Origin of the sequence: Ochrobactrum sp. EDr1-4 (genome assembly GCF_049199085.1) — a bacterium.
Taxonomy (GTDB): Bacteria; Pseudomonadota; Alphaproteobacteria; order Rhizobiales; family Rhizobiaceae; genus Brucella.
In genome coordinates, this window is sequence record NZ_JBLZOF010000005.1 from 1 (window position 1) to 217,157 (window position 217,157).

A 217,157-nucleotide genomic window follows, 5' to 3' on the forward strand; every position below is an offset into this window, starting at 1 on the left:
CGTGGTCACGCTCAAATTTGACGAGAACATATTTACACACCAACTTTAATCTCAAAGGCCGAAGCCTAAGATCAAAGCCAGGTAACATATTCTATCAAGAAACGTGTCCGCCAAAGTTCTGTTCGAACATTCCAAATCTCTTACAAGACCCGAAACATTCAGCAGACAATGCCGCCCACGTTTCTCTTTCTTCTGTATAAAATTATCAAAGAACAGACAGTCGCAAAACCGTCGAAAACTAAACCCGCTTAACTCCGCGCTCCAATCTCAAGCTCCAGAGCCCCAAGGCCCCAACTCTCAATCTCGTCTCGCTCCGTCGCTGCGGTGCCGGGTATCTAGTCTACATCGTAAACCGTGTCAACCCATTTTTTTCAAGAAATTCACAGCCTTATCAACCGTTCCTTCCTCAATACATCAACAAGACTTCCATCCCGTCGATGACGCCGACCTAATCCAAATGTTTGTGATTGTCAAATTAGAAATTCATACTGTCTGTGGATATCTCCCGCTTTTTAGCCAGCATATTGTCAGTCGTCGCCCATGCGCTCAGTTATTTCTCGATATACTATTTTGATTGAAATTGGCGCTATTGTGGAACTTTAGCATGGTTGAGGGGCATCGAATACTGTGCCGGTCTGAACCTTAATGTCGATAATTTGTCATCGAAGTTTATGGTAAGAGGCCGTTGCCTCTTTCAGCATACGTTTTAAGAATGAGCACGGTCTGCCATGGCCTGCAGAATGATGACCGCTGATGCAGCGCCGGGGTCCATATGACCAAGCGAGCGTTCACGAAGACGCGCAGCGCGTCCCTTGGTGGCGATCATCGAACGGGTCGTGTTGGCGCCAGCCGTGGCAGCGGCGACAACCTTGTTCCAAAACTCGGCAGAACTTTGATTAGCAGACACGGCCATTTGTGCGGCTTCAGCAGCAGGCAGCCATGCATCCAGCATTGTCTTGTCGCCACGCTGTCCATGGCCTCGCTCACGAATGCCAACGCCGATGGCCTCAATGATGATCGCAAAAGTCGCCAGATCAAGATCCTTGCGGCCTTCCGTTGCCTTTGCGGCACGGCGGAATCCAGTGGCATAAAGCGGCCCAGTTGATGCACCAACCGCATTAATGAATGCGGTTGCCGCCGTATTGAGAACTGCCGAAATGTCGGCATCGTCGAGATTGAGCTTCGACAATTCGCTGCGCACAGCCTGAAAGCCCAGAGCCATTGTCGTTCCATGGTCGCCGTCGCCGATTGCTCCGTCGAGTTCGGACAGCCGATCGCGTTCCTCTTCCAGCGACGCAGAAACAGCATCAAACATATGGGCAAGACGACGAGCCGCAGTTTCCGACATGGATTTTCTCCTCAAACCTTACAACTGCAACGTGCGCCGCTCGTCATCAGGCATATGCTAATTTACTTTCAGGCGCAGTGAAACGATAGAACTCAAAGACGCTGTTAGCTAATTTTGAGAGCAGCAGTTTCACATCGATGTAGCAGCATTTCTGACAGTTCATGATCAAGATGCATGATCGATATCGACGCGCCCACCATATCCAGAGACGTGCAATAATGCCCGATCCAGTTGGCTTCAATATGAATGTTCTTAGCTTCAAGTCGTTGCGCCACACGCCGGTAGAGAATGTAAAGTTCCATCAGCGGTGTAGCTCCGAATGAATTGACCAGTACCGCCACGCGATCACCCGGCAGAGCCTTCATTTCATTGAAGATTCTGTCCATAATGCCATCAACAATTTCATCGGCCTGACGAATGCGATCACGCGATACACCCGGCTCGCCGTGAATGCCAACGCCGATTTCCATATCTTCGGGGCCAATTTCAAAATTATGCCGACCGGTTTGCGGCAATGAACCCGGCTCCAGTGCCACACCGATCGTATAAGTCCGCGAATTGGCCTTGCGGGTAACGATCTCACACGCATCGAGCGACAAGCCCTTATCGCAGGCAGCCCCTGCCACCTTGAAAACAAAGAAATTGCCTGCAACGCCGCGGCGTCCGTCCTTGTCGTCGATCGGCGATGACGCTATATCGTCGGTTGTCAGAACGGTCTTGATCCTGACACCCTTCTCCTCGGCCATTTCAGCCGCCATCTCGAAGTTCATGACGTCGCCGGCATAATTGCCATAGACGAAGAGAACGCCTTCGCCGTTGGACGCTGCCAGAGCGCATTGAACAATCGGATCGGGCGGAGGCGACGAAAAGACATTGCCAACCGCAACAGCGTCCGCAAGTCCCTTGCCCACATAGCCCACAAAGCATGGCTCGTGACCGGCTCCACCGCCAATGACCAGTCCCACCTTGCCGGGGCGCGGACCATCCCGCGCCACCAGTGCGCGGTTGGAGCCACCAATCGGCTGCACGAATTTGCTATGGGCCCGAACGATACCGTCGAGCATTTCCTCGACCACTTCGTTTGGATTGTTGAGGAGCTTTTTCACCCGCACGCGAAAAGCTGTCGGAACCTGATTGGTCCTGGGCTTCTGGGAGAGGCGTGCATCAAGATCAATGACGCCATCGGCGCGCAAAATACCGAGCCCCGTCGCAGCATCGGTCACAAGCACATTGATGAAACCACCGCGAAGGGCCGCCAGAAGTGCTGGCACCTTGTCGAAACCGCCTGCAACCGCAATACGGGTATGGATCTGCCGCAGCTTATCGAGCGAGATACCGATTGTTCGCTCATCAAGCGGTCCTGCAACCGGCTTCCCACGCTCGTCGATGAAACGGCCTGCCACAACACCGACAGCACCCGCTGCAAGATATTGTTGCAGAGAAACCGATTCAAAAAAGCCACTGGTGTGGATGGTAGAATTGGAACGCAGCGAAGAAATACCGAAAAGAATACGATTGGCATTCTCAAGGGTCGCAAATTGCTCCTGAAGCAAGGGCTCTTCGAGCAACACATCCCGCGTCTGCTGCGAACGCACCATGGCGGGCGCCATGATATTGACGCAGCGTGCCGAGACGGCTTCTGAGAGCGCTGCTGCACAACGTTCGGGCGTATAGGGAAATGACGCGGTGGTGCCGCCTGTCGCCTGCACGACGGTCATGTCCTGCAAGGAACTGATAGCGGTTTGCTCGCCAACGGAAAGTACCGTACGTCCCCAGGCAACCGCGAGAGTATCGCCGGATTTAAGGATTTTGTTAAGCGCATGTGCACCCGCAACGCCAAGCCGATCAATCAGCGGGCGGGCATTGTCATCATGCGGGAGAATTAAACAGTCCGTCAGGCCGAAATGACGCTTCAACTCTTGAGCAACAGACAGCGATTCCAGCCGCCCACCCTCAAGGGAGATATTGACGATGCCTTTATCGCGCGCTTCAGCCAGATAGCTGTTCACGGTTGCGCGGGAAATGCCCATGACATCGGCAATCTCGCTCTGCGTCAGGCCATCTTCATAATAAAGCCAGCAAGCCCACACATAGGGATCATCGCCATAACGCATCGGGATCGTGATCGAGCTATCGCTTGCACCAGCCTTTGGCTTGCCGATCTTACGCGATGTGTTGGGCTTAAGCGTCATGCGATTATCTGTTGCCTCTCTCCTGCGCAGCAAACATGAAAGCGTTCATACGCAATTGCAACATGAGGAAACGAATTTGGCGCCTGAACGTGTGAACCCACACAGTTTTCAGACGCCAAACTCAAAATCAGGACCGAAAGCCTTACTGCAAACGGCTCTTTGCGTGTGCTGCAAGGTCAGTCAGAATCAGTGCGCAGGATGTTGCACCCGCATCAAGGACACCAAGCGAACGCTCACCAAGACGGCTTGCGCGACCGATCTTTGCCACGAGATTAAGTGTAGAGTCGCGACCGGCCTCGGCAGCTACCGACAAAGCATCCAGGCTTTCAGCAAAGGACTGGCCCTTGCCGTTTGCTTCGTCAAAAGCATTGATCGCCGGGATGAGCGTGTCGAGCAGCGTTTTGTCACCAAGCTTTGCCGAACCAATAGACTGGATGCCGTCAAGACCTGCATGAAGCATGGTACTGAACGTGGCTGCGTCAATATTTTCAACGCCTTCCAGCTTTTCTGCGAACTCGTTGAACATCACGCCGTAAAGCGGACCCATCGAGCCACCGATTTCAGTCAGCAGAACAGTCCCGAGCGTATCAAGACCTTCACCAAGCGTTACGTCCTTGCCACGCAGGCGTTCGGCTGCAAGGCCAAAACCCTTGGCCATGTTCACACCATGGTCGCCATCGCCGATCTTGCCGTCAATTTCGCTTAAGTAAGCTTTGTTTTCGATAATCCGGTCTGCAAGCGAAAGAACGATCTCACCCGATCCGGCATTCTTGAATGTCTGCATGGTATGCTTCTTTCTTACAAAACCATTGTATTACAAAACTGTCGTGCAACGAGCTTCAACGTCCAGCAGTGCTTTCAGTTCGTCATCCAACGCCATGACTGTCAGCGTCGCGCCAACCATTTCGAGCGACGTGAAATAATTGCCGACATAGGTGCGATAAATCTTGAGACCGCGTGCAGTAATCTCCTGCTCAATGGTATCGTTGAGGATATAAAGCTCGTTGATCGGCGTTGCGCCAAGTCCGGAAACGAGAACCGCAACTTCGGTGCCTTCGGGCAAATTGTGATCGTCGAGGACAATCTTGCTCATGTCCCTGGCAACTTCGTCAGCACGCTTTAATGGCTCAACGCGGACGCCCGGCTCGCCATGATGGCCGATACCGACTTCCATCGTGCCCGGCTCGATCTGAAAGTTCGGATGACCAACCGCAGGCAATGTGCACGGACCAAGACCAACGCCAATCGAGCGGCAATTGTCGATAGCCTTCTGTGCCGTCGCCTGCACTTCCTGAAGGCTTGCACCCGATGCAGCTTTTGCACCGCCAACTTTCCACATGAAGATTTCGCCAGCAACGCCGCGACGCTTTTCGCGTTCTTCGATAGGAGCGGAGCAAACATCGTCATTGGCAACAACGGTCAGGATTTCAATTCCGACCTTGGCAGCTAGTTTGATCGCCATTTTGACGTTCATGTTATCGCCAGCATAGTTGCCATAAAGACAGACGACGCCCTTGCCGCCATTTGCTTCACGAGCGGCATCGTAGAAGCTCTTGGCAGTTGGGGAAGAAAACAGTTCGCCAACAGCAACAGCGTCAAGCAGGTTCTTGCCAGTATAGCCGATGAACGCTGGCTCATGGCCAGAACCACCGCCGGTGATGACGCCAACCTTGCCCTCAATCGGTGCATCTTTAGCGACAACCACGCGCGGGTTTTCCGTCGACAAACGGACAAGGTCCTTATGCGCCTTGACGAAACCCTTGACGGTATCTTCGACCACTTCATCAGGGTTATTGATAAATCTTTGCATTTTGCACCTATCGAAGGCGAGAGATGAGTTCCCGCTCTGTAATTTTAAAGCCGCATTTTCGGCCCCGAACAATCGTCAGACCATTCGCTTTGTTAAAGAATTGTGTAGCCACCATCGATCAGAAGGTCGGCACCATTTATCATGTTCGCACCACTGGATACGAGGAAAACTGCAGCTGCTGCAATTTCTTCCGGATAGGCAAAACGTCCGGTTGGAATGCGCTTCTTAGCAGCTTCGCCCTTTTCGCCACTCCAGGCCTTCTTGCCAAGCTCTGTGAGAACAATGGTCGGCGAGATCGTGTTGACGGTAATGCCGTATTTGCCCCATTCAGAAGCAAAGGTTTTCGACATGCCTATGACGCCGAACTTCGATGCACAGTAAGCAACATGTTCTTCAATCGCCACGGTGCCTGCCTGCGAGGCGAGATTGACGATCTTGCCGCCTTGGTTTGCTGCGATCATGGCACGGCCCACTTCCTGCGTAACAAGGAAGCTGCCCTTGAGGTTGATTGCAATCGTGCGATCCCAATCGGAAATGGTTAGATCTTCGGCAGGGGCTAAGAAAACAACACCGGCGCTGTTTACAGCAATATCGATCTGTCCAAACGCTTCGACCACGCCCGATACAGCAGCCTTCACCGAAGCCGGATCAGATACATCGCAGACGAAAGGTTTTGCATCCGCTCCAAGCGCTTCTGCCTTAGCGCGCGCCTGATCAGCATTGATATCAAGCACAGCAACCTTTGCACCCTTGGCAGCGAAGGCCTCAGCGACAGCCGCGCCAATACCGGAAGCAGCACCAGTTACCAGAGCAACTTTACCGTTAAGCGGGAAGTTGAGGTCGATTTGGGGAGATTGGTCGGACATTGTTTGATCCTCGGCGTTGTGAGGGTAGCGGGAATTTTTAGGGTGCGGGATGAGCCGGGGGCTGCTCATCCCGCAAGTCACTATTACTTACGTGCTTCGAGCAGCTTGTCGACGTTGTCGGCAGTTACTGGCGTCCAGGGAACATTGTATTCCTTGTCCTTACCGTCGTTGAACGGCATATCAGGATACTGCGCCCAAATGTCGGACTGTGGCTTGTAGTCGCCCTTCTTCGCATGAAGAATTGCGAGGTCCATTGCACCCTGCGCCTGAGCGCGTGCGTCCTGAAGGATCGAGGTCATGGTGCCAGCCTTAACAGCATTCAGCGCATCGGTCACACCGTCGATACCAGCGATAGCAAAGTCATCGACCTTAAGGCCTGCCGACTTGATTGCTTCAATCGCGCCAAGTGCCATTTCGTCGTTCTGACCGATGACGCCGTTGATTTCACCCTTATGCGAAGTCAGCCAGTTTTCCATCAGCGTCTGCGCTTCAGCGCGCGACCAGTTAGCGGTCTGCTGCTCAAGAACCTTCACGTCCGGGCATTCAGCAAGCGCCTTCTTATTGCCTTCGAGGCGCGAAACCTGCGAGGACTGACCAATTGGACCTTCGATGATCACGACATTGCCCTTACAGCCGATCTTGTCGAGAACGTTCTTAGCTTCCATGTAGCCGGAAACAGCATCGTCAGAACCGACATAAGAAGCCAGAAGATCGGAATTCACGCGGGTGTTGGAACCAACAACCGGAATGTTTGCGTCAGCTGCTGCCTGAACAGCGGTTGCACCAGCTTCAACGTCGATTGGCACAAAGATGATCGCGTCAAACTTCTGCGTTATCATGTTGTTGAACTGTTCCTGCTGAACGAGCGCATCATAGCGACCGTCGAAAACAGTGAGCGAAACTTCGCCACTCTTCACAGCTGGATGCTCTTTGAGTGCTTCAGACCAGATCTGCATGAATTCAGCATTCAGGCCGTAAGGCGCGGCGCCAATCTTCAGCTTTTCCTGAGCATGTGCAGCACCTGCAAACAGCGCCGTGGCAGATGCCAAAGCAATAAGCAATTTCTTCATCGGTATTCTCCTCCACAATATCCGCCATGACTAAATGTGCGGTGTTCGTTGCGCCACGTGACTGGCAATTAGAAAACTCTGGAAATCAGGCGTTCTGGTTGCGTTTTTGATCGAGCATCACAGCACCGACGATTAGCGCGCCCTTGAGAACTTGCTGGTAGTAAGATTCGATACCCATCAGATCGAGACCGTTGTTCATCACGCCAATGATGAGCGCGCCAATCAACGTTCCGGTCACACGACCTACGCCGCCCGAAAGGCTGGTTCCGCCGATCACAACCGCAGCAATTGCATCCAATTCGTAAGCAATACCGGCCTGTGGCAGTGCTGAACCGGTACGGGCTGCAAGCATCATGCCTGCGAGGCCGGAAAGTGCACCGGAGATAACATAAACAGAGAAGCGAACGCGGGTGACATTGATACCCGATGTCTTTGCTGCATGTGGGTTACCGCCAACCGCATAAATGTAACGGCCAAAACGGCTGCGCGAGAGCACCCACCAGGCAGCTGCAAACACAATCACCAGAATAATCACAGGCATTGGAATGCCGAAGATTTTTTCTGTACCGATCCAGCGAAAATCAGGTGTCAAAGCAGGCACAGGCTTGCCACCGCCATAGATAAGCGTCATGCCGCGTGCGGCCGAAAGCATGCCGAGTGTTGCAACGAATGCAGGCACTGAGAAGCGCGAGACGATCCAGCCAACCAGTCCGCCACAGGCGCAACCAACTGCAAGACCCGCAGCAATAGCAACAATTGCTGGATAAGGTCCGCCCGCAACACCTGCCGTTGCAGAGGTTGTTGCCAGACTTGCTGCAACAATGCCGGTCAGCGCTGCAACCGAGCCAACAGACAAATCAATGCCGCGCGTCAGAATAACAAACGTCATGCCAACAGCTAAAACGCCGTTGATTGAGGTTTGCAGCAGCACGTTTGAGATATTGCCCGTTGTCAGGAAGTATGGATTTGACACCGACAAAATGAAAACCAGAAGCAGGAAGGCTAGGAAAATGCCGTATTCCTGAATGATCAACCGGCGCTTTTCAGAAGCGAACCAGCTGTTCGATTGGGTGTTTTCGTTGTTGCTCACGTTTTCTAGCCTCTCCCAGCCTGCCAATGTCAGGCTTAATTCTCAATCTTGCGCGCAGAGCGACATCCATTGTCAGGTAGACAGATGCACCAGCTTTTGTGCATCAGTGTCGGCCCTGTCATAGACGCCAGCCGACTTGCCCTGCCGCATCACAAGGATGCGGTCAGACATGCCGAGAACTTCGTCGATTTCGGATGAAATCATAACGACCGTTCCGCCTGACGCAGTGAATTCGCAGATGATGCGATAGATTTCGCGTTTTGCGCCCACATCCACACCGCGCGTTGGCTCATCAAGCAGCAACAAACGCGGATTGCGCAGGAACCATTTGCCAAGCACAACTTTCTGCTGATTGCCACCCGAAAGACCAGAAACCGGCATGGTATCGCGTGCTGCCTTGATGCCGAAATGCTCAATCATTTTCGCGCTTGCCGCAGCTTCTTCGCGCTGACGCATAGCAAATGACGGGCTCATCTCCGGCAGGCTCGCAAGGCAGATATTGGCGCGCACGCTGTCTGTGAGGTTAAGCCCCGTCAGCTTGCGGTCTTCGGTAACAAAGGCAATGCCTTCAGCCATTGCATCCGCAGGCTTGCTCACTTTAAGCGCGCGACCTTCAAGCTTTATTTCGCCCTTGCTTGCCTTGTCGAGACCGAAGATGCAGTTGAAAATTTCGGAACGACCCGAACCCATCAGGCCGTAAATGCCAAAGATTTCCCCCTTACGGACCGAGAAAGAAATGTCTTCAATCTTACCCGGCAGAGCGAGATCGGAAACCTCGAAGCCAATCTGATCGGTCGGCTCATTGGTCTTGATAAATTCTTCGCCAAGCTCGCGCCCAACGATCAGACGGATCAGTTCCGGACGATCAATATCACTCAGCGCGCCCGAACCGACATAACCGCCATCGCGGAAAACCGTATAGGAATCTGCAATCTGGAAAATCTCAGACAGTCGATGCGAGACATAGACAATGCCTTTGCCCTCAGCCTTGAGACGCTCGACTGCCTTAAACAGATGCTGCGCTTCTTTTTCACCGATGGCCGATGTCGGCTCATCCATGAAGATCACATCAGCATTGTGACTGAACGCCTTGGCGATTTCCACGAGCTGCATCTGCGCAACGGACAACTGGCTCATCACCTGTGTCGCGCGAATGTCGAACTCCAGACGATCCAAAAGCGCCTGCGCTTCACTGTTCATCTTCTTGAAATCGATACCACCAAATCGCGTTGAAGGTTCGCGACCGAGATAGATATTTTCAGCAACACTCATATGCGGAACAGGGCTCAGCTCCTGCTCGATAATCGCAATGCCGGATTTCAGCGCTTCCGCAGGTGTCGAATACTGGACCTCTTCGCCGCGCAGCCAGATCTTGCCGCCGTCGCGCTGCTGGATACCCATCAGAATGGAGAGGAACGTGGATTTGCCTGCGCCATTACCACCGCACAGCGCATGGACCGAGCCTGCACGCAGTTCCAGCTGGCCATTGCGAAGTGCTGCAACACCGCCGAACGATTTTTTTAGGCTCTCAACTTTTAATAGCGTCTGCACGGCATCCTCCTTGACCACGCATGACAAAAATCAACGATTGGTCGACAAATGTCAATATATGAATTTTACATTTGTCGAGTTTTATACGTCATTTGTAATATCATCGATAATTTGAGTTTAAATAATACGATGTAAATATCTGAAAATACGCCTGATTTATCATTGCAGTAATCCGATTTTGTCGCCTTTCCATCCCGTAGAATGGGGCGGATACGGCTTCTCAAACGGGCTTTGTCGCAAAATTTTAAAATTGATGGGTTATTGCCTGTTCGGTTGTGAACATTAGGCGAGGCAAAGAGGAATGGCCATTGACTTCAGAGGGGCTCATTTTCCTAAAAGTGTCGTGCTTTATGCCGGCGTAAATGTAGATCGTGCAACATTGAACCGTTGGGTCGTTCGATACTCCCCCTCAGATTGCGGATCAAGCTCAGAAGCGTAAGCGGCCAACGTCTGGCTCTTGGCGGGTCGATGAAACGTACCTAAAGGTCAAAGGGAAATGGACCTATCTGTACAGAGCCGTTGATCGTGACGGCCAAACCTTGGAATTTATGCTCTCGGAGCGCCGAAATCTCAGTGCAGCGAGGCGTTTCTTTAACCGTTTCACGTCGTAGGGAACCAGAGAATAGTTTATTGCTACTACAATTTACGCGCGGCAGCAGCCAGACGTGACACGAGTTTGGGAAAACCATAGGGTATTGAGAGGACCGTTGGCGTCAACACAGACCAGATTTCTGCCGGGTCCTCTAAAGCCACAACTGTTCCTCGCTCAACCGATGGCAAAGTATGGAATATTGGCTGTCTATTCAGCGCTGCTTCTGCCCCTTCAGAAAACCAGGCTATCAAAATGTCACAGTCCAGCACATCAAGCTGCTCAAGACTGACCGGTTTGACATATCGACCACTCTCCGCCTTTCCTAGTTTAAGAACACCTTGGCATGGATGCAAACCCAACTGTTCAAACATTTCGAAACGGCTATCCCCCGATAAATAGACATCAAAGCCATTCTGCCGGGGAAAATGAGAAACAAGCGCGAAAGACTTACCTGCAATTTCCGGGTGTTTTGTTCTCAAATCATCAATTGACTGATTAACCGCATCTATCAACTGCGTCGCTTGCGACGTTTTCCCCATGGCGTGTCCTGCCAATAGGGTTTGCTCGCGCCAGTCGCTTGTCCATGCACCATTTAAAGGGCAAACGACTGGAGCGATCTGCGATAGCCTTTGATAGGCAAGCCCATCTATCCCCGAAAAAACAGATAAAATGAGATCTGGGCGCAACGCAGCAATCTGTTCGTAATCTATCAAATAGTTCATCAGAACTGGCTTTTCAGACCCAATATACGATCTGTTCCAATCCGCGATTTTATCTGGCCAATAAGGATAACCCGTCATGCCAACCGGCACTTCGCCCAATGCGATAACCGGATCCTCGCCACACCACCCAATTGTCACAATTCTCTTGGGAGGTTTAGGAGCAACTGTTTCCCCAAACGAATGCCTGATCGTAACAGGAAAGCCGTCGTCTGCTTTTGCCGGATCGATGAAGAATAGTGAGGGGACAGCGATCCCCCCAATCAAAAGCTGCCTGCGCGATAGACGCACAGGACGCTTTTTCAGTAACTGCGGCGAAGCCTCATCACACATTATCTTTGCTCAGAATTTCGCAGTTAGAGTAAGATTAAAATTGCGGGGTGCTCCGTAAAACAGGAGACCGTCTTCCGTTAATCGGGAGTACTTTTTATCAAATACGTTGTTAACGTTGAGCTGTGCTTCCATGCTGTCGGTAAATTTATATCGTGTAAGGAGATCGACTGTCGCAAATCCAGATTGCTTGAAGTCTACAGTCTCAGTACCAGTAGATATTGGCCTTGATGTTCCGCCCTGCCAACGCACGCCGCCGCCCAGCGTCAGCCCGTCCAAGCGATCCTTCAAGTCATAAGTGGTAAATAGACCAGCGGTAGCGCGTGGAATTTGTGGATTGACCCGAACTCCGTCAGCATCTTTGCTTTCCATATAGGTTCCACTCAGCCAGGCATTCCAGCCGTAAGCGATCTCTCCGCCAATCTCGGCTTCAATACCCTGCGTTTCAACACCTTTGGCGCCAATATAGGCCTGACTGGATGTGCCGGGTACGTAGTGGCCTGTATCGGCAACCGCGACATTGTCCTGAAGCGTTCGGAAAATGGCCGCAGACGCATTCAGTCGACCATCCAGAAATTCACCCTTCAATCCAATCTCGTAGCTTTTTCCTGTTTTTGGATCGAGAAAATTGCCATACCTGTCAAGATTGGTTTGCGGGGCAAAAATGTCCGTATAACTCGCATAAACAGTCAAATTATCAGTCAGATCGTAGGTCAATCCAACGTAAGGGATAACTTCACTGCCGGTGGCGATGGTTCCATAAGTGTTCTGTTCCCACTTTGTAAACCGGCTGCCGACGATCGCGTGAAGCCCATCATATAACGAGAGCCGTGTCGCAACATAGGCCGCCTGCTGTTTAGTTTCCGTGAGGTAGTAATATGGGTTTGTCCATTCTGGTTCTGCCATCGAACCGTTCCAGTCGAAGAGATTCGCAATCGGGGTGAGCGATTTTCTCGAGCGGAAATAGTAATTCTGCTTGGCATAGTCACTCGTCAGTCCGGCCGTGAATTCATGCTGTCGTTCAAACAGCTCGAAGTCGCCTGACAAATTAAGATTAAGGACACGCTGCTCTGCATCCGCAATCATATAGCTTGGTGCAAAGCTGATCCCACTACCATCCGGGTTAAGTACCCCACGCGGGAAATTCCCCTTCATGTCATAGTTGCTGCCACGTTGCAGCGCATCCGCACGCAGTTTCCAGCCATTATCAAACTCATGATCAAGGCGCCCAAAGACATTCCATGTCTCAGCTTTATAATAAGTCCAATCCGTTGATGTAGAAAATGATCTCGGGAGGTTGGCAGGCTGGCCGTTACTCATCATGGCCGGTATTCCACCCCACTGCGCACCATCGGTATCTCGTTTTTGATAATCCGCGCCAATGGTGACAAGCGTATCTTCAGAGACATCTATTTCTGCGGTTCCATAGATCGCGCCGCGTTTCATGTGCTCGCGATCAAAAAACGCTTCTTTATTTTGCAGTACGCCAATCACGCGCCCACGAACGGTACCCTCCTTATTTAAAGGCGAAGAATAGTCCAATATCGTTCGATAATTGTCCCAAGAACCAGCACTTGCTGTGATCGACCCATGCGGAGTTTTAGAGTCGGCACGTTTACGAACAAAATTTATGGATGCAGACGGATTGCCAGCGCCGGTCATAAGGCCAGTTGAGCCTCTGACAATTTCAGCATGATCGTAAAAAGCACTCTCATTGGAATGCTCGCCATGCCAGCCATTCTGCACATTGATCGTCACGCCATCATATTGAAAGCGGTCGATATAAAAGCCACGGGCATATGGTTCTGATCGATAACCATCTGTTTCATCTACAAAAATGCCGGGGCTGGATTTCAACACATCTGTAATATTTTGCGCATTTGTATCTTTGACGCGCTGTTGTGTAATCACACTTATGGATTGGGGAGTTTCTCGCGGCGAGAGCGCCAATCCAGTCGCAGAATTCATGGACTCAATCGTATAGAGATTGGAACCTTCAGTCTGGTTGCCGCTACCCTGAACTGTAATTGTGTTCAGAACAGTGGTGCCTTCAGCATTTAAACCACTGGCCTGTATGCCGGGTTTTGCAATCAGAACTGTCTTGGGTCCCGCGAATTTATTTTCTAGCCCTGAACCTGTCAGAAGACGTGTAAGCGCTGCCTGTGGAGTTAACGATCCGGAAACACCTGCCGAGGTGAGGCCACGCAATGCAGAAGCATCAACTGATACCTGCATCCCAGCCTGCTGTCCAAAAACAACAAGAGCATTTTGAAGAGATTGTGGGCGGATAGTAAAAGACTTGCTCTCGGCATGCTGCGAAAGAGCTGGGGTAGCCATTCCAATGATCGCAACTGCGGTACTCATCCACAACGCCGCAACCACACCTCGTCTCACAATGCCCTTAGCACGCATTTCCAAAACCCTTCACTCTTCAGTATGAGGAGCAATGCAATTGCATTGCCTGAAAGCCTCTTACCTAAAGAACGAAACAGGTTTCAGTTTTTTCAGATAAAAATACTCATGTTTTCAATTTTCTTCAAAAACGCGCTTAAAATGTTGAAACGACTGTCAGCCAGGGACTGATCTGCCGGATACGTGCACCATGAACCTGCACAAGAGCAGTCAAAGCATCCATAGGCTTATTAAGATCATATACCCCGGTTACCCGCCTATTACCGAGATCATCGCTAGCCAGGACTATCTTGCCTTTATACTGCCGCCGGATTTCATCAACGACATCGGAAATGGTCTGGTCTTTGACTGCAAGCATGCCGCTGCGCCAACTTCCAACCAGTTCAGGCATATCATTTCCACGTGCAACCTGCCCGTTACTCTCAATGCGCACCCAATCTCCAGCTTCCAGCGGCGATCCAACTTGTTGATTTGCAGCGGAACTATCAACAGCAACGCGACCGTAATTAACCGCGACAGCTACCGCTTCACTCATTATCTTGACATCAAATGCGGTGCCGAGAACTGTTGCATCGACATTTCCCGCGGCGACCTGAAATGGTCGATTTTTATCGGGCTCAACTTCAAAATATGCCTCTCCGGATAGGAGCTTGACTCGCCGGAAACCCTCGTCAAAATCGATCTGTAAGGCACTATCGGCGCCAAGATGAACGAGACTGCCATCATCTAAAAGTACGTTACGCGTTTCAGCTTTGCCAGTTGACCAATCCGCTGAAAACCAAATGTTGAAACTCGGCTGAATAACAACAGCCAGACAAACAGTCGCGAGAACAGCTGCTGCGTAGATTGCTGGCCGCAGACGGGATTGTCTGCCAGCTTGCCACGCTGAGATTGACCGCTGCGATGCTTTAGCTTTGCCCCTCGAAACTCCCGAAGCCATTGCATCCGCAAGCGCATTCGAGACACGCTGCGCATCATTCCATGCTCGCTTATTTTCCGCACTGCTGTTTAGCCACGCATTGAAGCCATCAAGAACGTCAGCATCATCTGGCTCTTCCTGTAGCGCTATTAACCAATGGAGTGCTTCGCGATTTGCGCGCTCTGATATCTCACTCGATGAAATAAGTCCAACTCCCTAGAAACTATTCGACATTTGCTGTTTGTACTTTCAAACTCTCACCCCTCATATAAAGAACGAAATCGAGCGGCACTTTTTCAATGATCGACACATATCTTCAATTGCGATCTATCAAGCGCTTGCGACAATGATCGAGTCCTTCGTAAATGAGAGCATGGGCTAAGGCGACAGAAACTCCAAGATGTGCGGCGATTTCTTTCAGTTTGAAGCCTTCGAACCGGTGCATTTCGAGCGCGATTCTCGTTCTTTCAGGAAGCTCAGCCATTGCATCCATCACCACACGCAACTCGTCGCGATGCGCGATTACGTCCTCCTGAGAGGGCCGGTCCTCAGCAACAGCCTCAAAATCGGTGGTGTTGTCATGACGCCGTCGGTCATTAACTGCGCGACGGGTTAAATCAATCGCCAGATTGCGTATGATACGGCGCAGATATCCAACAGGCTCTTCAAGGTGTCGGTCAAAAGTAGCCGCATTCAACCGTAGGAAGGCTTCTTGAACAACATCTTCGCCCTGCGCGCGATCACCTACAATCGTCGTTGCGTAATCAACAAGCTCACGACGATGATCGAGATATGTTCTGAGATTTCTGTCGGTATAATCCAACTTTACCTCGCGGATTGCCACTAAATCATACAAATATTTTAGAATAATTTTAAAGAGCCTGATTAGCCGTAAGATGGTTCTTCAATCGCCTGCGTACCTATTTGAATTGCAATACAAACGCAATGGCTTTTACTTCGCCAGAGGGTAAGCGGAGGCGATGCTGCATGATATTCTATTGACTATGCGCAAAAAGATAGGCGGACTATATAGCCTGCCCCGATTGTTGACGCAGGTTAATTTCCATTATGCTGGAAGAGCGAAAAGCTTGAATCATGATGCGCGTTTTAAATGCATAGACGCTGTGCTTACGGCGGTTTGTTTCCTGTAGCTTGTACCTGCTGGTTCGCCAGATGTCAGGCTCCTCCTATAGTCGGAACAGGCTTAGAAAAGTTGAAATCGTAGCTGATAAAAGACGTAGGCTGTTTCAAAGCTCATGTCTGCACGCTGATGGGCCAACGGCCAGTCAGAGCTTTCAATCCAATCTCTATCAGGAACTGACGGGGGACGCCTGCATGAATTACGCTGAAACCCATATGGCAACCGATAGAGACAACACATGGGGTGGTATCGGTGCAGGCGGCACCTATGCATGGGCAAACAACAAATATGCTCTGTATGGCGAAGGCTCGATCAACACATCGCTCAACCATGTCTCTGATAGCTACGCAATCTAAGGCAACATCGGCTTCAAAGTGAACTGGTGAGAAACAACGCAGAATCCAAAAACAATGCTCTTGGATCTAATCCGGGAGCCGGAAGTGCTATCCATAATGTATCATGCCAGTGATGGGTTCACGTAGAGTGGCTACTTTTGCAATTTATGATTTTTTAGGCTTATAGAGACCGAGAACGCGTTCATTGAATGCTGAATAGCTTTGTCTTCCGGGCACTTTACGTTGGGCAAATGACAGCGTGACTGCAACAGTCACCAAACCCAAAAATGGTAATATAAGCACTTCATATGGCGTCTTAGCCGTTTGATAAGCTAAGACGCCATATTTGTTAAACATATTTCTGTCGCCGGAAACTAACTCCTATGTTCAAGGCATGTGCCGACGAGAAAAATTACCTCTTAAAGGCTGCCCGCGGCCTTCTCGCATCTAAGCAGCATACCATAAAGATCGCGTGGCTCATCGGGATCAGCAAGCATATCAAGCTCGTCAAACAAGCCTGTTTCAGCAAGCTTGCTACGGACATAGCGAAGTGCGGAAAAATCTTCGATCGCAAAACCAACGCTGTCAAACAGAGTGATTGCACGTTCTGACGAACGACCTTCAATCGCTCCTGTGATGACTTCCCACAACTCCTTAACCGGATAGTCGGCATCAAGCTGCTGAATTTCACCTTCAATGCGGGTCTGTGGCGGGTATTCGACAAAGATGTCGGAGCGCAACAGGATATCCTTGTTCAACTCTGTCTTACCGGGGCAATCGCCACCGACCGCATTGATGTGCACACCCGGCCCAACCATGTTGTCGCTCAGGATCGTTGCATATTGTTTGTCTGCCGTCACAGTCGTGATGATATCAGCGCCTTCAACAGCCTCTTGGGAGGTGCCAAAGATTGAAATGGACAAGCCAGTATTGGCAAGGTTACGGGCGCAGCGCTCGCTTGCGGAGCGGTCAATGTCGAAAAGCTGCAAGTTCTGAATACCGACAATCGCTTTCAATGCGAGTGCCTGAAATTCGCTCTGCGCGCCATTACCAATGATGGTCATCGTTTTTGAATCTGGCCTTGCAAGATGCTTGGCCGCAACTGCCGACATTGCGGCGGTGCGCAAGGCAGTCAGGATCGTCATCTCGGTCAAAAGCATTGGATAGCCATTGCCAACATCAGACAAGACGCCAAAAGCGGTTACAGTTTGACGGCCTTCTTTGGTATTCTTTGGATGACCATTGACATATTTAAAGCCGTAAAGCGTACCATCGCTTGTCGGCATCAGCTCAATCACACCTTCATCGGAATGCGATGCAATGCGTGGTGTTTTGTCGAACTGCTCCCAACGGCGGAAGTCTTCTTCAATCACTTCGGCCAGTTCTTTGAGGAAGGTTTCAACACCAATGGTCAAAACCAGCTTCATCATATTATCAACGCTGACGAAGGGGACGATGTTCAGCTTTTCAATGGTCATATTATTAATCCTCTATCGGATGATTTGGTGCTGAACTTCAGGCACGCTTCGACAAAAACTCTTCCGCAATCATCGACACGACTTGCGGCAACACCCCAAATGCGTAAGGCGCGTGTACGCGTTCCAGCTTCTGGTGAAACTCACGCCCCCAAGGACCGATGTTAACGACAGGGAACCGCAATGCATCGCTTGCCGGGTGATCAACCAAACGTGCAACCGGCGTATTAATCGAAACGAGATCCTGACCCAGCGTCGCCTGTCCCAGGAAGCTCATATCTGAAATTCCCTGGAAATAAGGCTTCCAGACCAATACTTGATCTGCAAAATTTGCAAACTGCTGCATTGTCACATCAATCGCCTGTTTGAATGCACGGTCATTCACCTGCTTTTCATCCAAATGGCTCGCAGGATAATGAAGACCGGCAAAACCGACCACAACGGCGGGACCAGAAAGATGAGCCACACCCACCAGCCATTCAGTCAACTGGCGGCTGACGGACAAAGGATTATCGATGTGTGAAAGGCGCTTTTCCTGTTCGCCGTAAAGCGCCTCGAACTTATCGCCTGCTACTTCTGCAGCCATAAGCCGTAATTGCTCGAATGTGATGAGCTTCGGAGCTGCCGGAATTGCACCCGCACGTTTGCCGATCAGCTTGCCAAAAGCTTCGGACTGGGCTGCAAAACGTTCAACTGCTTGCGTGGCCCCTGCAAGCACTTCACTCTTGAAGCGCTCAAACAGTTCTTCTGCTGTCATGGCATGGTAAAGCCAGTTCAATGCGATCCAGAAGCGTTCCGGTGTTGTGACTTCATAGCCATCGCGCAAGTCTTTTGCTTCAAGGCAGATAGGCGGTGGCGAAATATCATTTTCGTCGCGATCTGCAAGAGCAGCATTGCCCTCAAAACGTGCTAAAATACCCGCAGCCATCGCCTGCGCACTGACACCTTCATATGGGTAGCTCGCATGCGAACTGAGGCCAATAACCAAGGCAAACGGCAACAACTTACCAATCGTTCCGGCATAAACCGCGCGGCCTTCCTGACCATCGCCCTGATCAGACGTCACATCGAGATTAATTGCTGCTGCAATTTCAATATCGAAGTCACGCGCAATTGCAGGCAATGCATTGCGCATTGAGCGCATACCACGGCTTTCACGCTCTTCATCCGGTGTGAAAACAAGCAGGAGATTGCCGCTGCGATCTTCATCTTCGGCAAATTTTTCTACGCAAGCGATACCAACGGCAAGGCCGCTTTTCATGTCAAGCATACCGCGTCCCGGAAGGAAATTACCGCTTAGCAAATCTTCCAATGCGCGCTCTTCCTGTGCAGAGCGTGAACGCCTGGATAAATCCGCAATCAGCGCATCTTTAAGTTTGGTGCTTTCGCAGGCAAGCGATTTCAACTCGTGATAATTATCAGTCGCAACCGTATCAAAATGACCTGCCAAAGCGAGCGTATGCTTGCCCTTACCTCGCACCAGTGCGACGACATTATGCGTTAGCGGATCACCATGGCTGGCAATCGTACGAATATTATCGGGGTTCTGCTGGAAATATGGAATTTCCTTCAATACAGAAACCAGATGGTCGGAGAATGTCGCTTCGCCCGGTGTTCCGGTTTCGCTGCTCCAGCCAACAAGACGCAGCGCCAGTTCTTCAACATGCTGTGCATTAATATGGTTGTGCACCATCGTTACGGCGTTGGGCGCGCCGTTTGTAATATTTGCAGTCATAGATCAAATCTCCTTTGATCGAAGCGTGTTCGCAATCAGCGCAACACGCCTTTAAGGCATTAATTTCAAATTCTAATGAGACAGATGCTTACGCAAGAATGCGCGCGTGCGCTCTTCCGTTGGATTGGACAGAACCTGATCGGGTGAACCTTGTTCAACAACCACACCGCCATCCATAAACATCACATGATCACAGACTTCCGCTGCAAAGCGCATCTCATGCGTAACAATCAGCATTGTCATGTGTTCACTTGCGAGCTGCTTCATCACCTGGTTCACTTCTTCAACCAGTTCGGGATCAAGCGCGGATGTTGCTTCATCAAACAGCATAACCTTGGGCTGCATCGCCAGTGCGCGGGCAATCGCAACACGCTGCTTTTGGCCGCCCGAAAGTCGTGCTGGGTAGGCATGGCCCTTATCGACAAGTCCGACCTTCGCAAGCAGACTATTGGCACGTTCCAGTGCATCAGCTTTCGACAAGCCCTTCAGCTTCATCGGGCCAACCATGATATTCTGGAGAACAGTCAGATGTGGGAACAAATTAAACTGCTGGAACACCATCCCCATTTCCTGACGGATATGGTTGATGTGCTTTTCAAAAGCGCGTCCCTTCAGCGGGCGATTGACCTGATGCCCATCCAGCCAGATTTCGCCGTTATTGGTCTCTTCCAGCATATTAATAGAACGCAAAAGCGTGCTTTTGCCTGAGCCGCTGGGGCCAATAATGGAAACGATTTTACCTTTGGCTACAGTCAGATCGATGCCTTTCAGCACTTCGATATCGCCATAGGACTTTCTGATCTGACGCAGTTCGATCATAGGAGGCTGTGTATTCATCGGATAGCTTCCGCTTTCTTGGCCGCTTTACTCAAAAACCATTCCATCAGAAGATTGACGAGGTAATAGAGAACGGCTGCAACGAAGTAGAACTCAAAAGGACGATAAGTTTCGCTGATGCCACGTTGTGCACTCAGCACCAATTCCGTGATACCAAGCACCGACAAAACGGCTGTGTCCTTGAGCAGGATAATGCTGTTATTTCCGACTTGCGGCAGCGCAGTCAGAATCGCCTGAGGGATGATGAAATAGCGCAGTGACGCGCCGCTTCCAAAACCAAGCGAACGTGCAGCTTCCATCTGTCCTTTATCAACAGCTTGAAGGGATGCACGGAAAATATCGGCATTGTAAGCCGCGTAGTGCATACCAAGGCCTAAGACGCCGGTCCAGAAAGCTGGCACCATAATGCCGATTTGGGACAGACCATAATAGAGCAAATAAAGCTGCAAAAGCAGTGGCGTCCCCATGAACAGAAACACAATGCCGCGTATTGGCAGGCTGATCAGTTTGGGTGCATGCAACGTTACAATCGCAATGATGATCCCCAACACAATACTAATTAAGCCAGCCAGCAGTGTTATTAGAACCGTCCAGGTCAGACCAATCAGCATCAGTTCGGCATAGGGCGGAACAACGGTAAAATCGAGACTCATGCCCCTGCCCTCTTGTCTGCACTGAAGTAGATTTCAAGGCCGCGAATGATCAGGGAGATGACAGCGATAATGACAATGTATGCCGCCGCCGCCACCGCAAAAACCTCAAACGGCTTATAAGTCGAAGTCACAAAACGCTGCGCGGTGTAAGTCAATTCGACCACGCCAATCGTGGACACAAGTGCAGTACTTTTTGTCAAAATAACCGTATTGACGCCGAGCGAGCGGATCATCAACGGTGCAGCTTGTGGCAGAATAAAAAGGCGCATCGTTCCAACACGACTAAAGCCAAGCGACCGTGCCGCTTCATTCTGCCCCTTATCAACGGCCAGAATTGCGCCGCGCATGCCTTCAGACATATAGGCCCCGATATTGAAGCCCATTGTGATCACGCCAGCGACAAAGGGCGTGAATTCGAAGCCGAATTGCGGTCCGCCGAAAAAAACGAGGAACAACTGTACCAGAAGCGGCGTACCACGCATGACGCTGATGTAAGCGGTTGCGATCCATCGAACGGCTGTATAACGCGAAAACTTGGCAATCACCAACAGGCTGGCAACAACGAGGCCAATAAGCAATGACACGACAGTCAGCTCAACTGTGACCCACCCTGCCTGAACAATGAAGGGAAAAATCCGCTCAATGAGTGCGATATCCATCCTTCAACCTTTCTGCTCCAACTCAGGAAGCATCTGCCATATCTGATCAATCCGGCAAGGTGCCAGAAGATGCATATGACAAAGTTTAGGAACGAGAGCATTCTCCGAGCGATTGCCTGACATTATGTCAAAGCCAAAAGCTGGGGGAAGCTTGAGCGGCATCAACAGTGATGTCGCGTTTATCGAATGTGGAGCGGCTAATAAGCCGCTCGCAACCAAGTTTAAGATTAGCGGATATCCGCACCAATCCACTTTTCAGAGATGGTTTTGTATGTTCCATCTGCCATCATATCATCGAGAGCTTTCTGCATGGCATCGCGCAGCTCTGGATTGTTCTTGCGCACGGCAATACCAATGTCGTAGCGCGGCAGCTGATCGTCCTTAACCTGATCGATTGGCGCATTGCTTTTGCTAATTGCAACGAGAACCGGAACGTCGTCAGCGACAACGGCATCAATACGGCCCGATCCAAGGTCGAGCAGCATTTCCGGCAGGCCTTTATAAGTGCGGACTTCATATTTGCCCTGCTCACGAACCCACTTTTCGGAAGTTTCGCCGAGCGTCACGCCAATGGTCTTGCCTTCAAGCTCATTAAGCGACTTAACCGCATCACCCTTACGCACAAACAGCGCCAGACCGGAACGGTAGTAAGGCCCGACGAAATCAATCGCCTTCTTACGCTCGTCAGTAATGCCCATCGATCCAACGATCGTATCAAAACGACCCGTGACCAGACCGGCAATAATACCATCCCAGGCAGTGGTTACGATTTCAGGCTCTGCCTTCAGGCGGCGGGCAATTTCGGAACCGATGTCAACGTCAAAGCCGACGACCTGATTGTTTTCATCAACGAAGCTGAAAGGTGGAAACACGCCCGAAAGCGCAATTGTCATTTTGCCGTTCTTCTGGATCTTTTCCAGATCATCAGCTTTTGCCGCATGTGCGGAGAAAGAAATGCCAAGCGCAACAAGCGCCGTGGAGATAAGTCTCGCCATTTTCATTATCAACGTTCCCTACGAAAGCTCCGAACGGAGCTGTTGACGCAATTTTCACAGCCTTGTAACCGGCCTGAACGGGGAATAATACCGCACTCCTCCTGCTTGCAGCATTTTAGGAGTCACTTTTACATTCCCCTTGAATGAAATCATTAGCTACAATCTCATTGACAAAAAAGAATTTAAAGTGATTATTTTTATAATAAACTGACGATTTAGGCAGAAATAATTACGAAAAAGAAAGTGGGAACGATGGACGAACTGGACAAGAGACTGATTACAGAATTGCGCATCAATGGTCGTGCGTCCGTTCCACAGCTGGCAGAACTCCTCGGCGTCGCGCGCGCGACGGCTCAAAAACGCCTCGACCGCTTGATGGCCAATGGTGACATCAAAGGTTTTACGGTGCGCGTTCGCGATGACATCGGAAAAGACCAGATCCGCGCCTTTATGCTAATCGAAATGTCAGGTGCATCACTTAAGGCCACCATTGCCGCAATTAAGCGTGTTCCCGGACTAACCAGCCTGTGCAACACCAATGGCATTTGGGATGTCATCGCCGAGCTCGAAGTCTCAACCATCTCCGAGTTGAATGAAGTCATCTCTACAATTCGTTCACTTCAAGGTGTGAGCAAAAGCGAGACTTTCATCATGCTCGGTCCTGCATAATCACAAAAAGTCTTAGCTGCGGGCAGAATGCGCAGTGAATCCGCAATTTTCCATTATCGGTTAGCTATTAATTAGTTCGCTTTTTTATTTACAGAATACACGAATGCCGAATAAACCTATAATTGCAGATTTTCGGGGGATAACTTCATGCGACGGCATGCATTGACGCTAATTCGAAACATTTCGGGGATTGGCCTTCTTTTTGGATCAGTACTGTTTGCTGCTGCGTTAACACCGAGCTTGATACCTCGCACTTTTGAAGTGCAGGGCGTATTGGCTGGAATGGCTTTCAGCGCAGGTTATGGTATCGGCGTCGCGGTACGTAATCTTTGGCAGTATCTCGAATTACCAGCTGCGGATCAATATTTTACCAAGATTTGGAAGTTATGCGCCGCTACAGTCTGCATCGTTATCATGCTTGTAGCTCTCTATCATGCCGCTGACTGGCAAAATTCGGTCAGGCGTGTAGTAGGAATGGAAGCAGTCGATAGCGCTTATCCTCTGAGCGTTACATGGATTGCTATTGTGTGTTTTGGCATTCTGTTATTTTTGGCGCGGGGATTAATTCGGCTGGGACGGTACATCGTAAGCAAACTGAACTGGCTACTCCCCCCCAGAGTTTCTATTGTTATCGGTGTTTTTTTAACAATTTCGCTCATCTACACTATCACAAACGGCGTGCTGATCAGATACTCATTTCAGCTAATGGACAGTTCCTTTCGGCAGTTAGATGCATTGGTGGAGCCTGACAGACCGCAGCCACTGATTGCAGAACGAGCAGGAAGTCCACAGTCAAAACTGGATTGGCGGAAATTGGGACGCGCTGGCAGAGAGTTTGTCGCCTCCGGACCAACGGCGCAGGAAATCAGCACTTTTACGCAGCAAGTTACTCTTGAACCTATACGTCTATATGCCGGTTTACAGATAGCTGAAACGCCTGAGCAAAGAGCATCATTATTGCTGGAAGAATTAATCACGCTTAAAGCTTTTGAGCGGGATGCATTGGTTATCATAACTCCCACAGGTACTGGTTGGGTCGATCCATCGGCGATTGATGGACTAGAGTTTTTGCTTAAAGGCAATGTTGCCAGCGTTGCGTTGCAGTATTCCTATTTAAACAGCCCACTCTCCTTGCTATTTCAACCCGAAAACGGACTGGTCTCGTCGGAGGCTCTGTTTAGAACAGTTTATAACTATTGGAAGACGCTACCTAAAGAACAACGTCCCAAGCTCTATCTTCACGGACTTAGCTTAGGTGCGTTCAATTCACAGCGCTCAATTACATTCTTCGATGTTCTGGGTGATCCTATAGATGGCGCAGTATGGAGCGGCCCTCCTTTCCCAAGTGAAAAATGGCGATCGCTGACAAAAGATAGGGCGCCCGGTTCGACCGAATGGCTTCCTGTTTTTCAGAACGGACGTTTTGTGCGTTTTATGAATCAATCAGGAACGCCGGAAGGAAACACCCAGCCGTGGGGCGATCTACGCTTTATATATCTGCAATACGGCAGTGATGCGATTACCTTTTTTGACAAGAGTTTGCTTTATCGAGAAGCCGATTGGATGAAATCACCACGAGCACCGGATGTATCACCAGACCTTCGTTGGTATCCGATTGTAAGTATGCTTCAGATGCTGATTGATATGCCTTTAGCCGACACCGTGCCGATGGGATATGGTCATGTTTTTGCACCCGAACACTATCTGAATGCCTGGTTGGAAGTCACAGGCATAAAGGGTTGGACCGGTGAGCAAATTGTAGCGCTTAAAGCGCTGCTAAAACAACGCAGCATGCGTGGCGACGGTTATGAGGGACGCGGCGGTTAGGGGCGTTAAAGTCAAACTGCGAACGTATTAATTATTTTGAAACGGTAAAAGAATGTCTGCGCTATTTGGGTTCTCGATCTTTAAGTCGCTATTGGCTTTTACAGGCCTTGGCTTGATATTTTTTTTGTTTGGATATTTCGTATTGTTTATCCTTGCTCAGCGCAAAGACTACAATCAAACAATTCCAATTGGTGCTTTCATTGGAACTGTTGCAACGGCCTGGGCGCTGGCCCTGGGTTTCGTGGCCGCAGACATATGGGCGAACTCTGCAAAAGCGGAACAGGCGACTATTGATGAACGATCTGCTATTGAGCGATTAATTGGTATCGCTGGCTCACCAGAAATAAACGCTATCGAGATGCGAAACGCACTTTTACTATACAGAAATGCTGTAATAGATGACGAATGGACCAAGAATATTAATCTTCGTCCAGCCACTTCCGTTGAAGCTGCATTACAAACCATCAGAGACAATATACTGGCTCTTGGAAAATCGGATATTGCAGCCCCGATCGTTACGCATGTACTGAACGATTTTGATATCCTACAAGATGCAAGAAACACCAGGCTGGCAGTCGGCAAGACATCCATTGATGCATATAAATGGTATCTCGTGCTTATTCTCACCGCAATGACCATCATTACGATTGCGGCTACACATGCAGACAGACGCCGTGCAGGAAACACAGCTCTTACCATTTTTTCTTGTAGTGCAACTTTATGCTTATGGATCTTAGCAATCCACGCAAACCCTTATCAGGGACTCGAAAAGCTGGAACCAACACTCTTATTGAATGAAGCCTCGACCAATCAATAATCTCCAGAATAGAAAATATATCATTTAGATATTTTTGGATATTATGAATAATGCTTTGGAATAAACGGCTATCATAGATATACCTGACGAAATAAAAAACTCCCTTGCAAATGACAGATCCTGCAAGGGAGTAGAAGCCGTAATGTTTATTTTTTCTTCAAAAACTCAGCATGATATTCATCGGCCATTTTCCGCAATGACCGACCAATAGCGGCGTACTCAAACTCATTCAGATTTGCGAGAGATGCGCGCCCTGACGGATGCTGTGTACCGAACCCACGCCCTGGCAGCAGGACGATACCCGTTTCATCCGCGATACGAAATAGTAGCTCATTGGCAGAAAACTCTTGTTTCACCCATACTGCAAAGTCTTCACCATAAAGTTTCCTTGCAATCTTCTCGAGGTCCAGAAGAGTATAATAATCAACGGAATTTTCATTGTCAGGCATATCTATGCCCAGTTCGGCATAAAGCGCTGCCTGCCTGCGACGGATAACACGCTTAAGTGTCGCTTTGTAGCTATCTTGCTCATCCATCAAAGCAAACAATGAAAACAACACCATCTGTACCTGCTGCGGGGTTGAGAGGCCAGCTGTGTGGTTCAAGGCGACTGTTCTGCTATCCGCAACTAATCTATCGATAAATTTGAGAGATGATACATCAGTCACAATTGACGAATAACGCCTTTCTAGTGCCTCTTTGGCATCATCAGGGAGCTTGGCAATAGTGTTATCAAGCACATTATTGTGGTGGAGAGCAACGGTTCCCAAACGCCAACCTGTTGCGCCAAAATATTTCGAATAGGAATAGACGAGAATTGTATTGTTGGGGCAAATAGCAAATAGCGATTTGAAATTATCGGCAAATGTGCCGTAAACATCGTCCGTCAACACGATCAAATCCGGACGATGATTTTTCACAATATCTGCAATTCGCTGCAAGCTACGCTCATCCAGCTTCACAGAGGGTGGATTGCTTGGATTGATGCAAAAGAAGACCTTGATTGAAGGGTCTTTCAACTTGTCCAGTTCGGCGTCCGGATACTGCCAATCTGCATCTGGATCGGCATTAATCGCCACCTCTTCCAGACCATAAGCATCAAGCTCAGGAATTTCGATATAGGGCGTGAAAACCGGCATCCCGATAGCAACTTTATCGCCTTTTTTGACAAGGTGATTTTTCTTTAACGTGTCAAAAACATATGTCATGGCAGCAGTGCCGCCTTCGGTCGCGAACACATCGACATCTTTGCCTGAAATATGTCCGCCAACCATTTCTTTCATCAGATATTGGCGAACAATATCTTCACTGATACGCAACATTCTTGGCGGAACCGGATAATTGCAACCCAAAATTCCTTCAACCATTTCATGCAAAAAGTCTGAAGCCGACAAACCGAGCTGGTCGCGAACATAGCTGATGGCGCGACGCAGAAAATCGACCCCCTCCTGATCGCGATTATCTGCAAGAAAACGTTCAAATCTCGCTTCAATGCCTTCAATGCGCGGCAAGCCACCAATACCCTGCTGCATGTAGGAAAAGGAGAGTTCAGACTCTGTCGCTGCAAAAAGACCGAGCCTGAAAAAGCCCCGACGAGGAAGGGTCGCAAGGAAGTTAGGGTTGCCGCGTCCAGCATTAAGCATAACCATATCGGTTTTGGTGGACGCCAATTTGATGAGCTCGTCTTTAAGTTCAAATGGGCTGAGCTTGGCGAACTGGCTGTAGTCGTTCATTGCTTCTCTCTCCAATAATTTAAACGAACGCGATAACGAGTGGCCCCAACAACGTCAGGAAGACGTTTGCAAGAGCATAGGTGATGGCGAAAGGTGTGGTGGGTACAGAATTGCCAGCCTTGTCGAGAACTTCGCCAAATGCTGGGTTGGCGCTACGAGAACCTGTCAGTGCGCCAGCGAATACAGCCACGTTTTCGTAACGCAGGATGTACCTTCCCACAAGCATTGTGATAATGAGCGGCACAACTGTCACAATGACACCTGCGATAAAGATCGACAGGCCACTTTGTGCAATCGTTGTCACAGCTTGCTGGCCAGACTGAAGACCGACAACGACGACAAACCCGGCGAGGCCAAGATCACGAAGTAATGTTGATGCAGCAGTTGGCATATTGCCAAGCGTCATATGTCGGCTTTTATACCAGCCGAACACGAGGCCAGACATAAGTGCACCACCGCCCGATCCCAGTGTCAGAGGGATCGAACCTATCTTGACGACAGCCAATCCGATGAGCAAACCAACAGCAATGCCGAGGCCGTGAAACACAAAGTCGGTTTTATCACTTGGGATAAGCGCAGGGCCAACACGTGCGGTTAAACGTTGAAGATCTTCCTGTACGCCATGGACCGTTACAATATCACCGATCTTGATAACCGCGTCGTTGGTGAGATCAACTTTGCTTCCGCCACGTGTAACATTGAGCACATAGATACCATGGCGCAGTTCACCACTGGCTTGAATAATCTCAGCTACAGTATGATCTGCAAAATCTTTGTTACGAACGACAATGTCACGGGTTGTGACAACCAATTCCATGCCTTCACTACCAGATACTTCTGGGCCAAGCTTGTCTTCTAGTCCGATGACACCATTGCGACGTCCAACAATCAGAACCAGATCATCAGCGAGAAGCATTGTGGTTGGCTCGACACCGATGATTTTTCCTTTTCGTTTGATGCGTTCAATCGTGACTGCATTACCACCAACAGTAATAACACCGTCATTTGTGAGAGACTCAATCGTGCTGACAGTTTTGCCCGCAGCTGAACTTATCCGATAAATACGGCCGACAAGTTCAGGGAGTGCTGGCGTTTCGCCTACTCCATAAATTTTCGTGCCCTTTAACATTTCCGCTTCGGCTTTAAGAGCATCATCACGAATGCTGCGCTTCATAAACCAAGGCAAAATATTAACGCAGACGATAATCGCACCAAATGATCCGAAGATATAAGTCACCGCGTAACCAATCGCCACGTTTGACTGCAAACGTTGCACTTCATCGGCGGCAAGACCTAGCTTCTCAATTGCAGAACCTGCTGTACCTATAATCGCAGATTGCGTTAAGCCTCCCGCTGCAATACCAGCGGCAATTCCTTTGTCGAGTCCCATAATCCGTGCAAGAATAACAACAGTTACAAGACCACTAATGGCAAGAACTGTTGCCATCACGATTTCACGGATTGATTGTTTGCCTAACGATCGGAAAAATTGCGGACCACTTTCAAAGCCAACTGCGTAAATAAAAAGTGCAAAGAGTACAGCTTTGATACCATTGTCAATTTCCACGCCAACCTGGCTGATCACTACCGCAGCGAGCAATGAACCTGCGACGCCGCCCAGCTGAAACTTACCAAATTGAATTTTTCCGATCCAGTACCCGATCGCCAAAGACAGGAACAGCGCGATTTCTGGCGAATGTTTAAATATGTCACCAAGGGAAAACATCAGATTTCCTAACCATCAGACCAAATACATCTATCTTTGATAGATCTCTTTGGTGAACTTAGGAAAAATGAATAAAACCTGTCCAGAACTTTATTTAACATTATAAATATTTATCCACTTTCATTAAATCGAACAAGAAAATAGATATCCAGCAAAATGAATGACAAAATATTTGTCATTCATTTTGCTGGTTACAACATAAATTGTTCAATCTTCTATGGGATTAATTGTTAATATCTACCGTTAGAAACTTCAATTCTCCAGCACTGGAAAAATGTTTACTTACCTCGCTCACAATGCCATTTTCCAGAGTCAAATCCTCAACCAGGTTGAGTTTCATCTGATCCGCGCCCTTGGCCAGGTTTAAATCCTTGATGTTCACCCAGACGATGTTCGGGCGCGTCGTCGACTCAAATACATAGCGCTTATTGGTCAAGTCCACGACGGTTTGCCACAAAGTCTGCGACGCCTCCGGTGCATCTGGATCTGGTATTCTGAAGGGCTGGGCTGCATTGCGCATGACGCTAAACATTGAAGCAACAGCCTGCACGTCGCTTTTTGGTTTAGGCAAACGGCTGACGTAATAACTAGCGCGCGCAAAACGATCACTTGCTTTTGTTGATCCGGGAAGTGATTGCGATCCGCCCAAACCGATAATTTGTTTAACCAACTCCAATTGCTGATCATAGGTAGGCGAGTTCGTCATTACACGGTAATCCGTACTATGATAAACGACAGGCTTGCCATGAACATATTCTATGATACAGGAGTCTCCGGTAGCATCTTCAAGAGCCAGGTGGAGCGCAAGTGGAACGCCACCTGTTGGGTCCTCCATCTGCACGACTTGTACATTGGTCGCCTTGATCCAGGAAACAGCGTCCGCGACAGTTGAAAAATTATCAAGAAAATATTGCAGCCATATCGCCTGACTAAGCTGCGGCCGGCTTGGATGCACTTCCCCGTATTCCGACTCCGCCAACCACAGAATATGCCCGGCAAGTCCAGCTTCGTTTAATCCATCAACAGAGATCATATCGAAACAGCTAGCGACCACACTTCCATATTTGGACGTCCATTTCAAATCGCCGTTAACACCGTTATTTCTATCAATACCACGAGGCTGCGTCCATATATTTGTCATAAGATCTTTATAAAAATCCATATTTCGACCGGCTATTACTAAGCCATTATCATCAGACCAAAGAACTCGTGTGCACATACATGACCCCCGTATGATTTAACCCGCAATGAGTATTTTGATATAACCTAGGCCAAATATTAGATTAATCAATCTGCGCAGAAAAAATAAAGCGCTAATAAAATGCTGTTCAAAAAAAATTAAGAACCGCAATTATAAAATCGTGCCACCGATCGATATTTTGGTTTACGTAACGCTCATAATATCGATACAAATTAAGAAAAATTATATTCACGGCGAATATACAAGGGTTTTTAAATGGATTTCGTGCCTGATCTGGTAAAATACGTGTCTATTGTGGTGATAGGTCTTCTGCCAATTATGAATCCACTGACGACCATACCTTTATATATGTCATTGACCAAGCGCATGAGCGACGAAAACAAACGCGCGCAGGCAAGAAAGACATGCATTTATGCGTTCTTAATCCTTACTGTATTTATGCTGCTGGGCAATGGCATTATCAAAATATTTGGAATATCGTTGCCAGGCATTCGTGTCGCTGGCGGTATAATCATAATGATATTAGCCTTACGCATGATTTTCTCTGGCGAAGACACTTCCTCTGAGGTGGACGCAGATCCCGCAGACATTAAAAAAGCGGATCTCGATTACTCATTCTCACCTCTTGCCATGCCAAGCTTGGCGGGCCCCGGCTCTATAGCTGTTGTTATGGGTTTCTCATCCCAGATCCCAAGTGATCATAGTATATTTGGCCATGCTGTGATCGCTATCGGTGTCGCTATCATGTCCATCATCGCCTATATTGGCTTGCTATCATCCAACTGGATTGAAAAATTTCTCGGTGATCACGGCATGCAAGCGGTGACGAAAATTATGGGGTTTCTTTTAACTTGCCTTGCAGTTCAATTTCTAGCATCTGGCATTAGTCAATTTGTCGTGCAATTTGGCAAACTCTAGTCTCGTGACAGATTGACTATGAACCAATAGCGATAGTCCACAGATGCACTTTAAAACCATTACTGTGGACACCCAACGCGGCAGCTGCTTCCTTTAAATGGAGCACACCTCGTGCTGGAGCATGTTATACTAACACTTTCTTCACGAGGTTCAGCCAATATGCAACACCGAATGGTATAGCTTTATCATCAAAGTCATATTCTGAGCTGTGCAGTGATGCGCTGTCACCATTACCAATGAACATGAATGCCCCCGGCACCTTGCGCAGGATAAAGCCGAAGTCTTCTGCCGCCATTGTTGGCTTCATGTCTGCATTGACAAGGCCCGCATCTGTAGCCGCTTTGGCTGCGTCTACTGCAATATCGACCTGTGCCGGATGATTGATCGTAGCCGGATAAGGAATGCATCCTTCAGGCAGGACTGCTTCAATATTGACACCAAAGCCATTCGCGGTTTGCAAACACAAGGACTGAATTTCATTACCAATGGTTGCGGCGACATCTTCCATCGTCGAAGCCGGTCGAATTTAGTTCTTTGGCTTAGGATCGATATATGCCGTGATCTATTCACAAGTTAAATAATATACGTCTCCCTCGCGGTGTCCGCGAAGGAGACGACCCCTGCATCCCTGACGGGGGGCGCTGCCGGATGCAGGAATGGAGATTTACCACTTCATCTTGAAGCCAACCCGACCAGAGATGCTATCATTTTTGATACCATTGTGACCAAGGTTGCGGCTATAATCACCACTGGCAAACAGAGAAACCTGTTCAGTCAACTGGCCGGAAAACCCGAAACCGACTTGCCCTCTGGTTCCCTCAAGGTCACTGCCTAGTGTCACGCGATTGTTGCCTTCAAGATTAGAAAAACTCGTTTTTGCCTTATCACCCATAGTATGCCAGATATTGACACGCGCCCATGCTGAATAGCGTCGGCCATCTTCAGCTTTCCAATCGCGAGAAACTTTTGCGCCAATACGACCATAAACAATGTCATTGCTGGCGAAGGAAATCTGGCCAAACTGATCTGATGTATCATCCAGCGAAACATGCTGGTAGATAAGCTGAGCCTGAGGCTCAACAGTCCACCCATCATTGAGTGCATAACGATATCCGCCTTCGAGAGAGGAGATAAAACCCCATCCTGCTGTTTGCATACCAACATTGTCGACCGAACTGCTATGCACCTGATCGTAACGTGTTCCCTGAATGACAGCGTCAGTGTACCAGCCAGTATGATCAAGATGGGTCCAATAACCACCGAAGCTATAACCATTCATCGACAGGTCACCGGCTTTACCACCATAGACGCGGTCAACGTCGGCCTCAGCACGACCAACACCTACGAATAATCCCAGAAAATCAAGCGAACCATTCGCGCGCTCACCACGATACAAATCTCCACCAGCCTGGAAGCCTCCTAATGTGTAACTATAGGAAGCACCATCACGATAAAAGTCCGCGAGGTGTTGCTCAGTGCTACCAGACGCAGTGCCAGCATTTCCATGTTCACCAAACGCGCGGAACCAGAAGGCTGATGCATTCAGATCAATTGTATCCCGCCTATCGTGATATGTACCGAGCATAGCTAAACCAAACCGGGAAGCAAGAACAGGAGCGACCATGCTAAGCGGCACTTCCGAGCGATAGTCCGGAAGCTCTGGATCGGGCTTAGGCTCCGGTTTTGGATCTGGATCTGGATCCGGGTTGGGCTTTGGATCAGGTTCTGGGTCTGGATCTGGAGTCGGGTTATAAGTGGAGCGCAGATACCATTGTCCGTCAAACGTACCAGAGGAATCCCCAGCGTAAAGCGTATAGTCATACGCACCCGCTGAAATACGCCCCTGCTGCACAAAAGCTCCACTGCTTGCCTGACTGGCATCGACAAGCATAATCCCATTGCCTGTTGTTTGTGCGCCAAGACCACCGGCATTATTAACGCTCACCCGGCTGATACCGTCAACAGCCCCCTCAAAAATCAGACGATCCGTCTTAGAAACGTCATCTCCGAGTTTGCTATTGAGGACAAACAGGCTATCGTCAGACGTGAAATCGCCTTTCACTATCAGCGTCTTAAATTCATCCTCATTGGGTGAAGTAAATGAAATTGTACCGGCGCTGTCCAGCGTGTTAATGATGGATGAACCGGTAATTTCCCAGGCACTTGTGTTGTCTAGCGACAGTTTGTCGAGCATAGTGCCAGTATCGCTTTCGCGCGCAGCCCCTGACAATAAACTTCCATCACGAAGATCGAAATTAACTGCTCCACTGGCAACAAGAATATCACCTTCAAGCAGGGAGCCTTCCGCATTCACACTTGCTGTTCCAACAGGCATAGGAATGATGTTGGTGCCATCATTATAGATATAATCCGCGCTGGAGAACAAAAGTGCATCATCGCCTTTACCGCTAACGCTGGTATTCTTGAGGTTAAATGTGCTGCTACCTCCGCCACCCACGCGTAGCGCAGGGCCTTGCGCTACATGAACCGTTGAATTTGCCACATCAACGCTATTGATGTGGTTTGTAACAGGAGTGACATTCTCCGGCGTATTATAGCCAAGCAAATATATGCCAGCAGCATTCTCGCCAGTGGTAACGATACTCGTATCAGAAATATCCATATGTGAGCCAAATGTGACGGCGGCTCCATGCGCATAATCACCGGATGTCGTAATCGATGTTCCACCCGACAGAAGTATCCGCCCTGTACCATGACTACGCGCACCTATGGCACTTTCACCGCTGGTTTTTATAATCAACCCACTGGCATCTATTGTCGACCGCGTTGTTGCAACCAACCCATAGGCGCTTTCACCTTCGGTCGTGATTTTAGTGCCGGAAATCGTGACATGCGAAGGCGCCCAGCTGTTCACACCACCATTGCCAGCAGCGACACCATGTCCACCCAGGCCATAAGTAAGAATGCTACCGCCATTGATAACTGAACGTACATTTATATTTTCAATCCCAGTGGCGTTCGTTCCATGAGTGACGATGTCCACCCCATCCGCACGCAACTTTACCTTGCTCGTATCGCTCGTGTTGTTGGCTGCAAAAATCCCATTATTATAATCGCCCCAAGTCTCAATACGACCGATGGAAAGAGTTGTATCGCTATTTGTATTGGCATCAATGCCATAAGCACCACGACTTGTTGTCGGCGCATTGGTAGCAGCGTTCCAGCCAGTGCGGATATCAAAATTATTTGCGGTGAGCGTACCACTCATCGCTGAAATGCCGGCACCCGCTGTGGTTGTGATCCTGGTATCGTCAACAAATATAGATGCCGAAGTCGATCCATATTTACCCTGCATCGAAATACCAACTTCGTCCGCCACGACACGGCTGCCAATCAATGACAAATGGCTCTCATCCATAGTGAGAATACCGCGTCGACCGGTTCCGCTACCGATAATCTCTACATTTTCCAAATAAACAGACGACCCATCACCGTAGATATTAACTACGTTACCAGCTGCGCCAGTTGCAACGAGGCGCGCTGCCTTACCTTCTTCACCGACGATTCTGACAGTACTCGGAGCAGAGGAGCGATAGCTTTCAACGCGCAATGCTTCCGCAGCGCGACCTTCACTCACAAGATCGATGTCCGAATTTGTTATGTTCAAAGTACCATTTGTAACCCAGACGGCCGGTGCATCCAGTTGACCGTTCGCGGAAGTCGTATGCGCATGCGCATGCGCATCCGAATTCTCGATAATACGCTCTTGACCTGCAGTAACTCGGATCTGTTGTGCAATTACTGGAGTTGCCGTCGCCGCAAGAACGATTACAGAAACACTGAGCATACAAGTCAAATGGTGGCGGCCGATAGCAGTGAATTGATTTTGGTGTTTCTGAGGCGACATGGAAGAAAATCCTTACCCAAGGCCACCCTAAATAACTCTGTAGAAAAAGTTAGGAATCAAACCATTTCTATTAAAATAAATAGAACAAAAATTAGACTTAATCTCCATCATAGAGATTAAGTCTAATATTCACTCCACATATCAAGCTACCATCAGGTGGGTATTTGCTTTAAATTCCATGCACTTTTATGATTGAATCAACAAAAATAATTGCATAAAACTTCATACATTTTTAAAAAAGTACAATAATATGTAACGAGTGTTATCCATGCGCCTTGCGAAAAACGTAGTACATGCAATAAGTTATGCCGCAGCACGCCTGAACGAGGCAGGCGTGGACCCAGCTAAACGTTTAAATAGCGTCGCGAAGTGTGCCTGATCAGAAAAACCACAGGCGAAGCCAATCTCGGCAAGCGGCAAGTTTGAAGTGCCAAGCATTTCCTTAGCTTTGCTAACGCGTAACCGCATAACATATTGGTAGGGCGTCATATGCATTGTCGTTTTGAAACGCTGATGGAACGTCGTGCGCCCCATAGCACACAGAGAAGCGAGCTCACTGATATGTATATCGTGACCGAGGTGTTCGATAATATATTCATCAACCCTGCGCATTTGCCTGGAGGTCAGCCCACTCAGCCGCTCAGACCTGATTGCAACCGTTGATGTGACGGAATATTTGGCCAGCAAATCTGCACAAAGCGCACGAGACATGTAGTCGATTTTAAGTTGAGAAAGATGATAAGGCTCGTTCAGGGATTGCTTGATCGAGCGCAAAAGCCAGCTCAAGCTGGCGCTTTTTTCGCCAAATACCGGCGAAAGTGAAAGCCTATCGGGACCAGTTTCAAACAGCTCATATGCGACTTCGTGCAACAGCTCAGGCCTCAAAAAGACGTGTACGGCCTCTGTTTCATTGCCGATAACGCAATCAACCGGAGTGAGTGGCTCTGCAATGCTGATAGAATAAGCAGGTAGCACCGCAAGCTCTTCTTGCCCTGAAATGCTCCTATGCACTTGCGTATCGCTTAGACCCATACTCAACCAAAAGAAAGGAACCGAATGATGAGAACTTTCATGAGGGTGCTCGAGTGTATGCGCAGCAAATAGCTCTTGCCAGCCGTGCCTTTGGCTACTGCGGATCGTTTCTACCTCTTTTGTAACGAAAAGAGACGTATCATTACCAAGTATTGTTGCCTTAGCTCCCTCAATGGGAAGCGACGTCGTCTCGACGACATTATCGATCGGCTGTTTCATTATTGCACACTTTGCCTGCTCAGGCTCCCACAGAAACTGTAGGGACCAAACGATTGAAATATGCAGCGCCCAGTTAGTTTATAATCCTGCTGCGTATGTAAAACAACTGCGACTCCAAGAAAGCCCAGCTTCAATCGCGCTCAACATTTTACCAACAGCAAACCTCAGCCGTCAGTAGACTACCTTATGTATATTAACAGATGATCATATTAAGCCTTTGATTGAAATCAATCACGCTCGAACGACCAGCAATAATGGCATAGATACGCTGGAGATATATTTTGATATATAAACAAAAAATAATAGATAAAACAATGACTTATAATTTCCGTATCAATATATAATACGAACGAAATTGCCTTTCAGTTTAATTTTATAAAACGGACCAATGGATAAATAAACAAAGAAAATAGGGACCTGCATGAAGCATACCGGTCCTTATTATCATTCCTTCAATTTAAAACCGGCTTTTAGATCTGCTTGATGGACACCCTTCCGGTGACCTTGATTTGGCAGTATTTGCACTTGGTAACCGAACGGAGAATATAATACTCAATTTATATAGTTTGCGTGACTTTGCGAAGGTTCATCGGCGTATCCGGATTTAATCCACGAGCCTGTGCAACTTCTTCGATCAGGCGATAATAGGCGCCGAGACCAACCAATGGGTCGATCAATCCGCTGCCTGTAGACGTGATCTTGATGCTCTTTTCTGTGCCAGCATTCTCGCCGATTGTGATGACGTCTGCCCCCATTCCAATAAGACGATCTATCGCTTGCTTACCGGCATCGTAGGCTGCATCTTGATGGAGGAATGCGAGCACGGGAAAATCACTATGTACCAACCGGATTGGACCGTGCATTACTTCTGCAAGGGAAAATGCCTCCGCATGAAACCCGCAGGTTTCTTTGGCTTTGAGCGCGGCTTCTTGTGCAACCGCAAAGCCGGTGCCACGGCCAACCATATACATGCTTTCAACGGCAGCGAGATAGGAAACAAGATCACCATCAATTCCCGCAGTCGTTGTCTTCTCCAGAGCTTCCGGGAGTTTTGCCAATGCTTGTTTCAGCCCAGCATCTCCGCTGATTTCTGCGGTAATAGCAGCAAGCGCTACGGCACCGGCTATACAGGATTTGGTCGCTGCGACGCTTTGCTCTTTACCGGCGTGCAGGTTTAAAACGATGTCCGCCTGACTTGCCAATGCGCTATCAATCACATTGACCACTGCTACAGTAACAGCTCCACCCTGTTTAGCCGCCTTCTGCAAAGCAACAATGTCAGGACTCGCACCTGATTGCGAAACAGTAAAATGCAAACCATCATGCAATTGCAAGCGACTGTTGTAGACAGAAGTTACTGAGGGGCCAATCGACGCGACAGGTATGCCTACGCTGATTTCGAACAGATACTTAAAAAAAGAAGCTGCATGATCCGACGATCCCCGCGCAGCCGTTGTAATAACGCGTGGCTTGAGCTGATCATAAATACGCTTGATCTCAGCTATTGTAGCTGCTTCTTCGTTCAAAACGCGAGAAACAACAGATCCCGCTTCTATCGTTTCTCGCCGCATAAAGGATATCGTAGTCATCGAAGACCTCATCATTAGACCAATAATTTTCGCGGTTTAACCCTGCAAAATCGAAGCACCGCCTGCTGCCTGAACAGCCAGACTACCACGTCTGACGCCAGCTTCCAGACAATCCAAAGCGCAACGTCCCTCGATCCAAAGATCAATAAAACCGGCGTTAAAAGCGTCGCCAGCGCCTGTGGTATCAACGACGTCAACTTTTTGAGCTGGCAAATGAACTGAGGTTTTGTCAAAACGCACCCAAGCGCCCTCGGCTCCCGTCTTCAGGACAACCAGCGGAAAGTGTTCAGATAGGATATCGAGCGCTTTGCTCGGATCACTCTCGCCGGTGATTGCTTCTGCTTCTTCGCTATTTGGGAGAAAAACATCCACGCCAACACAGTTTTTCAGGAAATTATCACTGTAGATAAGTGTTTCATCCCAGCTTGGATCAAGGGATATCGTCAAACCGGCAGCTTTTGCTTTTGCTATCAGATCAGGAATTTCGTGCAGTGTTGCATATTCTGCAATGTGCAAGTGCTTTGCATTTTTCCAGGCCAAAGCGTCTTCGAGTGTGGAAGGATGCGCTGTCCCTGCTCTGCGCGAAAGAAACGCCCTATCATTGCCTATAACACTAGCGACCGTTAGCTGCGGCCCTGCATTTTCAGAAGTTTCCAGAAAGCGCAGATCAAGACCATCGATAGTCAAATCAGTCGTTAGACCCTGCGAGAGACTGTCCGTACCGAGCCGCGCGACCAGCGCAACCGAGCGGCCAATATGAGCGAAATGGGCGGCGGAAATGAAGGCACCGCCGCCAGCTACAATTTTCATATCACGTGCGAATACCTCACGCCCCAGCTGTGGCAATGCCTCAAGGCCCGTGAAAATGAGATCGCAATAAAGTCGTCCTATACTCAGGACTGCGGGGGTTTTAAACTGCTTTGACATTATAGGCGACCGAGGCTCTTTTCTGTTTTATCATCGAACAGATACAGACTGCCCGCAGGCGCAAAGACTTGCAGCGTACTGCCGGAAACAGGCACGGTTTTGCCCGGTGCCGTTGCAATAACGACATCACCATTCACATCAAGATGTACGAGAGTTTCCGCGCCAAGTGGCTCCACCGCAGTCACTACACCCTGCAGCGACACACCACCTTCAGTGCCGGTTTCACCGACAGTCAGCTCATGTGGACGAATACCGATCAATATATCGCCATCCGCTGCAAACTCGACCGTATCACCCTTGCGGCGACCTTTCAGCAGATTCATCGACGGACTACCGATAAAACGTGCTGTGAAAACATCCACAGGATTTTCATACAGCTCGGTCGGTGTGCCAGTTTGCAGAATATTACCATCACGCATGACAACAATTCGGTCAGCCATAGTCATGGCCTCCACCTGATCATGGGTCACGTAAACCGTAGTTGTCTTGAGACTCTGATGCAGACGCTTGATTTCAATACGCATCTGCGCACGCAACTGCGCATCAAGGTTGGACAGTGGCTCGTCGAACAAAAATGCAGAGGGCTTACGTACCATCGCCCGACCAATTGCTACGCGCTGACGCTGACCACCGGAAAGCGCCGCGGGGCGACGATCAAGATAAGGTGTCAGCCCCAGGGATGACCCCACCTCTTCAATCCGCCTGGCTTTTTCAGCTTTCGAAAGCTTGGACGTATAAAGACCAAAACCGATATTCTGGCGCACACTCATATGTGGGTAAATTGCGTAGTTCTGGAATACCATTGCAATATTACGCTGCTTTGGGTCACGCTCATTGACGACTTCGCCACCAATTTTCAGCTTGCCACCGGAAATATCTTCGAGACCAGCAATCATGCGCAAAGTTGTCGATTTACCGCAGCCAGAAGGGCCGACGAATACGACAAATTCACCATCGGCAATTTGCAGATCAATTGCGCGAACCGCTTCGACTTTGCCGTAACGTTTGACAAGTTTTTCAAGTTCAATGGTTGCCATTAACGTGTCTCCGCAAGTGCGCTGAATTTTTCATTAAGTTCGCGATCAGATTTTGCCTCGACCGCTGCATGTTTTGAGGCTTGGTCAGTAAAGCCCTGCGCGACAGCACGGTAATGCGCCAGGGCTTCACCCATTGGCTTTGGTGCCGGGCCGCCCAAACGGTCTCGCACGGCAACAAAATGCTGTGGCGAAACCAGTTCTTCAAATTTGACCTGATCGAAAGATGGATCGCGTCCCGTTGCCTCATGGAAGGCCGTCAGGAACGGCGTAAAGCCATCTTTTTCCAATCCGCCACCTTGGGCGACCACCGCACGAGCAACTTTGGCTGCGATCTCATGCGCTTGCCGGAAAGACAGGCCTTCAATACGCACCAGTGAATCCGCCAGTTCGGTAATGGTAATGCAAGAGCGGCGGATATTTTCCGCAACGCGCAATGGATCAATGCGGATAGCCTCAATGAACGCTGCCAGCAGATCAAGGACACGACCGGCAGAGGCAAAGGCTTCGTAGCCCATTTGCTGGGTTTCACCTTCACTGTCATTCATGTCGGTGAAAGGCGTATTATGCATCACATCCAGCACGGTGCGGGCACGCCCCATAGTCTGGGTCGATAGATGGCGCATATGCTCAATCGGTACCGGATTGCGCTTTTGTGGCATGATTGAAGAAATCTGCACAAATGCATTTGGCACATAAATCTGGCCGACTTCAAAACTCGTCCAGAACTGGAAGTCCTGAATGAGGCGTCCAAGATGTATGAACATCAATTCCAGCGCCGAATAGGTTGAGGTGACATAATCCACTGCAGCAATGCAGCTATAAGAATTGTGTAAAGGGGCAGCAAAACCCAACAGTTCCGCGACGCGTTGGCGATCAATCGGAAAACCTGAGGTGGTGATGGCTGCTGCCCCCATTGGCGACTGGTTGACAATGGCACGCGCAGCTTCAATTCGCTCAATATCACGGATCAGCACCTCTGTTGCTGCTGCCAGATAATGGCCGAATGTCGTTGGCTGTGCAGGCTGGCCATGGGTATAGGCCACAATCAATGTCGCCTGTTCACGATCAGCCGCTGCAATCAGCACGTCGAGCAAATGCCGTGATTTTTCCAACAGCACGTCAATGTGCTTTTTCAAACCGAGTTTAAACAGCGTGTGATCAATATCATTGCGCGAACGTGCAGTATGCAATCGCCCTGCAACATCAGCACCGATACGGGCTTTGAGTTCCTTCTCTATGAGAAAGAAAAAGTCTTCAACCTCACCGGTATAAGACAACTCAGCCGGATTGATCTCACGATCAATCGCTTGCAATGCACCAGCAATCTGTGCCGCCTGTTCGTGCTCAAGGATGCCGGTTTCAACAAGCATCACCAGATGAGCGCGGTCAATGCAACGGAAACCATCGACGTGATGTGTCTTGGCACCATCAAACAGCGGACGCAGAACGGTTTCTTTATAAACCGGATTTGGAAAAACGCTTTTGTCGGATAGTTTTGGGTCGAGATCAGGCATGGTTCAACCTTTCAGACCTGCTAGCATAACACCGCGTACGATGTAGCGCTGAAGCAGCATGAAAACGAGAAGTGTAGGCAATGTGGCAATAGCTGCGCCAGTCATGATCATTTCCCACTGGATCGATTGTTCAACCGCAAAGCTCGATAGTCCCACCGGCAGCGTATAAAGCTCCGGACTGGTAGAAACGATCAGTGGCCAGAAGAACGCTGTCCAGTTACCGAGGAAGGTAAAGATCGCCAGCGCCGACAAGGCAGGCGTGACCAGTGGCATGGCAATTTTCCACCAGATCTGGAACTCGTTGAGGCCATCAACACGTGCGGCTTCAAGGAAGTCATTCGGTACGCCTTCAAAGAATTGCTTCATGAGGAAGGTACCAAAAGCGGTCATCATACCCGGGAACATGATGCCCCAATAGCTGTCGAGCCAGCCCAGTTTGCTCGACATCAGATACCACGGAATAACCAGCATTTCCGTTGGGATCATCAATGTTGAGAGGATCGCGATGAAGATGAAATAACGACCACGAAACTGGAACTTGGCGAGTGTGTAGCCGACAAGACTGTCGAAAAACACGTTCGATAAGGTCACCACAACAGCAACAATCATCGAATTCATGAACCAACGCAGAAAGCGTCCGTCAGCAAGAATTGTGATATAATTCTGTAAAGTCGGTGCCGCCGGTATAAGACGCAGATCATAGACCTGACTGGCGGTTTTCAAAGAAGTTGAAAACATGAATGCCAGTGGTGTGATCATGATCAGACCGCCGATAAACAGCAATGTCCATGTGATAATGCGGCCGGGCTTCAAATGCTGAAACGGCAGTGATTTTATTTGTGCAGTCGCGGTCATTTCTTTTCCCTCAGAATCCAGAGCTGCAACAGCGATACGCAAAGCAGAATGATGAAGAGAATAATGGTTTGCGCAGCCGCATAGCCCATTGCATAGGAGGAAAATGCTGTCTGATAAATCATCAGCACCAGCGGTTTTGTAGACCCCAGCGGCCCGCCCGGATCATTGGTGGTCATGTTATAGACCTGATCGAAAATACGCAGGAAACCAATGGAAGAGAACACTACCAGAAACACAGTGGTCGGTTTCAGCAGCGGAATAGTGATCTTGCGTAAGATCGCCCATTCACCGAGGCCGTCAATGCGTGCGGCTTCATAGAATGTATTTGGCACCGCGCGTAGGCCCGCCATAAATATGATAATCTGAAAACCAAGGCCCGCCCAGATCGAGGTTGCCATAATGGCATAAAGCCCCTGATCCACTGACCGCAGAAAGCCTTGTTGCGGCAGCCCCATTGAACTCAGAATATTATTGATAAAGCCGATGGGTGCCGGCTGATAGAACCATCGCCATACCCATGCCATAGCTGCCGCAGTCGTCAGATAAGGCAGGAAATAGAGCGCACGAATAAAGCCATGCATGATCCGGACACGATCCAGATAATAAGCAATGACAAATGCGATGAGCAGGCTGATCGGTGTGCCAACCAACAGATAGATGAAAGTGTTTTTGAACACTTTCCAGAATTCCGGATCGGCAAATAGTTTCTCATAATTGCCGATCCCGATAAACTGGGGCGGGCTCATCAGATCCCAGTCTGTGAAAGACAACCAGAATGCTTCAATCGTCGGATAAAAGCGGATAACGCTATAGAACAGGATTGGCAGAGCCAAAAAGCTCCACACCCACATCAAACGTCTGGTTTTCATCGACAGGCGATCTGTCAGACGCGAACCAAACGGCCTGCGCGCTGTATGATCGGGTTCAGCCGTCATTGTCATTGTCAAAATCCTTCGGCGAAGTGACGCCGCTGCAAGGCATGGTAGCCATGAGAGGAAATAGTCAGACTGTCAGGGTTCAAAACCAAACAGCCGAATAAAACTGGTCAACAATTCTTGCGTTGCTAAAGTTCAGAGCGGGCGGCTTTCACAAACCGCCCTACCCGATCAGTTTTACTTCGCAGCGTCCAAAAGTGCCTGTTCTGCTTTGGCAGCTTCCGCGATGGAATCCTTAACCGGCTGGTTTTGCAGAATTACGCGATTGGACATATCAACGATGATCTGGCGCTGTTTCAGCTCATCCTTGAACATCGTTGTATGCGCGTATTCCAAACCTTTGAGGAATGGCCCATAAATCGGATCTGCCAGATTGGTCTCTGTCAAAGCTGCCGAGCGGCGTGCAGGCAACTCGCCAACGCCTTTAAGCCAGATTTCCATTGCTTCCGGAGAAGAAATGTAATTCAGGAACTTGGAAGCAGCGACAAGTTTTTCGCCCTTGGTCGATGCACTGATGCCATTGGCAAAATAGCTGGCATAGTTCGAGCGAACACCATCACCATTCGCTGGCAGTTCGGTCACACCCCAGTCAAAACCTTCAATGGTTCTGAAAGCGGCAAGACGGAAAGTGCCGTCAACAGTCATCGCGGCTTTACCGGCGCGGAATGCGGCATGACCTTCGTCCATGAACTTAACTTCACCGACCTTATATTTGGTCTGCAAGTCAGTGTAGAACTGCAAAGCCTTTTCACCGGCTTCGTCATTATAGGCAACCTTGGTGTAATCATCGCTGTAAGGCTGGCCACCGAACTGACGCACCAGCACTTCACGATACCAATGCAGGTCCTGACCTGGCATATCCAGCGTGATACCTTCGCTCAAAAGATTGCCTGAACCATCACGTTTGGTGGTTTTCTGTGCATATTCGAGCAATTCTTCAAGGTTTTTCGGCGGATTGTTCGGATCAAGACCAGCTTCTTCAAACAGCTTCTTGTTGTAGAACAGCGCCAGCGAGCGCACAGCTGTCGGTAAACCGTAATATTCACCATCACGCTTCATCGCACCAACAATCGGGAAAAACTCGCTCTCGATCTTGTCGTGCGGGAATGCATCCTGTGGCAATGGCTGCAAAATGCCACCAGCAGCAAATTTATCCAGCCAACCGTAGAAAAGCTGCATCACATCTGGGCTTTTACCAGCCATTTTCGCCGCGATCACGCGGGTCTGATAATCGTCATAAGGAAATGTAACCTGCTTGACTTTGATATCAGGATTGGCTTTCTCGAAATTCTCGATCAGCGTGTCCATCGTCTTAACACGTGATTCAAAAACATATTGCCAATATTCGATTTCAACTGCCTGTGCAGCATTGATTGCGATTGAACTCAGACCGGCCACAAGACCAGCAAGTAGCAATTTACCCATTTGCTTTCGACCTCCCCGTTGCTCAGACCCTCTGGTGCCCGAACAAGGTATGGGCAGGTCATCGACCTGCCGGTTCCACCATTGCTTCACTTTTCGTGACGCATCCTCACCGCCGGCATGTTCGGCAAAAGCCTTTCAAGTACCGACAAGACAATTTTTGCCCTCGCTTAGGCTTCTATTTTGCAACCCATTTGTCAATAAGATAATTTAGTTGAATTAATATATTGCTGTTAAAAGTCGTGCGGGTTATCTAGATCCAAGGCAATTCGGAGGCGGCATGAAATCGAAAGCGGCGGACTCACCAACCATAGCGCATCCCGACACGCACCCCATCACTTTGGGGAAAAATCCTGAACGAATCCGGGACCATAACCGTCGCGTTGTGTTGGATGTTGTACGCCGTCATGGTCCCGTCGGACGCATGCACATCGCTCGTTTGACGCATCTGACAGCTCAGGCTATCGCCAATATTGTTGATGAACTGGTCGCAGAAAATCTTCTGATGCAGCTTGGCAGATTAAAGACTGGTCGCGGCCAACCGCCAATCCAGTTTGCCGTCAATCCTTCCGGGGCAATCACAATCGGAATCGAAATGGGTTCATCTCATATCGTGACGACAGTCCTTGATCTCTCTGGTGTCCCGCGCAAGCAGCAGATACAATTGGTACGCGACACGCGACCAACTGCACTTTGTTCACAACTCCGAATCGAAATCGACAAGATCAAATCCGAATTTGATGCACGGCTTCTTGGTATAGGGGTCGTGATGCCTGGCCCTTTTGGCATCGAAGGTATGACGTCAGTCGGCCCTACGACGCTACCCGGCTGGGCAGGCATCGATGCTGCGGCAGTTTTAAGTTCAGCGTTTGATGAACCTGTTCTCGTTGAAAATGATGCAAATGCTGCGGCAGTGGGTGAGCGGCTTTTTGGTGCGGGTCGAGCAATTTCAAACTTCGCAATGATCTATTTTGGAGCTGGTATCGGCCTTGGCATGATACAGGACGGCGCACCTTTTCGGGGCGCTTTTGGTAATGCTGGTGAAATAGGGCATATTTCCATTGTGCCGGATGGAAGGCTGTGTTCCTGCGGCCAGCATGGATGCCTCGAAACCTACTCGTCAGCACATGCTCTAAAAGAAACTTTGGCGAAGGCCGGACTGATTGATGTCAGTTCTGAAACGCTCGAAGAACTGCTACGCAAAAAAAATCCATTGATCCTTGAATGGTTAAGCGATGCTGCCAAACATCTCGCTCAAATGATTGCAATTATTGAAAATATACTGGACCCCGAGACCGTGATTCTCGGAGGAATGCTGCCAGATCCTGTTATTGATGCGCTTATCTCGCAGATGGGTGAACTGCCTATATCCGTTGCGAACAGAAGTGCACGAACCATACCCCGTGTACTTCGCGGGCAAACAGGCCAATTTACTGCGGCACTTGGTGCGGCCTCACTGCCTATGTTCGAGGTCATGACGCCGAAACTTGATACAAGTCTGTGAAACAGAATAAATCTGCCGTTAACGTTATTGTTCGAGGCGTTAACGGGATATGATCAGAATTAAAGTCGTGTTCAGCAGTACATCTCCTTTCAAACGTCAGCGTTTGTTGTGTCGTCGCCAGTCGTCAAACTTCTTAGCAATTGTCTCGTCGGTGCAAGGGTAAAGACCAATGATGGCCGCTCCTTTTATCACTTCTTCCAGAACAAAATCTTCAAACACCTCCATTCCTGCGCATTCATCTGCAATCTCTTCCGTTAAATGCGCCGGTATAACCATCACTCCGTCCGCATCACCAACGAGAACGTCACCGGGAAACACCGCAGCATCGCCACAGGAAATCGGCACATTAATGTCGATCGCCTCGTGTAGGGTCAGATTTGTTGGCGCGGATGCTTTGGCGCAATAAGCAGGCATTTTAAGTTCGCCAATGCCAGTGACATCCCGAAAGCCGCCATCAGACACAATTCCCGCCGCACCGCGTAGGGCCAGACGCGTTACCAGAATGGAGCCGGCAGTGGCTGCACGCGCATCCTTTCGCGCATCCATAACCAATACGCATCCAGGCGGACAGGTCTCTATTGCCACGCGTTGCTTGTGATCCGGATTGCGGAAAACAGTAATCGGATTGCGGTCTTCACGAGCTGGAATATAGCGCAGCGTGAAGGCTTGTCCCACCATATTTTCCGGCTTGCGTGCGACCTGCACCGCCCCTTGAATAAACTGATTGCGCAGCCCGCGCTTATAAAGAGCGGTAGCAACAGATGCAGTCGAGACTTTTTTGAGTTTAGAACGGGTTTCTTCTGAGAGAATGTAGTCCATCACAGGGCATCCTTAATAGATCACTGGCTCGTCAACCGGACGACCAAATTCAGTTTTAAGAAAATCAAAGTCACAGCCCTTATCGGCCTGCTCGACATGTTTGGAAAATACAAAGCCATAGCCACGCTCATATTTGGGCTCCGGTGCGATCCACGCAGCGCGGCGGGCACCTAATTCATCTTCAGGCACAAGCATGTTGAGACTGCGTGCCGGAATATCGAGCTCAACCATGTCGCCAGTTTTAAGCAAGGCTAACGGACCGCCAACAAAGGATTCAGGCGCAACATGCAAGACACAGGCACCAAAACTGGTTCCAGACATACGCGCATCGGAAATCCGTACCATATCCCGCAAACCAAGTTTAAGAAGTGCTTTGGGCATCGGAATCATACCCCATTCCGGCATGCCCGGACCACCCTGCGGACCAGCATTGCGCAATACGAGCACGGTTTCAGGTGTGAGCGGATAATCTGGATCATCAATGATTTTTTTGAGTTCAGGATAGCTGTCTGCGATCAGTGCCGGACCAGTATGCCTATGATATTTAGGATCACAGGCAGCAGGTTTGATCACAGCACCATCAGGGCACAGATTACCTTTAAGCACGGCAAGTGAACCTTCATGGTAAACCGGATTGGACAAAGGCCGGATGACATCATCGTTGAAAACCTGAACATTTTCCAGACCATCTGTGATCGGCTTTCCCGTCACAGTGATTGCAGACGTATCCAGCTTATCCGCAAGTTGCTTAACAAGCGCACGGATACCACCCGCATAGTAAAAGTCCTCCATCAAATAACTGGAACCCGATGGCCGGATATTGGCAATGACCGGCGTGGAGCGCCCAATACGGTCAAGATCGTCGAGTTCAAGCGGAACACCGGCACGACGCGCCATAGCAATCAGATGAATAATCGCATTGGTCGAACATCCCGTCGCCATGGCAACGATCACCGAATTTTTGACGGCCGCTGGTGTGATAATCTGATCAGGCGTGAGATCTTCCCATACCATTTCAACTATACGGCGACCACATTGTGTGGACATACGTTGGTGATTGGCGTCAGGTGCGGGAATGGACGACGCACCGGGCAATGTCAGCCCCATGGTTTCAGCGATAATCGTCATGGTAGAAGCCGTGCCCATGGTCATACAATGGCCATAGCTGCGAGCAATTCCGCCCTCTATACCCTGCCACTCCTCTTTGCCTATCGTACCTGCACGCCGCTCGTCCCAGAACTTGAACATATCCGTACCGGAACCAAGAAATTTACCCGCGTAGTTGCCGCGCAGCATCGGCCCTGCGGGTAGAAAAATGAATGGAAGCCCAGCGCTTGTTGCGCCCATGATAAGAGCAGGCGTTGTCTTGTCGCAGCCCCCCATAAGCACCGCACCGTCCACCGGATGCGAACGCAAAAGCTCCTCAGTCTCCATCGCAAGCATGTTTCGGTAAAGCATAGTGGTCGGCTTTACATAGCTCTCAGACAAGGAGAGTGCCGGAAGCTCAAGCGGAAAGCCCCCCGCCTGAAGAATGCCTCGTTTGACCCATTCTACCCTGTCTTTAAAATGCGCATGACACGGCTGAGCATCCGACCATGTATTGATGATGGCAATAATCGGCTTGCCTTCCCAATCGACAGGATCGTAGCCCATCTGCATCGTTCGGGAGCGATGACCGGACGAACGTTGATCGTCGGGCAACATCCAGCGTGCTGAACGCAGATCGCTATATATCTTCCTGCTCATATTATGTCCTTCCCGAAAGAGGCTCCACCGTGCTGTTTTGAAGAGCGAAGGCAGAGAAAAAAGCGCCACCGGTAAGGCTTTCTCCGGGGCTTAGAATGGTCATGCCGGCATCTTTACCAAGTGCGGGCCGGTTTACGGCATCCGGCAAATGACTGACGGGTTCAGCGCAAAAAACTGCCCGGTCCTGAGGATTAAAGACATGAAGGTGTTTCAATGCACCTTCCGCTCTCAACATGAGCGCTGTAGATCTTTCCGGCCATTTGATCAGAGCCTCACGGCTGTTCCAGCCTGAAAAACAGCTGTTGATAAATGGCAGAACACTAAGTCGCGTCGGACAACCCGGTTCAAATCCTGCCATCAAAACAGCACTCCCCTCCGGCAGTCCACGTGTGTCAGGCCGTGGCGCGCCACCAGATGAAAACTCCAGCGTTGCACCCGGTGTCTTTTCAAACCATGGGTGAAGTCCAAGGCCGAATGGCAGTCGCAGCAGACTTTCATTGCGAATAAAAAGCGATACCCGAATACCCTGGGGTAAAATCGAGATTTGCTGTTCAAGGTGGTAACTGTAAGGATGCTGGCTTCCAGCAACCATATCCGTCATCAGGACCCGATCATCGCGTACCGATGTGCATTGCCATTGCCTGTCTCGCGAAAAGCCATGAATTGCCATAGCTTCGTCCGGTGCATTGACCGGCAACTGTATTGGCCGGTCATTGAGCACGAATTTTCCGCCATCAACACGATTGGCAAAAGGTGCCATGACAAAGCAGCCAGCTTTCAATCCTGCCTCAGGCTGATCAAGCGACAGCAAGAGCGGCATTTGATCGCCATCAGGATGCTGCCATTCCGCCGAGAGTATGGTCGCACCATGCCTTGGGTCCACTTTCAGGCGATAATCATAAGCAGCCAGTTCAATCACCATAAGCGTTAATCCGTGCGGGAATAATCATGCGCAGTGAAAGTTCCACCCTGAAAGCGACGGGATACTGGATCGCCGGTTTCAGCCAATACGCCAAATCGCGATGCATCATCCTGCGGTAAATAGCCAATCAGCGCAGCATCATCATTTTCCCACCAGCGATCACGATTGGCGGAAATGCCCCAGACCGTTGCAACGCCGGTGCGTGGTGCTTCGACCGCCGCAATCAATAACCGAACCAGATCATCATGCGACAGCCATGTCGCCAGATGCCGGGCTTCGGCCGGTTTTGGCAAACACGAGCCGATACGCAGATGCACGCTCTCAATACCGTGCTTGTCGAACATCATGCGCCCAAGCATCTCGCCATAGGCTTTGGAGAGACCATAATATCCATCCGGACGAAAAGCCGCGTCAGCATTCAACAACTCGTTGCGAGTATAAAATCCAATCGTATGATTGGAACTCGCAAATACAACGCGCTGCCGCGCAGGGCGGGCAGCCTCAAATATATGTGTGACACCCAGAAGATTAGCCTGAGCGATCAGGTCATAAGATTTCTCAACACTGATACCACCAAAGTGCAGCACAGCATCAGTGCCATCAACAAGGTCTGCCACCGCTTCTGCATTGCTCAGATCAGCCTGAATAAATTCAGTACCATGTGGCAATTCATCCGGGAAAAGCTCAATGTCCGATAGGCGCAACCGATAGCCTGCATTTACCAGTTTTGGAGCCAGCATTCGACCAAGATTTCCAGAGGCGCCCGTGAGAAGAATATGTTTCATCGCTTCACACTCCCTTCATGCGTGCAATTTTTGCGCCCGCAACATGAGATTTTGCAAGATGTACACCACCCGATTGCGGACTGTCTGAACCACCAAGGCGATGCGATGTCACAGCGATCAAGGTTAAATCCGGCCCACAAAAACATGGCATTGTCGGCGAAGGAACTGGCACTGCAACGCTCTCAAGCAAAGCGCCGTCACGGTCGAAACGGTTGAGCACCCCGGCTGAAACACCAGCGCTCCAATAATGGCCTTCAATGTCACATGCGCCACCATCCGGCCTGCCAGTCTGCTCGTCCAGAACACGGATGCGCTTGCGAGCCGAAATATCGCCCGTAGATGCATCAAAGTCGTAGCGATCAATCCATGGACCGCGTGAATCTGTATGAAACATGGTTTTTCCTTCGGCAGACCATGCCAGTCCGTTGGATATTTCAAAGCCTTCCGCTTTTATCTGCGTGTGGCCATCGGCGGTGACACGATAGAGGTTGGAAATTGCCTCGCGTTCAGGACGAGCATCCATACTGCCGATCCAGAACGCGCCATCAGGTGCGACCTTGCCATCATTGAGGCGCGAGGTTTCCGGCTCAGTATAACCGCTCCAGAGAGCTTGGCGCTCTCCTGTTTCAGGGTTGAAGAGGATCACTTCGCGCGCCAGTGCGACAACCAACTTACCACTTTCGGCAAGCCCCACACATGGCACTTCTGTTTCAAACGCCCATTCGCGCAACGGACCTTTTTCAAGATCAATCTCATAGATTTTGCGCCCATTAATATCGCAGGTAAACAGCGTTTTCCGACGATCATCCCAAACAGGACTTTCCATCAGCTGCCCGCGTAAATCCGCTATGCATTTAAATGGACCCATCACTGCGCCCCAGTGCTTCGACGAATGACATCAGGGTGTTTGAGCACAAAATCCGAAAGCTCCAATCCCAGCCCTGCACCCTCAAACGGGTAAATTATGCCATTTTCAATTCGCGGCATGACAGTAACAAGATCACGATACCACGAGGTGTAATAAGCCCTCACCGACTCCTGATAAATGGCATTGGGGGCATTAAGCGACAAATGAATGGAGGCTGCAAAGACCACGGGTCCAGTGCAATCATGCGGCGCAATCGGCCGCTGAAAAGCTTCGGCCATAGTGGCGATTTTTTTAGCTTCCGAAAGCCCCCCACACCATGAAATATCAAGCATCACATAATCGGATGCTTCAGCCCGCAACACATCAAGATATTGGGACCGAGTTGCCATTGTCTCGCTGGCACAGACAGGAATGCCTGAGCGCTCCGCGTAAACGGCCAGCGACTGTGGATTTGTCATTTTGATCGGATCTTCCGACCAAAAAGGACGAAATGGCTTGAGTTCTCTTGCTATGGCAAGTGCAGAGGTCAAATCCCACATAGAATGAAACTCAACCATGATTTCCATTTTATCGCCAACCGCATCGCGGATCTGGCGAAACGGCAGCAGCGCCTTATCAAGGTCAGTGGCATGAATGAAATTACCGCCATTTGCGACCGCAAAAGGATCGAACGGCCAGATTTTCATTGCAGTTATACCTTCTGACAGAAGGCTTTCAGCCAGCGCCCCTGCATCACGATGGAAGGCAAGCTGGTCCTCATAGGGACCTTCCTGCGCCTTATCCTGATCGCCAATATAGCGGCGCGCACCACTCTTGTTATAGGTGTAACCAGCGCAGGTATTGTAAGTACGGATAGACTGGCGTGAGAGCCCGCCCAGCAACTGGTGGATCGGCTGGCCAGTCAGCTTTCCGAAAATATCCCACAGCGCAATATCGATTGCGGAAGCCGCGCGAATTTCGACGCCAGACGAACGAAAACCGACATAAGGCTCCAGCAGAAGCTTCGATATACGATCAATTTCCAGCGGGTTCTGGCCAATAAGCTGCGGTGCAATATCACTATGAATATAAGCCGCCACAGCATTAGCTCCGCGAAACGTTTCTCCCAGACCAATGATCCCTTCATCCGTATGAATCTGAACCCAAAGGATATTATTGAGATGTGGAAGCTGCACCGTTTCGATCGCAGTAATTTTCATCATGCACTCCAAATAATATGATCGATCAATGCGCTGAGGATTGACGGCTGCGGGCAACGATCTGTGTCGGATTGACGAAACGCAGTGCCAAAATCAGCCAGATCAACGACGTGATCATGTAAATCACCGCCATTGCATCGATGGATTGTACAGAACGGACACCAGCCGCAAAGACTGAATAATAGAGCGCGACCACAAGGGTTTGCGATGTTGGTCCGGCAGTCAGGAAGGTCAACTCAAACATGGCGACCGTGCGCACCAGCACAAGCAGCATTGCAGCCAGTATACCAGGTGTCAGCATTGGCAACAGCACATACAAAAACAGTTTGAACGTACCCGCACCAAACACGCGCGCCGCTGCTTCAATTTTGGGATCAATCTGCTCAATGAATGGCACCATGACCAGAATAACAAAAGGCACGGTGGGAACCAGATTGGCGAGAACAACGCCCCAGAAAGTACCACCAACACCAAACTTGTAGAGCACGGTTGCCAGCGGAATACCGAAAGTGATTGGTGGCACCAACAATGGCAGCAGGAAGATCAGCAGTACCAGCTTTTTACCGGGAAAGTCGCGGCGTGCCATAGCATAGGCTGCAGTAACACCTAGAAAGCCTGACAAAATGACAACGGCAAACACAACCTGAAAGGTAACAAGAAGGACCTGATCAAGCTGGAACTCTGCCCAAGCAGCCGCATACCAGCGTGTCGTAAACGCATCCGGCAACCATGTGCCAAGCCATCGCGTTCCAAAACTTGAAACTACGACCGCGGTTATGACGGCCAATACATTGAGAACGAAGAAGCCGGTGACAAGCCAAACAACAGTGATCCAAAGTTTGGAAAGTGCAGATGTATCGCGGATCATGGTTTAGCCTTTCCCGCCAGCGGTCGAACCGCGGTAAAATAACGAGCGCACACCAAGCAGAGCACCGACAACCAGAAGCTGAACCACTGCCATTATCATGGCGATAGAGGAGGCCATGGAGTCATCATACTGCTCAAAAGCTGCCTGCGCTGCGGCAATGGAAATGACACGCGTCGGCCCTGATGGCGCGCCAAGCAACACCGCTGATGGAAACACAGCAAACGCCTGCACAAATGTCAGACATGAGGCTACGACAAGTCCAGGAACCAGCAGCGGCAGCATAACGAAACGAAAGCGTTGCCAGCTTCCGGCACCATGTGTCGCAGCGGCACGTTCCAGTGCGGGATCTATCCCGGTCACGTAAGACAGCGTCAGCAGGAAAGTGAACGGAAACACCGTGATCACAAGCGACGCAAACACACCCCAGTAGTTATTGGTGAGCTTTAATGGATTATCGATAAAGCCAATCGCAATCAGACTGCGGCTGAACCACCCCTGGGGACCGAGATAGTTCAGCAAACCTTCAGCAATCAGAACTGTGCCTAGCGTCACAGGCAGTACCAATATTGTCGTTAAAAGACGCTGCTTGTGCATCAGACGAACACGCATGGCGATGGGAACCGCCAGCAGCACACTGATCACGGTGACCGGGATCGCCAGCCAAAGGGTTGCACCGATGGTTTTATAAAGAAACGGATCGGAAAAGAACTTACGATAATTCGCAAGCATTCCACCACCATCTAGCGGATTGAACGAGAGAACGAGACCATAAAGAAACGGATAGATGAAAACGCTGATTACAAATAATAGAGCCGGAAGAATTAGCAACGTAACGCCGTCAATTCCGCGATTGGCAAGCCGCTGACGCCATCCCGGTGCCAGAGCCGCATTGGAAAACCGTTCGTCCGCCATGGCTTAAGCTCCTCCGGCAAAGACAAGAGCATTTTCCGCATCGATACTTAGCGTGATTTTTGCGCCCGGATCGACTTCTTGCGGGCCATGAAAGACCATTTCCATGGCATTGTCGGTACGCGCTATCCCGACATATTCACGTCCGCGATATTCGATCGTCTCGACAATCGCTTCAATGGTATTGTTGCCCTTCTGACCCGAAACAACATCGTCGCCACGCGCCATCAAAACCGCATCACTGCCCGGTGCAAGCATGTCCATCGCACGCCCGTTTAACTCTCGGCCTGCGACCAAAATCGTTGCCTGATCACCATCGATACGCAGCACCTGTCCATGCAGTGCATTGCGGAAGCCCATAAAAGCCGCGACATCGCGATAAAGCGGCTTCTCGTAAAGCTCGTGCGGTGTTCCGACCTGTCGGATTTCACCGTCCCGCAAAACTACAATACGGTCGGCCAATGACAAAGCCTCATCCTGATCATGAGTCACATAGATCGTCGTTGAGTTGAGCTGGTTATGAATGCGTCTGATTTCGGCGCGCATTTCGAGCCGCAGTTTTGCATCAAGATTGGAGAGCGGTTCATCCATCAGCACGACAGGTGGCTCAATCACAATCGCGCGTGCGATAGCGACACGCTGTTGCTGTCCACCGGAAAGCTGTCCCGGCAGTTTATCTTCCTGTCCCTGCAAACGCACAAGCGTTAAGGCCGCACGGGAGCGCTGTTCGATTTCACTTTTTGAAACGCCGCGCATTTTCAAGCCAAAGCCGACATTCTGAAGCACAGTCATATGCGGAAACAGCGCATAGTTCTGGAAGACCATACCAAAACCGCGATCTTCCGGCTTCAACTGATCCACACGCCTGTCATCGACATAAATGCCACCGCCGGTGGTGCCCAACAAACCGGCGATGCAATTAAGTGCGGTCGACTTTCCGCAACCCGAAGGACCAAGAAGAGCAATAAATTCTCCCTTCCTGATGGTGAGATTAATCTCACTCAGCGCAGCAAAATTTCCGAATGACCGGCTCATGCGGTCAAGCCGCAATTCTTGAAATGACATTGACGCAAGCACCATAAGTTGATTGGTGATCATGGGCTGCCTGTAACGGCGCAATCTGATGCCCGTTACAGACGCCACACTAGAGACCTACTGAGACGCGACTTCCTCGTCCCAACGGCGGAAAGCTGCGACCAGCGCTGCCGGCTCAAGCGGCATTTCGATAGGATTGTTGGTAATCCAGTCAGCATATTCAGGACGGCCAAATTCGGTGATTACGTCCTGACTTGCCTGTGGAGCCATATCGATAGTCACATCTTTTACCGCAGGTCCCGGATAGAAATAACCCGCATCATAAGAATAAGCCTGCTGATCCGGCTTGAGCGCGAACTTGATAAACTCCATCAGAACCGCGACTTTCTCTTCCGGCACGCCTTTCGGAATGGCAAAATAATGCGCATCCGCCACCCAATGGAAACCGTCGAGTTTACTTACAGCCATTTCCTTTGGAACCACACCCAGCGCACGCGGATTGATGTCCCAACCCGTGGTGGTGACAGTCATGTCGCGTGTGCCTTCGCCCAGCTCTTTCATCAAAGCGCCGGTGCCGGCAGGGTAATATTCAATATTCTTGTGCAGTTCCTTGAGATAGGCCCATGTTTTGTCCCAGCCATTCACTGGATCTTTTGGATCACTATCGCCCAGAAGGTACGGCAGCCCCATCAGGAACGTACGACCTGGACCAGAATTTGCAGGGCGGGCATAAATGAACTTATTCGGATTTTGTTTGGTCCATTCAAGCAGCTCTTCCGCAGTCTTAGGCGGCGTCTTAACCTTATCGGGGTGATATTCAAGCAGAGGCCCCGATGGATAATAGGAAACCACAACGCCTTTGCCTTGCGACATTTCCTGCATGCGCCATGCTGGCTCCATATAGACGTCCTGCAAATTTGGCAGACCGTTATCAGGAAGGGCAATAATGTCAGTCCAGATGTCATCGGCAAGGCCAGCTGAAAGTGCATCAGGACCGATGATCACAAGATCAATATCTACACGATTGGCGCGCTGCTGTGCTTTGATTTTGCCGGGCAACTCCGGCGCCGGCGCTTTGTTGAATGTAAAGCGGGAAACCAGGTTCTTATTTTCAGCAGCAAAATTATCAAATATCGGCTGTGTCAGCGCGAGATTACCTGCCGCGTCAATCACATTGATTCCGACCGGGCTGGATGGCAATTTTGCCGATTGCGCCCATGCAGCCCCTCTAGGCAATAAAATCCCCATACCTGTCGCAAGACCAGCGCCAGCCATGAATGTACGGCGTGAAATTCCTGTACCCATGTTCTCCTCCACTTTTAAACAATCCGGCACACTTCGCTTCCTCCTGCGCAGCGGGCCGGTTTTCTATTTTTCAGACAAGAGCGTCAGTCTCCCATCCGGCAATAATCTTTTCGAGTGACTTACGATCTTCCGCATCAAGCTTCGGCAAACCGGGCAACCGAACATCCCCAACCGCAAGTCCTTGAATCTGCAAAGCTTCCTTCACAACAGTGACATTGGAACCATTGCGATATTTGGTCCGCATCGTTTCAAAATCAGCGATACTTTCGACAATCGCTCTTGCACGCTGGTAATCGCCCTTCTCCAGCGCATTCCACACAGCAAGCGAACGTTTTGGTGCAACATTGACCAGCCCTGACGTAAAGCCACGCCCTCCAAGCGCGTAAAATGGCAGGGCCCAGCTTTCCGCGAGGCCGCAAATCCATGTCGCATCGGTGCCTTTGGTCGCCCGGCAACATTCGAAGAAAAGCATTGCATTGGGCGACGCAAATTTGACGCCTGCTACTCCAGGGTGCGTCGCAAGACGCACCATTTCATTAAGCGGTATAAGATCTGAACGGATATAGGCCACGATCGGGAGATCTGTGGATTCAGCAATCTCAATGAAATAATCGACCTGCGCATGAGGTGCGGCAAAAGGATCAAGCGGATGATGGATCATCACACCCACAGCACCCTCTGTACTCGCAGCTTTACAAAGTCGGATTGCATCACGCACCGAGCGTCCGGCGGCGGCAGTTACGGCTGCCTTGCCATCCACTGCTTTAATGGCAATCGCCTGCAAGCGAATGACCTCATCAATGGTCATACTATAGAATTCGCCAGTATTGCCGCCGGTAACAATATTATGCACACCGGCACTGGCGATACGCTCAACGATTTTTGTTGTCAGAACCGCATCAATATCGCCGTCGCTGTTATATGCAGTCGCGTGTACGCCTGAGATGCCTCGCAGCACCCCACGGTATTCCGTCAAATTCATAATTCCCTCCCAGGTACTGGTCAGAAGACCAGTTCGATATGCGTATCCCCCGCCTTCACGATATGCTCACGCATCAGTCGCTCAGCCAAATCTCCATCTCTTGCAGCAATCGCGTTCATGATTGACTCATGCTCCTGAAATGACTGCCGACGAACATCCTCCCGCGACAACACCGTTACTCGGGCTGCGTGATCATACATCCGCTGCGCATTCTGTAAGCGCCGCAGATATTCACATCCCGACGCATCATGGATGCCATCGTGAAACTTCTCATTGAGCTCAATAAGAGCATCCACATCGCCAGATTCTACAGCAAGACGCATTTCTTCAATCACCGCACGCAACATGATGAAAGCCTCCTCGCTTCCGTGTTTTGCTGCCTGCCGTGCGATGATGCTTTCAAGCGCCGCGCGCGCCAGTGTCATTTCTTCAGCCTGACGCGCGTTGAAGCAAACAAAAGTACCGCGACGCGATTCAGTCCGCACCAATCCCTCACCCTCTAGCTGGCGCAGAGCTTCTTTAAGCGGACTGGTACTGATCCCAAGATCCAGCGCCAGCTGGCGCTCATTCAACCTGTCCCCCGACTTCAATCGCCCTGAAATAATCGCTTCACGAAGATCATCATGAACATGATCCCGAAGGTTTTTCAGCTTTATCGGCTTAAAGGGTGAAGCATGCTGATCCAAAGTTCTTCTCTTCTCCAAATTCGTCTGTCAGGCATCATTAACAGAACATATCTGATACTTCAATATCTGAAATATCAGATTTTAATGGACCACAAATACGACGGCGTATAATGGATTGAGAGCAAAGTCTGGCTTAAACATAAGGAAAACTCTGAGAGTTATGCCGGAAATCAGACACTTTGCACTGCGCGCGCCGCTAGCGAGGGCCGATTTAGACTTCGAATTAGAAGCATCAAACCGCCAGCAGATACGCCCTATTAGTTGTTTCGCTGAGTGAGCAGGAAAACACCGTGCCGGCTGTAGACGAAATACCGCTGAGCGTTCCATGGAAGAGAACATTGCTAAATCGCGAAGTCCCGACAGAAGTTGCTATTAGATGTCGGGCGCAGATTTCGTATGGCTGAACAAGACCCGCTTTGCGCTCTAAACCAGACGCTGTGCTCGAATTCTGATAGCCGTAAAACCGGCCAATCGTATTGCACTAAGTGTGAGATAGTCGCTTCGATTCAAATAGATCGCACTATCTTTTAATGATTAGCGAACCGAAACGGGCAATGGTTGGTTAGGGGATTTGCGATGGTCTGTATACTGCCAGATTGCGGAATCGTATAAATCCGGATAGTTTTGCTCATGAATTTGATAAACTGAGAGTGTTTACCAAAAAAAGTGGCAGGTAAGACGTTGAAGGGGCTGTTCCTTGCACACCAGCGGGAACTGAAAGCCTATCTCACACAAAAGTTAAAAGACTCGGACACTGCTGCGGACCTGACGCAAGAAGCGTTCTTACGCTATGCAGAACAAAACTCCGTGGACGGCACAAAAGTTGTGCACGCTCGCTCCTATCTTTATCGTACGGCGCATAATCTGGCTGTTGACCATGTGCGGCAGAAAGCGCGTCGAAAGACAGATACTTCTACCCATGACGAGATGGCGGAGATTGCCGACGATCGCCCAACACAAGAAGAGGCGATCGACGCCCGGCAAAAGCTCGACCGCTTGCAGACTGCTGTCGCTGAATTGCCGGGGCGAACTCGTCAAATCTTTGTGCTCAGCCGAATTGAAGGTTTGAGCTATGCTGAGACGGCTGCTCGGCTTGGAATTTCGGAAAGCTCCGTGCAAAAACATCTTGCCAAGGCGCTGCTGCACGTTACGCAGCGACTTAGGCCACAATAACAAGAAATCGTCACGGCTTTACTGGATATGGGGTGCTCGAGCGTCATATTCACAAATGGGTCTGGGCAGTTAGCACAAATGACATGGACCGTAGTGTGGGACAAAAAGACGACAAAGAACAAATAGAGGCTGAAGCCGCTGAATGGGTTATCCGTTTGGGTGGAAAACCGATGTCGCCGCACGAGCACAAGTCATTTGAAGTCTGGTGCTCAAGAAGTGAGTCTCATGTGAAAGCTTTGGAGTTTGCCCGGCAGACCTGGAGCGATTTAGCCGGGCTTCGTCAAACTCCCGACCTCTTGGATGCTGATAGAGCGCCTTCCAGACAGCAAAAGCGACCGTGTCAACCTGTACGTGCACCGATCGTAAAACAGCGCTCTGACTTCTGGCAGCGATCTGTGATGGCGGCCATCTGTCTGATCGTTGCTGCTACTGCCGTGAGCTTTTGGTATGGGAACCCCGTCACGCTCATTGCTTCGGATTACTACACGACGCCGGGCGAGCAGAGTACTGTGAAACTCTCCGATGGAAGCGTTGTAGAGCTTTCCACCAACAGCGCAATCGCATTGCATTTTAGTGATCAGGAACGGCGTGTCACGCTGATCAAGGGCGCGGCGTATTTTACCGTTGCTCCCATGGGATCAGGTGAAAAGCGTCCCTTCGTCGTTGAAGGCGTCAATGGTACGGCGACGGCGCTCGGCACCCAGTTTGCGATGGAGCGTCTATCGGATACCGTTGAGGTTACGGTTGCCGAGCATGAAGTCCGGGTTGAGCTTTCCGACGCAGCAGGCGACATGAAACAAGTCGTTTTATCTCCTGGACAATCCGTGCGCTATTCTCGGGCTACGGGCCTCGGCCAGGTGAGCCTCCAGAATGTTGAGCAAGCCACAGCTTGGCGCCGCGGCCGTCTGGTCTTTGATCAGGTGACGCTTGCTGAGGTTGTAGCGGAACTCAACCGCTATCGCCGCGGTCGCATTGTCATCTCCGACTCTACACTTGCGAACCGCAGGGTCAGCGGCGTGTTCCAGATCAATGATCTTGATAATGCGCTCTCCACCATCTCCAGCGAACTCGGCTTGCGCTCGACATCTGTTCCTCATCTGGTCACGGTGCTTTATTAAATTTCGTCCTTATGGTGATAAAATATACAATATATTCCAATAACTTACCATATTTTTTAAAAAACTGGGAAAATCGTTACCGGGAAACATGACTGAATTCGTCTTATTTGCGAACTGGCGGAAGAGATATTTTGCCAATGCAATCGAATAGGATGAAAGGTTTTCGCAATGGGGATGCAATCAGGTGGCAATCGCTCGGAAAGCAAGCGTACCACGCCAATCTGGCTCGTGGCTTCCGCAAGTGCGCTGACTATCGTCGCTGGGCTAGCAATCTCAGCATCGTCGGCTTTAGCGCAGCAGAAGACCGCTGGCGCAGTAGCAGATGCGTCGAAAATTACTCTCAGCATTCCCGCACAAAGTCTCAATACAGCCGTTCTCGCTCTTGCAGATCGTGCGGGGCTCCAAGTTTTCTATGACGCTGACCGATTGAAGGGACTTCGCAGTTCCGGCGTTAAGGGCACTTATTCGCGTGAACAGGCAATCGGTATATTGTTACAAGGGACGGGCGTTTCCTATCGCTTCACCGGAGCAACTTCAGTTTCTCTTGTCTCGGGCTTGACGACGGACCATGTGAAAAACGTCGAAAACTCCACAGTACTTGATACCATAACCATCAGTGGCCTTGGCAGTACAACAGAAGGTACTGGCTCCTACACGACAGGCGCAATGTCGACCGGTGTGAAGCTACCGCTTTCCGTCAAGGAAACGCCTCAGACCGTTACAGTGGTGACTCGCCAAAAAATTGAAGACAAGTCTTATGAAACGCTTGATCAGGCGGTTGCGGATACCCCGGGCCTTATTGCTAATCAGAACTTTGGTGATGCACGTTATCAATATTGGTCGCGCGGGTTAATCATCGACAACATGCAGTATGATGGCGTAGCTAATCCTGTGCAATATTATGCACGTGACAGTGATGGCGCCGATGATATGGACATGTATGATCGTGTTGAAGTGCTGCGCGGTGCATCGGGCCTTGTCACGGGCGCTGGTAATCCATCCGGTGCAATAAATTTGATGCGCAAGAGACCTCTTGATGAGAAGAAAACCACAATCACCACAAGGGCTTCGTCGTGGGGGAGCATCAAAGCGGTTTTGGACCATTCTACTCCGCTCAACACTGAAGGAACTGTGCGGGGCCGCATAGTGAGTTCCTATGGTTCTGGTCAAACCTATAAAGATGACTCTTTTAACAAGGATGGCATCTTTTACAGCACGCTCGAAGCGGATGTGAGAGAGAATACGACCGTCAACCTTGGATATAGTTACCAGAAGCAGAAGATTGATGGCTACGATTGGGGTGGATTACCGGTTAAAACTGATGGCTCATTCTATGATTTTTCACCGTCAGATTTTATTGGCAATGACTGGCAGTATGTTGATCGCTCACAGCACACCGCATTTGTTGAATTGGAGCATCGTTTTGACAATGACTGGAAACTGAACGTTACTGGCCGCGCATCTTGGTCTAAGTCGGAAATGGCCGCATCCTTTTCGAGCTACACTGGTTCCAATCTTTATCTGTATGACCGCCTTTTCAACTATGATAACGACGTCTACGCATTCGATGCCAACCTTAATGGTTCGCTAGAAGCATTCGGCCGTGAGCATGATCTCGTCCTTGGCGTCAATGCTAACCGCACCAATCTAACGATTCTAAACTCGCTTGGCCCAACAACCCTGATTAACGACCCATTGAACTGGAGTTCATCATCGGTATTCGACTATTCAGATTTCAAGCCCTTCAGCCAGCTTCACTATAAGACTGAGCAAATTGGTGCTTATGCAGCCGGTCGCTTTGCAATCACCGATTCCCTTAAGCTGATCGCCGGAGCCAGGTTCTCCTGGTACGACTACGATGCCACAACCACTATACTTTCGACTGCAAAAGTTACGCCAAACCAGATTCGAGAGAATGGGATATTCACGCCTTATGCCGGTGTAGTTTATGATATCAACGATACTCTCTCCGCTTATGCGAGTTATACCAGCATCTTCCAGCCACAATATAATTTCGGCCGTGGCGGCGATCTGCTTAATCCGATCACTGGCACAAATATCGAGGCTGGTTTCAAAGGCGAGTTTTTCGATCAGAGGCTCAATGGAACACTCGCGGTTTTCCAGGTAATGCGAGATAACGTCGCCTCTCGCCTCTCAGACGTTTCATACTGTAATCCGACAATTCTCGCTTGCTACGAAGGTGTGGATGGTGTTCGGACGCGCGGCATTGAACTCGAACTGAGCGGCTTCATCACAGATCGTTGGCGTATGACAGGCGGGTATACCTATGCTGTTTCCAAGTATACTGAAGGTGCTTCTGCAGGGGAAAAATTTGCTACTTATCAATATCCGGAACACGTTTTCAAGCTGTTTACAACTTACACATTCCCGGATGAGCATCTGACTATTGGCGGCGGTTTAAGGGCGCAAAGTAAGCTCTACTATGAAAGTGGTGCATTCAATGTCGAGCAGCCGGCTTATGCGGTAGCTGATGTGATGGCAAAGTATGACTTCAACGAACAGACAGCCCTCCAACTCAATGTCAATAATCTTTTCGATAAGAATTATTATTCAGCCCTGAATACGAGCGCAGGCTATGGCTTCTTCATGGGTTCGCCCCGTAATTTCAAGCTTACGCTAAAGCATTCCTTCTGATTATTTGGAGCCAGCGCTCTTAAGTGCTCTGGCTCCACTTCTACGAGAATGGTCGATTATTGCGCCGCCGTTGTCGTGCGCACCTTGTAGCGTACCACGTATTGATGATCGCATGATGCTCAATGTCACTCTGTGGCGCTTCCGTACAGGGTTCATCATGGTCCGAAATCCCTGAACGCGATGGTGTTCAAACGACCTGTTACAACTGGTTCGTTCGTGGGCGACGTCCTGATGTCTGGGATCGACTGCTGGGGGCCGTGTGTGGGTGTATGATGCCGATATCGTGATGATCGACAGAACCTGTGTTCGTGTGCACCAATACGGATCTACAAGTAAAAAGGGAATACCGGCGATGGTTGCATGGGACGTTCCCGGAGTGGACTCACAAGCAAAATCAGCGCAATCGTTGATGCAGAAGGCCGTCCAATCAATCTTTGCCTGACGGCTGGTCAGGTTGCTGATTGCTCGCTGACTGAAGATCCTGTGGCGAGTGTTTCAGAAGGTGGGAGGCTGCTTGCGGACAAAGCATACGATACTGATGCGATCAGGAAGACCGCAGCGGAACGGAAAATCTGGACCAATAATCCTCCCAAATCCAATCGTGATGATGTTTTCGCGTTCTCACCCTGGGTATAGCGCCAGAAAACCTAGTCGAGCGCTTCTTTAACCGCATCAAGTACTATCGTGGCATCACCATACGTTACAACAAGAAACCAGCCAACTTTCTGGCTGCTGTGAAACTCAACGCTATCCGCATTTGCTGTATCAGTTTATCAGGCGACGCTTTGGATCTGTGAGCTTATGCCAACAAAGTCACGCTGAATTTCTCTGGTTCGGGTAAGTCGACGGATAACGGGCTCATTAAGGCCTTCAACAGCAAGCCTCATACAGAATATGTGAACGCACACTGGTTCTTAACGCTCGAAGATGCGCGCGAAACTTTGAAGAATCGGCGTCTACACTATAAAAAGAATTTTCCCTATTCGGCATCCGATATAACGCACCGATTGCCTTGCATAGTCCTGATGGCGTTATCAGCCAGCCATTGGGACGAAAGCCGGAAAATTCTGATTCCCCGCTGTCTAAACTTGAGGTTCAGTGCAGCAAAGGACTTTGAGAAAACGGTCGTCTTTCCCTGAGGCGGGGGTTAGGCGGGGGTCTATGCCGCAACTGTCGATAATAATCAGACGCTTTGCACGGGCTGTAATATGTTGATTAAGTATAAGGAAAGCCTCAAATATTTTACTGCTCAAGTCAGAATCCCCCCGACAAATTACGGTAGGCAGCCGGAAACAAATCAGAATGAAACAAATCACGTTAATTTCTCGAATTCTCTCTATACACTAAGATTAAAAATTACTAAATAATGAATAACGAATTGCTGATTATGTCATCATATTTTATGAGGGTGGGACTCGTTGTTTTGAATAATTGGCATGTTTGCATTCTTGCTTTAATGGCCCCGTTGCTCGCTTCATGCACTTCAACGGGAACGGCTAGCATTAGCAACGGCAAACGGGTCGTTACACCGGAGGATGCGTTCGTTCTCCCTGCAAATTATTCCGTTGTTGGTGTTGTCGAAGATCGGGCACGTAATGGCGTTACGCAAAAAATTACCCTGAGTACGAACTCCAGGCTGGCGGGCGAAAACTACTTCTACGTTCAGTTTTTGGGTCCGACAGACGCGCGCACGGAAAACACCATTTCATATGCTGCGATTACTGATGGCAGGATTGCACGAGAATTGCGCACTGAGATGGCGGGAATCGCAATGTCGCGCTCTCCATTCTATGTTCAAAATAATTATGGCTCTTTCAGCTATGCAACCGGTAAGGCTCCCGGGGGCGACAATTGCATATATGCGTGGCAACAAATTCAATCGCCTGATCATAATCAAAATTTTTTCCAAAACAGAGGGCGTATCAATTTGCGCTTACGCCTTTGCGAAACTGGTGCAGATGTAGATAAGCTATTGTCGGCGATGTACGGCTTCACAATCAATACGACAAACCAGGCCAACTCGTGGAATCCATATGGCGAGCCCGCTTCTCCGTCGCCCAATCTTGGCCGACCCGGTAATCCGGTGTTCCCGCCGGCTGTAAAAACTGAACTTGCCGGGCCGTTTCCAGCATCAGATTTAAACAGCAGTCGATTAAATAAAAACGAGACAACTTTCGAAAATGCTGTGCATAATAAACAGCAGGAAAACCGCCCGCGAGACCCATCTTCGTCGCGCAGTACAAGCCCGCAGAGTGTGGCGCCACAGAGCGCAGTGCCAGCTCCCGTTAAAGTTACCAATTCAAATACGGTTATTGTCCCGCCTCCGCCATTGGCAGGTCAGAACTCTGGCGTTTCAAGAGGGCTGTTAACGGATGGTGGAGCAGTGAAGAATGACTCCATTCAAGTTCCGTCTCCTTGTTCGATAATTAAGCCTCAGAAATCAAACGGGGGAGAAAGCGACGCTAATAACTTCTGCAATTAACGTATCTGAATTATTCGCATAATGGGTCGAGGAAAGAATACGCTATGCCGAATTTGGGAATTGTAATTTGTTGGATTCTTTCAGCCGTCGGCGTACTGTTTTTTTGCTTTATTCCTATAAATCTGGCAACGCAGCTTTCTCTTGGAATTAGTGTTCTCGTTCTTGTCGCAGTCCTGAAGCATTTCAGGATTGGCGGACCATGGCGACTTGTTGTCGTTGGCCTTTGCAGTGCGGTGGTGCTGCGATACGTTTATTGGAGAACGACACAAACTATTCCTCCCGTAAGCCAGTTACAGAATTTTATACCAGGAATTTTACTCTATATGGCGGAACTGTACAGTGTGATGATGCTGGCACTCTCCGTATTTGTGGTTTCACTTCCCCGTAAATCGCCGGACAGTGTTGATCTGGTTGAAGATGACATGCCATCAGTTGATGTGTTCATTCCTTCTTACAACGAAGATGCAAATCTCCTGGCCAACACGATTGCTGCGGCCGTCAATATGGAATACCCAGCGGACAAGCTCACAATCTGGCTGCTGGATGATGGTGGCACTGATCAAAAATGCGGGTCATCGGATCTGTTGGCGAGCCGTCGCGCCACAGAACGTCGGGCAACACTGAAAGCGCTATGTGCCGACTTCGGTATTAATTATTTGACACGCGCACGAAACGAACATGCAAAAGCGGGTAACCTGAATAATGGTCTTGCGCACTCAAAAGGCGAACTCATAGCCGTTTTTGATGCGGATCATGCACCAGCTCGAAATTTCTTGACGCAAACCGTGGGTTACTTTGTACAAAACCGTAAATTGTTTCTCGTACAGACTCCGCATTTTTTCATCAATCCCGATCCGGTTGAGCGAAATCTTCGTACATTTAATCAGATGCCAAGTGAAAACGAGATGTTTTATGGCATGATTCAACGTGGCCTCGATAAGTGGAATGCGGCGTTTTTCTGTGGCTCTGCTGCGCTGTTAAGCCGTGAAGCACTGTCCACAACTGATGGATTTAGCGGTGTTAGCATCACCGAGGATTGTGAAACTGCGGTTAACTTGCATGCTCAGGGCTGGGAAAGTGTCTATATTGATCGTCCACTGATCGCTGGCCTGCAACCAGCAACTTTCGCGAGCTTTATCGGGCAGAGAAGCCGTTGGGCCCAAGGAATGATGCAAATTCTTCGATACCGCTTCCCGCCATTTCTGCCTGGATTAGCATTACCTCAGCGGCTTTGTTATATGTCATCGACGCTCTTCTGGCTCTTCCCATTTGCTCGAATGACATTTCTTGTTGCCCCACTGTTTTATCTGTTTTTTGATCTCCAGATTTTTGTTGCCTCAGGAGGCGAATTTCTTGCCTACACGTTGATCTATCTATTTATCAATTTGTTGCTTCAAAACTATCTATATGGAAATTATCGTTGGCCGTGGATCTCTGAGCTTTATGAATATGTGCAGTCCGTACATCTGTTTCCTGCTATCATATCGGTTCTGCTCAATCCCAAAAAGCCTACATTTAATGTGACGGCGAAAGATGAATCCATAACCGTCAGCCGACTGTCCGAAATATCACGACCATTTTTTATAATATTCATCGTTTTGGTGATCGCGTTGCTCTACGCGGTATATCGCGTATACACAGAACCGTACAAGGCCGATGTTTTGATTGTTGTGGGCGGATGGACGCTACTTAACTTGATCATGGCCGGATGTGCATTGGGCGTTGTTTCAGAGCGGGGTGAGTGGTCATCTACCGTGCGCGTAAAGGTGACACGGCGAAGTTCCGTCCTGATCAATGAAGAGTGGCACACAGCGACAATTGATGATGTCTCTGTGAACGGAATGCATTTGACTGTGTATGCGACCGATGCAAACGCGCTCAGCGTTGGACAACGCACGTCTGCCCGTTTCCAGACACTTGCCACTATGGACAGCGACGAACTCCCGATTGAAGTCAGAAATGTAAAACTCGAGGGAGACCTTTTGTCTGTGGGCTGCCTTTATAAGCCCACTACCGCTGATCATCACAGATTGGTTGCCGACCTGATTTTCGCAAATTCAGAACGCTGGAAAGAAATACAACAAGAACGGCGAACCAATCCGGGCGTGTTGCGCGCAACTCTATGGTTTCTTAGTCTTTCACTTTACCAAACGGGAAGAGGGCTTGCCTATTTCCTGGGGCTAAATCAGTATTCAAAAAATACCAGGTCCAAGGCGCAGGCGAAGAAGGTAGGAAAGGCATGACGGTCTTGCTGCCTCATACAAAGATGTTCTTTGGTACACCCAAATTGGTGGCTGCAATTTTGAGTGGAGCTGTGATATCGCTTGCCACAACCTGTTCATATGCACAGACGCCTTTTAATATGACACCGGAAGGTGCTCAGGAGCGCGCGCCCGTCATCCAACAACCGGCTGTCGTGCCTCCTTTAACGCCGTCGCCTGTGATAAATTCGCGTAAGTGGCAACGATTTTTAATACCAACAAACCAACTCTCCGTGCGTGGCGAGCAATTCCGGCGTAGCTGGAATATATCGCTTTCTGATGCTGAAGCCAGCACGACAGCAACACTCAATATTGGTTATCAAAACGCAATCCTGGTCGCACCAGAGACCTCATTTTTCACGGTAACGCTCAATAATACCGAGATATTAAGACAGGCCATTCGATCATCCAATCAAATGGCTGATGTAAATATTCCCGTTCCGGCCAAATTACTCAGACCCGGCAACAATACGATTACCTTAAGCGCGCATCAAAGGCATCGCACCGATTGTTCGATTCAATCAACATACGAGCTTTGGACCAATATAGATGCCGCTCGGACATTTCTCACGTTCGACCTGAGTGCTGAAGCTGACAACGTTTCTGGCAGCTTGCGCGACATTAACGACCATATTTCGACCATTGGCGTCAATTCCAAAGGTGAGACACATTTTACCATTGTCGCTCCAGGTTCAAATAATAGCGAGAATGGCAATAGCCTCATGCGGCTCTCCCAAGCCTTAGCTATACTGGGGGGAATGCCTAATCAGAGTTTTTCGGTAGAAAAATTTCTTTTCTCAGACGTTCAGGATGCGAATCTTCATCGTTCTGGCGAATTAACAGTTTTGTTGGGTACCTACGAAGAGCTCAAAACTTCATCGCAGACTTTGAGCTTTGATTTTGACACTAAGGCGCCGGAAACTGTTGAGTTTTTTACCGATCCCTCCGGCCGCAGAGTTCTATTGATTGCTGGCAACAACTGGCAGAGGGTAAAGCAGAGCATAGACCGGATTGCGGAGTTAACAGATCATCCGGCTGATGTGTTAAGAACTGAATTGAACACGCAGAACTGGCATTTGCCTGAAGCGCCAATGGTCAGAAATAAAACGACGCTGACATTTTCCGAGCTTGGAATACCCACGCAACAATTTGATGGGCGCAGATTCAGTAACGCGTTCATTTTTGGCATTCCTGCCGATTTCTACGCAAACGCCTATGGGAGTGCTACCATTTATATGGATGCAGCATACTCATCTGAAGTGTTGCCGGGCAGCAGAATTGATATTTACGTCAATGATAATATAGCGACGACAATACCGATTACGAACACTGGTGGTGGTGTTATGCGCCAACTGCCAATCAATATCTCAATGCGCAATTTCCGGCCCGGCGTAAATACAGTCGTCGTGGAAGCGGCTCTCTTGACCAATCAGGATAATGTATGCGCGCCTGGTGTGACGACCTCACAGAGTTCACCACGCTTTGCACTTTTTGATTCGTCGACATTTAGCGTCCCGACATTCGCCCGGATCGGTCAGACCCCAAATCTCGCTGCAATGGCTGGAATGGCTTATCCTTATAGCTACTCACGTGAGACGCTTCCATTAGTGGCAAACTTTAACGATTTTAATGTCATGGCGGCGTCCGCAACAATTCTGGGCAATCTTGCCAGCGCGGCAGGTAGGCCGTTTGATATTACCACAAGCGTAACGGATGATCGTCTTCTATCAAACAACGCACTTTTTATTGGTAATATCAATAATTTGCCTGACACGGTATTATCAAGCGTCGGACTTAATCCCGATGCAAAAAACTCTTGGAGCGATGACGATTCAGAGGTTTTGTTGCCGGACAATAAGAATATGACTCTCAAAGATTGGCAGCAACTGCATCAATCTAATTGGGTGAGTAAGCTACAGAATATGTATTCCAGCTTGCGCACAACGTTTAATATTTCGAACGAGCTGCGCCTTTTTCCCGGAGAAACAACGCAATATACGCCGTCGAGAGAAATTTCGGCCGTTATGGCACAAGGTCCAAGCCCGTCTTCAAATGGAGCATGGACAATCTTTACCGCGCCAGATAGCGCCATGCTAAGAACTGCTGCACAGACGCTTACGCAACAAGAAAACTGGAACGAAAGTCAAGGCAGAATTACAGCCTATAATAGGGTGAATACTGCCGTTGAAACCATGCCGGTTCAGAATCTTTCTTTCATTCCCACGCAGCCTTTTTCAATATCGAACTGGCGCCTCATCGCCACCAACTGGCTATCAAGCAACGCATTATCCTATGTCTTATTAATGATAGCGGTTTTTGTGGCACTCGGTCTGACAACGTCTGCTTTGGTTTCACGTTCGGGGAGACGTGATGATGAATAATCGTAGTCGCTTTTCGATGATTGTTAGCCAATGGAAGCGCATTGCGCCTACGTTGGCGGTAATATTGTTATTCGGTATGCCTGTTTGGAATTCTCACGCCCAAGAGGTTACCAAAGCCCCTATGACCATCACTGCAAACGAGTGGAAACTTTACACTGAAAAGTTCCTCAGCCCCGAAGGTCGTATCATTGATGATGCGAATGGCAACATAAGCCACAGCGAAGGACAGGGTTATGGATTGCTTCTGGCTGTTCTGGCTGGGCGACAGGATGATTTTGAACTCATCTGGACATTCACTAAAACAGAGCTGCTGATACGCAATGACGGTCTGTCAGCTTGGAAATGGGATCCTGGTGTCCGTCCGCATATTGTTGATACCAACAATGCATCGGACGGAGATATCCTGATAGCCTATGCGCTCACCCTGGCTGGCAGGAAATGGCCAAATACTGAATATCTTACTTATGCCCACACCATCGCCAATACATTGTTGGCGAAGCAGATCGTTGTTTATAATGGTGAAACGATACTTCTGCCCGCCATTCGGGGATTTTCACAGGATGACAGGAAAGATGGACCGATTATCAATCTTTCTTATTGGGTATTTGAAGCATTTCCGGTGCTAAACGAAGTTGCGCCTTCTCCGAAATGGAATGCTCTAAAATTGAGTGGCCTTAAACTGCTGTCGCGAAGCCGTTTCGGGTCTGTTAAACTCCCTTCCGACTGGATTAGTCTTGGGGAGAAGCCGATGCCTGCAAATGGATTTCCGCCAGAATTCAGTTACAATAATGTTCGGATACCACTTTATCTCGTACGTTCCAGCAATGGAGCTGATCAGCTTACGGTCGACTTAACCGCAGCGATGACCCAAAAAAATGGTGATGTTCGTTTGGTCAATGTTCAAACAGATGCGACCGTAACCTCGTTAAGTGAGCCGGGCTATAGGATTCTGAACGAATTGGTTTCATGTGCTAAATCCGGACAAAAAATATCGGCAGGACTTAAAGAGTTTCAACCGACGCATTACTATCCGTCAACTCTACACCTTCTTTCACTCGCTTATATCAAAGAAGTTTACCCGCGATGCCTATGAAAAATATTCTCATCAGTGTTTTGCTAGGGTCGATTGCCGTCGGCGGTTATTATTTATTCTCTAAAAACAATGATCCTATGTCTGATTTACAGTTAGGCACTGCCAATCAAGCAACGTCACCTTCCCCAGTTTCAATTCGTGCAAACCAAACTACTGCGCAGGGCGAGACTAGCTCTGAAGTTGATGAAAGCGCGCTGCGTTATTTTGCAACCCGTGGCGATAAGGTTCGAATGCAAGCCGAGATCGCCCGATTGAAGTCCTTGCATCCTGACTGGGTTCCGCCAGAGGATCCTACAGCACCAGCAAAAGTGTCTGACAACAAACTTGATGAACTTTGGGAGTTGTATTCCAAGGGCGAATATAGCGCACTGCGCAAAGCGATTGCTCTGAGAAAGAGTAATGAACCTGGTTGGGTTGTGCCGGACGATCTTTTGAAGGCTGTCGACCAAAGCGAGAATAGAGAACGTCTTATCAATGCATCGAACAATGCTCAGTATGAGATGGTCATCAATCTCGCGGCTGGATCGCCAGAAATGCTCACCTGCAATGAGGTAGACGTTCTTTGGCGATTATCCGAAGCCTTTGCCAAAGTTGACAAAGGTAATCGTGCGCTTGATGGTTATCTCTACATTATAAATAATTGCCCTGACCCCAATGTTCGTACTGGTACGATACAAAAGGCGCTGACAAATTTGTCTTATGATGAAATGCAAAAGCTTCTGGAGGTGGAAAAACGCTTACCAGATGGACAGCGTGAATTTGCAGGACTCGAGAAAGATATAGCGCGCCATTTCGTGGGTTTGGCTGCTCTCGATAAAGATCTGGTGATAGATCAGTCCAACATTTCAGCACTCGAAAACGTCCCGGACAGTGAAACTCTGGGCGCTGACGCAGAGATGCTCGGTTGGTATTATATGCGTCGTGATGAGCCGACAAAGGCTGAAAAATGGTTTGATTTGGCCAATAAAAAGCAAGCGACGGCTACATCTGCCCAAGGGATGGCGCTTGTCTTAAATGCGCGCAAAGATTATTCGGCAGCAGAGGATTTGATGTATCCGTGGCGTGATAAGTCGCCCGATGCAACGCTGGTTTATTTTGATGCTGCCGCAAACTTGCTCTCAAGTGATCCACCCAACCGAATGCCAGAGACTATTAGTCCGCAAGTATTGACGCGTATTGCAAATGCTACGGTTGCGGAAAAAAATATTACGACAGCAGAACAACTTGGTTGGTATGCGCGGGCTATGGAACAGGATTTGACCGCAGTTCAATGGTTTCAAACTGCTCTTTCGTGGGATACTTCCAATGAGCCCGCAGCCTACGGTTTGGCTTTGGGGCTGTTGTCAATTGATGACGAAAGTCAGTTGCGGCAAGTAAAAGAGAACTGGGACTCCAAGTCCGCCCGCATTCGGGAGGTTGGCGGCAGCAGACAGAATAGCAACCGCTCTTCTCGTGGTCAGAGTTTAAGACCAAGCAACGCGACTGCTCCTCGAACTGTCAGCAGTAATTCAGATAACCCGGCGGATCGTGCAGCGCAGCCGAGATCATCGGGATCAGGGAATGCACGATCCTGTGCTCAGGCGCTGGAGGGGCCTGTGCCCACTGGCGGAAATGCAGTTTCCCATGGCTGGTGTCTGATGGAACTCAATCGTCCGCTCGACGCTGTAAGAAGTTTTGAATCTGCCCTGATGACAGGATCTGCTTCCCACCGTTCGGACGCGGCCTATGGCCAGGCTCTGGCTTATCTGCGGGCAGGTCTTGTTGAAAAAGCCGCCGTATCAGCCACTAAGGCACCATTAAACCCTCAACGTCAGAAGGAACTGCGCGTTTCAATATTATCCGATAAGGCTGTCGCTGCGTATCAAGCTGGCAACTTTCGTGATGTCCTCTTTATACTAGAGCAACGCGCTCAATTGGCAGCGCCTCGAAAGGATCTGATGGGTCTTCAAGCCGCGGCCTATTTGAAACTGCGTCGTTATGATGATGCGAGGGTAATCTATGAGGCCCTGGCCGCCACTGGTGATCGCGAAGGCATAAGAGGAATGGCTGCTATCAGAGATATTCAGGGAAGGTAACTTCCCGAAGCCTCTTCCTTCGACAAAATATAACTTGGTTAATAAACGTAAACAAATTGCTAATATTGCAGTAATTCGTTAGCTATTAACCATGTTGAACGCTATCTGAACAGAAGTCTGATTCATAGTTCGTTCAGCTTGAGATTGAAGTTGCTTTTTGGGATTGTGTCTAATGCCAGCGGGAAAACGAAAGCGTTTGAATACTGCATGTGCTAAGCGGCTACTCGTTAGCGTTTTCTGTTTTAATTCGATTGTCATCCTGACAAATTCAGCTTCCGCCGCAGAACCGTTTGCGCTGTTAGAAACTGACAATATTCCTCTTTCTCCCGTCGGTGAACCAGGGATTAAGGGGTTTCAAATGCTCTCGAGCGATGTTCAAAACGGCCGTGATCTCGTATTCAAAAATGTGGAAACAGCGGGTCAGCTCGAAATTACAAATAATGTTGCTGATAAGACCACATTTCTCAACCAAAGTTCTGGCGGCGAGGCGACTATTATCAACAATTCTGGAGGCGAAACGCGGTTTTCGGACCAGTCAACGGCCTCAAACGCATTTATTACTGTTAACACGGATGCAAAATTATCGTTTGACCAACAGAGTTCGGCGGCAGATTCCCGAATAACCAATAATGAGGCGGGGCTGATTACGTTTTCCGATGAGGCCTCAGCCGGTGACGCGGTAATAACGAACAATGGAACAGTTAATTTTAATGGCAGGTCTTCAGCAGACAATTCTCTGATTACCAATAACTCTTCTGGTGATATGGCGTTTCGCGATAACGCTGATGCGGGGCGTCGCAACATAACAAATAATGGCCAGATTGATTTTTATGACCAGAGCTCTGCTGGTCAGGGTCTTATCGTCAATAATGAGTCTGGCAATTTAAATTTCTACGGATCGTCTACGACGAATTTTGCCGATCTCAACAATAGTGGTTCACTTGTTCTCAGCGATCATTCGTCAGCAAGCCAATCCTCTATTGTGAACAATGAGACGGGGACTATTCGCTTAGATGGCAGAGCAACAGCCGGCAGCGCGAATATAAACAATAGTGGCACAATCGCATTTAGCGATGAGAGCAGCGCTGGTAGTGCACGTCTGTTTAACAACGCGAAATCTTCCATAAGTTTTGATAACAATTCAAACGCTGGAAGCAGTTTTATCATCAATGCGGGCGACCTTGAGTTTTTAGGCACATCATCAGCGGGGAGTTCCTCGATCCTTATAAGTGGAGGGGGAACAGCACGCTTTATTGGCCAGTCCACAGGTGGAACCTCAGACATTCACATTGATCAAAATGGCTCTTTGGATGTTTCCCGGCTTGATAATCAGCAACTATCTATCGGCTCTCTCGTCAGTGCAGGGAATGTCAATTTAGGCAGAACCACGCTAACGGCAGATCAAAAGATCGTACTCAATGATACGTCGCATATTAGTCTCGTCCTCGGTTATGGTCGATTGATTGCTGAAGACCTGGAACTCCAAGGTGGCACTCTCGACTTAAAACGTGCCGATGATTTGCTTTATGAAATTAACAAGACATACGGCATCTTTTACGCTCCGACATATAGCGGGTCCGCGTTCAGCGAGGTGTTAAGCCACGATTTTGTATTTGTCACACCGTCGGTGGATTCAAATACGGTTATTCTGACGCGTAATGATATCCGTTTTAAGAGCGTTTCAAATACGCCTAATCAAACTGCGGTGGCAGGCGCGCTCGACTATCTTAACCCAGACAATCTGGTCTATCGCTCAATCATCAGTGGTTCCGAAAATGATGCGAGGCGCAGCTTCGATCTTCTATCAGGCGAAGTGCATTCAAGCATTACAACGGCATTATCTGACAGCAATTGGTCTTTTCGCGATGAGATATTTAACCGCGCTTTGAATGGCTTTAGAGGAACTGAAACGCGTTCAGAACACCCCCAGTTTTGGCTGTCTGCCAGAGGCTTGAATGCCAAAACGAACGGTTCAGAAGCAATTGCGGGCACCAAATCAAATGGTTACGGTATCAACGCTGGTATTGCTTATGATTTTACAGATCATCTATCCGCCGGTATTGTAGGTGATTATCAAGATACTTCGCTAAAGATTTCCGACCGCGCCAGCTCCGCAGATATTAACACGTGGGGGGCGGGTTTATTCTTGCAGTGGCAGCAGAACGGCTTCAATGTTGCCGGTGGTGCAGCGTATCAATATCATTCAATCCAAACGCAACGATCGTTAAACTTAAATGCATTAACGGGTACATTGAGTGCTGATTATAACGCGTATACCACTCAGTATTTTACCAAAGCTGGTTATACATTCGACGCGGGGATTATGGACGTCCAGCCGTATCTGGCTTTGAGTCATTCCCGGACGGAAATTGATGGTTTTCAGGAAAGTGGCCTGTTGGACGCAGCCCTTTCCGGACAGTCATTGTCCATAACCAGTACTACGGGAACACTGGGCATCCAGACCAACGCCTCTTTTTCTCTCAGCCAGAGATATAGTCTGAATGCACGGGTAAATGCTGCCTGGAATAAGGAATGGGGTGATCGCAATACCCGCCGTGAACTTTCATTTGCTCCAGAGTATCCATTCTATGTTGTTGGAGCTTCTTCCAACGATGAATATTTGCTTATGAGATTACAGATTGGTCTGGTTAATTTGGAGCGTCTCTCAATGAACCTGACATATACTGGAGTTTTCGGAAACCAAACAGACTCAACAACATATGCCGCAAATGCAGCATTAAAGTTTTAGTTTGTAAAATTGTAATATAATTTCGGGGCATCAGTTGACTTATCTGGTGTTGTTTATTGTCGTTAAAAGTGCAGTAGGCTTGGTTTGAACGGGGTCGCCTCCACTCCTGCGGCTTTAACGTGGTGGAAGGGAGGTGGCGACTCCCATAGGGAAGGACGCATACGTACCAACCACGACCCTGTTAAATTGGCTTGCTGTTGTTATCCGCTATTTTGGTTCTATCACGCCCCGAAGATTTTGCGAGGTAAAGCGCTTCGTCGGCACGGTTCCAGATATAGTCGAGGTCTGCTCGTGTATTCACATAAGCAGAGCATATGCCGATGCTGATTGTGAAGGGTACGAAAAGCTCACCATGCTGAAATGGATTTTCTGCGAGCTTCTTACGTAGTAACGCGCAGATTTCTGCACTTTTGCTTGCCCCTTGGTCATAGGTTAGGATCATAAATTCTTCACCGCCCACTCTTGCTATTGTCGCTTCCTGGGGAAACGCATTTTTTATGAGTATGGCCAGGTGCCGCAACGCTGCGTCCCCAGTCGAATGACCATAGCTATCGTTGATTAGTTTGAAATGATCGATATCGATCATGATGGCCGAGATCAGTTTTGGACTTATCTTGCTCTCACTGGGCAGCGCGATCGTTTCAATGCTCCATCTGTTGAGTAAGCCTGTCAATGGGTCGCGTAATGCGATCTCTTGCAGATTATTTGCATTGCGTTCGTAAGCGATGAGAAGAGAAAAAGCACCGCTCGCACTTATATGAACGGCAGCGGCAATAAGGTTGAGGTGAAGGAAAACATCTGCTGGCAACATTGATACCATTGAGGTGTCGAACAACCAGCCCTGCATGACACACAGGAATGAAGATAATACGAGCACCGTATAACTGGCTATCAGGCCCCATTTGGATTTCAAAATTTCGGGTTCTGAAGCAATTGCCCAAATAATCATGACAATCTGCAACGTAATCAACAGGTTGATTGCACCGAAGGTGATACTGTTTCGCAGCCACGGTGAGAAAGCGAACATGATCATACCAATCAATGGCGGCGCGGTCATCACCGTAAGAGACACAGGGTGGCCAAAAAAAGTCTCGAATAGCATTCCACCGTAAGCTTAAACCGATAAAAAGGAGTAGATTTGGTAAAAAAAGCTCAGCAGGTTCTGCGCCAATTTCTTTTGAGAAGATGAGAAACGCGACAGCAAAAACGACATTTGAAAACAGCATATAACACCAGTATTTTCTATCCTGGCGTTCAAAACCTGCAAACGCAAAAGCAATAGCGAAAACCACCAGCAGCAACGCATTGACTGTAAACATTGTCTGCTGATCTAAATTTACTATCGTATCCATTATCAGCCCCGGCCTGACTAAACCCGCTTTCTATCGTTTAAGTATAAGAAATATTACACAAATGCCAGCTTCGTCCTTTTCCATCTCTTAGCGGAAGTTGTTGATCATTTACCATTGCCGCACGCGTAACCTTAGAATGTTAGCGATTGCGTAAAATGATTTGATTGTTTGCTATCTCTATCGAGGACCAATAACCAGATACCGACTTATTAAACGCAGAAACGTTGCGTCGGACTTTCGTAGCAGCCGTTAGCAAATGAAGCTGGCCTTTCGCCTGGCGGATTTCATCTACAACGTCAGACGCCAGGGACCGATAGGGTGTGCTTATGGCGAATATTCTGAAGAGTATTCAAGCACTGTAAATAGTTTAAACATATTAGAAACTGATGAAATAATAAAAATTCTACAAATTTGATAATATTTAAAGAAGACAAGTGTTATTCATTTGCGTTATGGGATGAAGACGGCGCTGGGGTGGTAACTGTATGAATGTCGAAAGTGGGCTTTGCGGTAGTATTTTGCCAGCAGTGAAACAGTTGGTAATGCTCGGATTAATAGCAACGGCGATTAAAATTACGACAGCGCAAGCTACTCGAATAGGTCGACAGATGTTCCACTTTATTCGTTCCGCGTCCATCGTCGTGAAGCGGAACGAGTTTAGCATGATTTAAGAATGAACGAGCAATATGGTCAGCAAACGTGTTTTGTTTGGTTCATCACAAAACGGCAAGTCATCAGTTAACTGTCGAAGGTGGCTTGAGGAATTTAACTATGCGTTTTTTGACATCTGATTTTAAATCGCCATATGAAAGGGCGCGAGCATGAATGCTCCAGGGACATCGAAATTTAGAGACTATGCACGCACATTGACTGCACGCAGTGTTCCTAGTGGCATATTGAACCGAAGTGCTGCTCTTCGTGGCACACGTTTTCTCGCTCATGCTGCCAGCATTGCGAAATCTGGTAAACGACGTCCTTTTCAGATGGTCAATGTTGGTGCCTGCGATGGTGTTCTTTTTGATGATGTGACCCCTTGGCTACACCGCATCCCTCGCTCGAAAGCGGTATTAGTAGAACCTATTCCTTATAACCTGCATAGGCTGCGTCAAAACTATCAGGATACGGAGCGCTTTAAGATTGAACCTGTTGCGGTGACGCGTGAGCCGGGCTCAATCACGGTGAAAACGTTTGATGCCAAAGCGCTGGAAGATGGAACGTTACCGATAGAATTTATTGGATGCTCGTCGGTCACGGACAGTAACCTGATGTCGGGTAAGAATGTTTGGGGACCCGACGATCCGAACTTTCACAAGTTTGCTCCACACCTGAAAGAAATTGTTGTTCCATCTGATACACTTCAGGCGATTTTGGATCGCAACAATATTGAATATATTGATGCATTTCTGGTAGATTGTGAAGGAGCTGACTGGATCGTGTTTGATCAGCTTGATCTGCAACGGTATCGACCTGGCATGATCAAAGTTGAAGTGGGTGCACTTTCCCCGACAGATGTTGGCAATGTTATTGTGAAGCTGAAGGCTGCTGGTTATGACGTTGGAATGTATTGCGAGGATGTCTGGGCATTTAGCTAGTGTGGTCTATTTGGATCTCCTGTCTTTTGTATTGGATTCACGTTTAGGAGCTTTAAATCCGTAAACCACACCAGATTCAAAAGTTACTCGTATGGCTTAGAACCCGAAATCCATTCCGATGTCTGTTTCAAAGGGATGCGAATTTCGAATTCGAAGCCATACCAGCGCTCTGGGGTTTCATTGAAACAGACATGTTATCGAAAACTGTTTTTTACTTTTCGACATCTTCGCAAGAGATAACGACGCGGTTGATATTAAAACGGTTCATGGTGAACTCCCGATGAAAAACGGAGGTCCTATCCGAGTGCCGATCCGGATAAAGTGCCATTGGCACTCATCGCAACAATGCATCGCAGCTTAACTCTGGACGTAATTATGCCACGAGTGCGTCAAACTGAGGTACATTCTATTTTAAACAAAAAAATCCCAATGAACTCATGTTGTTAGCAATGGGGGAAATTGGATGTCGACTTGCTATTCGCAGATCACTTTGCGTGAACGTCGCCGTCTTTTTGAACTTCAGCAGCTCAAACTCCCTCTCGGCGATATTGCGCAGCTGATGGGTCGCCATCGCTTGACGGTCTATCGCGAGATCAAACGCAACAGCTTTCGGGACACTAAGATACCAGACTATAATGGCTATCATAGCGTTGTTGCTGACTATATCAGCAAAGGCCGCAGAACACGGTTGCGCAAGCTCAGACGTTACCCAGTGCTGCGCAAGTTCGTCATAGAACAATTAAAACCCATTGGTCGCGGGAGCAGATCTGCGGCCGACCGGTTAGCCATGGCCTGAGCGCGATACCTCCGTGTGCCGAAACAATCTATGTTCAGAGTTTATGCAGTACTGCGCTTTGGAAGATGAAATGGAGAGCCAGAAGCTGGTTGCGTGATCGAAACGCACCATGGCAAAAAGGTGCGATTGATAACATAAACAAACGCATTCGACGGTATCTACCCGGCATCACTGACCTGACACAAGCTATCTAGCCAGGCACAGTTAACCGCCCTCGCCCATAATCTCAATGCAACGCCGCGCAAGTGTCTCGGATTTAAGACAACCACTGAGAGCTTTGCTCACCTTTTGCAGGAAGCAGCACAATCAGATACCCTCACGTTTGGCATGATCCACTTGGGTTAGTTTTTCCGATCTGATACTTAACGCACTTCTGCTCGGCACTAGCATCAACTGCCCTCGCTTAATCGCTGCACGTGCTGAGGCTAAATCCGGCATGATCCAGTTAGGCTCGCCACCAAGAAACTTGTCAAGAAATGCAATTGCATAGCCCGGCATTTCCGAGACATTCTCTTTATATGACCACCACGTCCGTAAATCGTCTGCACACTGGTCGAGGTTCGGAACGATGCCGAACTCCTGCTCCTGAATAGCGGCAATCGCGCAGATACAGTAATTGGTGTACAGAAACCCTTCCGGCCAGAAACTGATGATCTCATACATTCGGGCAGAATCCCCGCTTGCATGTTTCGGCGGCGTAACGAGCTTCACTGGCGACAAGCGGATCAGTTCGCGCAGCACAAGTCCAGCGGCGAAGCTTATGAAATCTTTGCGGTCAATCTTTGCAAACCGCTTATTCTGGTCGACTAACTCTACCCAATTGAGAAACGCTTCGGTCAGCTTCTTTTCGTCAATATGATACGCGACCCCATACACATCTTGCAGCTGTCCGGCATGTTTACGAAAGGTCGCGCGAAACCAGCGCAACTGGCGCAGCCGATGCCGTAAATCCGGCATTGATGCCATCTGCTCTCTGAGAAGCAAGTCCATTTCGCAACGTCCTCCGATTTGCGATTTACCTTATGCGAAACGAAGCCAGATGTCAGGTGTCAATCGCGTCAGAAAATCCACAATAATTATACATATTGACATTCAAGAAAACAAATGTTCTCTAATCAGTTGAAAGATAGGCTGGATATTTCCGGCACTTTTTTCGTGGAGGAGGATCAATATGGCAATCTGGCAATGGGCTTTAATTGGCCTCGCTTTGCTATGGGGCTGTCAGGCTTTGGGCGTCTGGTTCCAGATGCGCCACTATTCCGATGTCATGAAAGGCATCTCTGCAAAATATTCCGACGGCTTTGTTGGCGCCGGACACGTGCGGGGGCGTTTTTCCAAAGGCGTGATCGTTTTGATCGTCGTTGACCGGAATTTGGTGGTGCGCCGTTTTCTGGAGATGAGCGGACGTACCGTCTTTGCCAAATTCATCCGCCGTGAAGGCTTTGAAGGAATGCGCCTGAGTGAACTACAGGACAATCCTGCAATCGGAGAAGGAAAGCCTGAAGTAGCTACTGCTGCTACGCAGGCTATGGAGCAGATCGGTCGCATAAGAGATCAATCCGATGGTCTCGAACTCGAAGGTTTGAAGGCAGTGGGAGCTTAGGATTGCTTGTCTGAACAGGCAATTGAGGAGGAGCTATGTCGTTAATCTCTATGTTGGCGCAACACGCCGACACAACAATGCAAACAATACATGTCGCTGGCAGCATGCTATCAGACGCGGCGCTGCATGGTAAACATGCCGCCGAACACGCTGGTAATGATCTGTTGCAACTCGCACAGGCGACCACACCTGCACCGGTAGACACCGGAACAGCCGGAATTTCGGTTGACCAGTTCAAGGAGCGTTTGCAGAACGTCGCGCAGGAAGAACAGCTTGGCTGGCTTGCCTCTATTGGCAAGCACTTCATCGGCGTTTTCCAAAAGGGCGGCGAAGTCTTTTCCGGTTTCGTGACCGGCATCATCCCGACACTGATCGTGCTTATGACCGCATTTTATGCGGTCACAGAACTTGTTGGCGAAAAGCGTGTTCACGGCATTGCGCGCAGTGCAGGACGTATCGCACTGACACGCTACACGGTCTTGCCCGTGCTTGCAGTTTTCTTTCTGACCAACCCGATGGCTTATACCTTCGGTTCGTTCCTGGATGAAAAATATAAGCCTGCCTTCTATGATGCCGCTGTTTCTTATGTGCATCCGCCGCTAGGCCTCTTCCCACACATCAATCCGGGTGAATATTTCGTCTGGGGCGGCGTTCTGGTTGCTCTGCTTGAGCTTGAGAAGAAGGGCGCGGTGCCCGCCGGCTATCACATCAATGTCGCCATCTGGTATGCGATTGTTGGTCTCTTCGTAATTCTCCTCAAAGGCATGCTCACTGAACGCATCACCGCCATTATGGCGCGGCGTCAGGGCATTGATCTTTAAGCGGGAAATGGGGAGGACATCATGGCTAAAACCTATAAAGCAGTAAAAATTTCCCGTGGCTCAAATGGTTGGGGCGGACCACTGGTCATTCAACCAACCGAACAGCGCAACAAGATTGTATCTGTCACCGGCGGCGGTATCCATCCACTTGTGCGACAGATTGCGGAACTCACTGGTGGTGAGGCAGTGGACGGCTTTCGTTCACCACCAATCGAAAGCGAAATGGCCGTTGTGGTTGTGGATTGCGGTGGAACGGCGCGTTGCGGCGTTTATCCACGCAAGCGCATTCCAACCGTGAACCTCACGCCAGTCGGACAATCTGGTCCATTGGCGCAGTTCATCACAGAAGACATTTATGTTTCGGGCGTAAAGCCGGAAAACATCGTTCTTGCAGATGGTTCAGCAGCTCCAGTTCAGGCAGCATCGGCTTCGGCCGAGGAAGAAAAGCCTGAATATATCGAGCAGCCAAGCGAAGGCGGCATTGTCGGCTTCATCAGCAGCATTGGCCGCGTGATGGGCCGTGTGGTTGGCATCTTCTTCCAGGCAGGCCGCCGCACCATCGACCAGGTTATTCGTAACGTATTGCCCTTCATGGCGTTTGTTACGATGCTTATCGGGCTGATCCTATATACCGGCATTGGCGATATTCTTGCGCAGCCACTCGGACCGCTCGCCAATAATATTGTTGGTTTGCTCATCCTGTCTGCAATCTGTGGTCTTCCATTCCTCTCACCAATTCTGGGACCGGGTGCGGTCATTGCACAGGTTATTGGTGTGGCAATCATCGGTCCACAAATTGCCAACGGCACCATTGCGCCTGCGATGGCTCTGCCAGCACTGTTTGCTTATAACGCGCAGGTTGGTTGTGACTTCGTACCGGTTGGCCTGGCACTTGGAGAAGCAAAGCCCAAAACAATTGAAATTGGTGTTCCCGCTGTTCTTATCAGCCGCCAGTTCATGGGACCGCTCTCGGTTCTGATTGCCTGGCTCGTCAGCCTCGCAGTGCTTTAAGCTCTAGGCCTGCCGCAACCCTAATGCGGCAGGCAAATCCCAAACATGACAATGGCGATGCTTTCAAGCATCGAACAACATACCAGGAAAGGACCGCCTCTATGTCGATACACCTCAAGACGCGGATCACCGCGATCGGCCCGGAAGTTGCGGATCTCGCCGAAGGCGGCGTTCTTATTCTCTTTGCTGATGGCTCCCCGCCAGAACTGGCCGAGGTGTCAGTCATGCATATTGTTGAAGAAGGCCCAGAGGCCTCAGCGCCTTCAATTGGCGATAAGATTGCCATCGGCTCGGTCAATGCAGAAATCACAGCCGTTGGTGAAAGTGCCTGGCAAAAAGTGCGTGAAATCGGACACGTCGTTATTTCCTTCACGGGCGCGAACTCAACCGACCGCCCGGGTGAAATCTGCGCCAGCGAAATAGTAGGCGAAGACCTTGTCGCGGCCCTGAAAGAAGGTCAGATTATCACTATCGGCAGTTGAGGGCTGATTGCTCTCTGATCGAAAATAATGTTCTAAAACAGACTATTGGAATGATTATCAAAGTCCCGGACGCTGGAATTGTTTCATCTGTTGATTTGAGGCTATAGACATGGAACGCTCGACAATCGTCCGGGTGCATGAAGGGCTGCATGCGCGCCCTGCCACGCGCTTCGTTAAACTGGCCAAGGGCTTTGAAAGCGATATTGAAATCGCCAAAGCCGGTAAAAGCGTCAGTGCCAAAAGCTCCGTTAAGCTGATGCTGCTTGGTGTGAAAGAGCTTGATGAAGTGACTGTGCGTGCCGATGGAGCGGATGCTATTGAGGCCATTGAAGCCCTGATCGGCTATCTGGAAAACCCGCAGGCTGGTATCGAAGAAACAACGGCCCCTACCCCTTCACCCAAAGCGGAAACTGCGCTTGCGACCGTGCCGCAGCCCGCGCTCACAATAGAATTGCCTGCCGGTCAGATTAAGGGCGTTAGTGCCAGTGAAGGTATTTCTCTGGGAACGGCATTTCCGTTTTTCCCAGAAGAAATCAAGCCTTCAGGTAAAAAGCTTGCTGCATCAGAAATTGATGCGGAGATCGAACATTTCAAATCGGCGATCGCAACCGTGCAGCATCGTATGGATGCCTCGCTTGCAAGCGGTAATCTCGCCGATGCTGACCGTGGCATCATTGCAGCCTTGAAAGACATTGCAGCGGATGACAGCCTGACTGACGAGTCGCTTGGGCTTATTCGTGGTGGTCTCGATGCAATTTCGGCAATGCTTGCCGCTGCCTCAACAGTTGCCGGGCAATTTGCGGCACTTGATGATCCATATCTCAATGCGCGCGCCGATGACGTGCATGCAGTCAGTCGCCAGATTTGTCTTGCGTTACTTGGAAAAGACGACATCAATCTGGAAGAACTCCCAGACGGTTCAGTTCTGATTGCCGAGGATATTGGTGCCTGGGATCTGGCGCGTGCACCACTCAAGAAGATCAAAGGTGTTGTTTGCGGACATGGTGGCGCAACATCGCATGTCGCCATTATTGCACGCACACATGGCATTCCGGCGGTTCTGGGTCTTGGCAGTGCTGTTCAACAGCTTAAGACCGCGAAAACCGTAGCAGTCGATGGAAGTTTTGGCATCGTTCACTCCGATCCGGACGAGACGACCCGCAGCGAGATCGAAGCGCGCATTGCCAAAGCCTTGCAGGACAAGCAGGCATTGGATGCTTATCGCTCAATAACGCCACGCCGTGCGGATGGAACGATTATCGAAGTCGCGGCCAATATGGGTGCGCTGGAAGAAATTGACATTGCACTTGAATCTGGAGCGATGGGTGTTGGACTGTTTCGCACCGAACTTCTCTTCATGAAGCATATTCATCTGCCATCTGAAGATATGCAGACAGAGACCTATTCAGCACTTCTGAAGGCCTTTGCACCAAACCCGGTTATCGTTCGCACACTTGATATTGGCGGCGACAAGCCAATTGCAGGGATCGAATTCCCTCAGGAGGAAAATCCGTTCCTTGGCTGGCGCGGCATTCGTATGTGCCTCGACCGCCCGGATATATTTAAGCCTCAACTCCGTGCGTTGTTGCGTGCAGCGGTCAATGGCAATCTCAAAGTGATGTTGCCGATGATTTCGGATGTCGAAGAAATACGGGCCACAAAACGGCTGATCGCAGAATGTGCCACCGAACTTAAGAACGAAGGCAAAGACTATGCTGAGGTCGATCTTGGTGTGATGATCGAAACTCCGGCGGCTGTTTTTGCTGCAAGAGAACTTGCCAAAGAATCCGCTTTCTTCTCCATCGGCACCAATGATCTGACGCAATATGTGATGGCGGCGGATAGGCTCAATCCGACCGTTGCAAAGCTAAACGATGTCAGTCATCCTGCGGTAATGGCTGCAATTGAGATGACCGCTAAAGCGGGAACCGAAGCAGGCATCATGGTTGGCATGTGCGGTGAAGCAGCAGGCAAACCAGAGCTTATCGGCGAATTTATTCGTATGGGTTTGACTGAACTCAGCATGAGCCCGGCATCCATTCCGCGTGCGAAAAAACTAATCGCGGACATGTTCGCAAACTAAACTGCGTAGGCGATACAAGTATTAGAAACCCGGACCATGAGCCGGGTTTTTTCTTATGGAAGATGCGCCAGCAATGTTTGGAAAAGGACTTCAAGCTGCGATTGATCGCGTTCTTCTGCTGCCTGCATGAGGCGCTCCTGCCGCACATCCAATGCCAGAATAGCGCTTTCCAAAGGATCGATGCCCGCGAGATCCGCGGGTTTCAAAGTCATCAAACCACAGGCAAGGCTGACAGCCGCAAAGCAGGACACTTCAAACTGACGCAAAGCCTGCGGATCGCAGTGACCCTCCATCGAAATAAACCGGACGGGTCTTTCCAAAAGCAGTTGATTGAAAATTGCTGTAATGACTTTTGCGGTCGCGGCTAATCTGTTCTCACCGGATTCTGCGGCAAACACGCTTTTGAGCGAAGCAGCGTGGTTCCGTGCCAGCCTGTCATGAACTGTGACAAAGACTGCTTCCTGAATCAGCACATTTTGCAACTGATGCCGGCGCAGCACTTCCTTGGTAAGATAATACATATCTTTACGGAAAGCCCGAATACCCTCAGCGGAGCCACCAAAGTAGATCGCGAGACTCTTCACATGCGGCGCGCTGCTATGCATATTCGGATCAGACGAAATGAGCGAGATCGAAATCGTTTCAGCTGTGGTGAGCGCCTTGTCCATCATGCTGGCCGCGTGGCCCAGCAGCAGTTCTGGAGAAACAATTTCACCGGGACGCGATGAGGCCTGATCTGCACGCAAACTTTCATCACGATTGCGACGGATCATGTAGCGGACTTCGCGCAGACGGTCCTTCAGATTGACTGCAATTTCTTCCGAAAGAATGCGTAACATATTCGTTTTCCTCACCGACAACGCCATGATAACAGAATGGTCAACGCATAGGAATTATTGTTTGCGTTCACATGGAAAAGCAATAGTTTAACAAGAAGATCATCACTTCGATAACATTGTATTTTGCTATAAATTTGAGGGATAGTTTTGAAAAAGGCTGGCAAGCAGACAAAGAAAAATGCTGACGTAGCAGACCTCATCATCGGTTCTGAAGGTGTAGCTGCGGAAAACCGTACAAGCCGTCTGAGAACACGCGCCGCATGGATGTATTACGTCGAGCAGATGACCCAGAATGATATTGCGGAAGCGCTGGGTGTTGGTCGTGTCACAATCGTTCGCCTGCTTGCAGATGCCCGCGCCCGCAATGAAGTCAAGATTACCATTGAAGGCAAGCTGGCAAGCCTGACGGCCCTTGAAGTCGAGCTTGAAAAGACCTTTGGTCTTGAGCGCGCCATTGTTGCGCCGCTCTCATCCGCCGATATTGATCCGATTCCACCGATCAGTGCAGCAACAGGCGCCTATCTTTCGGAAAAAGTGCAGCACGGTATGACAATCGGCGTGGGCTGGGGCCGAACCCTGTCCAGCACGCTGCAACATATCGGCGCGCGGCCGCTCAATGATCTCAAGGTAATTTCTCTGCTTGGTGGCATCGTACAGCCACGGCGGTCTAACCCACCCGAATTTGCATGGCAATTTGCGCAGATCTTTCAGGGCGAAGGCTATCTGATCCCAGCGCCAGCTCTGGTTGACAGCAAAGAAACCCGAATAGCACTGATTGAGCGCTGCGGGTTGAATACCGTGCTTGATATGGCAGAGCAACTCGACATGGTGCTGCTCAGCGTCGGCGATATTCAGACGGCCAGCAGCACTTCTTATCGAGTTGGTCTGATTGATGAGCAGCAGAAAATATCGCTCATCAAAAACGGTGCCGTCGGCGACGTGCTGTTTCACTTCTATGATATAAACGGCAAGATCGTCGATGATCCGGTGCATGATCGTGTCATGTCAGCCAAGATCGAGAGCCTTCAGAAGACGCCTCAGCGCATTCTGACATCCGGTGGCAAAGAAAAAATCGCAGCATTGCTAGGCGCAGTTGAACTTCTGAAGCCGACCGTGCTCATCACCGATGAGGAAAGCGCCGCGCAGATGCTGAAAGACAAAGCGGCATCGCACTAAAGTCAAAAAGCGCATCGTTGCAAAACGATGCGCTTTTTTGATTGCTTTGTTCTGATATTAATTGGCGGCGGCTGCGCATTCTTTCAGGATTTGCAGCACAGCAGCCCGCTCTTCAATTTGTGGCATATGTCCACAACCTGCGAAGATATGGACACCCACTTTACCCGGCAGACCATGCGCATGAGACGCGGGAATGACCCGGTCTTCCGCACCGAAGATGAGCCGCACGGGCATTGCAAGTGATGCAATGCTTGAGCGCACCTCAAAGGTCTGTGTGCCATCAGCAAAGAACCGCGCGCCAATTGCTTCTTGCGTATCACGCAATTCTGTATCAGCAGCCTGAGCGACAGTGGCATTGATGAACGGCTTTGTCAGATGGCTGTCATCAGCGACAAGCACTTTAAGCCAGGGAACGATGCTGGCTTCGCTTTTTGCGCCGACAAGACCCGTTATAAATGCGCCATTGACCTGCGGGCCTAAACCACCCGACGAAATCAACAACAGCGAGCGCACATCGACAACACCGCGGGTTGCCGTGACAGTCGCGACCGCACCGCCCAGCGAATGTCCGACCAGCACACAAGCAGATACATTCAGTGATGCGAGCGTTGCTTCGACGCTTGCGGCAATGTCGTCAATGCTTGCAGGAACGGCGCGTGGTGAATTGCCGTGTCCCGGAAGATCGAGTGCAAGGATTGGATGGCCGAGCGACGCACCGGCAAACAATCCACGCCAAGAGTTCAGATCCGCCGCATAGCCATGGATCAGAACGATAGGTAGTAGGCCTGCATCACCCTCGCGCAACCAAACTGCATTAAGCAGTCCCGGAGCAATCGATTCAGCAGTGTTTCTCACTGGCGGTTTACCTGCAACCGCAGCTATGGCAGGCTTCGCAACGCTGATATTGCCTTCAACGTCCTTTTTCTGCACACGGCCTTTCGGGCCCGAGCCTTGAACGGACTTGAGGTCGATACCTGCCTCACGCGCAAGCCGACGTGCGAGCGGTGTAGCCCGCACATCATTGGCTGAACTCGGCTCAAAGTCCTGGGAGGATTTTGGTTCAGCCTGTTTTGATGCGACTGGCTCGATAACAGCTTCTACGGGTACAGCGGCAACTGGCTCTTCAACGACCGAAGTTGACTTAGCATTGCGCTCTTCGCCTTCAGCATAAATCCAGGCGACGGCCTGACCAACGGGTACAACAGCCCCTTCAGCAGCACTAATATCTGCGATGATGCCGGATGCTGGCGCATCAACTTCCATCGCCGCCTTGTCGGTCTCGATTTCAAAGAGAAGCTGACCTTTCGTGACGGTATCGCCATCCTTGGCAAACCATCGCGAAATCTGCCCTGTCTCCATATCCATATCGACCTTGGGGAGAATGACTTCCACAGCCATGGTCAGCGCACTCCTTTGGCCAGATCACGAGCGCTTTTCAGGATATCAGGCACCTGCGGAACGGTCGCGCGTTCAAGATCAGGATTATAAGGAATTGGTGTTTCGGCTCCGCCCAGACGCACAATCGGCGCATCGAGGTAATCGAACGCATCACTTTCTGCGACGATAGCAGAGATTTCAGCACCGATGCCGAGCGTCTTAACCGCTTCATAAACGCAAAGAAGCTTTGACGTCTTCTTGACGCTTTTAATGATGGTTTCGCGATCAATCGGACGCACAGTGCGCAGATCAATCACCTCAACATCAATGCCTTCTTTGGCAAGTTCAGCAGCCGCTTCAAGCGACTTATGCACCATAATAGCTGTGGCAACGATTGTCAGATCACGGCCTTCGCGAACTACTTCCGCCTTACCGATTGGTACGGTGTAAAAGCCTTCAGGCACCGGGCCCTTGGTCTTATAAAGCAGCTTGTGCTCGAAAATCATGACCGGGTCAGGATCTTCAACGGCTGCAAGCAACATGCCCTTGGCATCATAGGGTGTTGAAGGCTGCAAAACCTTGAGACCCGGAACATGACCCAGCCAAGCCTCTAAGCTCTGGCTGTGCTGTGCAGCAGCACCCGTTCCCGAACCTGCCGGAAAGCGCATGACTAGCGGAACAGAAACTGCACCTCCAAGCATATAGCGAATTTTCGCTGCCTGATTGACGATCTGCTCCATGGCAAGGGCTGCAAAATCAGAAAACTGGAACTCAAAAATCGGGCGCATGCCGGTCAGTGCTGCACCGACCGCTACACCTGCACCACCCAGTTCTGAAATCGGGGTGTCCATGACCCGGTCTTCGCCAAAGCGATGCACCAGATCCCCTGTCACCTGAAACGCGCCGCCATAGACGCCAATATCTTCACCCATCAGGAACACGCGGTCGTCGCGTTCCATGGCAATCGCCATTGCTTCCTGAATGGCTTGCGAATAGCTCAACTCACGGATTGTCGTGTCCATGTTCAAATATCGTCCGTGTAAACGTCGCGGGTAAGGTTGGTAAGATCAGGCGCCGGGCTGTTCTTGGCGAATTCAATCGCGTCAGCGATTTCCTTTTCCACCTCAGTACGAATTGCCTCGATCTCGGCGTCATTGATGAAGCCATAGGCTTTCAAATCGGCCTCAAAATGCGCGATAGGATCGCGATCATTCTGCCAATGCTCAATTTCTTCCTTGGTGCGATAGCGGTTGCGATCGCTCTTGGAATGACCACGAATGCGGTATGTTTTGTTTTCAATCAGCGTTGGTCCATCGCCGCGCCGTGCGCGTTCGCTGGCCTCGTTGACGGCCTCTGCCACTTCCGACAGATTGTTACCGTCCACGATCACACCCGGCATGTTATAAGCCGAGGCGCGGTCAGCGACATTGGCAACTGCCGTTGAACGCTTGGTCGATGTAGACATGCCGTAGCCGTTGTTTTCGCAGATGAAAACGACTGGCAGCTTCCAAACTGAGGCCATGTTGAGCGCTTCATGAAACGCGCCTTCATTATTCGCACCGTCACCAAAGAATGACACGACAACCTTGCCGTTTTTCTGCTTCTTAGCAGAGAGTGCAGCACCAACGGCAATCGGAATACCTCCGCCGACAATGCCATTTGCACCGAGATTTCCCTTTGAAACGTCAGCAATATGCATCGAGCCGCCACGGCCTTTGCAGTAGCCGGTTTCCTTGCCGAAAAACTCGGCAAACATGCGCTTCACATCTGCACCCTTGGCGATGCAATGACCATGACCACGATGGGTCGAGGTGATCATATCATCGTCATTGAGCGGCAGGCACGATCCCATCGCGCTCGCTTCCTGCCCGATGGAAAGATGCATCGTTCCGTGAATGAGGCCGCGCGTGTAGCTTTCTTCCGCGCCCTCTTCAAAGCGGCGGATAAGATACATCTTATGCAAGGCTTCTTTGAGCTGCTCTGGCGAATAAGTGCGAAAAGCATAAGGCAAGTTGTGACGGTCGCCCGTATCCTGCGGTTCGACTTTTTTGGCTTGAACCATGATGTTTTGTCCTCACGCTCCGTAAACGAGCTTGTCCTGACGTGCGCGCAGCTCGGCAATCTTGGAGCCGGGCGCTACAGCCGCATTGTCGTAAGTGATCAGTTCGCCCTTTTTGATCGGCTTGGTCACGCTACCGCCTTGTAGCAATCCGCAAGGGATCGCATGCGCGCTTCTTGCTTCACCGGAAGTCATGATCCATGCGCGGTAGCAATACTCACCAATGGCATCGAGCTTTTCGCCAGGCTGCATGTCCTTCTTGGCAACCGCAGCCACTTCCGCAACCGGCTTTGACAATGGAACCATGTCCGGCTTGCCGTAAAGAACAACGCGAGCGCAGGTAAGCGGCACTTCGAGCGACGTCAGGTGATAAGGGCGATGGAATGTGAAGTATGGACCCTTGCCCATTTTCAGATCTTCCATACGCTCGGAAATACGCGGATGCGACATGTCGGCGACAACAAACACGCCCGGAGCAACGCCCTTGCCGATGGAGTAATCTACGACGCCAACCTTCGACAAAAGGCCGCCATCCTTTTCAGGGATCAGCGTCTTGTTAAGCTGATCAAGGGTTGCAGCAGGGCCGTGCATACCGGCTTTATCGGGCACAAGACCTGTCGCATTGGCAATGGCAGCCATTTCGACCATGGTTTTTGAACCATCAACGAATTCTACCAACATGCGCACGTTCATATTACGGCGCGTGGCTTCCTCCATATATTGATCAGGAACCGCATCAATATTGAGCGGATTGTTCTTGCCCTTGCCAGCGGCCACAATTGGGTGGCCCATGGCGGACACGAACTCGATCAGCTCCATACAGGATGATGGCTCGTCCCCTGCACCCAGCGAATAGGTGACGCCAAGACGCTCCGCTTCTGCTTTCAGGTAAGCACCGATGGTGACGTCGGCTTCGACATTCATCATGACCAGATGTTTGCCATGCTCCATGGCACGCAGGCCGATCTCTGCGCCAACAGCGGGAACGCCAGTCGCATCAATCACAACATCGATAAGATCATTTTCAAGGATAAGATTTGCGTTGTCTGTGACGGCAACCTTATGCGCTTCCATCGCGGCGGTCAGATCAGACGCGGTCGAGACTTCGCGACCATGCCCTTCTTCCTGAAACGCAATATCAACGGCCTTAAGTGCATTAGGAACGCGCAGTTCGGAGATGGCACCAACCTCAATGCCCGGCATATGTGCAACACGGGTGACAATGTCAGTGCCCATTTCGCCGGAGCCAATCAGTCCAATACGGATCGGTCGTCCGCTGTCCGCCCGCGCCTGCATATCGCGCGCCAAACCTGTCAACGCCACATTGGTTGCCATCGTTTCCTCCTGAACGTCTCTGCAAAACGCTTGCAGTCTCCTCTGATACCCTATCGATTACTGAACATTTGTTTTTAAGTCAATACCAGTGTTCACATTGATCGCATTTGACGCCCACCAAAATGCCATCTTGTTATTCAACTTTAGTTTGCTATAGAATACAAATGTTCTGCCGTTTCGCATAACTCAAATTTTGAAATGTCGACACGTAAGAGCTAACAATGGCGTTCTGTGAGCTCGATGCACTTTGGGAGTGCTTCGGGGGGAGGAGAAATAAATGGACGCGTTTCTGAGCGGACTAAAAACGGCAGTCGATACGCTTGGGGCAACGGTTCTGTTGCCTATCGTCATCTTCATTATAGCGGTGGTTCTTGGCGCCAAAGTAGGCAAAGCCTTCCGCGCTGCGATCACCATCGGTGTCGCTTTCATCGGTATTAATCTGGTTCTGGGTTTGATGTTCACCTCTATCGGTGAAGTCGCTCAGGCAATCGTCACCAACACAGGCATCAAGCGTGATATCGTTGATGTGGGCTGGCCTTCCGCTGCGGCAATCGCCTTTGGCTCGTCGGTGGGCCTATGGGTTATTCCAGTCGGCATTCTGGTCAACATCGCGCTTCTATTGATGCGCTGGACCCGAACGCTGAATGTCGATGTGTGGAATTTTTGGCACTTTGCCTTCGTTGGATCGCTGGTAGTGGCCGCAACCGATAACATCGCTTACGGTATTATTGTTGCAGCGCTTGTTGCCGCTCTGTCTCTGCTCTTTGCAGATTGGTCGGCACGTGCTGTTCAGCAATTCTATGGCATTCCTGGCGTTTCCGTGCCGCATCTGGCTTCCGCACAAATCCTGCCAATCGCGATTGTGCTCAACTGGATCATGGATCGCATTCCTGGCATCAACAAAATCAACATCAACACCGAAACCATTGAGCGCCGCTTTGGGGTTTTTGGTGAGCCGGTTGTGATGGGGTTGATCATCGGTCTCGTGCTCGGTCTTATCGCATTCTATAATGCGGGCGACTTCGGTACGGTGCTTGCCAAGGTACTTGGCACCGGTATGACACTGGCAGCGGTTATGTTGCTGTTGCCGCGTATGGTCAAAATCCTGATGGAAGGCCTGCTCCCGGTTTCTGATGCGGCGCAGGAATTTGTGCGCAAGCGTACAGGTGACCGCGAACTGCTCGTTGGTCTCGATTCGGCTATCCTTATCGGCCATCCGGCAGCTATCTCGTCGGCGCTCATTCTTGTGCCGATTGCGATTATCCTATCCGTCATCCTGCCGGGCAACCGCGTGATCCTGTTTGCTGATCTTGCAGTTATCCCATTCATCGTTGCCATGACGGCTCCGCTTCTGAAAGGAAACGTGTTCCGAATGGTTGTGGTGGGTACTATCACTTTGGCAATTGGCTTCTATGTTGCCAATGCGCTTGCTCCGCTCTTTACAAGTGCGGCGGTATCTTCCGGCTTCAAACTGCCTGAAAATGCCTTGCAGATTACTTCGGTGGTTGATGGGTTCCTTTGGGTTCCTGATATTATCATCAAAACAATCAGCTGGCTTGGTGGTACGGTTGGCGTAGCAGTCATTGCTGCCGTTATCGCCCTGCTGTTCATACTCTATCGTCGCAACACACTCGCCTGGGAACGTGCGGCTGGCGCAGAAGATGAACCTGTAGAAGAAAAGATTGCCTGATACTGGCCATCAATTCTGCACTATAATCAAAGCCGCACGTCAGCTCGACGTGCGGTCTTTTCCAAATGGAGAATGCAATGGCAGCTGGTTTGATTGATTATCTCGACCCACAAGCAATTGAGCTTCAGAGCGAAGCAAAAACAAATGAAGAAATTATCCGTATTTTAGCAGGCAAGCTCGAACAGCTCGGTTACGTAAAGCCAAGCTATGCCGATGCCGTTGTCGCCCGCGAATTATCGATGCCAACCGGCTTACCACTTGAGCGCGTCGACAATGTTGCCGTACCGCATACCGATCCAGAACATGTAATCAAGGCTGGCGTCGCGTTTGCAACGCTGAAATCACCTATCAGCTTTGCCAACATGGAAGACCCGGAAGAAACCGTTCCAGTTGGTTACGTCTTTCTGCTTGCTATCGATGACAAAGACAAACAGATTGAAACCTTGCAGCAGATCATGACAACCATTCAGGACGCTGATGCACTCGACCGACTGAAGGCCGCACGCACTTTAGAAGACGTTCGATCTGCTCTGTAAGAGATGACGATCCGCGGAATGCATAATCTTTACGGGCGAGACCAATAAACAGAATACGACATTTGTGCACCTTGAAGGGTGCATAAGCCTACTTGGAGGAAATCATGGCTAAAATGAAAACAATTCTCTTCGCATGCGGCACAGGGGTAGCAACATCTACTGCAGTGAATGCGGCTGTTACCGAAGAAATGAAAAAGCGCGGCCTGACTTTCAACGCTCAGCAGGCAAAAGCAACCGAAGTTCCTTCGATGGCGGATAATGTGGACTTCATCGTCTCCACCACACCAATTTCTGCTTCGGTAACGAAGACGGTTATCAAAGGCCTGCCATTTCTGACCGGCATCGGCAAAGACAAGGCATTCGACGATATTGAAGCAGAATTGCGGAAATAGTAATTTATTTCTGGCTCGTGCAGAACAGAAATAGCCCAGCAATCGAATGAATAGTTATCGCCTCCACAACGAACCGTCGTGGAGGCGAAATATTACCTAGAGATAACGGCGCGGATTGGCTGCCAGATAGAATGTGTTGATCAGCGTGTTGATATCAAACACAGGCAAGCCGGATTCTTCCGCAACAAATGACGAAAATGGGCACATGTTGGTGCATTCAAACAGGATTGCACCAGGATTGTCACAGCTCGCCATGAACGCACGCGTCATTTCCAGCATTTCTTCCTTCAACACATCCGTATCAAGATAATCGCGCCCTTCGATATAGGTTTGCGGAAACTCTGCATTCTCCTTCATACCCTGCACCTGAACCGGGATCACTTCCGACGACCAGCCGACGCCTTTGAAATGGGCGTCATTCATGTGGTGCGCGCGCTCGGTAAACACACCAATGACTTTGCCGGGAGCTAGCATTGCATGGACAATCGGTGCTTGCATCAAAGCAGATGTGAAGACGGGAATATTAACCGCAGCCGCAATATCTTTTTGGAATGGTCCCAGGAATCCGCAGCTCGTGGTGATGGCGCGGACACCTTCTGCTTCAAGTTCTCGCGCAGCCTCGATAAAGGGTTCAATGAGTTTTGGATCCGGGTTGTCGCCCATGATACGCGTGGCATGCGCACCTTTCACCGTCTTGTAGCGAACGGGAAAATCATAGGACAGTGCGTTACCGATATCGCCTGCGGGACGCGGGAAAATCGTGTCCAGCATCAGCACGCCAATCTGCTGGCCATAGTTGGTAAAGCCACCTTTGAGCATCACAGTGAGATTCCTTTGTATTCAGAAATTTAGTGGCCGAAACGTGCGGGCGAGAAGTCGCGAGCGCGTTCAGAGGCGACATTGTTGATTGCGTCGAGAACCATGTCAGCAGTTTTGGGGGCTGCCGCGATCCCGATATGACCATGGCCAAAGGCCGCAATAATTCCGGGATAGCGCATGAGTTTTCCGATCACAGGCACCCCATCAGAGGGCGAAGGCCGGTGTCCCATCCAGAGCTTGAGGTGCTGTAAATCTTGCTTGGCCAGATTGGGATAGCTCGCCAACGCGTGTTTCAACAAAACCTCAGAGCGCCTCCAGTCTGGTGCCTTCTCAACGGTTGCCAGCTCGACTTGACCGGACAAGCGCAGCCCCATATTGGTTGGGGTATTCCCCATCCGTCCCGTACTCGGCATGATCGGAATATCGAAGGGAAGCTCTGCCATCGGCAAAGTTACGTGATAGCCGCGCTCGCTTTGCATCGGCACATGCATGCCCAGATCATTCATGATGCGCCCCGAGTGGATTCCGGCGGCAAGCACTATATGATCAGCAGCGAGGCTTTCATTGCTGTCCAAAACAACACGCGGTGACACACCTGCAAGCACGCGCACGACATTCTTGCGGATATATTGAACGCCGGATTTTTCAGCCTGTGCGGCAATCCCGGCAACATATCCGCCAGTATCGAGGCAATGCGCGCCTTCCGTTACATGAATGGCAAAGCGGTAATTATTTCCAAGCGCTGGAATGCGCTCGCGCAGTTCCGTTTCCTCCCATTCATCGAACAGGATGCCATTATCGCGACGCAACTGCCAGCTCAGTGCTTCCGCTTCAAATGCCGTGCGATCAGGATAAGCATAAAGCAGGCCCTTCTGCACAATGAGATGGTCCTGTCCGGTCTTGTGCGCCAGCTCCCGATGACGCTTGGGTCCGTCATTAAGCAACCAGTTCAGTTTAGCAGCAGTCTTCGTCACCCGAGATTTTGTGGCGCCGGCCAGCAGAAAACGCGTGAGCCATGGCATGAGCCTTGGGACGGATTTCCAGTCCAGTGTAAGCGGGCCATTGCGATCCAGCAGAAAGCCCGGCACCTGCCGCCAGAGACCCGGCATACTCATGGGAATGATAGAAGCGGGACTGATCCAGCCCCCATTGCCATAGCTTGCACTTTGTTCACCGCCCGGTTCTGAGCCGTCGCACAGCGTTACCTTCAGGCCAGCCTCGGCAAGTCGCAAAGCGATTGTGGAGCCGATAATGCCAGCCCCAACGACAATAACATTGCCTGTCATGACATCTATCCGTTCTGCGCGTGCGCTTATGCGAGGCCGCCATGGAAATGGCTTAAGAATTCACGGGTTGCAGCTTCACGTGGCTCATTGATCATCTGTCGAGCATCGCCAGTTTCAACGACGTAGCCGTCCTGCATGAAGATGACTTTGTCCGCGACATCACGAGCAAAAGCCATTTCATGGGTTACGAGGATCATCGTCATGCCCTGCTCTGCCAGTTGCCGGATGACGGCGAGCACTTCGCCGACCAGCGCCGGATCAAGCGCCGATGTGGCCTCATCAAACAGCATAACCTCGGGACGCATCGCGAGCGCTCTTGCAATCGCCACACGCTGTTTCTGCCCGCCTGAAAGCTGCTCCGGTCTGGCATCTGCACGCGTCGCAAGCCCGACCTTTTCCAACAATTCCATCGCCAACTGTCGTGCTGCTTTTTTATCCTGCTTTAGCACTGTGACCGGCCCGACCATGACGTTATCGATCACGCTCATATGCGGGAACAGATTGAAGTTCTGAAACACCATACCCGTATTGGCGCGGAACGCAGCAAGATATTTATCCTTCAGCGATACGTTGCCTGAAGAGAAATCAATCTTTTGATCTCCGATTGCGACATAGCCCGCATCTGGAAGCGACAGCAGATTTAGGCTGCGCAGCAGTGTCGATTTGCCGGAGCCACTCGGCCCAATCAGCGCAACCACCTGGCCACGCTCAACGGTGAGGCTAATGTTGCGCAGCACTTCGATGTCGCCAAAAGACTTTTTAAGCCCACGCACTTCGATCATCGGTTCAGTTTTCATGGCTTATCTCCACAAGGCTTGCTTGCTTCATTCGATACGTCATTTCAGCTTGCCTTCCAGCCCATGAGCGAGGCGTGTGAGAGGGAAGAGCACTGCGAGATAAAGCACTGCAATCAAGGTGTAGGTTTCAAGCGGACGGTAGGTTGCCGATGTTACAAGCTGGCCCTGGTAAAGAAGATCGGGCACTGCGAGAACTGACAGAAGCGATGTGTTTTTCAGCTGAAGCACGGACTGGTTGACCAGCGGCGGCACCATGCGACGGAGCGCCTGTGGCAGGATGATCTTACCCATTAATTGACCGCGACGCATACCAATCGCGCGTCCAGCGTCCCACTGCCCTGCATCGATGGAAACAATGCCGCCACGGATGATTTCTGCGTAAAATGCAGCACCATAAAATGTCAGCGTGATGAAAGCTGCCATAGCTGGCGAAATTTCAAGGCCTATCAGCATCGGGAGCGCGTAATAGCACCAGACAAGCTGCACCAGCACCGGCGTACAACGGAAGATTTCTACAACCGTCATAATAGGGACGGTGATAATCTTATTGCCGGAAAGCCTGCCAAGAGCGAAGACCGTTCCAACGAAGATGCCAGAAATAACCGTTATAATCGTGAAACCTACGGTATAGGCCAGACCTTGGGCGAATAATCCTCGATATTGCCAAAGGCCCGAAAAGTCCCATTGATAGTCCATTAATTCACTCTTTCTGACATCCCGGCAAAGGCACGGGAGGACGTTGAGCTGAACAACCAGTGCCCAAGCGACAGAATATCGAACACCGGTACGCCACAGGCTTTTGCGACCGCTTGCGCGAATGGCGGCATGTTCGTGCACTCAAGAATGACGGCACCCAGATCAGGTTCGCGTGACCGCAATTGCTGTGCCGCATGAATGATTTCAGCTTCAAGGGCAGTGCGGTCGTAAATTCCACTGCCTTCGATTAGTTCACGAAATGCGCCGCCGTCTGGCATGCCGATCCGAGGTGTGTTGATGTCGGCACCGCAATCCAGAAAGATTGCCTCATCAAGGCTCGCTTCGTCATAGGTGATCACACCGACTTTGCGGTTCTGACCAATCAGTGCGTTCACCACCGGCAATTGCAGCAAGCTGGACGTTGCGACCGGTACCGATAGTCTCTCACTTAAAACAGTTTGATGCCGCGCCATGAAACCGCAAGACGTGACCAGCGCACTGCACCCTTCGGCGATAAGAGCATTACCAGCCTCAACGAAGTCTTCAATCAATCCAGCGCCGCGCTGGCGGATGATCTTATCGGCTGATGCGCCAAGCACCTTCCTAAACCGCACCGGCATATCCCATGATGCCGGATTGCCAACATCTCCGGGCGGCCTTGGAAAGTCGGTGTCAAGCATGATGACACCGAGTGATTTTTGCTCTAACTGCATGATGGTTGACGCGTCAGAATTTCAGCGTTGGTGGCAGATCAGATGGCTGCACGCCGACAAGTGAAAGACTGCTGACGATCCACTCATTGACCTTTCCATCCGCACGTCGTTTCTTGAGCCAGACGTCCACGAAATCACGGAATTCGCCCTTCTCGTCTTTGCGCACGCCAATCGTCGTCGGCTGGCTATCCAATGGCTCTGGAACAAACACTTTGAATTTGTCACCAAGCTTATGCGCTGTCACCACAGACATCAGTGCGACCTGCACGATGGCATCGGCCCGACCAGATTGCAGGGCGATAACGGTTTCATCCGCACCTTTGAGCGCAACCAGCGTACAATTGGGCAATGTTTTACGGGCAAAAAGATCCTGCGTGGAACCAAGATCAACCGTAACGCGGATTTCCGGCTTATTCAGCTCTTCCCACGTTTTAACATCCCGGTCTTTGTTGGTGATGACAGTGAAGACATTGTCCATCATCGCTTCAGTAAAATCGACGGTCTTGGCGCGTTCAGGATTATTGCTCAGCGCAAACATGATGTCGATTTTGCCACTCTGAAGATCCATAACGGAATTGCCCCAGGTGGTTTCGACCATTTCCAGCGGGACACCGATATTTTCGGCCAGATCCCTACCCATGGAAACGCAGAACCCGTCCCATTCGCCGGTTGCAAGATTTTTCTGATAATAGGGCGGAGTACCGTTAAAAACGCCGATGCGCAAAGCACCCCGATCCTTGATCGATTTGAGCGTAGCGCCTTCTTCGACAGCCCATGATACCCCGGGTGCCAGCAGAACTGCTGTGCCACCCAAAAGCGTTGTCTGGATAAACTTACGTCTGTTCATTGTTGTTTCCCTCTTTTTTGACCGAGCATTCCGTCGAACATTATTGGGCGCTTGTATGCGCCAGACTGCTTTCTCTACTAAATTTATTGGAAAGCACCACCGAGTAACTGACGTTCTCGATCTCTTCTATCTGCGCCAGCTCTTCAATCAAAGCCTCCAGGTCTTCGAGAAAACCAACATGCACGCGGCACATTATGTTGGCCGGTCCACTGATCGCATCCGCGGTCAGGATTTCCGGGTAAGCACGCAATGTCGCAAACAAACGCTGCGCTATGCGCTGTGCGGCCGTGATAAACAAATAGGCGGAAATGCTGTTATCGTCCGTTGCCCGACGAACAATGGCGCGATAGCCCAATATGACGCCACGCCGCTCCAGACGGCCAATGCGCTCTTGAACGCTTGATCGGGCAAGACCCACGCGCCGGGCCAACTCGCTTGCAGGAAGCCGTGCATTCTCTTCCAGGATACTGACCAGATTTCGGTCGATGCTATCACCGTAGTCCATCGTGTTCCCTTATCTTTGTTTTTATTGAGAATGCGGCTCTTTCTCATCAAATAAAAGCATTGAAAATTGGATTAGTCATGACTTAAACTCATGATGAAATTTTGAGGAAACCCAATGCGCCGTTTTCTTCCCTCACTCTCCGCACTGCATGCTTTTGATGCGTCCGTGCGATATCTCAGTTTTACGCGGGCCTCCGAAAACTTAGGCATGACGCAAAGCGGCGTTAGCCGTCAGATTCAAAATCTTGAATCTTTTCTTGGGCTTAAGCTTTTCGAACGTGCAGGGCCGCGACTGGTTTTAACGGAAGAAGGGCAAAGCTATTACGAAGAAGTCTCGCGCATCCTCGCAAAGCTTGAAGAAGTGTCAATGGATGCAGTGCGCGGCTATAAAACGCAAAGCCTGCTCAAAGTTGGCCTGCCACCAACACTGATGCGCAAATGGGCGCCAGGCATTATCAGCACATTTGCCAGATCACATCCGCAAATATGGTTTGAAGTGTTTCCTTGCTCACATGATCTCGATTGGAGCAAATCCGACCTTGATCTCGCGGTTCTGCGCGGTATCGGCAACTGGGCGAATGTGCGCAGTCATTTGCTTTTCGATGAAGAACTGGTCGTGATTGGCTCGCCCGACGTTGTGCCCGAGAATGGGCTGAACGGAGACGTAGAACTGCTCGATTTTCCACTGATCCAGAATTCAAACCGGCCGAGCCTATGGCTGCACTGGCTGCGTGGCGCGGGTATCCATTATAACAAGCGCATCTTTGGACCACGCCTTCCAACGCACGACATCATCATCGAGTGCGCTGTTGCGGGAATGGGGCTTGCGATAGCGCCCAAAATTTTCGTGCAGGACGAATTGCGCTCCGGAAAGCTCAAGCTGGCGCTTGATCGTGTTCAGACATCAGGAGAAAGCTATTTTCTATGCTCGGCACAAGCGCGTCAGGGATCAAAAAACGTCCGCCTGTTTCGCGACTGGTTCATCGCAGAAGCAAAACGCCACAGACATCAAGTGCCTGTGGCGTGAGGTGCTCAAATATAAGAGCGTTCAACGGGCTTTAAGTTGAGCGGGTCTTCACCGCGTTTTAAAAGCCACGAATAAACGGGCGGAACACGATCAGCGATCGATTCAACATGAATATCGATAAAGCACGGGCCATCTTTCCAGGCGAAAGCCTCGGACATAGCGGCATCCAGCTGATCTGCCGTTTTGGCGGTCCATGCTTTCAGACCATAGGCTTCGGCAATCGCCTGTCCTTTTGGTGCCAGAAAATCAACACCGAAACATTGATTATGCCCTTTCAGGCGATGAAGGCCTTTGATCCAGCCGAACGTTCCGTTGTTAAACAAGATCAGAAGTGCGGGCACCTGCAATCGCACCAGCGTTTCAAGTTCACCCACTGTCATCCCAAAGGAACCATCGCCAAACAGTCCGATTGGACGCTTATCGGGATCCGCACGCCACGCACCAACCGTTGCTGGCAAAGCCGAACCTAAACCACCAAAAGCACGCGGAATAGCAAAGCGCGTTTCACGATCATTGATCTTCAGAAAGCGCGTCATATAGGGCGTTGGCGTTCCAGCATCTGAATAGATCAATGCTGGCTGACCCGATTGACTAAGCGCTTCATTAAACGACCGCACAACGCGTTCAGGGCGCAAAGGCACCCGCTCATCACTCAGGGCTTCTTCAGCATGCTCCCAGAATGTGCGGCGATGCGCATTCAGTTCTTCGATCCATTTATCATGCCTTTTAGGCTCGTCTGTTTGCTCAATCTGCAACAACTCATCCAGGACCAGCAATGCATCGCCCTGAATAGAAAGCAGGTTCTCATAATTATTGGCCATGATTTCTGGCGAAATATCGATCTGAGCAAGGCGCCGGTTCAGCGTGATCCTGGGAAAAGTCCAGCCAATCGTCACTACTGAGCCAATCCGCGATCCGACAAACAATGTAAAATCGGAATGCTCCAGCGCCCAGTTTGCATGAGGGTGATAACCATTGTCACCGATCACACCAATCGCGAGACGGTGGTCATCATCAATCGCGCCCTGCCCTGTCATGGTTGTGCACATTGGAATATCAAAACGCTCGGCAAGTTTGGTAATTAGCCCGCCCGCATGGGCACGGTTGACGCCACCACCCGCGACGATCAATGGGCGCTCGGCCTTTGCAATAAGTTCGAGAAGTTCATCGAGTTTGTGCTTTGGCGGAAGTGTGGGGAAAGCAGGAAAGGTTTTGCACTCTTCTTCAACATGAAGCGAGATGCGTGCAGGATCGACTTCGGCCAACAACATATCCTCTGGAATTTGCAGATGCACTGCACCCGGCTTTCCTGAACAGGCGACACGGAATGCACGGCGGATGATTTCCGGCAGCTTATCGGCAGATTTCACTTGCACCGAGAGCTTCGTCACCGGCTCGAACAGTTTGGCGCAATCAAGTTCCGTGAGAACACCGCGACCTTCGCCGGGCAAAGGAATATCGATTGTCAAAAGAATGACAGGAACGGATGAGCCATTTGATTCCGCAACAGGTGGCAACGAATACATGGCCCCCGCGCCCGACGGACACTCAAAAACACCCGGCTTATTGGAAAAGCGACCATAAGCGTCGGCCATATAACCAGCAGAGCGTTCATCGCGCGCCATGATATGGCGGATTTCGCCTTCGCGCTGCTGCAATGCTTCATAGAGAGGCACATTGGTATCGCCCGGCACACCGAAAATCGTCTCGACACCGTAGCCAATCAACATTTGCACCAAAATATCCGCGCCGCGCATTCCATTACTCCTTCAGAATCTGATGCGCGCAGAATATGGGCGAATTTCTTCGGTCTGGACCGGCGGATCGACGGCTGAATGATCGCTATACCTGCGGAACGCAGGTGAGTGAATGTTAATTGCGGCTCCTTCGCCAGACAGCGCCCCAATAGATATAAAGAAGGAGGTAAGCGAGAGAATGGGACGGCCACTCAGCCGCCCCGTATTTCTGGTTATATAATATATTCAGCTAATGCTTTTTGCCGCCTTCTGCCGGTTGTACGAGTTGCAGCTCCGTCCTTTGTAATGAAATAGATGTAATGGAAAGCATCTGCGCGACCGCTCATCAGACATACATCGTGACGTTCCCATTCAAGCTGCATCATATCAAGAAGCCGCTCGAACATATTAGATGCTGTTGCCGACCAAAAGCTTACTGCACCACCCTGTGTTAAAGCCTCTATGGCAACCGATAGACCGTCTCGTGCGTAGATTGCATCATTATCTTTTCTCACCAGAAAATCCGGCCCATTATCCGTATCCATCAAAATCATGTCGTACTTTGAGCGGCTGGCAGTCAATGTCTGCATCACATCACCAACAACGACTTCGACGCGAGTGTCATTGAGTGGATAATTTGTAAGATGCCCGATGCGGTGCCGGCTCCATTCAACTATTTCAGGAACAAATTCGCACACAGTCACCTTTGCATATTCAGGCAAAATGTCGAGTGCGGCTCTTAACGTAAAGCCCATTCCAAGGCCGCCAATCAGAACATTTTTCGGTGAATGATTTAGTATTCTGAGTGAACGTTCAGCAAGAACGGTTTCTGACTGAACGTTTATATTCGACATAAGTTCGAGCCCATTAAAACGGATCTCGTAAATATCATCTCGCCTGCGCAATAGTATCTCGTCGCCAGCAATGTTACTGGTGCGAGCAATCTCAGTCCAAATAGCCATGATAAATCCCAACCATGGAACTACCTTTTAAAAGGTAGAACTTTGATAATTCTGGGTGATTGGATTTTCTGGGGTCGCTGCGCCTAAAGGAACAGCAACCCAATGGCATCGTCAGACCGGGCGTCCATCATCAGCGGGAAGGCCGACTGGCTATTCGATATAGCGATATAAAACCGCTGAATATGAAATTTTGTTGCCATGAGCCTAAGAACATTGAACTTCTGGTGAATGGTTACTCGTAGGAAATAACTGCACCGATTGCAATGACTGAAGTGATATCGCCAGAAAAGAGAATTGTCTGCAAGTTAAGCCTTTTAATTTGGCTGGTTAAGCCTCCAGAGGGTAGAAAGCGGACTTGGGAATGGGAAATAGGCGCACCACAGCGAACAGCTCTATGCTAAACTGATCACCATCAAGCATCTTTTTTACATGCTCACGCCTATAGGCCTTAAGCAACATCATCTTCCAGGCAAGCTGATAGTCCGTGATGATGACGCAAAATCGTCTGGAAGTTACGCAGCATATGCTAACTCGATAATTTCGCTGATGGCATCCAGGGCTAACTACGATCAGTAGCCCTCAATAGTAATATCAACGGCAATGCAGCTAAGCTGGCATACATCATCAACAGGAAGCAATCTGCATAAGCGATCACTTCTGCCTGTACACTAACAAGCCCATTTATCTCTGCTCGCCCTTGCAAAGAGGACACATCTACTGCGTTGCCTAATTGCTGAAGGGCCCGGGAGTATGGTGAGACATCCCGAGCCAATGATGAATGTATGATCTGTTGGTTTTGAACGAGTAAGAAACTCATCACAGAAATGCCCACGCTGGAACCGATATTTCTGACAAGATTATAGAAAGCTGTTCCTTGTGTTCTTAACGCGTCAGGAAGAGTAGCGAATGCAACAGTCGACATCGGGACAAAAACAAACCCTATTCCAAACCCCTGAATAATGCCGGTCCTTATAAGCGTCGCCTCCGACACATTCTGAGTGAACTTGCTCATTTCCCACAACGAGTAAGCGGTCATCATAAAACCTGCGGCCAATAGTAATCGAATATCAACCTTCCCAATTAAGCGACCAACTAAGATCATTGCAATCATAGTTCCAATGCCACGGGGAGCGAGCACTATACCGGCTGTCAAAACAGGATAATCCAATAACTCCTGCAGATATGGGCTCAACATCGCAAGTGTTGCGAGTAGAACAGCGCCAACCACGAAAATCAGAAATTGCGAAACAACAAAGTTTCGATCAACAAACAGATTACGATTTATAAAGCTTTCAGACCTTGCAGTGGCAGTGTGAACAATAAAGAGGTAGAAGCCCAAAATGAATAGCCCAAATTCAAAGCGAATTTCGACAGATTGGAACCAGTTCAGTTCCTGTCCGCGATCCAGAAACAATTGCAGCGAGGCTATTGCAAGGCTGAGTGTCGCGAACCCAAAGGCGTCAATGCGAGCGTTAGGATTAGATGGTCGTTTCGGCAGATATCCTACGGCAAGAAATAGAGCGAACGCTCCAATCGGAACATTTACATAGAAAACCCAACGCCAGTCATAATACTCAGTAAGCCAACCGCCCAAAGTTGGCCCCAGGATCGGCCCAAGCATAACCCCAAGCCCAAACATGGCCATCGCTTGCCCTTGAATGCGTCGAGGGTAAGTGTCTAAGAGCGTTGCTTGAGCAAGGGGAACCAATGGCGCACCAAACACTCCCTGGATAAGACGAAATACGACCATCTCAGTCAGGCTGGTAGCGGTTCCGCATAGCATGGACGCGCCCACAAACCCAATGATGCAAATTATGAACAAACGGCGGCGGCCAAATCTTTCTTCCAGCCAGCCAGTCGCCGGGGTCGTGATGGCCGCGGCAACAATATAAGATGTCAAAACCCAGTTAACTTGCGTGCTTGTGGCTGACAACGCTCCTTGCATATAGGGCAAAGCAACATTTGCGATGGTAGAGTCCAGGGCCTGCATTAGCGTCGCAACCATAACACAGAGTGTTATCGCAACTCGTCGCGATCCGGCGGCCTGCTGATTTTCGACCAACGGCGCCGCCATTAAAAATTCACTATGCTGGCCAGATCAGCCATCAAAGTTTTTAGCGTCCGGCGATACCCCGTATGAACAGTTACACTGGCGCTTGAGCCCACCCGCAAAAGAACATCATCTGGACGATCTTCAATTGAAATACGAACGGGAATGCGTTGCACAACCTTCACCCAGTTACCACTCGCGTTTTGCGGCGGCAGCAACGAGAACACAGACCCGGACGCTGGGGAAATACTCGCGACCCGCCCATGGAGTTTCAGATCAGGATAATTATCAACGACAATATCGACAGAATTACCTACTTTAATATGAGCGAGGTCTGTCTCTTTAATATTGGCATCAACCCACGACTGCGTTGAGACAAGTGTGAAGGCTGCCTGGCCCGGCACGAGGTAAGTCCCTATTTGAATATTGTCCACTTGTGTTGCGATACCATCAAACGGTGCACGCACTGTGGCCTGTTTTAAATTCCAAGCCGCCTTTTCCTGCATTGCCATTGCTTGCTGGTATTCTGCTTGTTGTTCAACCGGAATATCTACAGATCCACCGAGTAAGGCCAGAGTTGAATTGGCTGCGTCTTGGGCCGCTATCCGCTGATCCTGTGCAACGCGCAGGTTCCGCCGCGCCTCTTCAGCAGCCTGTACAGTTCCTACTCCTGTTTGGCGAAGCTGTTGAGCCCGATCAAGTTCACCTTGTGCATATGTGACATCAGCTTCAGCTTGCTCAACAGCGGCTAAGTTTTGTTTATATGTTAATGCAAGGCCATCCAGCTTTTCACGCGCGGCTTGAACCTGTGCCTTAGCTTGATCAAGTGCTATGCGATAAAGATCCTGGTCAATTTCAAAAAGAGTGGAGTTAACGGCAATATGCTCATTCTCGACCGCAGTGATATGGGTGACCCGACCTGAAACCTGGGCGACAATAGTCACATTGGGCGCGCCGACATAGCTGTCGTTTTCCGAAACCGTACGACCACCAGTAAAATAAATTAAAAGTGCAATTACGATTGCGACAATGGGACCCGCAAATAACAGAACAGGCCTGATCATGCTTTCGGAGTGCAGTCCACTGCTCTCGCTGTTATCATCATCTTTTTTGAAAGTCTGATCTTCAGTCACTGAAACCTCGCAATACAAATTTCAGAAGCATTATAAATCACGGCGCTTAACAGGATTTATATTACAAACAACGACGCAGACTATTCAATATGCCTGGAAGCTCTCGATCAATATTTTTATTTTTAATGCACAAAAGAAAACATCAAAAGGTGTATTCGCTTTAACGGGTTCGCATGTTATAACCAGTTAAGCATTTCAAAAATTGGAATTTTTACGCGCTTAGGACGCTACCAATCCCGATCTGTCATGTAATTAAGATAGCCCGTAAGTCATTCACATTGGTCCCTGTAGGCCCGGACATATAAAGATCCTGAATTGAACTGAATGCTGCCCAGGAGTCATTACTGGATAATGACGCACCAGGATCCACATCCGCCTCTCGCATTCTCGCGAGGGTGTCCGGCATTACAAACGCACCAGCGTTGCTCTCGGAACCATCAATACCGTCCGTATCAGCCGCGAAGGCGCACACGCCGTCTAAACCTTGCAAAGCAATGGCAAGTGCCAGCAGAAACTCACTATTGCGACCACCTTTGCCACTTCTCCCTCGAAGGGTCACTGTGGTCTCGCCTCCAGACAAAAGCAGAATGGGTATAGGAAAAGGTCGATTGCCCAGCTTAATTTCACGCGCGATCGCCGCGTGGACCCCGGCTAATTCAGCGGCAAAGTCTTCCAATTCAAGGATAGAAAGCAATTTTTCGGGAGACTGTCAAAGAGTGATTGCAGCGGAGGATTGTGACTGCCTGCTCTCCTCCCCACTTATCACAAAGCAAACTGAAACGGCAGCGTAACCTAAACCTGACTACCGTTCTGCTTGAGGAGCAAATAGTATTTGACTTGATCTATAGGCAGGCAATTTCACGCCACATGTTTGTTGCGGCATGGCGTAATTCACGGTGATCGGCGGAACTGAATTTGTTTCCTGGGAAGTAATGCAGGTTGTAAGTAGGGTCGTGAATGGAAGCGAACTTTGTAAATGTCGAGCTGCCTTGAAACGCTTCATTATGCCTTCTCGTCGCCCAATAGGCTGATGCAAATTCTCGCCGCGATTGTTTAAAAAAACTTATGCTGGCGATGGTCGCAAACGCTCAGGCCGATCTCACGATTTGCAGCACCATAAGAACCCAGCTTGTCGGTCACCACGACGCGAGGCGAACAGCCTTGGTCAGATAAAAGTTTCCGGATAAAGCGGTTGGCATCGCTAGTATGGCGGCGTTTTTGCACGACAACTTCAAGGACAAACCCATCCTGATCACCCGCACGCCAGAGAATGTGTTTCTCACCTTTGATGGATATCACACATTCGTCCAGGTGCCATTTCTCAACAAGCCGTGGCGTACGACGACGATACTATTGGCATAGCGTCGCCCGAACTTCTCATCCCATTCACGCATTGTCTTGTTGGTAACGATGATGCCACGGAAAGCCAGCTTGGCCTCGACCATGCGAAAGCTAAGTGGAAAATGAAAATACGACCTTACTGCTTCTGCGATAATCTCAGCGGAAAAAGATGGTGGTGATAAAGCTAAGAATGAGGTTCGGTCATCCATTTTTACCACACCCCAAGCTTACGCTAAAGTTAAGGTAACGGTGCCGTTGCGATGTTGATTTGTGATCTACCAAACACCCACTCGATTAGGCTGTATTGTTTATATCGCGTGCGATTAAATAGAATCGTCATGCCACTTAGTGTCGCTCTCGCATCATGTTTTCGAGCATGACCTTCTCAATTATTTATAGTTGTTCCCCGCCCAAGCTGGTGAATGGCCGGGGAACAACGAGAGCTTAACGTTGTGCCACAGGACGCACCAGCGGTGTTACACGCCGGATTGTGACGCGCCGGTTTTCTTGCTCGGCCGCCTGTGTGCGTATTTTGAGGAAGCGTTCGCCATAACCCTGTGTGACGAGGTTTTCAGCTGGAATATCATAAACTTCGGTCAAGAGGCTGGCTACTGACTCTGCACGACGGTCTGACAAGATAAGGTTCGAGCGATCCGAGCCAATAGCATCTGTATGCCCTTCGATGAAGAAAGTTTCACCCAGATCTTTCTGCAAAACTTTATGCATGGCATCAGCCACTTTTCGCAAGGTTTTTGCCTGTGAAAGAGAGACCTCCGCGCTTCCCGTCGCAAAATGAATTGTATCAAGATCGATACGTCTTACTTTGTCGCGAACTCGTGCTGAATGGCGGACTTCATCAATCGTGTAAACACGTTCAACACGCTCAACAGGAGGGCGAGCAAGGAAATCATAGAAATCGCGGTCAGGATCATCTGCGACATCGATAATATAATCACGAACAGGAACTGTCAGCCGCATTGGCGGCAGTTCATAGCCGACATCCACGATAGCAGCGCGTGGCCCGTCATCATATTCGGGGGCGTAGATCATGAGATAGTCATTGCCATCCCTATCGATCCTATTGCGCTGTAGAATATCGCCATAGCGGTTATAAACTGTCACGATTTCGTAGCCGCCGGGGCGTACAATCGTCTCGCGCATGCGGCCTCCCGGCAATTCATCATAGTAGGTGCGCTCTGCATCGCGACGAAGGCGAGGACGGTCGTCACCCCGAACAAAAATTCGATCGCCAGCACCCAGAATGACACGATTGTCAACCTGTTCAATGACCTTAACGTTTGTCACATTGTTATTGATATTGTCGAGCGTCGTGTTGTTAACAACAGTGTTATTGATAACCGTATTGTTGATTATATTGGTTGTTTCAGGAACTGCAAAGGCAGGGGCAGCGTCAATGCGCGTACCCTCTTGTTTGAGATTTGCCTCTATTTTTTCAGACAAATCCGCCTTCAACGCTTCTGGAATGGCGACTTGAGCAGATGCGTCGTCGACAGGTGGCGCTGTATTTTCCTCACTCGCGCGTTGTTGTTCACGCTGTTTACGACGATCTTCACGAGATTTATTGCCACCCCAACTGTCTGCATCTTTATCGCTGTCGAGGATTGCCGCACCGTTGTCGACTGGCAAAACAACAGTCTCGTCACTCTTTGCAGGGTCTTTCGCAATTGCTTGTTTTTCATCGTTCGTGCGTTCGTCAACAATCTCCGGTGCCGGTACTGGAGCAATTGTTTGCTGCACCCGAGGGTTCGGATCTATTGGTTGCTCAATGAGCGGCTGTGTAGATGCACCTTCAGGTCCTTTTGGAGGTGTTGAAGGCTGATCGATGGATTGTTCCGGTTGTGGGGGAACTTCACTTTGAAGTGGTTGGGCATCATTTGATGGCTGCTGCGGTTGTTCAGTGGTGTCTTCCTGAGACGGAGTTTCTGGAGCTGGGAGCGGCTCGTCAGCTGGTGCGGTAGGCACTTGAGGTGCAGACTGTTGTTCCACTTCTTGTGGTGCGGGTTCTTCAGCAGCTTTCCTACGCGCCTCTTCTTCTGTTGCACGTTGTTTATCTTCGTTCGCCTGCTGTTCGGCTGCTTTCCGCTTTGCATCCTCAGCGGCTTTCTCTTGCTCTAGAGCGTGCTTCGCAGCTTCCTCTTTGGCTGCTTTCTGTTCTGCTTCGGCGTTGCGTCGCATCTCTTCTTCGGCAGCACGCTGCTGCTGTTCGGACTCTTGACGAGCCTGTTCAGCTTGCTGACGTTGTTGTTCGATGGCGCGCTGATCTTCCTCTGCAGCTTGCCGCGCCTGCTCCGCAGCACGCTGCTGCTCGATAGCTTGACGATCAGCTTCTTCCTGAACTGCTCTTTTTTGCTCTTCGGCCTGACGTCTATTTTCTTCTTCTGCAGCTCGCTGTTGTTCGTCAGCTGCGCGCTGGGCCTCTTCCTGAGCGCGTCTCAACTCGTCTTCTTGCTGCTGACGCAGATCTTGGCCTTCTGATGTCGGCTCACCGTTATCCTGGGCCAACAGCACAGGGGGCTCTAAAGTTTCTGACATAACCGGTTGGACGCTGATTGAAACAGAAAAAGCTGGTACAAAGACCGTAGCAAAAAGCATCATACGCTTAGAACGAATAGACATAGCCCTTCTCCTTATGGACGGCATAAATTGCGAGCATTTTGCCGGAAAAATTGCCTTATGTTGCTATCGGTATTTGCTGATTAAGAATAAAGTGCGACAAGCCCACAAAAATGTTAACCAGAACTTTATGAGCCTGTTCTGAACGGAGCATCCTTCCTTTACCTTCCCTTCCTTTACCTTACCTTACCTTACCTTACCCTAACTTTAGCGTAAGCATGCGATGTGATAAAAAGGGATGACCAAACCTCATTCTCACTTTATAACCGCCATCGCTTTCCCGCTGAGATTATTGGACTCTGTCGCAAATATTTCAGCAGGTTAAGAACAAGCTTATCTGTGGACGCAATTATGCTGCGAGTTCCACAACGACTTTAAATGGCGAACCATTGTCATTTGCAAATTGGTTTTTGCGGATCATATGCGCCACTTCAATGCCGGTAATGGTAGCTGCGGCTAAATGAAATACTTTGAAGCTTAACAGGTGTTTGGTGATCCGTTTGATGAACCGATGATCCTGCTCAAGAAGATTGTTGAGATATTTTTGCTTGCAGGATTTCAATCACGTTGCTGGCGCCCGTGATTTTCAGGATGTTGTTACAGCCTGTGCACCAGCCAGATTTGCTCCACTTTTATCGCTGACGATTTTGTCAGGAAGACCCAATGTGTTTCTCGCCTTTGATGGATATCACACATTCGTCCAGGCCATTTCTCACCAAGCCGTGGCGTACGACGACGGATACTACTGGCATAGCGTCGCACGAACTTCTCAGCCCATTCACGCACTGTCTCGTGGGTAACGATGATCCCACGGAAAGCCAGCATGTCCTCGATCATGCGAAAGCTTAGTGGAAAACGAAAATACAACCATGCTGCTTCTGCGATAATCTCAGCGGGAAAACGATGGCGGTGATAAAGCGAGAATGAGGTTTGTTCATCCCTTTTTATCACACCGCATGCTTACGCTAGAGTTAACGTAACGGTGCCGTTGAAACTCCGGTCAAGCTACCTGACGCCTGATAGCACTCAGCCAGACTGTACATATCGGCAGACAGGCAAAAAAGACACCCATCGGAAACCGAGACCCTTTAAATTTTAAAGATCAAACCTTCAGGGGAGAGCAGTTGGACTCCGAAAAGGAGAGTAACGCGCGTCACAACTGTTTGGCCTTATGCCCTAATAATAGTCACTGTATCCCGCAGATTAAACTTTTGGACCATAGTAAGTACACCTATTATTTTAAGTCGTCTCGAAATCTGGTGGCTTCCAAATAACTTACTGCTTTCATTGGTATGTTTACGTAATTTCTACTCATCGGATTTTCGCTGAAACTGTCCGTTCAGCACAATTGACGCAACAAGGCCAATCACCAGCCCCCAGAATGCTCCCCCGATGCCGAGCAAGCTGATATTCGCAGCGGACGCCAAGAAGGTAATAAGTGCTGCCTCTCTCGAACGAGCATCTGCCATCGCACCAGCAAGGCTTCCCCCAATTGCACCAAGCAAAGCAAGCCCCGCAAGCGTGGTAATAAACGTCGCCGGGAATGCCATAAACACTGCTGCGAGTGTTACCCCAAACACCCCTACCAGAATATAAAAACAACCCGCAGCAATACCGGCAATCCAGCGTTTCGACGGATCTTCGTGCGCTTCGCGTCCGGTAGCAATGGCAGCAGTAATAGCTGCAATGTTGAATGCATGAGAGCCAAACGGTGCCATTATGAGTGAACCCAGGCCCGTTAGCGTTACGATGGGATTTGCACTGGTCTGGAACCCATCATTCCGCAGCACCAACATGCCGGGCATATATTGACCTGTTAGTGTGATCAAAAACAACGGCAGTGCGATACTGAGCGTGGCGTTCAGGCTAAACTCTGGCATGGTAAAAACGGGAGCGGCGAGTTTCAATTCCAGATCAGACAGATCGACACGACCCTGCATCAGCAGCAGAAAAAACCCAATCAACAAGATGCCAATCACTGCATATCGTGCGGAAACACGCTTTAAAACGACATAGGCAGCGATCAGCGTACCCACCAAAACGGGATCGACGCTCACACTGCTGAAAGCACCTATTCCGAACTGTAACAATATGCCTGCAAGCAAGCCCGAAGCTATACCCGGAGGTATCAGCCGGATAACTTTTTCAAAGTATCCTGTGAGGCCGAGAAGCACGAAAGCAATCGCTGAGATCATGTAAGCCCCAATTGCTTCCGCATAGGATGTTGCGGCGAGAGCAGTGACGAGGAAGGCTGCAGCTGGCGTGGACCATGCCGTGATAATTGGTTCACGATAACGCCAGCTTAGCAGCAAACCAGAAAGCCCGACGCCGATCGAAATCGACCACACCCACGATGCGGTTAGTTCGGGGCTAAGATTGGCAACACGGGCTGCCTGAAAAACGAGAATGAACGTACCGCCATAATTGACGATGACTGAAATCAAACCTGCAACAACAGGGTGAATTATATCATTTATTCGAGTAAGCGTGCGTGAAGAGGTGCAGGACATGTTCGGGCTTCTCCGGAAAAGCTTATTCAAGCGATAGACGGGCTTGACTTTTAGACGCTCAATGGCCTGATATGCCCTGCCAATTATCACAAGAGATACCATCCAATTGTTCAAGCACTCGCAACTCGAATCTGTAAAAGCTTGGCTCAATCACCCCGCGCATTCAGCCATGCCGCTTCACGCGCGTATTCAACGCGCGATCCGGCAATTGATCGTGGATGGTGCACTCAGTGGTGGCAAACCACTTCCGGCCTCACGCGCGCTCTCACAATCACTGGGCGTTTCTCGCGATACGGTCGAAGCCGCCTATGCGCAGCTTCATGCAGAAGGTTTCATCGAGCGTCGCATCGGCAGCGGTAGTTTCGTCTCGCAAATTGCCGAGCTTTCTGTCGGTCGTCGACTGACGAGACGCTCTCCCAAATCAAAAGATCAATCGCCCGAACTCAGCAAACGTGGCAACGCGATGTTCCAGAGCGGCGGTGTGCGCGAGACTTTGACACCACGCCCTTTCGCACCCGGTATCCCCGACACGCGAAATTTCCCGCTTGCACTTTGGGAGCGCTTACAAAGACAAGTTCTCAAAGAGATAGGGCCACAAACACTTTTGCATGGAGATCCGCAAGGGATTGAACAACTACGACAGGCAATAGCAGACTATATAAATCTCGAACGCGGCGCACGCGCCACTGCCAAGCGCGTGCTGATACTCACGTCGTCGCAACAAGCCCTAACATTGTGCGCGAATGTGCTGTTTGATCCGGGTGAGCGCATTTATATCGAAGACCCCGCCTATTATGGAGCCCGCAAGGCATTTGATGCTGCCGGGTTGAATTGCGTACCCATTGCGCTGGATCAACAAGGCATAAATATCGAGCCTATCATCAATGATCCCAATCCAGCACGCGCTGTCTTCCTCACACCATCACATCAATTCCCGACGGGTGCAACCTTGGCCTTGGACCGCCGGCTTGCATTGATCGAATGGGCGAAGCGTCATCGGGGCTGGATAATTGAGGATGACTACGACAGTGAGTTTCATTATGAGGGCAAGCCCACAGCCTGCATGCAAGGCCTCGATCAGCATGACAGAACCATATATATCGGGACTTTTACCAAGTCGCTCTTCCCGGGATTACGAATAGGCTATGCCGTATTGCCCGAACAGCTGGTCAAACCATTGACCACGGCCCGCACGCTTCTTGATGGCCATACCGCATCCATTTCACAATATACGCTTGCCCGCTTTATAGAAGGCGGACATTTCGGAGCCTATATTCGCACCATGCGCGGTATCTATGCCCAGCGCCTTGCAATACTGACCAGACTGGTTCGCAAACATCTTTCAGGCTTTGTCGAGCCGTGCGTTCCCGTAGGGGGCTTGCAAATGCCATGCCTATTGACATGCGATATCTACGAGCACGTAGTTTTGGAAGCGGCGCGCCGTTCTGAAATTGAGCTGCTGGGGCTGTCAGCACTCCACGCCACAGGTGAAGGCAAAGCGGGGTTTCTGCTCGGCTTCGCAGCTTATACGCCGATGGAACTCGAGAGCGCGGTCAGGAAACTTGAAAAAATATTCCACACACTCAAGGGCGTTCCGTCAGCAAAATGTAGTTAAACCCAAAAAGCTTTAGCTATGTGTAAAAGCCTGCAGCGTGTTAACGCCACAGGCTGCAAGATCATCAAAACGAACGCTCGTACGTAACCCAGTTGGCTGCTTTTGCAATGTCGTCATAAAGACGACGCGCAGTTACATTGTCCTGCGCAGTCACCCAACCCAGCATATTGGCCTTGCAAAGGCCTTGGTTGAGGCCAGTAGTGGGCAAAACCGATAATGCTTTCGCCTGATAGACATACCGTGCAGATATGCAGATTATTGGATGACGGCCCGCAATTTATCATTGTGGTGGTAGTGAAAGGGACGTCAAAAGGTTTGCGCCGAAGCAGCGCCAGAAATTCCCTAATTCGCCGATTGACAAATACCTCGGCTACCTGAACATTTCGAAAGATCGTCTATTGTAATTTCTAAATAATTCTTGAACAAATATCTGTAAAAAAATTAGATCGCGTCCGTATTTTTTGTATAAAAATAAATATAATTTGACAAATCCAAGATAACTCATTAAGTATTAATTATCGATATTTTCTTGATGAGTTTTGCTTTATTGCGCTTTTAGCACCGCGCCCTGAACGGACCCCTTTTTAAAATTCGTTATCACTTTGCTTCACGCAACTGCGTGCTGCTATCTATACTTCTATGAAAGGGTTTATTATGACCACTGGAACAGTTAAATGGTTTAACTCCACAAAGGGCTTTGGTTTCATTCAGCCTGACAACGGTGGCGCAGATGCCTTCGTTCATATTTCTGCCGTTGAGCGCGCCGGAATGCGCGAAATCGTCGAAGGCCAGAAGATAGGCTACGATATGGAACGGGACATGAAGTCGGGCAAGATGTCTGCCTGCAACCTGCAGGCTGCTTAAATAGGTTTTCTCCTTTCCTTTGACCACGGATGTACTGGCACTGTTGAAAGAAGTTTACTTTTAAAGGGTCGAGTGCACGCTCGGCCCTTTTCGATATGCGTGCTTATTGAATTAATAAATTTTACAGAGAGGCTCTTATGGAACACCAACAAGACAAGTCACGAAACCTCATGAAACAACCCAGTAAAATTAATATTTCGCCTTTGGAGCATCCCCACTTAATGGGGAACATCTCAAAGCGCATTGCTTTGCCGCGCGATTGGTCAAAGCTTTCAAACGTTTTGAGACGAACTGCTGGCGGTTGTTCAAAAAGCCGAGCACGTTAGTCATAGGCTTTATTTTATAGTTGGAGAACGTCGCCATGATAACCGAATACACAAAAGATACTCTTTTTAAGCGACTTAACACGAACCCCGATGTGCTCAAGTCGCGAACTGATCACACAGCTAAGTCAATTCTTAATGAAGAAAAAACAGCGAGCTCCGCGAAGACGGATCGGTTGAGGGCAGCGAGAATAGCCCGTGATTCATCTTCCGGAGCTAGACGTTAGGAGCCATTATGCAAGTTCTCGTCCGAGACAATAACATTGACCAAGCCCTACGTGTTTTGAAAAAGAAATTACAACGTGAGGGTGTTTTCCGTGAGATGAAGGCCCGCCGAGCATTCGAAAAGCCTTCAGAAAAACGAATTCGCGAAAAGGAAGCCGCCATAGGCAGGGCCAGAAAAGAAGCGAAGAAAAAAGCGCAACGTGAAGGATTGCTGCCTAAGCCAAAGAGAAAGCCGTTTTCAGGGCCTAATAAATCACCGTCTCATAGTGTCAACGCTGCAGCCGCAGCTTAAGAGCGGCCCGAAGACCGCTCCAAAACGACAAACTTTGATAAAATATTAGAGATCGACAGGCTTGCCAGATTCTTCTTCTTCGAGTGTGACGGCAACATCTGCATTCGCAGATAGTCGAACCTGCTTATCGCTTTCAATATCAGCGACAAATCCAATATCGATATAATGGTGGTGATCTTGGTGAGCCGCCGAATTATCGGTTTTCTTCAGCTTGATACGGTCACCCTCAAGATGATCAACCGTTCCAATGTGGACGCCGTCAGCGCCGATTACTTCCATATTCTCATGGATTCTATGCTGCATGATGTATCTCCCAGAACACCAATTGGTCCTAGGAGCTTATGTAGTGCTTAAACTTCTCGAGGGTATGGCTCAAGGCCAAAGAATTATGACCGAGGCCGCGTCGTCTTTTGCTCAAACACCCGATCCATGCGCTCGGTCAACCCATCGATGCAGTTTGCGAAGCTTTCGATGGCGCGCATAATCTGCGAGGTCTGCTCCTGCATCCCAGCCTTCGTGGCGAACGTTTCGGCCGCACGCAGCTTATAGTCTGACAGCTCCTGCCGCGTCAGAGCGGCAAGTGCTGTGGCTGCGTCAGCTTTCGCTCCGCACCCCGAGCACACAGTCTTGATGTGGCCTTCGATGTCTTTCCAAAGGCCAAAGAGAAAACCGAACAACATCACGATGAAGCCGACGACGCCCATGATTTCTGTTCCGGTCATGCTTCGGGTCTCTTGAGATTAAACATAGTTAATGTGCCCCTTTGTGTTCGCTTAACGTCTTTGCTGATATGATTGCAGCATGAGACAGGTATCGAATAGTTTGATTGGAGAAATTGTCGGCGCAGTGCTACGCGTTTTATGCATCGCAGTGCCGGTAATTGTGGCCTTAGCTGCTATCGTATTGATCATGCGGTACGAAGAGGGACGAACCTCATTGCCAAGAGAACAAGTCCCCGGAGTTACTCAGCCTATGGCCAACTAGCCTGAAAGCCGTACCCTGCACAGCTTTTCCATTTTCTCATTCTCGCCCAGTATCTGGCGCTTGGTTTCTGAGGTGTCATCGTGGCTGGCATAGATCGCCGGCGCCACATCACAGTAATTACCGCTTGTCGCGCATCCACTTAGCAAGCCGAGCGTCAACAGCGCTGTAATCACGACAGCTGACTTCATTTTCTATCTTCCGTGCTTTGGTTGCGGATCGTGCGTCGCGCGCGGTCTGTGCTGATTTACTTTCAGACCCTCCTTTGAGATACGCGCTGACAAGGACGGCCCGCGCCGCAGCGATTGCCACGGCGTAATTTGTCATGCGTGCGTTTATGGTTGCAAACCACGTCACGCCGCCACCCTCTTCAGCTTGAGCCTGCCTGTGTGCCAGAGCCAGAAAGCTGTCACAGGCGCCAGTTACAGACGCAAGTGCGTTAAACCCGGCGTCAGGTTTTTAAATCGGTTTTCGATTGGATGACACCTGCGGTCGCATCGATGCCACAGCTAGAACAGCTTCTCGAAGTGATTTGTTAGGCTCCTCCGTACCGAGTGCCGATAGCTGTACGTCTTCCGGCAATTTCGTCGATGCGGTAGCATTGCTGATGCTGACCCTTCCTTCATCCATGGCCTGCACCAACTCTCGCGTGCTTTTTACTACGCCGGCTTTTGCCTGGCGGGCGGTTTCGCGATTGCCAAAACCAGCCTGTTCAGCGGCAATGCCTGCGGGACGTTCAAGGCAAAGCATTTCGTTATAAATATAGTGATCTGTTAGCTTTTATTGAACTACAAAAGAGGGAAACCACTAATCAGAAGTGAAGTATATTCCTTTATCTGAAAATGCCGTAACGGATCATTTCTGATGACCGGAAATGGGGTTGCTAGCTGAATGTCCAGTTCTGATGAATAAACCATACTTTAAAAGGGTTTACTTTTCAGGGGGCAGATAAACTTTAATACAGCTTAAATGGTGAATCTGAGATAGCTTCTCCACCTACTCCTGCCAATTTATAAAAGGTTAGGACAACTCAGGTTCAACCACCATGAAAATTGAAACGGGTTGAAGTTCAAGACAAAACTGCTTGAGTGCGCGCGTTCATAAGAACGCGCGCAAGTCCTGCTTTTAATGCGTATGATGGACAGCTTGAAGTTCATAGACCGGCGTATCTATTCCCTCCATACGGGCTTTAAGCTGAAGCGAAAGATACTGCGAATAGTGTCGTGACTGGTGCAGGTTGCCACCATGGAACCATAACGCCTCCTGCTGGGTCGGCTTCCACATATTGCGTTGTTCGCCTTCCCATGGTCCGGGATCTTTTGGCGTGTCCGACCCCAAGCCCCAAACCTTACCAACCTTGTCCGCAGTTTCCTTGTCGATGATATCTTCAACCCAACCATTCATGGAGCCGTAGCCGGTCGCATAGACAATGAGGTCCGCTGGCAACTCCGTACCATTGGCTAGCCTGACACCGTTTTCTGTGATCTCATCAATTTGACCAGAGGCAAGCTTGATCTTGCCGTCAATAATGAGCTGTGAAGCACCGATATCGATATAATAGCCGGAACCGCGCCGCAGATATTTGAGAAACAGCCCGGAACCATCGGAACCGAAATCCAACTGGAAACCAGCCCTCTCAAGTGCCGCATAGAAATCTGCATCGATCTCACGGATCTTGTCATAGATGGGTATCTGGAATTCATGCATGATACGATAAGGCAGCGACGCGAAGATCAGATCAGCCTTGGCGGTGGTGACGCCATTCTGCAGGGCTTCTTCTGAATAAAGCGCGCCCAAACCATGCTTCATTAGTGGTTCGGAGCGAACAATATGGGTCGATGAACGCTGCACCATGGTCACATCAACGCCAGCTTCGCAAAGTGCTGCGCAAATATCATGCGCCGAATTGTTCGACCCGATGACAACGACCTTCTTGCCTTTGTAGCCGTCCGGTCCAGGATGGCGAGAAGAATGCTGCTGCTCACCTTTGAATCGGTCCTGCCCTTTGAGGCTCGGAATATTCGCCTTGCCCGACATTCCGGTTGCAAAAACCAGTTGTTTGGGGCGTAGCGTGACTTCTTCGCCATCCCGGTCGATGACGACAGACCACTCCCTATTGCCTTCATCCCATGTCGCGGACTTGACCGTGGAACGCGTCCAGTAATTGAGTTCCATTACCCTGGTGTAGAACTCCAGCCAGTCGCCAATCTTATCTTTCGGTGCAAAAACCGGCCAGTTTTTTGGAAAATCGATATAAGGCAGATGATCATACCAGACCGGATCATGCAGACAGAGCGACTTGTAGCGCTTGCGCCATGAATCGCCGGGACGCTCATTGCGCTCAACAATGATTGTCGGCACACCGAGCTGACGCAGACGTGCGCCAAGCGCAATACCGCCCTGCCCGCCGCCAATCACCAGCACATAGGGCTGTGTTTCATAACCAAGCGTACGTTCTTCCTCCTCGCGCTCTTCCTTCCATGTCTTTGCACCCAGTTCCTGACCGTGCTTTGCCCCCAGCGGGCGGGTGAAGCCGGATTTTTCCTCATGGCCCTTTAATTCCGACATGACAGTCAGAAGGGTCCATATCTTGCCACCCTTCAGGCGAATAAGCCCGTAGCCGCGTGCGACTTCGGTTTCAAAAGAGATCCAGCTTTCGGTCACGCCATCGGCATCTGTTGCCGCTTCACCCGGTGCAACAAGCCATTGTGTCGGCTTTACCAGCTGCAATTGCGATTGCAGCATGTCGCGCACCTGATCATGCCCCTCGACCGTCTTGATATTCCAGGTGAAGGCAACCAGATCGCGCCAGTAACAATCATCGGCAAACATCGAAACAGCTTCGTCGATCCGGCCCGCTTCAAGTGCTGCGCCGAACCTATCGAGAAAGGCCTGCACACGGACCGTTGGTGTTTTCTCTAACATTGCAATTTCCTCCCATAGATGTTGACGCCGGGCTCTCCCAAGCCCGGCTGTGAAATGCGTTACCTTTTCAAATCGATCAATATTTTAAGCTGGGTTCCCGCCGGGTCGAGCAAGCGGTCGAAACCTTCGGCAACAGCGTCCTCCAGCGCGATTGTCTTGGTAACAATGTTCTTTGCCGGGATTTGACCACTGGCGATCAGCCTTGCGACGCGCGGCCAGTAATGTGTGGGATAGGCCCAGGAGCCGCGAATATCGATATCCTTGAACGTGACATCAAACCAGTTGAGCGGGTTCTCATGCGGGTGCAATCCGGTCTGCACCACGACGCCCTGTTTGCGAACGGCATCGGTGCAGTTCTTCAAAGCATGTTCATTGCCGACGCATTCGATGGCCACATCACAACCGACATTGCCTTCGGTTTCCGCACGAACCACATCGCCAACATTTTCCGATTTCGGGTTGATGGTGCGAATATCCCCCAGCTTTTCGCGCGCAAGCTGCAATCGTGTTTCGTTGAGATCGGATAGGAATATCTGCGACGCGCCCGCAGCCCGTGCCGCCATTGCCACCAGAATACCAATCGGACCAGCGCCCGTGACAAGCACACTGTTGCCAGCCGTAACCCCGCCACGATCACAGGCGTAGACAGCAACTGCCGTGGGCTCGATAAGAGCCGCTTCTTCATCGCTGAGATCGTCAGGGATAGGTTGGACATTATAGCTGTTCAACACAGCCTGTTGGGCCATGCCGCCCGAATGCCATGACAGCCCCGCTAATGCCAGACTGGTACTTAAATGATAAAGACCACGATCAGCAAAATAATCCCCAGCCCTTGGCATGATGAGCGGCTGTACCGATACGCGGTCGCCGATTTTGACATGGCTGACATCAGAACCCACAGCTTTGACCACACCACCAAACTCATGGCCCAAAATCTGCGGACCACTTGCTTTTGTAAAGGGATGCGGTTCTGTCGGAATGAAAATCGGTCCATAAGCATATTCGTGCAGATCGGTCCCACAGATACCGCAGAAGCGGTTTTCAATTAAAACCTGATCCGGGCCAAGATCCACTGGCGCTGGCACGTCTTCAACGCGCAGATCTTTGGCAGCATAAAAGCGCAACGCACGCATATATTTCTCCTCCATTTGCGAGAAAAGAAAAGCAAGCCGTGTGCCAGTTTTACCTTAGATAATAAGCCATTGTTTTTTATTCATTTTATTTAGCAACAAATTGGGAACTAAAATCGTTGCAACACGCGTCCTGCAACAGGTGTTGCAAGTGTTGCAGCATCAGTGCGTCTGTTTCAGCCGGCGATGGATCGTCGACCGATTAACGCCAAGTTTGCGCGCAAGCGCCGAGATATTGTTACCGCATGCATCAAGCTGGTTGCGCAGGCTCTGGTGATTGTTCGTCACCAAAATATCCGTCTGAAAATGATCGGGCAGGCAGTCGATGGTGATTGTTGCATCTGTTACAAGTGCGGCTGCAACACGCAACGTATTGTCCAACTCGCGCAGATTTCCGGGCCAGCTATAGGTTGCAAGTATCGCCTTCGCAGTGCGATCAATCGTGATCGTCTCGCCCTCTTCTTCTCCAATACGACTAAGAAGATGATCGACCAGTTTGTCGAAATCCTGTCTTTGCCGCAGCGACGGCAAAGACAATGTCGCGGCATTGAGCCGATAGAGCAAATCTTCGCGAAAACGACCTTCGGCAGCGAGCGCCGCAAGATCGCGATGCGATGCCGACAAAAGTCGGAACTTAACCGGCTTCGGTTTCAGCGCACCGACCGGCTGAATTTCGTTTTCTGAAAGAACGCGCAGCAGTCGGCTCTGCAGAACAAGCGGCATATCGCCGATCTCATCGAGAAACAACGTGCCGCCACTGGCTGCCTCGATAAGCCCTATCTTTCCCTTCTGCATGGCACCGGTAAAGGCACCGGGAACATAGCCGAACAACTCGGATTCGATCAGTTGTTCCGGAATTGCCGCGCAATTGACCGCAATGAACGGTCCGGGTTTGGCGCTGCTATCGTGAATGGCACGCGCCAGATATTCCTTACCGCTGCCGGTTTCACCCTTGATGAGAATGGGGATATGACGATCCGCCAGTTTAGCTGCGCGGCCCTGTAGCGCCTCCATGGCTGAATCGCCGAAACTCAACTGTCGCAAGGCGGCAGGCAACCGCACGGATATGCTGGTTGCAGGCGCGCGAAAACTGCTAACCGGTGCAATTGCGCTTGCAAACAACGCCAGTCCATTGCGCGCACGAAGCAGACGCTCGCCATTAGGGCGTCCGCGCATCAGTGCGGGGAGCTGATCAATATCGATATCAAAGACGCTGGAAATCGGCTGTCCGATAAAGTCTTTGGTCGAAAGAATATTGAGGTCCATTCCGCGTGCGACAGCACCAAAACCGCCATGCGTCATGCCGGTTATGACGCCATTGCCATTTATCGTCAGTGCGGCGTCAGGATCAACATCAAGGAAATCCGGTAGCTTTGCCAAACGCAGAACCCAGTCTTCACGGGCTCTGGTCATCAGATTGGCAAGCTCAATGCGACGCGCTGTGGAAGCCACCAGATGCAATGCGAGCTGTTGGCTTGCTTTCGCGGTCGGGGAGCGCAGTTGCGATATGTCGAGCACCGCGGAGAGATCACCCAAAGTGTCGAAAATAGGAGCGGCTGTGCAGGTCAATCCAATGTGAGACGCATCAAAATGATCGTCCTGATGAATAATGACAGGCTTGCCCGATACGATGCAGGCACCCACTGCACAAGTTCCTGCTCGATCCTCCGACCACTCCGATCCGAGATAAAGCCCCGCCTTACGCAGATGATTATCAAAGGTCGGATCACCCATAAACTCAACAGTGACACCGCGCGCGTCTGACAACAACAACACATAGCTTTGATCTGCAACCTGCCGATACAGCCCTTCAAGCCCAGTTCTGCCAATCCGGATAAGTTCTTCTGACTGCTCACGATGCTCACGCAGCAGCGTGTCAGGCACGATATAAGCCTCCTGCGTTCTGGCAGGATTAAGCTGATAATCGTTGAGACAACGAAGCCAGGATTGAATGACAGGTCGATCACGATCAGACGCACCGCCCATAGCGACGCGTTCAATCTCCCTGATGTGCGACAGTGCCGACACCATATTACTCCTCCTCCGACCAAATGCTGGCATAATGATAGCCAAGACACAAGGCGGAAGACGGCATCGGCTAATAATCAGAGACATTAGGCAGCTTCAGCGACAAGGCGACTAAAGCTGCCTTACAGGTATTATACGCCGTATTTGGATTCAACCGGCCAAACTGACTGCAATTTTTCGCCGCCAAGAATACGATCTCGCGCGGCGGCTTCATTTGCACCCAATTGGTCTGCCTGATCTGCAACCTTCGACAGCATAGCCTTTGGAATAACCACAACACCATCGATATCAGCGAAAATTACATCACCGGGATTGATCTTAACGCCAGCAATTTCGATTTCGACTTGAGAGCGCTTCGGCTCCATTTTGCCAGAAACAGAAACCGGCGAACGCGCACAACCAAACAGAGGATAACCAAGGCCGCGAACCTGCGCGATATCTCGCACCGTTCCATTCACAATCGTCGCTGCAGCACCGCGTGTTTTTGCGCCTGAACTCATCAATTCACCAGAACATGAGCCTTGAGCACAAGATGAATCGACAACAATAATGCCGCCCTCTGGCGTGCAATCAATTGCGTGATGATAAGCATCCTGCGGCTGATTGCGGCGTTCGCTTGGTTCAAACTGTACGGTCACTGCCGGGCCGCATACAACCTGGCCAGGCTCTAAGACGCCTTGCAACGAGATGCCATCAAGATAGCCCCAGCCGCCAAGTTGTTCGAGGCTATCGTGGACGTCGCCGGAATACCACTTTGATAAACGCTTGATGGATTCCCAATCAGTATCGGCATAATCGAATTTGTTCATTTGCTTTTCGCCTTTGAATTCATAGCTGCTTTGTCCATGGCTAACTTGAGGTAGCGGGAGCTTTCTTCAATTTGTCTGCGGATAGAATTACGCGCTTCATCAGGCCGTTTTGCTTTGATGAGGTTGTAAATTTCCTCATGTTCTGCAAGTCCGTCTTGAAGCGATTTGTCTGGAACGCGGCTCGTCACGCGAATGACATCAATGATGATCGAAAACAGATTGTCGTAGACCACATTGAGGATTTCGTTGCCCACCGAGTGGACCAGTCCGCGGTGGAACGCGGCATCACTGTCGGTAAATCGCGACATGTCATTGGCTTGCGCCGCCGCGCGCATTTCTGCGAGCGAGTCTTCAACCTCTTGGGTGATCGTCAACTCTTCCGAGCTTAGACGCGTTACAACTTCCGTTTCGATGATCCGGCGCACTTCCATCAATTGCACAAGATAATCGGAGTTGTTCGCGAAAAGCTGTTTCACGGTCTTGGCCAAGGATCCGAGAAACTCTCCAACATCATCACGAACGACCAGCGCACGTTCACCATGCTTACGGCGAACAAGGCCCTTCGTTTCAAGAATTTGGAGTGCTTCACGCACCGAACGCGTGCTCACGTTAAAGTCTCTAGCAATGGCCGCTTCTGCAGGCAAACGATCACCGACCTCCAATTGCCCAGACAATATCTGCGCTTCGAAGTCTTCCACGACTGAAACATGCAGCTTATCCCGATCCGGAATGGCACGTTTCTGGGACTGTCGGCTGTTTGCCTGCTCTGCTACCACGCTGTAAATCCTCCATCGACGACGACGTTTGAACCCGTCATATAGGATGATGCATCAGAGGCAAGAAACTGAATAACGCCATTATATTCATCAAGCTCTGCCTGACGATGCATTGGAACGCGTTCAAGGAATGCATCGATAAATTCTTTGTCGAAGTTTGCCGTCTTCACACCACCAAAAGAAATCAGATTAACGCGGACATTTTTGGTGCCCCAATAGGTGCCGAGATAACGGGTCAGATTGACCAGCCCCGATTTGGAGGCTGCATAGGAAATTGCCTTGATGAACGGCTCGCCATCGCGAGCTTCGCGATATGCATAAAGCGCCTGATTGGGAGAGACGATTCCGTAGATCGAACCAACATTGATGATGCTTCCACGCTTCGCATCAGCCATCCTGGAACCGATCACCTGACAGCAGAGCATAACACCCGTCAGATTGGTCTCAATGATTTCGTTCCAGTATTCCTGCGGGTAAATTTCAAAAGGACTATTCTGATCCGCAGAACCGGATGGTTTGGAGTCAATACCTGCATTGTTTACGAGAATATGCGGTACGCCCCAATCTTCAATCAGTTGATTGGTTGCCTGTTCCAAAGCGCTCTTATCGGTAACGCTTGCAACATAAACGCGGATATTATCTGTAAGACCCGGGAACTTGGCACTGAGATCATCCGCACTGATCGGACGGCGGCTGAAGATCGCAACCTTTGCACCGGCTTCAGCAAGTGACTTGCTGAACTGTGTTCCCAGTTGACCAAGACCACCTGTCACAATCGCGACTTTGTCTTTCACACTGAACTTATCGACCATTTTAAATCCTGATAATTCAATCATTTATATTGAACGTGTCTCGGCCGAATAACGGTTTGCCCGACCGAGTATATTTGTAAGGAAATGCCATTTTGATCGGCGTCATGGGCCAGAGAGGGCGGTGACGTCATACCCGTCTCTGGCGCAGGCGGATTATCGGGGCAGATCCATCGTTGCGAGTTTTTTAGGATCAAGCTTTGCAGCGTGATATTTTTCGTAAATTTCGACAAGCTTCCCGTTATCGAGATTGGTTTTTACCCAGGCATCGATCCATTCTTTCAGCTGTGGCTCATTGCGGCGCATCGCAATTCCAAGCGGATAAGCTTGCGCAACAAACTTTTCTTCGAGATCGAGCTTTGGATTGGCTTTGATCAGTTCGGTCAAAAGCGGACGCGAGGTTGCATAAATAGCCATTTGGCCACTCGTAACCGCAGCACTGGATGTCGGATCATCTTCAAAACGCACGATCTGCACGCCAGAAACATCAGCCGTCTTTTCCGTGAGATTGGTGTCGTTCACAGTGCCGCGTGTGACCGCAACCGATGACCCTGCCAAATCGGCATATGTCTTCACATTGGATTCTTTGGGTGCAGCCACCACGATAGCTGTTTCAGCGTAAGGAACACTGAAATCAACCACGTCGAGCCGCTCTTTTGTGATCGATAGCGTCGACACAGCCAAATCCGCCTTACCAGAGACGAGGAACGGAATGCGACCAGACGTTGGCACTGTCAGAAATTCGATTTCAACGCCAAGGTCCTTGGCAAGTAGCTTGGCGGTTTCAACTTCAGAACCTGTCGGTTCAAACTTTGCATCGCGCATGGCATAGGGCGGGTTGCCGAGATCAATTGCGACTTGCAGCTTACCCTTTTCGCGAATGCTTTCGAGCTGATTAGCGAAAGACGGTTGCAGGGAAAGCGCCATAAAGCTTAGCCCTAGCCCCAATGCTGTGAGCATTCTTCTTCTATTAAAAACAGTCATGTTTCCTCCTCCTGGAAATAATGAAAATTGCTATGGCGCTCCTCTACGCCAATGCAAACATCAGTGGTGTGCGCCAACGAAATTCTTCAATTCCGGTGTCGTTGGATTGCTTAGGATCTCGGGACTGCCCTGTTCGCAAATCTTGCCCTGGTGCATAAACACAACCGTGTCTGCGACCCGTTTTGCAAAGTCCATCTCGTGCGTCACCAGCAGCATCGTCATTCCATTGCGCGCCAAGTCTTCAATGACTTTGAGAACTTCGCCCGTTAGCTCTGGGTCGAGTGCGGATGTTACCTCATCAAACAGCATGACTTTTGGTTTCATCGCCAGCGAGCGTGCAATCGCGACGCGTTGCTGTTGGCCACCCGAAAGCTGCTCCGGATAATTGTCGATTTTCTCAGCCAGACCGACCTGACGCAGCACCATTTCAGCCAGTTCTCTGGCCTCAATGCGGTTGAGCTTTTTAACCCAGCGCAGCGCGAGCGTGATGTTCTGTTCGACCGTTAAGTGCGGAAACAGATTATAGCTCTGAAAGACAATCCCCACGTCCTGACGCAGCGAGCGCACATTGAGTTCAGGATCGTTGACGTGATGATCGCAAACCCAAATATCACCGCTATTGATGGTTTCTAACCGGTCGACGCAGCGCAATGCTGTACTCTTTCCCGATCCACTCCGACCGATCAGCGCAACGACCTGGCCTTTTTCAATTTCTAAATTGACCCCTTTGAGGACTGGTAACGAGCCATAGCTTTTATGGACATCAACAAACTTAACGATGGCTGACATTATACATCCTCTCAAATTTGCGACTTGCCGCCGAGAGTGGGAAGCAGATGCAAAAATAGAACAAAGCAATCACGAGATAGGTGGTGAAGGGCTGGAAAGTGGAGGCGTTAATTTCCTTGCCGATATAAGTCATTTCCGCCATGCCGATGATTGATGCCAGCGAAGTGTTCTTCACAATCTGCACCATAAAACCGACCGTGGGTGGTGTCGCAATACGAATTGCCTGGGGTACAATCACCAGCCACAACCCTTGCAATCCTGTCAGCGCAAGGCAGTCGGACGCTTCCCATTGCGTGCGCGAAACCGATTGCAAACTGCCACGCCAGATCGCGCCCAGAAAGGCACTTGCGAAGATCGTCATGGCAATGCTGGCCGCGAAAAGTGACGACACTTCAATGTTGAGGATTGGCAGTCCAAAATAGACCAGGAACATCAGGATGAGGACTGGCGTACCCTGCACGAGAACGATGTAGGCATCGGCCAATCGAACCAGCGCCTTGTTTTTGGAAATCCCTGCAAGAGAAACCGCAAACCCAAAAATACCGCCAAAAACAAAACTAATGACCGATAAAACAACAGTCCAAACAAGCCCTTGCAGCAGAACTTCAACATGCAGCCAGGAGAAAGATGTAAACATTGCGTCCTCCTAGAGATTAGTGCCAAGGCGGCGTTTGCGGGGGAAGAAGCCGAGCGCAAGAAGCTTGAACAGGCCACGCATAAGAAACGAGAGCAGCAGATAAATCACGAGAATGACCAGATAGACTTCGAAGGATCGGAAGGTTATCGATTGTATCCGCGCTGCTGCACCCGTGAGCTCTTCTGCAGAAATCTGAGAAGCGACGCTTGTTGCGAGCATCAACAATACATATTGGCTAACGAGCGATGGATAGACGCGCTCCAGTGCTGGCGGAAGCATCACAGCAGCCAGCATCTGTAAGCGGCTCAGACCAAGCGTGTCGGCAGCTTCCAATTGCCCCTTATTGATTGACTGCAGGCCTGCCCGGATGATCTCACTGGAATAAGCGCCAACATTGATGGTCAGACCGATCAACGCGGAAGCTTGCGCAGAGAACTTCAGCCCCAAAGAAGACAGGCCAAAATACACCAAAAACAGCTGGATAAGCAGCGGAGTATTGCGGATGGCTTCGACATATATCGCCACGATAATACGCAAGAAGCGATACTTGCTAATGCTGGCCACGGCGCAAAGTGTACCCAATAGAAAACCTAAGAATGTCACAATCAGCGACATTTTTATCGTTTCGATGGTGCCTTGCAGCAGCAATGGCCAATATTTTTCCAGGAAAGCGAAACTGAACTCATACTTCATACGCAAACAACCTTATGCGCAAAGAAGCCCTGATCTTCAGCAAGAATGACAGCCGATCCTGTGTCGCGCACGAGCGCTGACTTTTTCACAGTCGTCAGAAAACACGCGCACGCGAGACGCGTTCGCATCATTTGATATGCGTTCATGTTTATTCCTCCCAAGCACAATTCACCTCACCTGATTAACAGGCCTCCTGGAGATGAACTCTGCCTTACACACGGATCTAAACGCATCTTATGTCATATGTCAACATAGCAAATATTATTATGGTTTTTACGCCGAGCCGATCAACTCAACTGTTATCAACGCCACTTGTGCGCAGCCGGTGCCGCTTAGAAAGAAGCGCTAACGAGTTTTTCGCTTTGCGAACATTAAATAGAAATTTTAAAATCGACTTCGTTAATTGCCGCATGTCCAAACCCGGAGGCAAGTGGGAGCATTGGTGCGACGCAGACTGCTGCAAAGCTTGGGGGACATACGGCTACAAAACGATGTATGGCCAGCTTTGGTTTTGCTACTAACATAAACAGCAAGGCGAAGATGCTCTGGCTGGACGAAGGTAATAAGCGCGCTACCGGTTCTCTTAAAAGGGAGGGCACCATGTTGAAACCAAAACAAGTTGGCACTTATCCGGATCGTGACCAGGATTGTCAGGAAGCTGTAGCGCAAGGCATCAGACGTGATAGAATAAGCTGCATTGTCAGGAACGTCAGAATCCGACGCCGCAGCCGCAATTGCCGATACAGGCGTGCCGGACATATTAGACCTAATCGACGACGCGATTGCAGCTGTCTGGTCAGTTGAAGAAACTGCAACAGCAATCAAGTTTGTTTCGGCAGTAATGTATCGCGGCTACACCGGCACAGAACCAGACGAATATATAAGAGCTCTCTTGCCGCCGAAATTACAGATGTAGTAGGTTCGCGACGAGGGATTTATACGACAGTTTGGCCCGCTTCAATTCAACAAAAAAGCATGAGCATTTACTGAACGAGCGCAGGCCAAGCTTAATAATAAAACGCATCATATTGAAAAGATGACATTATAAATTCACTATTTGAGAAACGCGTCATATGTATTCGACAGTTGATCATTTTTGAAGGACGAATGCAAAATGTCAGCCAACCAACTGTTTCGCACAAAACCGAATAATCTCCGTTCCACCCCTTCGCAGTCGCTAGTAGTATGAAAAGCGAAACAACCGCTTTCAGCAAACTTTTCGGTACGCCAATCGTCCGACATAAAGCGCAAAGCGAACTGTCAGCGATCAGCTCAACATATGGCAAAACGCCACTCTTACCATATGTTTGATTATATAGCTTTCTGCCGAGCTAAAATCTTGCCTACAAAATAATAAAGCTGATCCATACAGTTACTTTATAGGGGGATATTTTCTGTGACTCATTGATTATTCAATAAATTAAGAACTAGTCTTATTAACGTGGAGTCTATGATACCATAAAAATCAACGATAGCGGAACTAATATATGCAATGTCATAAGGTATCATAGTTTGCGCCGCTTAAATTAATATAGGAAACTAACTTTTGGCAATTGGTCGTCAATCGATGCCACCGCTTAATGCGCTTGTGGTTTTTGACAGTGCTGCCCGTCTTGGCAGCTTCTCACGTGCGGGCCTTGAACTCGGCCTCACCCAAAGTGCTGTCAGCCGACAAATCGGCAAGCTCGAAGCCTTCATCGGTTCAAAGCTCTTCAATCGTCTTCCCATTGGCGTACAATTAACGGCAATTGGCGAAAGCTATGCCTCTGAAGTCAGCCGCCTGCTCGGGGATCTGACAGCCGTCACAGATGGGCTGCGGGCATGGACAGGGCCCCGTCAGATTACCATTGCCTGTTCACGCGGCATTGCCGATCAGTGGTTCCTCACACGTGTCGGCATGTTGAAAACGGAAATTCCGGGTATAGAAATCAGGCTGCGGGTCACCGATGATGTCGCGCATTTGCGACTTGATGAGTTTGATCTCGCTCTTTTCTACAGAAAAGAACGCCCCATTGGGGTGAATCTGACGATTCTGGGACGTGAAGAGGTCGTCCCGGTCTCAGCACCCGGTTGCGGCAATATCATGGAACAGGAGGCTCCGGTTCTTCTGGCTATTGAAGACACAATGCGCGATTGGCAAGGATGGCCGGAGTGGTGGCAAGATGCGAAGCTTTCGCCGCCAGCAGGAGCATTGGAATGGCGCCTTGGCGATTATGGGCTATGCGTCGCCGCAGCAACACAAGGCATCGGTATCACATTGGGCTGGACATGGCTCATCAAAGAACAGCTTGCAGCAGGCACACTTGTACCTGTTCACGACCACATGATGCGCTCAGATGCCTATTTTTATTTAATGCGACCAGCGGACCGTCACCAACGAAGAATCGTTCGCGAAGTATCTGATTGGCTCATCGCAAGCAATGGAAATGAACCAATCACATAAAGATGATCTATCTTATTCCACAGGTGTTATGGCGCGGCGTTTGGCCAACATACGAAAGCGCGCATAGCCAATAATTGTGAAGAGCAACCACGCTATCTGAGTGATGATAGAGCCAAGGTTGAAATTCCACGAAAGTGAATAAATCAGAGCTACACCGCCCAGAATGTTAAGCAGCGTTATAATGGCATCGTCCACGGTGTAAATACGTAGCTGAATCAGGGCGTAAGCCGTGAGATAGAAGACTGCACCCAGCAGGCCGATAATGTCCGGCAAACCCATTTTGATCTCCACGATCATGTAAAACTCAGTGCAGGAATTGCCTCCAAATTCGTGGAACGCTCAGCCTGCAAACCATCCTTGAAACGCTCCTTTATCCGTGTCTGTAAAAATGCCAAGCCACTCATTTTACATGGGGGTATGCAGAAAAGTCATATCAGAAAATGCTCATACAACCCTTGAAAACAGGGACGTCTCTAAGGTACGCAACCCTGAAAATCGCTTAAGCTATGAATTAATCACAAGCTGAAAGTCTAAGGGGTAACATATGTCTGAGCAAAAGAGTCAGTTTCAATTAACACGCCGATCCTTCATGTCTGGTGCGGCAGGTTTTGGTCTTGTTGCTGCAAGCGGCATGAGTGGTTTGATCAGCTCTGCAATGGCTGCCGAAGCCGATGGTACGCCAAAGAAAGGCGGAGTTCTCAAGCTCGGTATTGGCGGCGGTAGCACCACCGACAACTTCGATCCACGCCTGTTGAAAGACTGGGTTCCCGTCAATCAGGCCTATATGCTGATGAATGGCCTTGTCGAAATCGACGCCAATAACAAAGCAGTGCCTGAACTGTTCGAAAGCTGGGAACCATCCGCTGATGCCAAGGAATGGACCTTCAAGGTTCGTCAGGGCGTAACATTCCACAACGGAAAGACGCTCGACGCTGACGACATTATCTACTCAATTAATCTGCATCGCGGTGAAACGACATCAGGCGCGCGTTCGCTCGCAGCCGCATTCACCGATGTTGCAAAAGATGGTGATGACAAGGTCAAGATCACGCTTGAAAGCGGCAATGCCGATCTGCCTTACATCCTGTCCGATTACCACTTCCTCGTTGTCCCTAAGGACTGGACCGATTTTAACAAGCCTGTTGGTACAGGTCCGTTCGTCTTTGAACGCTTCCAACCCGGTGTGCGTTCGCGTTTCACACGCAATGAGAGCTACTGGAAACCGAACACAGCTTGGGTTGATGCTGTTGAAGTTATCGTCATCAACGATGTTTCCGCCCGTACCAACGCTATGATGTCTGGTCAGGTTCACGCTATCAATCAGCTCGATTTCAAAACCGTTGATCTGTTGAAGCGCAATCCGACTCTCAACATCGTTCAATCGGCCAGCGGCCAGCATTTCTCATTCCTGATGGATTGCACACAAGCGCCTTACACTGATAATAATGTGCGCCTGGCGATCAAATATGGCATCGACCGCGAACAACTGCTGAAAACCGCTCTACGCGGTTACGGGCGCATCGGCAACGACAACCCGATCCCAAGCTCTGATCCATTCTTCAACGCAGAGCTGCCGCAGCGCGGTTACGATCCGGAAAAAGCAAAATTCCATCTCAAGCAGGCTGGCATGGATTCGCTTAAAATCCAGCTCGCAGCTTCCGATGCCGCGTTCACCGGTGCTGTGGATGCAGCAGCTATCTTCCGTACAGCTGCTGCGAAGTCCGGCATTGATCTCGATATCAAGCGTGAACCTGCGGACGGCTATTGGGACAATGTTTGGATGAAAGCTCCGTTTAGCATGTCCTATCGCGGTGGTCGCCCGACTGCTGATCTGGCGCTTTCAGTGGCCTATATCTCCACTGCTTCGCAAAATGATACGCATTGGAAGAACGAAAACTTCGACGCCAAGTTGCTCGAAGCCCGTGCGATGCTAGATGAAGCCAAGCGCAAGGAAATCTATGCCGAGTTGCAGACAATGATCAGCGACGAAGGTGGTGCGCTTATTCCAATGTTCGGCGACTATCTCGACGCCACCTCCAAGAAGCTCAAGGGCGTGACCACGCATCCGATGTTCAATTTGATGGGTGCTCGCCTTGCCGAAAAAGTCTGGCTGGAAGCATAAATGTTCGTTCTCATTTTTAAGCGTGTGGGGCTAGGTCTCCTCACGCTATTCCTCGTGTCGGCGTTGATTTTCGCCGGCACGCAGATCCTGCCGGGTGATGTGGCGTCAGCCATTCTCGGCCAGAATGCCACGCCGGAAGCACTGGCAACGCTGCGGGAAAGCCTCGGCCTCAATCAGCCGCTTCTTGCGCGCTATTTCTCGTGGCTTGCAGGTTTCGTGACAGGCGACCTCGGCACGTCTCTTGCCAACCAGCAACCTGTTGCAGAACTACTCTGGCCGCGCTTCTGGAATACGATGGCACTCGCAGCCTTTGCAGCAGTGATCAGCGTTCCAATCGCTATTCTTCTCGGCCTCATCACGGCGGTCAAACGCGGCGGCATTTTCGACCGTGTTATCAATATCGTCGCACTCGCATTCGTTTCGCTTCCTGAATATTTCCTCGGTCTGCTACTGATCCTGTTCTTGTCGATCCGATTCAACCTGCTGCCAAGCCTTGCCGATACCTATGAAGGCATGACTGTGTTGGAATGGATGCAGGCAACCGCCCTCCCCGCGCTAACGCTGGTTCTCGTGACAGTTGCCCAGATGATGCGCATGACCCGTACCGCCGTTTTGTCGGTTATGGATCAAGCCTATGTTGAAACAGCCTATCTCAAAGGGCTTCGTACCAAACGCGTTGTGATAAAACACGCTTTGCCAAATGCGGCAGCACCTATCGTTAATGTGGTGGCGTTCAACATCGCCTACCTCATTACTGGCGTGGTGCTTGTCGAAGCAGTCTTCAACTATAATGGCCTTGGCCGCTTCATGGTTGATGCCGTTTCCAAGCGTGACCTTCCGCTCGTTCAGGCTGCGGCTCTCGTCTTCGGTGCCGCCTATGTCATTCTCAATATCATCGCCGATGTCGCTGCCATCGCGCTCAATCCGCGCCTGAGGCACCCACGATGAAGACAATTAAAAACTCTATTCCCTTAACGGCGTGGGTTGGTCTCGCCATCGTCACGCTATGCCTTTTGATGTTCCTGTTTGGCCCGTTAATCGCGCCTTATGGTCAGGAAGAAATCGTCGGCGCACCGTTTGATCCGCCATCGGCGCAGTTCTGGTTCGGTCTTGATCAAAATGGCCGCGACATGCTCTCGCGCCTGCTTTTTGGTGCCCAGATGTCGATTGGCGTTTCGCTTGCAGCGTCGCTGTTATCGTTTAGCGTCGGCGTACCGCTCGGCTTTCTGGCAGCTATTTTCGGGGGCTGGGTCGATACGGTTCTCTCACGCATTGTCGATACCGTTATGTGCGTTCCAGTGCTGATTTCGGCACTTGTCATTCTACAAGCGCTCGGCTCATCCCTGCCAGTACTGATCATCACCATTGCGTTGCTCGATTCCACCCGCGTCTTCCGTTTGGCGCGCATCGTGGCGCAAGGCGTCAACGTACTGGAATATGCCGAAACCGCCCGTCTTCGCGGCGAAGGGCTCGGCTGGTTGATCTGGCGTGAAATCCTGCCAAACACGCTGCCGCCGCTGATTGCGGAATTCGGTCTACGTTTCTGCTTCACTTTCCTCTTCGTTGCTGGCCTATCGTTCCTTGGCCTCGGCATCCAGCCGCCATTTGCGGATTGGGGCGGCATGGTAAAGGACAACCAGCAGGCTATTCTCTATGGCCTTTACGCACCGCTGTTCCCGGCGGCTGCAATCGCCATCCTCACCGTTGGCGTCAACCTCGTTGTTGACTGGCTTCTGGCCGGACGCACGACCACGCAGGGAGCTGATCGATGAGCAAAGATATCGTTCTTTCAATCTCCGACCTCGTCGTCAAAGCACCCAATGGCGCAACGCTTGTCGATCATGTCGATGTGACGCTGAAACGCGGCGAAGTGCTTGGTCTTATCGGCGAATCCGGTGCTGGTAAGTCCACCATTGGTCTTGCAGCCATGGGTTATGGCCGCGGCGGCTGCAAAATCGCTGAAGGCACCATTGTCGTTGACGATATTTCGCTAATGGATGGCACGCGCGAAACGCGAGAAAAGGCACGCGGCGCACGCATCGCCTATGTGGCGCAAAGTGCGGCAGCGTCATTTAATCCGGCGCACCGCATTGGCGATCAGATCATGGAAGGCCCGCTCTATCACGGCCTGATGACCAAGGCGGAAGCAAAGAGCTGGATGCTGGAACTGCTGCATACATTGCAGCTTCCCGATGCTGATACATTTGGCGATCGCTATCCGCATCAGGTTTCCGGTGGACAGTTGCAGCGTGCCATGGTCGCCATGGCCATGTCCTGCCGCCCGGATATTCTGGTGCTGGACGAGCCAACAACCGCGCTTGATGTTACAACGCAGATCGAAGTGCTGGCACTCCTGCGCAGTCTGATCCAGCGTTACAACACTGCTGCTCTTTACATCACGCATGACCTTGCAGTGGTGGCACAGATCGCCGATCGCATTATGGTTCTGCGTCATGGCAAGATGGTCGAGCTTGGTTCTGCAGAAGAAATTCTCGAAGCACCCAAACAGGAATATACCCAGCGTCTGGTGTCCGAACGTGAGGCCAGCATTTCAGGCGAACAAGCCGAACACAAGACCGGCGAAATCCTCCTCGAAGTGAAAAATGCAACCGCCTACTATGGCAAGAAGCTCGTTCTGACAGATGTAGGGTGCTATATCCGTCGTGGCGAAACGCTTGCAGTTGTGGGTGAATCCGGTTCTGGAAAATCAACGTTAGCGCGCATAATCGCAGGTCTGCCACCGCACTCGAGCGGTATGGTCACACTTGCCGGACAGCGATTAGATGCCAGCTATAAAAAGCGCTCGCGTGAAGAACTGCGCCGCATTCAGCTGGTTTATCAGCTTCCTGACGTGGCACTGAACCCACGCCAGACCGTTGGTGAAATCATCGGTCGGCCGATGAAATTCTATTTCGGAATGAATGACGACCAGCGCGAGATTGAGGTCAAGCGCCTGCTTGAACTCATCGGCCTGCCAGCTGACTTCGCAGGTCGTCTTCCCGGCGCGCTTTCGGGCGGACAAAAGCAGCGCGTGTGTATCGCTCGTGCGCTAGCCGCAAAGCCTGATCTTATCATCTGCGATGAAGTGACATCAGCGCTCGATCCTCTGGTCGCGGAAGAAATTCTCAGGCTGCTACGCAAGCTACAGGATGAATTGCATGTGTCCTATCTCTTCATCACCCACGACCTTGGCGTCGTCCGTCGGTTGGCTGACCGCACGATGGTGATGCAGAAGGGCAAGGTGGTCGAAACCGGTACCACGAAAGTAATTTTTGAACCGCCTTATGAGCCTTATACTGAGCAGCTCATCACATCCGTGCCAGAACTACGCCGTGATTGGCTTGACGACATCCTCAAAGCTCGCGCTGCCAGTTGAACTACAGATGCGGCGCTAATGCCGCATCGAAATACTCATTATAAAGTGGACCCTATCATGACCGTAAACGTCACTGAACATCTGTGGATCACCCTTAAGGATGGCACGCGCCTGGGCGCACGCCTCTGGCTGCCTGAAGGCGCTGAGCAAAATCCTGTTCCGGCTGTTCTCGAATATATCCCTTATCGCAAGCGCGATGGCACACGGGGCCGCGATGAACCGATGCATGGCTATTTCGCGCAGAACGGCTATGCTGCGATCCGTGTCGATATGCGCGGCACGGGTGAATCCGATGGTCATATGGCCGATGAATATCTTCAGCAGGAACAGGATGATGCACTTGAAGTCATCGCCTGGATTGCGGAACAGCCATGGTGCAGCGGCAAAGTTGGCATGATGGGCAAAAGCTGGGGGGGCTTCAATGGCCTCCAAGTCGCTGCCTGCCGTCCACCGGCATTGAAGGCGATTATCACGGCGTATTCGACCGACAACCGCTTCACCGACGACATTCACTATATGGGCGGTCTTCTGCTCAATGATAATCTATGGTGGGGCACAATCATGCTCGCCTATCAGTCACGTCCGCTTGATCCGGCGATTGTGGGCGATGGCTGGCGCGATGCATGGATTGAACGTCTGGAGCGTCTGCCGTTCTTCCCTGCCCTCTGGCTCGAACATCAGCATTATGACGAATATTGGAAGCATGGTTCGGTCTGCGAGGACTGGTCTGCCATTCAGTGTCCCGTTCTCGCAATTGGCGCATGGGCCGATAGCTACACCAATGCTGTTCCGCGTTTACTCGAAAACCTTCAGGTTCCTGCTCGCGGGATTATCGGCCCTTGGGGCCATGTTTATCCGCAAGACGGCCTTCCCGGTCCGGCCATCGGCTTCCTTCAGGAAGCAGTTCGTTGGTGGGATCATTGGTTGAAGGGCAAAGACACGGGTATCATGGACGAGCCAAAGCTGCGTGCTTATATCTGCGATACCATAGAACCAACTGGCTCGCGCGATGTTACGCATGGCCGCTGGGTCGGTGAGAAGAATTGGCCATCGACAGAAATCACGGCGAAGCCTTTTGCACTTGGTGCAGACTTCTCGCTCGGTAAAGCGAACGCAGAAAATGCCGTTCTTTCAATTTCATCCCCAGCGAGCCATGGCAAAGCAGGTGGTGAATGGATGGCGGCGGGCTGTCCAGGTGAGCATCCAACCGACCAGCGCCTTGACGATGGCGGCTCATTGAACTTCGATACCGCTGTGCTGACTAACGATCTGGATATTCTTGGTGCGCCGGTTGCGCGCCTGACATTTTCTGTTGATCAGCCTGTTGCACAGGTTTCACTGCGACTGAGTGATATTCTGCCTGATGGTCGTATCACCCGCGTCAGCTATCAGGTCTTCAACCTCAACCACATTAACGGCCACGATAAGCCGAAAAGGCTGGTGCCGGGAAAGACTTACGAAATCACCATAAAGCTCAACGATACGGGTTACAGCTTCAAGAAAGGTCATCGTATTCGCCTTTCTGTTGCAACAGGTTACTGGCCAATGGTCTGGCCATCGCCAAAGCGCGTGACGCTGACGCTCGATACCGCTGCATCTGTTCTTGATCTTCCGGTGCGTGAAGCGGCTGTTGATGATGCGAAAGTTGTGTTCGAAAAACCAGCACAGGGCCCTGCTACATCAATAACCCAGCTCGACCCCGGCAGCGTTCGTCGCTGGAGCTGGCAGGATCACGTTAACGGTGAAACGCTTTACGTCACAGAAGGCATCGGCGGTGTCTTTGGTGAAGGCATTCTGCGCTTTGATGATATTGGCACCGAACTGGCCCATGGCCTGAAACGTGAGCTTCGAATTCGTGATGAGGATCCGGCAACGGCCTCCTATGTGCTCACTCAAAACTATCGTATGGGCCGCGAAGGTTGGATGATCGATATTGAAAGCACAACCAGCTTACGCTCCGATCAAGAGAATTTCTATATTTCAGGCGTTCTGAGCGCTAAGGAAAACGGCAAGGACGTGAAAAGGCGGGAATGGGAGCAAACTATTCCGCGCGATTATCTCTAAGATTTATAAGCGCCAAGCCAATTTAAGCGGCTTGGTGCTTATCCCAAATTAGCCATTTGAGCCAAAGAACAATCAAAATTAATATAACATTTAACGGCGGTGAACCCTCAGACTATCGTTAGAACAGCCGTACAGTTTGCTCTGGAATGAAGGCGAGAATTATCTTGAGCTATGAAGTCACCGATTTGCTCTAGGTCATTTTCTGCCGCATGAGAGAACTCGACCCTCATCCTAATTTTTCAGCCTTATCAGCTATTGCCAGATATTTTGCTTCCAACCGGTCAAATACTTCACTTGCAGGCTTTGTCCGCCCAGCTTCGATATCAGCCAATCCACGGGCAAGCGCAGCATCAAGGGCGGTGAGTTTCGCTTCGCGTTCCTGAACAAGACGCACACCTTCGCGCAGGACTTCACTTTTTGAGCCATAGCGGCCGTTATCAACGAGCTGCTGGATATAGCTTTCGAGTTGTTTACCCAGTTCTGCACTGATCATGTTGTGGCTCCTTTGCTCAAGCGTGTAATCAAGTTAATGGATTTATCAACTATTATCAAGGCAACCTCGCGCTTCCTCTCATCATGCCCCCTCATAAATCACATGCTGGTTCACGCATTTTGGTGCGAAAAACCATCATGTTTGGCCAACACTCTGAGCGTTTGTCTGCATAAACGCACCGCTTTCGAAGAAGGCCGCCCTAACTTCACCTGCCAGAACGCTATTTTTTTATTTAGCATCCTGACCTGGCAATTGAAGCGGCCCTTGATCGGCAGGGTGAAAGGATAAATATGCTACCTGTCACCCGCAGCTTGTCATTCAATTCAGCTATGATTTTGGATTTATCAATGTTCGTTCTTTGTTCTTGATGTAAGGTCATAGCTATGCCTTCCGCGGTGAAGCAGTTTATGTTGAGGTGATTGTCGGTGATTTGGTTCAGTGAGTTTCGTTGGCCCGGTTCGACGGCTAGATCAGCCGGACCAGGCGACGCTGGGCATCACTATCCCCATCGATATAACGCTGTGTAGTAGTGATTGAGCGATGACCAACAAGCAGTTGAACATCGCGTAATGATTCGCCAACCTTGTGAACAAGCCGAGCAGCTTGTGTTACCAAGGTCGCCGTCCTGAATGTCATGAACATCCTTCAATGCCTGAAAGCGCATAAATATGCTTGAACCAGTTGAAGACGGACTTTTTTGTGACATGGCGCCGCCTCGTTCACTCAAAATAACGGGGCCGGTGCGATCAGTATTTCTCGCCAGCTTTTGTAACGCTTTCCTCAAATCAGGCTGTACCGGTACACGGCGGGCATGGGCATTTTTTGTAATACGACCCAGCAGGTTGATGGACGTGCCGAGTTTATCGTTGGCGCCGAGCAGTATTGACCATTCAAGCTGAAAGATTTCGCCTGCACGAAGTCCTGCCTAGAAGCTGAGTAACAGCATGGCTTTGTTTCGGTCAAGATGTCGGAGGGTATTTGCTGTTTGAAGCGCTTGTTGTATTTGAGTTGTAGTCACCGTGCGGGCTTGCCGGTGGTGTGTCATGATGGACATCGAGTTGAGAAACGATGTTGGTATTAAAGCCTAAAAGTCATCATTTGTTAAATCGACAATATAAATAAGTCATATAAATCAATACTTTATACTGATTTACCCACTAAAACACCACCCCGTTTAGCTTGCATAATGCCGCAATATTCTCGTCGTTGGCCATCACGAAATATGTGAAGGTTTTCGTATCAGGACGGTAGTTACTGTAAAAGAGCGTAAAGCCCGCATAAGCGCGAAATTGATTTTTCGAGTTCACTAAGCCACACACCGTATAAGTTCCGTCAGGGAACTCAGCGGCTGCAAAGTTACGAAAGCGGGCAGAAGTCTCGTCAAGAAGTTGCAATCCAACCAGCTCTTCACCGCGTTTTCGTCAGTAGAGCTCAACGCGATCACTTTGCCTCTCGGCACATAATATGCTGGGTTTCGGTATTGGGTTGGCTCAAGACTGCTATTACTATTAGCACCGGCTTGAGCGTTGCTAGAAGCATCAGATCTAGCTACTGCGCCTCGCGCTTTATCTTGCTCGCGAAGAACCACCGGACGATCTGGATAGATCGTGTTACTGTCTTCGACTACTGGGGGCGATGATGGCTGGGTGCCCAAATTACTAGGCACATAAATGGGTGGATCGCAGCGCTCACGGTCAGCGGCTGATCAAGTGGTGCAGCGGCTGAGTTATTCGATGGCGCTAGGCCATGCTGGCTCCGCCCCACTTTCGCAGTGGTATTGCCAGCTAAGTTACTGCCAAAGCGGTTTGCGCCTGGTGTTGATGGCGAGCACATGAAAACCAGCAGCGCAATTTGACGGAACAATGGCACAAGCCCTGCCAAGATCCACCAACCCGATCGGTCGGTGTCGTGCAAGCGCCTAACCGTGATCGCAATGGCTGGCCGTAAATGTGCGAGGTAAATAGCAGTGAAAAGCCCACCCGGCTCATCGCGTGTCGTATGGCCTACCGTTTGGTCGATGATCATTGCCACCACGAGCATGATGAACAAGGCCAGGCTAAAAAACCAATATTGTGAACAGCTGGCGCGCCCTGAAAACACGGCATAGTTGCGCATTGCATCGCTATAATAGTGCATGAAATCCCCCAATGATGTGTAGATGTGTGAAACGGCAAGCCCTTGGTTGTGCGAAGCGCAAAGGGGTGCCGTTGGCTCAAGCATAGCAAATACTAATTTGGGGACCAACAGTCCGTCGATTAACAGGCCGTCAATATGATTGCTGCGTGATCATGGATGTTAAAAAAATCGTTGGCTGGAACCTGCGATATATTCGCTCTGAACGTGGTCTTTCGCAGGAGCGATTGGCGCTTGAAGCACAAATTGATCGCTCACATGTTGGTCGAGTGGAACGCGGCATGGAAAACGTCACCGTTTCAACGCTCGAGACGATGGCGACAGCGCTGAATGTGCCAGTGTCAGCCCTAGTCATTGAACCGCGACCCGATGCCGAGAAACCCAAAGGGCTGAAAGCAGGCAGAAAGCCAAAGCAGGCCTAAAAGCCTCAGCTGTTGAAGCCGGCTTCGAAAAAAGATGGCCAATCAGAGAAACATCAAAATTTATAAAAAGTAAATACGACTTATACTATTGTCCTTTTTTAGAATGGCGTCATCATGACTAAGCGACACATTAGTATTTGTAATCTATTGAGGCGCATCCCCGGCCCTGCCCCCGCTATCGCGGTTTTTTAATATTTAATGTTTTATATCTAATTTAGTATAAATTTGAGATATAATTCAATTATCGTTGTTTCATGATATCTAAATTAGTGAAGCATCCGAAAATAGTGTCATGGCATTCTTTTATGATAAAATTTCGAGCGCTACGATGAAGCGTTATTTCTTCTCGAAAAAATGTAAGAATCTGAAACTAACCACTGCTCTGGCCATTCTCACAAACTGCTGGAATTTACCAGGCTTTTACATCGCCTAGGCTGTACATATGGCAAAAGTCAGCTTTTGCCATATGTTGGTGAACTAAGTAATTTCATGTTACTAATGCTATATTTTACCATATGTCATCATCTCGCCTTTTACAGGCCAAACTACAAACAACAAGATCTAAATCCTCTTCCCTTTTTTCCAATCAAACAAATGGACGCGATTTTGGTCGCCTTTGACATGTATTTGTTGTCCGAGCTTAACCTCACTGTCGCGCGGAAATTCGACGGTGAGCATTTTGGGTTGGCCGATTTCGACGTAGCCAAACATCTGACTACCCAGCCTTTCAACCACCGCAAGTTCACCGCTAAACCATGCTTCCTGAGCAGAGCAGCTGGTGAGATCTTCAGGCCGGACACCGAGTGTAATACAGTCTTGAACACCTAGGGGGCTAGCTTGGGCTTGAAGCAGAATATCCCTGCCTATGCAGGATAACATGAGCACTTCTCCACTATTTTGTAGAACCTCGGCAGGTAGTGCATTCATGGTCGGGCTACCAATAAATTGTGCCACAAACAAACTTGCAGGCTTGCGATAAATATCTAGTGGCTTACCAATCTGTTCAACATTGCCCTTATTCATAACCACAATGCGATCAGCGAGAGTCATGGCTTCAACTTGATCATGCGTGACATAAACCGTGGTTGCTTTAATCTTTCGGTGCAGTTTCGCGATTTCCAACCGCATCTCAACCCGCAAAGCTGCATCAAGATTAGAGAGTGGCTCATCAAACAAAAAAGCATTGGGTTCGCGGACAATTGCGCGCCCCATTGCGACGCGTTGGCGTTGGCCACCTGAAAGCTGCGCTGGGCGACGGGCAAGAAACTCGCCAATTTTAAGCGTCTCCGCCACGGTTCCAATCCGAGATGAGACGTCGTTGTCATTGGAGCCGCGCATCTTGAGGCCGAAAGCCATATTCTCCTCCACACTCATGTGCGGATAGAGCGCATAGTCCTGAAAGACCATTGCGATGTTACGCTCCGAAGGTGAGAGTTCGTTGACGATTGCATCACCAAACTTCAACTCACCGCCAGATATATCCTCCAGGCCAGCAATCATTCTGAGCAAAGTTGATTTACCACAACCGGAAGGACCAACCAGAACGACAAACTCTCCACTCTCGATCCGAAAGTCCAGATCATGGATAACTTTGTGAGTGCCATAAGTCTTCTGGATACGCTCCAAGGCGATGGCGATCATGCTTTCTCCTCCCAGAGTTTTCTCTTGACGTCATTTATCGATATTATTATCAATAATGATAATTGAGGCGTTAAGCAAGAAGGCTCAGGCATCGGCGTGGCATATTTTTCACCCAAACTCGTTCAGAGCAGACCTCCAAAAGCAGCAGTCGTATTTGAAGCGCTGAAGCGAGATATCATGCTTGGCGCATTGCCTGCACGGGCCAACCTAACAGAGCTTGAAATCGCAGCACATTTCCAATGCAGCCAAGGACCAGTACGTGAAGCATTGCTTCAGTTGCAAGAAGAAGGTCTCGTCCTGAGACAAGGCCACAGGGGCACTCAAGTGTCTCTTTGTACTCCAGATGAAGCTGTTGAAATGTTTCGTCTGCGCAACTCCATTGAATGCAATGGCATCCCGCGCGTGATGATGCGGCGTACTCAAAAGCTGACGGACGATCTCAAGGGAATGCTCGAAGGCATGTTACAAGCAGCCGATGACGAAGATGAATATCGTCTTGCTGCAATTGATCGCGATTTTCACAGGCACATCTTCGACGAAGCAGACCTGCCCGCGCTGAACCCGATATTGCATCGTTGCCTTGTGCATAACCATCGCTTTAAGATTTCACAAAGCGGCAGCACCCGCGATCTGCGCGGAACTGCATTGCGCCATTGCTCAATCATTGATGCCATTGAAGCTGCGGATGTCGATGCCGCACAGACTGCAATGCGCCATCACATTGCAACCATCGTCGATTTCGGACCAGCTGTATTCCCTGAAGAGAGCCGCTCGTGATGCCGCACCGTCTCAATCATGAGCCGTCGCAAGAGATGCGCGCTCTACTCGAAAAAATAGCGGTTGAGTTTGGAGGCACACCAGATCCGACAACACTCCCATCCGCAGAAGGGCGGGCACTGGCGGAGAAAAACAACCAGCGCTGGAATGTTAATCTTCCCGCGATGCAGGATGTTCGTTTAATGAAGATACCTGCAAACCCATCCATAGGATCGCAAGAAACGCCACTCCTCGTTCTGGAGCCTCTCAACAAAAAGCCCGGAACCATTCTTTTCATTCATGGTGGCGGGTTTGCGTTTTGTAGCCCAAAAACACATGAGCGTTGCGCACGTGTGCTTGCAGAGAAAACCCATTTCACTGTCGTTTTGCCTCATTACCGACTAGCGCCGGAAAACCCTTTTCCGGCAGGACTACACGATGTCATAGGCACCATACGCGCCTTGATCAATGAAAATATAGAGGGGCTGGATGCACCCCTTTATATTGCTGGCGATTCAGCTGGCGCAAATCTAGCGCTCTCGGCAATGCTGCATGAAGTGGAAAATAATCGTCCGCTGCCAAACGGCGCTCTGCTCTTTTATGGCAATTATGCCATGGATTTTGAAACCCCATCTTATCAAGCATTCATCAATGGTCCCGGGCTGACCACGGACCGAATGAAGCGTTACTGGAGCTGGTATGCGAGCGGACAAGACATTGTTGCAAATCCACTAGCCTGTCCGCTTCACACAAAAACCGAAACGCTTGCACAACTACCACCGCTTTACCTGACAGCAGCAGGAATTGATCCGCTCTTTTCCGATACAATTCTGCTGCACGAGCGACTTTCAAAGGCTGGGCGCAAAGACGAGTTAGCCATAACAGAAGGCGTCGTACATGGCTTTCTGCAATACACCAATGAACTAACGGCAGCCGAAGCAGCGTTGGAGGACGCAGCAAAGGCATTAAGCCGAATGGCCTGAATTGGAGAGGCCTTTTTTTAACAACTGGGAGGAGTTGATATGTTTAAATCTCTTATGCTTAGTGCAGCATTTACCGCTGCTCTGACAATGTCCGCGCAATCTGCTGAGACAGTTCGCTTTTGGTATCACTTCGACAATCCGGAAAACCCGATGTCGGAACTGGTTGCGAAGTTTGAAAAAGCAAACCCGGATATCAAAATCGAAGCAGAGAACATTCCATGGAACAGTTATTACGATAATCTCTACACGTCGATTATTGGCGGCAGCGCACCTGACGCGGCAATGGTCAAGCTTTTCGCACAACCGCGATTGACCGAAATGGAAGCGCTTGAACCACTAGGCGACAGGATTAATGGCTGGGCCGGAAAAGACGACTTGCTTGATAATTTGCTGGAGCTGAATAAAGCTGCAGATGGTAACCAATACTACCTCCCTATCCAGTATGTCGTTCTTTATCTCTATTATCGTGCTGATCTCTTCAAGGAAGCAGGCCTCGAACCGCCTAAAACCTGTGAGGACTTCCGCAACGCTGCAATCAAGCTCACCGATGCCCCAAATCGTTATGGCTTTGGTCTGCGCGGCGGCAAAGGCGGATGGGATCAATGGGGCGCATTTGTTCTCTCACAAGGCGGCGAGGTAAAGCCAGGCGGCTTGACAACACCGTCGGCTGTCGCAGCCAATCAATGGGTGATTGATCTGTTCCAAAAAGACAAGGTCATCCCGCCATCCGCACCAAACGATGGATTTCAGGAAATCATTTCGGCTTTCAAAACCGGAAAAACGGCGATGACGATCCACCATGTTGGCTCGTCCAAAGATCTCGTGGCTGCACTTGGCGATAAAGTATCAGCAGTCCCTGTGCCTGAGTGTGGGGGCAATCGCTGGACATCCTATGGTGATGAATCGCTTGCGATTTTCTCGTCCTCAGAAGTGAAGGATGCAGCCTGGAAGTGGATATCCTTCCTTGCCGAAGGCGAAAATAACGTCTCCTTCAACAGCGCAACCGGCCAGATGACCGTAACCAAAAGCGGCGCAAAAGACTGGAAACTGCATGATCGTCGCTTCGTTGATGCGACAGTCGAGTCCCTGCCCTTCGCGCATGTGCTGCCACAAAACGAGGGCACTTCGGAATTCGTGAACACGGCTTGGCAAACAGCTATGCAACGCGCACTCGCTGGGCAAATCACATCTGAACAGATGATGCAGGAACTGGAAAAGCTATTCCAGAACTAAGCAGCCGACGTTCGGTAGGTATGGTGGCATTACTATGTGCCGTCATATCTCACCGGTTCAAAATCGTCGAAAGCCAGCCCTTTCCCCAGCTTGGATAGATAGCCTATGTCTGCCCTACCCTCTGTCTCCCGACCGCCGGCGCGTCTTCGCCGCAGAAGTAAAAAGCTGCTGCCTTATTGGTTGCTTAGCCCGGCCGTTATTGTCACGCTCGTCATCGTTTTTCTGCCAATGGTGCAGGCAGTTTGGACAAGCTTCTACGATCTGGTGTTGTTCAAACCCAAAGCAACGGCCTTTGTTGGTATCGGCAACTATATCAAACTATTGCAGGATCCGGTGTTCTGGGCAGCTTTCTGGAACACATGTATCTGGATTGGCCTCACGGTCCCGCTCCAGATGGGCCTTGGATTGATCACTGCTCTTCTCCTCAACAGAGAGTTTCCGTGGCGCGGTCTGGCGCGTGCGCTGGTCATCATTCCTTGGGCACTCCCCAGTGTGGTCATCGCGCTGATGTGGCGCTGGATTTACGATCCCAATACCGGCGTTCTCAACGATATTTTGCTCAATTTATCAGTCGTCAGCCATGCAGTTCCATGGCTGGCCGATCCGAACATCGCGCTTTACGCAATCATTGCCACGCTGACATGGCAGGGTTTCCCATTTTTTGCGATCATGATCCTCGCGGGCTTACAGGGCATTCCAAAAAGCCAGTATGAGGCGGCGTCCATCGATGGCGCTTCACCTTGGCGGCAATTCGTGAACGTAACATTACCCGGCATAGCGCCAGTTCTTGCAACAGCAGGTCTCCTTCGTGTGATCTGGGTCGCGAACTCCATGGACGTCATCTTCGTCATGACAGGTGGCGGCCCCGGCTATTCCACATATACCCTGCCCCTCTATGCCTTCGTAAAAGCCCGGCAAAATCTCGATTTCGGCTATGGCACATCGATTGCTGTCACCTTCACGCTGCTGCTTGGTGTTCTGGTCGTTCTTTATCTTGCCCGCACAATGCGCGAGGTCGAGAAATGAAACGTCAAAGCACCCTCAAACGCATAGTAACCACTGACCTACCCGTGGCGTGCATTGTTCTGTTCGCTTTAGCTCCATTCGCATGGATGGTTTTGACATCACTCACACCCACTGAGCAACTATCAGCCAATGGGGTTTCAATCTCACCATCTGGCTGGAGCCTTGATAACTACGAAAGGCTGTTTAACAAAGCGCAGTTCTACAAGAACATGTTCGACAGTCTGGTTATTGCAGTTGGCACGGTGGTTCTAGGGCTCGCAGTTTCGGTAACAGCGGCCTATGCGCTATCGCGTTTTCGCTTCATCGGGCGCAAATTATTCATGATGCAGTTTCTGCTCATCAACATGTTTCCGATTGTGCTGCTAATCCTGCCGCTTTTTATCCTCATGCGTAAATACGGCATTCTCGACACCTATTTCGGACTTATCCTTGCAAACTCTACGGTCGCCATTCCGTTCTCTGTCTGGATGCTGACGAGCTATGTCGCTGCTATTCCCAAAAGTCTGGACGAAGCCGCGATGATGGATGGCTGTTCACGTCTTACTGCGCTGCGGCGCGTGATCATACCACTGATGATGCCCGGCATTATTTCAACCGGCATCTATATCTTCATCACGGCTTGGAACGAATATCTCTATGCCCTGACACTTGGCGGCAGAAATGTACGCCCGGTTACCGTCGCGATCCAAACCCTGATTGGTGAATATCAGATCGAATGGGGCCTTCTCGCAGCAGGTGCGGTGGTCGGAGCGCTGCCTGCAACAATTCTTTTCCTACTGGTTCAAAAACGCCTCATTGGCGGCCTCACACAAGGGGCGGTCAAAGGCTAATACCAATCTATTCCCCAATAGTTCTTCAAGCAATCGAGGAAATATCATGAACCCCATCGGGTTGATTTCAATGCAATATGCGCGGCCGTTCACAGCCGACCATTTCCCGCTGTTCCATAAAATGCGCGAGCACGGATTTGATTTTGTTGAGTTACTGGTGCCTGAACCCGGCGAACTTGATCTTAAGGAAACACGCAAAGCACTTGAAGATGCAGGATTAAGCGTGGTGCTTGCAGCGCGCGTCAATCTTGAGCGTAATATTTCTTCCGCTGACAGCAAAGCTTATCAGGGCGGTGTTGATTATCTCAAATACACAGTCGATTGCGCCAATGCCCTTGGCGCGCAGGTCGTCGGCGGCCCTTTGACCGGAAATCCGCTGGTCTTTGCTGGTCGCACACCACAGCCGGTTTCAGAAGACGAGCGCCTTCGCCGCAAAGATAGCTGCGTAAGTGCCCTGAAAATTGCAGGTGAATATGCTCATGGTAGCGATGTCCTGCTCGCAGTTGAGCCACTCAACCGCTTTGAAAGCGACGTTTTGTGTACAACCCAACAGGCAATCGAACTACTAGATGCGGTTGATCAGCCAACAATAAAGCTGATGCTCGACACATTCCATATGCATATGGAAGAAAGCTCAATCCCTGAAGCGATCAGGCTTGCAGGCGATCTGGTTGTGCATTTTCAAGCCAACGAAAATCACCGCGGCTTCCCCGGTACGGGCGCAACAGATTGGGTAGCTGTTTGTCGGGCCCTGCACGAGATTGGCTATACCGGCCCAATCTCACTTGAACCTTTCCGCCGTCAAGATGATCGCTTCGGCGTGCCTTTTGCGCAATGGCGCGCACCACACGAGGACGAAAGTGATCGCTTGGCAGCCAGCACCGCCTTCATGAAAAGCCACCTCCTTCTCACGGAATATCGTCGATGACCCTCAAAATTGGCTGGATTGGTTGCGGTATCCACGCAACCCAAATGTTGCTTCCTCAGTTGGTTCGCTATGATGTGGAAATTGCCGCTCTTTGCGATATAGACCCAGAACGTTTAAAAAATGCTGGGCGCCAGTTTGGCGTGCGTAAGCTGACAAGTGACGTCGAGGCTTTGCTCCACACACCCGGTCTCGACGCCATTGGCATGGCAGTTGGCCCTGATCAACATCTTGCCTTTGGCAAAGCTGCATTAGAGCGAGGTCTGCCTGTATTTATGGAAAAACCGCCTTCGGGATCAGCCGAAGGTGCCCGTGAGCTATTGAAAGCATCCGAGAAAGCGAAAAAGCCACTGCTACTCGGTTTCATGAAACGCTATTCAATCGGCAACAAGATTGCTGCGAATATCATTCGCTCCGGTCAATTCGGTGATGTATTGGGGTTAACAGGCTATTACATGACCGCACCCGGCTATTTCGCGGGCAATGTCAATTATACCGGGTTCTTCCTGCATCATTGCGTCCATTACATGGATCTCGTCTCTCATCTGGTCTCGCCAGTGCGGAAATTGACAGCCAGGAAAGTCGAAAAAGAACCGGGTAAGCTGCTGATCCATGCTGCATTCGATTTTGAATGTGGAGCGATTGGGACCATTGCTATGGGAACTATGCAATCGCGTGGAACACCCGTCGAACGTATCGAGTTGATGGGAGATCATCAACGTATCGAAGTGGATGATGTCATTGATGTGCGCTGGCACAGAAATCCTGCATTCAAGATCGATGATCCCAAGGCAACGCTATCAGGTGAATGCGATACGCTGACTTGGAAGCCCAACTTCACCGCAGCAGCGAACGAAGATCCAAAGGGCTATCATTCGCTGTTGGCCGATGTTGTTCCTGCACTCATGGGTAAGGAAACGCCGGCACCAAATATTTGTGATGGGGTAATCGCAATGGAGCGGTTAGAGACAATGAGAAATGAAATAGGGCTGTAGTGCCAGCTAACATTTTACATCAGAGCAAAATGAACGCATATCCACCGTTATACCAGTAAACAGGTATAACGCTTGCCCATATGGAAAAATCGGATTTTTCCATATGGGCAAAACTGCTCGACTAACGGACTATATAGGGCAGCAGCCGTGTTTGCGGTGATCATTCGATCGCGAAATTCCAGTTGAAAATCACTATCAAGATTTTGGTGTCAAATATCCCCTTGAAGAACGTAAAACATTAGAAATATAATGAGTTCAGTCTTACCTTTACTGTTTCAGAGCGAAGTATTTATGAAGAAAATAAAAGTTTTGGCCATCACAGCAACACTCTTTGTCACATCAACCGTACCGCTTTTTGCACAAGACAACGACTTTAATCTCACTTTTCACGTCGAACGTACTCCAAGCAAAACACTTGATTTAGAAACCTGCGGCTCCGTCGTTGAAAGCTCAGCAAGTGCAGCAGGATTTACGGTGAGTGTGCAGCGCTTCCCTCAACAGCTTGTTCTTGTCAGTGGCGGCGAGAAAGGAAGCGGTGTTTTCACGCTTCAATGTATTGCTGTTGGAGATGTGACGGTTAGCGTTGTTCAAGGCATTGATTATAGAACAAGCAAAGGAGCTCTTGGTAAATTCGCAGACGATACATACGCCGCAATATTGGCCTTGAGGAAATAGTGCCCCTCCCCAGCTGCCGCGAACAGTAGAGCAACGCTTGAGGTACAGGTTTGCGCTGTTTTCAAATCATATTTTGGGTTTAAATCTTCTAGAAAACGCCGGGCATCTATCAATACGTTCACCGTCAATGATGTGTCGGGATCCTTCTGTTTATGCTAGACGAGCCGATGATTTGCAAAACATGGTAAGAATTGTTGCGGGGAATAATGATCAGCAAGGTGTTGGGCCGCGGATTGATAAAGAACGGTATTACGATTCTGTTGGTACCGCTTTTAGCTGCCCTGACACTAAGTGGTCCTGTCTATTCAGATAGCTTGCCGTCACATCAGCCAATCGGCATCAGACATGTTTGCTCGCCGGTAGATGTAAGCGCCGGTCCCGGAAAATCCGCGCAGCATTCACTTCGTTCCGGCGATGAGGTCCAGCTGCAAGACATCACTTTTGGACCAGACAATAAGCCTTATTTTGCAGTCAACTATGCGACGGGAACTGGTCTGCAACGCGCAACTGGCTTTTTGCCGGTCGATCAGGTGTTTAACTTCTGTGATTTCGAAAAACGCGCCGATAACGGCCAGAACTTTCTGGCACCTCCCAACACTTGCCACCTGATTGCAATTGAAACAAACTCTCTTGCCGCTTTGAACAAAGAGACATTAGCTCTTGAGGAATTCCGGCCGTCGATGGCGGCCTACAGAATGAGCAATGGGAATTATGCACTATCGCTTGGCTTGCTCAATACACGCGCCAGCGAACCCATAATGCGGCAAGCAGTAAGCCTTCCGACGACCAGTCATTGTTCAACGGGAGCCGATCTTGTTGAAGCTATGCTGAAAACCGAAGCCGGCTTTTCGGAAGCAGAAAGTGGACGCTTTGCTTCCGACACTGAGCGCCTGGCTGCGGCGCGCGATCTGCTACAACAGGGAGAGAAAACATCGGATTCAGCAACTTTGAAGCGGGCCTGCGATCTGGGAGCTTCGAGAGCATGTAGTCTTTACGCTGAATCGATTTATGACGCCGATGATCCAAATGGAACCCTGCCCGCAACTGTTACCCATTACGCCCTGATGGGATGCATGGGCGGAGACGTCCTTGGCTGTAAACTAGCAATCAATCGTGCCGAAAACACTTTGGAAAACGCTCAGTTTCGCGCCCTTGAAGGCGGAACTCAGAATCCCGATGATCTTGTTGTTCTGGAACTCGCAAAGCCAGGTTGCGATGCACGACAGGCTGTAAGCTGCATCTTATTAGCGCGCGGTACTGCACCTTATAAGACACCAACACTCATTCAGGCCGCGTCGAATTTTGCTGCCAAGCTGACCGCATGCAGAACCAGCATTGTCTGGGCATGTGAAGAGCTTCAGGATGCCTTCGCGCAGGTTGTCCAGGCACGCCAAGGCGACGCTTCCGCAACAGCGGATGAAAATTTTGCACTGGGATCTTTTGTGGAAGAATACTGCACTCCGGGTCCTGCGAAACCCAATGTCCCACACTGTAAGCCCGCTTATCTGAAATACCGTGATTTTCTGCAATACACAAAACCTTCCGCCGCCAGCGACGCTAGAGTTGTAAAAGCAAAAAACTTTGTGGAAAAGGGCTGCGCTGCTAGCGATCCGTCAGCCTGTGCCGCTCAAACCCGATTGAGCGATCACTGGTCTGCGGACGTTCGGAGCCAAGCTGCGGCACGGGCCATCGATTTGTGCGCTCAGCAATCTGAGAAAGACAGCGTTTGCAATGGACTGGCGGCAGCCCTAGACCCTAAGCTCCAGGGCGCTAAGCCAGCTCAAAGCGAAATTTACGACGCTCTTGTAGCAAAATGCACAACCGATAAAACCTCCAACGGACAACAGGCGTGCAGTGCTGCCGTTGCGGCCTTTAAATCACTGGAGGGAGATCGTCCGTCGTCTGATATTGAAGCTGTGCTTTCTGACGCCTGTAAGGATGAAAACATCAACGGCTGCCGTACACTGGCTTCACTTATTGCAGAAAAATCGCAGAACGGATTACCGGATAACCAGAATAAAGAAGCGCTACTGTCAGTCCTTCGTACAGGCTGTCGTTTTGATGATAGCCCTGCAAGCACATGCCTTTCCTTAGCAGATACTTTGGCCTCCCGCGGAAATAACGCTGACGCAGCCGATGTTTATACGAAAACTTGCGAATATCAGATCGAACATGCGGTCGGACGACCAACCGATGTCAGCATCTGTTATAATGCAGCCAAATTCGCCCTCGCTCAGAAAATCCAACTTGCTGATGCGTTGCGCTGGTCTGAATTTGCCTGTGGCGCAGAGGATCTCGGACTGTCACCCTATGCCTGCAAACTCGCAGGTAACATTTACGCATCCGGTCTTGGTGTCGAAGCCAATCCACAGGAGGCGATAATTGCCTATCAAAGTGGATGTTTTCATCCGTATGTGAAAACTACTGACGGCGAAGCCTGTATCAAATACGGAAACATCCTGCTGGATGCGCTCAATCATTTTGGTCAAACTGGCGCTCCAAAATTTGTCCTTCCCGGAGGCATGTATGACGATAGCCAAAACCCGATTGATATTGGATCCGAGGTCTCGCGTGCATATGACATGGGCTGTATGGACAATATTGAGCAGGCTTGTCAGTTAAATCGCAAACTGCTTGATGACTGGAGCAACGCGCGTTATCTCCATAACAATGTTCGCTGCCGCGTTCAGGATGACCGCGGATCGGTGTCATCCGACAAAATCTGCCGTGCGTTTCCTTTTTATCAGGCCGCAGGAGAATTAAAAGAACAGCGCCATCAGGTGAGATTGGAGGTCTATGTCTGGCCTGATGGCGACAGAACTGTGGTCTATCAAAAAGATGGAACATGGCTTTTGAACGAGGTCATCACTGATGGCGTTCGCCATGACGGATCGACAAACTGCTGGCGAAATCCTATTTCGAAACGAAGTTTCTGTGTGTCAGCTCAGGAACAATGATTTGCAACGCTACCGCAAATCATTGTGATGTCGTATCAATTTTACAAGAGCTGGCAGAGCGTTATAAACAGACATGATCACTAAAGAAAAAAGACATGTATTGAGCGCGAATAATAACCAGTCAACATGTGTTGGCAGCTGATCAAATTTGATCCAAGTTAATTTTACATCCTGCGGGTATCGCGCAAATGATAAACGCGAAAAGTCCTGATATATCCACTTCACTGGCCAGCCAAACCCCACCGATGAGAGATCCGAGGAGTAATAAGCTGTCTCGCTCTTCAAATTCGCGATTGTCCAGCTCAAAATTGCAGCAGCGGGCAAGCTACATGAAAACTGCTTGATGCGTTGTGGCATACAAATTGTCATTTTAACAGGCCACTTAAAGTTGCGTGTTCGTTAAGTCTCAGAAACAGAATTCATTATACATAGCTTAAACAGCGGCAGAACATATGGTAAAAATGCCATTTTTCCATATGTCGTTTTGTTGTAACTTCACTATAAAAATCCTCGCACACAAGCTAGTGCTAAAACTCATGAACCGGGATTGCAAAACGGTCTGATTTTTAGTTCATTGAAGCCTCGACTTGGAGGCTTTTCACGACCCGTCGCCGGTTTAATCTCACCCATTTTGAGCGGAATATTATTTAACCATTGTTGACCAAAAAAGCCTCGCGGACGCGGGCTGGTCCGCGGGCGTCGCACATCAAAATAATTACCCTTGTGTAAGATCGCATGGACTTTCTCGTGGTCAACAAGCGTACCTGCACTCTTATCTGCGACCAGGGCATCTCATCCCAGCCGTCCCAGAGCTTACCCGTCACATCGACAAACTCAGCAGCCCGATCATAGCGCGTTGCCTGCTCAAGTAACGGCCGGTCTCCGAAGTTTGCCGCAGATTCAGGATGAAACCTGGTCGCAATGTTCCACGCCGCTCTACCCTTGGAAATATGATCGAGACTAGCAAACGCACAAGCGATGCTGAAAGGATCGGCATAGGTTGTCAAAGCTGTCGTGATAAGACCTATTGTACTTGTTGAAACAGCAAGCGCCGATAAAAGCGTGAGAGGCTCGAAGTGCCAGCTCAATCCCTTCCAAGGATGATTAATAATAGAAAGGCCATCTGTAATGAAGAGGGAGTCGAACTTCGCAGATTCCACTTTGCGGGCGATCTCAATATAATAATCGATATCAAGAACTTCGCTAATCCTGTTGGATGGGTGCATCCATCCCGAGAGATGGTTACCCTGAAGTCGCATGAAAAGATTTAGATGGATTTCTCGTTTTGATATCGTGTCGCCTGCATTTTTGATCGGCCTTAGACAACGAACTTCACGAGTGAGCGTATAGCCTTCAACGGTTCATTTAGCCCGGTTATACGACTGCAATGCGCCACGGTCCATTTCAATTAAACTACTGTTTATGAACGATTATTTCCCTTCAATGAACGAATTTAGGTTCGTATATCTCCAAGGCCTAAAACTCGTTTTATGCGGTACATTTACTGAGTTTTGAGTTTAGCATTACACAAATCAACGGCATTTCCCATGCACAATGATTGCCATTTAGTAGTTACAAGTAATCAGGAGGTGGGCGTGAGGGTGAGTGTTGGCAGCTTCAAGGCTTTCTCGAATTAAAGTTCATCAGTGATAAATCAGTTCTAGTCTCCGAAAAACGGCGGGGTGTTTTTCCCGCCGCCATTTCATTTCCATTCGTCAGCTCTTGAGCGCGTTTTGATCTCATCAAAAGAAATTGTACGTCTCAAATATTTCTGAAAACTATCTCTTAGTTTTCAAGATACGCTCTAATTCTTCACTGTGTCTTCGAGAAAGAACCGTCCGAGCGGATTCTGATAGAAGTTATCGATATTCTTGCCCGTGACGTTAATATACGGGCTGTAATAAAGGTCGATCCAGTTAACGTCGTCTTTCGCCATTTTCTGCAAATCGACATACATCTCTTCACGTTTTTTGGGATCAAGCTCAAGACGGGCTGCGGCAACAAGGTCTTTAACCTTCTCATTGTTATAGCGCGTCATGTAATTCATGTTGGTATCGTGGCCGAGCACAAATGTTGTCTTCTGATCGGGGTCGAGAACATCATTCGTCCAGTACATGACCGAAATATCGTAGTCGCCAGCAATCAACATATCCCAGCTCTGACTTGAATCGACTTTCTGCAGATTTACCGTAACGCCTGCTTTTTGAAGCTGCTGCTGCAAAAGAACTGCAATCTGTTCGTCGGTTTCATTGCCTGCGTTGACGATGTAATTAAGCGAAAGATCGGATGCACCGGCCTCAGCAAGCATCTGTTTGGCCTTTTCAGGATCGTACGGACGCTTGAGATTGTCTGCATAATGATAGAGCGCTCCCTTCGGAATATAGGAATTTGCGACCTGACCAATTCCAAAAGTCACCGTATCAACGATCGACTGTTTGTCGATTGCCATATCAAGGGCCTGTCGAACTTCCTTCTGAGCGAGAGCTCCATGCTCATGATTGATAAGCAGGTGATCTTCTCGCGTGGACGTATCTTCCTGAACCTTAAGGTTAGTATCCTTTTTCAGCTCCGCTACGCGTGAAAACGGAACGAAAATTGCAGCATCGAGTTGCCCAGCCTGCACGTTGAGCATACGCGTATTGTCATCAGGCACGGAAATCCATTCGACGCCATCAAGTTTGACGCGATTAGCTTCCCAAAAGTTCGGATTTTTCTTGAGGATCACACGGTCGCCGCGGCGCCATTCATCCACGACAAATGCACCGGATGCGACAGGCTTTTCCGCGTAGGCATCTTCGCCCATCTCTTCCAGTCCTTTTTTTGAAAGAACAGATACGTTCGGTAGTGCCAGCGTGGAAAGAAACGGTGCGGAAGGTGTCTTCAGTTTAATAACCAGTGTCTGCGGATCGGCTGCTTCTGCCGTATCCACGACTTTATAAGAGTCGCTCCAAAGTGAGGCCGGATTATCGCGAATTCGCAACAGTGAGAACGCTGCATCATCGGCCGTAATCGGCGATCCGTCCGAGAACTTTGCCTCGCGCAGTTTGAATGTATAGGTCAAACCATCATCGGAAATGGTCCAGCTTTCAGCCAGACCGGGCTCCAGCTTTGTACCGGTCTTATCGACACGCACCAGCACATCATAGACATTGGAAAATACCCAGTTATCGATGTTCTGGGCAGTTTTGATCGGATCAAACGTTGATGAGTCCTCTCGACGGCCAATGGTTAAAACACCCGCGGCTTCGGCAATTGCCGCACCAAAAGTCATAGTCGTCATGACAGTGACGAGACCGAATTTCATCCATTTTTTGAGCATATTGTATTCCCCTTTTATTTTTGGTTGGTCGCACATTGATTTTAATGTGTGTTCAGGAAGCATCCGCCAAAACGCGTTCTTCAAACAACGATTTTGTAGGATCAATATCGGGTATCGCGCCGATGAGGGCCGCGGTATATGCCTGTTTCGGATGTGCGAAGACGTCAACGCTCAACCCTTCTTCGACAATCTCGCCGTGGTACATGACAACCACGCGTTCACAGAGATTGCGAACGACCGCGAGATCATGAGCTATGAACAGCAAGGTCAGTTGCATCTTGCTTTTCAACTCGCGAAAGAGCTCGACAATTTGCGCCTGAATAGTGACATCGAGAGCTGCAATGCACTCATCAGCGATGATGATTTTGGGGTCGACAGCCAACGCACGCGCGATGCCCGCGCGCTGGCATTGCCCACCGCTCAGGCTACGCGGCTTTCTTGTGGCAAAGCTCCGATCAAGTCCCACCAGATCAAGAAGCTGAATGATCCGTTCAGGGATGTCCTTCACATCTATCTTGCCCTGAACGCGCAGCACTTCGGCCAGTGTGTCACCGATCGTCATGCGTGGATTGAGCGAGTTAAACGGGTCCTGAAATACCATCGCCGCATCCCGGCGCAATGCCCGCAAAGCCTCTTTCCGGTCAGCACTCAACGTCAACCCGTCAAATGTAATGCTACCTTCCGCAATAGGCGCGAGACCAAGAATGGCGCGTGCAAGCGTGCTTTTGCCGCTGCCGGATTCTCCGACGATGCCAATTGTTTCACCAGCCCGGACTTCAAGACTCACGCCTTTCAAAGCGCTCATTGTTCGGCTTTTCAGAAAGCCACCGGCAACGGGATATCGCACATGCAGATCATTGACCTGTAACAACGGTGCTTGGCCCGGAACAATTACAGAATGCAGCGACGCGGCCTCGGGCATTGATGGATGACTGGCAATAAGATTGCGCGTATAGGGATCACGCGGATGCCTCAGCACGTCCTGTTTCAAGCCCTGTTCGAGCAGCTTTCCGTTGCGCATCACCGCGATGCGGTCGCAGGTTTGCGCAACCACACCGAGGTCATGGGTAATCAGAATAATGGAAAGTCCGCGCTGATCGCGAAGCTGCATCAGAAGTTGAAGGATTTGTGCCTGAATGGTCACATCAAGCGCCGTCGTCGGCTCGTCTGCAATCAGAATTTCGGGATCACATGCAAGAGCGACCGCAATCATCGCACGCTGTCGCATACCGCCGGAAAACTCATGCGGAAAGCTTCCATATTGGCGTTGTGGGTCGGTAAATCCGACCTGCACCATCATTTCCACGGCGGCCACTTTTGCCTTGGCTTTAGCCAAACCTTTGTGAAAACGGATGCCTTCCGCAATCTGATCACCAACGCTCATTACCGGATCAAGATGGCTGGTTGGATTCTGAAAAATCATCCCGATCTTGCCACCACGCACGCCGAGCATTTCGGCCTCGCTTGCATGGACCAGATCATTGCCATCAAGAATGACTGATCCGGCGGAGATCTTTAATATCGACGACGGAAGAAGCCGGACTATTGATCGGCAAAGCAAACTTTTGCCGGATCCGCTTTCGCCCACCAGTCCAAGGATTTCACCCTCGTTCAAATCAAATGAAACATGATCAATCAGACGCCGATTTTCATCTGGCAGTTGCGCTTCAACTTCAAGATTTTGGATGGAAAGAACTGGTTTGGTCATTCATGCACTCCCAGCGCTTCACCCAATCCGTCGCCAAGCATGCTGAACCCGAAGGCCAGAAATACAATCGACAAGCCGGGGAACAAAGTAATCCACCATGCAGTGGTCACGAACGGCTGCCCCTCAGCAACCATCACGCCCCATTCGGCAACAGGAGGCTGAACGCCAAGTCCGAGATAGCTTATCGCCGCGCCATTGAGCAGAACGAGAACCGCATCAGACATCACAAAAACCAATGAACCGGCAATCGCGTTGGGCAGGAGATGACGAAACATGATGCGGAAGCGGCTAAAGCCAAGACTTTCGGCCGCGACCGCGTAATCCGTTGATTTCAAAACCAGTATCTGCGCTCGCACTAGACGCGCATAAGAAACCCAGCCAACCAGCGCCATTGCAATATAAAAGCTGGTGAGGCCCGGTCCTAAGATCGCAATGATAGACAGCATCAAGACCAGAAACGGAAAGGCCAGAATAATATCAATCAGACGCATGAAGATCGTGTCGATAATTCCGCCAAGAAACCCTGCAATTGTGCCAAGAATCGTCCCAATGGCAAAAGGAAATATGACGCCGAAAACTGCAATCTGAAGATCAATGCGTGCGCCCCAGATAACCCGCGACAGCACGTCACGACCAAAATTATCAGTCCCAAACGGATGAATCCACGATGGCGGCTGTAAACGCACTTCGGCATTCTGAATAACGGGATCAAAAGGGGCAATCAGTGGTGCGCCAAAAGCCAGCAACACGAAGAAGATGAGCACACCAATTCCGATGGCCAATGTGGTACGGCGGCTGACAAAACGACGCCAATTGATAAAGGTTAAAGGCAAAAAGCGTGCACTCATAGCTTCACCCGTGGATCAAGCGCTACAGTGGCGATGTCGGCCATGAAATTCACCAAGACCGTTGCGCAAGCAAACACCATCGCAACCCCTTGCACGACCATATAATCACGGGAAAATATGGCGCGTACCAACAGCTGTCCCATGCCGGGAAGCGCAAACACGCTTTCCACAACAACCGTACTACCAATGAGCCAACCGATATTTACGGCCAGAAGATTGACCGTTGGCACAAGCGAGTTGGGCAGAACATGCCGCCAGAAAACAATGCTTTCTGGCATTCCGCGTGCCCGTGCGGCGGTCGCCAAATCCGAGTTCAGTGATTGGATCATCGCCGCACGAAGACTGCGGGCGAGAACAGTCGAGAGCGAAAATGCAATTGTCAGGCTTGGCAATATCAGATGAGACAACTTTTCTTTGAACGTATTGCCATAGCCAGAAACCGGTAGCAGATCGAGTTTAACGCTGAACAGAATAATCAGCATCAAGGCGAGCCAAAAGGGTGGAAATCCGATTCCAAAGGTCGAAACAGTGCGGATGACATGATCGCTGAGTTTGCCATTTTGCCTTGCAGAGATTGCCGCGAGGGGCACCGCGATCAGGATCGACAGAACAACACTGCAAATCACCAACATCAAAGTCGGTTCAATGCGCGTTGTAATTAGTTTCAACACGTCAATCTTATAGAGGATCGACTTGCCCATTTCACCATTTGCAAGGTTGCGCAGGAAATAAAGATATTGAAGCCACATCGGCTCATCGAGACCATACTGCGCACGAATGTTGGCGATGGCAGCCGGTGTTGCGCGTGTACCAAGGAGTACGCGGGCCGGATCACCCGGAATTAGCCGGACCAGCACAAAGGTAATCAAGCTAATGCCAAACAAAACTGGCAACAACTGTAGTGGACGACGGAGTACGAACTGAAAGCGATGCATGAGTTGTGTGGTTTCTCCCGGCTATACTGATTTATTGCGAGGAACGGTGTCGATTTATGAAGGCGATCAAGGCCGGATAATAGTAAGCCGGATTTTCGTAAAATGGCATATGGCTTGCATTTGGCACCACATGCAGTTCAGCATTCTGCAAAGCCATTTTCATGCGCAGAGCGCAAGCGGGCGTCAATTCATCGTGCTCACCGACCGTAATCAGCACAGGCACATCAATCTTACCAAGATCAGGCACACGGTTCCAATCTTTCAAATTACCCGTATAGAGAAACTCATTGGGCCCCTGCATTATCCCGTATGGCCCCATATTCCAGTCATCAAGTGAACGCGTGACCGGTGCAGGCCATTCTGACAACCGGCAAACATGTCGATAATTCAAAATGGTAATCGCTGCGGCATATTCAGGATGCTCCAGCGTCCCTTGCGCCTCATGCTTTTGCATCATCGCAACGGTTTCCGCCCCTAATGCATTGCGCAGCCGCTCCAGTTCACCCACCAGATGCGGCATGTCAGCAACCGTATCTTCCAGAATAAGAGTCTTCAAATTTTGCGGATAAGTCAGCGCATAATCAATGCCCAGCCAACCACCCCAGGAATGACCAAGCAAATGAACCTTGCCAAGACGCAATGCCTGACGAACGGCTTCTGTTTCCTCGACATAACGATCAATTGTCCACAACGTCGGATCGGTCGGGCGATCCGATGCGCCAGTGCCAAGTTGATCGAACGCAACAACCCGATAGCCCTCATCAATCAAACAGGAATGGGCATCTCTAAGATAATCGCACGGCAACCCCGGCCCACCGTTAAGGCAGAAAACCACGTCATTACCTGTTCCAAAACTATAGGCTATAACTTTATGAGCGCCTACGGACACTTCATACCGATCATCCGGTTTCATCTCACGCCACATATGTTCCCCGATCGCCGCTCCGACTTATTTTACCGCGTCGAATTGTCAGCATCTTTTTTCTTTTGATTTTGATTTTGATTTTGATTTTGATTTTGATTTTGATTTTGATTTTGATTTTGATTTTGAACCGAATAATTAAACTACACCAGCTATAAGAAGTGATAGGATGTAATGGGGGAGGAAGTTTCGGAGATCGGGATGCGAGACCAGATTGAAACTTTCAGGCAAAGTTTTACAGCTCATCAAACGCTCGACGGGCGTATTGATGAGATATTTTTAGCTATGAGGCCGCTCGGCTTTGAAGCGCTTATTTACGACTATACCCCTTCCGCTTTCGACATGAATGGCGACATGATGGGCCCATCACTGATGAAATTGCGCAATATCAGCGATGATATGCAGGAGTTTTGGGCTGATAAGGGCTATTTCCGTATCGATCCTGTGCAGCGGCTCGCGTGTCGCGCATCAGTTCCATTCTTCTGGAACTATGATGAAAAGTCTGAATCCAAGCTACAGGAATTCATGACGGAAGATACTGCTCCGGTCGCGAGTTACCTTCACGAGCGCGACATATCCGCAGGCGTCACCGTTCCAATCCATATGCCCTACGGCGACTACGCAACGGTTACCGGTGTTTTTTCCGGCACCCGAACCGACTTCAAAGAGCGTGCGCTGCGTTATGTTGCTGATTTCAATCTTATGGCCCTAATCTTTCATCAAACTGCCTATGAACTGTTTGATGAGCGCATTCGCGGTCTTGGCAAAGTCCATTTGACGGAACGGGAGCGCGAATGCCTGCGCTATGCAGCGGAAGGTCTGTCGGCGAAAGAAATTTCCCGTATCATTGCGCGATCCGTACCAACGGTCGTGATGCATCTCAATGCGGCGGCAAAAAAACTAGGGGCCAAAAACCGCACACAAGCCGTTGTGCGAGCCACACGCGCCCGACTGCTGGATGCCTGACTTCACCTAACACCTATAAGTTATGATAGCTGCCACAGGCAAAGAAGCGGCGTTATGGTTCTCCAAAAAGCAGATAAATGGAGGACCAATTGGCTTCAATCAGGCAAACGGAAGGCTTTGTCCCTTTCCGCGACTATCAGACTTGGTATCGTGTTACCGGCTCGCTCGATTCAGGAAATATTCCACTCGTCGTGGCTCATGGTGGGCCAGGTTGCACACATGATTATGTGGATGCCTTCAAGGACATTGCTGAACTCGATGGTCGCGCCGTCATCCATTATGACCAGCTCGGCAATGGAAATTCCACGCGTCTGACAGAGAAAGGTCCTGATTTCTGGACTGTCGATCTGTTTCTTGAAGAGCTTGATACCGTCCTGAAACATCTTGGCATTCAAGATCGCTATGCCTATCTCGGCCAGTCATGGGGCGGGATGCTGGGCGCAGAACACGCTGTTCGGCAACCTGCAGGCCTTAAGGCACTCATTATCGCCAACTCCCCTGCAAACATGCACACATGGGTCGCAGAAGCCAACCGCTTGCGCCTTGAACTACCAGCTGATGTGCAGGAAACTTTGTTAAAACACGAAGCAGCGGGAACGCTGACTGATCCTGAATACATCACAGCGTCTCGTATATTTTATGATCGCCATGTTTGTCGCGTGACCCCTTGGCCGACGGAAGTTGCACGAACTTTTACAATAATGGACGAAGACAATACCGTCTATCGCAACATGAATGGCCCGACGGAATTTCATGTAATCGGTACGATGAAAGACTGGACAATTGAAGACCGCCTCATCCGCATTCAAGTACCAACGCTTGTCGTCTCAGGCCGTTACGATGAAGCAACTCCATTGGTTGTGAAGCCATATGTGGACAATATTCCGAACAATAAGTGGGTAGTATTTGAGGAATCTAGCCATATGCCACATGTCGAAGAGCGCGATATGTGCATGAAGACCGTATCTGACTTTCTAAACAATATTGAAAGGGTTTGAACTCAAAGTTGTCAGATAATCTCTGGCGACTTTGGTCGCATTTTGGCGGTCGGAACCGTCGAGTTCAGACTATTCTTAACTGCAACATGCCAATAAATAGATGATGTTAGCCATGGAAGAGATTGGATACAAAATTACTATTCGCAAGTCACTTTGCCTCAACGTCGTCGTCTTTTCGAGCTTTATTAAGCAGCTAAAAGTCCCTCTCGGCGGTATTATGTAACTCATGTCTCGTAATCACTCGACGATCTACCGCGGAATCATGCGCAATATCTTTTGGGAACACAGAGATACCAGGCTATAACGACGATGATAGCGTAGTTTTCAACAAGATCAGCAAACACGCGCACTAATTCGTTTCTGGGACATCTTCTGACTCAGTTCGACCTAAAGTTTCGCTAATCATATTTGATACACTGTCTGCCGCTTCGCGTATGGGATCCGGCGCCAAGTGCGCATATCGTTGCGTTGTCTGAGATTGACTGTGCCCTAACAATTTCCCCACTAAGTATAGGCTTTGTCCCGTTGAAACGGCCGTGCTTGCAAAATTATGCCGAAGATCATGGATACGCAGGTCATGCAAATCTGCTTCGCAACAAATCTCAAACCATATCTTTTGAATACTGATTGGCTTATCCCCTCCCACTGATGAAGGGAAAATCAGTGGTGAGCCAGCGACTTTGGGAGCGATTTTATCAATGATAATGCATTATCCCCTAAGTGCACTTCTTTTTAGCCAGTTTTGCTATCAGGTAACTTTGCTAGACGGTGTTCGAAATCAATCCAGGACCATTGCAAAGTCAGCGCCTTGTTCCTTCTACATCCTGTCATGGAGAGGAACCTTATCGTGGCTACTGCAAATATGCTTAGCCCCTTCTTTTCCGCTGAATAGAGAGCTTTTCCCAGTCGGTCCAATTCCTCAGGAGTTAAGTACCTATCATGAGTTTTTAGCTTAAACTGCTTCGTGCCCAAGGCTGAATTATCAGCACGATATCCATTCTCAACGGCGAACGTCAACATTGACGATAACAAGCCTAACGTCCGATTGGCTGCGCCCTTCCCACCGGTAACTCGGGCTAGCCCTCTGGCCTTCGTTTTGACTCTTGCCGCGGCTTTGCCGGTAGCGACATCGTTGATGAACTATTGAATATCCACTCGACGAATGTCTTTTACTTTAATTCGCCCGAATAATGGTGCTATGTGCGGAGCCATCAGCCCCTTTTCTTTTGCAACGGTAACAGGCTTTTTATGAGCGCAAGCGATTTTCCAATAGATATTACCCAGCTCTTCAATGGTAATGTCATTGCGACGCGACCGTTTCTCTTCGTACGGGTCAACGCCTTTAACAATTTCCCCAAGGAGGCGTTTTGCCTCATCACAAGCTGCATCCGCAGACCATGGCGCTCCAAAAGCTCCGATCGTAAATCGCTTTAAGCTTCCGTTAAGCCGGGATTGGAGAACAAATATCTTTTTTCCGGCTGGTGTAACTTTAACGCCAAATCCTTTGAGTTCCTCATCCCAATGGAGAACATCTTTGCTGATTGGTTCGATACCATCAACGTTGCGCCTTGTTAATTTCATCACTTTGCCCTGATTGCTAGCAATCTATTGAACGGGAATTGCAAGGATTTATGATGATGCAGGAGGACGTTGACTATCGCTAACTAACTGTTTTCGTTATCACCAGTGACGAACGGGGAAAAACAGTGATCATACCGCGCACTTTTCGTAATGATGGGGTCAGCAGTTCGCGCGGCCCCGGCATAGCCCCCGCTACCGGGCCTTCTTATTGGATGTTAAGAAAATCAAAGGCTTGAACTAACGTAATATTCGCTCTGAACGCGGCCTTTCGTAGGAACGGCTAACACTCGAGGCGATGGCCATAGCGCTCAATATGCCGGTGGCAGCCCTCTTCGTTGAGACACAACCCGATGCGGAAAAACCCAACGGGCTTAAAGCGGGCACAAAGCCGATATAAGTCTAAAATATAGCCTCTGAAAGCGGCGTTTCTTGACGTTGAAAGAGCCCGTTTATTCGATTGCGATTAAACTCGAGAGAATCCTATTTAAGCACATTTAGTTCGCAACCTTTCTGGGTACCGGTCGAAGCTTCTGAAAATAATCAAGGCGCAAATAAAAGTTTCTGGCTCAAACGCACCCTTCTACCAGTCAGCAAATGAATAACGCCATCTTGGGATTAGGATTACAAAAAACGGCGCGCTCGCCAACGCTTGATTAAATGTGCGTCGATAACTGAGATTTTTTGTAGCGTAAATTTTCGCTGAATATTTGATGTTGTCGCGATTATCTCCCAATGTGCTTGTAGTGCAAAGGTTTCTATTGTGAAAAATAGCGGACCAATAAGATTTTTGTTGCAGAAAATCGATTTTTCCAGCAAGCTAAGTGAGCTTTTTGGGAGGAGCTATGACAAAGAATATAATTCTGGTGGATCCGTTACCGCGGACTCTGGACCTTATCATGCGTCCGGAAGTTAGGTCACGACTTGAGGCGCTGGGTGAGCTTGTCATTAGTGAAGACAAGCCGATGGATGATGATACAATTGAGCGCTACTTGCCGGATACTGTGCTTCTGATAGGACAGACTGCCATGCCCAAAGAGCGGCTTGATCGTGCACCAAAGCTCAAAGGCATCTTCAATGTAGAAACGAATTTTCTGGCCAATATTGATTATCAGGCCTGCGTAGAGCGCGGCATATGGGTGCTGACACCTGCTTCAGCCTTTGCTGGTCCGGTTGCTGAATCAGCTCTCGCGATGGTGCTTGATCTGGCGCGCGGAATTACCATAGCCGACCGGGAAATGCGTGCTGGTACAGAGCAATATGGTCTTGAGGGCAATGTTGATACCGTGCGCTTTATGGGGGCAACGGTTGGGATTATCGGCTTTGGCGATCTTGGACGACAGTTTCGTGATCTCATTCGTCCTTTCCGCAACAAAACACTGGTTTATGATCCGTGGTTGCCGACTGAAATTATAGAGCGCGCAAATTGTATTCCGGCATCCCTCGATCAGGTCGTAAAGGAGAGCCAGTTCATTCTGGTTTTTGCAAGTGTGACCAGCGAAAATCAGGGTCTGATTGGTGCGCGCGAATTTGCAATGATGCAAAGGGGCGCAAAGTTTCTGCTGATGAGCCGGGCTGCGGTTGTGGATTTTCCGGCCATGCTGGAGGCAGTTAAATCGGGACATATTCAGGCCGCAACCGATGTTTTCCCGGATGAACCTGTAGCATTCGGTGATCCGGTACGTTCTGTCGAAGGGCTTTTGCTTTCCGCGCATCGTACGGGCGGAACGCGTGATGCGTTTTACGAAATCGGTTCAATGACTGTCGCAGACGCTGAACTGATCATGAAAGGTTTGCCGCCACAATTGTGCCGCCGGGCTGATCCGGCAACGGCTGCGAAACTCCGGTCCAAGCCGGTGACGATATCATAACATAAAAACAAGTCTGCCAATATTTTCACGTTCTATGGAGGAGAATGAACATGAAAGCCGGTAAAACTTTATTGTTGTCAGCCGTTTTTGCGGTCGGTGCATTCATAAATGCATCTGCCGTGCAGGCAGCTGATTATGCTGTTATTCTGAAAACTCTGTCCAATCCATTCTGGCAATCGATGAAGCAGGGCGTTGAGGACAAAGCCAAGGAACTGGGCGTCGAGGTGGATATTTTTGCCTCTCCGACCGAAGATGATACGCAGGCGCAGTTGCAGCTTTTCGAGGATGTGTTGAACCGTGATTATAAGGCAATTATGTTTGCCCCGATTTCTCCGGTTAATCTGGTCCAGCCAGCGGCTCAAGCCTATAAAAAGAACATTCCGCTGATCAATATTGATGAAAAGGTCGATCTCGCGGCTCTCAAGCAGGCGGGTGCCAATATTCAGGCTTTCATTACCACCGATAATAAGGCGGTTGGTGCAAATGGTGCTAATTTCATCATTGAAAAGCTTGGTGCTGACGGTGGTGAAGTCGCGATTATCGAAGGTAAGGCTGGCGTTGCATCGGGTGAAGACCGTAAAGCTGGTGCTACTGATGCTTTCAGCAAAGCATCCAATATCAAGCTGGTTGCAAGTCAGCCTGCCGATTGGGATCGCCTGAAGGCGCTTGATGTCGCAGCCAATATTCTGCAGTCCTCACCTAATCTGAAAGCTTTCTATTGTGCCAATGACACAATGGCGCTGGGCGTAGTGCAGGCCGTGCAGAATGCTGGCAAAACGGGTGAGGTGATTGTTGTGGGAACAGATGGTGCGCCGGAAGCGCGTGAATCTGTTCAGGCCGGACGTCTTGATGCGACGGTTGCACAGAACCCTGCCACAATCGGCGCAGATGCGTTGGTTGCCGCTGTTGAAGCTGTCAAATCCGGCAAGTTGATTGCGCCGGATGCAGATGCACCTCAGGTCAATATTGAATCTGTGCTGGTGACCAAACAGTAAGAAAAATCGGGTGCGGTCAGAGCTTTTCCAGCAAAACGCGAAAAGTGAAAAGTTCTACCGTATCCTTTTCCTAACTCATCGTTGACCGAGGAGGGTTTCATGCCGGATTCTGGCCACGAATTGCCACATCCTCTTATTGAGATGCGCAATATTGCCAAATCGTTTGGTGGTATTCAGGCGTTGAAGGGCGTTGATCTCGATATTCATCCCGGTGAGGTGCATGTGCTGCTTGGCGAAAACGGCGCTGGCAAATCCACTCTCATGAAGGTTTTGTCGGGTGTGTTCGCGCCGACCAGCGGCGAAATCACCATTGATGGCCAAACACATACGCGTCTTACGCCGGGGCAGGCAGCTCAGTCTGGCATTTCGATTATCTATCAGGAACTCAGTATCATCGACGAGCTGTCAGCACTCGAAAATCTGTTTGTCGGTAATTTGCCGGTTAAACGCAGGCTTTTGTTGACGAGCATAGACTGGAAACTGATGCGTGCGCGTGCGCAAGCCATTCTTGCCCGGCTGAAGATCAATATCAATCTAGATCGTCCGGCTGGTGATCTGCCGATTGCCCATAAACAAATTCTCGAAATTGCCAAAGCTTTGATGGGAAATGTCAGAGTTCTGGTGATGGACGAGCCAACATCCTCACTGACGCGTGTTGAGATTCAGAGCCTTCTGCAACTGGTGAACCAGCTTCGTGAGGAAGGCATGGCGGTACTGTTCATCTCGCACAAGTTCGATGAAGTGCGCCAGATTGGTGACCGCTTTACGGTGCTTAAAGATGGTAGCTCCAATGGCACGGGTATGATCGCAGATTATACAAATGATGAGCTGGTTCAGATGATGGTTGGCCGTGCGCTGATACATAATTACACAAATCCTGCGCTGGATGATGAGTCGCCGGTTGTTCTAAAAGTCAGCAACGTTACTTCCGGCTCCAATGATCGCGTTCGGGACGTGAGTTTTGAAGTGCGTCATGGCGAAGTGTTTGGCTTTGCCGGTCTGATAGGTTCAGGCCGCACGGAACTGATGGAGTGCCTGTTTGGTGCAGACAAACGTGCTTCTGGTAAAATTGAACTCAATGGCCGCGATGTTACGCCCCGGTCCCCGTCTCAGGCTTTGAAAAATGGAATGGCTTTCATTACTGAGAACCGCAGAAAAACGGGTTTTTTTCAGAATTTTTCCATACTGGAAAACATAGTACTTTCCAAGCGCGTGAAAGATGCTCCTTTGGATGGCATGGGTGCCGTTGTCAGCAAGCGCGATGACCGACGAATTGCCGAGATGGAACGTAAAAAACTCAATGTGAAAAGCTCATCCGTCGATCAGATGGTAACTGAGCTTTCTGGCGGCAACCAACAAAAGGTGATTGTCGCCAAATGGATGGCGACCGAACCTGACTTAATCATCTTTGACGAGCCGACGCGCGGTATCGATGTCGGTGCCAAAGCGGAAATCTACGCAATCATCCGGCAACTGGCCTTGCAGGGCAAAGCAATTATCGTGGTTTCTTCAGAGCTCGCAGAAGTGCTTGGGGTCTGTGACCGCATTGCGGTTTACCGCGATGGCAGCATCGCGACCATCGTTGATGGGCACAACGCAAATGAAGAAATCCTTTTAAGCCACGCTATCGGTGGAGCAGCATCATGAAAAAGTTTCAGGAGAACTGGGACAGATACGGCACACTGTGCATTCTGGTCGTTATTCTCGTTCTGTTTAGTGTCCTTTCGCCTGAGTATTTTCTGCGTCGGCAGAATCTTGTCCAGATCATGCTGCAAAGCTCGATCACGATCCTACTGGCGCTTGGCGAATTTTTCCCGATCCTGATCGCGGGCATCGATCTGTCTGTCGGTTCCATTCTGGCCTTGGCGGGTATCGTGACTGGCAAACTTCTGCTTGCAGGTTTTGATCCCTATAGCGCGGCGCTGATCGGTGGTGCTGGCGTTGGCCTGACGCTCGGCGCATTCAACGGCCTTCTGGTCAATTTTACCGGACTACATCCGTTTATTATTACTCTGGGAACAAATGCCATATTCCGCGGTATAACCCTGATTATTTCCGGTGCAAGTCCGGTTTTTGGCTTCCCCTACAGCTTCACTGAAACCTTTGCAGGCACGATCTTGTGGGTTCCTGTCCCCGTTATCGTTGCCTTTGGTATGGCCGCCATCCTTTGGTATTTAACGCAGCAGACGAGGCTTGGCCGCAATATTTATGCTATCGGCGGTAATCGTGAAGCTGCGTTTTTCTCCGGTATCAACGTTAAAAAACATACGCTGATCGTATTTATGATTTCCGGTCTTTGTGCGGGTCTTGCGGGTGTATTAAGCACGGCCCGTCTTGGTGCGGCCGAACCCGCAGCCGGTACGGGTTTTGAAACTTTCGCCATTGCGTCCGCGATTATTGGTGGAACCAGTTTCTTTGGTGGCAAAGGCCGTATTCCTTCTGTTGTGATCGGCGGGCTTATCATTGGTACGATCAGCAATGGTCTTAATCTGATGCGGGTGCCAACATTCTATCAATTGGTTGTCATGGGCGGCCTGATCATTGTAGCGGTCACCCTTGATCGTTTGATTGCCACCAGAAAGTAACAGGAGCGATTGCATTCCAATATGACACGACAATCCCCGCCAAAGGCTAAAAACCTGGCGCCGCCAAAGACCGCAAAGCCGGTGACTATTCAGGATGTGGCAAAATATGCAGGCGTCGCACCGAGCACTGTTTCCAATGTGCTGACCGGACGTAAATTCGTCCATCAGGATTTACGGAAAACGGTTCTCGAAGCCGTTGCCGAGATGAACTACAAACCGAACTTCGTCGCTTCCAGCCTGCGGCAGGGGCGAACAAATTCCATCGGAATTATTGTGCCGGATATAACCAATCCGTTCTTCTCGGAATTTGTGCAGCGGGCGGGAACGGTTGCGATGCTGGATCGCATGCAGCTTCTGCTCATGAACAGCAATGAATTGTCGGTTACACAAGCTGATCTCATCGATACACTGATTGCGCGACAGGTGGATGGTCTGATTATCTTTCTCAGTGATGAGGAGATTGCATCTGGTGGTAATTCGCTGATCCGCTCTGTGCCGACGGTTCTGGTGGATCGCGGTGCCGAACTGCCGGATTTCGATACGGTTGCCATTGATAACAGTGCTGCCACCCATGCTGGGACCGCCCATCTTATTGAAATGGGACATAAGGATATAACATTTCTCGCAACGCGTGACAGTCTGGTTCATATGAACCAGCGCGTTGAGGGCTACAGAAAAGCGATGGCCGAAGCCGGGCTCTCGGACCACGTCAAAGTGATTTATGCCGGTGTAACAATAGAAGAATGCAGGCATTCTTTAGAGCAACAGGTTTTTAGTCAGAAGCCACCGACAGCCTTGTTTGCATCGGCGTATATTGCAACACTGGGTGCTATCAAGGCTGCAAGACAGGCGGGGCTTGAGATACCCCGCGATATATCGCTGTTAGGCTTTGACGACTCGGACTGGATGACAGTGCTCAAGCCAACTATCAGCACGGTCGCACAGCCGATTGATGCGATGGTGGATAGCGCGTGGCAGCTTCTCATGCAACGTATCGGGGAGCCTGAGCGACCGCTCTCGCACGTGGCGCATATGACGGATATGCGCGTGCGGGAATCTGTGGCTCAACAAATCTCAAAAACCGAAACAGATTGATCGGGAGAAAATTATGCAGAAAATTCGACTGGCTATGATCGGCGGTGGAGAAGGCGCGCTGATCGGAAACGTGCATCGTATTGCAGCACGGATGGATAATGAGTTTGAACTGGTCGCCGGTGATTTCAGCTCCGATCCTGAGCGCAATTTGCGATCTGCCAATGCATTGGGTGTCTCAGATGATCGGGTTTACGATACGGTAGAAGCGCTGATTAAGGGTGAGAAAGCGCGACCTGATGGTGCAGAGGCGGTCGCTATCGTTACGCCAAATCATTTGCATTTTGATGCCGTCAAAGCCTGCTTGCAGGCGGGATTTCACGTTATTTGCGATAAGCCTGTGACCTCTGCACTAGAGGATGCCGTCGCGCTTGTTGACATTGTACGAAATGCGCCGGGTATGTTTTTCTTGACACATAATTACACCGGGAACGCCATGGTGCGGCAGATGCGCGACATGGTGCTTTCCGGGGAACTGGGCGAGATACGCTTTGTCAATTGCGAGTATGTTCAGGACTGGCTCAGCGAACCTGTCGAACTGCAGGGGTCCAAGGCTGCTGAATGGCGGACCGATCCTCAGAAGGCGGGCGCAGGTGGGGCAATCGGTGATATTGGAACGCATGCCTATAATCTCGCATCTTACGTGACAGGGCTGACGCCGGATAAGCTTTGCGCTGATCTTACTTCGTTTATCAAAGGACGCAGGCTTGATGATAATGCTTCGATCTTGCTGCGTTATGACAATGGTGCAAAAGGGCAATTCTGGATTAGTCAGGTGGCAATCGGCAACGAAAACCGCTTGAATTGCCGCATATTTGGCACCAAAGGCTCACTTGAGTGGTCGCAGGAAGACCCTAACCGCCTCTGGTATTGTAAATCAGGGCAGCCGCGCGCCATGCTAACGCGCGCAGGCAATGGGGCGACCCACGGCAACACGCAATCAGGCCGTGTCCCTCCTGGTCATCCGGAAGGCTTTCTGGAAGCCTTCGGTAACATTTATAAGTCGGCTGCCAATGCAATTCGCAGCCATCAGCAGCGCAAGAGCGATCCAAGCAATATTGCATATCCGACAATCGAAGACGGACTTAACGGACTTTATTTCATCGATGCCTGTATCCGCTCCAACGAAGCGGCAAATGGCTGGGTCGATGTCGAAACCTGTGCGAGGGAGAGCGCATAATGAAAAGCTACAACAACCAGATAGGTGTTCATGCTTTGGTATGGACCGGCGATACATCCAAGGCCTCAATTGAACTGGCTGCAAAGCGCAGCGTTGAAACGGGTTATGATCTGCTTGAACTCTCATTGCATGATCTCGATAATCTCGATGTCAATCATGCCCGTTCGGTTTTAAGCGCTTCTGACCTTTCGATTGTGTGCTCGCGTGGATTAGCATTTGATGCCGATGTTTCAAGCGATGACCTGTCTGTTGTTCGCAAAGGTGCGGAACTTCTTCATCATTCGCTGATTGCCACGCATAGCCTTGGCGGAAAACTTTTGACTGGCGCGCTCTATTCGGCGCTCGGAAAGTATGGAAAACCCGCAAGTGCAAAAGGGCGTGATAATGCTGTTGCTGTTATCAGAGACCTTGCAAGTGAAGCCAGCAAGCTCGGCGTTACTTTGGGATTAGAAGTGTGCAACCGCTATGAAACCCATCTCGTTAATACGGCAAGGCAGGCCCTGTCACTGGCCGACGATATTGGGGCGGATAACACGGTAATTCACCTCGATACGTATCACATGAATATTGAGGAAGATAACCTCATTCGTCCATTGCACGAAGTGGGTGAGCGGCTTGGATATATCCATATTGGTGAGAACCATCGCGGCTATCTGGGATCAGGACATATCGATTTCACCGGCTTCTTTCATGCCCTCGCTGACATAAAGTATCACGGGCCGATAACGTTTGAATCATTCTCTTCGGCAGTTATCGCAGAAGGGCTTTCTAACGATCTCGCAATCTGGCGTGATACCTGGTCTGATGGGTTTGAGCTTGCAAAGCATGCACGTTCTTTTGTCGATACTCATCTTTCGGTGGCATGACACTTCAGTGGTTGCGGCAAGCTATTCAAAACCGTTGGTTCATCTGAACATGTGACCGGACGCGGTCTTCGCTAATGCGTTTAATCGCAGCTTCTCGAAAGACCGCGCATCGTCACATTCTTGTGGAAAATGGGCAACAAGCAAATTACGCCTCCTGATGTCAGACTGTACCGCTTTCACTCTCCGGCAGACCGACTTCGGTCGTATGGTTTGCAGCATCAAGGTTACAGAGAAATCATGCCATGATAATTCGCATTTTGTAGATGAAAATTTACGGGCTCTCACCGGCTTGCCTTTCCCAAGGTCATTGCACGAACGTTAGAAACTGGTCAGTCCAAAATTGGCCCCTTTTTCGACAAGTGGTGAACAAGGCAACACAGCAAATATAGCAAAATTCACCTTTTACCATATGTTCCAACTACCATTACTCATGCTTTCTTTTTCTGTCAGGTCACGAACATAACGTAACCTACTACAACTCATCATCTGTTGATGATTAATTTATCGGCTATTTCCATGATCGACGGAACGTCATCCCCGGGACATATCCAATGGCGGTTTCACATCTTCACCGAGCGGGCAAATATACGGCGTTCTGGACGTGTGTCCGGACAATGCTTCTTTCGCCTCTTTCAACAGAAGCGGGTCGATAATCGCATTCAATCCAGTGGCAGCCATTGCCTTTGCGGCGTGAACCATCGCTTTGTGTGCAGCCGGTGACTTCCCCTGTGCAACAATCTGCCAGGTATGAAACGGGGTACCAATCGCCACTGTCGGTGCGTGAACCTGAACTGTCGGTACAACCCAACTCACATCGCCAATGTCTGTCGAACCAATAAAGGGTTTGCGATTGGTATTTTGTGGCGTGAGGAAGTTGGCGAGTGGCTCATCCGTTACAGGCATTCCGATCGCCTTATATACCGACGCTATGTCTTTCTCGGAGAACGTCTTGCGAATTTCGCCTGCAAACGCACGGTCCTGATCGTCAAAATCAGGCAATCCCAATTCATCCATCGCGCTGAAAAGCGCATTTTCCAACGGCTTATTGTCGAGAGTATTTGAAACGGCACTAACAATTTTCATCTCGACAGTTGTTTCTGTCATCATGGCAGCACCCTGAGCGATCTTGTGCACACGATGAACAAGATCGTTCATATCCTGCAATTCCATTGCGCGGATTGAATAACGAACGCGCGCATGCGCTTGAACGACATTGGGAGCGATACCACCAGTATCGAGAATTGCGGAATGAACACGCGCGTCCGATGGCATATGCTCGCGCATGTAATTGACACCGACACTCATGAGTTCAAGCGCATCAAGCGCGCTTCGCCCGAGATGCGGAGCTGCGGCAGCATGTGCTGCGCGTCCTTTGAAGGTAAAATCAGCACGCGTATTTGCCAAAGAAAGCGCAGGAGCGACCTCCCAAAAACTGTATGGATGCCATGAGATTGCAATATCGACATCATCAAAAGCGCCAGCACGCACCATAAACGTTTTGGCAGCACCACCTTCTTCAGCCGGACAACCATAATAGCGCACACGGCCCGGAATGCCTTTTTCTGCGAGGTAGTTCTTCAAAGCAATTGCCGCGAGCATTGCACCAGAGCCAAGCAAATTGTGCCCACAGCCATGGCCATGACCGCCCGCCTCTACTGGCCGATGCTCTGAAACGCCAGCTTCCTGACTAAGCCCGGGCAACGCATCATATTCGCCCAAAAATGCAATAACCGGGCCGCCCTCTCCGGCTTCGCCAATGACCGAAGTCGGAATATCTGCAATGCCCTCAACAACCCGAAAACCCTGATGCAGAAGTTCTGCCTTATGCTCGGCCATCGAGCGAACCTCTGTATAACAGACCTCTGGCATTCCCCATACGCGATCACTCAATTCGATGAGACGCTCTTTCTGCTCATCGACTTTTTTCCAGAGATATTCATGATTATTTGCATTCATTGTTTGGTCCGATCTCTATTTCTAAAGCTGGGCTACGTCGTCAAAAACAAGTTCATTCGCCGGTGGAATTCTGCCCTCAAACCAAAATGCAGCGGCGGCACGAGACATAGCTGCGCCGTCATGGCCCACGCCTTCAATGTCGACCAAAATCCAGTTAAACGGAAGCCCAAGCTTTTGGGCATGGGTCTTTGCGAACGCATAGACAAAATGTGCGCGCTTGAAACGAGAGGCGCCTTGCGCCAGAGCTTCTGGCTGTGATGGGAGGTTTGGATCATCTTCTGCGATGTCCTGATCGCCCGCAAATATATGCATGGGATACGCAAACCATCGCTCAAGCTCATCATGTGACAAACCAATCCCGCCCATACCTTCGGGAAACTCACGATCAAAATCCGGTAGCGTGTACCAGCCCGGGTTGGCGGCAATCACTGCATGAAAAGGATAGGTTTCCTGCGTAGCTAGTAAGCGATGGGCAAATTGTCCACCCGCCGAGTGGCCATATAGAAAAGCTGTTTCCTGATTGGTCACACCTGATTCTTGCAACGCAGCAAACACCCGCGCCGGCACACTATACAACCATTCTGAACGGTCTCGAACACTAGCATCCGGGCGAAGAACAAGTCCATTATTATAGCTTTCAGCCATAGGGAAAAACGTATCTGAAAACGTCGGTGCAGCTATCAGCAATCCGTGCTTTTCTGCCGCTGGTATCCAGAAGTCCCGATACTCATCACCATTACGCAGCATACCGTGTTGAACAACCACAACGGGATTCTGCGGCTGATAATTCTCCGGTCGATAGAAGTTCACTTCCAACGGACGATCAGGCTGATACCGATCAATAAATGGAAGCACGCTTCTGCCGATTTCTGGATTGAGCGAGGAGGTGATCATTGTAACTCCGAATTATGCAAATGACATGCAGCGCTTTGATGAGCGGAAACTTCTTTAAGTTCAGGGCGATGAACGCTGCAAACCGGCATGGCTTGAGCGCAGCGTGGATGGAAAGGGCAACCGCTTGGCGGCGCGAGCGGAGACGGTAGATCACCCTTGAGCGGCTCGAAATTGCGCTTGCGCCGTTTGACGGATGGGCTGGCATTGAGCAAAGCCGCACTATAAGGATGAGCAGGATTTGCGAAAATTTCAGCCGCTGTGCCAATTTCGACAATACGGCCAAGATACATAATCGCTATTCGGTCACTGATATGTCGCACAACGCCCAGATCATGACTAACGAATAGATATGTCAGTCCATATCGATCACGCAAATCCATAAACAGATTGATAACTTGCGCCTGAATTGACACATCAAGCGCTGAAACCGGCTCATCGCAGACCAGAAAATCAGGTTTGACGGCAAGTGCACGCGCAATGCCAATACGCTGTCGCTGGCCACCAGAAAACTGATGCGGATAGCGTTCGCGATAGGCCACATCAAGACCCACTTCCTCAAGTGAACGATCAACCGTGCCTGAAATTCCATCCCTCGGCACAAGCTTATGAACTTTCAGCGCTTCCGCAACAATCTCATGCACTTTCATTCGTGGATTGAGCGATGCAAACGGATCCTGAAAAATCATCTGCACTTTCAGCAGAAAATCAAGCTTTTCGCGGTCCCGCAATTCTGCGACGTTTTTATCTTTATAAAATACATCACCCGCCGTCGGCTTATGAATGCCAGTTGCCATACGGGCCAAGGTGGACTTGCCGCAGCCAGATTCTCCAACCAGTCCAAGGACCTCACCCTTTTTGACACTCAGATCGACGCCATCAACGGCGCGCAGTAGCCGATTGGGTTGTTTCTTGCCTGCAAGACTGAGCAGCTTTTCAGCCATTGTCACTCTGGATTCAAAGTGTTTACGAACGCCCTTCATCTCGAACAAAACATCGCTCACGAGATTACCTCCAGGCTTGCGACTGGGTTGTGGCAGCGGAAAATATGATCTCCAACACTCTGCTTTTCCGGGTAAATTTTCGTGCAAACGTCAATGACATGATCACAGCGCGTTCGAAATGGACATCCGGATGGTCGCGCATCAATACGCGGCGCATTCCCGTTGATTTGATGAAGACGCTCGCCCGGTTCAACCATGCCGGTAGAGGAACTCAGAAGGCCAAGCGTATAGGGATGCATGGGGCGATCAATCACATCATCCACCAGACCGCTCTCAACAATCTGTCCGGCATACATCACTGCAACTCGATCAGCCAATTCCGCAACAACCGCAAGGTCGTGCGTGATCCATAAGACAGCTGTTCCGGTTTCACGCGCCAGTTTCTGAACCTCATAAAGAATTTGGCTCTGTATGGTCACGTCCAAAGCAGTTGTTGGCTCGTCTGCAATGATAAGGTCGGGGCCATTCAACAAAGCGATTGCAATGGCCACGCGCTGACGCATGCCACCGGAAAACTCGTGCGGATATTGCTTCAGCCGCGCTTCGGGTGAAGAAATGCCAACTCGTGTCAGAGCCTGCATTGCTTCCCTGCCCGCTTGTTCCCGGCTACAAGTACGATGCTCGAAAATTGCTTCAAGCATCTGCTCTCCGATGGTGAGGACGGGATTGAGCGTTGAAAGCGGATCTTGAAAGATCATCGCAATACGGTCACCGCGCAGCGAACGCAATTCTTCATCTGAAGCCTTACGAAGATCCGTGCCATTAAAGAGAACCTTGCCCTCTACAATCTCTCCCGGCGCATCAATCAATTGAACTATAGAAAATCCTGTTACGGATTTTCCAGAACCAGACTCCCCAACGAGGCAGAGAATTTCACCGCGCCCGACCTGAAGATCGACCCCATCAACCGCAGACCATGCGCCACCGAGTAGGTGAAAAACAGTCCGCAAACCCTGTATATCAAGAAGCGCTGTCATGCGTTGGCCCTCACATTAAAGCTGCGGCGAACACGATCACCCACAAAATTCAGTGAAATGATCAGGAGGACCAGCGCTATGCCCGGGAACACTGCAATCCAGTATTCACCTGAGAGAAGATACTCAAAACCATTCGCTATCAGCAGGCCAAGCGAAGGCTGGGTAACAGGTACACCAACGCCCAAAAATGATAGGGTAGCCTCCAGCGTTATCGCACCCGCAACGCTTATTGTGGACATGACAAGCACTGAACCGACCGAATTTGGGAGCAAGTGTGCCAACATGATATGGCGTGTTGGAAGACCGAAATTGACTGCGGCCTCAATATATTCTTTGCGCCGTTCAACCATCGCAGAAGCACGCATCAAACGCGCATATTGTGCCCATTGAACCACGATAATAGCGAAAATCACCTTATCTATTCCGCGTCCCACCGAAGCCAAAAGCACAAGAGCCACAAGGATCGATGGAAACCCGAGCATGAAATCGACAAAACGCATAATGAGCGTGTCAACAATTCCACCGCTTTGCGCCGCAAATAATCCGGCCGTGACGCCAATAATCATCGCACCAAGTGTCGAAAGAAGCCCAACGAGTAGGCTTGTGCGAAGGCCATAAAGGATCGCACTGACCATATCGCGCCCCTGCGCATCTGTGCCAAGCCAATAAGTCATCCCTGTCATACTGGCTGAGCCGGGTGGAAGGCGGTTGTCCATGACACTCAGCGAGCCAAGGTCATAAGGGTTTTGCAGCGCAATAAATGGTGCCAGGATCGCAAGCAGCACCATGCATGCAAGCAGAATAGCAGCACCGCGCATCGTGGGTTTATTGCGAATGCGCTTGAGTACAAGCTTGCGCAAAGATGTGTTAGCAGCTTCGGGAATAATGGGCTTGTTCATACCATCTCTCCCGAAAGCTTCACTCTTGGGTCGAGGGCCGCATAGAGCACGTCAACAATGAAATTGACGCCCACGAAAAGCAATGTGGCCAACATGACATAGGCGACAACGACAGGCCGATCGAGCTGATAGATACTATCGATCAGAAGTTTGCCCATGCCCGGCCAGGAAAACACGGTTTCCGTGATGGTGGAGAAGGCAACCAGACTGCCAAACTCAATGCCTGCGACAGTCACAACGGGGATCAGAATATTGCGCATAATATGCCGAAAAACGATGCGCTTGCGGCGTACACCCTTGGCGCGGGCAAACTTAACATAATCTTGCGTTGTGGCCTCAGCCGTGCCTGCCGCAACAAGACGCACAAGCAAGGCTGATGTCGGAACAGCAAGATTTAGTGTTGGCAAAATGAGGTGGCGTAAACCATCGAGTGTAAAGAGGCTTGTCTGAAAGCCCAGAAGAGCAACAGTCTCTCCTCTTCCCGCAGTTGGAAGCCACCCGAGAACCACACTAAACAGCAAAATCAACATCATTCCCTTCCAGAAACTAGGAAGAGAAAAGCCGATGACCGTTCCAGCTAAAACAATCCGCGAAAAGCGACTTTCAGTATTCAGCCCCGCATACAGTCCCAAAGGTACACTGACGATTGTAGCAAGCGTCATAGACAAGAGTACCAACTCTAATGTGGCGGGAAGACGTCCGAGTATGAGGGATACAACCGGCACGCCATGCACAAAGGATGTCCCCAAATCGCCTTGCAGAGCATTGCCAAGAAAGGTGAAATATTGCTGCCATACCGGCAGGTCCAGTCCAAGCCTCTTGATTAATGCCAGCCTTTCGGCGGCACTAACCTGTGGCGGCACCAGCAGTTCAATTGGATCACCAATACCATAAATGGCAAAGAAGACCGCGACCGAAACCGCCAGCAGTACCAGCGCGCTTTGGATCAAGCGCTGCAAAGCATATGCAGTCATCACATTTTACCCGAACTGTATTGAGAGCTTTTTGCATGCGCCCGATAGGGCGCACGCAACTCTAAAGACGATAGTTACTTCTTTGGCTTCGCTGACATCGCGAGTGTGAACTGATCAGAACGGCCGGTGAAGTCGATATCGGCCTTGTGAGCCCATATGCCACTTTCGAAATGCAGCGGGATAAACGCATAATCTTTGAGCACTTCAGTCGTCGCCTGCTGCAACAGTGCAGAACGCTTATCATCGTCCATCGTTTCCACAGCCTCATAAATCAGCTTGTCGAAAACGGGGTTCTTGTAGCTTCCATAGTTGGAGCCACCCATTGTGCCTGCTTCATTGGCCGATGCTGGCCACTGACGCAGGAACGACGAAGCTTCGCCACTCGTCGAGGCCCATCCACCCAGTGCAACACTCAACTCTTTCTTAGAGCGACGCGGGAAATACAAAGCTCGCGTCATAGCATCCACATCGGTTTTAATCCCGATCTGCGTCAGATATTGCGCAACCGCCTGGGTAATCTGGCTATCATTGATATAGCGGTCATTGGTCGTTGAAAGTGTGAGTTCAAAACCATCCGGGTAACCCGCTTCAGCAAGCAGCTTCTTAGCAGCAGCGGGATCATAACGCAGCTCCGGCGCGTCAGGCAGCGTGCCGAACATGCCCTTCGGCAGGAATTCATCTGCCTGTTCAGCGGCGCCATCCATCAGGCGTGCGATAATCGCCTTCCGGTCAATCGCCAGCGACATGGCTTCACGCACGCGAACGTCCTGCAATGGATTTTTACCATCTGCCGATTTGACAAAGGGGCTTTGTGCACGGCCCACATCCAGCTGGTAATAAATCACGCGGGTAGTCGGAGTGACTTCAGCAACGAAACGCTTGTCATCCTTGATACGCGTCAGATCACGCGCCGCTGGATTTTCAACAAGATCATAATCTCCGGCAAGCAGACCGGCCAGTCGCGTTCCGGCATTCGGGACAGGAACAAAACGTACGCTTTCCCAAGGCTCTTTATCACCCCAGTAATTATCGTTTCGTTCTAAGTCGATCGTGGATCCTTTTACATAGCTTTTCAGCTTGTACGGCCCAGTTCCAATTGTCTTTTTGCCGTCATTAAAGTCACCAACAACCGGCCACGCACCCGTGACGCCGCAATTGTTAGCTGGATCAAAAGTTATTTTCCCATGATCAACAATCGACGAACTCAGAATACCAACCGTTCCCATAAAGGTCGCCAAAAGTGGCTCAGGAACTTTTGTCGTGATGATCAGAGTTTTAGCATCAGGTGCTTCTACGGATTCAAAATTTGCTGTAATATCTGCAAAAGAACCAGAAACCGCTGTTTCATTCTTTAACGTGCGGCAAAAGGTAAACAGCACATCGTCAGCTGTGAAGGGCGTTCCATCTGAGAACTTGACGCCCTCACGCAGCTTGAACGTCCATTTGTTTTTGCCATCATTTTCCCAAGATTCTGCCAAAGCTGGGTGCAGCTTCTGCTGCTCATCCTGCCTGGTTAGACTATCGAAAATATGCGCCGCCAGTGCGTTGTTCGGCGTCAGATCATGATAATGGGGGTCAACAGCTGTCGCTTCCGAGGAAAGCGCAACTTTAAGAGTTTGTGCATTTGCTGCACCACACAGAACTGTTGACGCGAAAAGGCTAGCTATCACGAGCTTTTTGTACATAACTATATTCGTTCCCTTGGAGTAGACATCTTTTTGATGTGATTATTTTCATTTTTAGATTATATGAAAATTTCTAGACGTCAACGGCGGAAATAATCAATGGCCACAGCTTTGAGTCCTAAGTCAGAATTTGCTCAGCGAATGGCAGAGGTTTATCCGTCTCTGAGCAAGTCCCATCAAAGGATCGCGGACTTTGTTTTGGCGCGACCTTTGGATGTCGTGGCGATGTCAATTGACGGCGTTGCAGAAGCAAGCGGCAGTTCCACCGCAACAATTACACGATTTGTAAAAACCGCTGGATACGCTGGCTTTAGTGAGTTTCGCGAGCGGATCGTGTCGGATTATCAGTCAATTTCTTCCGGCATGGGTGATTATCAGAATCACGAAAAAAACTTAGATGGCCAAACTTCAACCCTTCACAGATTGCTCATAGACAATGTGCACAATGTCCAAAACACGGTCTCAAACATTGACTATGCAACAGCCCAGAATTTCATAAAGGCTATAATTGAAGCGCACCGCATCATCATATTGGGAACGGGTGCGAGCCACTATGCCGCATCATATCTTGAAGAAGGTTTGGCGCTCTATACCGAAAAGAGCGTGACAAATGCTCTTTTGCGCGGTGCCAGCTCGTATTCAAGCAATATCATAAATTCTATCACTGAAAGAGACGTGGTTATCGCAATATCGATTCCCAGATACTCGCAAAGCACTTTGGATCTTACGAAGTTGGCAAAATCCAAAAATGCCACGATACTGATACTAACTGATAGCCCGACTTCGCCCCTCGCTTCACTTGCGAATAGCGTACTTTATGCGACGGCGAAGAGTGAATTGTTGCCCAACTCACCTTCCGCTATTTTTACCGTTGCAGAAGCAATCGTTGCAACGGTTGCGGAGCAAAGACCCGACATCGTCGAGTCTTTACGAAAAATCCCTCCACCGAATATCATTCGGTGACCGCATAAACTCGTGCTATATCGCAACGAACACCGCTAAGCTTAGCTGCGGATTACCAACCTTCTTGCAGAACCGCTTCCAGTGTATCAGCAAAATAGTCAGCGCTTTTTTTGGTGAGACAAAGCGGGGGCTTGATCTTGAAAATGTTCAGATGATCACCGGTCGGCTGCATAATGATACCAAGTTCCAGCAGTCGGTCACATAGAGCCATTGTTTCTTCGGTCGCCGGTTCCAATGAGGTAGTATTGCGGACAAATTCCAGCCCCATATAGAGTCCCATACCATGAACAGCACCGATCAAAGAATATTGCTGTTTGAGTGCCTCAAGCCGCCTTTTGAGATGATCACCAACGTCGCGCGCATTGGCCTGAAGTTGTTCGTCTTCCATGATGTCAAGAACTGTATTTCCGACAACAGATGATACGGGACTGCCGCCAGCTGATGAGAAGAAATAACCTTCCTTTTCAAGCGCATCAGCGATTTCCTTACGCGTTATCACTGCGCCAAGCGGATGCCCATTGCCCATACCTTTGGCGATCGTAATAACGTCTGGCACGACCTGCTGTTCTTCAAAGCCCCAGAAGTGGTGCCCTGTGCGTCCATAGCCAACCTGCACCTCATCAGCGATGCAAAGGCCACCGCGAGCGCGGATTTCCTGATAGACTTTTTTCAAATAGCCTGATGGCAACGGTATTCCGCCTGCATTTCCATAGATCGGCTCACAGATAAAGCCTGCAAGCCCCTCGCCTTTCGCGTCAAGCTCCGAGAGTTTGTCTAGAACAGTTCCGATATATTGTTCGGCAGTCATATTCCCGCGATAGGTATTTGGAGAAACGACTGGATGCACCCATGAAGGACGCGTTCCAAGCGCATTCGGATTATCAGCGGTTGAAGTGGATACTGCATCACTCCCAACGGTCCAACCATGATAGGCTTCCAACAGCGAGACAATATTGCGATGACCTTTCCATGCCCATGCCAGTCTTAAGGCAAGGTCATTGGCTTCAGAACCACTATTGACCAGAAAAACGGTGTCCAGCCCTTCGGGTGCCAGTGCGGCAAGCCGTTCTGAAAAATCGGCCACTTCTGAATAATGAAAGCGTGAATTTGTATTCAGCTTCAACCATTGCCTGTTCACATTTTCTGCAAGCCGAGGATGGCCGTGACCTATCGTGGTCACGTTGTTGACCATATCCAGATAGGCACGTCCTTCGGTATCAAACAGATGTTCTTTCCAGCCGCGCTCAATCTGAGGCGGATTTTCGTAATAATGCTTTTGCGTGCCAGCAAGGCTTCGATAACGCCGATCGAGCAAGGATGCGGATGCTTTTGAAGATGTTTCGACGGGCAAACCAAGAAATGCGGCTGGCGATGGACAAACGGCCGACCATGCAGAGGACTGCGATGGCTTTGCGAATTGTGGCAGTTCGTCAGATGCCATTTCTGACTGTTGAACGCTGATGACGCCAAAGCCATTCTGTTCATTACGGACTGTGCCGAGCACATCGCCTGATGCTACAGAATATGCCAGCCCATCGATGATATCTACACCGCTGATGTGCAGATTGAGTTCACCATTGCGCAGAATAAGCATACCATCCGAGAAATAGGCGCGACCTTCAAACGGCGCAACAACCTCTGTTCCGGCAGGAACGCAAACCGCGATATGCAGAGAAAAGCTTTGCGGCTCGGTGCGGCTGTTAACCTGCGTGCGTGTCAGTCGATACTCACCATATCGCGTCAGGCTACTGCCAGCAGATTGAGCTGCTTTGAGCAAAATCTGCTGTTCAATGCCCCTCGTATTCCAGTTCCCAGTTACAAACTCAGGATTATCAATCGACAAATCGACCTGTCGTGCGGTCGATAGATCTATACTCGCAATAATCGACTTTGCATTGACCTGATGCTTGGCTTCAAAATCAATACCCAGCGCACAGAAAATCGCTTTTTCCATCAACTCAAATGGAACAGAAGTGGCAACATCAAAGATAATCCGCTCATGTGCTGCATTGGCAGCAGCATAGCTGTTATCCGGATCAAGCTTGAGTTGCTGATGCGATGCTGCAAGCAATACGCAAGCGCGCGCCACGATCAGCGGCCAAAGGGCGGTAAGCTCTTCCCTGTTTAACGGACAAACTGCATGAAATGCCTTCACGGCTGGCAAGATTGAGAAAGGATCTTTTTCTCCGTGATGCAGCAAAGAAGCACAGGTCGTCGCAAGTTCTGCAACCAGCCAGCTTTTGGTCATATCCCCGAAATCGATCACGGCATAGGGCAGCACAGATCCTGAGAGCTCCCGCCGACCGACAACATTATCATCAGTGATGTCGTGGTGGATCACCTGAACCCGCAAACCGTCTCTCACGGGATCAAGGCGCCGAGTTACGCGGTCCATTGCCGTGAAAATGGATGCGGCGACTGTGCTCGACGCCTCATCCTTTAACAAGAATGGCACCGCAGTTTCAGCATGCATCAGATCCCAAAGAGAACTCCTCAGCGCCCCAGTATGGGAGAAATCAGACAATGAACGTGCGACATTTCCTGCAAGTGCCCCAAGCGCTTCAATTGCGGAGCCACTCAAATAATTGCGTGTTGTCAGTGTCTCGCCTTCGATAAAACTCAACAGGCGAACATGATAGTTTTCCGAACCAACATGAGCAGCACCAATGAGACTGCCGTCGCTACATGGAATGACTTTCGGGAAAACGAAAACGTGGTCTGAGCTGTCTTCCTGCTTTAAAGCCAGATGCTGCAAGATGGCATTCTGGGCTTCAAGCTCAACGCGCGGGTACTCACTACGGCTGATTTTAAGCACATAGCTTTCGCTGCCGATACTAACTTTAAAATTCCTGTCCTGCTGACTACCAAGCTCGCGCAAATCGCCCTTCAGCCCATAAACTGAACCAAGAATATCTGCCGCATCCTCAATGGTAAGATTGGGGCGAGACAATTCAGCTTTTGAAAAAAGGGATATTTCAGACATGCGAGTTTCCAATAGAAAATGGTAGGACAGATCAGGAGCTGTGATGCGCTTGATAGCAAGCGCATCACAATTCACTCACGGCTCAACGTGTGTTGTATCGGGCGTAGTAACGCTCAATGCGGGACTGAATGAATTCAAACGAGATGGAGAGCATCCAGTAGATCATCGAGGCCGTGATCAGCATTTCGATATGCCGGAACTCGGTCTGGCCCTGCGTTCTTGCGACATACATCAACTCCCAAACACCGATCACCGAAACAAGCGACGAGTCCTTGAGCATGGCGATGAACTGGTTGCCTGTGGGCGGGATGATAATCCGCATCGCCTGGGGCAGAATGACGAGCCACATTGTCTGCGCCGAGCCAAGACCAAGTGCTGTTGCGCCTTCGGTTTGCCCGCGCGGAATGCTCTCAATACCTGCGCGAAAAATTTCCGTCATATAGGCGCCATAGCACAAAGAAAGAGCGAGAATACCAGCAGGGATAGCGCCAATCACATAGCCAATCTGCGGCAGACCGAGATAGATAATGTAAATCTGCATCAGCAGCGGCAGGCCGCGAAAAAGCGACGTGTAAAACGTCGAAAGCCCGTAAATAACGCCGTTTTTGGATAGCTTCGCAATCGCGCCAATAAGCGCGATGACTGTAGCGATCGCGATAGAAATCGCAGAGATATAAAGTGTCGTGACGGTTCCCTGTGTGATCAGGAAGCCAATTTTACGAGCGATAAACGAAAACGACAGATCAAACGAATAAAAGAACAGCATCAAAAGCGTAAACAGCTCAACCCAAACCGCTACAATTTGCTGCTTTCTCGAAAGCTTCTTAAGGAGCTTCCAGTTCACAAAAAGGATCAGCGAAATAGCAAATGCTGACACGATCTTCGCTGTTGCCGGATTTTCTTTCACCCAGTCTGCGAGTGGGGGAACCACCGAACCCAGCCAGTGTGCACTGATGCCAATTGAATAAAGCGCCACCATAGTGATTGCGAACAAGACAAGGCCGCCAAGCCTGCGCGCTGTATCGGGATAGTTGAGAATGAATCGTCCAAGCATGAACGGTCTCCTTCAATTCGGTGTGCACCCTGTACCGATCGGCTCGATGGATGTCTTTTTGTTCTGGGGGATTAAAATTCGCAGTAAGAAGAAAAGAGCTTACCCGGCGGACCGTTCGCGCCACTTATCCTGCGCTTGCAGTTTCCAATAGGTGAGTTGCGCAACCGCAAGACCGGCATAGCCGCCTGCCCAGGGAAGACCAAAAGGCTCGAACAGCTTGTAACGATCCGTTTTGCCAAGGATTGCTTCGGAGACCACCTTGCCGCCAATTGCCGTAGTGTTCAGCCCATGACCACCAAATGCGGTGCAATACCAAACGCCATCCGGCATTTTGCCAATCTGGGGCATCAAATGACGCGCATAAGCCATCAAGCCAGACCATGCGAGTTCGGTCTTGAGTTCAGAAAGCTGCGGATAGGTGCTTGTCATTTCACTGCGCAATTCGCGTACGAGACCTTCCGTAGACGCAGCCCGCGTTGTTATGCGGCCACCCCACAAAATACGTCTTCCGCCTTCAATCAGCCGATAGTAATCGCCAGCCCTGCGGCTATCGCCAATCGCTGCCGGTGTTTTAATTGCTTCGCTGATCAGGTCGGGGGCTACTTCAGAAACCATCACATAGGTTGCTATCGGCAAATAGGACCGCTGAAGTTTCTTGTTCAGCCCACCCGTGTAACCGCCCGTCGTGATCACCAGATGCTTGGCGCGAACTGAACCCTGGCTTGTGCGAACAACTTTTTGAGAACCAGAAACATCCATCGCTTCTGCCGCTGAATTCTCATAAATCCTGCCGCCAAGACGTTCGATCTCTGCCGCTAGACCGCGTGCATAGTTTAGTGGATGGATGTGAAACGCTTTAGCATCGCGAACGGCCTGATAATAACGGTCAGACTTCAATACGGATTGAACTTCATCACGCGACATATATTCAAGGTCGTAGTTGAAATCTCTTTTTGTTTCCGCGACCTCCGCCTGTAAAGCTGCTGCATCTTCATAGCGCTGAACACTGATCAACCCATGCTTGGGATCAGCAGAGGTAATGTTCAGATCGCGGATTGTTTGGCCTACAAAATCCATACCCTCGACCGAGAGCATGTGAAGCTTTCGAGCGTTAGTTTCACCAGTCGTTGCTGCGATCTTGTCATGACCCGTTGCATATCCGGGGCTGACAAAGCCGCCATTACGACCGGACGCGCCAAAGCCGACATTTTGCGCCTCAAGAATAATAACAGAATGTCCCTGCTTCGCCAGTTCCAGCGCTGTCGTCAGACCTGCAAGTCCCGCGCCAATGATGAGGGTTTCACACTCCTCATTACCAACGAGCGCGGCACGTTCCTTGGTATCGGCCATGGTTCTGAAATAATGCGTATCAGGATAGGACATTTTGTTACCAGCTTCGTTTTATTTCTTTATTTCAGCCTTCATTTCAAATCCCGACCTGCCTCATACAGCGAGGTCGGGATTGAAATATATTTGGAGATTAGTCTTTGCTGTAATCAGCGCCGTACCACTTGGTCGTCAGCGTTGCGAGCGTGCCATCATCCTTCATCTGCTTGATGATTTCGCCGATCTTTGCAGTCCATTCTGCATCGTTCTTTTCAGCGATCACAACAAGCGGCTCACGGAATGCATAACCACCTTCGAGAATGCGAACCGGATAGCCATTCTTGATCGCCGTCTGTGCAGTCTGCTCAGGAGCAATAACAGCATTGAGACGAACGCCATCGCCAAGACGCAGATCGTCAAATGGCATCATGGAATCTTCAAAGGTGCGGACTTCGCCCGGTGTCACTTTGTATTCAAACGCTGGAAGATCAGGCGCATCAATTTCGAGACGACGGTTGATGAAATCTTCCGATGTGGTTCCGGTTTCAACGCCAATAATCTTGCCGTTCAGATCATCCGTAGAATGCGCTGGGCTATCCTTATGAACCACATAGACATATGGGCTGTAGTAATAGATGCCAGCAAAATCGATTGCCTGCGCGCGCGCCTTGGTTGGTGTAACCGAGCCAACGCCCACATCATAACGTCCCTGCCAATGACCACCTGTGAGCGTCGGCCATTCTGGTGTTTCAAAGCGGACTTTGACGCCAAGGCGCTTGCCAATTTCATTGGCCACATCAATGTCAAAACCAACGAGTTCATTGTTGTCATCAAGGAAGCCCTGTGGAGGCCAACCAACATTGGTAGCAACAACCATTTCCTTCTTTTCATTGACGCGGTCGAGTGTTGGACCTGCATGTGCCATTCCTGAAACCAGAAACAGCGATGCTGATGCGAGTGCGAAAAATTTGTTCAAGTTACCCTCCGTTGGTGCGGTTATAGTTTTGTTAGATCAATGTAGAATTTGGCTGAGGAACAGTTTGGTGCGCTCGTGCTGCGGGTTATCGAAGAACTCGGCTGGCGCATTTTCTTCGACGATCTGGCCTTGGTCCATGAAGATCACGCGGTTTGCGACCTGACGGGCAAAGCCCATTTCGTGTGTTACACAGATCATCGTCATACCTTCATCAGCAAGGCTGACCATCGTATCGAGCACTTCCTTCACCATTTCCGGATCAAGTGCAGAAGTTGGCTCATCAAACAACATCACCTTCGGGCTCATGCAAAGCGCACGGGCAATCGCCACGCGCTGCTGCTGACCACCTGACAGCTGACCCGGATATTTATTGGCCTGTTCTGGAATTTTCACGCGCTTCAAATAATGCATGGCGACTTCTTCAGCCTGCTTCTTTGGCATTTTGCGCACCCAGATCGGGGCAAGCGTGCAGTTTTCCAGAATGGTCAGATGCGGAAACAGGTTGAAGTGCTGGAACACCATGCCGACTTCGCGGCGCACTTCGTCGATCTTTTTGAGATCATTGGTAAGCTCGATGCCATCAACGATAATCTGCCCCTTCTGGTGCTCTTCCAGACGGTTGACGCAACGGATCATGGTTGATTTGCCTGAGCCGGATGGTCCGGCCACAACAATGCGTTCGCCGCGCATAACTTTCAGGTTGATGTCACGCAGCACATGGAACTCACCATACCACTTGTGCATGTTCTTGATCTCGATCGCCACTTCGGTCTTCGAGACTTCCAGTTTTGTACGGTCAATTTGAACTTGGGGAGCTGTATTTGTCATCATATCACCCGTGAGCAATCATGACGTGACGCACTGTGGTGTAATCCTCAAGCGCGTAGATGGACATGTCTTTGCCATAGCCGGACTGTTTTAAACCACCATGCGGCATCTCATTGGTCAGCATGAAATGCGTATTAATCCATGTGCAGCCATATTGCAGATGCGCGGCAGCCTTGAGACCCTTGCTGATGTCCTTGGTCCACACTGATGATGCCAAGCCATAATCACTGTCATTAGCCCAGGAAATGGCCTGCTCTTCTTCGCTAAAACGCGTGACAGAGACTACTGGACCAAAGACTTCGCGACGAACGATTTCGTCCTCCTGCAAAGCTCCGGCAACCACCGTCGGCTCAAAGAAAAAGCCCTTATCACCCGATGGATTGCCACCAGCGGTTATCTCGATATGTGCATTTTCACGCGCGCGCGCCACGAAACTCTCAACCCGATCACGCTGGCGACGCGAGATAAGAGGCCCCATTTCGTTTTGTGCATCATCTTCCAGATTGAAACGAATGCTGGAAACCGCACCCGATAAATCCGCGACAAGGCGATCATAAATGCGCGCATCAGCATAAATGCGACAAGCAGCGGTGCAGTCCTGACCGGCATTGTAAAATCCGAATGTCTTAATGCCCTGAACGACTGCATCAATATCGGCGTCTGCCATCACGATGACTGGTGCTTTACCACCCAACTCGAGGTGGGTTCGCTTCACCGATTTTGCTGCAGCCTGCAAAACCTTTTTACCAGTTGCTACATCACCCGTAATAGAAACCATGTTTATCGACGGATGATTGATCAGCGCGTTGCCGACAGTTTCGCCGCGACCAAGAACGACATTTACAACGCCGGACGGCAGAATATCGGCCATTACCTTCGCCATTTTCAGCGCGGTCAAAGGCGTCTGTTCCGATGGTTTGAAAACAACCGTGTTGCCACCAGCAATTGCTGGTGCAAGCTTCCAAGCCATCATCATCAACGGATAGTTCCACGGCGCAATCGATCCAACGATGCCAACAGGATCGCGACGGATCATCGATGTGTGACCGGGGATATATTCAGCAGCAAGCGGTCCCTGCATATTGCGGACAGCACCTGCAAAGTAACGGTAGCAATCAACAACTGCGGGAATTTCGTCGTTAAGAACCGCGTGATACGGCTTGCCGCAATTGAGCGCTTCCAGCGCCGCAAAACCTTCCGCATCTTTTTCGACAGCATCAGCGATTTTGAGCAGATATCCGGAGCGCTCGGCAGGCGTTGTGCGTGACCATGATTGAAATGCTTTTTCAGCAGCTTCAACAGCCTTATCGACCTGACCCAATGAGGCTTCAGGCAAATTCAGAACGACATCACCGTTTTTTGGATTGAGAACAAGTTCTTCATTCTCTGTTCCCAGCTCAAACTGCGAGCCGATAAGCATTTCAGAATTCATTACAGTCTCCGGCAGAAAATATGTCTGCTTTCGTTGCTCATTCATGACAAAAAAAGTCGTAGAGGCTAAGAAAAGCAAAACAGATGTTGGGCTAGATACAAAACCGCACAGAACACCAGCTGCTTCATCTGTTAAAAGCGAAGCATGAAGTCAGAGTAGGTTTTGGGATTATCGAAAAGCGCGTCTGAGCAGCGATGAAGACGCCTAGTTGCAACTCACAAAATTAGCTGAGCCGCACATAGAAAACATGATCGCATTCTTCTCTCCCTTTGGCCGTTTTCGGCTTTTCGTTCCTTGAAGATGAAGTTATCCGAATGACCAACATTCGCAAATTCATTTATTAGAAAGCAGGTATCGGTTTTTCCGATTGGTTCGAGCAATCAGCAACTCACAACACACAGTTCGCTAAATTATTGCTTAGAAACAAAGACCTGAGTAAAGGCGATTTTTCTTAAAACGGGTTTAACGCTGCCTACCAGACCGCGCAGCTTCCGCAATTCCGATGAAATCACGTGCTGACTGTGGAAGACTCGAGCCTTTTCGCCAAACCATACCAATCTGTACGATTGGCAAAGACCCCGACACATCCCGGCTTTCAATCCGGTCACCTTCAAGCGACCACGGGCGATAGACAAGATCAGGAAGAAGCGCGACGCCAGCGCCAGTAGCCACAAGGCTGCGCACCGCTTCGACAGACCGGGTTCTGAAGGCCACATGCGGTCTCGCGCCGAGTGCAGCAAGAAGCTTGCCTGTGTTCTCCTCAATTTCATCGACCGTGAGCATAATCAACGGCTCTTTGGCGACGTCATCAATTGAAATTCCGTCAACGGATATAAGCGAATGCCCCAAAGGCAGCCACAACCGATAAGGCGACGTTTCGAGAATTTCGGCATGAAGTGCCATACGGTCGCGCAAGCTGGAAATCACCACTACAGCTACATCAAGCTCACCACCGATGAGCAAATGTTCCAGATAGGAACCGTTATCTTCGATGGCGCTTACTTCCACATCAGGAAATGCTCGGCGATAGCGTGCCAGCAAATCAGACAGCACGTAGCCCGCAACAAGTGATGTAACGCCAATATTCAGTGTCCGCTTTTCCGTCACCTGCTTACTTAAAATCGAACGCCTTGCATCAGAAACATCCGCCAAGATTTTTGTTGCATGGCGCATAAACTGATGACCGCTATGGGTAACAATCAACCCACGCGGATGCCGCTCAAACAATGTGACGTTAAGATCGGCTTCAAGCTCTTTGATCGCCTCAGTAATTGACGACTGCGAAATAGAAAGGGTTTGCGCGGCACGTGTAACCGAACCCTGCTCAGCGCATGCGATAAAATAACGTAATTGTCTGAGCGTGAACATGGGCGAAGACCGGCATTCTGGAAGCGGCGCGACAGTCGGGCCAATTCATCTATGAACTTCAACTCTTAACGCCAATACTGAAAAGTGCAAATGGCTCAAGCCATCTTTTGCTCCTTCTCGAGTGGACGTACGTTTTGAAGAGCCGGTTAAAGATAAACTTCACTGGCCTTAAATAAGCTGCCAAGTGCTCATCCTTTGTGAAGCTGTCTCAGCGCAAACGATCAACGAGCACCACGCACAAAGCTTTCGCCCAAAGACTATGGAAGACTAAGCTCAGGATCCATTTAATTCAGGATGATGATCTCATTAAGCTTCGTCTTAGGAGACTGATCGATGAGTAATTTTTACTGGCTGAGTGAAGGACAATTGTCACGCTTTCGCCCATTCTTTCCCAAGAGTCATGGACGTCCACGCGTTGATGTCAAGCGGGTTTAAGTGGCGTTATATTAGTTCTTCGCAATGGGTTACAGTGGTGTGATGCCCCTCCGAATACGGCCCCTCTAAAACGCCCTATAATCGCTGGAACCGTTAATGTCACAAGGGAATATCGACTCAGATCTTGAAGAGCCAGTCTCCAAATCGCCGGTCGTGAAGACTGTCATGATGGAATCAACCTACTCACAATGGCGATAACGCTGTTGGCGAGGTACCAATGCTCGCTTCTGGGTCAATCTGGCTCAATTAAACATTCTTCACACTTATCGAACCGAACATTCAAAATGACATAACATCGTTTCCGATCAGTTCCCCTACCAGCGATATCTGCTAAAAATGAGAAACAAATACAATCGCGCAGGGCACGGGACTATAAAGTGAAGCCAATCGTCAAAAGCGAAAAAATAAAAACAAGACGAGCAACACTATCTGGGTGCTCTCAGTCGTTTCCTTTATCTATATCGGGATTGTCATCCTTCTGATCAAAGAAACCGGGGTCTGCCACGAAATGGCTATCCCGGCAAATGCATTTAAGGGTTTCTGGGATGAGTACCTCGGATGCCGCTCGATAAACGAACTCGGTGACACTTTGGCAGGCGCATTCGCCCCGGTTGCATTCCTGTGGCTTATGGGAGCGGAACCCGAAAGGAAACGGAGAGTTGGTGGCGGAAGTCTCCTCGTGGCTCTCCTGATTACGGAGGACGGCGGCTGACGGGTGGTGCCGGGCATAACGCCGTCCTTTAATGTTTTATGCAGCTGGAACAAAACCGCTTCGATCTCGTTTTCTTATTGATAAACAAGGAGATCATTATGCTCACAGCTGGTGTTATGTGGCTTTTCGGTGTGCCGCTCATCGTAGTCGTCCTCATTTATTTCTTCATTCTTAGAAGACGCTGATTTTCGCAACCACCGGCCCACAAAGCCGGTGGCGCTTTTGTCTCCGCGTGCTTGCTACTTCGCTCTGGTAAGACGCGAAATCTATGGCGATCCCGGCAGGGCTCGAACCTACGACAACCGGCTTAGAAGGCCGGTGCTCTATCCAGCTGAGCTAAGGGACCGAAACTGTCATAGCCTTCGTGGGTTGCCATAGAAAATGATAGCTATTGCAGAGCATGAGCCGACCACGCCGCAAACGCATCCGATGGTGAGATGTTACGTCCATTAATCTGACCCCACTGGTGGTTGCGCTTTCACAACCTGATCCTTACGGGCCACGCGCTGCTTAAGCGTTTTGAGATACAACGGCTCATTCGTCGACGGCTTCGGATTGTCCAGCCGGTTCCTCTTATATCCCGTACTCACGTTGCAACGTCCTCAGACAGCTCTTTCTGCCATGCGGCGAGTGCGCGCTTTAAGCTGGCATGGATGCGTGGAAGAAAATCGAGCCGGAACGAGGTTTATCGCGAGTTTGCTGACACTTGAACAAGCTGCCGAAGCACTCTCGGTCTCGGTGCGCCACCTTCTTCATCTGACCACCGACGGCGAAATTCCTTTCGTAAATGCCGGTCGCGGACTGCGCATGATCTGCCGATACGAACCGGCAGACATTCAGGCTTTCATCGAAAGCCGCAAGGTTACACACCCCACGCGAAGCGACGGTATCAGTCCGCTTACCTAAGCGTCAAAAAGAAGAGCTGTATAAGCCAATCGATTTCCGGGCACTCTTAAGCGGACGTTGACCCAATCGGCGAAATAATAAGAGCCGATTGACGTTTCAGCTATGCTCTGCCAGCTTGCGGAAAACAAGAGGTTGATATGGGTCTTTTCATAAAAATCATTGGGATACTAGCATTAATCCCCGGATTGACGATTGCTGTTTTCGGGATTGCAACAATAGGCTCTGACAGGCTTGTTCTCCTGTCCTGCGGGATCAGCTTATGTTTTTCTGGTATGATGATAATCTGCCTTGGTTTAATTATTGAGCATATCCACGACATGAAAGAAACTCATCAACGCCTCCTTAAGCTTCTGGACGAACGTTATTCGACGGAGAAGGAATAAGTTCAGGCACGGGCGCATCGGTATTTCGGGGAGAGAGTGGAAGCGGTCAGACTGAAATCTGTACGTTAGCGAATGGCCAAATGGCAGCGCGAGTCCACTCACAGGAAATCATATCAAATCGGGTATTAAATTATTGTTTTAGATATTATTTTCTTTTGCGAGTCCGCTTCAATTTCGGTTATAAAATAGTACCAATTCCGGCCCGCTTCGGCGGGGTTTTTCATGCGCCTAGCAAATCTGGCTTTGTCCCAATAGCGATTAAAAATACGGGGTTTCGTCAGCGAGTATATCACCCCTTGTCAGTCCCTCAGCTCCAGCGATCGGGGCGTCGTTAGAAACAGTCTTAAAGTAATCAAACTGAATTCCGCTCGTAGGCGCAGCGCCTCTTCAAGGGCTTTCCTCTGGTGGCGGTCGTGACAAACACAGATATACGGATGGCGTGTGTATCTGCTTTTTAATGGAGCGGTACAATGAATGCGGTTACGCAAGAAAATGAATATGACAATGAAAATTGACCTCGACCCTGCCTATCACAAGGGCAATGTGCGAGCTGCCATTGAAGCGCTTTTGAAAGACCGCTACTCTCTCGTCAAAGAGATCGAATACGCCAACCTTGCTATGTCGATGGGCTTTGCTCGTGGCTGGAAGCCGACAGTGTTTGTAAAATGAGTAGATCACGCAGCGAACCGCCAAAGACGCTCATTAACAAGGAATATCCATTTCAAGTCGTGCTTTTTTGACCGACTGGCACAGGACAAATCTTATCCAAATGCTGAATAACCGCACGCGTCTAGGTTGATATCACCCTTGGGGTGGCGCACGGCATGATATCAAATATTTCGAAATAGCTATGTTCAAAACGGAAGAGGGCCAGCACGAGTTCATCAGGCTTTATGGCGGCGTTACACACGACCCTCGGGATAAAAAATCCAAGCCGTGGGACACATATTTTGAAAAATGCGATCGAAACCCCGTCACTTAGAAGCAATGCCGCCTGAAACGCGTATCTGGGGTACGGTGTCTCGGTATGAATTGCACGGATACTATTTTCCGTGTGGGCATATTGGACCAATTCAACACAAGATCATTCTGCGCAAGTCTGGCACGCACACTTTTTTCATCGACAAACGAATGCGTTGCCCAGTTTGCAAATCAAAGGGTGACAGTCAGTTTGGTGTTAGAAAAATTCCTCGCTAGAACTATTCGCAATCGGGCAGAGTAGCTGGGCAGCATCAATTGGCGCCCTATTCTCTTATTTGCAGGAGGATCGCATGTGCAATCTGTACAACATAACGACAAGTCACGAGGCAATGCGCCGTCTGTTTGCAAAATTTGGCGACGTGACAAACCGCGTCGATCCTCAATTGGACGTATACCCAGATTATCCGGCCCCGGTTCTTCGAAGTCTCACTGACGGAGAGCATGAGTTGGCATATCTTCGCTGGGGAATGCCGACGCCACCCATATACGTGAAGAGCGAAGCAGATACGGGCGTCACCAACATTCGCAACCTAACCTCTCCTCATTGGCGGCGATGGCAAGGCGTTAAAAGCCGGTGCATTGTTCCCGCCACCTCATTCTCTGAATACGGTCAAACGCCAGATCCAAAAACAAAGCGCAAGCCGCTGCACTGGTTCGCTTTGAATGAGGAAAAGCCGCTGTTTGCGTTCGCTGGCATCTGGACGACATGGCAAGGCGTGCGGAAGAAAAAGGATGGGCCGGTCGAAGTCGATATATTCGGCTTTCTAACTACTGAGCCTAACGCAGTCGTTAAGCCGGTCCATCCCAAAGCAATGCCGGTAATTCTTCGCACGACAGAGGAAATTGAAACCTGGCTTCGCGCTCCATGGGATGAGGCAAAGGAAATGCAGAGGACATTGCCAGACACCGACTTGATCGATTTGACGCCCAGAAATGACAATAAGTAAGAGCAAAAAGGCTTATTTTAAGTTTTGATAGGTGAACCTCTTATAGCAGGAATAGAGGGGCTTCCATTCCCTGAGTATAGATTTCATCACTAAGTCTACTATAGTTTGAACATTGGCATAAAGTGCGAATATCAAGCTTTAATGAAACTTGTTCCACCAAATATCATCAATAGGTTGCGGCCATATATTTAGCCCATTAAAAAATGATACCTATAACTGCAAAAAATGGAGAAATATATGCGCCGTCTAATTATTGCAGCAGCAATTACCGGAACAACATTGACTTCCGCATTTGCTCAACAGCCAACGCCTGAACAGATGGAAATGGCTTACAATGCCGCGCGCAATCAGCTTGGCGTGCTCTCATACTGCCAGGAAAAGGGCTTTATTGACGGCAGCGCAATTGAAATTCAGGCAAAGTTGATGACGCTAGTTCCAACTCCTGCTGACGTAACTAAGGGCGATGCAGCTGAAGCCCTCGGTAAAGAAGGAAAAGTTTCAGCTATGGGCATGGAGCAGGACATTCAAACGTCAGCGAAGGCTCAGGGTACCGATGAAGCTAAGCTTTGCGAAATGATGGCAAGTACCATTAAACAAGCAGCAGCCAACTTGCCAAAATAAAAAAACAGCCCCGCTCGTATTCAGCGCAGTAGGGCTTTTTCTCGTCCTACGCCAGCACTACAAGAACTTGATCAACGCGCTTGTTGAAAACCGCCATAGCAATTCTCATATAGGGCACGGAAAAGTTCATCTGGTTTAGTTAATTGGCGGAGGCTGGCGGTACTTGCTCGGAGGAAGCAGGCGGGACAGACTGCTCGCTGTTAGCTGGAGTTTCCGGTTCAATGACATTGCCAAATATCTCTATCCCGATCCAAACGACTGCCGCCGCAGCAAGACTGACCCACAATATAATGAGAACTGGTTTGCCTTCTTTGCCCTGCCGCGCCTCGGTGGCGTTTAACTTTTTCACGAGATATTCCTCCTGTCAGAACAAAGCTAACTAAAAGGCCAACCGTCGAAGCGCGAATAAGTTCCGTTCTGGCGCTAGCGTCTCCTATTTCTTATCCTGCGCCAGCAGAAAAGAGAGCAAGCACACAACAATCCATTTTCTAAGATTTAGTGTCCTCCTCCCGATTACAAATAATTAAACCCGCCGAAGCGGGTTTAAGTCATCGTTCAAATAATTCCAGTAATCACCTAATTTCCATCGAGCAACTGATAGCTGAATGTATGACATTCATCGAACTTACATTGTACGCCAACAGATGCGAAATTCACCACTCCAATTACGACCACGTAGACGCTTAAAATACCGGCTAGTGTTTTCAGGATCGGAAATTCAGAAACAGGTCTGTCACGCCACTGAGTATTTCCACCCCAGACAACCAGTTGTGCAGCCAATGCGATGATTAAGCATGTCGCTATCAACACCGACCATACCGGCATGTGCATCCCAAAAACCGCACTGCCCACATATTCATGTCCAGGTCGAGGGTAAATGTCGAGCAAGGTCTGACGTACGGCAATAACGAGCAAGAGAACTGAAAAACCGAGACTAATACCTGTGTTGCGATAGGAATAGCCATGTCGGAACTGCTGCATGATTCCAAAACAGACACCGAACATTGCTGCACGTTGCAATAAGCATAACGGGCACGGCAGTTCACCGCTAACGTACTGCAATGTCATTGCGGCCGTCAGAATTGACGCAACGACAGCCATCATGCCGAGCATGTAGAAGTAAAGAAACCCCGCCAGTGTGCCTCTGTCTCTATAAGCTTGCGTATCCATAATAACCATATCAGCTATCTCCTCAAGCAAGCTTTGTTGACTGAATTGGCATCAGTTCTGTTTGTATCCATGGCATTCTATAACCATAATCAGGACTATAAATTTCCCAGAGGAATTGATGGACCGCCAAAACAAGGAATATAGCTAAAAGCAATAGTGCAACGCACCTACGCCCATACCAGCCGACGACAAGCGTAGCAGCCAGAAACCCAAAAACAACGAACATCATGAATAATAACTCCAAGCCCATTTATAAGATGCTTATTGTACTTTATTGCAAATATAAATAGTTTATTAGCTATTTATTTTGTTATAATACTTTATGATTAACTTCATATTTTAAACCGACTTCAAACCAACCCCGATCACAAAAGCCACGAACGCCATTATCTTGCCGCTGATAACCTGCCACATGTTTTGGGACAGGATGCCGCTCACCTTCTCGATCTTTTTGTCGAGGTCATCAAATCGCTTGTCCACATTCTTCCATTTCTCGCCAGTTCGTGTGCCTGCAATCTCCGACTGACACTGCTCAAGCTTGGTGATACGAGGCACAATCCCGGTTAGATTGTGTTCCATGGCGCTCATACGCGCTCTCAGGTCTGCTTCTGTGTCTCGCATTGATGTACTCACTTCCAACAGCCCCGCGCATTACCCAATTGATTGTGACGCAATGCACTGCCCTGCTTTCATAGCATTTCCAGCCAGGTAGAGCGCGGTGTCAGGCTGAAGGCTTATCTGCTTCCATCCCATGCAGTTGGTCACATTGCTCACGCCCCCCAAGCTGCTTGCACGAGCAAGAGAGTCCATACTGATAATTGCCTCATCTCTATCGGCCCTCTTTTGGACTGCATTTGCTGTCGCTTCTGCTGCAGCCAATGCTAACCGCTGAAGCTCTTTCACTGCCCCGGCCACATAACCAGCAGCCAGACACAAAAATGCCGCTAGAATAGAGGCGACGGTGATCTCCAACCAGTTGGGGGTTAAGGCCAAGATCATACGCATCAGCCGATGTACGCTTGCAGGTCTTTAACCGTCTTAAACAAATCAGCACGACGCTCGATACCGCAGATCGCAAAGCCGATGGTTGAGGCACTGAAAACAAGCTGAACTCGCCAATCCAAACCGCCAAGGAACGAACCTACTCAGCTGACGGCCGACATGATTGCGGCGCCAGCCCATGTCCAAACTGTCTTACTATGCGATGGCTTCGTACCAAGCTCGCCCGGATCGGCGAAAATCGGGCCCCCCTACACGATAACATCTGCGGCAGGCCGGACAGTCCCGGCGGTGTTCACCTTGTTCAAAACAGCTTCAATCTTTGCAGGCCTAACCAGGGCTTTATTCAACGGGTCGCCAGTGTAATAACTCTGACCGCGTGTCAGATCGCGGTGTGCGCCCTTGGTTGCGGCCATTACCGGAAACGATGCCCACTCCTGCGAAAGACGCTTGCACAACTCAGTGCGGCTGACTTTGCCAGCGATGAACTCGTTATACCCGCGACGAATGGGCAAGTGAAAGCCGAAGCGATCTTGCAAATCCGGGTCGAAGACCTGGGTGCCGCGTAAACCAAGCTCCTGAGCCAAACCTTGCAAGTGGCTTTGATGAACCGGTATCCACCGGATGCCGACGGGTTGAAGCGCTTCGTAAATGAAGCCTGTGGGTCAATAAATTCGCCAAGCGTCAAGCTTGTGATCTGCTGAGTTAACTTCCCCTGATTGTTGCCGTAGATTACGTCATAAGATGCGCGGACTATGCTTCCGACTTCCGTATGTGCGATGAAGTCAAGCAAAAGCGCCGCGCCAGCAGGCACGGTTCTATCCATTGCATTTTCGTTTCTTGTGACACTGTGTTGGGGCCGTATGGCTTTAAGGTCGTTTTCCCCTGTCGCGGCTCGGTTGTTATAGCGTGCGCTAATCGCAGTCTAGAGCGCCAAATATCATTCCACACAAAGACATCGCGAAGCCCGACTGCCTGCACGCTGAATAATACGCGGTCTGCGAATTGGACTGGTGGGATTAAGTTGTCATTCCTACAATCAATTCGTAATAGGCTGTCGTCATAGCGTTTGAGGTTTCCGTGTCAGACAAATTTGAATGGGTCGATTTCCCGCAGGGACAAGCACAGTTTTGCGGTAGCATGCGGGGGACCGACGAACTCGGTCACAATACGTTTGCTATTCGTTTTCTTGGGAAGACCTTCTATGGAGAATTCGAGTATTCTCAGTGTCTGAATGTGTCGGCAAGCACAATAACCATTAAAATGTTCGGTTATAGTGACAAGACTAATCTCGGCAACACGTCCAAAGGTTCGCGCCTTCATTTTAACCAAAGTAACGTGAAAGCAATTTCCGACATGATAACACAATTAATCTTGCATAAGAGTAGCAAGCCTTTCCCATTACACAAAGTAGTGGATTTTACAGGAAGCATTATCTTTGCGGATAACTGGATCCAAACTACTTCACTTTAGCCAGTATTTTTCTGACTTTTAATCGGCACATCAACCAGGAGGAGGGTATCGCCAAGGTGCAATTTCATTGTGTTTTCCTATTTTTGTGAGATGATTAGTATGCGCTCTAAAAGCCCCCGCTTTCAGTAGAGCGCAGCCCCGGTAGCGCCCGCATGCACCGGGGCTTTCTTTTTTTTGGATCAAAATCTATAGCACGACGTTAACAGTTCATTAGGAACTTGGGAGAACGTCATGCTGGTAGAGTTTTGGGCGTCAGTCGCTACTGTTAGTGTTATCGTGACTATTTTTTGTGCATTGATGTGGCGTTGCAGAGAGAGAGATCCTCGCAGAGAGTGGTCTCATTAGTTTAATCGGCGTACGCGACGGTCAGCGCTAATTCCGTTATAAGCCTAGACACCTTTGCTTTCATTTTTCAGCAAAGGCCGTGAACCTTTTCCCCATCAAGTAGTTTATTTGGCGAAGAGGATAAATGATGGGCATTTTCATCACCACTATATCAACGGCGTGGCTTGTTCTGATCGTATTCAATGCGTGGATAGATCGTAATGATTAGTGATAATCCATATTTGATGTAAATAAGTTGACAGAGCCACGCATGCATCATCCATTCTTAGCAGACGCAGACGGCGTAATTTACGCAGGTTTATTCATTGCCATTATTGCTCTCTTGGTCAAGAGCTTCACCGCAAAAGGTAGTCTGTAATCTGGCGCCGTATGCGTAAGTCGTTTGGCTCATACGTGCTGGTTTCACGCTATATTTTGGATGTTAGCAATGTTGAGAGACACCGGCGGAACTCTGGTGGGCTAGCCACGTTCTTACCAGCGGTGGGCGTACAAAAGAACGGAAAGTTGCCATGTACAAAATGTCAGCATTTGCAGCGGTCTTCATGTCGCTTGTTGCTTTAACCGCTCCAGCAAACTCCCAGAGTATCGAAATCGGCCCGAATGGCATTCAGGTCAATCCAGATGGTAACAATCGAATGGACCGCAACCGCCGGGCTATTCGCGGTGATATCAGTGAGCGTCAAGCAGCGCGCATTGCTCGAGCCGAGGGTATGGATGAAGTTGAAAGCGTCTCCAGCCGTCGCAACAGCTACGTTGTTCGCGGAATAGACCGCCGAGACAACGACATGCGCGTCGTCGTTGATCGACGTACTGGTGAAGTCCTCGAGGTTCGCTGAAGATCGACTGAGCCCCGCACAGCCACTAGTCGTCCGGGGCTTTTCTTTCACATATTAACGACCGCACGATTTTGAGCCACATTTTCATTTCGAAGGGATCAACCAGCCCCAAGCCAAGATATTTTTCGTCAACATCAAAATCGTAGTTATATGGTATACTGCGAGATGGAAAAGTGAGTCAAAGCTAGCTGAAACTCAACAGCTTTTCCAAAAAAGTAGGTTGGTCATGTCACCATTTTACCTTAAATCCAACTTGTCCTTTAATCATATAGCTATTTGCAAAGCTGTTGAAGCTTGTGTTGTAAACGCCTTCACCATAGATCGAATACTTATCATCATTCCAGTTGTACGTTCCTCCCAGGCCCACGCCAGCCCAGAATCGATCTTTTGCATTGGCTAAGCTTGTTTCTTCCAGATCGACCCTCGTTCCATTGAGGAATTCATAATAAAGATTCGTCAGCCCATAAATATGGGTGCGGTTTGCCATGCCCTGGCTGTTTTGCCATGCATTCTCATGAGCCAATGCAAGTCCAAAACGTGAATGAAGACTATCGCCGCGTTCCAGTTTAGCTCTGGAGCCAAAGCTATCAGTGAAATCATCAAAACTAATGGCCGAATATATCAGTTGTGCTTGTGGAGTAAAAGACCATGACGGATCATCCAGCGCAATGCGCTTTCCACCTTCTATAGAGAAGGCATAACCAATACCATGATTGTCCGGGGCAAGATCTGCGACAATCATATTCGACTTCAGGTTACTGCGATACCAACTGAACTGTGCCTGTGCATCGGCATAATAACCCTCATCATGATACCATGTAAGCGATGTTCCAACACGATAACCTTCCGTGTTGATCGTTCCATCGCCAGAGGCAGAATAAACTCTGGTTTCAGCGGATGTATATTGGAAGTTTAAGCCGCCAATGAGCTTGCCTGTATTGTTTTGTTGCAACATGCCGTCAATACCAATCTGAACTTTATAGATGTTCTGGTTGAAATTGACTTCACTTCCGGAGACATGCGGTTTGATATGATTGTGCGCGCCTTCAATGCGTCCCCAGATACCATTGCCCTCTGTATGATTGCCAGCTTCCTCAATGGCAGCATAGGCACTATCAACACTGTCTGCACCTTGTATGATGGTTCGATTGCCATTCCCTGCCCATACACGATTGCCGTTACGCTCTTGTAGAGTGGAGAAGCTGTTTAAAGCCAGGAGTGATTGCCCATAGGCTTCATAAACAGGAGCACCTGCTTGATAGAGAGGCTGAGGATTAGGATCATCACGCAGAGAACGCAAATACCAATCACCATCAGAAGCGTCGCTGACGCCATTTTTGTGAAGCTTATAGGCATAAGCACCAATCACAACAGCCTGTTCGCCTTCATGTTCATAATTGCCCTGTAACCTGAAAACGCCATTAGAGTTCTGCTTGACATCAACAAGCTTGATCCCCTCCACAGTATAGGTTCCAGTGCCGCCAGCATTTTCAACTGCCAGAGTGGTGAAACCTTCACTGTTGCCATTGATGACCAGTTTGTCGGTAATGGAATTGTCGTCGCTCAAGACAGTGCGGATCCGGATGATACCATTATTACCAATATAATTGCCGTTAATCGTTAAAGTGGTTCCCGGCGTCACACCCATGTCAGTCAGCCCGCCATTGGTAAGCGAAGACAAGGTCTGGTCGTAATTCTGTAGGGCGAGCGCACCACCGTCTTCAATCGTAAAGGCGGAAGCCTGGCTGAGGAGGTTTTCACCCGTAACTGTCACTGTGCCACTACGTATGATGGTCTCACCGGAATAATTACCTTCAGCTGCGATTTTCAACGTGCCAAGCCCGCGCTTGACGAAACCGCCCGTGCCTGTAAAGGATGTAAGGGTTGTCAGCGTATCGTTTTCTTCTACTGCAATGGCACCATTACCATCATCGAAAATGACGCGTCGGTTCAAATCCATATCAGTCGTAGCCAGTAACGTGCCGCCGTCAAAACGTAATGTGGCGGAAGCAGCGCCCAGGTTGGAATCCCTTGATACAGAAAGTACACCGCCAAGCAATTGCGTCTGACCTGTATAAGTATTGTCATTGGTCAGGATGACTTTACCGCTGCCGATAATCTTCAGTGTATCAGAAGCGCCATCGACAATCCTGGAGCTTATGGTTGTGCCGACGCTCGTTGCTATATTCAGTGTACTGCCGCTTACACCTTTAAGCGCAAGTTCACCGTCAACAATCTGATACCCATCGGTGATAAAGTTTAATGTATCAAACGTTTGCGTTCCCTCTACGCTGACAGTTCCTTTCTGGCCCGCGAAAACACCAACAGATTCTCCCCAGACGTCATGCGTTGTAATAACAAAATCATCCACCCAATTGGTATTGGCTGCATTCCATATGCCATCGCCGCCCTCTGCATTGCCTGAACCTGACATTTTCGTCCCATCCCAGAACTGCATAGTTTGGCCCGCACCAAGAACCTTTAGGTAAATCGACTGTGGTACGTCGTAACCAACTGATGCAGAGCCGATCTCAAAATCCGGGTTTGTAGAGACGACGGTCTCATCAGAGAACTGCGTGCCGTGGGAAGGGGAGTTGTAAAGAAACAGAATATAAATGCCAGCGCCGGCAACTCTTGTCTCAAGACTGGCACCGTCGATGTTAAGCTGATCTATAAAAACCGCCGTGTCTTGTGCATTATCATCTGGATTGAGCGATCCCATGTTATTGAAATCAAAAATGGCCCTCGAGGTCGCCTTGAGATTAAGCTGGTCCAGAAATACAAGACTACCGCCATTGTCACCTATACTTAACGTACCGTCGACATCGACGATACCTGAAAAGGCGCCATAGCCTCCCAATGTTCCACCTGACAGAACGTTAACCTTGCCACCTAAGATGTTGAGATTGTCAGTGTCTCCGTCTTCGTTGGCAAGATAAAGCTTGCCGTCATAGATGTTAGTCGTACCGTTAAATTGGGAATTGTCAGCGGTAAACGTGGTATTGCCCGCATATTGGTTGATTGTGTGGCTGCCAGCGCCTGCATCCGAGAGCTTCGCTTTAAGCTTAAACTGACCTATATGATTAAAATTTATAGAGTTATCACCATAACCCAGTCTGATTTCTTTGGCAGATAAGAAACCAGGATTTGCAGGACTTTGTCCGTGTGCAGAACCAAAATTAAGCTGTGAGCTTGAGCCTGCTGTGGAAATGGTTTGAGCGCCTAAATTGATAATTCCGTTACCATCGCTAACCTTGACCATAGCGCCGTCTGAAAGCGTCAGGGATGCCGTCCCTTTTTGGCCAATGTGTATATTACCGGCTACAAGTGTTGTTCCGGGATCTGTTAATCGGACTGCACCAATACTTCCAGAACCTTCAGCAATAGAGAGTGAATTTCCAGCAATTAAAGACCCGGATTCACTTACATTTATTGCAGCACGTCCGTTTAATCCGACTACCGTATCACCGATATAATTTGTTAAGTTAGATTTTATTCCAGATATATAGACGGTACCTTCACCAGTTGAGCGATCACCGATTATAATACGATGTCTACCATCGACAGATTCACTTGCATAATCGGAAGCGCTTCCACCTTTTGATATATTAAGAGTACCGTTTCCCTCTTTTCCGATAATAAATAAATCTGAAAACTCTATAAAAGAACCTGTATCTTCAACACTAACAATCCCATTTGATCCAGCATTCTCACCTAAAATTATATATCCGGACGCATATGCGTTTTTATTGTTGATGACATTGAAAATACCGGTGTTGGACACTCCAACAATTATATTACCCCCATCACAACGAGGCAGATCCCGGCTTACACTGCATGTTGCATACTCAGTTCTATTATCAATGATAAGTGACCTATTAAAGTCAGGAAAGTCCGGAAGCTCGCCATCATCGTCATCATCGTCATCATCATCAACGTCGTCAAAATCATCAACCTCCAAACTTACTTTCATGAAGTAATCATTGTCATTAACATTTAAGTTCTGCGCATTAGTTATATTTTGATTGTATAGTAGCACAAACAATATGATAGGTATGTATCTCATTAGCGCCATGCCCCCACATTTTATAGATAAAATGGCTAATTAAACGATACGTTTGGTAATACTTTTATAAGATACGCGATTTCATAATCTTGTATGAAGCAGCAATTATACCATATAGTATTGATATAGATAGCGATTATTTAATTACTTGTTTAACAAATTTTCCGCACTCATGGGTGATCGCCGATTATTGTTAGAACGTAACCTAATAAGCCGATGCGCTGGATACGGAATGTGTTCATTACTGGTGTGAACCAAGATGGTGTGGCGTTGACTATATAACGCTGACGACGGCAGATGAATGACACGATGATCGCCACAGACCTCGCATGACGCCATTCGGACACGCCCGGTTGCGCAATGACGTGATCAACACAAGCACAGTGGCGAGCGGAACTCGGAAAATGTCCAAGCGGTCCCTCCCAAGATCATCTTTTTCACAGTCAGAGGGGAAATTGTCAGGCAAAAGCAAGTATTCACGAATTCCAATTCCCTGAGGCGCTTCACCTGGTCGCTCTGCGGTCCACCGATTTCTGCGAGGCAACGGCATTATTTGAATTCTGTTGTGCCTCTTGATCGGATTGCCGAAGCTATTGAATTTCCCTGCGCTTTCAGGACGTCTGGCTGACAATGCGTTGTGATAATCTCTTCCGTCTTGTTTCTTTTCGCTGCCATTTAAGTGTCCCTCATTAGCTCATAAGTCACACTTGAAAAGGGAACAGTTATCAGTGAGGATAGTCTCACAGTTGATTGATTGTACGAAAATAATCTTCTATTTTTTGGTACGCATATGCTGTTATCTCAACAATTTGTCGCCGCTTATCTCCTGCATCTTGTCTTTTTGTAACCAAACGAGCTTTCTCCATCTCGCTTAAGCGTCTTGATGCTGTTGCGATAGGAGCGTTAGAACAAAAATAGAGCGATGATGCTGTGACTTCTTTATTTTCAAGATGATTTTGCATCAAATCCAGCAGCATATTCCAGGCAGGGTCATTAAAAAAATCATCTGTAAAGTACTTTTTTTTAACTTCATTTGAACGAATAAGCGACAAAAGCCTCTCTTTTGTTAAGGATTGTTTGCGCTGCGACTCACCTAAATTCGCCGAATTGTCAGGAAGAGGAGCAACCTCAGAATCACGAATTAGAAGCGATTTTAAAGTTTGCAACTCTTCTGCTAAGCGTCCAATGTGATCTGAACCGTGCATACGAAATTCAACGTCACGCTTTATTAAAGACGCTTTATTTAATGCTAACCTTACGACTTTGAGTAAAAGTTCACGGCGAACTGGTTTATATAAAAAGTCACACGCTGCCAAACGCAGAGCGTCAACTGAATTCTCAAGCGTCGCATAAGCAGTAATAAAAATGACCTGGAGCCATATACGTTCACTGTATTGTTCCCGTATGTGGCGCAACAGCGTGATGCCGTCCATGTGGGGCATACGGATATCACTTATGACCAACTCAATAGTGTCATTAGTAGACAAAATTGAAAGTGCTTGTGCGGCCGAGGTAGCTTTCGCACAATACAATCCTTCGCTCTCAAGTGCACTTGATAAGGCATTTAACAAAGCTGGTTCATCATCTATCAAAAGCACCGATATTGTTCGGTCAGTACCGTTTTCCGACAAATTACCCTCCAATGGCGTTCGTAACACAAATTGGCAAACTGAGAACGAATATAGTGCCTTCATCTGGCTTTATGATTTCAATCTTGCCGTTCATATCTTTGGCCATACCAAGACAAAGCGCCAAGCCTAATCCCATACCATGCCCTTCTGGCTTGGTAGTATAAAACGGTTCGAAGAGTTTACCTTCTACCTCCGTTTCAATTCCAGAGCCATTATCTTCAACGGAAAAATTTACGAACCCATCATTCTTGCTTTCTACTTTAATAGTAATTCTAGCATCATGTGTGGCAATTCCACCACCTTTAATCAAAATAGCATCCCTCGAATTAACTATAAAATTAAGTAATATTTGTTCGACAAGGATGTGATTGCCCTTAACTTCCGGCAAAAAATCCGGAAATATATGTTCTATATTGATATTTTCAGATCTAATTTGCTCCTCGCAAACAACCATCACGCTTTCTATAATTTTAATGGGCTGTAGTGATTCCATTGAGCCATTTGTTTTATGTCCATATATCCGCATATGCCGGGCAATTTTTGACGCTCGCTCAACCTGGGCGCTCATTTCAGTTATTTGCTCTAAGCAACTTTCCACATCATATATTTTCTTCCTGATTGAATGTTCCAGGTTATCAAGTACCATAGCGAGCGTCGCTAAAGGTTGACTGAGCTCATGCGCGATACCCGTGGCCATTTGCCCGAGTGTCACCAATTTTGCAGACTGGTAAATAGCGAGCTCGGCTTCACGACGATCTGTTATATCCAGCCCTAAAATTACAAAATTTCGAACTTCATTTTTTTCCGCAGCGCGAATAATTGATACGACCCAATTGATTTCTCTTTTTTTATTACCGGAAATATTGATCGTGTGAGTGCCTTGCCAGGATGGTTTAATATTTAAAATATTAACATCAATGCCGAGAACTGATTTAAAAGATAATTCACCATTAGGATCAATATCAGTGAATACGCTTTGAAAGTTTGCATTTGTGACAATGATTTTTCCAAGAGAATCCGTCACAACCATTAATAAATCGCTTGCCCTCGCTATATTATGAAATATTTCTAATTCTTTTCTTGATTTAATATCTTCTGTATCTCGAAATATTAATTTTTTTTGATTAATAACGTAATTTTTTAAAAGAACGCCGCAAGCAATCAATATTACAAATAATGTAACAATCATTAGTATTGCTACAATGCTGGCTTTGAACCATGCGGAACGTATAGGAGAGGTCGGAAACCCAGCGTAAGCCCATAATGGGATTGAAGACGATTTATAGTAAGCTAAAATCAATTCTTGATGCACAATGGGGGAATATCTAATTTGTATACCTTCTCCTACTGCCAACTCTTTCTCAATATGGTTGCGAATATTAAGTCCGATGGCGAGGCTATTGTTTGAAGCCCGGATCACTCCATCTTCTCCTACGAGGCCTAAAACTATATCCGTTTCCGTTTTAAATCGCTCATAAGAATTGTATAGATAATGCTCATTAACAAGTATCAATACAAGTCCGTTAAATTTACCTTGCTCATCTATTAACGCCCGTGAATAACTCATCGTTTGACCAATACAATTCTCGGAAAGATCAATTTGCCGCACCGATGGATGATTAATAAATATTACTGGCGATCCTGGTTGAGAAAGTTCCTTGTACTCTTCAGATTTTGATAGATCCATATCGATTGGTACTGCGCTAATATCACTAGCGTACACGTGGCCCGAGCGATCAACAACAGCGATACCAATTACTGCATCTGTTTCAGCTTGCGTCCTTCGTTTTAATACTTCAGAAAGGAACTCGTCTGGTACCATTTTATCAACAACATCACGTTTTACGGCTCGACTTAAATAATCAAGAGAATCCACAACCTGCGTCGTCTGCTCAGCTAGCGCTTGTGCAAACATCATGGCTTTTTGTCCGGCATCATGAGAACGGTTCAAGTAGTCTTTATATATTGAATAGGTTGCCGCAGCTGAGCATACAGCGATAATTGCCATCGCCAACACCCAATACAATTTCATAATTTTCTCAATGTTCAGGCGGGATTGTGGCATTGTTTGATAACTCTCATCGTTAAATTATCAATTAGCTTTATATTATAATAACTCTATAAGTTCATTAAACATCTGGCTTAATGTGCTGATTATGATCAGCCAGCTTACAGATTATCAAGACCAATTGGCCTTGTCGCGAAAATTCAGCAGATGCAAAGGGACTGTGTTTGACACCGCCAAACCTCTTGCTCAGCCGGTAGTTAGATTTGTTGGCTCAATGGTTTATCCTGATCAAAAGCGAAGCGACTGATTAGTGTTTTGTTTCTGTCCCGCAATGGGTCGATGCCAATTGTACATATGCACTCATTTTGGCAGATAGACTATGCGTATTCTGGTGACCTATACGCTTCAGGCGACCATACCGCTTGGATTCGAAATGGAACAGGTCATCAGGCTCGGTATATTGGTAACAGTCGACGGGTTCGGCTGGGTCTGCATCTTTTATACACATGAGCAGCGCACAACCGAAAACCCAGCTTTAAGCAGCCGGTGCCCCGCCTGTCTTCGTCGTCCATTGCTCACCGGTAAGGCGCTGTCAGCGTAGATAGAGGTTAGTCAAGAATAGGTTCCTATATTTAATCAGCCGATATTCAGCAAGGGATTCCAAGTCCGACATAATAGCCCAGTTAGGGATAGCCCAGTTAGGGCGATTTAGCGCAAACGCTCTATAATGGAAACAGCTGATACCGGCTCCCCGAAATACCACCCTTGCGCCATGACAGGTAGGGGTTCGGATGCACACTCTTCACGAAAATAGGCCGCCTGCATCTCCGTTTCAATGCCTTCCGCCACCACGTGTAGATGATGCTTTCGTGCCATTGCTAGTATCTGTGGTATAATTGAAACTGCGTTATCTAGCGTTAAAGCTCGTGTGAACGCTTTGTCAATTTTGATAGCATCGACGCTCAACTCGCCAAGATAAGCAAGACTGGAATAGCCAGTCCCAAAGTCATCTATATAGACAAGGTGACCTTTGTCACGTAAGAGTTGAATAACTTCTGAACCGGTAACACAGTCAACAGCGGTGCGCTCGGTTAGCTCCAATCCTATCTGATACGGTTCAATTTGAGCTTTCAGTAGACGCGCCTCCAGCTTAGGCGCAAATTCATCATCGTGCAGATCACGAGCGCTAACATTGATATTAATTCGCAGGTCACGTTTTCTACGCAAGAGCTCTGCCATCTCATTAATCACTGCGTCGATAACATAAAATGTTATATGATGAATAAGCTCACTCTTTTCCGCCCGCTTGATGAAGACATCTGGGGGAACAAAATCTCCTGGGTGAATTTCCCAACGGATTAATGCTTCGAAGCCAACGACTTCTCCACTAATAACGTTGACAATCGGCTGATACACAATACCCAATTCTTTCTTCGTCAACGCTCTCGACAAAAGCAACATTAGTGAACGGTCACGTTTGTTATAAGCGCGCCAGCTCAGGTTAAGACAGCTTACAGTAAGAATACCAAGCACAATCGCGAGGATTGATTGTAATCGAGCAAGAAGACTAGTGCGATCGACACTAGCTTTCAATGCTATACAAATTCCCCTCTCCGGCTGACAGTCATAGGCATGAATTTGATTATTCCATTCAGAAATCTGCCTCTTGCGACCCTCTGGATGAGGCTCTAGACCGGTATTAGCAGGGTATTCGTAAAGCTGCGCAAAATTAATCCGATCAGAGTCGCTGATGAAGATAGCAAATGAATATTCTGGCTTATGCAGGAGGTCGAAAGCTGCGGGGCTCAGAACAACATTTGAGTTGCCTTTGCCCAGAACCGGCCCGTTGGTTCCAGGAGTGACCAATGGGTGATCGGAGTAAACATATGTCCCATCCGATAGTAGAACATCCGCCGTTGAACGGCGCTTTTGGCCTGTGACGTCACCCAATAGCGTTGAACAGAACAACCTGTCTTCAACTAGTCGACCTATATCTTTAACTTGATAGGCTGAGAATAAGAGCCTGCGTAAATAGATGTGGTCTTCCGATGAGCAAATTTGATAAGGTGAATGGCCCGCCAGATCCAGAGTACTGCGCGCCGAGTCTATCAGTCTATCACCATGAGATAGCAATGAGTCTAAATATGCGTTTATTTTCTGCTCATCACTCATCCTCCGTAGATTTTCGCCAATAAAATAACCCGCCACTGCTCCGCATATAATTGGAAAAGAAACATAAAGGTTGCGAGATTGTAAGATCCACTTCCTTTGCTCAATTTTCGCAACATCGTCCTTTGACCTCACAAGCGATATCTTATTAGAAATCATTTCGTAATTTTTAACAACCATAGTCACCAGATATAGTTCTAACATTATAATACATTATAATATTGCTGCATAAGACTATGGGGTTAACACTCATATTTCAAAATTCATATAGCGCCCTCAAATCGGCCCGTACTTTTATGCTGCGACAGCTCTTTAGGCCATTAAATGGATAAGTAATGCAGTAACAAACATTTCATAAAATCAAAATATTTGCGTATTATTCGATAATAATAATATAATTGATATAATTATCAAAATGAAATAGATACCTTCCGGTTTCAACATATTGGAGGTTGATAAGAAATAAATATCATCATATTAACAAACATAATTGATAAATGTTGTCAACAGCCATCATTCATCATTAAATCTTTTATTTATATAAGCAGAAAGATCGTAATACTACACCTTATATTGTCTATGGAAACTCTAAAATATTTTATCTGTTAACAATAGCCACCCGATTTTCTATTGATGTATAGAAAGCGGATGGCTGTTGCATACTAACAACTTCAGTTCTTAAAACTGCTTTGACAATCTCCAACGTAATCTATGCTGTAAATAGTCTCCTGAATTTCCAATTTGCGACCCGTAATCAACGCCAAGTGTCCACTCTCCTTTCATAGCCGCATCAAAGCCAACTTCTATACCAATACTATCTCGTGTTTTTGCATCAGTATGAACGGTGTACGGTAGCAATCCATCGATATCGGTGTAGCCAATGCGTGCTGCGCTCGACCCTGTGAAGTCATGGGAATATTCAAAACGGGCCCGTGGCTTCAAAGTCCCCCAAATCATAGGGATTGCATATTCGCCGCGCAGTCCAAGCGTTGTAGAAAGCATGTCTGATGTTTGTGCACCGTAAGTCAGGTTATATGTACCGGCTCCTGTTTCAGAGAAGCTTGACAACTTGGTGCGCGCAATGTCGACACGCGCATAAGGTGACAGGAGCCAACTTTCATTACGGTACTCATAAGCCACTGATGCAGAGCCAAATAACTGCTGCCCCTTGCGATCACCGTTTGCCAACTGACCGGTTGAGGTCACAAAACGATCACTTGTAAAGTTCAACCATCCATAACCAAGCACACCATCAAGATATATTCCATTGCTTGGATGGTAGCTGCCATAGAAGGCAAGAGAAAGCATGGATGCACGACTTTGGGTTCCATTCTGGCCGATATCGGCTACGTCCTTACCATAGCCAAGTCCAATCCCACCGATGAAGAATTTTGAAAAACGATAGTCTACGCCACCACTGACACCGATACCTGTATGACTGATCTGTTTGTCATTACTGTCATCGCTGCCAGACGATTTACCAAGACTGATTTCCCCATTAGACCACATCGACAGTTTTTGCTGAAGCACGCTGCACTTGTCTACACTCTCTGACGGAATTTTAGGCTGCAACAGTGCTCCTTCAATGCCCAGATTGACACCAATAGAATTTGTACGACAATCACCTTCGTTGTGAAGACTTTCGAGCCTGTTATGGAAGTTCCTTATCTGTGTATCCGTCATTCGCTTAGCAGACTCCATCTGTGCCCTCAGAAGACCGATGACTTCTGGGTCTTTGGAAGGATCAGGACGAGCGATCACATTGATAGTCACAATTGCTGGTTTGGAGGAACCATACGCGTTTGATAATATATAGCTAATTTGTGATGTACCCGTATAATTAGGCGCTGCCTTGAAATTCAACATCTGCGTGCCTTTATCCTGCTGGATCCACGCAGTACCAGCGGCCTCATCGCCATGTGATAAGATCGTAGCATTCGTAATTGCATCTCCAATTGCTCCATCTAACAAGTTCACTGTACCAGTTGTACCCGCCATCACGCTCAACTCATGATCTTGCGCCTTAATGATAGGCTGCGGCGCAATAACGATGGTCTGGGTTTTGGTTGCAGTGAAGCCTTCGGCATCTTTCGCAGTGATTGACACCGTGAAGCTGCCAGCTTTGGTTGGCGTACCCGACACCGTGTCGTTGGCAGCTTTCAGGCCGTCCGGAAGACCGGTGATCGTGTAGTTGTAAGGCGCTGTACCACCACTCGCAGTCACCTTATGCGAGCCATAAGGCAGACCGATCTTACCGGTTGCAGGCAGACCTGTGACATTCACAGTGATCTGTGGCTGCGGCGCAATAACGATGGTCTGTGTTTTGGTCGTCGTGAAGCCTTCGGCATCACTGGCGACAACCGTTACATTGAAGCTGCCAGCCTTGGTTGGCGTACCCGACACCGTGTCGTTGGCAGCTTTCAGGCCGTCCGGAAGACCGGTGATCGTGTAGTTGTAAGGCGCTGTACCACCACTCGCAGTCACCTTATGCGAGCCATAAGGCAGACCGA

181 protein-coding genes, 1 tRNA gene and 9 pseudogenes are annotated in these 217,157 nt (G+C 49.5%); 68 read left to right on the forward strand and 123 right to left on the reverse strand.

The window, feature by feature from the left end:
- Window positions 1-706: 706 nt before the first annotated feature.
- From dhaL (ACOZHT_RS16405) to ACOZHT_RS16440, 8 genes are all read right to left on the reverse strand, one after another.
- Window positions 707-1,348 carry a dihydroxyacetone kinase subunit DhaL gene (gene dhaL / locus ACOZHT_RS16405; RefSeq protein WP_421566024.1) on the reverse strand — a complete coding sequence of 214 codons (642 nt, stop codon included), beginning with the start codon at window positions 1,346-1,348 and terminating at the stop codon, window positions 707-709.
- A gap of 104 nt (window positions 1,349-1,452) precedes the next feature.
- On the reverse strand, window positions 1,453-3,540 hold the full coding sequence (locus tag ACOZHT_RS16410; protein WP_421566025.1) for a bifunctional sugar-binding transcriptional regulator/dihydroxyacetone kinase subunit DhaK: 2,088 nt from the start codon (window positions 3,538-3,540) through the stop codon (window positions 1,453-1,455).
- Window positions 3,541-3,682: 142 nt separating this feature from the next.
- On the reverse strand, window positions 3,683-4,324 hold the full coding sequence (dhaL, locus tag ACOZHT_RS16415; protein WP_421566026.1) for a dihydroxyacetone kinase subunit DhaL: 642 nt from the start codon (window positions 4,322-4,324) through the stop codon (window positions 3,683-3,685).
- A gap of 30 nt (window positions 4,325-4,354) precedes the next feature.
- Window positions 4,355-5,350, reverse strand: coding sequence for a dihydroxyacetone kinase subunit DhaK (locus tag ACOZHT_RS16420; protein WP_421566027.1), 996 nt, complete (start codon window positions 5,348-5,350; stop codon window positions 4,355-4,357).
- A 92-nt stretch (window positions 5,351-5,442) separates the two neighbouring features.
- The gene (locus ACOZHT_RS16425) at window positions 5,443-6,216 is read right to left on the reverse strand and encodes an SDR family oxidoreductase (protein WP_421566028.1); all 774 of its coding nucleotides are present in this window, start codon (window positions 6,214-6,216) and stop codon (window positions 5,443-5,445) included.
- 83 nt (window positions 6,217-6,299) lie between these two features.
- Window positions 6,300-7,286 (reverse strand): substrate-binding domain-containing protein, encoded by a 987-nt coding sequence (locus ACOZHT_RS16430; protein WP_339511131.1) that lies wholly within the window; start codon window positions 7,284-7,286, stop codon window positions 6,300-6,302.
- A gap of 85 nt (window positions 7,287-7,371) precedes the next feature.
- Complete coding sequence (locus tag ACOZHT_RS16435) at window positions 7,372-8,376, reverse strand: ABC transporter permease (protein ID WP_421566029.1); 1,005 nt, start codon at window positions 8,374-8,376, stop codon at window positions 7,372-7,374.
- A 72-nt stretch (window positions 8,377-8,448) separates the two neighbouring features.
- Complete coding sequence (locus ACOZHT_RS16440) at window positions 8,449-9,927, reverse strand: sugar ABC transporter ATP-binding protein (RefSeq protein WP_421566030.1); 1,479 nt, start codon at window positions 9,925-9,927, stop codon at window positions 8,449-8,451.
- 301 nt (window positions 9,928-10,228) lie between these two features.
- On the opposite strand from ACOZHT_RS16440, the pseudogene ACOZHT_RS16445 reads away from it, so the two are divergent.
- Window positions 10,229-10,526: pseudogene (locus ACOZHT_RS16445) on the forward strand (IS6 family transposase); the annotation flags it as partial.
- A 37-nt stretch (window positions 10,527-10,563) separates the two neighbouring features.
- Here the strand turns inward: ACOZHT_RS16445 and ACOZHT_RS16450 are convergent.
- From ACOZHT_RS16450 to ACOZHT_RS16470, 5 genes and pseudogenes are all read right to left on the reverse strand, one after another.
- Window positions 10,564-11,571 carry an iron-siderophore ABC transporter substrate-binding protein gene (locus ACOZHT_RS16450; RefSeq protein WP_421566031.1) on the reverse strand — a complete coding sequence of 336 codons (1,008 nt, stop codon included), beginning with the start codon at window positions 11,569-11,571 and terminating at the stop codon, window positions 10,564-10,566.
- Between the two features lie 9 nt (window positions 11,572-11,580).
- A complete protein-coding gene (locus ACOZHT_RS16455) occupies window positions 11,581-13,980 on the reverse strand; it encodes a TonB-dependent siderophore receptor (RefSeq protein ID WP_421566032.1) in 2,400 nt (799 codons plus the stop codon).
- 136 nt (window positions 13,981-14,116) lie between these two features.
- Complete coding sequence (locus ACOZHT_RS16460; RefSeq protein ID WP_421566033.1) at window positions 14,117-14,920, reverse strand: FecR family protein; 804 nt, start codon at window positions 14,918-14,920, stop codon at window positions 14,117-14,119.
- Window positions 14,921-14,953: 33 nt separating this feature from the next.
- A pseudogene (locus ACOZHT_RS16465) lies at window positions 14,954-15,103 on the reverse strand (FecR/PupR family sigma factor regulator); the annotation flags it as partial.
- A 112-nt stretch (window positions 15,104-15,215) separates the two neighbouring features.
- Entirely contained in the window at window positions 15,216-15,722 is a 507-nt protein-coding gene (locus ACOZHT_RS16470) for a sigma-70 family RNA polymerase sigma factor (protein WP_421566034.1), read from the reverse strand.
- A 512-nt stretch (window positions 15,723-16,234) separates the two neighbouring features.
- Between ACOZHT_RS16470 and ACOZHT_RS16475 the strand changes: the two genes are divergently transcribed.
- A complete protein-coding gene (locus tag ACOZHT_RS16475; protein ID WP_421566035.1) occupies window positions 16,235-16,396 on the forward strand; it encodes a hypothetical protein in 162 nt (53 codons plus the stop codon).
- A 398-nt stretch (window positions 16,397-16,794) separates the two neighbouring features.
- Here the strand turns inward: ACOZHT_RS16475 and ACOZHT_RS16480 are convergent, their stop codons facing one another.
- From ACOZHT_RS16480 to ACOZHT_RS16505, 6 genes are all read right to left on the reverse strand, one after another.
- A complete protein-coding gene (locus tag ACOZHT_RS16480; RefSeq protein ID WP_421566036.1) occupies window positions 16,795-17,853 on the reverse strand; it encodes an ornithine cyclodeaminase in 1,059 nt (352 codons plus the stop codon).
- A 37-nt stretch (window positions 17,854-17,890) separates the two neighbouring features.
- Window positions 17,891-19,543 carry a M20/M25/M40 family metallo-hydrolase gene (locus ACOZHT_RS16485; protein ID WP_421566167.1) on the reverse strand — a complete coding sequence of 551 codons (1,653 nt, stop codon included), beginning with the start codon at window positions 19,541-19,543 and terminating at the stop codon, window positions 17,891-17,893.
- 114 nt (window positions 19,544-19,657) lie between these two features.
- Window positions 19,658-20,422: an amino acid ABC transporter ATP-binding protein gene (locus tag ACOZHT_RS16490; protein WP_421566037.1), complete on the reverse strand. Its 765-nt coding sequence runs from the start codon at window positions 20,420-20,422 to the stop codon at window positions 19,658-19,660.
- Window positions 20,419-21,075: an amino acid ABC transporter permease gene (locus ACOZHT_RS16495; RefSeq protein WP_339511094.1), complete on the reverse strand. Its 657-nt coding sequence runs from the start codon at window positions 21,073-21,075 to the stop codon at window positions 20,419-20,421. Before ACOZHT_RS16495 ends, ACOZHT_RS16490 begins: the two co-directional genes overlap by 4 nt.
- Window positions 21,072-21,734 (reverse strand): amino acid ABC transporter permease, encoded by a 663-nt coding sequence (locus tag ACOZHT_RS16500; protein ID WP_421566038.1) that lies wholly within the window; start codon window positions 21,732-21,734, stop codon window positions 21,072-21,074. The genes ACOZHT_RS16495 and ACOZHT_RS16500 overlap by 4 nt, the downstream gene beginning before the upstream one ends.
- A gap of 227 nt (window positions 21,735-21,961) precedes the next feature.
- Complete coding sequence (locus ACOZHT_RS16505) at window positions 21,962-22,729, reverse strand: transporter substrate-binding domain-containing protein (protein ID WP_310014788.1); 768 nt, start codon at window positions 22,727-22,729, stop codon at window positions 21,962-21,964.
- Window positions 22,730-22,981: 252 nt separating this feature from the next.
- Between ACOZHT_RS16505 and ACOZHT_RS16510 the strand changes: the two genes are divergently transcribed.
- The 3 genes from ACOZHT_RS16510 to ACOZHT_RS16520 all read left to right on the forward strand — a co-directional run bounded on the left by ACOZHT_RS16510 (window position 22,982) and on the right by ACOZHT_RS16520 (window position 26,042).
- A complete protein-coding gene (locus ACOZHT_RS16510) occupies window positions 22,982-23,398 on the forward strand; it encodes an Lrp/AsnC family transcriptional regulator (RefSeq protein ID WP_250044181.1) in 417 nt (138 codons plus the stop codon).
- A 147-nt stretch (window positions 23,399-23,545) separates the two neighbouring features.
- Window positions 23,546-25,225 (forward strand): alpha/beta hydrolase, encoded by a 1,680-nt coding sequence (locus tag ACOZHT_RS16515; RefSeq protein ID WP_421566039.1) that lies wholly within the window; start codon window positions 23,546-23,548, stop codon window positions 25,223-25,225.
- 52 nt (window positions 25,226-25,277) lie between these two features.
- Entirely contained in the window at window positions 25,278-26,042 is a 765-nt protein-coding gene (locus ACOZHT_RS16520; protein WP_421566040.1) for a hypothetical protein, read from the forward strand.
- A 146-nt stretch (window positions 26,043-26,188) separates the two neighbouring features.
- On the opposite strand, the gene ACOZHT_RS16525 is transcribed toward ACOZHT_RS16520, so the two are convergent.
- From ACOZHT_RS16525 to ACOZHT_RS16535, 3 genes are all read right to left on the reverse strand, one after another.
- Window positions 26,189-27,775 (reverse strand): bifunctional aspartate transaminase/aspartate 4-decarboxylase, encoded by a 1,587-nt coding sequence (locus tag ACOZHT_RS16525; protein ID WP_421566041.1) that lies wholly within the window; start codon window positions 27,773-27,775, stop codon window positions 26,189-26,191.
- A gap of 19 nt (window positions 27,776-27,794) precedes the next feature.
- The gene (gene aspT, locus ACOZHT_RS16530; protein ID WP_421566042.1) at window positions 27,795-29,501 is read right to left on the reverse strand and encodes an aspartate-alanine antiporter; all 1,707 of its coding nucleotides are present in this window, start codon (window positions 29,499-29,501) and stop codon (window positions 27,795-27,797) included.
- Between the two features lie 223 nt (window positions 29,502-29,724).
- Window positions 29,725-30,720 (reverse strand): linear amide C-N hydrolase, encoded by a 996-nt coding sequence (locus ACOZHT_RS16535; protein ID WP_421566043.1) that lies wholly within the window; start codon window positions 30,718-30,720, stop codon window positions 29,725-29,727.
- A 237-nt stretch (window positions 30,721-30,957) separates the two neighbouring features.
- Here ACOZHT_RS16535 and ACOZHT_RS16540 point away from each other — a divergent pair, with 237 nt between their 5' ends.
- Complete coding sequence (locus ACOZHT_RS16540; protein WP_421566044.1) at window positions 30,958-31,620, forward strand: MarC family NAAT transporter; 663 nt, start codon at window positions 30,958-30,960, stop codon at window positions 31,618-31,620.
- Between the two features lie 124 nt (window positions 31,621-31,744).
- On the opposite strand, the gene ACOZHT_RS16545 is transcribed toward ACOZHT_RS16540, so the two are convergent.
- From ACOZHT_RS16545 to ACOZHT_RS16590, 10 genes are all read right to left on the reverse strand, one after another.
- Window positions 31,745-32,128 carry a M20/M25/M40 family metallo-hydrolase gene (locus ACOZHT_RS16545; protein ID WP_421566045.1) on the reverse strand — a complete coding sequence of 128 codons (384 nt, stop codon included), beginning with the start codon at window positions 32,126-32,128 and terminating at the stop codon, window positions 31,745-31,747.
- A 156-nt stretch (window positions 32,129-32,284) separates the two neighbouring features.
- Complete coding sequence (locus tag ACOZHT_RS16550) at window positions 32,285-35,488, reverse strand: autotransporter outer membrane beta-barrel domain-containing protein (protein ID WP_421566046.1); 3,204 nt, start codon at window positions 35,486-35,488, stop codon at window positions 32,285-32,287.
- Between the two features lie 303 nt (window positions 35,489-35,791).
- Window positions 35,792-36,739, reverse strand: a complete 948-nt coding sequence (locus ACOZHT_RS16555) for a helix-turn-helix domain-containing protein (RefSeq protein ID WP_421566047.1) — start codon at window positions 36,737-36,739, stop codon at window positions 35,792-35,794.
- 557 nt (window positions 36,740-37,296) lie between these two features.
- Window positions 37,297-38,328, reverse strand: coding sequence for an SIS domain-containing protein (locus tag ACOZHT_RS16560; protein WP_421566048.1), 1,032 nt, complete (start codon window positions 38,326-38,328; stop codon window positions 37,297-37,299).
- Window positions 38,329-38,364: 36 nt separating this feature from the next.
- Window positions 38,365-39,255, reverse strand: coding sequence for a carbohydrate kinase family protein (locus ACOZHT_RS16565; protein WP_421566049.1), 891 nt, complete (start codon window positions 39,253-39,255; stop codon window positions 38,365-38,367).
- Window positions 39,255-40,292: an ABC transporter ATP-binding protein gene (locus ACOZHT_RS16570; protein WP_421566050.1), complete on the reverse strand. Its 1,038-nt coding sequence runs from the start codon at window positions 40,290-40,292 to the stop codon at window positions 39,255-39,257. Before ACOZHT_RS16570 ends, ACOZHT_RS16565 begins: the two co-directional genes overlap by 1 nt.
- Window positions 40,292-41,806, reverse strand: a complete 1,515-nt coding sequence (gene argH / locus ACOZHT_RS16575; RefSeq protein WP_421566051.1) for an argininosuccinate lyase — start codon at window positions 41,804-41,806, stop codon at window positions 40,292-40,294. Before argH ends, ACOZHT_RS16570 begins: the two co-directional genes overlap by 1 nt.
- A 3-nt stretch (window positions 41,807-41,809) precedes the next feature.
- Window positions 41,810-42,661: a carbohydrate ABC transporter permease gene (locus tag ACOZHT_RS16580; RefSeq protein ID WP_421566052.1), complete on the reverse strand. Its 852-nt coding sequence runs from the start codon at window positions 42,659-42,661 to the stop codon at window positions 41,810-41,812.
- Window positions 42,658-43,602: a carbohydrate ABC transporter permease gene (locus tag ACOZHT_RS16585; protein ID WP_404989665.1), complete on the reverse strand. Its 945-nt coding sequence runs from the start codon at window positions 43,600-43,602 to the stop codon at window positions 42,658-42,660. The genes ACOZHT_RS16580 and ACOZHT_RS16585 overlap by 4 nt, the downstream gene beginning before the upstream one ends.
- A 171-nt stretch (window positions 43,603-43,773) precedes the next feature.
- Window positions 43,774-45,021, reverse strand: coding sequence for an extracellular solute-binding protein (locus ACOZHT_RS16590; RefSeq protein WP_421566053.1), 1,248 nt, complete (start codon window positions 45,019-45,021; stop codon window positions 43,774-43,776).
- A gap of 277 nt (window positions 45,022-45,298) precedes the next feature.
- Here ACOZHT_RS16590 and ACOZHT_RS16595 point away from each other — a divergent pair, with 277 nt between their 5' ends.
- Window positions 45,299-46,522 carry an ROK family protein gene (locus tag ACOZHT_RS16595; protein WP_339511035.1) on the forward strand — a complete coding sequence of 408 codons (1,224 nt, stop codon included), beginning with the start codon at window positions 45,299-45,301 and terminating at the stop codon, window positions 46,520-46,522.
- Between the two features lie 96 nt (window positions 46,523-46,618).
- On the opposite strand, the gene ACOZHT_RS16600 is transcribed toward ACOZHT_RS16595, so the two are convergent.
- The 12 genes from ACOZHT_RS16600 to ACOZHT_RS16655 all read right to left on the reverse strand — a co-directional run bounded on the left by ACOZHT_RS16600 (window position 46,619) and on the right by ACOZHT_RS16655 (window position 58,646).
- Window positions 46,619-47,344 carry a ribonuclease activity regulator RraA gene (locus ACOZHT_RS16600; RefSeq protein WP_339511033.1) on the reverse strand — a complete coding sequence of 242 codons (726 nt, stop codon included), beginning with the start codon at window positions 47,342-47,344 and terminating at the stop codon, window positions 46,619-46,621.
- Window positions 47,345-47,353: 9 nt separating this feature from the next.
- The gene (gene araD, locus ACOZHT_RS16605; RefSeq protein ID WP_421566054.1) at window positions 47,354-49,087 is read right to left on the reverse strand and encodes an L-arabinonate dehydratase; all 1,734 of its coding nucleotides are present in this window, start codon (window positions 49,085-49,087) and stop codon (window positions 47,354-47,356) included.
- Window position 49,088: 1 nt separating this feature from the next.
- Window positions 49,089-50,009: a hypothetical protein gene (locus ACOZHT_RS16610; protein WP_421566055.1), complete on the reverse strand. Its 921-nt coding sequence runs from the start codon at window positions 50,007-50,009 to the stop codon at window positions 49,089-49,091.
- 5 nt (window positions 50,010-50,014) lie between these two features.
- Window positions 50,015-50,794 (reverse strand): NAD-dependent epimerase/dehydratase family protein, encoded by a 780-nt coding sequence (locus ACOZHT_RS16615; protein ID WP_421566056.1) that lies wholly within the window; start codon window positions 50,792-50,794, stop codon window positions 50,015-50,017.
- Window positions 50,795-50,798: 4 nt separating this feature from the next.
- The gene (locus ACOZHT_RS16620; RefSeq protein WP_421566057.1) at window positions 50,799-51,662 is read right to left on the reverse strand and encodes an SMP-30/gluconolactonase/LRE family protein; all 864 of its coding nucleotides are present in this window, start codon (window positions 51,660-51,662) and stop codon (window positions 50,799-50,801) included.
- A complete protein-coding gene (locus ACOZHT_RS16625) occupies window positions 51,662-52,861 on the reverse strand; it encodes a mandelate racemase/muconate lactonizing enzyme family protein (RefSeq protein WP_339511023.1) in 1,200 nt (399 codons plus the stop codon). The genes ACOZHT_RS16620 and ACOZHT_RS16625 overlap by 1 nt, the downstream gene beginning before the upstream one ends.
- Before the next feature lie 25 nt (window positions 52,862-52,886).
- Complete coding sequence (locus ACOZHT_RS16630; RefSeq protein WP_421566058.1) at window positions 52,887-53,729, reverse strand: ABC transporter permease; 843 nt, start codon at window positions 53,727-53,729, stop codon at window positions 52,887-52,889.
- Between the two features lie 3 nt (window positions 53,730-53,732).
- Window positions 53,733-54,641 (reverse strand): ABC transporter permease, encoded by a 909-nt coding sequence (locus tag ACOZHT_RS16635; protein ID WP_421566059.1) that lies wholly within the window; start codon window positions 54,639-54,641, stop codon window positions 53,733-53,735.
- A 3-nt stretch (window positions 54,642-54,644) separates the two neighbouring features.
- Window positions 54,645-55,718: an ABC transporter ATP-binding protein gene (locus tag ACOZHT_RS16640; protein WP_421566168.1), complete on the reverse strand. Its 1,074-nt coding sequence runs from the start codon at window positions 55,716-55,718 to the stop codon at window positions 54,645-54,647.
- A gap of 72 nt (window positions 55,719-55,790) precedes the next feature.
- The gene (locus ACOZHT_RS16645) at window positions 55,791-56,978 is read right to left on the reverse strand and encodes an extracellular solute-binding protein (protein WP_421566060.1); all 1,188 of its coding nucleotides are present in this window, start codon (window positions 56,976-56,978) and stop codon (window positions 55,791-55,793) included.
- Between the two features lie 70 nt (window positions 56,979-57,048).
- Window positions 57,049-57,960: a dihydrodipicolinate synthase family protein gene (locus ACOZHT_RS16650; protein ID WP_339511017.1), complete on the reverse strand. Its 912-nt coding sequence runs from the start codon at window positions 57,958-57,960 to the stop codon at window positions 57,049-57,051.
- Window positions 57,961-57,980: 20 nt separating this feature from the next.
- Window positions 57,981-58,646, reverse strand: a complete 666-nt coding sequence (locus ACOZHT_RS16655) for a GntR family transcriptional regulator (protein ID WP_310014637.1) — start codon at window positions 58,644-58,646, stop codon at window positions 57,981-57,983.
- A gap of 666 nt (window positions 58,647-59,312) precedes the next feature.
- On the opposite strand from ACOZHT_RS16655, the gene ACOZHT_RS16660 reads away from it, so the two are divergent.
- The 11 genes and pseudogenes from ACOZHT_RS16660 to ACOZHT_RS16710 all read left to right on the forward strand — a co-directional run bounded on the left by ACOZHT_RS16660 (window position 59,313) and on the right by ACOZHT_RS16710 (window position 76,633).
- Entirely contained in the window at window positions 59,313-59,819 is a 507-nt protein-coding gene (locus tag ACOZHT_RS16660; protein ID WP_421566061.1) for an RNA polymerase sigma factor, read from the forward strand.
- Between the two features lie 83 nt (window positions 59,820-59,902).
- On the forward strand, window positions 59,903-60,937 hold the full coding sequence (locus ACOZHT_RS16665) for a FecR family protein (protein WP_421566062.1): 1,035 nt from the start codon (window positions 59,903-59,905) through the stop codon (window positions 60,935-60,937).
- A 168-nt stretch (window positions 60,938-61,105) separates the two neighbouring features.
- On the forward strand, window positions 61,106-63,592 hold the full coding sequence (locus tag ACOZHT_RS16670; protein ID WP_421566063.1) for a TonB-dependent siderophore receptor: 2,487 nt from the start codon (window positions 61,106-61,108) through the stop codon (window positions 63,590-63,592).
- Window positions 63,593-63,620: 28 nt separating this feature from the next.
- Window positions 63,621-64,389: pseudogene (locus tag ACOZHT_RS16675) on the forward strand (IS5 family transposase).
- Window positions 64,390-64,410: 21 nt separating this feature from the next.
- Entirely contained in the window at window positions 64,411-64,731 is a 321-nt protein-coding gene (locus ACOZHT_RS16680; protein WP_421566169.1) for an integrase core domain-containing protein, read from the forward strand.
- Between the two features lie 227 nt (window positions 64,732-64,958).
- Window positions 64,959-66,074 (forward strand): cellulose biosynthesis protein BcsN, encoded by a 1,116-nt coding sequence (bcsN, locus tag ACOZHT_RS16685; RefSeq protein WP_421566064.1) that lies wholly within the window; start codon window positions 64,959-64,961, stop codon window positions 66,072-66,074.
- 44 nt (window positions 66,075-66,118) lie between these two features.
- Window positions 66,119-68,317, forward strand: a complete 2,199-nt coding sequence (gene bcsA, locus ACOZHT_RS16690) for a UDP-forming cellulose synthase catalytic subunit (protein WP_421566065.1) — start codon at window positions 66,119-66,121, stop codon at window positions 68,315-68,317.
- On the forward strand, window positions 68,314-70,716 hold the full coding sequence (locus ACOZHT_RS16695) for a cellulose biosynthesis cyclic di-GMP-binding regulatory protein BcsB (RefSeq protein WP_421566066.1): 2,403 nt from the start codon (window positions 68,314-68,316) through the stop codon (window positions 70,714-70,716). The genes bcsA and ACOZHT_RS16695 overlap by 4 nt, the downstream gene beginning before the upstream one ends.
- Window positions 70,706-71,809 carry a glycosyl hydrolase family 8 gene (locus ACOZHT_RS16700; protein ID WP_421566067.1) on the forward strand — a complete coding sequence of 368 codons (1,104 nt, stop codon included), beginning with the start codon at window positions 70,706-70,708 and terminating at the stop codon, window positions 71,807-71,809. The genes ACOZHT_RS16695 and ACOZHT_RS16700 overlap by 11 nt, the downstream gene beginning before the upstream one ends.
- A complete protein-coding gene (locus tag ACOZHT_RS16705; protein ID WP_421566068.1) occupies window positions 71,806-73,884 on the forward strand; it encodes a tetratricopeptide repeat protein in 2,079 nt (692 codons plus the stop codon). The genes ACOZHT_RS16700 and ACOZHT_RS16705 overlap by 4 nt, the downstream gene beginning before the upstream one ends.
- 172 nt (window positions 73,885-74,056) lie before the next feature.
- Window positions 74,057-76,633, forward strand: coding sequence for an autotransporter outer membrane beta-barrel domain-containing protein (locus ACOZHT_RS16710; RefSeq protein WP_421566069.1), 2,577 nt, complete (start codon window positions 74,057-74,059; stop codon window positions 76,631-76,633).
- 181 nt (window positions 76,634-76,814) lie between these two features.
- Here the strand turns inward: ACOZHT_RS16710 and ACOZHT_RS16715 are convergent, their stop codons facing one another.
- Complete coding sequence (locus tag ACOZHT_RS16715) at window positions 76,815-77,705, reverse strand: GGDEF domain-containing protein (RefSeq protein WP_421566070.1); 891 nt, start codon at window positions 77,703-77,705, stop codon at window positions 76,815-76,817.
- Window positions 77,706-78,806: 1,101 nt separating this feature from the next.
- Between ACOZHT_RS16715 and ACOZHT_RS16720 the strand changes: the two genes are divergently transcribed.
- Complete coding sequence (locus ACOZHT_RS16720) at window positions 78,807-79,577, forward strand: FkbM family methyltransferase (protein WP_421566071.1); 771 nt, start codon at window positions 78,807-78,809, stop codon at window positions 79,575-79,577.
- A 463-nt stretch (window positions 79,578-80,040) separates the two neighbouring features.
- Window positions 80,041-80,718, forward strand: a pseudogene (locus ACOZHT_RS16725) (transposase).
- Here ACOZHT_RS16725 and ACOZHT_RS16730 read toward each other — a convergent pair.
- Window positions 80,680-81,363, reverse strand: a complete 684-nt coding sequence (locus tag ACOZHT_RS16730) for a hypothetical protein (protein ID WP_339510993.1) — start codon at window positions 81,361-81,363, stop codon at window positions 80,680-80,682. The pseudogene ACOZHT_RS16725 and the gene ACOZHT_RS16730 overlap by 39 nt on opposite strands.
- Before the next feature lie 181 nt (window positions 81,364-81,544).
- Between ACOZHT_RS16730 and ACOZHT_RS16735 the strand changes: the two genes are divergently transcribed.
- The 5 genes from ACOZHT_RS16735 (at window position 81,545) to ptsP (ending at window position 86,373) form a co-directional block, all read left to right on the forward strand.
- Window positions 81,545-81,976 carry a transcriptional regulator GutM gene (locus ACOZHT_RS16735; RefSeq protein ID WP_421566072.1) on the forward strand — a complete coding sequence of 144 codons (432 nt, stop codon included), beginning with the start codon at window positions 81,545-81,547 and terminating at the stop codon, window positions 81,974-81,976.
- 35 nt (window positions 81,977-82,011) lie between these two features.
- Complete coding sequence (gene srlA / locus ACOZHT_RS16740; RefSeq protein ID WP_421566073.1) at window positions 82,012-82,797, forward strand: PTS glucitol/sorbitol transporter subunit IIC; 786 nt, start codon at window positions 82,012-82,014, stop codon at window positions 82,795-82,797.
- 21 nt (window positions 82,798-82,818) lie between these two features.
- The gene (gene srlE / locus ACOZHT_RS16745) at window positions 82,819-83,808 is read left to right on the forward strand and encodes a PTS glucitol/sorbitol transporter subunit IIB (protein ID WP_339510988.1); all 990 of its coding nucleotides are present in this window, start codon (window positions 82,819-82,821) and stop codon (window positions 83,806-83,808) included.
- Window positions 83,809-83,909: 101 nt separating this feature from the next.
- Window positions 83,910-84,290: a PTS glucitol/sorbitol transporter subunit IIA gene (locus ACOZHT_RS16750; protein ID WP_421566074.1), complete on the forward strand. Its 381-nt coding sequence runs from the start codon at window positions 83,910-83,912 to the stop codon at window positions 84,288-84,290.
- 109 nt (window positions 84,291-84,399) lie between these two features.
- A complete protein-coding gene (gene ptsP, locus ACOZHT_RS16755; protein WP_421566075.1) occupies window positions 84,400-86,373 on the forward strand; it encodes a phosphoenolpyruvate--protein phosphotransferase in 1,974 nt (657 codons plus the stop codon).
- A gap of 53 nt (window positions 86,374-86,426) precedes the next feature.
- On the opposite strand, the gene ACOZHT_RS16760 is transcribed toward ptsP, so the two are convergent.
- Entirely contained in the window at window positions 86,427-87,212 is a 786-nt protein-coding gene (locus tag ACOZHT_RS16760; protein ID WP_421566076.1) for a hypothetical protein, read from the reverse strand.
- Window positions 87,213-87,359: 147 nt separating this feature from the next.
- Here ACOZHT_RS16760 and ACOZHT_RS16765 point away from each other — a divergent pair, with 147 nt between their 5' ends.
- Complete coding sequence (locus ACOZHT_RS16765; RefSeq protein WP_421566077.1) at window positions 87,360-88,388, forward strand: sugar-binding transcriptional regulator; 1,029 nt, start codon at window positions 87,360-87,362, stop codon at window positions 88,386-88,388.
- Between the two features lie 57 nt (window positions 88,389-88,445).
- On the opposite strand, the gene ACOZHT_RS16770 is transcribed toward ACOZHT_RS16765, so the two are convergent.
- The 4 genes from ACOZHT_RS16770 to ACOZHT_RS16785 are packed head-to-tail and all read right to left on the reverse strand — an operon-like array spanning window position 88,446 to window position 93,159.
- Window positions 88,446-89,786 carry an acetoin dehydrogenase dihydrolipoyllysine-residue acetyltransferase subunit gene (locus ACOZHT_RS16770; RefSeq protein WP_339510978.1) on the reverse strand — a complete coding sequence of 447 codons (1,341 nt, stop codon included), beginning with the start codon at window positions 89,784-89,786 and terminating at the stop codon, window positions 88,446-88,448.
- A gap of 2 nt (window positions 89,787-89,788) precedes the next feature.
- The gene (locus tag ACOZHT_RS16775; RefSeq protein ID WP_310014596.1) at window positions 89,789-90,787 is read right to left on the reverse strand and encodes an alpha-ketoacid dehydrogenase subunit beta; all 999 of its coding nucleotides are present in this window, start codon (window positions 90,785-90,787) and stop codon (window positions 89,789-89,791) included.
- A 2-nt stretch (window positions 90,788-90,789) separates the two neighbouring features.
- The gene (locus tag ACOZHT_RS16780) at window positions 90,790-91,827 is read right to left on the reverse strand and encodes a thiamine pyrophosphate-dependent dehydrogenase E1 component subunit alpha (RefSeq protein ID WP_339510973.1); all 1,038 of its coding nucleotides are present in this window, start codon (window positions 91,825-91,827) and stop codon (window positions 90,790-90,792) included.
- 12 nt (window positions 91,828-91,839) lie between these two features.
- On the reverse strand, window positions 91,840-93,159 hold the full coding sequence (locus tag ACOZHT_RS16785) for an NAD(P)H-dependent oxidoreductase (RefSeq protein ID WP_421566078.1): 1,320 nt from the start codon (window positions 93,157-93,159) through the stop codon (window positions 91,840-91,842).
- A 277-nt stretch (window positions 93,160-93,436) separates the two neighbouring features.
- Between ACOZHT_RS16785 and ACOZHT_RS16790 the strand changes: the two genes are divergently transcribed.
- From ACOZHT_RS16790 to ACOZHT_RS16800, 3 genes are all read left to right on the forward strand, one after another.
- Entirely contained in the window at window positions 93,437-94,849 is a 1,413-nt protein-coding gene (locus tag ACOZHT_RS16790) for a PTS galactitol transporter subunit IIC (protein WP_339510969.1), read from the forward strand.
- Between the two features lie 77 nt (window positions 94,850-94,926).
- Window positions 94,927-95,385, forward strand: coding sequence for a PTS sugar transporter subunit IIA (locus ACOZHT_RS16795; RefSeq protein WP_339510967.1), 459 nt, complete (start codon window positions 94,927-94,929; stop codon window positions 95,383-95,385).
- Between the two features lie 104 nt (window positions 95,386-95,489).
- On the forward strand, window positions 95,490-95,777 hold the full coding sequence (locus ACOZHT_RS16800) for a PTS sugar transporter subunit IIB (RefSeq protein ID WP_339510965.1): 288 nt from the start codon (window positions 95,490-95,492) through the stop codon (window positions 95,775-95,777).
- Between the two features lie 96 nt (window positions 95,778-95,873).
- Here ACOZHT_RS16800 and ACOZHT_RS16805 read toward each other — a convergent pair whose 3' ends face one another.
- The 7 genes from ACOZHT_RS16805 to ACOZHT_RS16835 are packed head-to-tail and all read right to left on the reverse strand — an operon-like array spanning window position 95,874 to window position 101,440.
- Window positions 95,874-96,596: an aspartate/glutamate racemase family protein gene (locus ACOZHT_RS16805; protein WP_421566170.1), complete on the reverse strand. Its 723-nt coding sequence runs from the start codon at window positions 96,594-96,596 to the stop codon at window positions 95,874-95,876.
- A gap of 29 nt (window positions 96,597-96,625) precedes the next feature.
- The gene (locus ACOZHT_RS16810; protein WP_339510961.1) at window positions 96,626-97,882 is read right to left on the reverse strand and encodes an FAD-dependent oxidoreductase; all 1,257 of its coding nucleotides are present in this window, start codon (window positions 97,880-97,882) and stop codon (window positions 96,626-96,628) included.
- Between the two features lie 26 nt (window positions 97,883-97,908).
- Window positions 97,909-98,679, reverse strand: a complete 771-nt coding sequence (locus ACOZHT_RS16815) for an amino acid ABC transporter ATP-binding protein (protein WP_421566079.1) — start codon at window positions 98,677-98,679, stop codon at window positions 97,909-97,911.
- Window positions 98,680-98,718: 39 nt separating this feature from the next.
- On the reverse strand, window positions 98,719-99,375 hold the full coding sequence (locus tag ACOZHT_RS16820) for an amino acid ABC transporter permease (RefSeq protein WP_339510957.1): 657 nt from the start codon (window positions 99,373-99,375) through the stop codon (window positions 98,719-98,721).
- Entirely contained in the window at window positions 99,375-100,088 is a 714-nt protein-coding gene (locus tag ACOZHT_RS16825) for an aspartate/glutamate racemase family protein (protein ID WP_421566080.1), read from the reverse strand. The genes ACOZHT_RS16820 and ACOZHT_RS16825 overlap by 1 nt, the downstream gene beginning before the upstream one ends.
- Window positions 100,089-100,101: 13 nt before the next feature.
- Complete coding sequence (locus ACOZHT_RS16830; RefSeq protein WP_421566081.1) at window positions 100,102-100,935, reverse strand: transporter substrate-binding domain-containing protein; 834 nt, start codon at window positions 100,933-100,935, stop codon at window positions 100,102-100,104.
- Window positions 100,936-100,975: 40 nt separating this feature from the next.
- Window positions 100,976-101,440 carry an Lrp/AsnC family transcriptional regulator gene (locus tag ACOZHT_RS16835; RefSeq protein WP_421566082.1) on the reverse strand — a complete coding sequence of 155 codons (465 nt, stop codon included), beginning with the start codon at window positions 101,438-101,440 and terminating at the stop codon, window positions 100,976-100,978.
- 114 nt (window positions 101,441-101,554) lie between these two features.
- On the opposite strand from ACOZHT_RS16835, the gene ACOZHT_RS16840 reads away from it, so the two are divergent.
- A complete protein-coding gene (locus tag ACOZHT_RS16840) occupies window positions 101,555-102,466 on the forward strand; it encodes a LysR substrate-binding domain-containing protein (protein WP_310014569.1) in 912 nt (303 codons plus the stop codon).
- A gap of 5 nt (window positions 102,467-102,471) precedes the next feature.
- On the opposite strand, the gene ACOZHT_RS16845 is transcribed toward ACOZHT_RS16840, so the two are convergent.
- The 10 genes and pseudogenes from ACOZHT_RS16845 to ACOZHT_RS16890 form a co-directional block, all read right to left on the reverse strand.
- The gene (locus ACOZHT_RS16845; RefSeq protein WP_421566083.1) at window positions 102,472-104,223 is read right to left on the reverse strand and encodes a thiamine pyrophosphate-binding protein; all 1,752 of its coding nucleotides are present in this window, start codon (window positions 104,221-104,223) and stop codon (window positions 102,472-102,474) included.
- Window positions 104,224-104,435: 212 nt separating this feature from the next.
- Complete coding sequence (locus tag ACOZHT_RS16850) at window positions 104,436-105,164, reverse strand: hypothetical protein (RefSeq protein WP_421566084.1); 729 nt, start codon at window positions 105,162-105,164, stop codon at window positions 104,436-104,438.
- 559 nt (window positions 105,165-105,723) lie between these two features.
- On the reverse strand, window positions 105,724-107,238 hold the full coding sequence (locus tag ACOZHT_RS16855; protein ID WP_339510944.1) for a DHA2 family efflux MFS transporter permease subunit: 1,515 nt from the start codon (window positions 107,236-107,238) through the stop codon (window positions 105,724-105,726).
- Complete coding sequence (locus tag ACOZHT_RS16860; RefSeq protein ID WP_421566085.1) at window positions 107,238-108,347, reverse strand: HlyD family secretion protein; 1,110 nt, start codon at window positions 108,345-108,347, stop codon at window positions 107,238-107,240. Before ACOZHT_RS16860 ends, ACOZHT_RS16855 begins: the two co-directional genes overlap by 1 nt.
- A 244-nt stretch (window positions 108,348-108,591) precedes the next feature.
- Window positions 108,592-109,023, reverse strand: a pseudogene (locus tag ACOZHT_RS16865) (MOFRL family protein); the annotation flags it as partial.
- A 166-nt stretch (window positions 109,024-109,189) separates the two neighbouring features.
- Window positions 109,190-109,897, reverse strand: a pseudogene (locus ACOZHT_RS16870) (IS6 family transposase).
- Window positions 109,898-110,132: 235 nt separating this feature from the next.
- Entirely contained in the window at window positions 110,133-112,325 is a 2,193-nt protein-coding gene (locus tag ACOZHT_RS16875) for an OmpA family protein (RefSeq protein ID WP_421566086.1), read from the reverse strand.
- Between the two features lie 346 nt (window positions 112,326-112,671).
- Window positions 112,672-112,983, reverse strand: a pseudogene (locus tag ACOZHT_RS16880) (DDE-type integrase/transposase/recombinase); the annotation flags it as partial.
- Between the two features lie 4 nt (window positions 112,984-112,987).
- Window positions 112,988-113,270 (reverse strand): annotated as a pseudogene (locus tag ACOZHT_RS16885) (IS6 family transposase); the annotation flags it as partial.
- A 359-nt stretch (window positions 113,271-113,629) separates the two neighbouring features.
- Window positions 113,630-114,832, reverse strand: a complete 1,203-nt coding sequence (locus tag ACOZHT_RS16890) for a benzoate/H(+) symporter BenE family transporter (protein ID WP_421566087.1) — start codon at window positions 114,830-114,832, stop codon at window positions 113,630-113,632.
- Between the two features lie 106 nt (window positions 114,833-114,938).
- Between ACOZHT_RS16890 and ACOZHT_RS16895 the strand changes: the two genes are divergently transcribed.
- The gene (locus ACOZHT_RS16895) at window positions 114,939-116,447 is read left to right on the forward strand and encodes a PLP-dependent aminotransferase family protein (RefSeq protein WP_421566088.1); all 1,509 of its coding nucleotides are present in this window, start codon (window positions 114,939-114,941) and stop codon (window positions 116,445-116,447) included.
- Window positions 116,448-116,511: 64 nt separating this feature from the next.
- On the opposite strand, the gene ACOZHT_RS16900 is transcribed toward ACOZHT_RS16895, so the two are convergent.
- Window positions 116,512-116,655 carry a hypothetical protein gene (locus ACOZHT_RS16900; protein ID WP_421566089.1) on the reverse strand — a complete coding sequence of 48 codons (144 nt, stop codon included), beginning with the start codon at window positions 116,653-116,655 and terminating at the stop codon, window positions 116,512-116,514.
- A 446-nt stretch (window positions 116,656-117,101) separates the two neighbouring features.
- On the opposite strand from ACOZHT_RS16900, the gene ACOZHT_RS16905 reads away from it, so the two are divergent.
- Window positions 117,102-117,311, forward strand: a complete 210-nt coding sequence (locus ACOZHT_RS16905; RefSeq protein ID WP_094507679.1) for a cold-shock protein — start codon at window positions 117,102-117,104, stop codon at window positions 117,309-117,311.
- 558 nt (window positions 117,312-117,869) lie between these two features.
- Window positions 117,870-118,151, forward strand: a complete 282-nt coding sequence (rpsU, locus tag ACOZHT_RS16910) for a 30S ribosomal protein S21 (RefSeq protein ID WP_339510906.1) — start codon at window positions 117,870-117,872, stop codon at window positions 118,149-118,151.
- A gap of 45 nt (window positions 118,152-118,196) precedes the next feature.
- On the opposite strand, the gene ACOZHT_RS16915 is transcribed toward rpsU, so the two are convergent.
- The 15 genes from ACOZHT_RS16915 to ACOZHT_RS16985 form a co-directional block, all read right to left on the reverse strand.
- A complete protein-coding gene (locus ACOZHT_RS16915) occupies window positions 118,197-118,454 on the reverse strand; it encodes a DUF2171 domain-containing protein (RefSeq protein WP_339510904.1) in 258 nt (85 codons plus the stop codon).
- A gap of 83 nt (window positions 118,455-118,537) precedes the next feature.
- Complete coding sequence (locus ACOZHT_RS16920; protein WP_339510902.1) at window positions 118,538-118,873, reverse strand: hypothetical protein; 336 nt, start codon at window positions 118,871-118,873, stop codon at window positions 118,538-118,540.
- A gap of 258 nt (window positions 118,874-119,131) precedes the next feature.
- Window positions 119,132-119,323, reverse strand: a complete 192-nt coding sequence (locus ACOZHT_RS16925) for a hypothetical protein (RefSeq protein ID WP_421566090.1) — start codon at window positions 119,321-119,323, stop codon at window positions 119,132-119,134.
- Window positions 119,324-119,591: 268 nt separating this feature from the next.
- A complete protein-coding gene (locus ACOZHT_RS16930) occupies window positions 119,592-119,882 on the reverse strand; it encodes a hypothetical protein (protein WP_421566091.1) in 291 nt (96 codons plus the stop codon).
- 375 nt (window positions 119,883-120,257) lie between these two features.
- The gene (locus ACOZHT_RS16935) at window positions 120,258-122,057 is read right to left on the reverse strand and encodes an NAD(P)/FAD-dependent oxidoreductase (protein WP_421566092.1); all 1,800 of its coding nucleotides are present in this window, start codon (window positions 122,055-122,057) and stop codon (window positions 120,258-120,260) included.
- 59 nt (window positions 122,058-122,116) lie between these two features.
- On the reverse strand, window positions 122,117-123,190 hold the full coding sequence (locus tag ACOZHT_RS16940; RefSeq protein WP_421566093.1) for a 2,3-butanediol dehydrogenase: 1,074 nt from the start codon (window positions 123,188-123,190) through the stop codon (window positions 122,117-122,119).
- Between the two features lie 159 nt (window positions 123,191-123,349).
- Complete coding sequence (locus ACOZHT_RS16945; protein ID WP_421566094.1) at window positions 123,350-125,218, reverse strand: sigma-54-dependent Fis family transcriptional regulator; 1,869 nt, start codon at window positions 125,216-125,218, stop codon at window positions 123,350-123,352.
- A gap of 128 nt (window positions 125,219-125,346) precedes the next feature.
- Window positions 125,347-126,024 (reverse strand): RraA family protein, encoded by a 678-nt coding sequence (locus ACOZHT_RS16950; protein WP_421566095.1) that lies wholly within the window; start codon window positions 126,022-126,024, stop codon window positions 125,347-125,349.
- Window positions 126,021-126,800: a FadR/GntR family transcriptional regulator gene (locus ACOZHT_RS16955; protein ID WP_421566096.1), complete on the reverse strand. Its 780-nt coding sequence runs from the start codon at window positions 126,798-126,800 to the stop codon at window positions 126,021-126,023. Before ACOZHT_RS16955 ends, ACOZHT_RS16950 begins: the two co-directional genes overlap by 4 nt.
- The gene (locus ACOZHT_RS16960) at window positions 126,794-127,612 is read right to left on the reverse strand and encodes an SDR family oxidoreductase (RefSeq protein ID WP_421566097.1); all 819 of its coding nucleotides are present in this window, start codon (window positions 127,610-127,612) and stop codon (window positions 126,794-126,796) included. The genes ACOZHT_RS16955 and ACOZHT_RS16960 overlap by 7 nt, the downstream gene beginning before the upstream one ends.
- Before the next feature lie 153 nt (window positions 127,613-127,765).
- Complete coding sequence (locus ACOZHT_RS16965) at window positions 127,766-128,593, reverse strand: transporter substrate-binding domain-containing protein (protein WP_421566098.1); 828 nt, start codon at window positions 128,591-128,593, stop codon at window positions 127,766-127,768.
- Window positions 128,594-128,653: 60 nt separating this feature from the next.
- Complete coding sequence (locus tag ACOZHT_RS16970; protein ID WP_421566099.1) at window positions 128,654-129,382, reverse strand: amino acid ABC transporter ATP-binding protein; 729 nt, start codon at window positions 129,380-129,382, stop codon at window positions 128,654-128,656.
- A complete protein-coding gene (locus tag ACOZHT_RS16975; protein ID WP_421566100.1) occupies window positions 129,366-130,019 on the reverse strand; it encodes an amino acid ABC transporter permease in 654 nt (217 codons plus the stop codon). The genes ACOZHT_RS16970 and ACOZHT_RS16975 overlap by 17 nt, the downstream gene beginning before the upstream one ends.
- A gap of 9 nt (window positions 130,020-130,028) precedes the next feature.
- Entirely contained in the window at window positions 130,029-130,712 is a 684-nt protein-coding gene (locus ACOZHT_RS16980; RefSeq protein ID WP_421566101.1) for an amino acid ABC transporter permease, read from the reverse strand.
- On the reverse strand, window positions 130,709-130,858 hold the full coding sequence (locus tag ACOZHT_RS16985) for a hypothetical protein (RefSeq protein ID WP_421566102.1): 150 nt from the start codon (window positions 130,856-130,858) through the stop codon (window positions 130,709-130,711). Before ACOZHT_RS16985 ends, ACOZHT_RS16980 begins: the two co-directional genes overlap by 4 nt.
- Before the next feature lie 551 nt (window positions 130,859-131,409).
- Between ACOZHT_RS16985 and ACOZHT_RS16990 the strand changes: the two genes are divergently transcribed.
- Both ACOZHT_RS16990 and ACOZHT_RS16995 read left to right on the forward strand, forming a co-directional pair.
- On the forward strand, window positions 131,410-131,628 hold the full coding sequence (locus ACOZHT_RS16990; RefSeq protein WP_421566103.1) for a hypothetical protein: 219 nt from the start codon (window positions 131,410-131,412) through the stop codon (window positions 131,626-131,628).
- A gap of 630 nt (window positions 131,629-132,258) precedes the next feature.
- On the forward strand, window positions 132,259-133,155 hold the full coding sequence (locus ACOZHT_RS16995; protein WP_421566104.1) for a LysR substrate-binding domain-containing protein: 897 nt from the start codon (window positions 132,259-132,261) through the stop codon (window positions 133,153-133,155).
- Between the two features lie 12 nt (window positions 133,156-133,167).
- Here ACOZHT_RS16995 and ACOZHT_RS17000 read toward each other — a convergent pair whose 3' ends face one another.
- Entirely contained in the window at window positions 133,168-133,434 is a 267-nt protein-coding gene (locus ACOZHT_RS17000) for a CBU_0592 family membrane protein (protein WP_421566105.1), read from the reverse strand.
- Window positions 133,435-133,699: 265 nt separating this feature from the next.
- On the opposite strand from ACOZHT_RS17000, the gene ACOZHT_RS17005 reads away from it, so the two are divergent.
- From ACOZHT_RS17005 to ACOZHT_RS17025, 5 genes are read left to right on the forward strand one after another with little or no spacing between them, the layout of a single operon-like run.
- Window positions 133,700-135,277 carry an ABC transporter substrate-binding protein gene (locus ACOZHT_RS17005; protein ID WP_421566106.1) on the forward strand — a complete coding sequence of 526 codons (1,578 nt, stop codon included), beginning with the start codon at window positions 133,700-133,702 and terminating at the stop codon, window positions 135,275-135,277.
- Window positions 135,278-136,225, forward strand: a complete 948-nt coding sequence (locus tag ACOZHT_RS17010) for an ABC transporter permease (protein ID WP_421566107.1) — start codon at window positions 135,278-135,280, stop codon at window positions 136,223-136,225.
- A complete protein-coding gene (locus tag ACOZHT_RS17015; protein WP_421566108.1) occupies window positions 136,222-137,049 on the forward strand; it encodes an ABC transporter permease in 828 nt (275 codons plus the stop codon). Before ACOZHT_RS17010 ends, ACOZHT_RS17015 begins: the two co-directional genes overlap by 4 nt.
- Entirely contained in the window at window positions 137,046-138,653 is a 1,608-nt protein-coding gene (locus ACOZHT_RS17020) for an ABC transporter ATP-binding protein (RefSeq protein WP_421566109.1), read from the forward strand. Before ACOZHT_RS17015 ends, ACOZHT_RS17020 begins: the two co-directional genes overlap by 4 nt.
- Window positions 138,654-138,710: 57 nt before the next feature.
- On the forward strand, window positions 138,711-140,717 hold the full coding sequence (locus ACOZHT_RS17025) for a CocE/NonD family hydrolase (protein WP_421566110.1): 2,007 nt from the start codon (window positions 138,711-138,713) through the stop codon (window positions 140,715-140,717).
- A 226-nt stretch (window positions 140,718-140,943) separates the two neighbouring features.
- Here ACOZHT_RS17025 and ACOZHT_RS17030 read toward each other — a convergent pair whose 3' ends face one another.
- From ACOZHT_RS17030 to ACOZHT_RS17045, 4 genes are all read right to left on the reverse strand, one after another.
- Window positions 140,944-141,210 carry a type II toxin-antitoxin system ParD family antitoxin gene (locus ACOZHT_RS17030; protein ID WP_421566111.1) on the reverse strand — a complete coding sequence of 89 codons (267 nt, stop codon included), beginning with the start codon at window positions 141,208-141,210 and terminating at the stop codon, window positions 140,944-140,946.
- A gap of 465 nt (window positions 141,211-141,675) precedes the next feature.
- Window positions 141,676-141,846: a hypothetical protein gene (locus tag ACOZHT_RS17035; RefSeq protein ID WP_421566112.1), complete on the reverse strand. Its 171-nt coding sequence runs from the start codon at window positions 141,844-141,846 to the stop codon at window positions 141,676-141,678.
- Between the two features lie 521 nt (window positions 141,847-142,367).
- Window positions 142,368-142,604 carry a hypothetical protein gene (locus ACOZHT_RS17040; RefSeq protein ID WP_421566113.1) on the reverse strand — a complete coding sequence of 79 codons (237 nt, stop codon included), beginning with the start codon at window positions 142,602-142,604 and terminating at the stop codon, window positions 142,368-142,370.
- Between the two features lie 229 nt (window positions 142,605-142,833).
- Window positions 142,834-143,346, reverse strand: a complete 513-nt coding sequence (locus tag ACOZHT_RS17045) for a DUF805 domain-containing protein (protein ID WP_421566114.1) — start codon at window positions 143,344-143,346, stop codon at window positions 142,834-142,836.
- Between the two features lie 152 nt (window positions 143,347-143,498).
- On the opposite strand from ACOZHT_RS17045, the gene ACOZHT_RS17050 reads away from it, so the two are divergent.
- The gene (locus ACOZHT_RS17050) at window positions 143,499-143,765 is read left to right on the forward strand and encodes a helix-turn-helix domain-containing protein (protein ID WP_421566115.1); all 267 of its coding nucleotides are present in this window, start codon (window positions 143,499-143,501) and stop codon (window positions 143,763-143,765) included.
- A gap of 561 nt (window positions 143,766-144,326) precedes the next feature.
- Here ACOZHT_RS17050 and ACOZHT_RS17055 read toward each other — a convergent pair.
- Window positions 144,327-145,406: an ABC transporter ATP-binding protein gene (locus ACOZHT_RS17055; RefSeq protein WP_421566116.1), complete on the reverse strand. Its 1,080-nt coding sequence runs from the start codon at window positions 145,404-145,406 to the stop codon at window positions 144,327-144,329.
- 96 nt (window positions 145,407-145,502) lie between these two features.
- Between ACOZHT_RS17055 and ACOZHT_RS17060 the strand changes: the two genes are divergently transcribed.
- The 9 genes from ACOZHT_RS17060 to ACOZHT_RS17100 all read left to right on the forward strand — a co-directional run bounded on the left by ACOZHT_RS17060 (window position 145,503) and on the right by ACOZHT_RS17100 (window position 155,786).
- A complete protein-coding gene (locus tag ACOZHT_RS17060) occupies window positions 145,503-146,183 on the forward strand; it encodes a GntR family transcriptional regulator (RefSeq protein ID WP_421566117.1) in 681 nt (226 codons plus the stop codon).
- Complete coding sequence (locus ACOZHT_RS17065) at window positions 146,183-147,145, forward strand: alpha/beta hydrolase (RefSeq protein WP_421566171.1); 963 nt, start codon at window positions 146,183-146,185, stop codon at window positions 147,143-147,145. The genes ACOZHT_RS17060 and ACOZHT_RS17065 overlap by 1 nt, the downstream gene beginning before the upstream one ends.
- A 39-nt stretch (window positions 147,146-147,184) precedes the next feature.
- Complete coding sequence (locus ACOZHT_RS17070; protein WP_421566118.1) at window positions 147,185-148,378, forward strand: ABC transporter substrate-binding protein; 1,194 nt, start codon at window positions 147,185-147,187, stop codon at window positions 148,376-148,378.
- 105 nt (window positions 148,379-148,483) lie between these two features.
- Window positions 148,484-149,404 (forward strand): carbohydrate ABC transporter permease, encoded by a 921-nt coding sequence (locus tag ACOZHT_RS17075; RefSeq protein WP_421566119.1) that lies wholly within the window; start codon window positions 148,484-148,486, stop codon window positions 149,402-149,404.
- Entirely contained in the window at window positions 149,401-150,234 is an 834-nt protein-coding gene (locus ACOZHT_RS17080) for a carbohydrate ABC transporter permease (RefSeq protein WP_421566120.1), read from the forward strand. The genes ACOZHT_RS17075 and ACOZHT_RS17080 overlap by 4 nt, the downstream gene beginning before the upstream one ends.
- Window positions 150,235-150,280: 46 nt before the next feature.
- Window positions 150,281-151,162, forward strand: coding sequence for a sugar phosphate isomerase/epimerase family protein (locus tag ACOZHT_RS17085; RefSeq protein ID WP_421566121.1), 882 nt, complete (start codon window positions 150,281-150,283; stop codon window positions 151,160-151,162).
- A complete protein-coding gene (locus tag ACOZHT_RS17090) occupies window positions 151,159-152,154 on the forward strand; it encodes a Gfo/Idh/MocA family protein (RefSeq protein ID WP_421566122.1) in 996 nt (331 codons plus the stop codon). Before ACOZHT_RS17085 ends, ACOZHT_RS17090 begins: the two co-directional genes overlap by 4 nt.
- Before the next feature lie 291 nt (window positions 152,155-152,445).
- On the forward strand, window positions 152,446-152,829 hold the full coding sequence (locus tag ACOZHT_RS17095) for a DUF6180 family protein (RefSeq protein ID WP_421566123.1): 384 nt from the start codon (window positions 152,446-152,448) through the stop codon (window positions 152,827-152,829).
- Window positions 152,830-153,035: 206 nt separating this feature from the next.
- Window positions 153,036-155,786: a hypothetical protein gene (locus ACOZHT_RS17100; RefSeq protein WP_421566124.1), complete on the forward strand. Its 2,751-nt coding sequence runs from the start codon at window positions 153,036-153,038 to the stop codon at window positions 155,784-155,786.
- Between the two features lie 647 nt (window positions 155,787-156,433).
- Here the strand turns inward: ACOZHT_RS17100 and ACOZHT_RS17105 are convergent.
- The 6 genes from ACOZHT_RS17105 to ACOZHT_RS17130 all read right to left on the reverse strand — a co-directional run bounded on the left by ACOZHT_RS17105 (window position 156,434) and on the right by ACOZHT_RS17130 (window position 163,521).
- The gene (locus ACOZHT_RS17105) at window positions 156,434-157,012 is read right to left on the reverse strand and encodes an LLM class flavin-dependent oxidoreductase (protein WP_421566125.1); all 579 of its coding nucleotides are present in this window, start codon (window positions 157,010-157,012) and stop codon (window positions 156,434-156,436) included.
- A gap of 578 nt (window positions 157,013-157,590) precedes the next feature.
- Window positions 157,591-159,105: an ABC transporter substrate-binding protein gene (locus ACOZHT_RS17110; protein WP_421566126.1), complete on the reverse strand. Its 1,515-nt coding sequence runs from the start codon at window positions 159,103-159,105 to the stop codon at window positions 157,591-157,593.
- 52 nt (window positions 159,106-159,157) lie between these two features.
- A complete protein-coding gene (locus ACOZHT_RS17115; RefSeq protein ID WP_421566127.1) occupies window positions 159,158-160,813 on the reverse strand; it encodes a dipeptide ABC transporter ATP-binding protein in 1,656 nt (551 codons plus the stop codon).
- Entirely contained in the window at window positions 160,810-161,661 is an 852-nt protein-coding gene (locus tag ACOZHT_RS17120; RefSeq protein WP_421566128.1) for an ABC transporter permease, read from the reverse strand. Before ACOZHT_RS17120 ends, ACOZHT_RS17115 begins: the two co-directional genes overlap by 4 nt.
- Window positions 161,658-162,596 carry an ABC transporter permease gene (locus ACOZHT_RS17125; protein ID WP_421566129.1) on the reverse strand — a complete coding sequence of 313 codons (939 nt, stop codon included), beginning with the start codon at window positions 162,594-162,596 and terminating at the stop codon, window positions 161,658-161,660. Before ACOZHT_RS17125 ends, ACOZHT_RS17120 begins: the two co-directional genes overlap by 4 nt.
- 31 nt (window positions 162,597-162,627) lie before the next feature.
- Entirely contained in the window at window positions 162,628-163,521 is an 894-nt protein-coding gene (locus ACOZHT_RS17130) for a proline iminopeptidase-family hydrolase (RefSeq protein WP_421566130.1), read from the reverse strand.
- Window positions 163,522-163,719: 198 nt separating this feature from the next.
- On the opposite strand from ACOZHT_RS17130, the gene ACOZHT_RS17135 reads away from it, so the two are divergent.
- Together ACOZHT_RS17135 and ACOZHT_RS17140 are read left to right on the forward strand one after the other, a co-directional pair.
- Window positions 163,720-164,484 (forward strand): helix-turn-helix transcriptional regulator, encoded by a 765-nt coding sequence (locus ACOZHT_RS17135; RefSeq protein WP_421566131.1) that lies wholly within the window; start codon window positions 163,720-163,722, stop codon window positions 164,482-164,484.
- An 89-nt stretch (window positions 164,485-164,573) separates the two neighbouring features.
- On the forward strand, window positions 164,574-165,482 hold the full coding sequence (locus ACOZHT_RS17140; protein ID WP_421566132.1) for a proline iminopeptidase-family hydrolase: 909 nt from the start codon (window positions 164,574-164,576) through the stop codon (window positions 165,480-165,482).
- A gap of 349 nt (window positions 165,483-165,831) precedes the next feature.
- On the opposite strand, the gene ACOZHT_RS17145 is transcribed toward ACOZHT_RS17140, so the two are convergent.
- Entirely contained in the window at window positions 165,832-166,128 is a 297-nt protein-coding gene (locus tag ACOZHT_RS17145) for a tyrosine-type recombinase/integrase (protein ID WP_421566133.1), read from the reverse strand.
- Window positions 166,129-166,622: 494 nt separating this feature from the next.
- On the reverse strand, window positions 166,623-167,063 hold the full coding sequence (locus tag ACOZHT_RS17150) for an integrase arm-type DNA-binding domain-containing protein (protein ID WP_421566134.1): 441 nt from the start codon (window positions 167,061-167,063) through the stop codon (window positions 166,623-166,625).
- A gap of 842 nt (window positions 167,064-167,905) precedes the next feature.
- On the opposite strand from ACOZHT_RS17150, the gene ACOZHT_RS17155 reads away from it, so the two are divergent.
- The 7 genes from ACOZHT_RS17155 (at window position 167,906) to ACOZHT_RS17185 (ending at window position 175,649) form a co-directional block, all read left to right on the forward strand.
- Window positions 167,906-168,931, forward strand: coding sequence for a hydroxyacid dehydrogenase (locus ACOZHT_RS17155; protein WP_421566135.1), 1,026 nt, complete (start codon window positions 167,906-167,908; stop codon window positions 168,929-168,931).
- 50 nt (window positions 168,932-168,981) lie between these two features.
- Window positions 168,982-169,926 (forward strand): D-allose transporter substrate-binding protein, encoded by a 945-nt coding sequence (alsB, locus tag ACOZHT_RS17160; protein WP_310014506.1) that lies wholly within the window; start codon window positions 168,982-168,984, stop codon window positions 169,924-169,926.
- Between the two features lie 99 nt (window positions 169,927-170,025).
- Window positions 170,026-171,573, forward strand: a complete 1,548-nt coding sequence (locus tag ACOZHT_RS17165) for a sugar ABC transporter ATP-binding protein (RefSeq protein WP_421566136.1) — start codon at window positions 170,026-170,028, stop codon at window positions 171,571-171,573.
- Window positions 171,570-172,511, forward strand: coding sequence for a D-allose ABC transporter permease (gene alsC, locus ACOZHT_RS17170; RefSeq protein WP_250042863.1), 942 nt, complete (start codon window positions 171,570-171,572; stop codon window positions 172,509-172,511). Before ACOZHT_RS17165 ends, alsC begins: the two co-directional genes overlap by 4 nt.
- A gap of 21 nt (window positions 172,512-172,532) precedes the next feature.
- Window positions 172,533-173,606, forward strand: coding sequence for a LacI family DNA-binding transcriptional regulator (locus tag ACOZHT_RS17175; RefSeq protein WP_421566137.1), 1,074 nt, complete (start codon window positions 172,533-172,535; stop codon window positions 173,604-173,606).
- A 13-nt stretch (window positions 173,607-173,619) separates the two neighbouring features.
- Entirely contained in the window at window positions 173,620-174,783 is a 1,164-nt protein-coding gene (locus ACOZHT_RS17180; protein WP_421566138.1) for a Gfo/Idh/MocA family protein, read from the forward strand.
- Window positions 174,783-175,649: a sugar phosphate isomerase/epimerase family protein gene (locus ACOZHT_RS17185; RefSeq protein ID WP_421566139.1), complete on the forward strand. Its 867-nt coding sequence runs from the start codon at window positions 174,783-174,785 to the stop codon at window positions 175,647-175,649. The genes ACOZHT_RS17180 and ACOZHT_RS17185 overlap by 1 nt, the downstream gene beginning before the upstream one ends.
- 531 nt (window positions 175,650-176,180) lie before the next feature.
- On the opposite strand, the gene ACOZHT_RS17190 is transcribed toward ACOZHT_RS17185, so the two are convergent.
- From ACOZHT_RS17190 to ACOZHT_RS17220, 7 genes are all read right to left on the reverse strand, one after another.
- Window positions 176,181-177,605 (reverse strand): M20 family metallopeptidase, encoded by a 1,425-nt coding sequence (locus ACOZHT_RS17190; protein WP_421566140.1) that lies wholly within the window; start codon window positions 177,603-177,605, stop codon window positions 176,181-176,183.
- Between the two features lie 21 nt (window positions 177,606-177,626).
- Entirely contained in the window at window positions 177,627-178,499 is an 873-nt protein-coding gene (locus tag ACOZHT_RS17195) for an alpha/beta hydrolase (protein WP_421566141.1), read from the reverse strand.
- Window positions 178,496-179,500, reverse strand: coding sequence for an ABC transporter ATP-binding protein (locus tag ACOZHT_RS17200; protein WP_421566142.1), 1,005 nt, complete (start codon window positions 179,498-179,500; stop codon window positions 178,496-178,498). Before ACOZHT_RS17200 ends, ACOZHT_RS17195 begins: the two co-directional genes overlap by 4 nt.
- Complete coding sequence (locus ACOZHT_RS17205; protein ID WP_421566143.1) at window positions 179,497-180,477, reverse strand: ABC transporter ATP-binding protein; 981 nt, start codon at window positions 180,475-180,477, stop codon at window positions 179,497-179,499. Before ACOZHT_RS17205 ends, ACOZHT_RS17200 begins: the two co-directional genes overlap by 4 nt.
- Complete coding sequence (locus tag ACOZHT_RS17210) at window positions 180,474-181,376, reverse strand: ABC transporter permease (protein ID WP_421566144.1); 903 nt, start codon at window positions 181,374-181,376, stop codon at window positions 180,474-180,476. The genes ACOZHT_RS17205 and ACOZHT_RS17210 overlap by 4 nt, the downstream gene beginning before the upstream one ends.
- Window positions 181,373-182,350, reverse strand: a complete 978-nt coding sequence (locus ACOZHT_RS17215; protein ID WP_421566145.1) for an ABC transporter permease — start codon at window positions 182,348-182,350, stop codon at window positions 181,373-181,375. The genes ACOZHT_RS17210 and ACOZHT_RS17215 overlap by 4 nt, the downstream gene beginning before the upstream one ends.
- Window positions 182,351-182,424: 74 nt before the next feature.
- Window positions 182,425-184,035: an ABC transporter substrate-binding protein gene (locus ACOZHT_RS17220; RefSeq protein ID WP_421566146.1), complete on the reverse strand. Its 1,611-nt coding sequence runs from the start codon at window positions 184,033-184,035 to the stop codon at window positions 182,425-182,427.
- Between the two features lie 99 nt (window positions 184,036-184,134).
- Between ACOZHT_RS17220 and ACOZHT_RS17225 the strand changes: the two genes are divergently transcribed.
- The gene (locus ACOZHT_RS17225; protein WP_421566147.1) at window positions 184,135-184,998 is read left to right on the forward strand and encodes a MurR/RpiR family transcriptional regulator; all 864 of its coding nucleotides are present in this window, start codon (window positions 184,135-184,137) and stop codon (window positions 184,996-184,998) included.
- A 52-nt stretch (window positions 184,999-185,050) separates the two neighbouring features.
- On the opposite strand, the gene ACOZHT_RS17230 is transcribed toward ACOZHT_RS17225, so the two are convergent.
- The 7 genes from ACOZHT_RS17230 to ACOZHT_RS17260 form a co-directional block, all read right to left on the reverse strand.
- Window positions 185,051-187,981, reverse strand: coding sequence for an aminotransferase (locus ACOZHT_RS17230; RefSeq protein ID WP_421566148.1), 2,931 nt, complete (start codon window positions 187,979-187,981; stop codon window positions 185,051-185,053).
- Window positions 187,982-188,063: 82 nt separating this feature from the next.
- Window positions 188,064-189,035 (reverse strand): amino acid ABC transporter permease, encoded by a 972-nt coding sequence (locus ACOZHT_RS17235; protein WP_421566149.1) that lies wholly within the window; start codon window positions 189,033-189,035, stop codon window positions 188,064-188,066.
- 99 nt (window positions 189,036-189,134) lie between these two features.
- Window positions 189,135-190,418, reverse strand: a complete 1,284-nt coding sequence (locus ACOZHT_RS17240) for an NAD(P)/FAD-dependent oxidoreductase (protein WP_421566150.1) — start codon at window positions 190,416-190,418, stop codon at window positions 189,135-189,137.
- Between the two features lie 97 nt (window positions 190,419-190,515).
- Window positions 190,516-191,286, reverse strand: a complete 771-nt coding sequence (locus tag ACOZHT_RS17245) for a transporter substrate-binding domain-containing protein (protein ID WP_421566172.1) — start codon at window positions 191,284-191,286, stop codon at window positions 190,516-190,518.
- Window positions 191,287-191,373: 87 nt separating this feature from the next.
- Complete coding sequence (locus ACOZHT_RS17250) at window positions 191,374-192,165, reverse strand: amino acid ABC transporter ATP-binding protein (RefSeq protein WP_421566151.1); 792 nt, start codon at window positions 192,163-192,165, stop codon at window positions 191,374-191,376.
- A 4-nt stretch (window positions 192,166-192,169) separates the two neighbouring features.
- Entirely contained in the window at window positions 192,170-193,597 is a 1,428-nt protein-coding gene (locus ACOZHT_RS17255) for a gamma-aminobutyraldehyde dehydrogenase (protein WP_421566152.1), read from the reverse strand.
- Between the two features lie 462 nt (window positions 193,598-194,059).
- Complete coding sequence (locus tag ACOZHT_RS17260; protein ID WP_339510847.1) at window positions 194,060-194,965, reverse strand: LysR family transcriptional regulator; 906 nt, start codon at window positions 194,963-194,965, stop codon at window positions 194,060-194,062.
- Window positions 194,966-195,298: 333 nt separating this feature from the next.
- Between ACOZHT_RS17260 and ACOZHT_RS17265 the strand changes: the two are divergent.
- Window positions 195,299-195,494 (forward strand): annotated as a pseudogene (locus tag ACOZHT_RS17265) (transposase); the annotation flags it as partial.
- 887 nt (window positions 195,495-196,381) lie between these two features.
- On the opposite strand, the gene ACOZHT_RS17270 reads toward ACOZHT_RS17265, so the two are convergent.
- Window positions 196,382-196,458: transfer RNA gene (locus ACOZHT_RS17270), tRNA-Arg, on the reverse strand.
- Between the two features lie 311 nt (window positions 196,459-196,769).
- On the opposite strand from ACOZHT_RS17270, the gene ACOZHT_RS17275 reads away from it, so the two are divergent.
- The 5 genes from ACOZHT_RS17275 (at window position 196,770) to ACOZHT_RS17295 (ending at window position 199,950) form a co-directional block, all read left to right on the forward strand.
- Window positions 196,770-197,018, forward strand: a complete 249-nt coding sequence (locus ACOZHT_RS17275) for a helix-turn-helix domain-containing protein (RefSeq protein ID WP_421566153.1) — start codon at window positions 196,770-196,772, stop codon at window positions 197,016-197,018.
- Window positions 197,019-197,155: 137 nt separating this feature from the next.
- Window positions 197,156-197,401 carry a hypothetical protein gene (locus tag ACOZHT_RS17280; RefSeq protein WP_339510843.1) on the forward strand — a complete coding sequence of 82 codons (246 nt, stop codon included), beginning with the start codon at window positions 197,156-197,158 and terminating at the stop codon, window positions 197,399-197,401.
- Between the two features lie 498 nt (window positions 197,402-197,899).
- A complete protein-coding gene (locus ACOZHT_RS17285; protein WP_421566154.1) occupies window positions 197,900-198,070 on the forward strand; it encodes a hypothetical protein in 171 nt (56 codons plus the stop codon).
- 602 nt (window positions 198,071-198,672) lie between these two features.
- Window positions 198,673-199,329 (forward strand): SOS response-associated peptidase, encoded by a 657-nt coding sequence (locus tag ACOZHT_RS17290; RefSeq protein ID WP_421566173.1) that lies wholly within the window; start codon window positions 198,673-198,675, stop codon window positions 199,327-199,329.
- A gap of 237 nt (window positions 199,330-199,566) precedes the next feature.
- The gene (locus tag ACOZHT_RS17295) at window positions 199,567-199,950 is read left to right on the forward strand and encodes a pore-forming ESAT-6 family protein (protein WP_421566155.1); all 384 of its coding nucleotides are present in this window, start codon (window positions 199,567-199,569) and stop codon (window positions 199,948-199,950) included.
- Window positions 199,951-200,089: 139 nt separating this feature from the next.
- Here the strand turns inward: ACOZHT_RS17295 and ACOZHT_RS17300 are convergent, their stop codons facing one another.
- From ACOZHT_RS17300 to ACOZHT_RS17320, 5 genes are all read right to left on the reverse strand, one after another.
- The gene (locus tag ACOZHT_RS17300) at window positions 200,090-200,299 is read right to left on the reverse strand and encodes a hypothetical protein (protein WP_421566156.1); all 210 of its coding nucleotides are present in this window, start codon (window positions 200,297-200,299) and stop codon (window positions 200,090-200,092) included.
- A 227-nt stretch (window positions 200,300-200,526) separates the two neighbouring features.
- On the reverse strand, window positions 200,527-201,129 hold the full coding sequence (locus tag ACOZHT_RS17305; RefSeq protein WP_421566157.1) for a disulfide bond formation protein B: 603 nt from the start codon (window positions 201,127-201,129) through the stop codon (window positions 200,527-200,529).
- Between the two features lie 330 nt (window positions 201,130-201,459).
- Window positions 201,460-201,741: a hypothetical protein gene (locus ACOZHT_RS17310; RefSeq protein WP_421566158.1), complete on the reverse strand. Its 282-nt coding sequence runs from the start codon at window positions 201,739-201,741 to the stop codon at window positions 201,460-201,462.
- Between the two features lie 30 nt (window positions 201,742-201,771).
- Window positions 201,772-202,125, reverse strand: coding sequence for a hypothetical protein (locus tag ACOZHT_RS17315; protein WP_421566159.1), 354 nt, complete (start codon window positions 202,123-202,125; stop codon window positions 201,772-201,774).
- A 245-nt stretch (window positions 202,126-202,370) separates the two neighbouring features.
- Window positions 202,371-202,715, reverse strand: a complete 345-nt coding sequence (locus ACOZHT_RS17320; RefSeq protein WP_421566160.1) for a hypothetical protein — start codon at window positions 202,713-202,715, stop codon at window positions 202,371-202,373.
- Window positions 202,716-204,446: 1,731 nt separating this feature from the next.
- On the opposite strand from ACOZHT_RS17320, the gene ACOZHT_RS17325 reads away from it, so the two are divergent.
- Window positions 204,447-204,773, forward strand: coding sequence for a PepSY domain-containing protein (locus tag ACOZHT_RS17325; protein WP_421566161.1), 327 nt, complete (start codon window positions 204,447-204,449; stop codon window positions 204,771-204,773).
- A gap of 229 nt (window positions 204,774-205,002) precedes the next feature.
- Here the strand turns inward: ACOZHT_RS17325 and ACOZHT_RS17330 are convergent, their stop codons facing one another.
- The 3 genes from ACOZHT_RS17330 to ACOZHT_RS17340 form a co-directional block, all read right to left on the reverse strand.
- Window positions 205,003-208,839: an autotransporter outer membrane beta-barrel domain-containing protein gene (locus ACOZHT_RS17330; RefSeq protein WP_421566162.1), complete on the reverse strand. Its 3,837-nt coding sequence runs from the start codon at window positions 208,837-208,839 to the stop codon at window positions 205,003-205,005.
- A 740-nt stretch (window positions 208,840-209,579) separates the two neighbouring features.
- Entirely contained in the window at window positions 209,580-210,470 is an 891-nt protein-coding gene (locus ACOZHT_RS17335; RefSeq protein ID WP_421566163.1) for a response regulator, read from the reverse strand.
- A 1-nt stretch (window position 210,471) separates the two neighbouring features.
- The gene (locus ACOZHT_RS17340; RefSeq protein WP_421566164.1) at window positions 210,472-212,535 is read right to left on the reverse strand and encodes an ATP-binding protein; all 2,064 of its coding nucleotides are present in this window, start codon (window positions 212,533-212,535) and stop codon (window positions 210,472-210,474) included.
- Between the two features lie 322 nt (window positions 212,536-212,857).
- Here ACOZHT_RS17340 and ACOZHT_RS17345 point away from each other — a divergent pair, with 322 nt between their 5' ends.
- Complete coding sequence (locus ACOZHT_RS17345; RefSeq protein ID WP_421566165.1) at window positions 212,858-213,079, forward strand: hypothetical protein; 222 nt, start codon at window positions 212,858-212,860, stop codon at window positions 213,077-213,079.
- Window positions 213,080-213,186: 107 nt separating this feature from the next.
- On the opposite strand, the gene ACOZHT_RS17350 is transcribed toward ACOZHT_RS17345, so the two are convergent.
- Both ACOZHT_RS17350 and ACOZHT_RS17355 read right to left on the reverse strand, forming a co-directional pair.
- Complete coding sequence (locus tag ACOZHT_RS17350) at window positions 213,187-214,827, reverse strand: EAL domain-containing protein (protein WP_421566174.1); 1,641 nt, start codon at window positions 214,825-214,827, stop codon at window positions 213,187-213,189.
- Between the two features lie 498 nt (window positions 214,828-215,325).
- A partial coding sequence (locus tag ACOZHT_RS17355; protein ID WP_421566166.1) for an autotransporter domain-containing protein occupies window positions 215,326-217,157 on the reverse strand: 1,832 nt, incomplete at its 5' end.

Excerpts from the sequence above, each read along its gene's own strand:
- srlE (WP_339510988.1), top strand. The coding sequence starts at position 82,819 with ATGGCTAAAACCTATAAAGCAGTAAAAATTTCCCGTGGCTCAAATGGT.
- ACOZHT_RS17130 (WP_421566130.1), bottom strand. The coding sequence starts at position 163,521 with ATGTGGCGTGAGATGAAACCGGATGATCGGTATGAAGTGTCCGTAGGC.
- ACOZHT_RS17240 (WP_421566150.1), bottom strand. The coding sequence starts at position 190,418 with ATGTCCTATCCTGATACGCATTATTTCAGAACCATGGCCGATACCAAG.
- ACOZHT_RS16665 (WP_421566062.1), top strand. The coding sequence starts at position 59,903 with ATGGACCGTAGTGTGGGACAAAAAGACGACAAAGAACAAATAGAGGCT.
- ACOZHT_RS16695 (WP_421566066.1), top strand. The coding sequence starts at position 68,314 with ATGACGGTCTTGCTGCCTCATACAAAGATGTTCTTTGGTACACCCAAA.
- ACOZHT_RS16935 (WP_421566092.1), bottom strand. The coding sequence starts at position 122,057 with ATGTTAGAGAAAACACCAACGGTCCGTGTGCAGGCCTTTCTCGATAGG.
- ACOZHT_RS16945 (WP_421566094.1), bottom strand. The coding sequence starts at position 125,218 with ATGGTGTCGGCACTGTCGCACATCAGGGAGATTGAACGCGTCGCTATG.
- ACOZHT_RS16700 (WP_421566067.1), top strand. The coding sequence starts at position 70,706 with ATGATGAATAATCGTAGTCGCTTTTCGATGATTGTTAGCCAATGGAAG.
- ACOZHT_RS16790 (WP_339510969.1), top strand. The coding sequence starts at position 93,437 with ATGGACGCGTTTCTGAGCGGACTAAAAACGGCAGTCGATACGCTTGGG.
- ACOZHT_RS17005 (WP_421566106.1), top strand. The coding sequence starts at position 133,700 with ATGTCTGAGCAAAAGAGTCAGTTTCAATTAACACGCCGATCCTTCATG.
- ACOZHT_RS16560 (WP_421566048.1), bottom strand. The coding sequence starts at position 38,328 with ATGACTACGATATCCTTTATGCGGCGAGAAACGATAGAAGCGGGATCT.
- dhaL (WP_421566024.1), bottom strand. The coding sequence starts at position 1,348 with ATGTCGGAAACTGCGGCTCGTCGTCTTGCCCATATGTTTGATGCTGTT.
- ACOZHT_RS16825 (WP_421566080.1), bottom strand. The coding sequence starts at position 100,088 with ATGCAGTTAGAGCAAAAATCACTCGGTGTCATCATGCTTGACACCGAC.
- argH (WP_421566051.1), bottom strand. The coding sequence starts at position 41,806 with ATGCCTGATCTCGACCCAAAACTATCCGACAAAAGCGTTTTTCCAAAT.
- ACOZHT_RS17350 (WP_421566174.1), bottom strand. The coding sequence starts at position 214,827 with ATGGTTGTTAAAAATTACGAAATGATTTCTAATAAGATATCGCTTGTG.
- ACOZHT_RS17125 (WP_421566129.1), bottom strand. The coding sequence starts at position 162,596 with ATGCATCGCTTTCAGTTCGTACTCCGTCGTCCACTACAGTTGTTGCCA.
- ACOZHT_RS16985 (WP_421566102.1), bottom strand. The coding sequence starts at position 130,858 with ATGAACGCATATCAAATGATGCGAACGCGTCTCGCGTGCGCGTGTTTT.
- ACOZHT_RS16710 (WP_421566069.1), top strand. The coding sequence starts at position 74,057 with ATGCCAGCGGGAAAACGAAAGCGTTTGAATACTGCATGTGCTAAGCGG.
- ACOZHT_RS16930 (WP_421566091.1), bottom strand. The coding sequence starts at position 119,882 with ATGCTTTGCCTTGAACGTCCCGCAGGCATTGCCGCTGAACAGGCTGGT.
- ACOZHT_RS16450 (WP_421566031.1), bottom strand. The coding sequence starts at position 11,571 with ATGTGTGATGAGGCTTCGCCGCAGTTACTGAAAAAGCGTCCTGTGCGT.
- bcsA (WP_421566065.1), top strand. The coding sequence starts at position 66,119 with ATGCCGAATTTGGGAATTGTAATTTGTTGGATTCTTTCAGCCGTCGGC.
- ACOZHT_RS17345 (WP_421566165.1), top strand. The coding sequence starts at position 212,858 with ATGCGTATTCTGGTGACCTATACGCTTCAGGCGACCATACCGCTTGGA.
- ACOZHT_RS16500 (WP_421566038.1), bottom strand. The coding sequence starts at position 21,734 with ATGGATATCGCACTCATTGAGCGGATTTTTCCCTTCATTGTTCAGGCA.
- ACOZHT_RS17310 (WP_421566158.1), bottom strand. The coding sequence starts at position 201,741 with ATGCGAGACACAGAAGCAGACCTGAGAGCGCGTATGAGCGCCATGGAA.
- ACOZHT_RS17185 (WP_421566139.1), top strand. The coding sequence starts at position 174,783 with ATGAAAAGCTACAACAACCAGATAGGTGTTCATGCTTTGGTATGGACC.
- ACOZHT_RS16485 (WP_421566167.1), bottom strand. The coding sequence starts at position 19,543 with ATGGTGCACAACCATATTAATGCACAGCATGTTGAAGAACTGGCGCTG.
- ACOZHT_RS17285 (WP_421566154.1), top strand. The coding sequence starts at position 197,900 with ATGACAATGAAAATTGACCTCGACCCTGCCTATCACAAGGGCAATGTG.
- ACOZHT_RS16555 (WP_421566047.1), bottom strand. The coding sequence starts at position 36,739 with ATGAAACAGCCGATCGATAATGTCGTCGAGACGACGTCGCTTCCCATT.
- ACOZHT_RS16475 (WP_421566035.1), top strand. The coding sequence starts at position 16,235 with ATGAATTACGCTGAAACCCATATGGCAACCGATAGAGACAACACATGG.
- ACOZHT_RS16905 (WP_094507679.1), top strand. The coding sequence starts at position 117,102 with ATGACCACTGGAACAGTTAAATGGTTTAACTCCACAAAGGGCTTTGGT.
- ACOZHT_RS17260 (WP_339510847.1), bottom strand. The coding sequence starts at position 194,965 with ATGTTCACGCTCAGACAATTACGTTATTTTATCGCATGCGCTGAGCAG.
- ACOZHT_RS16770 (WP_339510978.1), bottom strand. The coding sequence starts at position 89,786 with ATGGCTGTGGAAGTCATTCTCCCCAAGGTCGATATGGATATGGAGACA.
- ACOZHT_RS16535 (WP_421566043.1), bottom strand. The coding sequence starts at position 30,720 with ATGTGCACACGAGTTCTTTGGTCTGATGATAATGGCTTAGTAATAGCC.
- ACOZHT_RS16735 (WP_421566072.1), top strand. The coding sequence starts at position 81,545 with ATGGCAATCTGGCAATGGGCTTTAATTGGCCTCGCTTTGCTATGGGGC.
- ACOZHT_RS17045 (WP_421566114.1), bottom strand. The coding sequence starts at position 143,346 with ATGCACTATTATAGCGATGCAATGCGCAACTATGCCGTGTTTTCAGGG.
- ACOZHT_RS16705 (WP_421566068.1), top strand. The coding sequence starts at position 71,806 with ATGAAAAATATTCTCATCAGTGTTTTGCTAGGGTCGATTGCCGTCGGC.
- ACOZHT_RS16670 (WP_421566063.1), top strand. The coding sequence starts at position 61,106 with ATGGGGATGCAATCAGGTGGCAATCGCTCGGAAAGCAAGCGTACCACG.
- ACOZHT_RS16425 (WP_421566028.1), bottom strand. The coding sequence starts at position 6,216 with ATGTCCGACCAATCTCCCCAAATCGACCTCAACTTCCCGCTTAACGGT.
- ACOZHT_RS16580 (WP_421566052.1), bottom strand. The coding sequence starts at position 42,661 with ATGACCGCGACTGCACAAATAAAATCACTGCCGTTTCAGCATTTGAAG.
- ACOZHT_RS16540 (WP_421566044.1), top strand. The coding sequence starts at position 30,958 with ATGGATTTCGTGCCTGATCTGGTAAAATACGTGTCTATTGTGGTGATA.
- ACOZHT_RS16495 (WP_339511094.1), bottom strand. The coding sequence starts at position 21,075 with ATGAGTCTCGATTTTACCGTTGTTCCGCCCTATGCCGAACTGATGCTG.
- ACOZHT_RS16760 (WP_421566076.1), bottom strand. The coding sequence starts at position 87,212 with ATGTTACGCATTCTTTCGGAAGAAATTGCAGTCAATCTGAAGGACCGT.
- ACOZHT_RS16410 (WP_421566025.1), bottom strand. The coding sequence starts at position 3,540 with ATGACGCTTAAGCCCAACACATCGCGTAAGATCGGCAAGCCAAAGGCT.
- araD (WP_421566054.1), bottom strand. The coding sequence starts at position 49,087 with ATGAGCAGGAAGATATATAGCGATCTGCGTTCAGCACGCTGGATGTTG.
- ACOZHT_RS17340 (WP_421566164.1), bottom strand. The coding sequence starts at position 212,535 with ATGCCACAATCCCGCCTGAACATTGAGAAAATTATGAAATTGTATTGG.
- ACOZHT_RS16635 (WP_421566059.1), bottom strand. The coding sequence starts at position 54,641 with ATGGCGGACGAACGGTTTTCCAATGCGGCTCTGGCACCGGGATGGCGT.
- ACOZHT_RS17250 (WP_421566151.1), bottom strand. The coding sequence starts at position 192,165 with ATGACAAATACAGCTCCCCAAGTTCAAATTGACCGTACAAAACTGGAA.
- ACOZHT_RS17000 (WP_421566105.1), bottom strand. The coding sequence starts at position 133,434 with ATGGGTTTGCCGGACATTATCGGCCTGCTGGGTGCAGTCTTCTATCTC.
- ACOZHT_RS17210 (WP_421566144.1), bottom strand. The coding sequence starts at position 181,376 with ATGAACAAGCCCATTATTCCCGAAGCTGCTAACACATCTTTGCGCAAG.
- ACOZHT_RS16595 (WP_339511035.1), top strand. The coding sequence starts at position 45,299 with ATGAAATCGAAAGCGGCGGACTCACCAACCATAGCGCATCCCGACACG.
- ACOZHT_RS16970 (WP_421566099.1), bottom strand. The coding sequence starts at position 129,382 with ATGTCAGCCATCGTTAAGTTTGTTGATGTCCATAAAAGCTATGGCTCG.
- ACOZHT_RS16840 (WP_310014569.1), top strand. The coding sequence starts at position 101,555 with ATGCGCCGTTTTCTTCCCTCACTCTCCGCACTGCATGCTTTTGATGCG.
- ACOZHT_RS17155 (WP_421566135.1), top strand. The coding sequence starts at position 167,906 with ATGACAAAGAATATAATTCTGGTGGATCCGTTACCGCGGACTCTGGAC.
- alsC (WP_250042863.1), top strand. The coding sequence starts at position 171,570 with ATGAAAAAGTTTCAGGAGAACTGGGACAGATACGGCACACTGTGCATT.
- ACOZHT_RS17035 (WP_421566112.1), bottom strand. The coding sequence starts at position 141,846 with ATGACATTCAGGACGGCGACCTTGGTAACACAAGCTGCTCGGCTTGTT.
- ACOZHT_RS17315 (WP_421566159.1), bottom strand. The coding sequence starts at position 202,125 with ATGCGTATGATCTTGGCCTTAACCCCCAACTGGTTGGAGATCACCGTC.
- ACOZHT_RS16960 (WP_421566097.1), bottom strand. The coding sequence starts at position 127,612 with ATGGTCGATAAGTTCAGTGTGAAAGACAAAGTCGCGATTGTGACAGGT.
- ACOZHT_RS16625 (WP_339511023.1), bottom strand. The coding sequence starts at position 52,861 with ATGAAAATTACTGCGATCGAAACGGTGCAGCTTCCACATCTCAATAAT.
- ACOZHT_RS16820 (WP_339510957.1), bottom strand. The coding sequence starts at position 99,375 with ATGGACTATCAATGGGACTTTTCGGGCCTTTGGCAATATCGAGGATTA.
- dhaL (WP_421566026.1), bottom strand. The coding sequence starts at position 4,324 with ATGCAGACATTCAAGAATGCCGGATCGGGTGAGATCGTTCTTTCGCTT.
- ACOZHT_RS17105 (WP_421566125.1), bottom strand. The coding sequence starts at position 157,012 with ATGCACCCATCCAACAGGATTAGCGAAGTTCTTGATATCGATTATTAT.
- ACOZHT_RS17230 (WP_421566148.1), bottom strand. The coding sequence starts at position 187,981 with ATGTCTGAAATATCCCTTTTTTCAAAAGCTGAATTGTCTCGCCCCAAT.
- ACOZHT_RS16750 (WP_421566074.1), top strand. The coding sequence starts at position 83,910 with ATGTCGATACACCTCAAGACGCGGATCACCGCGATCGGCCCGGAAGTT.
- ACOZHT_RS16615 (WP_421566056.1), bottom strand. The coding sequence starts at position 50,794 with ATGAAACATATTCTTCTCACGGGCGCCTCTGGAAATCTTGGTCGAATG.
- ACOZHT_RS17205 (WP_421566143.1), bottom strand. The coding sequence starts at position 180,477 with ATGACAGCGCTTCTTGATATACAGGGTTTGCGGACTGTTTTTCACCTA.
- ACOZHT_RS16570 (WP_421566050.1), bottom strand. The coding sequence starts at position 40,292 with ATGGCAACCATTGAACTTGAAAAACTTGTCAAACGTTACGGCAAAGTC.
- ACOZHT_RS17290 (WP_421566173.1), top strand. The coding sequence starts at position 198,673 with ATGTGCAATCTGTACAACATAACGACAAGTCACGAGGCAATGCGCCGT.
- ACOZHT_RS16520 (WP_421566040.1), top strand. The coding sequence starts at position 25,278 with ATGTCTGCGCTATTTGGGTTCTCGATCTTTAAGTCGCTATTGGCTTTT.
- ACOZHT_RS16515 (WP_421566039.1), top strand. The coding sequence starts at position 23,546 with ATGCGACGGCATGCATTGACGCTAATTCGAAACATTTCGGGGATTGGC.
- ACOZHT_RS17235 (WP_421566149.1), bottom strand. The coding sequence starts at position 189,035 with ATGCTTGGACGATTCATTCTCAACTATCCCGATACAGCGCGCAGGCTT.
- ACOZHT_RS16510 (WP_250044181.1), top strand. The coding sequence starts at position 22,982 with ATGGACGAACTGGACAAGAGACTGATTACAGAATTGCGCATCAATGGT.
- ACOZHT_RS16890 (WP_421566087.1), bottom strand. The coding sequence starts at position 114,832 with ATGTCCTGCACCTCTTCACGCACGCTTACTCGAATAAATGATATAATT.
- ACOZHT_RS16620 (WP_421566057.1), bottom strand. The coding sequence starts at position 51,662 with ATGGGTCCATTTAAATGCATAGCGGATTTACGCGGGCAGCTGATGGAA.
- ACOZHT_RS16460 (WP_421566033.1), bottom strand. The coding sequence starts at position 14,920 with ATGGCTTCGGGAGTTTCGAGGGGCAAAGCTAAAGCATCGCAGCGGTCA.
- ACOZHT_RS17180 (WP_421566138.1), top strand. The coding sequence starts at position 173,620 with ATGCAGAAAATTCGACTGGCTATGATCGGCGGTGGAGAAGGCGCGCTG.
- ACOZHT_RS17135 (WP_421566131.1), top strand. The coding sequence starts at position 163,720 with ATGCGAGACCAGATTGAAACTTTCAGGCAAAGTTTTACAGCTCATCAA.
- aspT (WP_421566042.1), bottom strand. The coding sequence starts at position 29,501 with ATGTTTTCCCTTGGTGACATATTTAAACATTCGCCAGAAATCGCGCTG.
- ptsP (WP_421566075.1), top strand. The coding sequence starts at position 84,400 with ATGGAACGCTCGACAATCGTCCGGGTGCATGAAGGGCTGCATGCGCGC.
- ACOZHT_RS17090 (WP_421566122.1), top strand. The coding sequence starts at position 151,159 with ATGACCCTCAAAATTGGCTGGATTGGTTGCGGTATCCACGCAACCCAA.
- ACOZHT_RS16545 (WP_421566045.1), bottom strand. The coding sequence starts at position 32,128 with ATGGAAGATGTCGCCGCAACCATTGGTAATGAAATTCAGTCCTTGTGT.
- ACOZHT_RS16610 (WP_421566055.1), bottom strand. The coding sequence starts at position 50,009 with ATGGTGATTGAACTGGCTGCTTATGATTATCGCCTGAAAGTGGACCCA.
- ACOZHT_RS16800 (WP_339510965.1), top strand. The coding sequence starts at position 95,490 with ATGGCTAAAATGAAAACAATTCTCTTCGCATGCGGCACAGGGGTAGCA.
- ACOZHT_RS16550 (WP_421566046.1), bottom strand. The coding sequence starts at position 35,488 with ATGTCGCCTCAGAAACACCAAAATCAATTCACTGCTATCGGCCGCCAC.
- ACOZHT_RS16850 (WP_421566084.1), bottom strand. The coding sequence starts at position 105,164 with ATGGCTATTTGGACTGAGATTGCTCGCACCAGTAACATTGCTGGCGAC.
- ACOZHT_RS17175 (WP_421566137.1), top strand. The coding sequence starts at position 172,533 with ATGACACGACAATCCCCGCCAAAGGCTAAAAACCTGGCGCCGCCAAAG.
- alsB (WP_310014506.1), top strand. The coding sequence starts at position 168,982 with ATGAAAGCCGGTAAAACTTTATTGTTGTCAGCCGTTTTTGCGGTCGGT.
- ACOZHT_RS17095 (WP_421566123.1), top strand. The coding sequence starts at position 152,446 with ATGAAGAAAATAAAAGTTTTGGCCATCACAGCAACACTCTTTGTCACA.
- ACOZHT_RS17100 (WP_421566124.1), top strand. The coding sequence starts at position 153,036 with ATGATCAGCAAGGTGTTGGGCCGCGGATTGATAAAGAACGGTATTACG.
- ACOZHT_RS16720 (WP_421566071.1), top strand. The coding sequence starts at position 78,807 with ATGAATGCTCCAGGGACATCGAAATTTAGAGACTATGCACGCACATTG.
- ACOZHT_RS17075 (WP_421566119.1), top strand. The coding sequence starts at position 148,484 with ATGTCTGCCCTACCCTCTGTCTCCCGACCGCCGGCGCGTCTTCGCCGC.
- ACOZHT_RS16835 (WP_421566082.1), bottom strand. The coding sequence starts at position 101,440 with ATGGACTACGGTGATAGCATCGACCGAAATCTGGTCAGTATCCTGGAA.
- ACOZHT_RS16590 (WP_421566053.1), bottom strand. The coding sequence starts at position 45,021 with ATGGGTAAATTGCTACTTGCTGGTCTTGTGGCCGGTCTGAGTTCAATC.
- ACOZHT_RS17245 (WP_421566172.1), bottom strand. The coding sequence starts at position 191,286 with ATGGCACATGCAGGTCCAACACTCGACCGCGTCAATGAAAAGAAGGAA.
- ACOZHT_RS17080 (WP_421566120.1), top strand. The coding sequence starts at position 149,401 with ATGAAACGTCAAAGCACCCTCAAACGCATAGTAACCACTGACCTACCC.
- bcsN (WP_421566064.1), top strand. The coding sequence starts at position 64,959 with ATGAATAACGAATTGCTGATTATGTCATCATATTTTATGAGGGTGGGA.
- ACOZHT_RS16730 (WP_339510993.1), bottom strand. The coding sequence starts at position 81,363 with ATGGACTTGCTTCTCAGAGAGCAGATGGCATCAATGCCGGATTTACGG.
- ACOZHT_RS16780 (WP_339510973.1), bottom strand. The coding sequence starts at position 91,827 with ATGGTTCAAGCCAAAAAAGTCGAACCGCAGGATACGGGCGACCGTCAC.
- ACOZHT_RS16815 (WP_421566079.1), bottom strand. The coding sequence starts at position 98,679 with ATGAAAACTGAACCGATGATCGAAGTGCGTGGGCTTAAAAAGTCTTTT.
- ACOZHT_RS17020 (WP_421566109.1), top strand. The coding sequence starts at position 137,046 with ATGAGCAAAGATATCGTTCTTTCAATCTCCGACCTCGTCGTCAAAGCA.
- ACOZHT_RS16585 (WP_404989665.1), bottom strand. The coding sequence starts at position 43,602 with ATGACAATGACGGCTGAACCCGATCATACAGCGCGCAGGCCGTTTGGT.
- ACOZHT_RS17110 (WP_421566126.1), bottom strand. The coding sequence starts at position 159,105 with ATGCTCAAAAAATGGATGAAATTCGGTCTCGTCACTGTCATGACGACT.
- srlA (WP_421566073.1), top strand. The coding sequence starts at position 82,012 with ATGTCGTTAATCTCTATGTTGGCGCAACACGCCGACACAACAATGCAA.
- ACOZHT_RS17225 (WP_421566147.1), top strand. The coding sequence starts at position 184,135 with ATGGCCACAGCTTTGAGTCCTAAGTCAGAATTTGCTCAGCGAATGGCA.
- ACOZHT_RS16795 (WP_339510967.1), top strand. The coding sequence starts at position 94,927 with ATGGCAGCTGGTTTGATTGATTATCTCGACCCACAAGCAATTGAGCTT.
- ACOZHT_RS16645 (WP_421566060.1), bottom strand. The coding sequence starts at position 56,978 with ATGGGTACAGGAATTTCACGCCGTACATTCATGGCTGGCGCTGGTCTT.
- ACOZHT_RS16640 (WP_421566168.1), bottom strand. The coding sequence starts at position 55,718 with ATGGTGCTTGCGTCAATGTCATTTCAAGAATTGCGGCTTGACCGCATG.
- ACOZHT_RS16505 (WP_310014788.1), bottom strand. The coding sequence starts at position 22,729 with ATGGCGAGACTTATCTCCACGGCGCTTGTTGCGCTTGGCATTTCTTTC.
- ACOZHT_RS16420 (WP_421566027.1), bottom strand. The coding sequence starts at position 5,350 with ATGCAAAGATTTATCAATAACCCTGATGAAGTGGTCGAAGATACCGTC.
- ACOZHT_RS16915 (WP_339510904.1), bottom strand. The coding sequence starts at position 118,454 with ATGCAGCATAGAATCCATGAGAATATGGAAGTAATCGGCGCTGACGGC.
- ACOZHT_RS17295 (WP_421566155.1), top strand. The coding sequence starts at position 199,567 with ATGCGCCGTCTAATTATTGCAGCAGCAATTACCGGAACAACATTGACT.
- ACOZHT_RS16920 (WP_339510902.1), bottom strand. The coding sequence starts at position 118,873 with ATGACCGGAACAGAAATCATGGGCGTCGTCGGCTTCATCGTGATGTTG.
- ACOZHT_RS16975 (WP_421566100.1), bottom strand. The coding sequence starts at position 130,019 with ATGTTTACATCTTTCTCCTGGCTGCATGTTGAAGTTCTGCTGCAAGGG.
- ACOZHT_RS17215 (WP_421566145.1), bottom strand. The coding sequence starts at position 182,350 with ATGACTGCATATGCTTTGCAGCGCTTGATCCAAAGCGCGCTGGTACTG.
- ACOZHT_RS16490 (WP_421566037.1), bottom strand. The coding sequence starts at position 20,422 with ATGAATACACAGCCTCCTATGATCGAACTGCGTCAGATCAGAAAGTCC.
- ACOZHT_RS17030 (WP_421566111.1), bottom strand. The coding sequence starts at position 141,210 with ATGATCAGTGCAGAACTGGGTAAACAACTCGAAAGCTATATCCAGCAG.
- ACOZHT_RS16875 (WP_421566086.1), bottom strand. The coding sequence starts at position 112,325 with ATGTCTATTCGTTCTAAGCGTATGATGCTTTTTGCTACGGTCTTTGTA.
- ACOZHT_RS16565 (WP_421566049.1), bottom strand. The coding sequence starts at position 39,255 with ATGTCAAAGCAGTTTAAAACCCCCGCAGTCCTGAGTATAGGACGACTT.
- ACOZHT_RS17305 (WP_421566157.1), bottom strand. The coding sequence starts at position 201,129 with ATGGTTATTATGGATACGCAAGCTTATAGAGACAGAGGCACACTGGCG.
- ACOZHT_RS16650 (WP_339511017.1), bottom strand. The coding sequence starts at position 57,960 with ATGAATTTGACGGAATACCGTGGGGTGCTGCGAGGCATCTCAGGCGTA.
- ACOZHT_RS17150 (WP_421566134.1), bottom strand. The coding sequence starts at position 167,063 with ATGAAATTAACAAGGCGCAACGTTGATGGTATCGAACCAATCAGCAAA.
- ACOZHT_RS16480 (WP_421566036.1), bottom strand. The coding sequence starts at position 17,853 with ATGACCATTGAAAAGCTGAACATCGTCCCCTTCGTCAGCGTTGATAAT.
- ACOZHT_RS17325 (WP_421566161.1), top strand. The coding sequence starts at position 204,447 with ATGTACAAAATGTCAGCATTTGCAGCGGTCTTCATGTCGCTTGTTGCT.
- ACOZHT_RS16785 (WP_421566078.1), bottom strand. The coding sequence starts at position 93,159 with ATGGCAACCAATGTGGCGTTGACAGGTTTGGCGCGCGATATGCAGGCG.
- ACOZHT_RS17010 (WP_421566107.1), top strand. The coding sequence starts at position 135,278 with ATGTTCGTTCTCATTTTTAAGCGTGTGGGGCTAGGTCTCCTCACGCTA.
- ACOZHT_RS16430 (WP_339511131.1), bottom strand. The coding sequence starts at position 7,286 with ATGAAGAAATTGCTTATTGCTTTGGCATCTGCCACGGCGCTGTTTGCA.
- ACOZHT_RS16525 (WP_421566041.1), bottom strand. The coding sequence starts at position 27,775 with ATGAACGACTACAGCCAGTTCGCCAAGCTCAGCCCATTTGAACTTAAA.
- ACOZHT_RS17050 (WP_421566115.1), top strand. The coding sequence starts at position 143,499 with ATGGATGTTAAAAAAATCGTTGGCTGGAACCTGCGATATATTCGCTCT.
- ACOZHT_RS16805 (WP_421566170.1), bottom strand. The coding sequence starts at position 96,596 with ATGCTCAAAGGTGGCTTTACCAACTATGGCCAGCAGATTGGCGTGCTG.
- ACOZHT_RS16630 (WP_421566058.1), bottom strand. The coding sequence starts at position 53,729 with ATGATCCGCGATACATCTGCACTTTCCAAACTTTGGATCACTGTTGTT.
- ACOZHT_RS16845 (WP_421566083.1), bottom strand. The coding sequence starts at position 104,223 with ATGCGCGGCGCGGATATTTTGGTGCAAATGTTGATTGGCTACGGTGTC.
- ACOZHT_RS17280 (WP_339510843.1), top strand. The coding sequence starts at position 197,156 with ATGGGTCTTTTCATAAAAATCATTGGGATACTAGCATTAATCCCCGGA.
- ACOZHT_RS17120 (WP_421566128.1), bottom strand. The coding sequence starts at position 161,661 with ATGAGTGCACGCTTTTTGCCTTTAACCTTTATCAATTGGCGTCGTTTT.
- ACOZHT_RS16940 (WP_421566093.1), bottom strand. The coding sequence starts at position 123,190 with ATGCGTGCGTTGCGCTTTTATGCTGCCAAAGATCTGCGCGTTGAAGAC.
- ACOZHT_RS16855 (WP_339510944.1), bottom strand. The coding sequence starts at position 107,238 with ATGGCGGCGCCGTTGGTCGAAAATCAGCAGGCCGCCGGATCGCGACGA.
- rpsU (WP_339510906.1), top strand. The coding sequence starts at position 117,870 with ATGCAAGTTCTCGTCCGAGACAATAACATTGACCAAGCCCTACGTGTT.
- ACOZHT_RS17055 (WP_421566116.1), bottom strand. The coding sequence starts at position 145,406 with ATGATCGCCATCGCCTTGGAGCGTATCCAGAAGACTTATGGCACTCAC.
- ACOZHT_RS17190 (WP_421566140.1), bottom strand. The coding sequence starts at position 177,605 with ATGAATGCAAATAATCATGAATATCTCTGGAAAAAAGTCGATGAGCAG.
- ACOZHT_RS17065 (WP_421566171.1), top strand. The coding sequence starts at position 146,183 with ATGCCGCACCGTCTCAATCATGAGCCGTCGCAAGAGATGCGCGCTCTA.
- ACOZHT_RS16810 (WP_339510961.1), bottom strand. The coding sequence starts at position 97,882 with ATGACAGGCAATGTTATTGTCGTTGGGGCTGGCATTATCGGCTCCACA.
- ACOZHT_RS17025 (WP_421566110.1), top strand. The coding sequence starts at position 138,711 with ATGACCGTAAACGTCACTGAACATCTGTGGATCACCCTTAAGGATGGC.
- ACOZHT_RS16950 (WP_421566095.1), bottom strand. The coding sequence starts at position 126,024 with ATGAACAAATTCGATTATGCCGATACTGATTGGGAATCCATCAAGCGT.
- ACOZHT_RS17195 (WP_421566141.1), bottom strand. The coding sequence starts at position 178,499 with ATGATCACCTCCTCGCTCAATCCAGAAATCGGCAGAAGCGTGCTTCCA.
- ACOZHT_RS17015 (WP_421566108.1), top strand. The coding sequence starts at position 136,222 with ATGAAGACAATTAAAAACTCTATTCCCTTAACGGCGTGGGTTGGTCTC.
- ACOZHT_RS17165 (WP_421566136.1), top strand. The coding sequence starts at position 170,026 with ATGCCGGATTCTGGCCACGAATTGCCACATCCTCTTATTGAGATGCGC.
- ACOZHT_RS17220 (WP_421566146.1), bottom strand. The coding sequence starts at position 184,035 with ATGTACAAAAAGCTCGTGATAGCTAGCCTTTTCGCGTCAACAGTTCTG.
- ACOZHT_RS17085 (WP_421566121.1), top strand. The coding sequence starts at position 150,281 with ATGAACCCCATCGGGTTGATTTCAATGCAATATGCGCGGCCGTTCACA.
- ACOZHT_RS16965 (WP_421566098.1), bottom strand. The coding sequence starts at position 128,593 with ATGACTGTTTTTAATAGAAGAAGAATGCTCACAGCATTGGGGCTAGGG.
- ACOZHT_RS16925 (WP_421566090.1), bottom strand. The coding sequence starts at position 119,323 with ATGAAGTCAGCTGTCGTGATTACAGCGCTGTTGACGCTCGGCTTGCTA.
- ACOZHT_RS17115 (WP_421566127.1), bottom strand. The coding sequence starts at position 160,813 with ATGACCAAACCAGTTCTTTCCATCCAAAATCTTGAAGTTGAAGCGCAA.
- ACOZHT_RS16455 (WP_421566032.1), bottom strand. The coding sequence starts at position 13,980 with ATGCGTGCTAAGGGCATTGTGAGACGAGGTGTGGTTGCGGCGTTGTGG.
- ACOZHT_RS17255 (WP_421566152.1), bottom strand. The coding sequence starts at position 193,597 with ATGAATTCTGAAATGCTTATCGGCTCGCAGTTTGAGCTGGGAACAGAG.
- ACOZHT_RS17070 (WP_421566118.1), top strand. The coding sequence starts at position 147,185 with ATGTTTAAATCTCTTATGCTTAGTGCAGCATTTACCGCTGCTCTGACA.
- ACOZHT_RS16980 (WP_421566101.1), bottom strand. The coding sequence starts at position 130,712 with ATGAAGTATGAGTTCAGTTTCGCTTTCCTGGAAAAATATTGGCCATTG.
- ACOZHT_RS17330 (WP_421566162.1), bottom strand. The coding sequence starts at position 208,839 with ATGAGATACATACCTATCATATTGTTTGTGCTACTATACAATCAAAAT.
- ACOZHT_RS16830 (WP_421566081.1), bottom strand. The coding sequence starts at position 100,935 with ATGAACAGACGTAAGTTTATCCAGACAACGCTTTTGGGTGGCACAGCA.
- ACOZHT_RS16775 (WP_310014596.1), bottom strand. The coding sequence starts at position 90,787 with ATGGACACGACAATCCGTGAGTTGAGCTATTCGCAAGCCATTCAGGAA.